182 protein-coding genes, 3 tRNA genes, 1 pseudogene and 4 riboswitches (1 of these 190 only partly in view) are annotated in these 174,038 nt (G+C 40.3%); of the genes and pseudogenes, 154 read left to right on the top strand and 32 right to left on the bottom strand.

Going from position 1 to position 174,038, the window contains the following annotated elements:
* Positions 1 to 19 precede the first annotated feature (19 nt).
* Both HNQ41_RS06255 and HNQ41_RS06250 read right to left on the bottom strand, forming a co-directional pair.
* Positions 20 to 94: transfer RNA gene (locus HNQ41_RS06255), tRNA-Gln, on the bottom strand.
* A 12-nt stretch (positions 95 to 106) separates the two neighbouring features.
* A tRNA-Gln gene (locus HNQ41_RS06250) sits at positions 107 to 181 on the bottom strand.
* A gap of 130 nt (positions 182 to 311) precedes the next feature.
* On the opposite strand from HNQ41_RS06250, the gene comGA reads away from it, so the two are divergent.
* Together comGA and HNQ41_RS06240 are read left to right on the top strand one after the other, a co-directional pair.
* Positions 312 to 1,436 (top strand): competence type IV pilus ATPase ComGA, encoded by a 1,125-nt coding sequence (comGA, locus tag HNQ41_RS06245; RefSeq protein ID WP_184663548.1) that lies wholly within the window; start codon positions 312 to 314, stop codon positions 1,434 to 1,436.
* Complete coding sequence (locus tag HNQ41_RS06240) at positions 1,366 to 2,397, top strand: type II secretion system F family protein (RefSeq protein WP_184663547.1); 1,032 nt, start codon at positions 1,366 to 1,368, stop codon at positions 2,395 to 2,397. Before comGA ends, HNQ41_RS06240 begins: the two co-directional genes overlap by 71 nt.
* Before the next feature lie 182 nt (positions 2,398 to 2,579).
* Here HNQ41_RS06240 and HNQ41_RS16750 read toward each other — a convergent pair whose 3' ends face one another.
* Positions 2,580 to 2,708 carry a hypothetical protein gene (locus HNQ41_RS16750; RefSeq protein ID WP_281393975.1) on the bottom strand — a complete coding sequence of 43 codons (129 nt, stop codon included), beginning with the start codon at positions 2,706 to 2,708 and terminating at the stop codon, positions 2,580 to 2,582.
* A 202-nt stretch (positions 2,709 to 2,910) separates the two neighbouring features.
* On the opposite strand from HNQ41_RS16750, the gene comGC reads away from it, so the two are divergent.
* Genes comGC through HNQ41_RS06205 form a run of 7 tightly spaced genes read left to right on the top strand, consistent with a single transcriptional unit; the run spans position 2,911 to position 5,557 of the window.
* Positions 2,911 to 3,234 carry a competence type IV pilus major pilin ComGC gene (comGC, locus tag HNQ41_RS06235; protein ID WP_184663546.1) on the top strand — a complete coding sequence of 108 codons (324 nt, stop codon included), beginning with the start codon at positions 2,911 to 2,913 and terminating at the stop codon, positions 3,232 to 3,234.
* The gene (comGD, locus tag HNQ41_RS06230) at positions 3,227 to 3,661 is read left to right on the top strand and encodes a competence type IV pilus minor pilin ComGD (RefSeq protein WP_184663545.1); all 435 of its coding nucleotides are present in this window, start codon (positions 3,227 to 3,229) and stop codon (positions 3,659 to 3,661) included. The genes comGC and comGD overlap by 8 nt, the downstream gene beginning before the upstream one ends.
* Positions 3,648 to 3,989 carry a type II secretion system protein gene (locus tag HNQ41_RS06225; RefSeq protein ID WP_184663544.1) on the top strand — a complete coding sequence of 114 codons (342 nt, stop codon included), beginning with the start codon at positions 3,648 to 3,650 and terminating at the stop codon, positions 3,987 to 3,989. Before comGD ends, HNQ41_RS06225 begins: the two co-directional genes overlap by 14 nt.
* On the top strand, positions 3,943 to 4,419 hold the full coding sequence (locus HNQ41_RS06220; RefSeq protein WP_184663596.1) for a competence type IV pilus minor pilin ComGF: 477 nt from the start codon (positions 3,943 to 3,945) through the stop codon (positions 4,417 to 4,419). The genes HNQ41_RS06225 and HNQ41_RS06220 overlap by 47 nt, the downstream gene beginning before the upstream one ends.
* Entirely contained in the window at positions 4,416 to 4,799 is a 384-nt protein-coding gene (comGG, locus tag HNQ41_RS06215) for a competence type IV pilus minor pilin ComGG (protein WP_184663543.1), read from the top strand. Before HNQ41_RS06220 ends, comGG begins: the two co-directional genes overlap by 4 nt.
* A 3-nt stretch (positions 4,800 to 4,802) precedes the next feature.
* Entirely contained in the window at positions 4,803 to 5,315 is a 513-nt protein-coding gene (locus HNQ41_RS06210) for a shikimate kinase (protein WP_184663542.1), read from the top strand.
* A gap of 50 nt (positions 5,316 to 5,365) precedes the next feature.
* Positions 5,366 to 5,557 carry a YqzE family protein gene (locus tag HNQ41_RS06205; RefSeq protein WP_184663541.1) on the top strand — a complete coding sequence of 64 codons (192 nt, stop codon included), beginning with the start codon at positions 5,366 to 5,368 and terminating at the stop codon, positions 5,555 to 5,557.
* Positions 5,558 to 5,694: 137 nt separating this feature from the next.
* On the opposite strand, the gene HNQ41_RS06200 is transcribed toward HNQ41_RS06205, so the two are convergent.
* Positions 5,695 to 6,489, bottom strand: a complete 795-nt coding sequence (locus tag HNQ41_RS06200) for a YqhG family protein (RefSeq protein ID WP_184663540.1) — start codon at positions 6,487 to 6,489, stop codon at positions 5,695 to 5,697.
* Positions 6,458 to 8,122 carry a DEAD/DEAH box helicase gene (locus tag HNQ41_RS06195; protein WP_184663539.1) on the bottom strand — a complete coding sequence of 555 codons (1,665 nt, stop codon included), beginning with the start codon at positions 8,120 to 8,122 and terminating at the stop codon, positions 6,458 to 6,460. Before HNQ41_RS06195 ends, HNQ41_RS06200 begins: the two co-directional genes overlap by 32 nt.
* A gap of 439 nt (positions 8,123 to 8,561) precedes the next feature.
* A riboswitch (glycine riboswitch) is annotated at positions 8,562 to 8,656 on the top strand.
* 234 nt (positions 8,657 to 8,890) lie between these two features.
* Between HNQ41_RS06195 and gcvT the strand changes: the two genes are divergently transcribed.
* From gcvT to gcvPB, 3 genes are read left to right on the top strand one after another with little or no spacing between them, the layout of a single operon-like run.
* Positions 8,891 to 9,985 (top strand): glycine cleavage system aminomethyltransferase GcvT, encoded by a 1,095-nt coding sequence (gene gcvT / locus HNQ41_RS06190; RefSeq protein WP_184663538.1) that lies wholly within the window; start codon positions 8,891 to 8,893, stop codon positions 9,983 to 9,985.
* Between the two features lie 21 nt (positions 9,986 to 10,006).
* Positions 10,007 to 11,350, top strand: a complete 1,344-nt coding sequence (gene gcvPA, locus HNQ41_RS06185; RefSeq protein WP_184663537.1) for an aminomethyl-transferring glycine dehydrogenase subunit GcvPA — start codon at positions 10,007 to 10,009, stop codon at positions 11,348 to 11,350.
* Positions 11,347 to 12,813 (top strand): aminomethyl-transferring glycine dehydrogenase subunit GcvPB, encoded by a 1,467-nt coding sequence (gcvPB, locus tag HNQ41_RS06180; RefSeq protein WP_184663536.1) that lies wholly within the window; start codon positions 11,347 to 11,349, stop codon positions 12,811 to 12,813. Before gcvPA ends, gcvPB begins: the two co-directional genes overlap by 4 nt.
* A gap of 159 nt (positions 12,814 to 12,972) precedes the next feature.
* Here the strand turns inward: gcvPB and HNQ41_RS06175 are convergent, their stop codons facing one another.
* Positions 12,973 to 13,344, bottom strand: a complete 372-nt coding sequence (locus HNQ41_RS06175) for a rhodanese-like domain-containing protein (protein ID WP_184663535.1) — start codon at positions 13,342 to 13,344, stop codon at positions 12,973 to 12,975.
* A 168-nt stretch (positions 13,345 to 13,512) separates the two neighbouring features.
* Between HNQ41_RS06175 and HNQ41_RS06170 the strand changes: the two genes are divergently transcribed.
* From HNQ41_RS06170 to HNQ41_RS06155, 4 genes are all read left to right on the top strand, one after another.
* Positions 13,513 to 14,343, top strand: coding sequence for a lipoate--protein ligase family protein (locus tag HNQ41_RS06170; protein ID WP_184663534.1), 831 nt, complete (start codon positions 13,513 to 13,515; stop codon positions 14,341 to 14,343).
* Between the two features lie 482 nt (positions 14,344 to 14,825).
* Complete coding sequence (locus HNQ41_RS06165; protein WP_184663533.1) at positions 14,826 to 17,381, top strand: vitamin B12-dependent ribonucleotide reductase; 2,556 nt, start codon at positions 14,826 to 14,828, stop codon at positions 17,379 to 17,381.
* 153 nt (positions 17,382 to 17,534) lie between these two features.
* Entirely contained in the window at positions 17,535 to 17,960 is a 426-nt protein-coding gene (gene mntR / locus HNQ41_RS06160; RefSeq protein WP_184663532.1) for a transcriptional regulator MntR, read from the top strand.
* A 159-nt stretch (positions 17,961 to 18,119) separates the two neighbouring features.
* Positions 18,120 to 19,007: a patatin-like phospholipase family protein gene (locus tag HNQ41_RS06155; RefSeq protein ID WP_184663531.1), complete on the top strand. Its 888-nt coding sequence runs from the start codon at positions 18,120 to 18,122 to the stop codon at positions 19,005 to 19,007.
* On the opposite strand, the gene HNQ41_RS06150 is transcribed toward HNQ41_RS06155, so the two are convergent.
* Both HNQ41_RS06150 and HNQ41_RS06145 read right to left on the bottom strand, forming a co-directional pair.
* A complete protein-coding gene (locus HNQ41_RS06150; RefSeq protein ID WP_184663530.1) occupies positions 19,004 to 19,825 on the bottom strand; it encodes a hypothetical protein in 822 nt (273 codons plus the stop codon). The two genes, HNQ41_RS06155 and HNQ41_RS06150, sit on opposite strands and share 4 nt — an antisense overlap.
* Positions 19,826 to 19,871: 46 nt before the next feature.
* Positions 19,872 to 20,267 (bottom strand): SA1362 family protein, encoded by a 396-nt coding sequence (locus tag HNQ41_RS06145; protein WP_184663529.1) that lies wholly within the window; start codon positions 20,265 to 20,267, stop codon positions 19,872 to 19,874.
* Positions 20,268 to 20,562: 295 nt separating this feature from the next.
* Here HNQ41_RS06145 and HNQ41_RS06140 point away from each other — a divergent pair, with 295 nt between their 5' ends.
* The 37 genes from HNQ41_RS06140 (at position 20,563) to HNQ41_RS05960 (ending at position 54,906) form a co-directional block, all read left to right on the top strand.
* Positions 20,563 to 21,099, top strand: coding sequence for a YqhR family membrane protein (locus HNQ41_RS06140; protein WP_184663528.1), 537 nt, complete (start codon positions 20,563 to 20,565; stop codon positions 21,097 to 21,099).
* Positions 21,100 to 21,180: 81 nt separating this feature from the next.
* Positions 21,181 to 21,621 (top strand): type II 3-dehydroquinate dehydratase, encoded by a 441-nt coding sequence (gene aroQ, locus HNQ41_RS06135; RefSeq protein ID WP_184663527.1) that lies wholly within the window; start codon positions 21,181 to 21,183, stop codon positions 21,619 to 21,621.
* Positions 21,614 to 22,681: a M24 family metallopeptidase gene (locus HNQ41_RS06130; protein WP_184663526.1), complete on the top strand. Its 1,068-nt coding sequence runs from the start codon at positions 21,614 to 21,616 to the stop codon at positions 22,679 to 22,681. Before aroQ ends, HNQ41_RS06130 begins: the two co-directional genes overlap by 8 nt.
* A gap of 18 nt (positions 22,682 to 22,699) precedes the next feature.
* Entirely contained in the window at positions 22,700 to 23,257 is a 558-nt protein-coding gene (gene efp, locus HNQ41_RS06125; RefSeq protein WP_184663525.1) for an elongation factor P, read from the top strand.
* A gap of 161 nt (positions 23,258 to 23,418) precedes the next feature.
* The gene (locus tag HNQ41_RS06120; protein WP_184663524.1) at positions 23,419 to 23,823 is read left to right on the top strand and encodes a hypothetical protein; all 405 of its coding nucleotides are present in this window, start codon (positions 23,419 to 23,421) and stop codon (positions 23,821 to 23,823) included.
* Between the two features lie 248 nt (positions 23,824 to 24,071).
* Complete coding sequence (gene spoIIIAA / locus HNQ41_RS06115) at positions 24,072 to 25,004, top strand: stage III sporulation protein AA (RefSeq protein ID WP_184663595.1); 933 nt, start codon at positions 24,072 to 24,074, stop codon at positions 25,002 to 25,004.
* A complete protein-coding gene (spoIIIAB, locus tag HNQ41_RS06110; protein ID WP_184663523.1) occupies positions 25,001 to 25,513 on the top strand; it encodes a stage III sporulation protein SpoIIIAB in 513 nt (170 codons plus the stop codon). Before spoIIIAA ends, spoIIIAB begins: the two co-directional genes overlap by 4 nt.
* Positions 25,514 to 25,535: 22 nt before the next feature.
* Entirely contained in the window at positions 25,536 to 25,742 is a 207-nt protein-coding gene (spoIIIAC, locus tag HNQ41_RS06105) for a stage III sporulation protein AC (RefSeq protein WP_184663522.1), read from the top strand.
* Between the two features lie 14 nt (positions 25,743 to 25,756).
* Positions 25,757 to 26,146 carry a stage III sporulation protein AD gene (gene spoIIIAD / locus HNQ41_RS06100; protein ID WP_343043335.1) on the top strand — a complete coding sequence of 130 codons (390 nt, stop codon included), beginning with the start codon at positions 25,757 to 25,759 and terminating at the stop codon, positions 26,144 to 26,146.
* Between the two features lie 16 nt (positions 26,147 to 26,162).
* Entirely contained in the window at positions 26,163 to 27,350 is a 1,188-nt protein-coding gene (gene spoIIIAE / locus HNQ41_RS06095) for a stage III sporulation protein AE (RefSeq protein ID WP_184663521.1), read from the top strand.
* A 38-nt stretch (positions 27,351 to 27,388) separates the two neighbouring features.
* Positions 27,389 to 28,081, top strand: a complete 693-nt coding sequence (gene spoIIIAF, locus HNQ41_RS06090; RefSeq protein WP_184663520.1) for a stage III sporulation protein AF — start codon at positions 27,389 to 27,391, stop codon at positions 28,079 to 28,081.
* Positions 28,074 to 28,724 carry a stage III sporulation protein AG gene (spoIIIAG, locus tag HNQ41_RS06085; RefSeq protein WP_343043334.1) on the top strand — a complete coding sequence of 217 codons (651 nt, stop codon included), beginning with the start codon at positions 28,074 to 28,076 and terminating at the stop codon, positions 28,722 to 28,724. Before spoIIIAF ends, spoIIIAG begins: the two co-directional genes overlap by 8 nt.
* Positions 28,725 to 29,405 carry a SpoIIIAH-like family protein gene (locus HNQ41_RS06080; RefSeq protein ID WP_184663519.1) on the top strand — a complete coding sequence of 227 codons (681 nt, stop codon included), beginning with the start codon at positions 28,725 to 28,727 and terminating at the stop codon, positions 29,403 to 29,405.
* A 154-nt stretch (positions 29,406 to 29,559) separates the two neighbouring features.
* The gene (locus HNQ41_RS06075) at positions 29,560 to 29,889 is read left to right on the top strand and encodes a hypothetical protein (RefSeq protein ID WP_184663518.1); all 330 of its coding nucleotides are present in this window, start codon (positions 29,560 to 29,562) and stop codon (positions 29,887 to 29,889) included.
* 135 nt (positions 29,890 to 30,024) lie between these two features.
* Complete coding sequence (locus HNQ41_RS06070) at positions 30,025 to 30,294, top strand: hypothetical protein (protein WP_184663517.1); 270 nt, start codon at positions 30,025 to 30,027, stop codon at positions 30,292 to 30,294.
* A 251-nt stretch (positions 30,295 to 30,545) separates the two neighbouring features.
* Positions 30,546 to 31,067 (top strand): acetyl-CoA carboxylase biotin carboxyl carrier protein, encoded by a 522-nt coding sequence (gene accB, locus HNQ41_RS06065; protein ID WP_184663516.1) that lies wholly within the window; start codon positions 30,546 to 30,548, stop codon positions 31,065 to 31,067.
* Between the two features lie 12 nt (positions 31,068 to 31,079).
* Complete coding sequence (accC, locus tag HNQ41_RS06060) at positions 31,080 to 32,441, top strand: acetyl-CoA carboxylase biotin carboxylase subunit (protein WP_184663515.1); 1,362 nt, start codon at positions 31,080 to 31,082, stop codon at positions 32,439 to 32,441.
* A gap of 26 nt (positions 32,442 to 32,467) precedes the next feature.
* Positions 32,468 to 32,884 carry an Asp23/Gls24 family envelope stress response protein gene (locus HNQ41_RS06055; protein ID WP_184663514.1) on the top strand — a complete coding sequence of 139 codons (417 nt, stop codon included), beginning with the start codon at positions 32,468 to 32,470 and terminating at the stop codon, positions 32,882 to 32,884.
* Positions 32,885 to 33,099: 215 nt separating this feature from the next.
* The gene (gene nusB / locus HNQ41_RS06050) at positions 33,100 to 33,504 is read left to right on the top strand and encodes a transcription antitermination factor NusB (protein WP_184663513.1); all 405 of its coding nucleotides are present in this window, start codon (positions 33,100 to 33,102) and stop codon (positions 33,502 to 33,504) included.
* Between the two features lie 49 nt (positions 33,505 to 33,553).
* Positions 33,554 to 34,405 (top strand): bifunctional methylenetetrahydrofolate dehydrogenase/methenyltetrahydrofolate cyclohydrolase FolD, encoded by an 852-nt coding sequence (gene folD / locus HNQ41_RS06045; protein ID WP_184663592.1) that lies wholly within the window; start codon positions 33,554 to 33,556, stop codon positions 34,403 to 34,405.
* A gap of 14 nt (positions 34,406 to 34,419) precedes the next feature.
* The gene (xseA, locus tag HNQ41_RS06040; protein ID WP_184663512.1) at positions 34,420 to 35,781 is read left to right on the top strand and encodes an exodeoxyribonuclease VII large subunit; all 1,362 of its coding nucleotides are present in this window, start codon (positions 34,420 to 34,422) and stop codon (positions 35,779 to 35,781) included.
* 4 nt (positions 35,782 to 35,785) lie between these two features.
* Positions 35,786 to 36,028 carry an exodeoxyribonuclease VII small subunit gene (gene xseB, locus HNQ41_RS06035; protein ID WP_184663511.1) on the top strand — a complete coding sequence of 81 codons (243 nt, stop codon included), beginning with the start codon at positions 35,786 to 35,788 and terminating at the stop codon, positions 36,026 to 36,028.
* A complete protein-coding gene (locus HNQ41_RS06030) occupies positions 36,025 to 36,909 on the top strand; it encodes a polyprenyl synthetase family protein (RefSeq protein ID WP_343043333.1) in 885 nt (294 codons plus the stop codon). The genes xseB and HNQ41_RS06030 overlap by 4 nt, the downstream gene beginning before the upstream one ends.
* A 751-nt stretch (positions 36,910 to 37,660) precedes the next feature.
* A complete protein-coding gene (locus HNQ41_RS06025) occupies positions 37,661 to 38,278 on the top strand; it encodes a hypothetical protein (RefSeq protein ID WP_184663510.1) in 618 nt (205 codons plus the stop codon).
* 15 nt (positions 38,279 to 38,293) lie between these two features.
* On the top strand, positions 38,294 to 40,183 hold the full coding sequence (gene dxs, locus HNQ41_RS06020) for a 1-deoxy-D-xylulose-5-phosphate synthase (RefSeq protein WP_184663509.1): 1,890 nt from the start codon (positions 38,294 to 38,296) through the stop codon (positions 40,181 to 40,183).
* A 3-nt stretch (positions 40,184 to 40,186) separates the two neighbouring features.
* Positions 40,187 to 41,005, top strand: a complete 819-nt coding sequence (locus tag HNQ41_RS06015) for a TlyA family RNA methyltransferase (protein ID WP_184663508.1) — start codon at positions 40,187 to 40,189, stop codon at positions 41,003 to 41,005.
* Positions 41,006 to 41,154: 149 nt separating this feature from the next.
* Positions 41,155 to 41,604, top strand: coding sequence for a transcriptional regulator AhrC/ArgR (gene ahrC, locus HNQ41_RS06010; RefSeq protein WP_184663507.1), 450 nt, complete (start codon positions 41,155 to 41,157; stop codon positions 41,602 to 41,604).
* A 33-nt stretch (positions 41,605 to 41,637) separates the two neighbouring features.
* On the top strand, positions 41,638 to 43,362 hold the full coding sequence (gene recN, locus HNQ41_RS06005; protein ID WP_184663506.1) for a DNA repair protein RecN: 1,725 nt from the start codon (positions 41,638 to 41,640) through the stop codon (positions 43,360 to 43,362).
* 174 nt (positions 43,363 to 43,536) lie between these two features.
* Positions 43,537 to 44,823 carry a SpoIVB peptidase gene (spoIVB, locus tag HNQ41_RS06000; protein ID WP_184663505.1) on the top strand — a complete coding sequence of 429 codons (1,287 nt, stop codon included), beginning with the start codon at positions 43,537 to 43,539 and terminating at the stop codon, positions 44,821 to 44,823.
* Positions 44,824 to 45,032: 209 nt separating this feature from the next.
* Entirely contained in the window at positions 45,033 to 46,610 is a 1,578-nt protein-coding gene (gene pckA, locus HNQ41_RS05995) for a phosphoenolpyruvate carboxykinase (ATP) (RefSeq protein ID WP_184663504.1), read from the top strand.
* A gap of 49 nt (positions 46,611 to 46,659) precedes the next feature.
* A complete protein-coding gene (locus HNQ41_RS05990; RefSeq protein WP_184663503.1) occupies positions 46,660 to 47,001 on the top strand; it encodes an SLC13 family permease in 342 nt (113 codons plus the stop codon).
* Between the two features lie 344 nt (positions 47,002 to 47,345).
* The gene (spo0A, locus tag HNQ41_RS05985) at positions 47,346 to 48,149 is read left to right on the top strand and encodes a sporulation transcription factor Spo0A (protein WP_184663502.1); all 804 of its coding nucleotides are present in this window, start codon (positions 47,346 to 47,348) and stop codon (positions 48,147 to 48,149) included.
* A gap of 781 nt (positions 48,150 to 48,930) precedes the next feature.
* Positions 48,931 to 51,156 (top strand): formate C-acetyltransferase, encoded by a 2,226-nt coding sequence (gene pflB / locus HNQ41_RS05980; protein WP_184663590.1) that lies wholly within the window; start codon positions 48,931 to 48,933, stop codon positions 51,154 to 51,156.
* A 5-nt stretch (positions 51,157 to 51,161) separates the two neighbouring features.
* Positions 51,162 to 51,893: a pyruvate formate-lyase-activating protein gene (pflA, locus tag HNQ41_RS05975; RefSeq protein WP_184663501.1), complete on the top strand. Its 732-nt coding sequence runs from the start codon at positions 51,162 to 51,164 to the stop codon at positions 51,891 to 51,893.
* Positions 51,894 to 52,323: 430 nt separating this feature from the next.
* Positions 52,324 to 53,409, top strand: a complete 1,086-nt coding sequence (gene steA / locus HNQ41_RS05970) for a putative cytokinetic ring protein SteA (RefSeq protein WP_184663500.1) — start codon at positions 52,324 to 52,326, stop codon at positions 53,407 to 53,409.
* Positions 53,410 to 53,455: 46 nt separating this feature from the next.
* On the top strand, positions 53,456 to 54,124 hold the full coding sequence (locus HNQ41_RS05965; protein WP_184663499.1) for a glycosyltransferase family 2 protein: 669 nt from the start codon (positions 53,456 to 53,458) through the stop codon (positions 54,122 to 54,124).
* Positions 54,100 to 54,906 carry a hypothetical protein gene (locus HNQ41_RS05960; RefSeq protein WP_184663498.1) on the top strand — a complete coding sequence of 269 codons (807 nt, stop codon included), beginning with the start codon at positions 54,100 to 54,102 and terminating at the stop codon, positions 54,904 to 54,906. Before HNQ41_RS05965 ends, HNQ41_RS05960 begins: the two co-directional genes overlap by 25 nt.
* A gap of 70 nt (positions 54,907 to 54,976) precedes the next feature.
* On the opposite strand, the gene HNQ41_RS05955 is transcribed toward HNQ41_RS05960, so the two are convergent.
* Positions 54,977 to 55,222 (bottom strand): DUF2627 domain-containing protein, encoded by a 246-nt coding sequence (locus HNQ41_RS05955; RefSeq protein ID WP_184663497.1) that lies wholly within the window; start codon positions 55,220 to 55,222, stop codon positions 54,977 to 54,979.
* A 195-nt stretch (positions 55,223 to 55,417) separates the two neighbouring features.
* Between HNQ41_RS05955 and HNQ41_RS05950 the strand changes: the two genes are divergently transcribed.
* The 20 genes from HNQ41_RS05950 (at position 55,418) to HNQ41_RS05855 (ending at position 77,577) form a co-directional block, all read left to right on the top strand.
* Positions 55,418 to 57,475 carry a sigma-54 interaction domain-containing protein gene (locus tag HNQ41_RS05950; RefSeq protein ID WP_184663496.1) on the top strand — a complete coding sequence of 686 codons (2,058 nt, stop codon included), beginning with the start codon at positions 55,418 to 55,420 and terminating at the stop codon, positions 57,473 to 57,475.
* Positions 57,476 to 57,638: 163 nt separating this feature from the next.
* Positions 57,639 to 58,547, top strand: coding sequence for a bifunctional enoyl-CoA hydratase/phosphate acetyltransferase (locus HNQ41_RS05945; RefSeq protein WP_184663495.1), 909 nt, complete (start codon positions 57,639 to 57,641; stop codon positions 58,545 to 58,547).
* Positions 58,548 to 58,577: 30 nt separating this feature from the next.
* Positions 58,578 to 59,672, top strand: coding sequence for a branched-chain amino acid dehydrogenase (gene bcd, locus HNQ41_RS05940; protein ID WP_184663494.1), 1,095 nt, complete (start codon positions 58,578 to 58,580; stop codon positions 59,670 to 59,672).
* An 81-nt stretch (positions 59,673 to 59,753) separates the two neighbouring features.
* Complete coding sequence (gene buk, locus HNQ41_RS05935) at positions 59,754 to 60,866, top strand: butyrate kinase (RefSeq protein WP_184663493.1); 1,113 nt, start codon at positions 59,754 to 59,756, stop codon at positions 60,864 to 60,866.
* 23 nt (positions 60,867 to 60,889) lie between these two features.
* The gene (gene lpdA, locus HNQ41_RS05930; RefSeq protein ID WP_184663492.1) at positions 60,890 to 62,317 is read left to right on the top strand and encodes a dihydrolipoyl dehydrogenase; all 1,428 of its coding nucleotides are present in this window, start codon (positions 60,890 to 60,892) and stop codon (positions 62,315 to 62,317) included.
* A gap of 28 nt (positions 62,318 to 62,345) precedes the next feature.
* Complete coding sequence (locus tag HNQ41_RS05925; protein ID WP_184663491.1) at positions 62,346 to 63,347, top strand: thiamine pyrophosphate-dependent dehydrogenase E1 component subunit alpha; 1,002 nt, start codon at positions 62,346 to 62,348, stop codon at positions 63,345 to 63,347.
* On the top strand, positions 63,347 to 64,330 hold the full coding sequence (locus tag HNQ41_RS05920; protein ID WP_184663490.1) for an alpha-ketoacid dehydrogenase subunit beta: 984 nt from the start codon (positions 63,347 to 63,349) through the stop codon (positions 64,328 to 64,330). Before HNQ41_RS05925 ends, HNQ41_RS05920 begins: the two co-directional genes overlap by 1 nt.
* A 26-nt stretch (positions 64,331 to 64,356) precedes the next feature.
* Positions 64,357 to 65,625 carry a dihydrolipoamide acetyltransferase family protein gene (locus HNQ41_RS05915; RefSeq protein WP_184663489.1) on the top strand — a complete coding sequence of 423 codons (1,269 nt, stop codon included), beginning with the start codon at positions 64,357 to 64,359 and terminating at the stop codon, positions 65,623 to 65,625.
* A gap of 87 nt (positions 65,626 to 65,712) precedes the next feature.
* A complete protein-coding gene (locus HNQ41_RS05910; RefSeq protein ID WP_184663488.1) occupies positions 65,713 to 66,141 on the top strand; it encodes a hypothetical protein in 429 nt (142 codons plus the stop codon).
* Between the two features lie 219 nt (positions 66,142 to 66,360).
* Positions 66,361 to 67,572 (top strand): metal ABC transporter solute-binding protein, Zn/Mn family, encoded by a 1,212-nt coding sequence (locus HNQ41_RS05905; protein ID WP_184663487.1) that lies wholly within the window; start codon positions 66,361 to 66,363, stop codon positions 67,570 to 67,572.
* Positions 67,573 to 68,166: 594 nt separating this feature from the next.
* The gene (locus HNQ41_RS05900; protein ID WP_184663486.1) at positions 68,167 to 68,595 is read left to right on the top strand and encodes a BrxA/BrxB family bacilliredoxin; all 429 of its coding nucleotides are present in this window, start codon (positions 68,167 to 68,169) and stop codon (positions 68,593 to 68,595) included.
* A 79-nt stretch (positions 68,596 to 68,674) separates the two neighbouring features.
* On the top strand, positions 68,675 to 69,028 hold the full coding sequence (locus HNQ41_RS05895; RefSeq protein WP_184663485.1) for a hypothetical protein: 354 nt from the start codon (positions 68,675 to 68,677) through the stop codon (positions 69,026 to 69,028).
* 96 nt (positions 69,029 to 69,124) lie between these two features.
* Positions 69,125 to 69,199 (top strand) — tRNA-Arg (locus HNQ41_RS05890).
* Between the two features lie 139 nt (positions 69,200 to 69,338).
* On the top strand, positions 69,339 to 70,958 hold the full coding sequence (locus HNQ41_RS05885) for an ATP-binding protein (protein ID WP_184663484.1): 1,620 nt from the start codon (positions 69,339 to 69,341) through the stop codon (positions 70,956 to 70,958).
* Complete coding sequence (locus HNQ41_RS05880) at positions 70,948 to 71,655, top strand: response regulator (protein WP_184663483.1); 708 nt, start codon at positions 70,948 to 70,950, stop codon at positions 71,653 to 71,655. Before HNQ41_RS05885 ends, HNQ41_RS05880 begins: the two co-directional genes overlap by 11 nt.
* A 1-nt stretch (position 71,656) precedes the next feature.
* Positions 71,657 to 72,709 carry a DctP family TRAP transporter solute-binding subunit gene (locus HNQ41_RS05875; protein ID WP_184663482.1) on the top strand — a complete coding sequence of 351 codons (1,053 nt, stop codon included), beginning with the start codon at positions 71,657 to 71,659 and terminating at the stop codon, positions 72,707 to 72,709.
* Between the two features lie 135 nt (positions 72,710 to 72,844).
* Complete coding sequence (locus HNQ41_RS05870) at positions 72,845 to 73,846, top strand: TAXI family TRAP transporter solute-binding subunit (RefSeq protein WP_184663481.1); 1,002 nt, start codon at positions 72,845 to 72,847, stop codon at positions 73,844 to 73,846.
* Between the two features lie 116 nt (positions 73,847 to 73,962).
* Positions 73,963 to 75,900: a TRAP transporter permease gene (locus HNQ41_RS05865; RefSeq protein WP_184663480.1), complete on the top strand. Its 1,938-nt coding sequence runs from the start codon at positions 73,963 to 73,965 to the stop codon at positions 75,898 to 75,900.
* A gap of 138 nt (positions 75,901 to 76,038) precedes the next feature.
* The gene (locus tag HNQ41_RS05860) at positions 76,039 to 77,007 is read left to right on the top strand and encodes an aromatic acid exporter family protein (protein WP_184663479.1); all 969 of its coding nucleotides are present in this window, start codon (positions 76,039 to 76,041) and stop codon (positions 77,005 to 77,007) included.
* A gap of 60 nt (positions 77,008 to 77,067) precedes the next feature.
* Positions 77,068 to 77,577, top strand: coding sequence for a L,D-transpeptidase (locus HNQ41_RS05855; protein WP_184663589.1), 510 nt, complete (start codon positions 77,068 to 77,070; stop codon positions 77,575 to 77,577).
* A gap of 140 nt (positions 77,578 to 77,717) precedes the next feature.
* Here the strand turns inward: HNQ41_RS05855 and prli42 are convergent, their stop codons facing one another.
* Complete coding sequence (prli42, locus tag HNQ41_RS05850) at positions 77,718 to 77,810, bottom strand: stressosome-associated protein Prli42 (protein ID WP_184663478.1); 93 nt, start codon at positions 77,808 to 77,810, stop codon at positions 77,718 to 77,720.
* Between the two features lie 172 nt (positions 77,811 to 77,982).
* On the opposite strand from prli42, the gene HNQ41_RS05845 reads away from it, so the two are divergent.
* From HNQ41_RS05845 to HNQ41_RS05825, 5 genes are all read left to right on the top strand, one after another.
* Complete coding sequence (locus tag HNQ41_RS05845) at positions 77,983 to 79,623, top strand: acyl-CoA mutase large subunit family protein (protein ID WP_184663477.1); 1,641 nt, start codon at positions 77,983 to 77,985, stop codon at positions 79,621 to 79,623.
* A 20-nt stretch (positions 79,624 to 79,643) separates the two neighbouring features.
* Positions 79,644 to 80,477, top strand: coding sequence for a methylmalonyl-CoA epimerase (gene mce / locus HNQ41_RS05840; protein WP_425506963.1), 834 nt, complete (start codon positions 79,644 to 79,646; stop codon positions 80,475 to 80,477).
* Positions 80,470 to 82,017, top strand: a complete 1,548-nt coding sequence (locus tag HNQ41_RS05835; RefSeq protein ID WP_184663476.1) for an acyl-CoA carboxylase subunit beta — start codon at positions 80,470 to 80,472, stop codon at positions 82,015 to 82,017. Before mce ends, HNQ41_RS05835 begins: the two co-directional genes overlap by 8 nt.
* Positions 82,018 to 82,086: 69 nt before the next feature.
* Positions 82,087 to 83,205, top strand: a complete 1,119-nt coding sequence (locus HNQ41_RS05830) for a M20/M25/M40 family metallo-hydrolase (RefSeq protein WP_184663475.1) — start codon at positions 82,087 to 82,089, stop codon at positions 83,203 to 83,205.
* A gap of 449 nt (positions 83,206 to 83,654) precedes the next feature.
* The gene (locus HNQ41_RS05825; RefSeq protein ID WP_184663474.1) at positions 83,655 to 84,158 is read left to right on the top strand and encodes a MarR family winged helix-turn-helix transcriptional regulator; all 504 of its coding nucleotides are present in this window, start codon (positions 83,655 to 83,657) and stop codon (positions 84,156 to 84,158) included.
* A gap of 192 nt (positions 84,159 to 84,350) precedes the next feature.
* Here HNQ41_RS05825 and HNQ41_RS05820 read toward each other — a convergent pair whose 3' ends face one another.
* Positions 84,351 to 84,554 (bottom strand): hypothetical protein, encoded by a 204-nt coding sequence (locus HNQ41_RS05820; RefSeq protein WP_184663473.1) that lies wholly within the window; start codon positions 84,552 to 84,554, stop codon positions 84,351 to 84,353.
* A 171-nt stretch (positions 84,555 to 84,725) separates the two neighbouring features.
* Here HNQ41_RS05820 and HNQ41_RS05815 point away from each other — a divergent pair, with 171 nt between their 5' ends.
* The 7 genes and pseudogenes from HNQ41_RS05815 (at position 84,726) to HNQ41_RS05785 (ending at position 92,298) form a co-directional block, all read left to right on the top strand.
* Entirely contained in the window at positions 84,726 to 86,015 is a 1,290-nt protein-coding gene (locus HNQ41_RS05815; protein WP_184663472.1) for a DNA polymerase IV, read from the top strand.
* Between the two features lie 275 nt (positions 86,016 to 86,290).
* A complete protein-coding gene (locus HNQ41_RS05810; RefSeq protein ID WP_184663471.1) occupies positions 86,291 to 88,657 on the top strand; it encodes a hypothetical protein in 2,367 nt (788 codons plus the stop codon).
* Positions 88,654 to 88,953, top strand: a complete 300-nt coding sequence (locus HNQ41_RS05805; RefSeq protein WP_184663470.1) for an EscU/YscU/HrcU family type III secretion system export apparatus switch protein — start codon at positions 88,654 to 88,656, stop codon at positions 88,951 to 88,953. Before HNQ41_RS05810 ends, HNQ41_RS05805 begins: the two co-directional genes overlap by 4 nt.
* Before the next feature lie 68 nt (positions 88,954 to 89,021).
* On the top strand, positions 89,022 to 89,441 hold the full coding sequence (gene fliS / locus HNQ41_RS05800; RefSeq protein WP_184663469.1) for a flagellar export chaperone FliS: 420 nt from the start codon (positions 89,022 to 89,024) through the stop codon (positions 89,439 to 89,441).
* Positions 89,442 to 89,458: 17 nt separating this feature from the next.
* Positions 89,459 to 89,891 (top strand): annotated as a pseudogene (locus tag HNQ41_RS16920) (flagellin N-terminal helical domain-containing protein); the annotation flags it as partial.
* 374 nt (positions 89,892 to 90,265) lie between these two features.
* Positions 90,266 to 91,726, top strand: a complete 1,461-nt coding sequence (locus tag HNQ41_RS16915; RefSeq protein WP_425506967.1) for a flagellin — start codon at positions 90,266 to 90,268, stop codon at positions 91,724 to 91,726.
* A gap of 134 nt (positions 91,727 to 91,860) precedes the next feature.
* Positions 91,861 to 92,298, top strand: a complete 438-nt coding sequence (locus HNQ41_RS05785) for a YaaR family protein (RefSeq protein WP_184663468.1) — start codon at positions 91,861 to 91,863, stop codon at positions 92,296 to 92,298.
* 69 nt (positions 92,299 to 92,367) lie between these two features.
* On the opposite strand, the gene HNQ41_RS05780 is transcribed toward HNQ41_RS05785, so the two are convergent.
* The 3 genes from HNQ41_RS05780 to cbpB form a co-directional block, all read right to left on the bottom strand.
* Complete coding sequence (locus HNQ41_RS05780) at positions 92,368 to 93,603, bottom strand: DUF4236 domain-containing protein (RefSeq protein ID WP_184663467.1); 1,236 nt, start codon at positions 93,601 to 93,603, stop codon at positions 92,368 to 92,370.
* Between the two features lie 115 nt (positions 93,604 to 93,718).
* Positions 93,719 to 94,735 (bottom strand): NADPH dehydrogenase NamA, encoded by a 1,017-nt coding sequence (namA, locus tag HNQ41_RS05775; protein ID WP_184663466.1) that lies wholly within the window; start codon positions 94,733 to 94,735, stop codon positions 93,719 to 93,721.
* 227 nt (positions 94,736 to 94,962) lie between these two features.
* Entirely contained in the window at positions 94,963 to 95,424 is a 462-nt protein-coding gene (gene cbpB, locus HNQ41_RS05770; RefSeq protein WP_184663465.1) for a cyclic-di-AMP-binding protein CbpB, read from the bottom strand.
* A gap of 189 nt (positions 95,425 to 95,613) precedes the next feature.
* On the opposite strand from cbpB, the gene HNQ41_RS05765 reads away from it, so the two are divergent.
* A complete protein-coding gene (locus HNQ41_RS05765) occupies positions 95,614 to 95,871 on the top strand; it encodes a hypothetical protein (RefSeq protein WP_184663464.1) in 258 nt (85 codons plus the stop codon).
* A 365-nt stretch (positions 95,872 to 96,236) separates the two neighbouring features.
* Here the strand turns inward: HNQ41_RS05765 and HNQ41_RS05760 are convergent, their stop codons facing one another.
* From HNQ41_RS05760 to HNQ41_RS05735, 6 genes are all read right to left on the bottom strand, one after another.
* Positions 96,237 to 97,061, bottom strand: coding sequence for a divergent polysaccharide deacetylase family protein (locus HNQ41_RS05760; protein WP_246421498.1), 825 nt, complete (start codon positions 97,059 to 97,061; stop codon positions 96,237 to 96,239).
* A gap of 433 nt (positions 97,062 to 97,494) precedes the next feature.
* Positions 97,495 to 97,803, bottom strand: coding sequence for a MerR family transcriptional regulator (locus HNQ41_RS05755; protein WP_184663463.1), 309 nt, complete (start codon positions 97,801 to 97,803; stop codon positions 97,495 to 97,497).
* Positions 97,804 to 97,995: 192 nt separating this feature from the next.
* Positions 97,996 to 98,433, bottom strand: coding sequence for an OsmC family protein (locus HNQ41_RS05750; RefSeq protein WP_184663462.1), 438 nt, complete (start codon positions 98,431 to 98,433; stop codon positions 97,996 to 97,998).
* Positions 98,434 to 98,468: 35 nt separating this feature from the next.
* A complete protein-coding gene (locus HNQ41_RS05745; protein WP_184663461.1) occupies positions 98,469 to 99,428 on the bottom strand; it encodes an arsenic resistance protein in 960 nt (319 codons plus the stop codon).
* Positions 99,429 to 99,559: 131 nt separating this feature from the next.
* A complete protein-coding gene (locus HNQ41_RS05740) occupies positions 99,560 to 100,375 on the bottom strand; it encodes an ion transporter (RefSeq protein ID WP_184663460.1) in 816 nt (271 codons plus the stop codon).
* 122 nt (positions 100,376 to 100,497) lie between these two features.
* Positions 100,498 to 101,817 (bottom strand): phytoene desaturase family protein, encoded by a 1,320-nt coding sequence (locus HNQ41_RS05735; RefSeq protein ID WP_184663459.1) that lies wholly within the window; start codon positions 101,815 to 101,817, stop codon positions 100,498 to 100,500.
* Positions 101,818 to 102,030: 213 nt separating this feature from the next.
* On the opposite strand from HNQ41_RS05735, the gene HNQ41_RS05730 reads away from it, so the two are divergent.
* The 7 genes from HNQ41_RS05730 (at position 102,031) to HNQ41_RS05700 (ending at position 108,967) form a co-directional block, all read left to right on the top strand.
* Entirely contained in the window at positions 102,031 to 102,816 is a 786-nt protein-coding gene (locus HNQ41_RS05730) for an SDR family NAD(P)-dependent oxidoreductase (protein WP_184663458.1), read from the top strand.
* Between the two features lie 80 nt (positions 102,817 to 102,896).
* Positions 102,897 to 104,144, top strand: coding sequence for a Y-family DNA polymerase (locus HNQ41_RS05725; RefSeq protein ID WP_184663457.1), 1,248 nt, complete (start codon positions 102,897 to 102,899; stop codon positions 104,142 to 104,144).
* Between the two features lie 130 nt (positions 104,145 to 104,274).
* A complete protein-coding gene (locus tag HNQ41_RS05720) occupies positions 104,275 to 104,577 on the top strand; it encodes a hypothetical protein (protein WP_184663456.1) in 303 nt (100 codons plus the stop codon).
* A gap of 115 nt (positions 104,578 to 104,692) precedes the next feature.
* Entirely contained in the window at positions 104,693 to 105,163 is a 471-nt protein-coding gene (locus HNQ41_RS05715; protein ID WP_184663455.1) for a low molecular weight protein-tyrosine-phosphatase, read from the top strand.
* A 151-nt stretch (positions 105,164 to 105,314) separates the two neighbouring features.
* Positions 105,315 to 107,165 (top strand): asparagine synthase (glutamine-hydrolyzing), encoded by a 1,851-nt coding sequence (gene asnB / locus HNQ41_RS05710; RefSeq protein WP_184663454.1) that lies wholly within the window; start codon positions 105,315 to 105,317, stop codon positions 107,163 to 107,165.
* A gap of 260 nt (positions 107,166 to 107,425) precedes the next feature.
* Entirely contained in the window at positions 107,426 to 108,280 is an 855-nt protein-coding gene (locus tag HNQ41_RS05705; protein ID WP_184663453.1) for a Cof-type HAD-IIB family hydrolase, read from the top strand.
* Between the two features lie 162 nt (positions 108,281 to 108,442).
* Positions 108,443 to 108,967, top strand: a complete 525-nt coding sequence (locus HNQ41_RS05700) for a PTS sugar transporter subunit IIA (RefSeq protein WP_184663452.1) — start codon at positions 108,443 to 108,445, stop codon at positions 108,965 to 108,967.
* Positions 108,968 to 109,132: 165 nt separating this feature from the next.
* Here HNQ41_RS05700 and HNQ41_RS05695 read toward each other — a convergent pair whose 3' ends face one another.
* The 3 genes from HNQ41_RS05695 to HNQ41_RS05685 form a co-directional block, all read right to left on the bottom strand.
* Positions 109,133 to 110,158, bottom strand: coding sequence for a TIGR03943 family putative permease subunit (locus tag HNQ41_RS05695; RefSeq protein ID WP_184663451.1), 1,026 nt, complete (start codon positions 110,156 to 110,158; stop codon positions 109,133 to 109,135).
* A 12-nt stretch (positions 110,159 to 110,170) separates the two neighbouring features.
* Positions 110,171 to 111,208, bottom strand: coding sequence for a permease (locus HNQ41_RS05690; protein ID WP_184663450.1), 1,038 nt, complete (start codon positions 111,206 to 111,208; stop codon positions 110,171 to 110,173).
* 121 nt (positions 111,209 to 111,329) lie between these two features.
* On the bottom strand, positions 111,330 to 112,169 hold the full coding sequence (locus tag HNQ41_RS05685; RefSeq protein WP_184663449.1) for an undecaprenyl-diphosphate phosphatase: 840 nt from the start codon (positions 112,167 to 112,169) through the stop codon (positions 111,330 to 111,332).
* Between the two features lie 211 nt (positions 112,170 to 112,380).
* On the opposite strand from HNQ41_RS05685, the gene HNQ41_RS05680 reads away from it, so the two are divergent.
* Positions 112,381 to 113,052, top strand: coding sequence for a TlpA family protein disulfide reductase (locus HNQ41_RS05680; RefSeq protein ID WP_184663448.1), 672 nt, complete (start codon positions 112,381 to 112,383; stop codon positions 113,050 to 113,052).
* Between the two features lie 55 nt (positions 113,053 to 113,107).
* Here HNQ41_RS05680 and HNQ41_RS05675 read toward each other — a convergent pair whose 3' ends face one another.
* Positions 113,108 to 114,019, bottom strand: coding sequence for an aldo/keto reductase (locus tag HNQ41_RS05675; protein ID WP_184663447.1), 912 nt, complete (start codon positions 114,017 to 114,019; stop codon positions 113,108 to 113,110).
* 138 nt (positions 114,020 to 114,157) lie between these two features.
* Here HNQ41_RS05675 and HNQ41_RS05670 point away from each other — a divergent pair, with 138 nt between their 5' ends.
* From HNQ41_RS05670 to ribH, 24 genes are all read left to right on the top strand, one after another.
* Positions 114,158 to 115,246, top strand: a complete 1,089-nt coding sequence (locus tag HNQ41_RS05670) for a DUF3866 family protein (RefSeq protein ID WP_184663446.1) — start codon at positions 114,158 to 114,160, stop codon at positions 115,244 to 115,246.
* Between the two features lie 90 nt (positions 115,247 to 115,336).
* The gene (locus tag HNQ41_RS05665; RefSeq protein WP_246421497.1) at positions 115,337 to 115,876 is read left to right on the top strand and encodes an NUDIX domain-containing protein; all 540 of its coding nucleotides are present in this window, start codon (positions 115,337 to 115,339) and stop codon (positions 115,874 to 115,876) included.
* 18 nt (positions 115,877 to 115,894) lie between these two features.
* Positions 115,895 to 117,079 (top strand): endonuclease Q family protein, encoded by a 1,185-nt coding sequence (locus HNQ41_RS05660; RefSeq protein WP_184663445.1) that lies wholly within the window; start codon positions 115,895 to 115,897, stop codon positions 117,077 to 117,079.
* Between the two features lie 157 nt (positions 117,080 to 117,236).
* Positions 117,237 to 117,875 carry a stage II sporulation protein M gene (spoIIM, locus tag HNQ41_RS05655; protein WP_184663444.1) on the top strand — a complete coding sequence of 213 codons (639 nt, stop codon included), beginning with the start codon at positions 117,237 to 117,239 and terminating at the stop codon, positions 117,873 to 117,875.
* 121 nt (positions 117,876 to 117,996) lie between these two features.
* Positions 117,997 to 118,461 (top strand): ferric iron uptake transcriptional regulator, encoded by a 465-nt coding sequence (gene fur, locus HNQ41_RS05650; protein ID WP_184663443.1) that lies wholly within the window; start codon positions 117,997 to 117,999, stop codon positions 118,459 to 118,461.
* A gap of 121 nt (positions 118,462 to 118,582) precedes the next feature.
* The gene (locus tag HNQ41_RS05645; protein ID WP_184663442.1) at positions 118,583 to 118,813 is read left to right on the top strand and encodes a YqzK family protein; all 231 of its coding nucleotides are present in this window, start codon (positions 118,583 to 118,585) and stop codon (positions 118,811 to 118,813) included.
* Positions 118,814 to 118,848: 35 nt separating this feature from the next.
* Positions 118,849 to 119,739 carry a site-specific tyrosine recombinase XerD gene (gene xerD, locus HNQ41_RS05640; protein WP_184663584.1) on the top strand — a complete coding sequence of 297 codons (891 nt, stop codon included), beginning with the start codon at positions 118,849 to 118,851 and terminating at the stop codon, positions 119,737 to 119,739.
* 124 nt (positions 119,740 to 119,863) lie between these two features.
* The gene (deoB, locus tag HNQ41_RS05635; protein WP_184663441.1) at positions 119,864 to 121,045 is read left to right on the top strand and encodes a phosphopentomutase; all 1,182 of its coding nucleotides are present in this window, start codon (positions 119,864 to 119,866) and stop codon (positions 121,043 to 121,045) included.
* A gap of 64 nt (positions 121,046 to 121,109) precedes the next feature.
* The gene (locus tag HNQ41_RS05630) at positions 121,110 to 122,414 is read left to right on the top strand and encodes a pyrimidine-nucleoside phosphorylase (protein ID WP_184663440.1); all 1,305 of its coding nucleotides are present in this window, start codon (positions 121,110 to 121,112) and stop codon (positions 122,412 to 122,414) included.
* Between the two features lie 132 nt (positions 122,415 to 122,546).
* Positions 122,547 to 123,713 carry a D-alanyl-D-alanine carboxypeptidase family protein gene (locus HNQ41_RS05625; RefSeq protein WP_184663439.1) on the top strand — a complete coding sequence of 389 codons (1,167 nt, stop codon included), beginning with the start codon at positions 122,547 to 122,549 and terminating at the stop codon, positions 123,711 to 123,713.
* Positions 123,714 to 123,861: 148 nt separating this feature from the next.
* Entirely contained in the window at positions 123,862 to 124,215 is a 354-nt protein-coding gene (gene spoIIAA / locus HNQ41_RS05620; protein WP_184663438.1) for an anti-sigma F factor antagonist, read from the top strand.
* Positions 124,212 to 124,652, top strand: coding sequence for an anti-sigma F factor (gene spoIIAB, locus HNQ41_RS05615; protein WP_184663437.1), 441 nt, complete (start codon positions 124,212 to 124,214; stop codon positions 124,650 to 124,652). Before spoIIAA ends, spoIIAB begins: the two co-directional genes overlap by 4 nt.
* A gap of 14 nt (positions 124,653 to 124,666) precedes the next feature.
* Complete coding sequence (gene sigF, locus HNQ41_RS05610) at positions 124,667 to 125,422, top strand: RNA polymerase sporulation sigma factor SigF (protein ID WP_184663436.1); 756 nt, start codon at positions 124,667 to 124,669, stop codon at positions 125,420 to 125,422.
* A gap of 112 nt (positions 125,423 to 125,534) precedes the next feature.
* Complete coding sequence (gene spoVAC, locus HNQ41_RS05605) at positions 125,535 to 125,993, top strand: stage V sporulation protein AC (RefSeq protein ID WP_184663435.1); 459 nt, start codon at positions 125,535 to 125,537, stop codon at positions 125,991 to 125,993.
* A gap of 21 nt (positions 125,994 to 126,014) precedes the next feature.
* Positions 126,015 to 127,055, top strand: a complete 1,041-nt coding sequence (locus HNQ41_RS05600) for a stage V sporulation protein AD (protein ID WP_184663434.1) — start codon at positions 126,015 to 126,017, stop codon at positions 127,053 to 127,055.
* The gene (spoVAE, locus tag HNQ41_RS05595) at positions 127,048 to 127,401 is read left to right on the top strand and encodes a stage V sporulation protein AE (protein ID WP_184663433.1); all 354 of its coding nucleotides are present in this window, start codon (positions 127,048 to 127,050) and stop codon (positions 127,399 to 127,401) included. The genes HNQ41_RS05600 and spoVAE (HNQ41_RS05595) overlap by 8 nt, the downstream gene beginning before the upstream one ends.
* A gap of 9 nt (positions 127,402 to 127,410) precedes the next feature.
* Positions 127,411 to 127,980, top strand: a complete 570-nt coding sequence (spoVAEA, locus tag HNQ41_RS05590; RefSeq protein WP_184663432.1) for a stage V sporulation protein SpoVABEA — start codon at positions 127,411 to 127,413, stop codon at positions 127,978 to 127,980.
* Positions 127,970 to 129,460, top strand: coding sequence for a spore germination protein (locus HNQ41_RS05585; RefSeq protein ID WP_184663431.1), 1,491 nt, complete (start codon positions 127,970 to 127,972; stop codon positions 129,458 to 129,460). The genes spoVAEA and HNQ41_RS05585 overlap by 11 nt, the downstream gene beginning before the upstream one ends.
* 73 nt (positions 129,461 to 129,533) lie before the next feature.
* Positions 129,534 to 129,713, top strand: a riboswitch (Lysine riboswitch).
* A 113-nt stretch (positions 129,714 to 129,826) separates the two neighbouring features.
* Positions 129,827 to 131,167, top strand: coding sequence for a diaminopimelate decarboxylase (gene lysA, locus HNQ41_RS05580; RefSeq protein WP_184663430.1), 1,341 nt, complete (start codon positions 129,827 to 129,829; stop codon positions 131,165 to 131,167).
* Positions 131,168 to 131,189: 22 nt separating this feature from the next.
* Positions 131,190 to 131,627 (top strand): peptidylprolyl isomerase, encoded by a 438-nt coding sequence (locus HNQ41_RS05575; RefSeq protein ID WP_184663429.1) that lies wholly within the window; start codon positions 131,190 to 131,192, stop codon positions 131,625 to 131,627.
* Positions 131,628 to 131,781: 154 nt separating this feature from the next.
* A riboswitch (FMN riboswitch) is annotated at positions 131,782 to 131,927 on the top strand.
* 181 nt (positions 131,928 to 132,108) lie between these two features.
* Positions 132,109 to 133,197: a bifunctional diaminohydroxyphosphoribosylaminopyrimidine deaminase/5-amino-6-(5-phosphoribosylamino)uracil reductase RibD gene (ribD, locus tag HNQ41_RS05570; protein ID WP_184663428.1), complete on the top strand. Its 1,089-nt coding sequence runs from the start codon at positions 132,109 to 132,111 to the stop codon at positions 133,195 to 133,197.
* Between the two features lies 1 nt (position 133,198).
* Positions 133,199 to 133,855, top strand: a complete 657-nt coding sequence (ribE, locus tag HNQ41_RS05565; RefSeq protein WP_184663427.1) for a riboflavin synthase — start codon at positions 133,199 to 133,201, stop codon at positions 133,853 to 133,855.
* 34 nt (positions 133,856 to 133,889) lie between these two features.
* Positions 133,890 to 135,083, top strand: a complete 1,194-nt coding sequence (locus tag HNQ41_RS05560) for a bifunctional 3,4-dihydroxy-2-butanone-4-phosphate synthase/GTP cyclohydrolase II (protein ID WP_184663426.1) — start codon at positions 133,890 to 133,892, stop codon at positions 135,081 to 135,083.
* Between the two features lie 39 nt (positions 135,084 to 135,122).
* Positions 135,123 to 135,596 (top strand): 6,7-dimethyl-8-ribityllumazine synthase, encoded by a 474-nt coding sequence (gene ribH, locus HNQ41_RS05555; protein ID WP_184663425.1) that lies wholly within the window; start codon positions 135,123 to 135,125, stop codon positions 135,594 to 135,596.
* A 123-nt stretch (positions 135,597 to 135,719) separates the two neighbouring features.
* On the opposite strand, the gene HNQ41_RS05550 is transcribed toward ribH, so the two are convergent.
* Positions 135,720 to 136,253 carry a DUF309 domain-containing protein gene (locus HNQ41_RS05550; protein ID WP_184663424.1) on the bottom strand — a complete coding sequence of 178 codons (534 nt, stop codon included), beginning with the start codon at positions 136,251 to 136,253 and terminating at the stop codon, positions 135,720 to 135,722.
* A gap of 138 nt (positions 136,254 to 136,391) precedes the next feature.
* Here HNQ41_RS05550 and HNQ41_RS05545 point away from each other — a divergent pair, with 138 nt between their 5' ends.
* The 4 genes from HNQ41_RS05545 (at position 136,392) to HNQ41_RS05530 (ending at position 139,420) form a co-directional block, all read left to right on the top strand.
* On the top strand, positions 136,392 to 137,150 hold the full coding sequence (locus HNQ41_RS05545; RefSeq protein ID WP_184663423.1) for a segregation/condensation protein A: 759 nt from the start codon (positions 136,392 to 136,394) through the stop codon (positions 137,148 to 137,150).
* Positions 137,147 to 137,746, top strand: coding sequence for an SMC-Scp complex subunit ScpB (scpB, locus tag HNQ41_RS05540; protein WP_184663422.1), 600 nt, complete (start codon positions 137,147 to 137,149; stop codon positions 137,744 to 137,746). The genes HNQ41_RS05545 and scpB overlap by 4 nt, the downstream gene beginning before the upstream one ends.
* A gap of 57 nt (positions 137,747 to 137,803) precedes the next feature.
* Entirely contained in the window at positions 137,804 to 138,295 is a 492-nt protein-coding gene (locus tag HNQ41_RS05535; RefSeq protein ID WP_184663421.1) for a DUF3907 family protein, read from the top strand.
* Positions 138,296 to 138,493: 198 nt separating this feature from the next.
* Positions 138,494 to 139,420 carry a superoxide dismutase gene (locus tag HNQ41_RS05530; RefSeq protein WP_184663420.1) on the top strand — a complete coding sequence of 309 codons (927 nt, stop codon included), beginning with the start codon at positions 138,494 to 138,496 and terminating at the stop codon, positions 139,418 to 139,420.
* A 37-nt stretch (positions 139,421 to 139,457) separates the two neighbouring features.
* Here the strand turns inward: HNQ41_RS05530 and HNQ41_RS05525 are convergent, their stop codons facing one another.
* Positions 139,458 to 140,012, bottom strand: a complete 555-nt coding sequence (locus HNQ41_RS05525; protein WP_184663419.1) for a hypothetical protein — start codon at positions 140,010 to 140,012, stop codon at positions 139,458 to 139,460.
* Positions 140,013 to 140,197: 185 nt separating this feature from the next.
* Here HNQ41_RS05525 and HNQ41_RS05520 point away from each other — a divergent pair, with 185 nt between their 5' ends.
* From HNQ41_RS05520 to HNQ41_RS05490, 7 genes are all read left to right on the top strand, one after another.
* Positions 140,198 to 140,401 carry a DUF1657 domain-containing protein gene (locus tag HNQ41_RS05520; protein ID WP_184663418.1) on the top strand — a complete coding sequence of 68 codons (204 nt, stop codon included), beginning with the start codon at positions 140,198 to 140,200 and terminating at the stop codon, positions 140,399 to 140,401.
* 70 nt (positions 140,402 to 140,471) lie between these two features.
* Positions 140,472 to 140,924: a hypothetical protein gene (locus HNQ41_RS05515; protein ID WP_184663417.1), complete on the top strand. Its 453-nt coding sequence runs from the start codon at positions 140,472 to 140,474 to the stop codon at positions 140,922 to 140,924.
* Positions 140,925 to 140,957: 33 nt separating this feature from the next.
* Entirely contained in the window at positions 140,958 to 141,425 is a 468-nt protein-coding gene (spoVAC, locus tag HNQ41_RS05510) for a stage V sporulation protein AC (protein ID WP_184663583.1), read from the top strand.
* Positions 141,422 to 142,438 (top strand): stage V sporulation protein AD, encoded by a 1,017-nt coding sequence (spoVAD, locus tag HNQ41_RS05505; protein WP_184663416.1) that lies wholly within the window; start codon positions 141,422 to 141,424, stop codon positions 142,436 to 142,438. Before spoVAC (HNQ41_RS05510) ends, spoVAD begins: the two co-directional genes overlap by 4 nt.
* A complete protein-coding gene (gene spoVAE, locus HNQ41_RS05500; protein ID WP_184663415.1) occupies positions 142,435 to 142,785 on the top strand; it encodes a stage V sporulation protein AE in 351 nt (116 codons plus the stop codon). The genes spoVAD and spoVAE (HNQ41_RS05500) overlap by 4 nt, the downstream gene beginning before the upstream one ends.
* Before the next feature lie 13 nt (positions 142,786 to 142,798).
* Positions 142,799 to 143,005 (top strand): hypothetical protein, encoded by a 207-nt coding sequence (locus HNQ41_RS05495; RefSeq protein WP_184663414.1) that lies wholly within the window; start codon positions 142,799 to 142,801, stop codon positions 143,003 to 143,005.
* Between the two features lie 19 nt (positions 143,006 to 143,024).
* Complete coding sequence (locus HNQ41_RS05490; RefSeq protein ID WP_184663413.1) at positions 143,025 to 143,885, top strand: DUF421 domain-containing protein; 861 nt, start codon at positions 143,025 to 143,027, stop codon at positions 143,883 to 143,885.
* Here HNQ41_RS05490 and HNQ41_RS05485 read toward each other — a convergent pair whose 3' ends face one another.
* A complete protein-coding gene (locus HNQ41_RS05485; RefSeq protein WP_184663412.1) occupies positions 143,886 to 144,596 on the bottom strand; it encodes a DUF421 domain-containing protein in 711 nt (236 codons plus the stop codon).
* A gap of 154 nt (positions 144,597 to 144,750) precedes the next feature.
* On the opposite strand from HNQ41_RS05485, the gene HNQ41_RS05480 reads away from it, so the two are divergent.
* The 9 genes from HNQ41_RS05480 (at position 144,751) to HNQ41_RS05440 (ending at position 154,104) form a co-directional block, all read left to right on the top strand.
* Positions 144,751 to 145,905 carry a D-alanyl-D-alanine carboxypeptidase family protein gene (locus HNQ41_RS05480; RefSeq protein ID WP_184663411.1) on the top strand — a complete coding sequence of 385 codons (1,155 nt, stop codon included), beginning with the start codon at positions 144,751 to 144,753 and terminating at the stop codon, positions 145,903 to 145,905.
* The gene (locus tag HNQ41_RS05475; protein WP_184663410.1) at positions 145,906 to 146,496 is read left to right on the top strand and encodes a nucleoside recognition domain-containing protein; all 591 of its coding nucleotides are present in this window, start codon (positions 145,906 to 145,908) and stop codon (positions 146,494 to 146,496) included.
* 2 nt (positions 146,497 to 146,498) lie between these two features.
* The gene (locus HNQ41_RS05470; protein ID WP_184663409.1) at positions 146,499 to 147,029 is read left to right on the top strand and encodes a spore maturation protein; all 531 of its coding nucleotides are present in this window, start codon (positions 146,499 to 146,501) and stop codon (positions 147,027 to 147,029) included.
* 187 nt (positions 147,030 to 147,216) lie between these two features.
* Positions 147,217 to 147,936, top strand: coding sequence for a pseudouridine synthase (locus HNQ41_RS05465; protein ID WP_184663408.1), 720 nt, complete (start codon positions 147,217 to 147,219; stop codon positions 147,934 to 147,936).
* Positions 147,937 to 148,023: 87 nt separating this feature from the next.
* Entirely contained in the window at positions 148,024 to 148,551 is a 528-nt protein-coding gene (resA, locus tag HNQ41_RS05460; protein WP_184663407.1) for a thiol-disulfide oxidoreductase ResA, read from the top strand.
* 13 nt (positions 148,552 to 148,564) lie between these two features.
* On the top strand, positions 148,565 to 150,250 hold the full coding sequence (gene resB / locus HNQ41_RS05455) for a cytochrome c biogenesis protein ResB (protein WP_184663406.1): 1,686 nt from the start codon (positions 148,565 to 148,567) through the stop codon (positions 150,248 to 150,250).
* Positions 150,243 to 151,427, top strand: a complete 1,185-nt coding sequence (ccsB, locus tag HNQ41_RS05450) for a c-type cytochrome biogenesis protein CcsB (protein ID WP_184663405.1) — start codon at positions 150,243 to 150,245, stop codon at positions 151,425 to 151,427. The genes resB and ccsB overlap by 8 nt, the downstream gene beginning before the upstream one ends.
* A 176-nt stretch (positions 151,428 to 151,603) precedes the next feature.
* Positions 151,604 to 152,320: a response regulator transcription factor gene (locus HNQ41_RS05445; RefSeq protein WP_184663404.1), complete on the top strand. Its 717-nt coding sequence runs from the start codon at positions 151,604 to 151,606 to the stop codon at positions 152,318 to 152,320.
* Entirely contained in the window at positions 152,317 to 154,104 is a 1,788-nt protein-coding gene (locus tag HNQ41_RS05440; protein ID WP_184663403.1) for an ATP-binding protein, read from the top strand. The genes HNQ41_RS05445 and HNQ41_RS05440 overlap by 4 nt, the downstream gene beginning before the upstream one ends.
* 158 nt (positions 154,105 to 154,262) lie before the next feature.
* On the opposite strand, the gene HNQ41_RS05435 is transcribed toward HNQ41_RS05440, so the two are convergent.
* A complete protein-coding gene (locus tag HNQ41_RS05435; protein WP_184663402.1) occupies positions 154,263 to 154,784 on the bottom strand; it encodes a MogA/MoaB family molybdenum cofactor biosynthesis protein in 522 nt (173 codons plus the stop codon).
* A 118-nt stretch (positions 154,785 to 154,902) separates the two neighbouring features.
* Positions 154,903 to 155,087: riboswitch (cobalamin riboswitch) on the top strand.
* Positions 155,088 to 155,369: 282 nt separating this feature from the next.
* Between HNQ41_RS05435 and HNQ41_RS05430 the strand changes: the two genes are divergently transcribed.
* From HNQ41_RS05430 to HNQ41_RS05415, 4 genes are read left to right on the top strand one after another with little or no spacing between them, the layout of a single operon-like run.
* Entirely contained in the window at positions 155,370 to 156,332 is a 963-nt protein-coding gene (locus HNQ41_RS05430; protein ID WP_184663401.1) for an ABC transporter substrate-binding protein, read from the top strand.
* Positions 156,301 to 157,350 carry a FecCD family ABC transporter permease gene (locus HNQ41_RS05425; RefSeq protein ID WP_425506962.1) on the top strand — a complete coding sequence of 350 codons (1,050 nt, stop codon included), beginning with the start codon at positions 156,301 to 156,303 and terminating at the stop codon, positions 157,348 to 157,350. Before HNQ41_RS05430 ends, HNQ41_RS05425 begins: the two co-directional genes overlap by 32 nt.
* A gap of 29 nt (positions 157,351 to 157,379) precedes the next feature.
* Entirely contained in the window at positions 157,380 to 158,732 is a 1,353-nt protein-coding gene (locus tag HNQ41_RS05420) for an ABC transporter ATP-binding protein (RefSeq protein WP_184663400.1), read from the top strand.
* Positions 158,713 to 159,258 (top strand): cob(I)yrinic acid a,c-diamide adenosyltransferase, encoded by a 546-nt coding sequence (locus HNQ41_RS05415; RefSeq protein WP_184663399.1) that lies wholly within the window; start codon positions 158,713 to 158,715, stop codon positions 159,256 to 159,258. Before HNQ41_RS05420 ends, HNQ41_RS05415 begins: the two co-directional genes overlap by 20 nt.
* Positions 159,259 to 159,330: 72 nt before the next feature.
* Here HNQ41_RS05415 and HNQ41_RS05410 read toward each other — a convergent pair whose 3' ends face one another.
* Both HNQ41_RS05410 and serA read right to left on the bottom strand, forming a co-directional pair.
* Complete coding sequence (locus tag HNQ41_RS05410; protein WP_184663398.1) at positions 159,331 to 159,975, bottom strand: SurA N-terminal domain-containing protein; 645 nt, start codon at positions 159,973 to 159,975, stop codon at positions 159,331 to 159,333.
* An 843-nt stretch (positions 159,976 to 160,818) separates the two neighbouring features.
* Positions 160,819 to 162,432 (bottom strand): phosphoglycerate dehydrogenase, encoded by a 1,614-nt coding sequence (gene serA / locus HNQ41_RS05405; RefSeq protein ID WP_184663397.1) that lies wholly within the window; start codon positions 162,430 to 162,432, stop codon positions 160,819 to 160,821.
* Positions 162,433 to 162,589: 157 nt separating this feature from the next.
* Here serA and HNQ41_RS05400 point away from each other — a divergent pair, with 157 nt between their 5' ends.
* The 3 genes from HNQ41_RS05400 to HNQ41_RS05390 all read left to right on the top strand — a co-directional run bounded on the left by HNQ41_RS05400 (position 162,590) and on the right by HNQ41_RS05390 (position 165,175).
* Positions 162,590 to 163,657, top strand: a complete 1,068-nt coding sequence (locus HNQ41_RS05400; protein WP_246421496.1) for a M14 family metallopeptidase — start codon at positions 162,590 to 162,592, stop codon at positions 163,655 to 163,657.
* 124 nt (positions 163,658 to 163,781) lie between these two features.
* The gene (locus tag HNQ41_RS05395; protein ID WP_184663395.1) at positions 163,782 to 164,483 is read left to right on the top strand and encodes a FadR/GntR family transcriptional regulator; all 702 of its coding nucleotides are present in this window, start codon (positions 163,782 to 163,784) and stop codon (positions 164,481 to 164,483) included.
* Positions 164,484 to 164,515: 32 nt separating this feature from the next.
* Positions 164,516 to 165,175, top strand: coding sequence for a cyclic nucleotide-binding domain-containing protein (locus HNQ41_RS05390; RefSeq protein WP_184663394.1), 660 nt, complete (start codon positions 164,516 to 164,518; stop codon positions 165,173 to 165,175).
* A gap of 37 nt (positions 165,176 to 165,212) precedes the next feature.
* Here HNQ41_RS05390 and HNQ41_RS05385 read toward each other — a convergent pair whose 3' ends face one another.
* Positions 165,213 to 165,704: an inorganic diphosphatase gene (locus HNQ41_RS05385; RefSeq protein ID WP_184663393.1), complete on the bottom strand. Its 492-nt coding sequence runs from the start codon at positions 165,702 to 165,704 to the stop codon at positions 165,213 to 165,215.
* A gap of 225 nt (positions 165,705 to 165,929) precedes the next feature.
* Positions 165,930 to 166,178, bottom strand: coding sequence for a ferredoxin (locus HNQ41_RS05380; protein ID WP_184663392.1), 249 nt, complete (start codon positions 166,176 to 166,178; stop codon positions 165,930 to 165,932).
* 236 nt (positions 166,179 to 166,414) lie between these two features.
* Here HNQ41_RS05380 and HNQ41_RS05375 point away from each other — a divergent pair, with 236 nt between their 5' ends.
* The 9 genes from HNQ41_RS05375 to HNQ41_RS05335 all read left to right on the top strand — a co-directional run.
* Complete coding sequence (locus tag HNQ41_RS05375) at positions 166,415 to 167,479, top strand: YpbB family protein (RefSeq protein ID WP_184663391.1); 1,065 nt, start codon at positions 166,415 to 166,417, stop codon at positions 167,477 to 167,479.
* A gap of 5 nt (positions 167,480 to 167,484) precedes the next feature.
* Positions 167,485 to 168,993 (top strand): RecQ family ATP-dependent DNA helicase, encoded by a 1,509-nt coding sequence (locus HNQ41_RS05370; protein ID WP_184663390.1) that lies wholly within the window; start codon positions 167,485 to 167,487, stop codon positions 168,991 to 168,993.
* Positions 168,990 to 169,571, top strand: a complete 582-nt coding sequence (locus HNQ41_RS05365; RefSeq protein WP_184663389.1) for a CPBP family intramembrane glutamic endopeptidase — start codon at positions 168,990 to 168,992, stop codon at positions 169,569 to 169,571. The genes HNQ41_RS05370 and HNQ41_RS05365 overlap by 4 nt, the downstream gene beginning before the upstream one ends.
* A 466-nt stretch (positions 169,572 to 170,037) precedes the next feature.
* Positions 170,038 to 170,439, top strand: coding sequence for a DUF2663 family protein (locus HNQ41_RS05360; RefSeq protein ID WP_184663388.1), 402 nt, complete (start codon positions 170,038 to 170,040; stop codon positions 170,437 to 170,439).
* A 133-nt stretch (positions 170,440 to 170,572) separates the two neighbouring features.
* The gene (locus HNQ41_RS05355) at positions 170,573 to 170,800 is read left to right on the top strand and encodes a hypothetical protein (RefSeq protein WP_184663387.1); all 228 of its coding nucleotides are present in this window, start codon (positions 170,573 to 170,575) and stop codon (positions 170,798 to 170,800) included.
* A gap of 36 nt (positions 170,801 to 170,836) precedes the next feature.
* On the top strand, positions 170,837 to 171,121 hold the full coding sequence (locus tag HNQ41_RS05350; protein ID WP_184663386.1) for a hypothetical protein: 285 nt from the start codon (positions 170,837 to 170,839) through the stop codon (positions 171,119 to 171,121).
* A 203-nt stretch (positions 171,122 to 171,324) separates the two neighbouring features.
* On the top strand, positions 171,325 to 173,007 hold the full coding sequence (locus tag HNQ41_RS05345) for a formate--tetrahydrofolate ligase (RefSeq protein WP_246421495.1): 1,683 nt from the start codon (positions 171,325 to 171,327) through the stop codon (positions 173,005 to 173,007).
* A 571-nt stretch (positions 173,008 to 173,578) separates the two neighbouring features.
* On the top strand, positions 173,579 to 173,950 hold the full coding sequence (locus tag HNQ41_RS05340; RefSeq protein WP_184663385.1) for a hypothetical protein: 372 nt from the start codon (positions 173,579 to 173,581) through the stop codon (positions 173,948 to 173,950).
* A protein-coding gene (locus HNQ41_RS05335; RefSeq protein ID WP_184663384.1) for a metallophosphoesterase crosses the window boundary here: on the top strand, positions 173,947 to 174,038 show its start. It continues 688 nt past the right edge of the window; the window shows 92 of its 780 coding nt (coding positions 1–92); its start codon is at positions 173,947 to 173,949; its stop codon lies off the right edge, out of view. Before HNQ41_RS05340 ends, HNQ41_RS05335 begins: the two co-directional genes overlap by 4 nt.

Raw genomic sequence — 174,038 nt, 5'->3', positions numbered from 1 at the left:
TATCCCAATGGAGAAGGAATGGCTGGGATAGCAGGATTCGAACCTGCGGGTCACGGAATCAAAATCCGTTGCCTTACCGCTTGGCTATATCCCAATGGAGAAGGAATGGCTGGGATAGCAGGATTCGAACCTGCGGGTCACGGAATCAAAATCCGTTGCCTTACCACTTGGCTATATCCCAATAATATATGTCTTATGAGCGAACATTTTTATTTTGTTTTTTTTTCGACGTAATTATACGTTAAAAAAAGGATTTTTTTTAACGTTGTCGAAATGTAATATGGAACTTAATATGGAAAGGACTGTTGCTTATGAACGTTGAACAAGAATGTTTTCTTCTCATCGCATCAGCAGTACGGTCACAGGCAAGTGACGTTCATCTCGTCCCAAATGAAAAGAGGACAGATGTTCGTTATCGTATTGCTGGTTCGTTGTCGCACCAAAAAAAGTTATCATCTTCACAAGCAGAACGCCTTATTAGCCATTTCAAGTTTACTTCTGGGATGGATATTGGAAATCGTCGAAAGCCACAAAATGGAAGCCTTGAATTGCAAGTTGAACATCGGCGCCTTTCCCTCAGACTTTCTACTGTCCCCACTGTCCAAGGGGAATCATTAGTTATTCGCCTCCACTCATTAAAATCCCTGATATCAGTATCTGACCTTTGCTTATTTCCCAAGGATGTAGATCAATTAAAAAGTTGGACGCATTTACGCTCAGGATTATGTTTATTAACAGGTCCAACTGGAACAGGGAAAACGACGACACTTTACTCGTTATTAAATGAGCGCTTAGAATTACAAAAGGAGCAAATTGTTAGTCTTGAAGACCCTGTAGAGAAAAAGCATGATCATATTCTTCAATTAGAAGTCAATGAAGATGCAGGGTTGTCTTATGGACATTTACTTAAAGATGTTTTACGACATGACCCAGATGTCATTGTGATCGGAGAAATTCGTGACCAAGAGACGGCTTCATTAGTTATTCGAGCAGCGTTAACAGGGCACGTTGTCTTCGCATCGTTACACGCCCCAGATCCATACAGTGCTTTGTTACGGATGATTGAGTTTGGTATTCCTAATCGAGATTTATCGCAATGTTTACAAAGTATCACGACACAACGATTAGTGAAGCGTCGCTGTCCATATTGTTTATCAGCTTGTACGTCTTTATGCATACCTCAACGATCAGCTGTGTTTGCCACATTAAACCACACCCATATTCAAAAGATCTTATCGTCAGACTACCAACGAAATGAAATGAAACTCCCGTCTGTATTCCATTCTATTTTAAAAGGTGTAGCACTAGGTTTTATTGACCAATCAGAATTGAATAGGGATTTTACTTATCAAGGGAGGAATGAGTTTGCGGAAAAAATCATGGTCCCCGCAAAGACAAGCAGTGTTGCTGAACCGCCTAGCACAACTTTTAGATGATGGTTTTTCATTACAAGATGCACTAAAGTTCATGGCTCAGTACGAAGAGGAGCCGTTACGTTCTAAGATATGGGCACTATACGATGATTTATTGGAAGGCGAGCCGTTTATTGATGGGTTATTGAAAATTGGCTATTCCCGAGAAGCGTTAATGAGTGTCATATTGTACGAAAAAAATGGTCGGTTGTCAGAAGGTCTTTTTTTAGCAGCTGATATCCTCAAACGTAAAAATGATTTAATCACCCAAATGAAACGCCACTTTCGTTACCCAATATTTTTACTTCTTTTCATCTTCTTCATGATGTATGTTATGTACTTTTACACCATTCCCCAGTTTCAAACTTATTTTGAACAATTAGATCAAGAATTACCGTTGATGACGGAACTTTTTTTAATATTAATGAATGTAATGACTAATTTGGCCGTGTTCATTCCAATCGTTGTCATCGCTTTGTTAATCATTTTTAAGTGGTACAAGACAAATCGATCATCTGCCGAAATTATCTGTCGGTTGGTCAAGCTACCTCATATCAGACAATATATAATGAAGCTCGTTAGTTTAGGGTTTTGTATGCACTTAAGCCCATTACTTGAGAGTGGAATGTCTTTGAAAAATAGTTTGCATTTTTGTGGTGAGAACTCTCTGTCTTTATTTTTTCAACATGAATGTCAACGGATTTCTGAAGAGTTACGCAACGGTATCTCATTAGATTCATCGTTAAAAAGTACCGGTTTTTATTCAATAGAGCTCGCCTCCGTTATTCAACATAGCCAAGGTAGAAATACTCTAGGTAGAGATTTATACCACTATCAACAATATTTATATAAAAATTTGCTTGAGTTCATGCAAAAGCGGATCCACCAATTTCAATTTTCATTGTATTTTGTCGTTGGTGTGTTTATCCTAGTTTTGTTTCTATCTATTTTACTTCCGATGTATCAAATGATGGTAGGGGGATAAGTAAGAAACTTGAGTAGAGAAGTTGTGAAAAGCTGAACGATATTGAGAGCAGAGGAGGTGCTGTGGATTAAGAGGATAAAAGTCATTTGGTGACAAATTATCAATGATGATACACGTGAGGGTAACGTAAAAAATGGAGAGGATGATTTAATAATAACTTGAAAGAGGCATAAACAAAAAAGTTAGGCACTCTCGTGACGCTCTTTTTCTTGAATCCATAATAGAAGTTTACGTTCTTTATCGGTAAGCTGTCTTCCCAATTGATCTTGGAAATAGTTGTTTAAGTGATCATATAACGATTTATTGGTCACAAGTAATCCTCCTGTTACATGAGAATGTAAAACATATTGAATCCGTTTTCCTGACTTTGTTTTTTAGTAAGTTTATTATACATGAAGGTTGTTAATTTGAAAAGTTATAAATTTTCAGATATGTCGTCGGAAATAAAACACTTTCACGAGAAAATGTCATTTGTTCATAAAGCTCTATTACAAAAAAATGGAGGGTTTTAGTATGAAGGATTATTTGCGAAAGAGTGAACAAGGGTTTACATTAATTGAAATGCTCATTGTGCTTATGATTATTTCCGTTTTATTGTTAATTGCAGTGCCGAATATGGCTAAAAACAATGAAGTAGCGACCGACAAAAGTACTGAAGCAACAATCGATTTGTTACAAGCTCAGATCGCGGCTTATGAAATAGAAAATAGAGAAACGCCAGAAAGTTTAGAGGTGTTAAAAAAAGAAGGCTATGTTGATCAAATTGAGTGCCCAAGTGGTGGGGAATTAACAATTGTAGATGGTCAAGTTGTGAAAAAAGATGAAGAGGATGAATAATAATCTAGGGTATACTTTCTTGGAAATGCTTGTCGTCTTAAGTTTGCTATCTGCGATGGTACTTGTTACAAATGTGACTTTTCACCAAGCTGCATATAAAAAAGAGACTGAGCACTTCTTTGAACAATTGGAAACGGATATTCGCTATGCGCAAATGAGAGCGATGATAGGAGGGTTTCGCACAGACATTCTCTTTGAGCCCGATCAAAACAGTTATCGTATACGTCAAAGAACAACTGTCATAAAAAGAGCGGAACTACCAGATCATCTTCAAATGGTCAGAGGTACATTTTACAATGAACCGATGTCGTTTTTAGCAAATGGAGGTGTTGCTCGTATTGGACGTCTTGTTTTTGCTGATGAAGAACATGAGTATACGCTAACAGTATTGTTGGGGAAAGGGCGTTTTTATATTGAAAAAACGTGACGGGTTTACTTTAATAGAAGTTCTTACTTCACTTAGTATTTTGCTTCTTTTTGCTTCAACTTTTTTTCCATGGTTTTTCCAAATATATAACGAACGTGTTGCCATTGATCAAAAAATGTTTGCTGACGAATTGAATTATCGGCTCGTCCAAGATCAACTTGCAGGTGAGTACTTGCCAGAAGAAGGAACGACCACCGATAACCGTGGCACAGTTTATACATGGCAATATAAACAAACGGGTGGACAAACGGCGGAAATTTGTATTAGTTGGGAGGGAAGAAATGGACGCATGTATGAGTCGTGTCAAGCTGCATACTCCCCAAGGTAGACAAGAAGGCGTTACCCTCGTTGAAATGCTCGTAACAATGAGCATATTCCTCATCATTACATCACTAATCCCACTCTTTTTTAATTCCTTAACGGCAATACCAAAACAAGCAGACGCAAGAGAGAATGCAGCATTATTTTTTCAAGAAATTCATGTTGACCTACGATTTAGTGTTGAGCATTCAACTTCAAGTACACAAAATGAACTTTTTATTGAGGATAAACGAGGCCGACAAATCTCCTTCCATTTATTTAAAGATCGGATTCGACGTCAAGTTGGTGGAGCGGGACAGGAGATGGTGCTATTAGGTGTTCAATCATTTCAAGTTCGAGAAGTTTCGGACGGAATAGACATGACGGTGACTTTTGAGACAGGAGAAACGTTTTCCAGACGGTTCAGACATGTGGCCAGTAAAGGAGGGAGTCAATGAAACGAGAAGGGGGATTCATCCTTCCTGTAACACTTGTTGTTATGTTACTTGTAGTATCAGGTTTGTTACAACAGGTCGCTCTTTATGAACAAGAAAGAACATTTGCCACGATGCATAGTGATTGGTTGGCGGCAGATCAAATGGCTATGGCTGCAAAGAAGCATATTATAGTATTGATAAGTAAAGGAGAACATGATAGCTTAAACGAAACGATGTCATACCCGAATGGAGAGGTCGAGGTTGTGGTCACGCCTGATGACGACGAACAATATGCTGTGATGTTAACATCTAGATTAAATGAGGGGCCATTACGTCGGATAGAGTTTCGCTACGATGCGAATAATCAAACGATTACCCATTGGATAGAAGGGGGAAGATAGGTCGTGTTAAGAAAACATATTTATTTGATTGGTTTTATGGGAGCGGGGAAAACAACAATCGGCAAGCAACTTGCGCAAAAGTTCAATCTTCCGTTTGTTGATGTCGATCAGTTCGTAGAAGAAAGAGAAGGTATATCGATAGCGGATATTTTTGAGCGTGAAGGGGAAGCATCTTTTCGTTTGCGAGAAACGAAATCATTACAACAATTGTCAGATTGTTCGCCATCAATCATTTCTACAGGTGGTGGGATTGTTGAGCGTCAAGAAAACATTGACGAAATGAAACATCATGGACAAGTCATTTATCTGTCAGCTTCATTTGCGACACTATACGAGCGAGTTGCAGATGATACAACTCGTCCGTTAACAAGTGCGGGCAAGTCAACGCTACATGAGCGCTTTCAAATGCGAGAAGCGTATTATGAAAACGCAGCTGATCTTGTTGTAGATACTGAAGGACGGTCGATTTCTGAAACGTGTGACTTCATTGTTGAACAATTGGGGAATAATTCATAAACTAAGTGTCAAAAATAGAAGTAAAAGTTGATGAGAAAGTGGTGATTTGTTTGAAAACAAATGATTATGTCAAATATCTTACTGAACAAGTTGTTCAGTACGTTGACCAACCCGTAGATGAGAGAAGGGAAACAAAACGTGCCAAACGCGAAGCGAAGCTTCCTCGTAAGTATCAATGGTTTGGCTTACTCCCGTTTGCATTGGAGTTATCCTGGAAAAACCGAAAGTCGCGTAAATCGTAAATGAATCACTTTTCATCAACGCTACTTCACTCATTTTATTCGTACTCTACAGGGCTTTTAAGCTTGGTTACTGTAGAGTACGTTTTTTTCGTAAACTTTGTTGTTTTTGATAAACTCGAAGAAGCAGCAACAATGTTTTATGAACCAGGCTTTAAGTAAAAGAGTCCTCCATTAATGACGTCAACTTGAATACGAGGTTCAAATTGCTCTTTTAAGGCTTGTTTTTCTTTTTCATACCTCTCATTATCTAAGTCGTTTTGATCTTTCTCGTAAAACGTATGGAGAAGGTCGAGGTGTTGTTTCCATAATTGATAAGCTTCATCCGCCCATGAGTGATCCTTCGACTTGATATTTTCCTCTACCCAATGTCTTATTCTTTCAAAGCCACTTTCAGGTTTAATGATTGGTGAAACCGTAAAACAGTAGTCAGCAATTGTACCTGAAAGAGGGCGTTTGCGAAGGAGTTGATGAAAGTTATCGATCATTTCTCCATTAGCTAAATTTAGGCCAATTGAATATCGCTCATCTTTATGGACGTGACTTCGGTAGGCGGCTTTTAAGTTTACCACCAACCAAGGGTGAAGCGGGATCGCTGCTGCTTGTGGTTGACACTTTTCGTACATATTGGCAAAACGACCTTGCTCTCGACAGGCACGGAAAATTTGTTGTAATCGAGGTGATCCGAAGTGGATCGATTCGGCTTTAGGTTCCTGGCAATCGGATTCGGGGTCGGTCTTAAGCCATAACTGCATCGGGTTGGGGATGCCGCCGATTTTCTCTAAATAATGCCAATAAAAGGGACGGTTCATCAGCACCTTATCCATATCAACGGTAAGTTGAACCCCTAAAACCCCTTCTTGGTCAGACAGGATTGTACAATCATTGCTAGTGAAAAAGGTTTTAAGAAACTGGTGAATGTCCTCCTGATGCATCGTTTTCCTCCTTTTTTGATTCGATGAATGCGGTTAAGTTTTCCATTTTAATGCGCTTTTCACCCTCGGTTTTCGATTGTAATAATATATCGCTAACATGTTGTTCGACAAAGTCACTGTCCGCTTTTTCTAATATGTCATCTAAACGCCCGATCACGTTTTCAAATAACCCAATTTTGTGATAGAGCAGTTGTAAAATATCATCTTCAACTGTATTTTGAATCGCGAAGTTATAGATCGTGACATCATTTTCTTGTCCTAGTCGGTGAATTCTACCGATGCGTTGTTCAATTCTCATTGGGTTCCAAGGTAAGTCGTAATTAATCATATGGTGACAAAACTGAAGGTTAATCCCTTCTCCGCCGGCTTCAGTGGCGATTAAAACTTGGGCTTGATTTTTAAACAATTGCTTCATCCAGTCTTTCTTACTACGTTTAAACCCACCTCGAAATGGAACAGCCTTTATCCCGTTTTGTTGGAAAAAATATTGTAGAAATAATTGCGTTCCACGGTACTCTGTAAAAATGATCACTTTGTCATTAAGTTGCTGAATCAGTTCTAACGCTTTTTGCGCTTTGGAGTGTAAACTTACTTGTTCAATTTTTCCTATGACTTGCTGCAAAGTTTGTTGAAGTTCTTCATTGCCTTCAGCCTCTTTGATCATAGATTGTATGGTTAAATAAGCAGCTTCTCGGCTCGAACAAACTTCTCGTTGCAATGTCAAGACAGTAAATGGGTGAATAGGTGTCTGACTTGATTTTAATTTTGAAACTTCCTCGTACAAGTCACGCTCCTCCTGGCTCATTTCAATATCAACGGTATGAACGGTCCGTTTTGGCCAATCCATATTTGCATCTTGTCGTCGATTTCGGACCATGACTTGTTTCATTAATTTTTGCAAGTGTTCCTGGTCTTCTTCTGTTTGATATGATTGTTGGAAAGTTTCTGCATCTCCTAAATAACCAGGTTTTAGGAGGGAAACGAGATAAAATACTTCGTCCAGTCGGTTTTGGACAGGTGTGGCTGTAAGTAAAAGGCAATAAGTTTTCTTTAATTGTTGGATAAACTGATAGTTTTTCGTTTTTGGATTTTTAAGTTTATGTGCTTCATCAACAATGATGAAGTCATAATTTTGTTCTTCAATAATATCGCAGTGTGGTGGGCGTTTTGCTGTATCGATCGAAGCAACGATGATATCAGCTTGCTCCCAAACATATTCTTTGCGCTGTTCGACAGCGGGAATAAAAAACTTTTGATTCAGTTCACTCACCCATTGACTGACGAGGGAAGCGGGGGTGAGGATGAGAACTTTTTTGGCAAGTCCACGGATCATATATTCTTTTAAAATTAAACCTGCTTCAATTGTCTTTCCTAAACCAACTTCATCGGCAAGAATAGCTTTTCCATTCATTTTTTCAATAACAGTTCGGGCAGCTTCAATTTGATGTGGGTAGAGTTGTAAATGTTCGAGATATTTCGGTGCATATAATGTATGAAAGTTTTCGACAGCCGTCTCTTCGATTGATTGCCATCCTAGGTTATATATATTCCAATCAGCCCAAGGCCCATGTTGGTTCAGTCGTTGCAACCATTCATCTTTCCAGCTTGTATCGAACGTTATATTAATATCCATGGTCCCCTCCTATCTTTCTCGTAGTTAACGAAGTGAGAGAAATAATTAAAAAAATATGACAATTTTGTTGCCAACGAAAATCAGTTGATGATACGATAAACTTAACTTAAGACGTTTTAATATTATGTCCATCTATTATTTGTTTAATGTGTATTTTTAAAGAAAATAGTTGCTCGATTGTGTTAGCGGTTGGTATGCGCGCGTTATTCTTTTTAGCTAGTATCGAAAACGTTATCATATTTACCACCAGCACTAGTCGCCGATAATCGAGCGCCTATCGCTTTTGATGTCGTCTAGCTGTAGGCGCTATCGGCTCGAGGTCGCTTCGGTCCGACAATTGAAGCAGAAAGCGCTTCTACTTGTCGGCCCTCCAGCGCTAGTCGCCGATAAACGAGCGCCTATCGCTTTTGGTGTTACATAGACAAGTTGATATTGGCGAATGAAAGTAAGGGGAGAGTTCGGTAGAAACATGAGCCGACGCCGAAGGAGCAAGCTATGTGCGAATCTCTCAGGCAAACAGACTCTTACTTGACGCAACTCTGGAGAGCGTTCACTTCAATTGTGAACCACCAACGGGGAAAAACTTATCATTAACATGATAAGAAAAAACTCTCAGGTAGCACGGACAGAGACGAACTTTATATCATAAGGGCGTCTCTGTCTTTTATTTTGCTCTCATTTAACTTAAATATGACCAAAGTCATGGTGTTGAGGAACTAAAGATGTTCAATGGTCTAAATGAAATACCATTATATGTTGGAGGTGTTATTGGTGTCGGGAAACAGGACTCCTTTATTCGATGAGTACAAAAATTTAAATGCAAAGGTGATTGACTTCGGAGGTTGGGATTTACCCGTTCAATTTTCAAGCATCAAAGAAGAGCATCATGCTGTTCGTACAAATGTTGGTCTTTTTGATGTTTCACATATGGGTGAAATTGAAGTTCAAGGGACTGGTGCAGAAGAATTTTTACAAACAGTCGTTACAAATGATGTTTCGAAATTAAAAGTTGGTGGTTGCCAGTATACCGCGATGTGCTATGAAGATGGCGGAACCGTTGATGACTTTCTCATTTATAAGCGAAGTGAGGACAATTTTTTCCTCGTCGTTAATGCTGCGAATACACATAAAGACTATGAATGGTTGAAAACACATGCTAGTGCGGACATAAACATCGTCGATCGCTCACCTGAATATGGACAATTAGCTCTTCAAGGTCCAAATGCAGAAAAAGTTTTGCAGACGATGACGACAGTTGATTTAACCCAGATTCGCTTTTTTAAATTTCGAGAAGGGGTAGATATAGCTGGGGTTTCGGCACTTGTCTCTCGAACGGGATATACAGGTGAAGACGGGTTTGAAATTTATTGTTCATGGGACGACACCTCTTCACTCTGGAGGGAGATCTTAAAAGCTGGTGAAGACGTAGGCATTCAGCCGTGTGGGTTAGGCGCCCGTGATACATTACGTTTTGAAGCAAACTTAGCTCTCTATGGTCAAGAGCTATCGGAGGATATTACACCAGTAGAAGCGGGGATTGGTTTTGCCGTTAAGACAGAAAAAGAGAGTGACTTTATTGGGAAGTCTCGTCTAAAATGGCAAAAACAAAATGGTCCCGATCGTAAGCTCGTTGGATTAGAGATGGTAGACAAAGGGATCCCTCGAACTGGCTATAGCGTCTATGCAGAAGGTCGAGAAATCGGTTTTGTCACTAGTGGTACCCAGTCGCCAACCCTTAATAAAAATGTAGGATTGGCCATTGTAGATAAAAACGTTAGTGAGTTAGATGCAGTTGTCGAAGTGCAAGTTCGTAAACGCCGCTTAAAGGCAAAAGTTGTCAAAACACCATTTTATAAAAAGTGATAGGAGAAGGGAGTTGTATCAATGAATTATCGTTATTTACCTACGACCGACCGTGATCAACAAAAAATGCTTGATGAAATTGGCGTTGAACAAGTTGAGGATTTATTTGCTGATATACCTGCTGGAGTTCGTTATAAAGAAGATTTGCAATTACCACCTTCGTTGTCTGAACCGGAACTCGTCAAACATTTACAAGGGTTAGCGAAAAGAAATATTGATACAAATGACTATGTTTCTTTCCTTGGTGCAGGTGTGTATGAACATTATATTCCAAGTGTCGTCAATCACGTCATATCTCGTTCTGAATTTTATACGGCTTACACGCCTTACCAACCTGAAATTTCTCAAGGTGAATTACAAGCCATCTTTGAGTTTCAGACGATGATTTGCGAGCTCACAGGAATGGAAGTTGCTAATTCATCGATGTACGATGGGTCGACAGCACTTGCTGAAGCGGCGATGATGAGTGTAGGGCAAACGAAGAAAAATACGGTGCTCGTCTCTGAATCTGTTCACCCCGAAGCATTACAAGTATTAAAGACAGTTGCAAAAGGTCAGAACGTCGAGGTGAAAACGGTCTCGATCGCAAATGGGACGACAGACTTGAACGATTTAAAAGAGAAGTATGATGATGATACAGCTTGTGTCCTTGTCCAACATCCGAACTTCTTTGGTCACCTTGAAGATTTAGAGGCGGTTGAAAAAGTGGTTCATGAAAAGAAATCGTTATTTGTTGTCTCGAGCAACCCATTAAGTTTAGGTGTCCTCCAACCACCGGGTCATTTTGGTGCGGATGTTGTCGTAGGTGATGTGCAACCATTTGGTATTCCTTCACAGTATGGTGGGCCTCATTGTGGTTATTTTGCGGTTGCAAAGAAGTTCATGCGAAAAGTCCCTGGTCGCCTCGTAGGACAAACAAAAGACGAAAATGGAAAGCGTGGGTTCGTGTTGACGTTACAAGCACGCGAACAGCATATTCGCCGTGATAAAGCGACGTCAAATATTTGTTCTAATCAAGCTTTGAATGCATTAGCTGCTTCTGTTGCGATGTCTGCACTTGGTAAAAAAGGTGTTCAAGATATGGCGAATCAAAACATTCAAAAAGCGCACTATGCGAAAAATCGCTTAAATGAGGCTGGATTTTCAACAGTTTATGAGCAACCATTTTTTAATGAGTTTGTGGTAGATGTGAAAAAAACTGTTGCAGAAGTGAACGAGGAATTGTTAAAGCGTGGGATGTTAGGTGGCTTTGATCTAGGGTCGATTGATCAAAAACGTGAGAATCAAATGTTAATCGCTGTTACGGAACTAAGAACGAAAGAAGAAATCGATCGATTCGTAGACGGATTGGAGGAGATCGTATGAGTGAAAAACAACATGCACTAATATTTGAGTTAAGTGAACCTGGCCGTGTTAGTTATAGCCTTCCTGACTTGGATGTACCTGAACAGTCCATCGGTGAGTTGGTTCCTACTAACTATGTGCGAGAAGAGCCGCCTGATTTGCCAGAAGTATCAGAATTGCAATTGATGAGACATTATACTTCCCTTTCAAATAGAAATCATGGTGTTGACAGTGGTTTTTATCCACTTGGTTCTTGTACGATGAAATACAATCCGAAAGTACACGAAGATGTTGCTCGTCTGCCTGGTTTTGCACATATTCATCCGTATCAACCAGTGTCAACGGTCCAAGGTGCATTGGAGCTTATGTATGAATTACAGAACTCCTTAGCAGAAATTACGGGAATGGATGAAGTAACACTACAATCGGCAGCTGGAGCCCAAGGCGAGTGGACGGGTTTAATGTTAATTCGTGCATTTCATGAAGCGAATGGCGATTTCCAGAGAACGAAAGTCATTGTTCCAGACTCCGCTCATGGTACAAATCCTGCATCAGCGACAGTTGCAGGGTTTGATGCAGTAACTGTGAAGTCTAATGACCGTGGACTTGTTGATCTTGATCATTTAAAAGAAGTGGTAGGAAATGATACAGCAGCTCTTATGCTAACAAACCCAAATACGCTTGGTTTGTTTGAAGAAGAAATCGTTGAGATGGCAAAGGTGGTTCATGAAGCTGGAGGTAAGCTTTACTATGATGGTGCAAACTCTAATGCCATTTTAGGGATTACCCGCCCAGGGGACATGGGTTTTGACGTTGTTCATTTAAATTTACACAAAACGTTTACAACACCGCACGGAGGTGGTGGTCCTGGTTCGGGACCAGTTGGTGTTAAAGAAGAACTAGCCCGATTCTTGCCTGTTCCAACGGTTGTAAAAGAAGAAGGTTATTATCGGTTTAACCGCGAAAGTGAACGTCCTGATTCAATAGGTCGTATAAAACCTTACTATGGTAACTTCGGTATTAATGTGCGAGCCTATACTTATATTCGAACAATGGGCGCTGAAGGGTTGAGGAAAGTATCAGAAAATGCAGTTTTAAATGCAAATTATATGATGAGAAGGCTTGCTCCATATTTTGATGCACCTTATGAACAACATTGTAAACATGAATTTGTTTTGTCAGGAAGGAAGCAGAAAAAATTAGGTGTTCGTACATTAGATATTGCAAAGAGGTTGTTGGACTTTGGTTACCATCCGCCTACAATTTACTTCCCGTTAAATGTAGACGAGTGTATGATGGTTGAGCCAACAGAAACGGAGACGAAAGAGACCCTTGATGCATTTATTGATGCGATGATTCAAATTGCCAAAGAAGCAGAAGAAGAACCAGAAACCGTTCAAGAGGCACCACACGAAACAGTGTTGGGGCGACTTGATGAAACAACGGCTGCGAGAAAGCCAGTTCTTCGCTATCAGAAGTCATAATTTTACAGACGAAAGGAGGAATGCCAAGTAGGCATTCCTCCTTTTGGCGAGATTTATTTTTAGGTGGGCGATACTGCAGCATCTACATATGCGCAGGTCATCTTTTACGTTGCTAAAATGCAACTTCGGAGAGGTGGACTTTTAAGCTCACCATTCCGTTTATTTTTTAATTTTGCCAGTCCATTTTTTAAATCCGCCTTTAAGTGCAACGATTTCTTCAACACCGCGTTTTTTCTTTAATAATTTCGATGCCTGTGCGATGCGTGAACCATTTTGGTCATACAAATACACAGCTTGATCTGGACGTACTTCAGTAAGTCGGTGTCTCATTTGTGAAAGGGGAAGGTTGCGGGCACCTAAGATGTGTCCAGTATTAAATTCTTTTTCTTCACGAATGTCGAAAAGTTGTGCTTTGCGGTAGCCTTCTTTGAACTCTTCAGTTGTGACAGACTTTACATCACTCGGTTTTTTGAGTCGACTAATGATGAAAATAATGAGAATTATCGTAAGTATAACGTATAACCAAGCCATTTTTAGGCCACTCCTTTTCAAGTTTGCTCAACGTCCATATTAAACGAAAATGGAATATCAGACAAGCCAAAATCCACTTTAACGATGAAACGAGCCGATATTTGGACGTTTCATTCATTTTCATCTATGATGGACATTGTATCTGAAAAAAAGAAAGGAACGTGGACAATGGAAACTTGGGCTTTTCTTGATACGAGTGCTGGAAGTCCAGCGTATAATATGGCAGTTGATGAGGTGTTATTATCTTGGCATAGTCGTGGGAAAATTCCACCAGTGATTCGTTTTTATACATGGGACCCTGCAACGCTTTCGGTCGGGTACTTCCAAAAGGTGGACAAAGATATAAATATGGAAGCTGTCAGAAATCATCAAGTCGGTTTCGTACGAAGAGCGACTGGTGGAAGAGCGGTCCTCCACGATCAAGAACTTACATATAGTGTCATCGTCACAGAAGATTACCCGGATATGCCTGAGTCTGTGACGGAAGCTTACCGTGTTATTTCTCAAGGGCTTTTACAAGGTTTTCGAAAATTAGGACTATCGGCTGAATTTGCAATTCCGCGTACAGAAGAGGAACGTAATGCATTAAAACAGCCTCGTTCCGCTGTCTGTTTTGACGCACCTTCTTGGTATGAGCTTGTCGTTGAAGGGCGTAAAGTAGCAGGTAGTGCACAAACGAGACAAAAAGGTGTTATCCTTCAGCACGGGTCAATCATTCTCGATTTAGATGAGGATAAGCTGTTTGATATGTTTCAATATCGAAATGACCGAATTCGCGAACGGATGCAACGCCAATTTAAAAACAAGGCCGTTGCGATCAACGAATTGCGAGAGCAACCTGTGACGATTGCTGAAGCTAGCATTGCCTTTAAACAAGGTTTTGCTGACGCGCTAAATATTCAATTAGAGCCATTAACATTAACCGATGAAATGAAACAAGAAGTGGACCGTTTGATGAATGAAAAGTATGCAAATGATGAGTGGAATTTTCGTTTGTAACTGAAGGTACTACGATGATTGTCGTAGTACTTTTTTTGTCTTTTTTTGGGGAAGTTTCGTTTTGAAGCCGTAAAATCTATCTTTTCTATCACTTGTAAATAAGAGATGATGATCTTTCATTCGTCAAGTCTTTTTCCGAACTGTTTTTTGTGGTAGGATTCTTTTTCGACAGGTCTTGAAAGGCTTGGTCATCTTTCTTTTTTATTGCTATATGACAAACGAAAAAAATGTCGCTCATTGACATTTAGCTAACGAATTCGTGAATTATGGCTTAAATTCGTCAGTTAACGTAAAATTTTGATTTTGACAAATCTATAAAATCTGTTCTCTGAATCAATATGTGGTATCATTCTCGCGAAAGGGTACACTATATATTGATGATTGAAGCGGGCTATGTTAAGCTAAACTAACAAACATTGGTAGAAACATCGCAGATCGCAAAAACTATCAATCTCGTAACAAGTCGAAAAGGGGAGAAGGCCATGACTACGAGCACATTTACGAAAGAAATTAATGTCGAACAATTAAATCGTGATATCGAACAATTTCCGCAAGTACATTCGATAACATCAGATATGCACATAACGAAGAACGGCGTTTCGCGACTCGTGATGCTTGACCGATATACATTTAAGGACACGGAGAAGAAAACGTTGAAGGAAGGAGACTTTGTGGTCTTAACAGTAAAAGAAGATCCGAAGTTTCCAGCACGTGGTTATGGTTTTATAAAAGCGTTAGACCTCGAAAACGACCTTGCTAAGATTGCCATCGACGATGAATTTCGTTCAGCAATTGAAAATCCGGCAGAACAAGAAACGGGGGTTGTTGTTCGAACAATTGATTCCATTGATAAGCCGTTAGAAATTTATTATGAACAAATTGCAAAACGAAATGCGACAGGTTTGGCTTCTGTGGAAGTGGAACCACAAAAACGAGAACAAGCATTTCAATCTTTCTATCATGAACTCGTATCGATGAATTTCGTTCCGGCAGGTCGTGTTCTTTACGGAGCTGGTGCAGAAACGGATGTTACGTATTTCAACTGTTATGTGATGCCTTTTGTTCAAGATTCCAGAGAAGGGATTTCAGAACATCGTAAGCAAGTGATGGAAATTATGAGTCGTGGAGGAGGCGTTGGAACGAACGGTTCTACTTTACGACCGAGAAACACATTGGCGCGAGGTGTGAATGGAAAATCGTCAGGGTCGGTATCATGGCTGGATGACATCGCAAAATTGACACATCTTGTTGAACAAGGTGGATCAAGGCGCGGTGCGCAAATGATTATGCTCGCCGATTGGCATCCTGATATTTTAGAATTTATCATTTCTAAGATGCAAAACCCGCGTATTTTACGTTATCTATTGGAAAATAGTGACGATGAATATATTCAAAAACTTGTCAAACAAAAGCTGAAATTTACACCGCTTACCCAATTGGAAGAATCTATGTATCAGTCGATTGTTAATTATGAAGCAATCCCAGGGAAGGGCGGATTCGATCAAAGTGTGATTAACGATGCGAAAGAAAAACTTCGTATTGGTGGCACGTATACTGTAAATAATCCTGAGTTTTTAACTGGCGCTAATATTTCTGTATGTTTAACAAATGACTTTATGGAAGCTGTTGAAAATGACGATGACTATCAACTTCGTTTTCCTAATGTGGAGAATTATTCCGAAAGCGAAATGGAAGCATATAACCGTGAATGGCAGGAGTATGGCGATGTTCGTGAGTGGGAAGCACTGGGCTTTTCAATTAAGACATATCGTACGGTTAAAGCGCGTGAGTTATGGAATCTGATTAATATTTGTGCAACTTATTCAGCTGAACCAGGAATCTTCTTTATCGATAACGCAAATGAAATGACAAATGCAAGTGCGTACGGTCAAAGAGTTGTTGCAACAAACCCATGTGGTGAGCAACCTTTAGCACCATATTCTGTTTGTAACTTGGCAGCAGTCAATTTAGCAGAGATGGCAGATCGAGAAACGAAAACGGTAGACTTTGAAAAGTTAAAGCAAACGGTCGCAACCGGTGTGCGTATGCAAGATAACGTCATTGATGCAACCCCTTATTTCTTGGAAGAAAATACGAAACAAGCAAAGGGAGAGCGGCGCGTAGGTCTTGGCGTCATGGGGTTACATGACCTATTGATTTACACCGAGACGGTTTATGGCTCTAAAGAAGGAAATGAGCTTGTTGACCAGATCTTTGAAACGATTGCTACAACCGCTTATCGTACGAGTATTGAATTAGCGAAAGAGAAAGGTTCATTTCCGTATTTAATGGGTGAAAATGAGGCTGAAACAAATCATCTTCGTGAAAAGTTCACCTCAACAGGGTATATGTATAAAATGCCTGAAGATATTCGTGAAGGTGTTTTAAAATATGGTATTCGAAATTCGCACTTATTGACAGTTGCCCCTACTGGAAGTACGGGTACGATGGTAGGTGTAAGTACGGGCTTAGAACCATATTTTTCTTTCTCTTACTTTAGAAGTGGACGATTAGGGAAGTTTATTGAAGTGAATGCAGATATTTTACAAGAGTATTTAAACGAACACCCAGAAGCAGATCGTGACAATTTACCTGAATGGTTCATTTCAAGTATGGATTTGTCACCAGAGGCACATGCTGACCTTCAGTGCGTCATTCAGCGTTGGGTTGATAGCTCATTGAGTAAAACAGTTAATGCTCCGAAGGGGTATACAGTCGACCAAGTAAAAAATGTTTATGAACGACTATACAAAGGTGGAGCAAAAGGCGGTACCGTTTATGTAGATGGTAGTCGTGATTCACAAGTTTTAACATTAAAAGCTGAAGACCAAGGCTCTGGTGAAGAGGTAGCTGAAACTGAAGAAGAGAGAAACCATGTCGTTGTTGTCGATACGATCACAGATTTGCGTTCAACGTCAGTAAGTATCGGTTCAGAAATCGGAGATACATGTCCGGTTTGTCGTCAAGGAACAGTCGAAGATATCGGTGGTTGTAACACGTGTACGAACTGTAATGCACAACTAAAGTGTGGCTTGTAAATATAAAGCCTGTCCACTGGACAGGCTTTTCATAATGACAATGATGATTTCAGCTACATCTCCTAGTGTCCAACCTACTTTTATTGTATAATGATTTTAATAAACATTGATGATACATACGTATACGTTTAGTATTTTATTGGAGGGAACACCATGCCGACGCCGAGTATGGAAGATTATTTAGAACGGATATATTTGTTAATAGAAGAAAAAGGATACGCGCGAGTTTCTGATATTGCCGAAGCACTCGAAGTCCATCCGTCATCGGTAACAAAAATGGTCCAGAAATTGGACCAAAGTCAATACTTAGTTTATGAAAAGTATCGTGGGCTCGTATTGACGCCAAAAGGGAAAAAGATCGGAAAACGTCTCGTATATCGTCACGATTTACTAGAAGACTTTATGGATATTATCGGTGTCGCAGGTGAAAACATTTACGAAGATGTGGAAGGTATCGAACATCATTTAAGTTGGGATGCGATAGACCGTATTGGTGACCTTGTGCAATACTTTCGTGAAGACGAAGAGAGAATAAAGAAACTACGTCAAGTACAAAGAGAAAGTGAAATTGAAGAATAATGTTATAGTGAATATTGAAAGTCAGGCCTTCGTGCAGGAAAAGTGGTTGAGATCTTGGATTTTTTACTCAAACCTTCACGCAGGGCTTGACTTTTATTTTGTGCTTTATTCTGTTTTCTTCCCTTCATTCATAAACTTTAAAGATCAGGAGGTGAGTGAATGGAGGCTGATGGTGTCTTTGCTGGTGGTGGCGTTAAAGCATTTGCTTTTATTGGAGCATTAAGAGCATTAGAAGAAGCAGGTGTCAACTTAACTCGTGTTGCAGGTACAAGTGCCGGTGCCCTTACTGCAGCTCTGTATATGGCAGGATACCGTAGTGATGAGCTTGAACGTACGATGGAAACATTCGAACCGAGTGATATTCTTGAGCATAGGAAATTTTTTTCATTATCTCCCCGTGTTTTAAAGTGGGTTTCCCTTTATCGCTATTTAGGTTTGTATCGGGGAGATAAGTTTGAAGCGTGGTTAACGGACTTATTACAAAAAAAGGGGGTTCGCACGTTCGCAGACTTACCGAAAGGAAGTCTACGGATGGTGGCTTCAGATTTATCGTATGGGGAATTTTTCATACTCCCTGACGATTTGCCACGTTACGGAAAGTCAGCAGATCAGTTTTCTGTTGCGAAAGCAGTGCGCATGAGTTGTAGCTTGCCGTTTTTGTTCGAACCGGTACGGTTAAAAGGAGGTTCGAAATATGAATCGGTCATCGTAGACGGGGCTGTGTTGAGTAACTTTCCAATCTGGCTATTTTCCAAAAGAGATAAAAAGGAGAAGCGCCCGATCATCGGTTTTCAACTGTCAGCAAGTAACGAACCATTACCGGAAAGGAAAATAGATAATGGATTAGAAATGGTCCCTTCTATTTTACAAACAATGCAGAGCGCCCATGACCGACAATATATTGCTAAGCATGAAGCTGAAAGTATCGTCTTTATTCCGGTGAAGGATGTATCTGTGACAGATTTTCAATTAGATACAAAAGAGCGTCAAGAATTAATAAAATTAGGTGAACGTAAGACCAACGAATTTTTAAGCCGCTGGCCTTAAGTGATGTGGCGAATACTTCCTTCTCGTGAATATAAATGCAATGCATAAAACATGTAAGGTGCGATGAATGTTATCCAAAGCGTGACAATGGTTCCAAAGGTGAATGAAAAAAATGGTAGCTGTACGAAAGGTAAACGAAAAACAAAATAAATAGCAATAACCCCTGCACTACCTATGAAAAATGCAATACACCTGTTGATTAAAGAAGCACCATTAATAATACTTCGTACTTTCAGTCTTTCTAAAGAGTAGCCAATACTAGCCCCAAACAGAATACCAGGATAAATCATAGCTGAAGTGAGTGGATAAATGAGACTTATGAGAGCACTTGGGATGAGTAGGGTGAGAAAAATAAACGTTTTTTCTGGCATTCCTTCAATCCAATCGAAACTTCGATAAAACATGTAAATGATAAAACCACCTATAACAACACTTCCAGCAATTGTATAAACGTGAGTTTCAGCCAAAAAGAAAAAGAAAAAACTGATCAAGACAATAGGAGAAAGCGTAAGCAAGAGTTGCCTTTTATTTCGAATGAGAGGAATAAAATACGCAAATAGAGCGGTGACAAGTTGTATATGAGGATGTGTAAATGTAACTGTTGTGTTGTTCGTATAAATTAACGGAACGTACTGATGAAATAATAAGCTTAATGATAAAGAAAAACTGCTAATAAGAAGTAAATGAAAGCCAACAGTTCTATTTATACTCCAATATAATAGACCGATCGTGAATAAAAGAGGGAAGTGTGAAGTTATAACGTTCGTTACACTCGTATTCGTATAAAATTCAGTGAATACAGTACTGTTAAGGTCCATAAAACGTCACTGCTCCTTTCTTATGTTATAGAAAAGAACCAAGCTTTTAAAATAAGGCTCGGTTCTTTTTCTTGTTCTTTTTCCCTTCAATGACTTTTAATTGAACGTCAGATTGTTTTTTTACAAGAGGGCGAGTCGTCCGTTTTTGTTGGTTCTTTTTATCCTTTTTCCAAAAAGCAGCTTTGTTTGTTTTAGATGCTTTCTTTCCGTAATGTGATCGAGGTGGGCGGCTAGTTACAGGTTGATATTGTGTCTGGTAGCCTCCAGACATTTTGGGGATGACAAAACGTTTGAAAACCCAAATGATCACACCAGCAATAGCAACCGTCGTTAACAAAGATAAAAGGAAACGACCAGGCTCTGTAAACAGGCGGTATCCCAAGCCAATTATGGCTAGTGCAAAGATAATAAGGATCATAGGGTGTATAGAGTGACGAAACATCGTTCCACCTCCAAGTCTCAATTCAAATTAAACCGTCATTATGTAAAAAAACTAGGGCGGTTTCGAATCAAGGTATTCAAAAATGCTAGCTTTTTTTACTTCAATTAATTAATATCACCACTCCTTACGGTATGAAGGAAACTTGATAGCCTTATTGTACACGAAAAGGAGGGAGATCTCCAAGGTGATAAGTACTACTGTTTTACTATTCCCGAATTTCTTCCTTTTTACACCTGGATATAAAATGTGCAAAAAATATTTGTTATTGGGCATGCTATTTTTTGAGGTGATATCAATGAGTCAAAATAAGAATTCGGAGAATCAACAAAATCAACAACAAGACCAAATTCCTGAAGGCGTACCATCGATGTCATTTCCTGTGTATGTCACGATTACAGGAATGTTTGGAGGTCTTATTTGGGGGATTGTCGGTTACGTTGCGTTTATTCTTAACTTTATAAGAGTTGGTCCAGCAATGGCGCTAATGCCGTGGGCACTTGGCCCTTGGAAAGAGACGTGGATTGGACAAATTGTCGGTATTCTCGTGATCTCACTCATTTCTATTGGCGTTGCCTTTTTATACAGATTGTTATTTGTGAAAATTAATAGTATATGGCCAGGTTTACTGTTTGGTGCGGGGTTATGGATTATTGTATTTGGACTGTTAAATCCGATGTTCCCAGGTTTAAAATCGTTGTTCAACTTAGACATTAATACGATCATTACAAGTGCTTGTATCTACGTTGTTTATGGTTTGTTTATTGGGTATTCGATCTCTTATGAATATCAGGAGCAGCAAGATGAACGAGCCCAGCAGTCTATTCAAAGCTAGACCAGTGTGTTAAAATGTGCAACAAGGATGCGTGCGTGTTGAAATCGCGGTCCATGCTTTTGTCGTTAGGGAGGGGAGTTTATGGATAAGGTCCTCATACTTAATGGTCCTAATTTGAACCGATTAGGAACGAGAGAACCTGATGTTTATGGGCGTGAATCATTGGAAGACTTGAAAAAGCGTTTAGATAAATTCGGAAATAAACGTGGTGTATCAATAAGAATGGAACAATCCAACCATGAAGGTGAGTTGGTTGATCTCTTGCACACAGCAGAGGAAGATTGCCAAGGTATTGTGATCAACCCGGCCGCTTTTACGCATTATAGTTATGCATTACGTGATGCAATCGCGAGTTTATCTATTCCGACTGTTGAAGTCCATTTATCAAATGTTCACGCTCGTGAATCATTTCGCCAGACGTCTGTCACTGCTCCGGTTTGCGTTGGTCAATTGTCAGGCTTCGGCTTTTTAGGTTACGAAATGGCCATTGATTATTTGTTGAGGAGGAATGACAGTGAGTAGATTACAGGCTTTGCGGGAGACGTTTCAAGATGCGAGCATCGATGGGATTCTTGTTGCAAGCTCTACGAATCGGAGGTACTTATCAAAGTTTACAGGTACTGCAGGTGTTGTACTTATAAGTGAAAATGAAGCAAAATTAATTACTGATTTTCGCTACACCGATCAAGCAGAAGAGCAAGCTGTAGGGTTTGAGATTGTTGAACATAGTGGTCCAATTGTCGATGAAGTAGCAAACCAAATTGAACAATTGGGGTTAAAGAAGGTAGGTTTTGAAAAAGATCACCTTACATATGCACAATACGAGACATACCGAGAAAAGGTCAATACAAACCTCGTACCAGTAAGTGGGCTTGTTGAAAAGTTACGTATGGTCAAAGACGAGCAAGAAATCCAAACGTTGCAAGAAGCGGTAGATATCGCTGATGAAACATTTAATCATATTCAAAGCTTCATAAGGCCGGGTGTAAAAGAGATTGATGTTGCGAATGAAATTGAGTTTTTCATGCGTAAACAAGGAGCCGTTTCTTCATCATTTGATATTATCGTGGCCTCAGGCTATCGATCTGCACTTCCGCACGGAGTTGCAAGTGAAAAAACGATTCAACATGGGGAACTTGTTACCCTTGACTTCGGTGCCTATTATAAAGGGTACTGCTCGGACATTACACGTACTGTTGCTGTCGGCGAGCCATCAGAAGAATTGAAAGCCATTTATAATACGGTATACGAAGCACAAAAACTTGCTATGAATCAAATAAAAGCAGGTTTAACCGGCAAAGAAGCTGATAAAATTGCTCGCGATTATATTACTGAACGAGGCTATGGAAAATATTTTGGTCATTCTACAGGTCATGGACTAGGTATGGAAGTTCATGAAGGTCCAGGTGTGTCTCACCGTAGTAATGTAACATTGAAGCCCGGTATGGTTGTGACGGTAGAACCAGGAATTTATATCTCTGGGGTTGGTGGCACACGAATCGAGGATGATACGGTTATTGCAGAAAATGGAAACCGTTCGTTATCAAAATCCACAAAAGAACTATTAATTTTAGGTGAATAAAAGAGGAGGAACAAAATCATGATTTCAGTAAACGATTTTAAAACGGGTCTTACGATCGAAGTAGATAATGGTATTTGGCAAGTTGTCGATTTCCAACATGTTAAACCAGGAAAAGGGGCAGCATTTGTCCGTTCAAAGTTACGTAATTTACGTACGGGTGCGATTCAAGAAAAAACGTTTCGTGCCGGTGAAAAAGTAGAAAAAGCACATATTGAAAACAATAAAATGCAGTATTTATACGCAAGTGGTGCAACACATACGTTTATGGATATGAACACGTATGAACAACTCGAGTTACAAACGAGTCAAATTGAAGAACAATTGAACTATTTAAAAGAAAATATGGAAGTGCAAATTATGACTTATGGAGGAGAAACACTAGGTGTCGAAGTGCCAAATACTGTGGAACTAGAAGTGACGGAAACAGAACCAGGTATTAAAGGTGACACAGCTTCTGGAGGTACGAAACCAGCAACGCTTGAAACAGGATTGACGGTGCAAGTACCATTCTTTATTAACCAAGGTGAAGTCATCGTTGTTGATACGCGTAAAGGGGAATATCAGTCCCGAGCATAGTAAAAACATGACCAAGTCGCAATTTCGAGTGTTCTCGAAAGGCGCCTTGGTCTTTTTTATGCTTTAATTTTCGGAAAATTCAGCTTTTAAATCGTAATATGGATGGGTATCCTAATTGTACAAAGAGCATATATTAATGAGTAAAGAGGGGAGGTAATGGGTTGAAACGAAATCAACTGCAGTTAAGTGATCAACTTATAGTTCGTTATTATGAGTTTTCTGATGATGTTGTTTGTGTTGAAGTTATGAAAGATGGTAAAGATTTTGGGGCATTTTGTTCTGACCGGTTGCAATTTCAAGAGTGGGATGAAGGGGAACTTCAACAACTTGCAGAAACACATGTTAAGCAAAATGATGGCATAACGGTGTCTCCTGACCGTAATCTCAGATCTTTATCTGAAGGATATGAAATTGAGTATACAAATCATTGGGGTAATATGTATTGCCTCGATATTTACAAACAAGGGGTTTATGAGAGTTCCTTTTGTGTTGATCGATCCTCCTTTGAGGAATGGATGGATGATGAGGAGCAACTTATCGCAGTCGTTAAAAGCCAAATTTCGTAAAACAAGTCATGAAAATATGGGATGTGAATATTTAAAGGCCTTATCATAGCCACAAACAAATTGGCTCATGGTGAGGTTTTTTTTGTTTTGACGTTCTGAATATTGGACGGGCGACATAAGCTAGTACAAAACAGCTGACATGAAAATAATAGAAGTGTAAATGACATATTATTAAAAGCATATTGCTGTTGTACATGCATACATTTGGAGACAAAGGCATGTACACATTGAAGGTCGAGGTGAATAGCGTGAAAGAGGTTTTTGACGTTTTACCCAAACGCCTCGTTCATTGGATAAATAGCATTGATGAACGTGAGATTCAAAAAATCGAAGAAATAAGAATTCGCCATTCACAAGCGCTAGAATTAGATGTCAACGGACGGGTGATGTATTTGCCTGGAAAGGGAAGTCAACAAGGTGTTCGTGATGAAGAGATGCAATACATCTTAAACCAGTTAAGTAACTATTCTCTTTATACTTTAGATGAAGAATTAAAACGTGGCTATATAACGATTAAAGGCGGTCACCGCGTTGGTCTGGCGGGCAAAGTTGTCACTGACCAAGGCCGAGTTAAGGGGATTCGAGCGGTTAGCTCTTTTAACATTCGAATTGCTAAACAAACTTTAGGTGTAGCCGATCGTTATGTGCCTCGGTTAATACAAGCTGGGAAATGGAAAAGTACGCTTCTGATCGGCGCTCCGAAAACAGGGAAAACGACGTTTCTACGTGATATCGCCAGAATCATCAGTGAAGGATTCCCTTCTGAGCGTCTCCCTGCTAAAAAGGTCGGTATTGTTGATGAACGTTCAGAGATTGCAGGATCGTTAAAAGGTGTTCCTCAACATACTTTCGGGCCTAGAGTTGATGTGCTTGATGCATGTCCGAAAGCAGAAGGAATGATGATGATGATTCGCTCAATGAGCCCTGATGTGTTAGTCGTTGATGAAATCGGTCGCAAAGAAGATACTGAAGCCATCGTAGAAGCGATGAATGCAGGCGTAAGAGTGATTGCGTCTGTGCATGGAGACGATTGGCATGATGTAAGACGAAGGCCGGCACTGGAGCCACTATGGGAAGGGAATGTGTTTGAGCGTTTTGTGGAATTCGCACCTCATTCAAAACCAGGCACCATTGCAGCAATTCGGCGACCGAGAGATGTTACACAGGCGGTGTCAAAATGAAACTGCTGGGTGCTATTTTTATTATTTGTGCATCGACGGGTATCGGCTTTGCCTTGGCAAGGAATTTGAAGGAAAGGACAAAGCAGTTACGTGATATGAAACAAGCGATCACTTCTTTAGAAGCAGAGATGGTCTATACAATGACCCCACTTGCTGAAGCGTGTCATCGTGTATCGCAACAGGTCCCTTCTCCGGTATCGACCTTTTTTTCTACCTTTTCAGATGCATTGCAAAAAGGAGAGTCTTCAGCTTATCAAGCTTGGACAAAGTCATTGGCATCGTTAAAGGCGCATTCTTGTCTACAACAATCCGATTTAGATGTCATTTTACAATTTGGTGCATCGTTAGGTCAGCAAGATTTAGAGCAACAACAAAAACAAGTGAAATTAACGTTATCAAATATAGATAGACAAGAGTTAGAAGCATCTGAAAAGCAAAAACGCAGTGAAAATATGTATAAGAGTCTCGGGTTTTTGGGCGGTTTGTTAATGACAATCATACTGATTTAGCTTCGCAAAGGGGGAAGGGTACGTGAATTACGATGTTAATTTAATTTTTCAAATCGCAGGGGTAGGAATCGTCGTTGCCATGATCCACACAGTATTGAAGCAAATGGGGAAGGAAGAGATCGCGCATTGGGTTACACTTTTAGCCTTCGTCATCGTTTTGTATATGGTTGTTAATGTCGTCGATGACCTGTTTCAAACAATACGTAGCGTCTTCCTCTTTCAAAACTGAGGGAGGTGGTTCATATCGAAATATTACAAATCGTCGGTCTTGGTCTCGTTGCGACGTTTTTAGCGCTCATTGTCAAAGAACATAACCCGAGTTTTGCATTTTTGCTCACCGTCTTTGTCGGCGTCATCATTTTTATATTTTTAGCTGAACAAATCGCCAATATTGTTGCCATGTTAGAAGAATTAGCTGAAAGTGCGCAAATCAATATGGTGTATATGGAGACGATTTTAAAAATTATAGGCATTGCATATATCGCTGAATTTGGTGCACAAATTGCCAAAGATGCTGGGCAAGGAGCTATAGCTTCGAAGATTGAACTTGGTGGGAAGGTCATCATTATGGTTATGGCCATACCGATTATTACAGCAATTATTGAAACTGTGATTGGATTATTGCCGAATTAAGAGCGGAGGGAAACGGATGCGCGTACCATTGTTGTTCGTCCTTGGTATCGCTATGATCGTTTGTTTATTTCCTGGAAACGTACAAGCTGTTGATGATGCAACGGACACATTTGATGAAGAAGGAATGGTAGAAGAACAGTTGGAAGACCTTGGTCTTGAAGAGGTTGAACAATTTTGGGAAGAGGTCGTAAATGAATACGGGGGTTTTTTTCCTGAAATTCAGAGAGGTTCTTTCATGGAGTTTGTCCGTGGTGATCAAGAATTTTCCCCGAAAGAGTGGGGGCTTGGATTTGTTCGCTTTGCGTTTCACGAAATTATTGTTCATGGCCAGCTACTTGGGACACTCATATTGTTGGCAATATTCAGCCTTATATTAAGGCATCTACAAAACGCCTTTGAAAAACATACGATTAGTAAAGTTGCATATGCGATTACTTACTTGATTTTACTATCATTTGTTTTAAATAGCTTCCATGTCGCTATTGACTTTACGATGCAAACGGTCGATACGATGACTAATTTCATGATCGCGCTTATGCCAATTTTACTCGTTATTATGGCCACTTTGGGTGGTGTGACGTCCGTTGCACTTTTTCATCCGTTGATCATTTTTCTCGTACAGACGAGCGGGTTGTTCGTTCAATACTTCGTGTTGCCTTTGCTTTTTTTATCGGCTTTACTAAGTATTGTTAGCACGATGAGTGACCATTATAAATTGACGAAATTATCATCTTTTCTCCGCAATATCGCTGTAGGAGGACTGGCTGTTTTTTTAACAATGTTTCTAGGTGTTATCTCTGTTCAAGGTGCTGCGACGGCTGTAGCTGATGGGATTGCGGTCAGAACAGCAAAATTTGTAACAGGAAACTTTGTCCCTGTTGTTGGGCGAATGTTTACGGATGCCGCTGACACCGTGATGGGTGCATCTGTATTGTTGAAAAATACAGTCGGTGTTGTAGGGCTTGTTCTTTTATTACTGATTTGTGCTTTCCCGGCAATTAAGGTACTTGCGATCGCTTTTATATATAGTTTTTCTTCTGCGATCATTCAACCATTAGGAGATGGTCCGCTTATAAAAGTGTTATCAGAAGTAGGGAAGTCAATGTTATTTATTTTTGCTTCGCTCGCAACAGTAAGTTTAATGTTTTTCTTAGTGATTACAGTGGTTGTTATATCAGGGAATTTATCATTAATGATTCGTTAGTTCTAACGATACGAGAGGGAAAAAGGGAGGGGTTTTTGGTGTCATTTGTAACAGAATGGATTGCTCAATTAATATTTTTAGTATTATTTGCGACCATTCTTGAATTACTTCTCCCTAATTCTCAGCTTCAACGTTACGTCAGGTTAGTCATTGGACTCATTATTCTTGTTGTGATGCTGCAACCGGTGTTTTACGTTTTTCAAATGAGTGCTGATGAATGGTTAGATTCATTAGATGAATGGTCCGGTGTAGGTGAAGAAAATTCAGCTGATTGGTCAATGGAAGAACAGAAAAGTGAAATAGAATCGAATCAGCTTGCATATATTTCAGAACAAATGGCTGTCCAACTCCAAAAACAAGCCAATGATCAAGAGGTACTAGATGAGATGGATAAGCATGTTACTGATGTTTCGATCGTTTTGGCGCCAACGTTAATTGAAGAGGATGAGAATGATGTATTAGGAAATATTGAAATGATCGAAGTTACCGTTTCTGACACCTCGGCTGAAGGAGAAGATTCAGGAAATGAAGATGGCGAAATTCAAAAAATTGAGAAGGTAGAAACAGTAAAAGTTGATACGAGTCAATCGTTTACTGAGGAGGGCTCGGAAACGAAGGGGCGAGGTGAAGATGGTGACAAAAAAGATCTCATACGAAAGCGATTAGAAGATGTGTGGCAAATACCTTCAGAGCGCATAACGGTCGTTGGAAAGGGGGAGAGCAGTGAGTGAAAAGCGAACATGGTTTGATTGGCTACGAAATGAAACGGGGCAAGGTTTAAAGGTGAAGTACATTGTGATTCTTCTTGTTATTGGAACATTCTTAATGTTTTCTGGTCCGCTGCTTAGCTCAAATGATGATGAATCGAACCAGGAAAATCTCTCGGTAGATATAGAGGGGGATGAGGCCGTTGAAGTTTTTGGGAAATCAGAAAATGAAAACGTAGCGCCAGAGACGATGGGTGATTATGAAAAATATTATCAAAAACAGTTGACTAATGCATTAGAGCAAGTTGTTGGCTTATCTGATGTAACTGTGATGGTAAACGTCAATGAAACTGAGCGTGACGTTTATCAAAAAAATGTCAGCGAAAAAATACAAAACACTGAAGAAAACGATTATGAAGGAGGGGAACGAAACGTTGAAGATTCAACAATAGAAGAAGAGGTTGTCATTGTCCGTGATGGAGAAAGTGAGAAACCGTTGATCGTAAAGACAGAAAAACCAGAGATTCGTGGAGTTCTTGTTGTTGCAAATGGTGTTGAGAACTCCCAAGTGAAAATGTGGGTTGTCGAGGCAGTTTCACGTGTACTAGATGTACCTTCCCATCGAATCTCAGTATTACCGAAACAACAAATAGAGGAGGAATCATAAATGGTGTTGAAACGTCAAACGGTCTGGTTATTAACGATGTTAAGTTTAATTATTGTTCTCTCAGTTTATTATTTAACAACCCCAACTGCGTCACCTGAAGAACATTTAGCCCTTGTTGACGATGAAATGGATGAAGAAATCTCTGAAGATGTCTCAGGACTTGTTGATATGGAAAGTGAACTAGAAGGCATTCAAGGAGAAAATAAAGAAGGAGCAACTGAAGCAGGTGTAGATGATATTGAGGTTTCTTTGATGGAAATTGAAGGTGAAGAAGAGTTAATTGAATTAGAAGATGGAGAAGAAGTGGAAAGTTTTATTCCTGGAGCTTCTAGCAGTGAAACATTTGACACGATTCGTTTAAATCGCCAAGACGCACGTGCAAGAATGAATGAAGAATATGTTAGTGTGGTCGCTAGTGCAGACGCATCTGTAGAGGTGCAAAGTGAAGCATTGGACAGCATGGAAGAATTGCAGAAACTTGCTCAAAGAGAAGAAATGCTGGAAAGCTTGATCCAATCTGATGGATATGATGATGCGCTTGTTATTACTGAAGATCAACAAGTTCGCATTCTTGTAAAAACTGATGAGCTTTCGAAAGAAGAAGTGATTCAAATTCAACAGATGGCCTATGAACACCTTGGTGACAAAACAGTTCTCGTAGGGTTTCAATCGGGTGAATAAAAATGAACCAGGCTCCTTTGATAAAAGGGGCTTGGTTTTTTGATGTGAATTTTTCTTTAAGAATGGTATAATACGCAAATAGATCACTCACTCTGTTAATATAAACAGTTGAAATGACACGTAAAATGAACTATTGAGAAAAGGAGAGGTCATCATGGATTGGACCGATTTAACTGAAGGAGCAAAGGCAGTATTAGAGCAGACTCGTAATGTTAAAAACGATAAAGTACAAATTGTGGAGTTTGATGTTGGCTTTGTTCAGAGTCAAGAGGAATCCGGGGATAAAGAACCGATTTCGATTCAAGAAGAAGATTACCAAAACTTAAAGAGGTATACAAAAGAAAATACATATGGTGAGAAGTATCATATGGCTAGAAATAAAGATATTGTTAAATTGATTTTATTAGAAACAGGAAAAATTCCTGATAATTTATCAGAAATTCCTGTTTTCCGCGAATACAAGAAAAAAGTCGAAGAAGAGTAAATCAAAAAGAGCGGCAAAGTGTCGCTCTTTTTTAATGGCTGTTTTCTAAGATGTTGTTGCTTTTTAAGAATTAGTTTACACTCTGATACGCTCCAGGTGGGAGTTGGTGATTTGGATCTCAGGTGAATATGGCTCGTGGATCACGGCTCACGGACATATGTTCCGTTATTCCTCTCTTTTGCAGGCAATGAAGGCGATTTATTACAAATAGCGGAACTCATGTCCGAAGAAAGCTCAAAAACAGCCTTTTTTAAGCGGATAACGGAATCAATGTCCGAAGCGAACGAAAACGTGAACGTGACGGCATTTAGCCAACCTGGCGCCGCCACCTTTTCGCTCTTCCGAGTTCATCAGAAACAAAGTTTACGAAAACAGCCTTATTTAAACATGTTTTTCTGCTTGTAGACCGCTCTTGCTCAAAATTTTGTGCTTACTCGTTTTGTTATATTCACAAAAACAAAAGTTTAACATCGTATTGATTAGCCGATGATGAAAGTAGAGAATTTTAAACATAGTCATAGAAAAATGCTTCCCAATTTACATAAATTCATGTAGCATACAAATTAGGACGTAGTCCTAATACGAAATAAAAGTTGCTTTTTTGATGCTTGATAATTTTATATTAAAAATGAAATGCGAAAAGGAGTGACATAACATTGAAGATCCAAGAGTTACGCGAACTCATTAAGTTGATCGATGATTCTAGTATTGATGAATTTAAGTATGAAGAAGGTGGAGCAAAGGTAACGATGCGCAAACAAGTAAAAGGTGCTGAGAAGCAAACTGTTGTTGAAGGTGTTCAGACAGTCACTGCTGCGCCTACAACGCCAGCTGCTCCAGTACCGCAAGAAGAAAGACAGGTAGAACAGCCTACTACAGAACTAAAGCCACAGAATCCGATACAAGAAGAACCAACTCATAGTTCTAATGAAAAAGGTATTAAAGCCATTACTTCACCTATGGTTGGAACGTTTTATCAAGCGCCATCCCCTGACTCTGCCCCTTACGTACAAGTTGGGGATCATGTACAAGAGAATTCCGTTGTTTGTATCGTAGAAGCAATGAAGCTCATGAACGAGATCGAAGCAGAAGTTAAGGGTGAAATCGTCGAAGTCCTCGTTGAAAATGGGCAACTTGTTGAGTATGGACAAGAGTTATTTTTAGTTCGTACAGGATAGGAGAGGGGTTCAATGGTTAAGAAGGTTTTAGTCGTCAATCGTGGAGAAATTGCAGTTCGAATCATTCGAGCATGTCAGGAGCTAAATATTGAAACGGTAGCGGTTTATTCAGAGGCTGATCGTGATGCATTACACGTCCGTTTAGCGGATGAAGCGTACTGTATTGGGCCAGCGCTATCGAGTGAAAGTTATTTAAATTTTACAAACATCATGAGTGTCGCAACGTTAACAGAAGTTGACGCTATTCATCCGGGCTATGGATTTTTATCGGAGAATGGAGATTTCGCAGAAATTTGTTCTGCATGTAATATTACATTTATTGGTCCGAGTCCTGACGCAATTAATCGTATGGGAACCAAGGACGTAGCAAGAAAAACAATGCATGAAGCGGGCGTACCGATTGTACCAGGGTCAAATGGACTCATCGACAGTGTTGATGAGGGAGCGAGGATCGCTGAGGAAATTGGTTACCCTGTCATCATTAAAGCGACAGCTGGTGGTGGTGGAAAGGGAATCCGCGTTGCTAGAGATGAAGAAGAGTTGCGCAATGGGATTACGATTACACAAAATGAAGCGCAATCGAACTTCGGAAATGCCGGTGTTTATCTAGAAAAATTCATTGAAGATTTTCGTCATGTAGAAGTGCAAGTACTCGCCGATACATACGGGAATGTGATCCACTTAGGAGAGCGTGATTGCACGATCCAAAGACGTTTGCAAAAGCTTGTAGAAGAGACACCTTCTCCTGCTATTGATGAGGCGAAACGAGATGAAATGGGTAGAGCAGCTGTGAAAGCAGCTGAAGCAGTAAATTACCATGGAGCAGGCACGATTGAATTTATTTATGACCGAACAAGTGGAGAATTTTACTTCATGGAGATGAACACGCGCATTCAAGTTGAGCATCCGGTTACAGAAATGGTTACGGGTGTTGATCTTATTCGTGAGCAAATTTTGGTTGCATCGGGTTATGAGCTCTCCTATACTCAAAGTGACATCACTTATAATGGGTGGTCGATTGAGTGTCGAATTAATGCCGAAGACCCGGTAAGAAACTTTATGCCATCTCCTGGGGAAGTGTCGATGTATTTACCACCAGGCGGTTTCGGTGTACGAGTCGATTCGGCCGTTTACCCTGGTTACAAGATTCCACCACATTATGACTCAATGGTGGCAAAACTTATCGTCCATGCACCGACGAGAGAAGAAGCGATTGCACGAATGCATCGAGCTCTTGGAGAATTTGTTATTGAAGGTGTGAAATCGACGATTCCATTCCATTTACGTTTGTTTGAACATGAAGTATTTACGGGTGGCGATTTCAATACCAAGTTTTTAGAGACATACCCACTAACATATGATGAAGATATGTAATTTGTCATAATAAAGGAGGATGCGTGATGAAAGAAAATCATCTCATCGACCTTGATGAGGAAAAGTCGCAGTTAGGAAAAGTTGAAATTTCTCCAGAGGTTATTGAGGTCATTGCAGGCCTTGCAGCATCTGAGATTGAAGGTGTTGCCACAATGCGTGGTAATTTTGCTTCAGGTGTAGCTGAGCGCTTTGGTAAGAAAGCCCACGGTAAAGGAGTCAAAGTAGACCTCAACGAAGAAGGGATTACAGTTGATGTTTATACAGTGATGTCTTATGGTGTTTCTGTGCCAGAAGTGTGTAAAAAGATTCAAGAAAATATTTTGCAAACGATCGAAACGATGACGGCGATCAAGCTATTAGAAGTGAATGTTCATGTTGTGGGTGTTCAATTAGAAACGGACAAGCAAGAGGGGGAAGAGGATAAGCAAGATAGCCCCTCATAAATAAAGGTCATCAGAGGGTCTAACTCTCTAAGCTTGATATTCGAAAGATGTTCGAATAAGCTTGGAGTGTTTGACCCTTTATATATAGGGTATAGAAACAGCTTGTAGGTATTTATACTTTTGTCTCCAATCTGTATTCCTTCTTTAACATATGCTATCATCATAGAGGGAAATATACATCAGGAAGAGAAAGACTAAAGGAGATATGACGAATTATGAACCGTAGGTTAGTTAGAATACGAGCAGTGCAAGCATTATATCAAGTGGATCTGACTGAAGAAGATCCTGTCCTAGCAATTGAAGCAGCTTTAGAAGAGGAAGAAGAAGGTGATGATTTCCTTACGAAGCTTGTTGAAGGTACGGTCAATCACCTTGATGAAGTTGATGAGTGCATTAAAGAACATTTAACGAATTGGTCTCTTGATCGTATTGGGAATGTAGACCGTGCGATTTTACGACTTGCTACGTATGAAATGTTATATGAACAAGAAATTCCGATGAATGCGAGCTTGAATGAAGCAATCGATTTAGCCAAGGGATTCAATGGTGAAGAGTCAGGCCGCTTCGTAAATGGTGTACTTTCAAGTGTTTCAAAATCAATCACAACGAAGGATCAGTAAGTTCTTTAGGTGTTTGCTTTGATAATGATATGAATGAGGGAGAGGATGTATCATGGCAACGATCATTTCTGGTAAAGAGTTAGCTCAAGAAAAGAGACAAAGCATGAAAATGGAAGTGAAAGAGCTTGAGGAAAATGGGGTCAAGCCTGGTCTCGCGGTTATTCTTGTTGGAGAAGATCCAGCTTCACAAACGTACGTTCGTTCAAAACAGCGCGCCTGTGCGGAAGTCGGTGTTCATTCTGAACTAGATGAATTGCCAGCTTCTACAACTGAAAGAGAGCTATTAGATAAAATAGACAAGCTTAATCAAGCTGAACATATTCATGGCATTCTCGTGCAATTACCTCTACCAAACCATATATCTGAAAAAGCTGTCATCGAAGCCATTGATCCAAATAAAGATGTAGACGGCTTTCATCCTGTAAATATCGGCCGCATGATGGTCGGCGAAGAAGGTTTTCTACCGTGTACGCCTTTTGGTATTGTTGAAATGGTCAAATCTAAAAATATTGAAATAGAAGGTAAAAACGTCGTTGTTGTAGGGAGAAGTAATATTGTTGGTAAGCCTGTAGGCCAATTGTTTTTACGTGAAAATGCAACAGTTACATATTGTCATTCGCGTACAAAAAATATGCGTGAGTTGACAAAACAAGCAGATATTTTAATTGTAGCTGTGGGTAAACGTCATTTTATTGGTGCTGCTGATGTAAAAAGTGGGGCGGTCGTTGTCGATGTGGGCATTCATCGTACTGAAGAAGGGAAACTCACAGGCGATGTAGCGTTTGATGAAGTAGAACCGCTTGTCTCGTATATCACACCTGTACCAGGAGGCGTTGGTCCAATGACAATCACGATGCTTCTGCACAATACGATTCAATCTGCACGGAAATCCCAAAAGTAAGGAGTCGTGGTAAGATGGCGAATGACCAATTTTATTCGGTTTCGTCACTCACGAAATGGGTGAAACGGTTAATCGATCGAGACGATGCACTACAAAATATATGGGTGCGTGCGGAAATTTCAAATTTCAAAAAGCATAGTCGCGGTCATATGTATTTTACATTAAAAGATGAAAAATCAAGGGTTCAATCGGTCATGTTCGCTGGAAATAACCGTCACTTGACGTTTATCCCAGAAAATGGAATGAGTGTTCTTGTTCGAGGTGACGTGTCGGTATACGAACCGTATGGTCAATATCAATTTTATGTTAAAGATATGCAACCAGATGGGATGGGGAATCTATTTTTAGCTTATGAACAGCTGAAAAAAAAGCTCGCAAATCAAGGTTGGTTTGACAATGAGAAAAAGCGTCAAATCCCGAATTATCCCCGTTCAATTGCAGTGGTTACATCAAGGACAGGAGCAGCGGTACGAGATATTGTTACGACATTAAAACGTCGCTTTCCACAAGTGCAGATCACATTGTTTCCTGTTTTAGTACAGGGGGAGGGAGCTGCTCCTGCTATTGTGCATGCGATACGTCAAGCTGATGCGATGAAAAAGTTCGATGTCATGATCTTCGGACGAGGTGGAGGTTCAATAGAAGAACTGTGGGCTTTTAACGAAGAAGCTGTCGCAGAAGCCATTTATCATTGCTCTATCCCGACTATTTCGGCAGTTGGTCATGAAACGGATGTGACAATTAGTGACTTTGTCGCTGACCTTCGAGCACCAACACCAACTGCTGCAGCTGAGTTAGCCGTACCAGATACAATGGAAGTCGAAGCAAAGCGTCGTTATCTTGAGCAGAAATTATTCAAGGCTGTGCGTGAGAAAGTGACGATGGAAAAAGAACGTCTTGGTTATTTAACGAAATCGTATGCATTTCGATACCCAAGAAGACTTCTTCAACAAAAGGAAGAAGAGTTAGACCGCAATACGGAAAGATTAAGGAAAGAAACGCGCAGGCTAGGTGAACAAAAACGTCTTCAATATGAACAGCTTGTCAAGCAATTGCGCGCTCAACACCCCTCACAGCAGATTGCTACAGCTTACGAGCGGCTCGGTCAAGTAAATCACTTACTTATTCATGCAGCTGGAAAACAAAAAGAAGCTTATCAATCTCGTTACGATCAGATCGTTTCCAAACTTGACGCATTAAGTCCGTTAAAAGTAATGAACCGTGGTTATAGTCTTGTATACGAAGAAAAAGATGCCCTTGTAAAAACGGTATCGACTGTAAATATCGGTGACCAAGTAAAGGTTCGTTTACAAGATGGGTCATTTGACTGTCAAGTAAAGGACGTTCACCACGAACGAAATTCTCGAGAGGAGTGAAACAATGGAGAATAAAGAGGAAACTTTAAGTTTTGAAGAAGCAATGAACAAGTTAGAGAGCGTTGTTGAAAAGTTAGAAGAAGGAGACGTCCCATTGGAAAAAGCAATTGCTATGTTTCAAGAAGGGATGGAGTTATCAAAACAGTGTCATAACAAACTTCAAGCTGTTGAAAAACAAATGGATGAAATCGTTAAGGATGATGGAGAAGTGGAACTGACAAATTTACAGGAGGAATCGTCAGAGTGACGTCATCATTTGAAACATTCATGAGTGAACATAAACCTGAGATTGAAGATCGCCTTTTAAATGAAGTTGATGAACTGAAGGTTCCTTCTCCCTTGCAAGAGGCGATGCGCTATTCTTTGGAAGCTGGAGGAAAACGCCTTCGCCCTTTATTGCTCCTTGCAACGTTAGATAGCTTTAACAAGGATGTACGTAAAGGCTATGACGTAGCAGCAGCGATTGAGATGATTCATACATACTCGTTAATTCACGATGATTTGCCAGCAATGGATGATGACCACTACCGTCGTGGTAAACTGACGAATCATAAAGTCTATGGAGAAGCGGTGGCTATATTAGCAGGAGACGCTTTGTTGACTCATAGCTTTAAAATGGTTACACAATCGAATCACCTAAATGATCAAGAAAGAGTCTGGTTAGTTGATCACTTGTCTACGGCAGCTGGTCCAGAAGGGATGGTAGGCGGGCAGTTAGCTGATATGGAAGGAGAAAACAAGCAGCTTACGGTCGATCAATTAGAATACATTCACACACATAAGACGGGAGAATTGCTTGCATTTTCCATAGAAGCAGGTGCTTATTTAGCAGGAGCAACGTTTGAACAACGTAGTTTACTCGAGCGCTATGCGAAAAATATCGGTCTTGCTTTTCAAATTAAAGATGATATTCTCGACGTTGAAGGAAATGCCGATCTTCTTGGTAAACCTGTTGGTAGTGACGATGAAAATGAAAAGAGTACCTATCCTAAATTATTAACGCTTGAAGGAGCAAAGGAAAAGATGGTCAGTCATATTGAGGAAGCAAAATCTTATTGCCAAAAAGCTGTGCCATCTCCTAGTTTTCTTCTCCAACTGGCGGACTATATCATGGAGCGTAAGTATTAAGATATCATCGGTAAAAATTCTCTATAAAGGAAGTGCTACCCCAAAGTTGACTTCTATCTCCATTGTTTAAGCAGATTCATGCATGATATAATGATCCTAGAACGAGTGGTGCAGTATTCTAGTCGGTCCTTCACTCTCGAAAGCGGGCCTAAAAATCCGCTAAAGGGCACATCGATGAAGTTTCTAGTAACGGCTTGAGGCGCCCAGCCTTGGGTCGTTGCTGGGAGTAAAGGCTGTAGGGCGATCCACAAAGGCATGTGGGCGTTGACCCTGCGCCGCGGAGGCCCTAAAGGGTGGCATTAATTCCCAACAATATGCTACTCTTTGGGGTATGAACCTGCTTTGCAAGTTGGGAAGCTTGTGAGCAGCGTAGCCTGCCTTGAGTGGAGCCTGAGGGGATTATGGAATACTAGATTGTATACGTTAATGACGGTTTTATCTAGTTACCATATGAAATCAGCTCTGCAAAAGAGGATAGAGAGTGGTCGGGACTGCCGAGGAAAACTCCTAGACTGTTCCAACTGGACATTTAAAGGGGATTATAGTGTGTACTAAGTGGTAATCCAGTCTGGCGTTGGGTGACTGCGTCAAGGCAGATTTAAAGGGAAACCGCCACGGCGGCGACGCTGAGGTATCTGCTTGGGAAAACCTACTGGACCTAAGGCGCAAAGTTTACCCTTTAAATGACCACTCGACTTATACATAGACTGTGAAAAGATAAACCATATAAGATTGGATCGATAAACAACAGATGAAAGAATCATTAAAAAAATCATTACATTGGAGTTGGATCATTGCCGTTATCACACTCGTGTTAGCGGCTATTTTTGCAGTGGTGTCAACATTTATGCTTAGTGGTGTCGCATGGGGAACAGGCATGGTCATCGTTTTTTCAATTGTTCTCACAGGTGTGATATCAGATACAATAGGTGTGGCAGCTACTGCTGCAGAAGAGAAGCCATTTCATGCGATGGCAGCAAAAAAATTACCAGGTGCATGGCATGCGATGCGTATTACTCGCAATGCCGATCGGTTTGCTAATTTTTGTAACGATGTCGTCGGTGATATTGCCGGGGTTGTGAGCGGAACAGCTTCTGCTTATGTCGTGTTACAAATTTCCCTTCAACTTGGCCATGGAGAAGGGACGACTATTCAATTTATCATTTCCGTCATTTTTACAAGTGTTGTAGCTGCTTTGACAGTTGGCGGAAAATCAGTTGGAAAGACATTGGCAATGACAAATTCAACATTCATCATATATCATGTGGGTAGATTATTTTATTTATTAGAGGTAAAATTGAAGATAACAGTCTTTAAAGGTGGAAACAGAAAAGATCGTAATAGAAATAAAAAGAAGAAAAACAAATGAAAGTGAGGGTTTTTCTTGGATCTATCAAAGATTAAAGACCCCGGTTTTCTTAAAACGTATTCAGACGAACAATTGACGACGCTCGCACAAGATATCCGTTCTTTCTTGGTTGAAAAGCTGTCACATACTGGCGGGCACTTAGGACCTAACCTTGGTGTCGTTGAATTAACACTCGTTCTTCACCATTTGTTTGACAGCCCAAAAGACAAGTTTTTATGGGACGTAGGTCATCAAGCATATGTTCATAAAATCTTGACAGGGAGAAGCGAACAATTTGATCAATTACGTCAATATCGTGGTTTATGTGGCTTTCCGAAACGTTCGGAAAGTGAACATGATGTTTGGGAAACTGGTCATAGTTCAACAAGCCTTTCAGCAGCCATGGGTATGGCCGTTGCCCGAGATGTTAAAGGGACGGACGAAAATGTCGTCGCGGTCATCGGAGATGGTGCATTAACAGGTGGCATGGCGTTAGAAGCGCTCAACCACATTGGCCATGAACAGAAAGATTTAATTGTTGTTTTAAACGATAATGAAATGTCGATTGCTCCTAACGTTGGTGCTCTCCATAGTGTTTTAGGACGTCTGCGTACAGCAGGTAAGTATCAAAAAACAAAAGAAGAGCTTGAGCTACTTATGAAACGAATTCCCGCACTCGGTGGGCGTATTGCTTCAACAGCTGAACGTGTTAAAGATAGCTTGAAGTATTTGCTCGTCTCAGGGGTGTTTTTTGAAGAATTAGGTTTTACTTATTTAGGTCCGGTTGACGGACATGACTTTCAAGATTTGAAAGAGAATATGAACTACGCAAAGAAAACGGGTGGACCAGTTCTCGTCCATGTATTAACGAAAAAAGGTAAAGGCTATGCGCCAGCTGAGAATGATGCAAAAGGTACATGGCACGGTTTGGGACCTTACAAAATTGAATCAGGGGAAGTTGTCAAAAAACCCGGTCCTCCTAGTTACAGTGGCGTTTTTTCTGATACATTAGCAAAAATTGCAGCTAAAGATGAACGTGTCGTTGCGATCACGGCAGCAATGCCTGGTGGTACGAAACTTGATCAATTTGAAAAACAATTTCCAGAGCGTATGTTTGATGTAGGGATTGCTGAGCAACACGCGACAACGATGGCAGCGGGTCTTGCGACTCAAGGTATGAAGCCTGTTTTCGCGGTTTACTCAACGTTTCTACAACGTGGTTATGATCAGGTTGTTCACGATGTATGTCGGCAAAACTTGAATGTCTTTTTTGCTGTTGACCGCGCAGGTCTAGTTGGTGCTGATGGTGAAACACACCAAGGTGTATTTGATGTTGCTTATTTGCGTCACCTACCAAATATGCGTATCATGATGCCTAAAGATGAAAATGAGTTACAGCATATGATCTATACTGCTATTCAATATGATGATGGACCGATTGCTGTGCGTTATCCGCGTGGTAACGGATATGGCATCGAGATGGATGATACATTGAAGGAAATTCCGATGGGAACATGGGAAACGCTTAGAAATGGAAACGATGTAGCCATACTCGCACATGGAACGATGATTCCGGTTGCAGAAGAAGCGGCAAAACAATTACAATCCCAAGGCATCCAAGCGATGATTATCAATGCTCGTTCAATTAAACCATTGGACGAAGACCTGCTTCAATCTCTAGCGCTGCGAGAAATGCCGATGTTAACTTTAGAAGAAAGTGCTTTACAAGGTGGCTTCGGTAGTGCAGTTTTAGAGTACTTACATGAGGCTGGATTCCATTCATCCGTTGTAGAACGTATGGGAATTCCTGATCGATATATCGAACACGGTAGTGTTCCAGAGCTTCTTGAGGAAATTGGTTTGACCGCTGAGGCGGCTGTGGAACGTGTAGAAGCTCTCATTCCAAGAAAGAGGCGACGTGCATAACGAATGAAAAAAAGACGAATTGATATTGCCCTTGTAGAAGAAGGGTTAATGGAAACAAGAGAAAAAGCAAAGCGATCGATTATGGCAGGTCTCGTATTTGTCGATGGAGAGCGCGTTGATAAACCGGGTACTAAAGTACCTGTAGATGGTGAAATTGTCGTAAAAGGAAAAGCGATTCCTTACGTAAGTCGTGGTGGATTAAAGTTAGCGAAAGCACTTGACGTGTTTGATATTGATGTCGTTGGAAAAACGATGCTTGATATTGGGGCATCAACTGGCGGATTTACTGATTGTGCACTGCAAAATGGTGCGGAAAAAGTTTATGCACTAGATGTAGGGACGAATCAATTGGCTTGGTCTTTAAGAAGTGATGACCGTGTAGAAGTCATGGAACAGACGAATTTTCGTTATGCTACCGTTGATCACTTTCAGTTCGGGCGCCCAAATTTTGCGACGATCGATGTATCCTTCATATCTCTAACGCAAATTTTACCCGTTCTGGCAAAAATTCTCGCACCTGGATCTGATGTGTCAACACTAGTAAAACCGCAATTTGAAGCCGGCCGTGAAGAGGTGGGCAAAAATGGGATTGTACGTGACCCAAAAATACATCAAAAAGTATTACGAAAAACGATGGATGAAGCTATTCATGTTGGGTTTTCGGTGAAAGGGTTAGCGACATCGCCTATTCAAGGTAGTGAAGGGAATATTGAATTTTTGCTTCATTTACACCTTGAAGAACAACAGGAGCCACAACTACTTGTAAGTGATGATGATTTGACAGATGTTCTTTCTGAAGTGAAAAATCTTATAAAGCGGTAATTATGATTAGGAGGCAATTAGCTTGTCTCCTTTTTGTATGATTAAAAAATATACAAGGATTGTATATTTATAAAAAATAATTTATGATAGAAGGTGACATGAAGACCTTTATCATGGAATATGGGATATGAACAACGGAGGCAGAAATGATGAATAAAGGGCAAAGACATATAAAAATTCGTGAAATTATTACGAACCATGAAGTAGAAACACAAGATGATCTCGTTGAATTGCTACAAAATATGGGCTACAATGTCACGCAAGCGACGGTTTCGCGCGACATAAAAGAACTTCATTTAGTGAAAGTACCAATGATAGATGGACGTTATAAGTATAGTTTACCGGCTGATCAACGCTTTAATCCTTTACAAAAACTTAAAAGGGCGCTAATGGACAGTTTTGTATCAATTGACAGAGCGAATAACCTTATTATTATTAAGACACTTCCCGGAAATGCCAATGCCATTGGTGCATTAATTGATAACCTTGATTGGGAAGATGTGTTAGGAACGATCTGTGGTGATGATACGATCTTAATCATATGCCGAAGTAATGAGGATACTGAACCAATCTGCGAGCGTTTTTTAGAGATGGTGTAGTGATCTTTTTAAAGCTAAAGGATGGGATTTTCAATGCTGTTGGAATTGTCGATCAAAGATTTTGCGATCATCGAGGATGTGTCAATATCATTCGATGATGGTCTTTCTGTTCTTACCGGAGAAACAGGGGCTGGTAAATCGATTATTATTGACGCGATCGGACTTTTAATCGGTGGTCGTGGTTCTGTGGAGTTTGTTCGACATGGAGCAAAACGTGCGGAGATTGAAGGGATATTTTCTTTGGATCGTTGTGAGGGTGTGACCAATAAGCTTCTTGAGCTAGGTGTTGACCCGGGCGAAGAAGATACGCTTGTTTTACAGAGACACATCACTCTTCAAGGAAAAAGCGTCTGTCGGGCGAACGGAAAACTCGTTACGCTTGCGATATTACGGGAAATTGGTCAGTCTCTTGTTGATATTCACGGTCAACATGAACACCAACATCTTATGCAAACGGATAAGCACTTACGTTTACTTGACCGTTTTGGAGGCGAAAAGTTACTCAAGGCGAAGCAGGAATATAAAGATGTTTATGAACGCTTCCAAAAAGCGAAGAATCAATTGAAACGTTTGTCTGAAAATGAGCAACAAACAGCACAAAGACTCGATTTAATTCAGTATCAATTGCAAGAAATTGAACAAGCTTCGTTGCAATTAGACGAAGACGATACATTAGAAAAAGAACGAGCAAAATTAGCAAATAGCGAAAAGCTTTATGAACAAATCCAATCAAGTTACAATGCACTTTATGGGGACAGTAAAGGGTTGGAATGGATATTCCTGGCTCTACAAAACCTTGAAGATGTCAAGCATTTGGATGAAGGGTTAACAGAAATATATAACACGTTACAAAATGAATACTACATGTTAGAAGAAGCGACTTTTTCATTACGGGAACATTTAGATACACTGGAGTTTGATCCAGAGCGCCTTCATGAAATTGAGGGTCGTTTAAGTGAGATTCATCAATTAAAAAGAAAATATGGAAGTTCCGTTAATGAGATTTTAGAATATGCTTCAACGATAGAGGAAGAAGTCGATACATTAGAACACCGTGATCACCATATACAAAAATGGCAACAAGAGGTACAAAGCGCAAGTGAAGACCTTTATGTCGAAGCACAAAATGTATCGAAACTGCGTCGACAAGCTGCTGAAAAGTTACAAAAAGCAGTACAAAGTGAATTACAAGCTTTATTTATGAAAGATACTGTTGTTGAAGTTCACTTTCAGTCATTAACACCATCTGATGATGATCCTTATATTAATGGAGAAAAAATTCACTTTAATGAAGATGGCTTTGAGCGTGTGGAATTTTATGTTGCTACCAATAAAGGGGAACCATTGAAACCATTAGCTAAAGTGGCATCTGGTGGTGAAATTTCTCGTTTAATCCTCGCATTTAAGACTGTATTATCGAGCTTTGAAGGTGTGACGACACTAATTTTTGATGAGGTGGATACAGGTGTAAGTGGGCGAGTTTCTCAAGCGATTGCAGAAAAGATACAAAAAATGTCCGCAGATGCACAAGTTCTTTGCATCACCCATTTACCACAAGTGGCAGCTATGGCCGATACACACCTTTATATATCAAAACAAGAAGAGGAAAATCGTGTTGTGACAAACGTTCGCACCTTGAGTGTAGATGAAGCAGTCGATGAACTTAGTCGAATGATATCAGGTGTTGAGATTACGGACTTAACAAAAAAACATGCTGATGAATTATTACAACAAGCAAATCAAATAAAGCAATTATAAAAAACGAATTGTAAAGAACACTGACTGAAGGATGGTTATTCCTAAAAAGGTAATTACGTCCTTATTAGTCAGTGTTTTTTTCATCGAACAAGTTATAAATGCAATTGCGCGAGGGCAACATGTATAGTACAGCCATGATAGAGGTGTAGGTTAGAAACGAGGAGAGTGAAAAGAGTGAACAAGAACTTGGTAAGACGGTTTATCGGTGCGATTCTCCTTGTTATGCTCATCGGTGCAGCCTTTTACACGCCTCTTAAGGATTATGTTCACACACCGAATGAATTCCAATTCTTCTCTGATCAGACGGAAGCTGTAGCGACTTCGTTACCAGTTATAAATCAATCCAATGATGACCCCGTCGACATAAATGAAGGTGAAGAAACGGTGTTAAGTGGTGTGGAGCCAGGAGATACGAATGTCACATTTGGTATAGGAAACTTCCCATTAAAATCAGTTGATGTTTCTGTGTTACCGGATTTACGTATTATACCTGGTGGACAATCAATCGGTGTGAAAGTTCATACGCTTGGCGTTTTAGTTGTGGGCCATCATTTAGTGGAAACCGAACAAGGGACGCAATCACCAGGGGAAGATGCCGATGTCAAAGTCGGGGATATTATTAAAAAGATCAATGGTGAAACAATTGAACAAATGAATGAGTTAGCACCTTACGTGGAAAATGCGGGTAAGAAAGAAGAATCATTAAAGTTGGAGATTGAACGAGATGGTGAGACGATTACGACGTCATTGTTTCCGAAAAAAGGGAAGGATAATGAGTCGTATAGACTCGGGTTATATATTCGAGACTCTGCTGCAGGTGTAGGAACACTTACATTTTATGACCCAACGTCAAAAGCTTATGGTGCATTAGGTCATGTTATTGCTGATATGGATACGCAAAAACCTGTTGAAGTCAATAATGGTGAGATTTTACGCTCGAAAGTAACATCGATTGAAAAAGGAGAGACTGGAGAACCTGGAGAAAAGTTAGCTCGTTTTACAAATCAAGGTCAAGTACTTGGTAATATAACAAAAAATAGTTCATTCGGTATATTTGGCGAGTTACATGATGAGCCTGGAAACGGTAAGTATAATGAGCCAATGCCAATCGGCCTTTCTGATCAAGTAGAAGAAGGTCCAGCAAAAATGCTGACAGTTGTTGAAGGTGAAGAAGTTGAAGCGTACGACATTGAAATTGTTAGTTCTAAACCACAAAAATTTCCTGCTACTAAGGGAATGGTTGTAAAAGTAACAGATGACAGGTTATTAAATGCAACAGGTGGCATTGTACAAGGAATGAGTGGTAGCCCAATCATTCAAAACGACAAAGTGGTAGGCGCTGTTACACACGTTTTTGTCAATGATCCTACAAGTGGATACGGAGCTCATATTCAGTGGATGCTTGAAGAAGCAGGTATTGATATAGAAAAAGGACAAAAAGAGGAGGAGAAGGCGAGTTAATTATTGAACTCGTCTTCATTTTTTAACGTTCGGTCACAATTTTTACAAAAATGGTTGCGTGTGTTCAAAATTCAGAAAAAAAAGAATAATTGATGAATGTTTTGTGAAAGATTTCGCAACCTTAATTACATAAGGCATATATGCATGATGAATTGGGAAAGAGGTTTATAGAAAAGGTTCATCAATTATTTATAAAGAGGGTGAATTTCATGGAAAATGTAACGCTTGAACAATTGTTATGTAACATAGGTGTTCACCGAAATTTATCTGTACCGAAACTTGTAGAAATAGCTATTAAACGAGATGAAGGACAATTAACGAATACTGGTGCATTAAGAGTGGTTACAGGGAAGTATACAGGCAGATCACCGAAAGATAAGTTTATTGTAGACGAGCCTTCGATTTCAGACAAAATAGCTTGGGGAAATGTGAATCAACCATTTGATCAAGAAAAATTTGACGTTCTTTATCAAGATGTTCTACGTTATTTAAATGATAAGGAATTGTTTGTATTTGATGGTTATGTAGGATCAGAAGAACTATATCGTTTACCTATTAGGGTTATAAACGAATATGCATGGCATAGTTTATTTGCACAAAGGTTGTTTATACGTCCACGGAAAGAAGATGTAAATAATCATCGAGCGAAGTTCACAGTCGTTTATGCTCCGAATTTTAAAGCAGATCCTTCACTACACGGAACAAAAACAGAGACATTTATCATTGTAAACTATGAAAAAGGAATTATTTTAATAGGTGGGACGGAATATGCAGGTGAGATGAAGAAGTCAATTTTTAGTGTGATGAATACGATTCTCCCTGAGCATGGTGTTCTACCGATGCACTGTTCAGCTAATATGGGAGACCAGGGAGATGTGGCGATGTTCTTTGGGCTTTCTGGCACTGGAAAAACGACGTTATCAGCAGACCCAACTCGTTATTTAATTGGCGATGACGAGCACGGCTGGAGTGAATCGGGGATTTTTAATATGGAGGGTGGCTGTTACGCCAAGTGTATCAACCTAAACGTAGAAAATGAGCCGCAAATTTATGATAGTATTCGATTTGGTGCCATTGTAGAAAACGTTGTCACTGATGGAGATACGAGAGAACCTGACTATGATGATAACACATTAACAGAAAATACTCGCACTGCTTATCCGATAGAACATATTGAAGGTTCGCTAACCGATGGCTTAGGAGGGCATCCAAATATCATCATCTTTTTGACGGCGGACGCTTTTGGCGTATTACCACCAATATCGAAGTTGACAAAAGAGCAGGCGATGTACCATTTTCTATCAGGTTATACAAGTAAATTAGCTGGGACAGAAAGAGGTGTGAAAGAACCAGAGGCAACTTTTTCAACGTGCTATGGAGCACCTTTCCTGCCACTGTACCCGAGTGTATATGCTAAATTACTTGGTGAGAAAGTGGGTCAATACCGCACAAAGGTTTATTTGGTCAATACAGGTTGGACTGGTGGACCATTCGGAGAAGGAAAGCGAATGAACTTAAGTTACACTCGTGCGATGTTAACAGCAGCGATAACGGGTGAATTAGATAATTTTAATGTAAATCCAGATCCTAATTTCGGGTTGCTTATCCCAGAATTTTGTCCTGGTGTGCCTAGAGAGGTTTTAGTACCACGTAATACGTGGGCGAATAAAGATGCTTACGACAAACAGGCCAAGGAGTTAGTGGAAAAATTCGATGAAAATTTTGAAAAACTGAAAATGTTTGATCCTAACATTGATGATCTCCTTCAAACAAAACAAACACATTAGCAAACAATTGATAACGTTCGCCTCAAATCATTAAAATGGGTGAAGGAAAATGAGTAACGACTTAATAATAACATTTATTATTTTATTGATAACGACCGTGTTGTTTATTTCAAATAAGATACGCTCAGACTTTGTCGCGTTACTATCTATGCTTGCTCTGTTACTAACGGGTATTATTACGACCGAAGAGGCATTAAGTGGTTTTTCCAATTCTGTTGTTGTTATGATCGCAGGGCTATTTGTTGTTGGTGCAGGAATTTTTCGAACCGGACTAGCATCGATGGCTGCTCAGTTAATTGTAAAATTGGCCCGAGGGAGCGAAGCAAGGTTACTTTTTTCACTCATGATCATTGTTGTAGTATTAGTGCCTGTTGTCATTAGTATGGCATGATCAATGGAGGCGAACCCTTCATCATTTTTTAATCCCATTGTCATTTTCTAGCAGTTTTAAAAGCGAGGGGAGAATGAACAAACTTACCTTCGCTTTTTTTAAATGGAGCACTTCTCTTTTCGCGAAACAGGCAAAATGTTACAATAAAATCAGCATAAAGATTTTTCGACAAAGGTATCATTCGATGAGTGATGATCATCGAAAGGCGTCGAAATCGAGAGAAAACGAAAAAAAACGAGAGAAAAAATGAGTTTTTTTAGAAAAAATCAATAAATAAAAAGGAATTAATGTAAGTCTGTCGAAAGCGTTGGATAGAACAAAATTGCTGTGAGGAGGAAACAACCTTGGAAAAGATCAACGTATGTATAGCTGATGATAATCGTGAACTTGTTACACTATTAGATGATTACTTATCAGCTCAAGAAGATATGGAAGTAACAGGTAAAGTTTTTAACGGGCAAGATTGCCTCGATATTGTTGAAAAAGAAGAACCAGATGTCCTTATTTTAGACATTATTATGCCACATTTAGATGGTCTAGCCGTTTTGGAAAAGTTGAATGAACGACAGTTAACAAAAAGACCAAACATCATTATGCTTACGGCGTTCGGACAAGAAGATGTTACGAAGAAAGCTGTTGACTTAGGTGCTTCATATTATATATTGAAGCCATTTGATATGGAGACGCTTATAAATAAAGTTCGTGATGTTGGGGGTCAAGGTGGCGTGTCATTTTTAGAAAATCGGTCACAAGCGGCTGTATCATCCTCTGAACCGAAGAAAGAAGAAGAACCTATGAACTTGGATGCAAGCATAACAAGCATTATTCATGAGATTGGGGTTCCTGCTCATATTAAAGGGTATATGTATTTAAGAGAAGCGATCACAATGGTTTATAATGACATTGAACTTTTAGGATCAATCACGAAAGTGTTGTATCCAGACATCGCAAAGAAATATAATACAACTGCAAGCCGCGTAGAACGTGCGATTCGTCATGCGATCGAAGTCGCGTGGAGCCGTGGTAATATCGACTCGATTTCAAAAATGTTCGGTTACACAGTGAGTGTATCAAAAGCAAAACCAACGAACAGTGAATTCATCGCGATGGTGGCTGATAAATTACGCATTGAACATAAAGTGTCGTAATTGATGAAATCACGCTGATTTGGGGGATAATCAGACGTAAGTTAAGTAAAATTTTGCGATAAACATAGTTATCGCACCCATGTAAATAAGACTTATGATAGAAGGGGCTGTCTCAAAATCCTCTTCTAAACAAAAAAGAGAACCAACCGTGATAGGTAAAATTCACGGTTGGTTCTCTTTTTTGTTATGGACCTCCGAAACAGGAGGTACAGCTGCACCTGTTTCAGGAAGTTGTGGGCGATGGCTACTAAACCAAATTCAAGGTGTAACGGATTCGAGCGGGATTATATTTGTCACCCATAAAATAGAAGAGAGGCGTCCTCAACAGTCGGTTATTTTTCCGACTTTTGGGACAGCCCCTTTTCACGTGCACCTAACCAATAATCTAAGAAACACTCAAACCTCCTAAAATCCGTATCCACAAAGGAAATGAAATATAACCAAAATCGGTAACGCCAAATCACTTTTGTAAAATACCAATCAAATATATAACAGTTTGACGTTTGTTGTAAAACAGTTTTGGTAAATGGTATGGTTTTATAATTCATCTAATAAAGATATACCTTGCTAAATCAACTTTCATATACAATTCACGATATTGTCACACAAACATCTGATTAACTATATTATAATGGGGTCAGACAAATCAATAGTACAGAATCATTTGCATCAGCTATTTGTTTTTTGTTTTGAATGTGAAGTGAATCACATTATTTGCCAAAAAAACGATGGAAAAGGGTGTGACAAAATGGAAACGTTACAACGTGAAGGAATCAACCAAATGGAAGCATGGAGAAGTTTTGAAACAGGGAATTGGAACGAACAAATCGATGTGCGCGATTTTATTTTGAGAAACTATCAACTCTATACAGGTAATGATACTTTTCTAGAAGGAACAACTGATAAAACTGAAAAGTTGTGGAATCACGTTCTTGATTTAATGAAACAAGAGCGCGAGCAAGGCATTTTAGATGCTGATACGAAAAACGTATCAACAATTACATCTCATGAAGCGGGCTATATTGATCGTCAACTCGAACAAATTGTCGGTCTACAAACAGATGCGCCTTTAAAACGTTCGTTACAACCTTTCGGTGGTATTCGTATGATGAAAACAGCTCTTGAGTCATTTGGATACGAAATCGATCCCGAAACGGAGAAAACGTTTACAGAATACAGAAAAACACATAACCAAGGTGTCTTTGATGGTTATACACCAGAGATTATGAAAGCGAGAAAAGCAGGTATTGTTACTGGTTTACCGGATGCTTATGGACGTGGACGTATCATCGGCGACTACCGTCGTCCAGCTCTTTACGGTGTCGATCATCTTATTGAGGTGAAGAAACAAGAGAAGCAAGAGTTAGAGAGTCGTCCGATGAACGAAGAAAATATTCGTGATCGTGAAGAATTGTCTGAACAACTTCGTTCACTTGAAGAATTAAAACAATTAGCACAAGCTTATGAGCATGATATTTCACAGCCAGCTAAAAATGCGAAGGAAGCTTTCCAATCCGTATACTTAGCTTATCTTGCGGCGATTAAGGAACAAAATGGAGCTGCGATGAGTCTTGGCCGTGTATCAACGTTTTTAGATATTTACATTGAAAGAGATTTAGCAGAAGGTTCGATCACAGAAAAAGAAGTGCAAGAATTAGTCGACCATTTTGTTATGAAGCTTCGTATGGTGCGCTTCTTACGCACACCTGAATACAACGAGTTATTCAGCGGTGACCCAACATGGGTGACAGAGTCAATCGGTGGTGTCGCTGAAGACGGCAGCCCACTTGTCACGAAAAACTCATTTAGATTTTTGCATACACTCACAAACTTAGGTCCTGCACCGGAGCCGAACTTAACTGTTCTATGGTCTGAGCAATTACCTAAAAACTTCAAAGAGTTTACAGCAAAGATGTCAATTGAGACGAGCTCCATTCAATATGAAAACGATGACTTAATGCGTGAAGACTATGGTGATGACTACGGTATTGCTTGTTGTGTATCTCCGATGAAAATTGGTAAACAAATGCAGTTTTTCGGTGCGCGTGCTAACTTAGCGAAAGCTCTTTTATACACAATTAATGGTGGCGTCGATGAGAAATTAAAAATGCAAGTCGGACCAGCATTTGAACCGATTAAGTCTGATGTACTTGATTATGATGAAGTAAAAGAAAAATTCGAAGAAGTTCAGGACTGGCTTGCAGGATTGTACATTGATGCATTGAACGTGATCCATTACATGCACGATAAATATTCTTACGAACGATTAGAAATGGCATTGCATGACCGTGATGTTATGAGAACGATGGCTTGTGGAATCGCCGGACTTTCTGTAGTAACAGACGCACTAAGTGCAATTAAGCATACAACAGTACGTGTCATTCGTGATGAAGATGGCGTTGCTACTGACTTTGAAGTCGAAGGAGATTATCCAAAGTACGGTAATGATGACGCCCGTGCTGACGAAATCGCACGTGACCTTGTAAAAGGGTTTATGAATAAGATTCGTGAACGAAAAACGTACCGTGATGCTGTACCGACACAATCGATCTTAACGATTACATCTAATGTCGTTTATGGAAAGAAAACAGGAAATACACCTGATGGTCGTAAATCAGGTGAGCCGTTTGCACCAGGGGCGAACCCGATGCACGGAAGAGATACAAAAGGGGCGCTTGCTTCTCTAAACTCAGTTGCGAAATTGCCATTCGAAGATAGTCAAGACGGAATCTCTTGTACGTTCTCAATCGTTCCTAAAGCACTAGGAAAAGATGAACAAACTCGTTGTCAAAACTTAGTATCTATTTTAGATGGCTATATGTCGCAAACAGGTCATCACGTAAATATTAACGTGTTCGATCGTGAAAAATTAGAAGATGCAATGGAACACCCTGAAAAATACCCACAATTAACTGTTCGCGTTTCAGGGTACGCGGTAAACTTCATTCGTTTAACTCGTGAACAGCAACTAGATGTCATTAACCGAACTTTCCATGAAAGTATGTGATATAAATGAAAGCTCGCATCCATTCTGTTGAATCGTGTGGAACTGTCGACGGACCGGGACTCCGGTTCGTCACCTTCCTACAAGGTTGTCCATTAAGATGTGTATACTGCCATAATCCAGACACTTGGGAATGTGGTGATGGTAAAGAAATGACTGTCGATGAATTACTTGAAGAAGCTTCATCATATCTTCCTTACATGAAGTTTTCTGGTGGTGGGGTTACATTAAGTGGTGGAGAGCCGTTATTACAGCCGCGTTTTGTACAAGCATTTTTTGAAGCGTGTAAAGAAAAAGGGATTCATACGGCACTTGATACATCAGGTACGATCATGCCAGCGAATATTGAGGATATTTTAGCAGTTACGGATCTCGTATTATTAGACGTAAAGCATATCGATGATGAGAAGCACCAGTCCATTACAGGGGTTAGTAATAAAAATACGAAAAAGATGATCCAACTTCTAGAAGATAAAAGCATTCCTGTTTGGATCCGACATGTCATCGTCCCTGGGTGGACAGATGATGATCAATCCCTCGATAAGCTTGGTCAATTTATTCGACAGCATTCTGTTGTTAAGCACGTTGAGGTTTTGCCTTTTCATAAGATGGGCGAATATAAATGGGAGCAGTTAGGGTTCGATTATCAGTTAACAGAGGTCTCCCCTCCAGACGAGGAAACGATGGAGAAAGCGAAAAGAAAGTTAATGTTGGACAATGAAAACTTGGCTGTAAAATAAGGATCAAACAATGAGAACCGACCTTCGGAAAATGTCATTACATTTTCGAGGGTCGGTTTTGTTTCGTTTCTTAAGTGAACCAATTTCATAATGAAGGGTTTTAACAAACATCACGAATGTAATCAGTTATCACGAAGGTTAACGTTCGTTTTTGAAACGAGTGATTGGAACGAAAGGCGGCGACTCCCAAAGGATCAGCGCAGTCTGAAGATCCAATTCAGCGACGGTTTGTGGAGCTGAATTTAGCTGAAGACAAGCCCTTGGGAAAGCGCCCGCCTGCAGTGGAAATCACAATCAATGTTCGGATATGAGATTTACATTATCTATTATGAAATTCATTCAAGTAGTAAAAGAATTTTCTTTGTGTGAAAATACGTATCTTCGTTCATACTAACGTTAAATCATACTAAAGAAAGTTAGGCGAAAGCGTATGACACCGATTAAAGGGTATGGATTTTATGATCAAAAAACAAAAAGACTGATCCAAACGATCCCTACAGGGCAAATTGCGTTGATAGCCCACCGAGATATCGATCGACTTGCGGCGCAAGAACTCGTCGGTAAAAACGTACGAGCAGTCGTTAACTCGAAATCTTCTTTTTCAGGAGAGTTCCCACATCGTGGTTTGGAGGTCCTTTTCAATCACGGGATTCCAGTTTTCGATATCGTTGAAGAATATGGACCAAAAGGGTTGGAATCCGTTCATAGTGAGTATCTTTTGATTGAAAATAATGCCTTGTCCGTTTGGCGTGACGGTTCTTGGGAGGAAGTTTCAACGTTAAAAGCTTATGATGAGATGAATTATCTAAAAGCGCTTTCTTATGCTGAGCAACGTAAAACAGATGTGTTTTCTTGTTTTGCAGATAATACATTAACTTTTGCACAACAGGAAGTCGCCCCCTTTCGTAAGTCGGTTCACGACCTGCCGCAATTTGAGCAACTACAATATAAAAAGGTATTAGTTGTGGCGCGTCACGCAAATTATCTAAAAGATTTACGAGCAGTTTTTTCGACGCCAGCTCATCGACGTGTTCAATCGCTGCAGATTGTTGCTGTTGACGGGGCGGCTGATGGTTTGCGGCAATTCGGGATCATTCCAGATATGATCGTTGGCGATATGGATTCAATCTCTGACCCTGCACTATTTCCGCGTACCAAATTCGTTGCACATAGTTATAAAGATGGGAGAAGTCCAGGAGCAGAACATTTAAAACGTTTTGGATTACAAGCTTTGGCAGTTCCTTTTTTAGGAGTTAGTGAAGACCTAGCAATTATGCTTTCTGCTGTTTCAGGTGCTGAAGTCATTTATACGTTAGGGTGTCGTAACAACATGATTGATATGTTAGAAAAGGGGCGCTCAGGAATGGCCTCCACAGTATTAACGAGAATGTTTGCTGGCGACCGTGTTGTTGACTTATCAGGCTATCATTTATGGAAGAAACATGAAATGACGACAGGGGTTTCGGAGCGCTTTTCGTCTCATTCACCAATACGGGCATTATCTGATGAGCATTAACGATTAATCATTTGATCTTATTTTTAAAGATGAAGGATGAACGAGGATGGAAGTTGATGTCATAATTCCAGTTTATAATGAAGAAAATGTTTTAAGAGAAACACTCTCATCATTAGAAAATAAAACATGGGTGAAGAACATCATCGTGATTGACGATGGAAGTGTTGATCAAAGTGTATCGATTGCGCGTCAATTTACGAATGATGTCGTAGCATGTTCGAAAAATCTCGGGAAAGCAGCAGCAGTTATTAAAGGGCTGGAATACGTAAAGAGTGAGCAATTTTTAATGTTAGATGCAGACTTGGGCGTTACCGTTTCAGAAGCAGACAAATTGCTGCTGCCGTTAAAAGATTCATCTGTAGACATGACGGTTGCTCGTTTTCCGAAGCGGAACAAAGAAGGAATTGGACTTGTTCGTCAAAGAGCACAAAAATACTTGAAACGACAAACCGGTTTTGAAAGTCAGGCACCACTCTCAGGTCAACGGGCGATTCGGAAGAAGTGGATTCCATTCATTCAGTCCTGCTCAGCTTATGGATATGGGTTTGAGATGGTGATGACATTGCAGCTATTAAGAAATGGTGCAAAGGTAATAGAAATCGTTACAGATATGGATCATCGTAGAATTGGCAAAACACCATACGGTTTTTATCATCGTGCAAAACAATGGATTGATATGGAGCGTTCGATATGGAGGTACAAGCGTGGTATCTAGTACTTATATGGCCAATATTTTATTTTGTTCATCTATTTTTTTATAAACGAAAATGGTATAACTTAAATTTTCGTGGCGAGAAAAGTACGTATAGTCTCGGTATTTCTCTTTACTTCTCAGTTGCACTGGCATCTACTTTAGCTGTTATAAGTGGAATGTCACTTTCTGCACTTGTTTACTTGACAGTCGTCACATTACTCGGACTTTTTGATGACCTTTATGGGAGTGATGTGGCCAAAGGGGTTAAAGGACATGTTCTATACTGTCTAGATCATGGTACGGTTACAACAGGAATAGTGAAGTTGGTTGGGCTGCCAATTGCGGCTTTTGTTTATTTGTTCTCTCGTTTTGAAGGACAGTTGAATGTAGCGGTTTTGCTTGCTTTACTAAACTTCACGTTGTTTCCACACGTTGTAAATTTATTTGACACACGCCCTTTAAGATCATTTAAATTGTTTATGATCTTTTTGTTTATTGTCATATGTTTTTATATTCCTGATTTCTCTTGGTTTTTTGTTTTTGTTATCACACTTGTTATTTGGGCAGGCCTTGAAATGTATGAACGTGCGATGTTAGGAGACAATGGAGCAGCATTAATAGGTGGGGGGATGGGGTTACTTTCTTTACTCGTTCCATTTAGCGTTCAAATTGTATTTCTTTTAATAGCGTTCCTTTTAACAGTTGCAGCTGAACGAATGTCATTCCATAAGATCATTGAAAAACGACCCTTCTTACAGCGTATTGATCAAATCGGAAGAAGGCGTGTTTTTCAAAAACATTAAAGGTCTGGTCCAATGTACGCAGGTGTTCTACAAAATCGTTGCGACATGGGTCAGACCTTTTGCATTGAGGTTATTGTGGTTTTTGGAAACGAGTTTGAACTTTGTTTCGTTTTCGGTCACGATGAAGAATGAATCCGCCAATAAAGGCAACACCAACAATCATCGCGAAAAAACCAACGATAAATTGAAGGGTAAGTGATGGGTAAGGTTGATTTAAAATTTGAAATAATGTGTCTCGCATCTGTTTGATGCCGTATCCAGCAATAAAACCAGGGATGAGTAATATCAACAATGCAAGAAAACGTTGTAATGTCATATGATTCGACCCTTTCTATACTTACTAATTATTTTAGCGAATTTTCATTTGCACTGCAATTCAAAGCGATTATCGGTAGCGAAATGATTTTTTAACTACTGAGCTTTCGTTTTATATGATATTCTGAAAAAAATTGCAGGAATTCACAAATTAGTACCGAATATTATGAGTAGGTACTAAAAGGGAGAGGTATAATTGAAACAGGTCATGCTCATTGGTGCAGGAAACGGTGGAACCTCATTATTAAGGGTATTTTTGGATACAAGTTCAGTTGAAGTCGTTGCGGTTATTGATTGTAACCCAGATAGTCCAGGGCGTAGATTGGCGGACCAATATGGCATCCCGCACTTTGATCATTGGTATGATGCGATTGAAAAAACGGTTGATGTGATTTTTAACGTTACTGGTGATGAGTCGCTGCTTAAGGAAGTGCGTGCAAATTTAGGTGATAGAGAAGTAGCATTAATACCTGGTGCGGTCGCATCCGTTATGTTCCAACTAATAGAAGAAAAAGAGATGCTTATTGATCAGTTAAAAAATCAATACAATGAACAAGAATTGATCTTCCATGCAACATCTGATGGGATGTTGGCTATTGATCATGAACATAAAATCACTGTGTTAAATCGTGCTGCCGAGCAAATGACGGGGTTAAATCGTTATGAAGATGTCGGCAAACCTATAGAAGAGGTTTTACCAACGAGCCAATTGCCACGTGTCTTACAGACAGAAGAGCGAGAAAAAAACCAAAGACAAGTCTTGAATGAAGATCGTTCAATTATTACAACAAGAATTCCCATGAAACAAAATGGAAAAGTGGTAGGTGCGCTCGCTGTTTTTAAAGATGTGACAGAAATTGAGCTTATGGCTGAAGAGGTAACCAATTTAAAGAGTATCCGTACAATGCTTGAAGCCATTATTCAATCCTCAGATGACGCGATTTCAGTTGTTGATGAAAATGGAATTGGACTAATGATTAATCGTGCTTACACAAGGTTAACGGGTTTGAGTGAACGAGATGTAATCGGACATCCGGCGACCACAGATATTTCAGAAGGGGAAAGCATGCACCTACGTGTTTTAAAGACGAAGGAACCTGTACGTGGCGTGAAAATGAAAGTTGGTCCCAATAAAAAAGAAGTGATCGTTAATGTCGCTCCGGTGATTGTTGATGGCCAATTAAAGGGTAGTGTCGGTGTGGTCCACGATATGTCTGAAATGAAGACGTTAAGCACTGAACTGGAAAAAGCGAGGCAAATTATTCGTACACTTGAAGCTAAATACACATTTGAAGATATTATCGGCCATTCTACTGAAATGCGCGTATCTATAGAACAAGCAAAGGTGGCTGCGACGACACCAGTAACGATCCTTTTACGTGGAGAATCGGGTACAGGGAAAGAATTGTTTGCTCACGCTATTCACAATGCAAGTGACAGGAAGTACAATAAGTTTATTCGTGTCAATTGTTCAGCTCTTAGTGAATCATTACTAGAAAGTGAATTATTCGGCTATGAAGAAGGTGCGTTTTCTGGAGCAAAACGTGGGGGAAAGCGAGGTTTATTTGAAGAAGCTGATAAAGGGAGTATCTTTCTCGATGAGATTGGTGAGCTATCCCCGAAAATGCAGGCAAAATTATTGCGTGTACTACAGGAACAAGAAATCGTTCGCGTTGGCGGGACAGATCAAATTGATATTGATGTGCGCGTAATCGCTGCGACAAATGTTCACTTAGAAAAGGAAATGCAAAATGAGGCCTTCCGTGAAGACCTTTATTATCGTGTCAATCGAATGCCTATACATATTCCAGCTTTACGTGACCGTAAAGAAGACTTAGCTGATTTATGTCAGCACTTGTTAAGGAAAATTAATCAAGATTTTGGGCGGAACGTTGAATACGTAACAGAAGAAGCACTTCATATTTTGCGCAATTATCATTGGCCAGGAAATGTGCGAGAGCTAGAAAATGTATTGGGGCGTGCAATTATTCACATGCCGTTAAGTGCAACAGCTATAGAAGTTTATCACATTCCTCAACTTTCAATGCCAGAAGATTCATCTAGAGAACAGGTTATGCAAGATATTGACCAAGAAAGAAATATCCCATTAGCTGAGCAACTGGAAACTGTTGAAAAAGAAATACTCAGAAGTACGTTGGAAAAACACCGTGGCAATAAAACACAATCAGCTAAACATTTAGGTGTTTCAGTTCGTAACTTGTATTATAAGTTGAAAAAATATCACCTTGAATAATTTTGCCTGCAACATTTTTCATGCCACGAAAAATGTTGCAGGTTCTTCGGCAGGGAATTTCTTGGGAAATCCGTAGGTGAAAGCGCTTGCGTTTTTGGCATGAAGTTTGCATTATTAGAAAGTACAGTTGCTTCACCTTAAAAGTTGTGGAAATGAGGTAGAAATGGATATGAATACATTATATGAACTTCTTGAACGCGCGCAAAATCGTGACCACAAAGCAACAATTGCAATTGCTCATGGTACTGACCGCGACGTATTACAAGCAGCGCTTACAGCGGTGAGTAAAGGGATTGCTAGCGTTCGAATTACAGGACCGAAACAAGAAATTCTTCAACAATTAAATGAATTGGGTGGAAAAGCAGATGGCGAGATGATTAAAATTGAACCGACAACGGATGAAGGTGAATCTGTAAAACGGGCTGTCGAGCTTGTTCGTAATGAAGAAGCTGATGTTGTGATGAAAGGGATGGTATCAACGTCGCATTTGTTAAAAGTTGTATTGAACAAAGAGAACGGAATCCGTAGCTCGAGTGTTCTTTCACATGTTGCGTTGTTTCAACATCCGATCGAACATCGGCTCATGTTTGTGACAGATGCTGCAATGAACATTTCCCCGGGAATAGATGAAAAGGTAGCGATTGTAGGTAATGCTGTACAAATCGCTCACAAAGTAGGAATGGATTGTCCGAAAGTCGCAGCTTTAGCGGCGGTAGAGACGGTCAACCCATCAATGCAAGCGACAGTAGATGCTGCAGTTTTAGCACAAATGAATGCCCGTAATCAAATTTCAGGTTGTGTCGTTGACGGTCCGTTAGCGTTAGATAATGCGATTAATATCCAAGCTGCAGAACATAAAGGTATTCAATCTTCTGTTGCAGGTTCTGCTGATATTTTATTCGTTCCAACAATCGAAGTCGGAAATGTCCTTTATAAATCACTCGTATATTTCTCACGAGCAAATGTAGCATCGGTTATTGCAGGTTCGAAAGCGCCGATTGTTTTGACATCACGAGCAGATTCGGCAGAAAATAAATTGTTTTCGATAGCACTAGCTATTTGTTCAGCCTAATTAAGATCGATCATGAGGGAGGGGTTCAAAATGGAACTTTTTAAATATATGGAAATGGAAGATTATGAACAGGTGGTTGTTTGTCAGGATCGCGAATCAGGGTTGAAAGCGATCATTGCTATTCACGATACGACGCTAGGTCCAGCGCTTGGTGGAACGAGAATGTGGACGTATGATTCTGAAGAAGATGCATTCGAAGATGCGTTGCGTTTAGCAAAAGGGATGACCTATAAAAACGCGGCAGCGGGTTTAAACCTTGGAGGTGGAAAAACTGTTATCATCGGAGATCCACGTACAGATAAAAACGAAGAGATGTTCCGAGCTTTTGGCCGCTATATACAAGGGCTAAACGGCCGTTATATTACAGCTGAAGATGTAGGCACAACGGTCGGCGATATGGATTTAGTTCATGAAGAGACGGATTATGTGACGGGGATTTCACAAGCTTTTGGCTCATCTGGTAACCCATCTCCGGTCACAGCTTACGGCGTTTATGTAGGAATGAAAGCAGCGGCGAAGGAAGCTTTCGGTACAGATTCATTAGAAGGAAAAACGATTGCCGTTCAAGGCGTGGGAAATGTTTCTTACAATTTATGTCGTCACCTACACAATGAAGGGGCTCATTTGATCGTAACAGACATTAATGAATCAGCTGTTCAGAAAGCGGTTGAGGACTTTGGTGCCCAAGCGGTTGCTATTAATGACATTTACGGCGTAGAGTGTGATATTTATTCTCCTTGTGCTTTAGGAGCAACGATTAATGACGACACGATTCCACAATTGAAAGCGAAAGTGATTGCAGGAGCTGCTAATAACCAATTGAAAGAGTCTCGTCATGGAGATGTGTTAAAAGAAAAAGGAATTGTTTATGTACCGGATTACGTGATTAATTCAGGTGGTGTGATTAACGTTTCTGACGAGTTGTATGGTTATAATAAGGAACGGGCGATGAAAAAGGTAGAAACGATTTATGGAAAGGTAACAAATATATTTACGATTGCTAAACGTGATGATATTCCTACGTATATTGCAGCGGATCGAATGGCAGAAGAACGTATTGCAAAAATGAAACAATCGCGAAAGCAATTTCTAAAAGATGAAAAAAATATTTTAAATCGGCGCTAGTATTACAATGGTTTGACTTTATTTTCACTTTAAATAAAGGTTTGCTAAAATATTTGCGTAAAATGTTGGAGGGAAAGACTAGTGACAAAACCAGAGTACCGGGTACTTGCATTGAACCCAGGTTCTACGTCAACGAAAATTGGCTTATTTATCGACACTCAACCTGTATTTGAAGAAACGATTCGTCATGATCAAAGCAAGTTAGAGATGTTCGAATCAATAATAGATCAGTTTGAATTCAGGAAAACAACGATTCTTGAGGCGCTTGATAGAGAAGGGATCAATGTATCTAAATTAAATGCTGTAGTGGGGCGTGGGGGATTACTTCGTCCAATTGAGGGTGGCACGTACCATGTGAATAGTGAAATGATTCAAGATCTAAAAGAAGGTTATTTCGGTTCGCATGCATCCAATTTAGGTGGGATTATTGCCAATGAAATTGCTGATCAGTTGAATATTCCTGCTTATATTGTTGACCCAGTCGTCGTTGATGAAATGCATCCAGTTGCAAAAATTTCAGGGTTTAGTGGTATTGAAAGAAAAAGTATTTTCCACGCCTTAAACCAAAAGGCTGTTGCTAGGAAAGTAGCTATAGAAGAATTTGGCGCGGATTATGAGTCGCTTTCATTGATTGTCGTCCACATGGGAGGCGGAATCACAATCGGTGTTCATGACAAAGGAAAAGTCATTGATGTCAATAATGGCTTAAATGGTGAAGGTCCGTTCTCTCCTGAACGTGCTGGGACTGTGCCTGCAGGTGATCTTGTGTCAATGTGTTTTTCAGGGGAGTTATCTGAAGATGAAATCATGAAAAAAATTGTTGGTCAAGGTGGGCTTGTCGGTTATCTTGGTACAAATGATGCAGTTGAAGTTGAACGTCGAATTGAAGCAGGCGACGAACAGGCTCGACTCGTCTATGAAGCGATGACTTATCAAATAGCCAAAGAAGTCGGTGCAGGTAGTGTTGTTCTATCAGGAAATGTTGACGGAATCATTTTAACTGGTGGATTAGCGTATGGAAAAAGTTTTGTCAAACAGATATCAGAACGTGTAAACTGGATATCTAAAGTTATAACCAGTCCTGGAGAAGATGAGTTACAAGCATTAGTAGAAGGTACGCTACGAGTGTTAAATGAAGAAGAAGAATCAAAAAATTACCAAGCGCAGGGGTTAAAAACCGAACTTGTACGTTAATAAATATAGATAGGAGGTGGAGTATGGCTAACAATTATGACCTAGTCATATTAGGAGCTGGTACTGGAGGTTATGTAGCTGCGATCCGAGCTTCCCAACGAGGGATGAGCGTAGCGATTGTTGAGGAGAAAAAGTTAGGTGGAACGTGTCTTCATCAAGGGTGTATTCCAAGTAAGGCACTTTTAAAGAGTGCGGAAGTTTATCGCACAGTTCAGGAAAGCGAGTCATTCGGTGTACTAAATGATGGAGCTACACTTGACTTTACAAAAGTACAAAACAGAAAAGATGAGATCGTAGACCGTTTGCACAAAGGTGTCCAACATTTAATGAAAAAAGGGAACATCGATGTTTATGAAGGGAGAGGGCGAATCTTAGGGCCATCAATTTTTTCTCCATCAAGTGGCACGATCTCTGTAGAAAAGCCAGATGGTGGAGAAAATGACATGTTGATTCCAAAAAACGTGTTGATTGCTACAGGTTCACGTCCTAGACGTTTACAAGGGATTGATATAGATGGACAGCATGTGTTGACTTCTGATGAAGCTTTACAATTAGAGCAATTACCAGCGTCGATGATGATTGTCGGAGGCGGTGTCATCGGTGTTGAGTGGGCATCAATGTTAGCTGATTTTGGTGTAGATGTCACATTAGTTGAATATGCTGACCGCCTTTTACCTCAAGAGGATGAAGCGATTTCTAAAGAAATGGCTCGTGCCATGAAAAAGAAAAAAGTAAAAATTCATACAGGTGCACAAGTTATACCAGAATCTTTGCAAAAAGACGAAGCAACGGTTGCAGTGAATGTTGATAAAAACGGACAACAAAAAACGTTAACATCAGAAAAATTATTGCTAGCAATCGGCAGATCTGGAAATGTTGAAGATATCGGCCTTCAAAATACAGATATTAAAACTGATCAAGGGTATATTGTCACAAATGACGTTTATCAAACAAAGGAAAGTCATATATACGCAATTGGTGATGTGATCGGTGGTATGCAGCTCGCACATGTTGCTTCACACGAAGGAATTGCTGCTGTTGATCATATGGCAGGAGAAGTTATCCATCCTGTCAAGCAACATGTAGTGCCGCGTTGCACATATTCAGCACCAGAAGTGGCAAGTATTGGCTTGAGTGAACAAGAGGCGCATGATCAAGGGTTCGATGTGAAAACAGGGACTTTCCCTTTTAAAGCGATTGGAAAAGCATTGATTGAAGGGAAAACAGACGGTTTTGTGAAGCTTGTAAATGATGCGAAAACTGACGATCTACTCGGTGTTCATATGATAGGTGCCCGTGTCACTGAATTGATTGCTGAAGCATCCCTGGCACAACTGTTAGATGCAACCCCGTGGGAAATTTCTGAAGCCATTCACCCACATCCGAGCTTATCCGAGGTAATGGGAGAAGCAGGATTACAGGTGGAAGGAATGGCGATTCATGGCTCTTGAAATTGAGCATTTAGAAGGAGGATTCATCATGAGAAATGCTGACTATAAAACAGCTGGTTTATCAGAAACCCAACTGTTAGAAATGTATGAAACGATACTCTTAACTCGGAGAATCGATGAACGGTTGTGGTTATTAAACCGCGCAGGAAAAATTCCATTCGTGGTTTCGTGTCAAGGTCAGGAGGCGGCACAAGTTGGCGCAGCGATGGCACTAGATCAATCAAAAGATTATGTTCTTCCTTATTACCGTGATATGGGTGTCGTTTTGACTTTCGGGATGACTGCAAAAGATTTAATGTTATCTAGTTTTGCTAAAGCAGAAGACCCAAACTCTGGTGGGAGGCAAATGCCGGGACATTTCGGGCAGAAAAAAAATCGCATTGTTACTGGTTCGTCCCCAGTAACAACACAAGTCCCTCATGCAGTCGGGATCGCCTTAGGTGGTCAATTAGAAGGAAAAGATTTCGTCAGTTTCACGACGTTTGGCGAAGGGTCATCTAACCAAGGAGATTTCCACGAAGGTATAAATTTTGCTAGTGTGCACAACTTACCTGTTATTTTTATGTGTGAAAACAATAAATATGCGATTTCTATGTCGCAAGATCAGCAGTTGAATATTGAAAGTGTTGCTGACCGCGCAGCTGGGTACGGCATTATCGGTGAGACCGTTGATGGCAATGATCCGATTGCTGTTTATCATGCGGTGAAAAAAGCGGCTGACCGCGCACGAAAAGGTGAAGGACCGACACTCATCGAAACCGTATCCTATCGATTAACGCCCCATTCAAGTGATGACGATGATCGTACGTACCGTGAGAGAGAAGAAGTGGAGGAAGCGAAAAAAAATGATGCGCTCGTCACCTTTGTCGATCATTTGCGCTCACTTGATGTGTTAACAAATGACATTGAAGAAAGCATTGAACAAAAAATTCGCGAGCTCGTTGATGAAGCGACCGATTATGCAGAGAATGCCAGTGATCCGGATCCAACTACGCTCAGAGACCATGTCTACAAAGAGGAGGGGTCATAATGGCAGTAATGTCTTATATCGAAGCTGTTACGGCTGCATTGTATGAAGAAATGGAACAAAATGAAAAAGTTTTCGTCTTAGGAGAAGATGTCGGAAAGCGTGGAGGCGTATTTCGTACAACAGAAGGTTTATATGAGAAATTCGGAAAAGCACGTGTCATCGATACGCCTTTAGCGGAATCGGCTATTGCAGGTGTCGGAATCGGTGCGGCGATGTATGGGATGCGTCCCGTTGCTGAAATGCAATTTGCTGATTTTATTATGCCTGCGGTAAACCAAATCGTTTCTGAGGCGGCAAAAATCCGCTATCGTTCTAACAATGACTGGGATTGCCCACTCACAATCCGTGCGCCATATGGTGGAGGCGTGCATGGTGCACTTTATCATTCGCAATCGGTAGAAGCGTTATTTGCGAATGTACCAGGTTTAAAAATTGTCATGCCTTCGACGCCGTATGACGTGAAAGGTTTGCTCAAAGCAGCGATTCGCGATGACGACCCTGTATTGTTTTTTGAGCATAAGCGCGCTTATCGACTTGTTAAAGGGGAAGTTCCCGAGGAAGATTACACGCTTGATATTGGGAAAGCAGATGTAAAACGTGAAGGTGACGATATTACAGTCATCACATATGGCCTTTGTGTTCAGTTTGCTTTGCAAGCGGCTGAAACGCTTGCGGAAGAAGGTTATGAAACCCACGTTCTCGACTTGCGCACAGTGTATCCAATTGACCGGGAAGCGGTTATTGAGGCTGCAAAAAAGACAGGGAAAGTGTTACTCATTACAGAAGATAACCTCGAAGGAAGCGTTATGAGTGAAGTGTCCGCAACGATTAGTGAACATTGCTTGTTCGATTTGGATGCGCCAGTAAAGCGTTTAGCAGGACCAGATGTACCAGCTATGCCGTATGCTCCAGGCGTAGAGAAGGAGTTTGTCGTCCATACGGACAAAATCGAAGAAGCGATGCGCGATTTAGCGACATTTTAAGATAGATACGAAGGAGGGAACGTGCTATGGCAACGAAAATCACGATGCCTCAACTTGGAGAGAGCGTCACGGAAGGTACCATTAGCAAATGGCTCGTTGAACCAGGTGACGAAGTAAAAAAATATGATCCAATTGCAGAAGTAATGACTGATAAGGTCAATGCTGAAGTTCCTTCTTCTTATGCGGGTAAAGTCATAGAGCTTGTTGCTCAAGAGGATGAAACCGTCGCCGTTGGTGATGTGATTATGACGATGGCTGTAGAAGGAGGAGAACAAGACACAAGCAAGGTCATCAAAGAAGGTTCTGATAAAAAAGTAAGTAAAGAAGAACCGAAAGAAGAAGAAAAGTCGATGAAAAAACGTTATTCACCAGCGGTGTTGAGGTTAGCTCAAGAGCATGATATCGACTTAGCTCGTGTAGAAGGAACAGGCCGTGGAGGACGAATTACGAGAAAAGACTTGGAGAAACTGATTCAAGAAGGAGTTCCGACACAAAGTGAACCGCCTGTTTCAGAAAGTGAAGAGAAGACTGTAAAATCCACTGATACGAACGTGGAAACCGCAGTAAGTCCGCAGGAGCAGGATGTTCACCAAGGGGACAAAAGAATCCCTGTTAACGGTGTACGTAAAGCGATCGCTGACAATATGGTGAAGAGTAAACAAGAAATCCCTCACGCATGGACGATGGTTGAGGTCGACGTGACAAACCTTATGCGTTATCGTGAAAAGGAAAAAGCACGTTTTGAAGAACGTGAAGGGTTTAAATTAACCCCATTACCGTTTTTCATGAAAGCAACGGTTGAGGCTTTAAAAGAATTCCCACAGGTGAATGCAATCTGGGGTGGAGATGAAATCATTCAAAAACAGAATGTGCATTTATCCGTAGCTGTAGCTACTGAGGAGGCGCTCTATGTTCCAGTTATCCATCATGCCGATGAAAAGTCTGTCAAGGGGCTTGCGAAAAACGTACATGACTTAGCTGGGGCAGTACGTTCCAACTCGATAAGAAAAGAGCAGATGCAAGGTGGGACGTTTACAATTAATAATACAGGTTCATTCGGTTCTGTATTATCGCAACCGATTATTAATGCACCGCAAGCAGCGATTCTTTCTGTTGAATCGATCGTAAAACGTCCAGTCGTTGTAAATGGGGACAGTATTGCGATTCGTGACATGGTAAATATTTGTTTGTCGCTAGATCATCGTATCCTCGACGGTCTTGTTGCTGGTCGCTTTCTACAACGTATTAAAGATCGTTTAGAACAAATTGATGAACAATCAATGTCGATATATTAAGCTAAGCGTTGATTTTGCGCTGTCTAATCGTTGCATAAACAAAAGTGGTATTGGTCACCCTAAGGGAAAATTGAAAGGATGATCAAATTGACAAACCATAAAAGATTTGCAGTGATAATGGCTGTCATTTTTTGTTTCATGTCATTTACACAAGTTGGGGCAGAAGAAGACACATATATGCAACAATACGGTCAAGAAATGAAATGTGAAGCGATTAAACCTCATATTGAATATTATCATGAGTTGTTAATTGAACGCTTTACGCCTGACCGACTTGAAGAATGGAAAGATGTTGTTCGTGAGAGACATCAAATCATTAAAAAGGTGAGGCAGGATAAAGGCGAAGGCGAAATTGAGTGGAATGATGGGTTAAGAGAAAAGTATGAAACGTTACACAAAAAATTCTCGGAAGCAGTTAAGGCACGTGATGAAGAAGAGTTGAAACGGATTATTCCGAGTTTAATCGATTGGCAAAAGGAATGGAACGAATACTATAAACAAAAGACAAGTGAATAATAGCAGAATTGCAGACGATAAAATTATCGTTTTACGCTACGAAAAAAACTTACTTCTTTTAACCGATGAAGGTTGAAGAAGTAAGTTTTTTTAGAGAGAATTTTTTCATCAAAACAGATATAATATATAATTCGTAATAATTACTATTTACAAATCGTAACCCTTTCGATATAATCCATATTGTGATTAAAACGGAATGATTACGAAAGGGGTTAAATGATGAAACGCAAATCATACTTATTATCAGTTGTATTAGCTTCTTCAGTTGCTTTAGCAGCATGTGGAGAAGGAGAGACGCAGGAAGATGTATCTCAAAGTGATGGAGGTGAAGCTTCGAACGGTGAAGACTTGGAACCTATTAATGTTTATACAACATTATTTGCCATTGAGAACTTTGCAGAGAAAATTGGTGGAGAATACGTGGATGTTGAAAACATTGTTCCTGTGGGAGCGGATGCCCATACATTTGATCCGACACCTCAAGATATGATTGATGTTGCTGACGGTGACTTGTTTTTATATAATGGGGCAGGTTTTGAAGGTTTTGAAGAACAAATCGAGGACGTTTTAGTAGGTGAAAATGTAGAAATTGTTAAAGCGGCAGAAGGAATCGATTTGATTGATTATAGCCACGATCACGACCATGATGATGACCACGGTCATGATGACGATGGACATAGCCATGAAGAAGATGACCACGGTCATGATGACGATGGACATGGCCATGAAGAGGACGAACATGGACATGAAGAAGATGAGCATGGCCATGATGACAATGGACATAGCCATGAAGAAGATGAGCATGGCCATGATGACAATGGGCATAGCCACGAAGAAGATGATCATGGGCATGATGACAATGGGCATAGCCACGAAGAAGATGATCATGGGCACGACCACGATCATGGAGATGAAGATCCACACATTTGGTTAGACCCAATTCGTTCCATTGAAATGGCTGAAAACATCAAACATGCACTTGTTGATTTACAGCCAGAGGCAGAAGAAACTTTTGTAGCGAATTTCGAAGAATTAAAAACTGACCTTGAAGGTTTAGATACAGCGTTTCAAGATATGATGGAAGAGGCAGAACAGGATAAAATCATCGTGTCACACGCAGGTTATGGTTATTGGGAGGACCGTTACGGTATTCATCAAGTAGGAATCGCTGGGTTATCTCCAAATAATGAACCTTCCATTCAGCAAGTTCAAGATGTGATTGACCTAGCTGAAGATGAAGGAATTGGCTATGTGATGTTTGAACAAAACATCCCAACAAACATAGCTGAAACGGTTCGTGAACAAGTTGGAGCAGAAGATTTATGGCTCCATAACTTAGAAGCATTAACTGATGAAGACGTAGAAAATGGAGAAGATTATTTCAGCTTAATGGAAAACAATCTCGAGGTGCTTAGAACAGCCCTACAATAATAAGATGATACTACGATAAAAGCTGTGCATATCAATTAGATGCACGGCTTTTATTATTTTCTGGTAGAATACGCCTGTTTGTAATGTGAGAATAATTAGAGTGAAGGTGAGAATTTTAGCTTCAATGGTTAGTTGCGGTTCCGCTAGGAGTCAGAGATCAAATGTTATAAAAAGGCTCTCTTCGTAAACTTTGTTGTTTCTGATAAACTCGCAGGAGCGATAGGTGGCGACGCCAGGTTCGCCAATGTGGTCACGTTCACTGTTTCGTTTTCAACGGACACTGATTCCGTTATTTACTTGAAAAAGGATCATTTTGAGCTTTTTACGGACATGAGTTCCGCTAATTGTAAAAAATCGCCCTCATTACCTGCTAGAGAGAAGATTAACGGAACATATGTCCGTCCGACCTCAAAAAATGGCATATTTGGCTGAAATAACGGAACATATGTCCGTAAGCCACGAGCCATATTCACCTGTAGACGCTCCGATAAGAGTCAGAGCTAAAATGTTTTATTAAAAAACAAATATTATGTTGGTAAACACCACTCTTAAGTTGTAAAATAGGGGGAGCGCAGTAAGAAAGGATGAGTAATAATGGATTTTAATTTATTTATGAACGATGTTGTTCAAACTGCACGACAAGAAATGGAAGACGCAGGATATCAACAATTAACAACACCTGAAGAAGTGGATGAAGTTTTATCAAAACCAGGAACGACATTTGTTATGATCAATTCTGTGTGTGGATGTGCTGGAGGAATTGCTCGTCCATCAGCGGCTTATATGAAAAATTACGCGGTCCAAGCAGACCGTTATGTAACTGTATTTGCTGGACAAGATCGTGAAGCAACAGAACGAGCTCGAGAATACTTTAAAGGATATCAGCCTTCATCCCCATCTTTTGCCCTAGTAAAAGATGGTGAAATTCAAACGATGATTGAACGACCAGATATTGAAAGTTATGAAGCTGCAGAAGTCGTTCAAAGCCTAGAAAAAGCTTTCGACACGTATTTTTCTAAATAAGATTCAAACAAAGGAAGGTAGCGCCTTCCTTTTCTTTATGCTATAATGCTTTCGGATTAAGCAAAGGAGCGTGTCAACAATGCAAGAACTGTTTCAGCAAATACAAACATATTTGAACATGGATGAAGAAATTGATTTTAAAGAATTCGATCAATATTACAAACGTGTATTAGCGACGTTTAATGAATCAGGAGAACAGTTTTCTGAACAAGAAGTCTGGTACGGATTGTTTATCTCAGAAAACTTACTTTCTAATGCGGATGACCGACGGAAGGAGTCAAAAGGTTCTCAGGCGAAAAAATACAAAAAGATAAACGAACGTATGTCGCTATGGGCGAAAAATTTTGCTTCTCGTTTGGTAGCTCTAGGGTACACTGAAGAGCAAATGAACGAACGTTTTGAAGCGATGTTTGAAGAAAAAGCAGAGCAATAATAAAATGTGGGGATTTTTTCATCCCCACCTCTTGATTTTTTGATCTTCTATTGATATACTGTTAAAGTACATTAGGGAAACGTCATAAAAGATTAAGCGCCTATGGTGAAATGGATATCACACGAGATTTCGGCTCTCGCGTTCTGGGTTCGAATCCTGGTAGGCGCGCCATACATAACGAGTCAACCTTCAAACAAATGTTTGAAGGTTTTTTTGTGAAATACGGAAAGCGGTTTTATCGGCAAATTCTGAAAAATATGATACGCTTTTATAAACAAAGTTATATATTATTTATAATGTGGTGGTGGCGTTGAAATCATTAAATAAGTGGCCAATTCGAGGTAAGATTACTCTACTTTCTATAGGGATTGTTGCTTTTTCCCTTCTTATTGCGGGCATTATTTTTGTCGGATATATGTATAAAACAACAGAAGAAGAACTTTCTCAGCGTTCAATGATTACCGCGCAGTTAATTGCACAAATGGAAGACGTCCAGCAGGCGTTAGAAAAGAATAACCCTACCGAAACATTACAGCCAAAGATGGAACAAATACGAGCAATTAACGGGGACGATTATATTGTGATGTTGAACATGGATGGGAAGCGGTTGACGCATCCGATTCCAGAGCGAATCGGGACGAAGTTTGCTGGTGGTGATGAGGAACCTGCTTTTTTTGAACATAATTACGTTTCAAAAGCTCAAACAAATGATAGTTATACATTGCGGGCATTTGTTCCTATCATGAATGAATCGATGGAACAAATAGGTGTTGTTGTCGTTGGAAATGAGATGCCTGTTTTCTTTTCCTTACTAGCAGAAACAATTGATTCGTTTATATTTGTCATCATATTTTCCATGGCCTTTGGTACATTAGGTTCGTGGATGTTAGCGAATCATTTAAAAAAACAAACGTTTCAATTAGAGCCAGCTGAATTGGCCCGTCTTTTAACGGAGAGAGACGCTACATTTAATGCCATTCACGAAGGTGTTCTGGCTATAGATGATAAAGAAAATATAACAGTGATGAATGAAGCAGCAAAGGGAATGGTGAAATATGTTGGCAATCCTGTTGGTCGTTGGATTTACGATGTGATTCCAGACACCCGTTTGCCTGAAATTTTAAAAGTGGATAAGCCTTTGATGCAGCGAGAGTTCTTTTTGCAAGATCGACTTATTTTTAGTAACAGAATTCCTATTGTATCTAATGGGAAAACAGTTGGTGCTGTTGCTGTATTCCAAGATAAAACAGAAGTCACTCGCTTAGCGCGAGAGCTGACAGGGGTTCAATCATTTGTAGATGCACTACGTGTGAAAAACCATGAATATTCGAATACACTGCATACAATTGCGGGGCTTATTGAATTAGGTGAAAGTGAAAAAGCGCTCGATTATATTTATGAAAGAGAAAACGAGGAAACCTCAAGGTCTTCTTTTATGATTAAGCAAATTCATAACGATAGCGTTGTCGGCTTACTTGTTGGAAAAATGAGTCGAGGTCGTGAACTCGGAATTGACATTACGATAAACGAGTCATCGTTTTTATCTTTGTTTCCTGAAGGGGTGAATCAAGATGATTTCGTCGTGATTATCGGTAATTTAATAGACAATAGCATTGATGCGATTACAGAGAAAGGCACGGATCGCGGGGAAATCGAGGTGTTATTACAAGAGGAAAATGACCAGTACACCATTCAAGTAACCGATAATGGCACGGGCATTTCTAGTACCGATCGTGAATTGCTTTTTGAAAGAGGAGTTTCCACGAAAAAAGGTGACGAGCGAGGAATTGGTTTATTTCTCATCCGTTCAATTGTTGATCGGGTCGAAGGTCATGTGTCTATAGAAAGTACGCTCGGTGTTGGAACAACAATGAAAATATTATTTCCCCACAATGGTACAAAAAAGGAGAGAGGAAGAGATGGACAGTGAATCGCAAATTCGTGTTCTCCTGATTGAAGATGATGCAATGGTTCAAGAGGTGAATCGTCAATTTGTTGAAAAAACATCAGGTTTTCAAGTTGTTGGTGTTTGTAGGAGTGGTAAAGAAGGGAGGCGGAAAATTGCGCATCAAAAACCCGATTTGGTACTGTTAGACGTTTATATGCCTGATGAAGATGGTTTAGAGACGATTGTTAAATTACGCGAATCTGAAGAAGATGTTGATATTATTGCTGTAACGGCTGCTAATGATGCAGCAACGATTCAAAAACTATTTCGCTATGGGGTTTTTGATTATATCGTGAAACCATTTACGTATAAACGGTTAAATAAATCATTGCTTCAATATAAAAGTTTTCTTGAACGAATTCATAAAAATGAATCTTGGACCCAAGATAACTTAGATGATATGATGGCGCCCTTAAAAAACACTTCTTCAATAAATCATTTACCTAAAGGATTACACGAAAAGACGCTAAAGCAGCTAGTCTCAGTGTTGTCAGAATATGAGAAAGCCCTTGACGCGGAAACGATCGGTCATAAAGTTGGATTAGCACGTGTGACAGCTCGGCGTTACTTACACTACCTTGAATCCGAAGGAAAAGTAGAGATGTCACTCCACCACGGTACAGTGGGGCGTCCGATTCAAAAGTATCGTCTTTTAGAAAAGAAGGAAATGGGGAGGTAGTTTGAAAGGATTTGCTCTGACATCAATTTTTATTGTTGTAGGACTATTAACGGCATTTTACGTCGGTTTTTCTCCGAATTTTCAAGCTAGTATTGACGCTAATGATGAGGAATTAAGAACGTTAGACGATAAAGTTGTCATAGAATTTAGCCATGTTGTTGCACAAAACACCCCGAAAGGTAGAGCGGCTGAATATTTCGCTGAACTTGTAAATGAAAAAACAGAAGGTTGGGTTCAAGTCAATACTCATCCAAATGGTGTTCTTTATGAGGCGCAAGAGGAGTTTGCTGCATTAAAAAATAACGAAGTGCAAATGATTGCACCAGCATTTTCGGAAATTACCGTACATGATCCGAACTGGAAAGTGATGGATCTTCCATTTTTGTTTCGTGATACAAACGAGGTGCATGAAGCGTTTGAAGGAACTTTAGGGGAAAGTTTATTTACGAGTATTGAGCAACGTGGCTTCCGAGGCTTGGCGTTTTGGGACAATAATTTTAAGCAGTTTACCAATAATGAATCTCCATTACGTACACCAGATGAACTCGCAAACCAAACACATCGTGTTATGCCTAGTGATGTCTTGAAAGGAACGTTGGAAGCATTTGGGGCGGAAGCGGTATCCTACCCATTCAATCAAGTCTATCAGCGGTTACAAAATGGCGATATTGATGGGACGGAAAATACCTTTTCCAACATTTATTCTAAAGGATTTTACGATCATCAACGTTATGTGACCAATACGAGTCATAATTATTTAGGTTATGCAGTTTTGACAAACCCTAGCTTTTGGGATGCGCTGCCTTTAGAATATCAAGAAGCAATTATCGAGGCACTGGATCAAACGACAGAGTGGTTGCGAGACCACTCGAATGAAATGAATAATGAGGCGAAGGAGCAATTAAAGTCTATAGAAGGGGTCATATTTATCGATTCATCAAACGTTAATTTTGAGGAATGGGAGCAAACTGTTGAGTCGATTTATGATGAGTATGTTCCGACTTTGAGTCCTTCCATTCAAGAAGAGGTTCAGAAAATAAGAAAAGAAAAGTAAGTATTTTTTTTGGCGCATCATTTGCGCCTTTTTTTATGATCAAAATGATCGAAATGTTCGCTATGACCAAAAATTGTTAGAATATTCAGCACTGTTTACAATGAATGAAAGTTAATCGAAAAAGGGGATGAAAATATGAAAAGGTTTGGTAAGGTCATAGGATTTAGTGCGTTGATGACGACAATGCTAGCAATGACTGCTTGCGGTGAAGTTGAAGAAACAACTAATAGTGACGAGTCTTCGATTTCGACCGTGACAATTGGTACGGCTTCTCAAGGAGGTACTTATTACATCTATGGCGGTGGGTTAGCGTCATTACTAGAAAGCGACTTAGATGTTACATCCAATGTTGAAGTGACTGGAGGTCCCGTTCATAACATGCAACTTGTTCAAGGGGGAGAAATCGATATTGGCATGATTACGATGGGGCCGGGTTATGAAGGGTATACCGGAACAGGTGAATGGGCGGAAGGTCAAGAGTTAACAGATGTTCGCATTGCGTTTCCAATGTATACAACACCTTTTCATTGGTGGGCATTGGAGAGTAGTGAGGTTGAAGATATTTCTGATATCGAAGGACAACAAGTTGGTGTAGGACCTGCAGGGGGAACCTCAGGTACGTATTTACCAATGATTCACGATCTATTAGACCTTAATACAAATAATGTACAAGCAGGTGCAAGTGATATGACAAGCCAGCAAATGGATGGGCAACTTGATATCATCGGATTTGCGGCGGGCATACCTATTTCTGCTGTAACAGAAGTTGAAACACAGGAAGATATCACATTTTTTGGGCTTGATGGTGAGCGGAGAGATCAAGTTATTGAAGAGTTACCGTTTTTCGATGAATTCACGATTCCAGCGGACACATATGAAACGCTCGATGAAGATTTAGAGACGATTGCTTTGTTTAATTTTGGGATCGTTCATAAAGATATGGATGAAGAATTTGTCTATGACTTAGTCAAACATTATCACGAGAACCAAGATCAGATGATTACGACTCATTCTGCTGCGGAAGAAGCTGTACCAGAGGCAATCAAAAACAATCAAGATATTCCATTACATCCAGGCGCGATCAAGTATTACGAAGAAATTGATATAGACTTACCAGAAGAAGTTTTAAGTGAGTAGGTATATCATCTATCATATTGAAAATCACATCTTAGAGGGCGATACAGCGCTAACTAAACGTTTAACGCCCTCTAAGATCACTATGAACACATCTTACTGAAAAAGGAGGGATTGCTATGAATAATGAAAATAACACAGCTAATATTGAAAGTGATGCTGAGGCGACGGAGGTCACAAATCAAAGTCGTCATTTAAAAGGGATTGTCAAGAAGTTATTTACATTCATTGCTGTTATCGGTGCCCTCCTTCATATCTTTATTTTGAACTTCTATCCGATTGAACCATGGTTATTTCGGAGTATGCACTTAGCCTTCGGTGTCATTCTTGGTTTTTTACTTTTTAAACCTTATAAAAATGCGAAGGATCGTGTGTCACTGATTGATTGGGTTATGATTATCGGTATCGTTTTTGTGACTGGATATATTTTTGCAAATTTGTCAGCGCTATTATTCCGCGTTGGTGTTATGCCAGAAACCTTGGATACGGTTGTGGCAGCAGTCGGGGTGTTGCTTGTCCTTGAACTAACGCGCCGTACCAGTGGATGGGCGCTACCGATATTAGCTAGTATTTTTATCTTGTATTCTTTTGCAGGACCTTATCTGCCGGGCATTTTGCACCACAATGGTTATTCTTTTGATCGATTTATTACGTATATTTTTAGTGTTGATGGTGTTTTTGGGGTAACATTAGATGTATCTTCCAAATATATTTTGTTGTTTATCATCTTCGGATCCTTTTTACAAATGTCGGGTGTCGGTCGTTACTTTATTGACTTTTCATTTTCTCTAGCAGGAGGGATGAGAGGTGGCCCTGCAAAAGTATCAATTCTATCAAGTGGTTTGATGGGGATGATGAATGGGACATCGGCTGGTAATGCTGTCGCAACTGGTTCATTAACGATTCCCCTTATGCGTCGTGTTGGTTACCCGTCCCGCTTTGCAGCAGCGACAGAAGCAACGGCCTCAGCAGGTGGGCAAATTATGATTCCAATCATGGGTGCTGGCGCATTTTTAATGGCCGAGATTACAGGCATCGCTTATTCTGAGATTATTCTTGCAGCGACAATCCCAGCCCTTTTGTATTTTTTATCTGTATTCTTTATGGTCGATTTTCAAGCGATCAAAAGTGGTATGAAGGGATTATCGAGAAAGGAATTACCGTCATTAAAAGGCGTTTTCAAACAAGCTTATCTATTTATACCTGTGATCCTTTTAATTACAGCTTTATTAAGTGGTTATTCGGTGATTCGTTCAGGGACGGTGGCGATTGTTGCTTGTCTTGTTGTTAGTTGGTTGACGAAGGAACATCGAATGGGACCTAAACGAATCGTACAAGCGTTGGAGTTAGGGATGCGCAATACGATTCAGTTATTAGCTGTTTGTGCTACTGCAGGGATTATTGTTGGTGTGATTTCTTTAACAGGTGTTGGTATGCGGTTTAGTTCGATGCTCCTTGGAATCGCAGATGCGAATACTTTAATCGCGCTAATCTTTGCCATGTTTATTTCTGTACTATTAGGAATGGGTATGCCAACGACGGCGGCTTACGCTGTTGCTGCAAGTGTGGTTGCACCTGGTCTTATTCAAATAGGTATTGAACCACTTTTTGCACATATGTTTGTTTTTTACTATGCGGTTATGTCTGCCATTACGCCTCCTGTTGCATTAGCAGCATATGCAGCGGCTGGTGTAGCAGGGACGGATCCATTCAGAACGGGGATAACTGCTTTTAAGCTAGGAATTGCAGCTTTTATCGTTCCTTACATGTTTATATATAGCCCAGAACTAATGTTGTTTGGTAGTTTTGGAGAGATTGTATTGAGTGTGATTACTGCTAGCATAGGAATTTACCTTCTTGCAGCTGCAGTTCAAGCTTGGTTTGCAGGAGCAGAGGCAAACATATTTGTACGAGGCGTCTTGATTAGTGCAGCGATTTTATTTATCTACGCTAGTATTTTTACAGACATTTTAGCAATATTTGTTGTGACATCTTGTTTTATTTTACAACGAGCAAAGAAAACTAAGGTCTTAACAAACGAGTCAGTGACATCCTAATATTATCTAATTAAAGACGTATGCCATCTCCTAAGTTATGGGGATGGCTTTTTCTATTAATTATCGTTTTGGAAACTAGCGTGTTCGTTGTACAATGAAAAAGAATATAACTTGTAAACGAAAGAGTGGATAGTAAGTATGTTTAGAATCGGTTATCGAACGTTAAAAACAGCGATTGGCACTGCAATCGCCATTGCAATTGCTCAACAGCTCGGTTTAGAATTTTACTCATCAGCTGGAATCATTACGATCCTCTGTATACAGAAAACACGGCAACGTTCTTTGCAAATGTCGTGGGAACGACTTTTAGCTGCTTCTATCGGAATGTTGTATGCCGGTGTTTTATTTGAAGTACTAGGGTACAATCCGGCCGTTATGGGTTTATTGCTTCTCGTTTTCATCCCAACGACACTTGTTCTTAAAGCGCAAGCAGGTATTGTGACGAGTTCAGTTATTATTTTACATATTTATGCACTGGAAGCGATTTCGGTATCGATTGTCCTTAACGAATTTGCCTTAATGTTAATCGGGATTTCATGCGCATTATTAATGAATGCATATATGCCGAGTGTGGACAAAAAACTCCATGTTATGCAGCATCAACTTGAATCGTATTACAAACAAATTTTCCATGAGTTTGCGACATATGTTCGTAACGGTGATAGTGATTGGGATGGTAAGGAGATTGCAGAGTCAGCGAAATTGCTCGAGCAAGCGAAAAGCACTTCATTACAAAATATTGAAAATCACGTCTTGCCGTATGAAGATCAATATTATCACTATTTTAAAATGCGTGAAAAACAATTTGATATTATCGAGCGGGTTATGCCGTTACTTACTTCTATCGACCGTCATGTAGATCAAGGGGAAATGATCGCAGACTTCCTTGAAGAATTAAGTGAAAATATTAAGCGACAAAACACCGCAGATTACTTTTTGCAACAATTAGAAGAGATGCAAGGGGCGTTTAAACGAATGGAACTTCCGACAAGTCGTGAGGAATTCGAAACACGATCAGCCTTGCTATATTTCGTGAAAGAAATGGAAGAATATTTAACGATAAAAAGTCGTTTTAAACCAATTGAAAAGTATTCAATGTTCAGCTAATTACATAGATGTCCTTTTTCAAGCAAATGATAAAAAAAAGTGTTTGAGGAGGAGATCTAGCTGAAAAGCTTCATTCTTGCGATTGTTCTCGTTGTATCGCCAATTTGGCCGTTAGGTGAAAATCCTCTTGTTGGTGACCCTTACATTATTGTTGATACGTCTATTATGGAATTAGCTGTCGTCGATGAAGGTGAAATCCAAGCAATTTACCCAGTATCAATCGGAACACGCTTTACACCTACTCCAGAAGGGCAACATACTGTAACGGTTAAAGCGGTAGAACCGTATGATCGTAAACGAGACATTCCCGGGGGAGATGAGGATAATCCACTCGGCACGAGGTGGATTGGTTTTGATGCCGAAGGTACAGATGGCAGAATTTATGGCTTGCACGGTACAAATGACCCTGACTCAATAGGAGATGCGGTAACAGGAGGATGTGTGAGGTTAGATAATGAAAGTGTTGAAGATGTTTTTTCTGTCATTCCAATTGGAACAAAAATTTTGATCAAGAGTGATGGTGAATCTTTTCAGAATACAGCAATCAAGAAAGGGGCAATTGCCCCTTAAACAGAAAAGAGCGGAGCTTACGTCAAAGGTTTAGGTCCCCTTATTGGGGCGAACAAACGTTGACGTAGCTCCGCTTTTGTTTTGACAAAAAGACAATAATGTCTTTTAAATACATTTGTAAATGAGTATAAATGAGCACATTATAACCAGAAAGCAGCACCTGTAAATAGTGTACCAATAAGCATGGTTGCAACCATAAAGTAAATGATGATTGTCCGATATTTGCGGGGCATATTTCTTACCTCCCAATTCATTTTACTATTAACATTTTACAAAGTCGAACGAGCCATGACAAGAGGGAATGTAAACCTTTATTTTACGTGAGGTTTTTTTGGTTATGTCGAAAACGGAATAAATGGAAATGATAGGAATAATTATAGGTTTTAATGGGAGGAGGAGTTTTTGATGTCGGATCTATTTTCTTTTGAACAGTCATGGCAAAAAGAAGTGGACAGACAATTACAGGCGCGTGGAGAACGAAAAGGCACCTTTCAAACATCTTCAAACATTGAGGTTGAACGTCTCTATACACCTGAGGCGATGGAAGAAGATTATATGAAAAAGATTGGTTACCCTGGCGAATATCCTTTTACGCGTGGCATACGCCACACAATGTATCGTGGACGGTTATGGACGATGCGACAATATGCTGGGTTTGGGTCCGCGAAGGAAACAAATGAACGGTTTCGTTATTTATTAGAACAAGGACAAACAGGGTTGTCGGTTGCGTTTGATTTACCGACCCAAATTGGTTATGACTCAGATGACCCGATGGCTCTTGGTGAAGTGGGGAAGGTCGGTGTAGCCATTGATTCACTAGAAGATATGGAAGTCCTTTTTCATGAAATTCCTTTAGACCGAGTAAGCACTTCAATGACCATTAACGCACCAGCAGCAGTATTGTTAGCGATGTATTTAGTCGTCGCTGAAAAACAAGGTGTACCTTGGGAAAAGGTTTCTGGAACGATCCAAAATGATATTTTAAAAGAATATATTGCACGCGGAACACACATATATCCTCCTAAACCTTCGATGCGCTTAATCACAGACATTTTTTCCTTTTGTTCTGATCACGTACCCTCATTTAACACGATTAGTATATCCGGTTATCACATACGTGAAGCTGGGGCGACAGCTGTACAAGAATTAGCATTTACATTGGCGAATGCGAAAGCTTATGTTGATGCTGCTATCGACGTAGGTTTAGATGTCGATCGCTTTGCTCCGCGCCTAGCATTTTTCTTTAATGGTCATAACTATTTTTTTGAGGAAATCGCTAAGTTTCGGGCCGCACGTAGGATGTGGGCAAAAATGATGCGTGAAGAGTATGGGGCAAAGAATCCGAAAAGTTGGCAGTTACGGTTTCACACCCAAGTGGCAGGATCGACGCTTACTGCACAACAACCTGATAATAACATTGTACGTGTTGCATTACAGGCATTGGCAGCGGTAATGGGTGGAACACAAAGTTTGCATACAAATGCAAAAGATGAAGCTCTTGGTTTACCGACGGAAGAGTCAGCTCGAATTGCTTTACGAACACAACAGCTTATCGCACATGAGACGGGCGTAGCTGATACGATTGACCCTCTTGCCGGGTCTTACTACCTTGAAACATTGACCGATCAAGTAGAAGAAAAGGCCCATGAATATTTGGCGGAGATTGATTCGTTAGGTGGGGCCGTTGCTGCTGTTGAAAATGGTTATATGCAACGGGAAATTCAAAAAAGTGCTTATGAGACGCAAAGGAACATAGAATCAGAAGAGGAAATCGTTGTCGGTGTGAACAAATTCGCGATGGAAGAAGAGCCTGAACAAGACGTGTTAAAAGTCGATGACTCCTTTATTGCTGAGCAACATGAGCAACTTGAACACTTACGAAAAAACAGGTCACAAAACGATGTAGATCATTGTTTACAAGCGTTGAAGGAAGCAGCCAATGGCCATGAAAATTTGATGCCACCGATCATAGAAGCTGTGAAGAAGGGATGTACGGTTGGTGAGATATGTCATGTTTTGCGAAGTGAGTTTGGAGAATATGTTTAAACGAGAAGGAGGGCTCTTCGGTGACGATACGAATTTTAATGGCTAAACCAGGCCTAGATGGACACGATCGTGGTGCACTGGTCGTCTCACAAGCGTTAAGAGATCACGGAATGGAAGTCATTTATACAGGTTTAAGGCAATCGCCGGAACAAATTGTTCAAGCGGCTATTCAAGAGGACGTTGATGCGATTGGATTATCGTCGTTATCTGGCGCGCACAATATCCTTTTTCCAGAAGTATTAAATCAACTAAAAGAGAAGAATGCAGAAGATATATTTGTGTTTGGCGGAGGCGTTATTCCATTTGATGATGTACGGAATCTCGAGGAATTAGGCATAAAAAAAGTTTTCACACCTGGTTCATCAACGGAAGCGATCGCTGCTTTTATTGAACAAACTGTACGTGAACGAGAGGCGTTTGAACCGATTCTTAGTGCACCAAAGTGCGTTGATCATATCGGTATTGCCGTTTCATCGATCGATGAAGCGATACCTTTTTACCGTGACCATTTACACCTTGATGTCGAAACAGTTGTTGACGTTCCAGAACAAGGAGTGAAAGTAGCCTTCATTTCACTTTCCAACGCGAAAATCGAACTTTTGGAACCGCTTACGAAAGAAAGTCCTGTACAGTCGTTTATCGATAAAAAAGGGGAAGGATTACATCATATCGCTTTAGCCGTCAACCGATTAAGTGATCGACTTACACAACTAAAAAGAGAAGGGGTACCACTTGTCGACGAAACTCCGAAACAAGGGGCTAGCGGTGTACCAATCGCATTTTTACACCCGAAAGCAGCAAATGGAACACTTGTTGAACTTTGTGAAAACGAAGGGGTGGAGATAGATGGTTGATTTATATGAAAAAATTAATGAGCTGTATGATAAAAGGCGCAGTGTTGAAATTGGTGGTGGGGACAAACGAATTCAAAAGCAACATGATAAGGGGAAATTGACAGCTCGCGAACGAATTGACCTTCTCGTTGATGATGGGACATTTGTTGAATTAAATCCTTTTATTGAACACCGTGCACATGATCTTGGCATGGAAAAAGGAGCGGCACCTGGAGAAGGGGTCGTTACTGGTTATGGGAAAGTAGATGGTCGCTACGTATTTTTGTTTGCGCAAGATTTTACCGTATTCGGTGGGGCTTTAGGTGAAATGCATGCAAAAAAAATTGCTCATGTCATGGACTTAGCCGTACAAAACCGCGCTCCTTTTATCGGTTTAAATGATTCAGGTGGTGCGAGAATTCAAGAAGGGGTTTTATCTCTAGATGGTTATGGCCATGTTTTTTACCGTAACTCGATTTACTCAGGCGTAATTCCACAGATCTCGGTCATTTTAGGTCCTTGTGCCGGTGGAGCTGTTTATTCACCTGCGATTACGGACTTCGTATTTATGGTAGATAAAACGAGTCAAATGTTCATTACTGGACCGAAAGTCATTGAGACAGTGACTGGGGAATTAATCTCCAGTGAAGAGCTTGGCGGTGCGAATATGCACAGTACAACAAGTGGAAATGCGCATTTCGCCTGTGAAACTGAAGAAGACGCATTAGAGCAAGTTCGAAGTTTATTAAGTTATTTACCATCTCATTTTGAAGAGGAGCCACCATTTGTAGAAACGGATGAAGAAGATCGTATGGAGGACATTTTAGATCTTGTTCCTGCTGATCCGAGTCGCCCTTACGATGTTCGGATTGTCATTGAACAAACAGTCGATCAGAATACATTTTTTGAAGTTCACAAACAGTTTGCCAAAAATATCGTTGTTGGTTTTGCACGGATTGGTGGACGATCAGTAGGGATTATCGCGAACCAACCGAAAGTGATGGCAGGAAGTTTAGACATTGATTCTTCAGATAAACTGGCTCGTTTTATTCGTGTGTGCGATTGTTACGGTTTGCCCCTGATTACTTTTGAGGATGTGACCGGTTTTTTTCCAGGTGTTAAGCAAGAGCATGGTGGTATTATCCGTCACGGAGCGAAAATTTTATATGCCTATTCTGAAGCAACTGTACCGAAAATTACTGTGATTACTCGAAAAGCATATGGTGGCGCGTACGTTGCATTAAACAGTAAATCGGTAGGTGCTGATCTAGTGTTCGCTTGGCCGAATGCAGAAATTGCTGTTATGGGGCCTCATGGCGCGGCAAACATCATTTATAAAAACGAGATTGAAGAAAGTGATGATCCAGAACAAATGCGAGCTGAAAAGATTGAGGAATATCGTAATCGGTTTGCCAATCCATATATTGCAGCTGCAAATGGCATGGTAGATGATGTGATAGATCCAAGGGAAACGCGTGAGAAGTTGATGAAAAGCTTAGATATGTTGCAGAAGAAACGGGAAACACGTCCAGAAAAGCGACACGGAAATATCCCATTGTAACCTGAGAGAGACATCACGGTCCAACTCTGATACAATATTTCTATACTGCTATAGAAATGGAGGATGACGATGGTAAACCGTGAACGTTTAGTAGAAGAATTTATGGAGCTCGTGCGCGTTGATTCGGAGACGAAATACGAACGAGACATCGCGGACGTTTTAAAGAAAAAATTTCAAGATCTTGGTCTTCAAGTACAAGAAGATGATACAACAAAAACAACAGGGCACGGTGCAGGAAATCTTATCTGTACGCTTGAAGGGTCGGGTGAAGCAGATCCGATTTACTTCACTTCTCATATGGATACAGTTGTTCCTGGGCAAGGAATTGACCCTTATATCGAAGAGGGCTACATACGTACAGATGGCTCGACCATTTTAGGGGCTGATGATAAAGCAGGATTAGCTGCGATGATTGAAGCTATCCGCACCCTTCAAGAGTCGGGTAAAGATCATGGAAAAGTGCAGTTTGTGATTACTGTTGGTGAAGAATCAGGTTTAGTTGGTGCGAAAGCATTGGATCCATCCCATTTAGAAGCAAAATACGGTTTTGCGTTGGACAGTGATGGGGAAGTAGGAAAAATTATTGTTGCCGCTCCTACTCAAGCTAAAATTAAAGCAACTGTCTATGGAAAGACTGCCCACGCAGGGGTCGCACCAGAAAAAGGCGTTTCCGCTATTACGATGGCAGGGAAAGCGATCGCTAAAATGCCTTTAGGCCGTATTGATGACGAAACAACAGCAAACATCGGACGCTTTGAAGGTGGGAGTCAAACAAACATTGTTTGCGATCATGTCGATATTTTAGCAGAGGCTCGCTCGCTTGTGACAGAAAAAATGCATGAGCAAGTTGATAAAATGAAACAGGCATTTGAAGAAGTCACAGAGTCAATGGGTGGAAGCTGTGACATTGATATCGACATTATGTACCCTGGATTTAAATATGGAGATGGCGATGAAGTCGTCGAGGTAGCGAAACAGGCTGTTACAGCTGTTGGGCGAGAGCCCCAACTTCTACGTAGTGGTGGCGGAAGTGATGCCAACATTTTTGTTGGGCACGGTGTACCAACAGTTAATTTAGGGATTGGGTATGAAGAAATCCATACAACGAGTGAACGCCTCTCGTTAGAAGAACTGTATAAAACAGCTGAACTCGTTGAGTCTTTAATCGAGACAGCAAAACAGTCTTAAGCATAGCGTAAGTTGCCAGTTGATATAACTACTTAAATGCTCATGAAGAAGGAAGGTATAATCGTAGACTTTGTTACGGATGAATGACAAAGTCTACTTATACCTTTCTTTTATTCCATGGGTTTTTTTGGTGGTTGATGTGAAACGAAATGGCGTAAGGAGACGTCTTATCGGTAGATGTTTTCTAAGACTGTTTTCTAAAAGATTGTTGATTTTTATAGAACATGGTTAACTATGTAAGTTAAACGTAAATGGGCATGAAGAAACAATAGGCCCAAAAGCACCCGAATGGTGCCCGTAATAGCCAAGAATAAGCGATAATGTCCGGATCGTACGACACAATGGATGTGACTCAATACATCCGACATATTTAGAGGAAGTGAAAGACAAATTTTAACAATTGTGGTATTCTATTAAAGACATAATTTGTAGAATAGAGGGTGTAGGTCATGACAATTGATGAAAAGGATCATTTATTATTAAATTACATTCGAGGTTTTTCAAAGTATATGGAAGATGAATGGCAAGCAAATGCGCGCTCGTTGGGACTAACACTAGCTGAACAGCACTTATTGTGGATTGTACATTTAAAAGAAAACCCGACAATTTCTACAATTGCCGTATTAGGGTTGTGGGATCGTTCAACGGTAATGCAGGTGATAAAGAGACTACAGCGTAAAGGGCTAGTTGACATTGAAAAAGACGAAAAGGATCTCCGTGTGTCTTATGTTCTGTTAACTGAAGAAGGGAAGCGGAAGCGCGAACAATCTAGACATTATTCGATGAATTTTTTTGAGTTTATTGAGAATTATCGCATGAAACATCCGCGATTTTATGACGATTTAATTGCATTCCATCGCGAAGCGAACAGGTACTTTCATGGGGAGCAATTTGTTCATTGGGTGGAAAAGTCTAGTGAAAATTTTCATGAGTATGAAAAAACAAACGGATGACATACATAATTTTATCAGTCATACAAAAATTTGATCAACGATCAGTATTTTGAATTTATACATAGATATCCCTTACTTAAATGTTTTACTAGATAAATGGATCGTTGTGTGGCGGTGCGGAAATAACGAGAGGTTGGTATAATAAAGTAGATTTTCAAACATCAAGATAGAAAAAATAAGTACAAACGATTATTATTGTGTGGGCACACGTTGATTAATTGTACCAAATTCTAAGGATTCCAATATGGACTCTTCAGAAACACCAATTGCTGCGGAGAGGTCCGATATTGTCGGTGAGATAACATCTTGGCTAGCATAATATTCTAAGGTGGCAATGATTAAGTACAATACGTGATCGTAGTGATTTTTATCAGTTTCTAAAAAATGAACGCTCATCGGCACTTCCACCTTCCATCATTATTGTTACTCTAATGGTAACATATGTTAATGACAAATGGATGTATAAGTTGATCATTATGGAGACTTTTAATAAGAGTCTCCTTTTTCGTATTGCTTGATTTTTTGATATCAGCGCGAGATGATAGGTGTTAGAAGGAGCGATCGGATATGGACAGGCAAAGAAAAGGACGGATTATTTTCCATGTTGATATGAACAGTTTTTATGCATCAGTTGAAGCGGCTCATGATCCGAGTCTACGAGGTAAGCCTTTAGCGATTGCTGGAAGTATTGAAGAACGTCGTGGAATTGTTGTAACAGCAAGTTACGAGGCGCGAGCTCAAGGAGTCAATCCACCGATGCCGTTATGGGAAGCGAAAAAAAGTTGTCCAGATCTTGTAGTACGAAAACCAGACTTTCCTAAGTATCGCCAAGCATCAGAGAACATGTTTCAACTGTTATATGAATATACGCCACTTGTAGAACCTGTGTCGATTGATGAAGGATATATGGATGTTACTCACCCAGTTGATGACCGACCACCACTCGAGATTGCTAAGCACATTCAGGATCGTCTTTTAAAAGAGTTAGCACTACCTTCAAGCATTGGGGTGGCTCCTAATAAGTTTTTAGCGAAGATGGCTAGTGATATGAAAAAGCCGCTGGGTATTACCGTTTTACGTAAGCGAAGTGTACCGGATGTCCTTTGGCCGCTGGACGTGATTGAAATGCATGGTGTTGGTGAAAAAACGGCTGAAAAGTTAAAGCGTCAAGGGATTACAACGATTGGTGAGTTAGCAAAATCTGATCCAATACAATTAAAGTCATCATTTGGTGTGGCAGGGGTTCGAATGCATGAACGGGCTTATGGTGAAGACCATCGCCAAGTTGATCCTGATGCGATCAGTGAATTTAAAAGTATCGGAAACTCGACGACCCTTCCCCGTGATACGAAAAATGAAGCAGTTGTGCGTAAAGTGTTGATGAATTTATCGGACTCTGTAAGTCGTCGTATGCGACGTAAAGAAGTGTACGGTGGAAATATTCAATTAACGATTCGTTATAAAGATCGGAAAACAATTACACGTAGTCGCAAGTTAGACCATCCGATTTCTTCATCACAAGATATTTATGAAGAGGTATGGGCGTTATTTCAACAGTATTGGGATGAAAAACCGATTCGGTTACTTGGTGTGACTGCGCAAGACATTGTAGAAAAAGGACATGCTCATCAGCAACTAGATCTTTTTCAATATGCAGATACGCTTAAGCGTGAAAAATTATCGAACACTGTGGATCATATCCGTAACAAGTTTGGAGAAGGTGCATTGTTGAAAGGTGCTCAAATGTCCGAAGACTCGAGTGATTTGTTAAGAGATGAAGAAAAGCGGGGGACGAGCTTAGAGAAAGATTTTTTACGAGAAGGTTTTTTAAATGAAAAACAAGATAATGAGGATTAGAGAAATCGTTCGAGCAAGTATGCGAGCGATTTCTCTATTTTTTGTGGAGCTGAATTTAGCCGAAGACAAGCCCTTGGGAAAGCATCCGCCTGCAGTGATAATCACAATCAATGTTGGGAAATGTTCTTTACATCATTTATTATGAAATTTATTCGATGTATTAGGAATGAAACGCTAAACATCGAATTTTTTTGTGTGACGGAAAAATCGCATAAAGATTTTCATTCTTTTTGCCGATAAACATAGTAGAGAATAATGTAGAGAAGGTGTCCAACATGGAAGTACAAGGACAACAAGTACAAGCGAGAAACGGTGGAAACCAAACATCTGCCCCTATTCGTGAGGGGGAAGTACACCAAGCAAAAGTGAAACAACGAACATCGGATAATCAAGCCGTTTTACAAATACGAGGACAAGAAGTGAAAGCCGAATTTAAAGATGGCGTTCCAAAGCAAGACCGTGTCAACGTTCAGGTGGAAGGAAAAAGTGAAGAACGGGTTCAAGTAAGGACGATCAGTGAATCAACAGAAGGGCGACAACCTTCAAAAGGGGGACAAGGTCGACAGTCAATTGATCGCGTTCTTAGTAATCTAGGAGAAAAAAATCCCGATCGAAACTTGCGTGAAGCAGCACAGCGGTTTCTTGATCGCGGGGTGCCTTTAACTCGAGAAACCGTTGATGCGATGAGGCAATATTTATCGAATTCAAACGCGAACCGAAATGAGCAAATGGCCACGATTCGTACAATGGCCGAACAGCGAATCGAACCAACTTCCGCGCAGATTCGAGCGGTCCATGAAACGGTGAATGGGCGTTCTTATCCTGAAGCGTTACAACAACTCGCTCAACAAGCGGGAGGAGGCGCATCTTCTGTACAGGCGAACACAGGGGCCTCCTCCCATACGCAAACGATGGATGCTGTTGTTCGTCAGTTACAGCAACAAGTTCAAAATGGAGCAGATGTTCAGCGTGTTGTTCAAGACCTTCGCGGTGCTTTATCTCAACAAAACGGAGGACAAGAGGTGCCAGCACGCTTGGAGCAAGCTTTAAACGATATCACCCGTCTTGCTTCTGATGGGCGTTCTACTGATGCTGCGTCTCGATTAGATCAGCTCATGCAACAGATGGCACAGGCCTTTTCTAGTAATGTTAACGAAACTTCTGTTTCAGTTAGTGCTGACTCCCAAGAACTGGTGAGACTTGAGCAGGCGCTTCAACGTGAAGGAAATTGGCAACAAGCGCTCGACCAAGTAAAGCAAACGATTGCCAGTGATCGTTTAACTGATTCGTCACGAGAAGCATTGCAACAAGTGATTGAAAAAGCACAACAACTGTTTGATCAGGGGAGGGAACTTTCTTCTCGTCAAACGATCAATGAACAACTATCTCAACTTGTGCAAGCGACAGCTACCCAACCACAAACAGCTTCCGTTTCGTCCGATGTCCAAGGTTATGTGATCAATGAAATCATGCAAAGTCAGTCGCTAACTTCTAAAGATTATCTCGTTACGACAGTGACAGAAAAGTTAGCGCAAGTGACAGATGAATTTAAAGTGTTTCAGCGTGAGACGAGCCGTCAACTCGATCGCATGTCGCACCTAATGCAGACGTTTAAACAACAATCAACGCAACAGGTGAAACCGATGCTTGAGAAGACGATCCAGCGCTTAGATCAGGCGATTTTAAAGAGTGACTGGATGATGTTCACAGATATGAAAACGGAAAAACAACTGATGCAAGCAAGTGGTCGACTTGCTGAAGCGAAAAAGCTACTAAATCAAGGGCGTGTCGCGCAGGCGAATCAAATCGTTCAAGAAGTAAAACAGACCGTTGACCGTTTGCAATTTCAACCCGCAGAAGCGAAGGTGAAGCACTACGTTCAGCGTGAACAGATGTTTGCTGAACCGCGTCCGCCAGCGCAACAAATGAGTCAACAATTTCAAGAAACCTCTCGAGCTTTCACGCAAAATGAAGGTTCCGCTCGTCAAGTGTTTGATGCGTTCCGAAGTAGTGGCTTTAACCGAGATGCTGAAATTGCTCAAGCTCTTGCTAACGGCCGTGATCAAGCTGCCCAAGAAGCTAATCAACGCAATATGAAATCATTGTTAATGCATCTCGCTCGTGGTGAAGAAGACGGGGCGCGCATGCAACAGCAAGCCAACCAGGCGTTAAACAACTTGAATGGGCAGCATTTAGTTAGTCGGAATGATTCACAACAAAACTTGCAATCTATGATGTTTCAATTACCACTACTTCTAAAAGACGAAGCGGAAAACTTGCAAGTTTACGTAAACTCACGAAATGAAGGTGAGAAGGTAGACTGGGAAAACTGTAATTTGTACTTTTTAATTGAGACGAAAAAGCTTGGAGAGGTCGGTATTAACTTGGCTGTAAGTGATCGAAATTTAAGTGTGACGCTTAAAAATGACCAACCCGATTTCCAAGATAAAATTGAACCGATTGCAGATAAAGCGGTCGAGCGTCTCAAAGATGTAGGGTATCAAGTCAGTGGGATCCATTTTGCCGAGATGAACCCTAACGTTGAAAGTGCGGATCAACAAACAGAGGAGGATTCGGAACAATTGAATCCAAATTCTAGTAAAGCGATGTTTACAGAGAAAGGATTTGATTATAAAGTATGATCATTTCAAGACACTTTAACCACCCTAAGCGACAGGTGAAGAATGGTCCGACAGCTGCTGTCGTTCGGTACGACGAAGAGTCTGGGGAAGGGCCGAAAGTTGTTGCCCACGGGAAAGGGCAAATCGCGAACCAAATTATCGAGCTTGCAAAGGAAAATGATATTCATATGGAAGAAGACCCAATGCTTTTGCAAAACTTGCTTGATATGGACTTGGGTGACAATATTCCTCCGCAATTGTATTCAGTGATGGCAGAAATTTTATTGTTAATTGAAGAGATGGAGAGAAACTATTAAAACTTATGTCAAAAGGACCGATAAAATAGATAGAAAAGTGCTCAAGTGGTTTTGAGGGGGGAAGAACAATGTCGATCATGTCGAAGGAAGCAATCTACCAAAAATCATCGCAAGAAATTACAACTCTTTTATATGAAGCGTGTGTCGATCGTTTAGAAGAAGCTATACAAGCGATTGAAGAACGTGATATGTTAGCAGCGAATGAAAAATTACAAAAAGCGAGTGACATCGTTGAACGTCTTGGCTCGGGTTTGAATTATGAAGCAGGGATCATTTCAGAGCAACTCGATGCCCTCTACAACTATATCGCTGATGAGATCGTACGAGCGAATTTCACGAAGAAAAAGTTACATATCCAAAACGCCCTTGATACCATAATACCGATTATGCGAGCATGGCAACAAGCGGTAAAGATGAAGGCTGATAAGCAACCAGCGATGCGTAAACAGCAAATGAACGTTTATGAACAAAATACGATGTATGAATAGAAGAAGGAGAGACAAGTATGCAAATTAACAATAATATCCAAGCGCTAAATGCTTATCGTAATTTATATCAAAATCAACAAGCAACATCGAGTAATTTAGAGAAGCTTTCATCGGGATTACGCATTAACCGTGCAGCTGACGATGCGGCAGGACTGGCGATCTCAGAAAAAATGCGCTCTCAAATTCGCGGTCTTGAGCAAGCAGAACGAAATGCGATGGATGGTATTTCACTGATCCAAACATCAGAAGGAGCGATGGAAGAAGTTCATTCGATGTTGCAACGTATGCGTGAATTGACGGTGCAAGCTGCCAATGATACGAATACTGAGGAAGATACAGAGCAAATTCAAAAAGAAATTGATCAGTTAAAAGATGAGATTGATAGTGTCTCTGAAAAAACGGAATTTAATACCCGGTCCCTTTTAGATGGTTCAAGCGCTGTATCGACAAATGTTGAAGGTGAGCTTGCGGATACCCCATTAGCAGAAGACCCAAGTGTTGATGATATCCGTGTTGAGTCAGGTGATTACCGATTAGGGATTGACGATGCTGAAATTGTAAGCACAGTAACTGAATCAGGCGCGGGGTTGGAAGATGGAAGCGACATTTCTTTTGAGGATGAGAGTAACAAGCCTCCGTTAGGCAAATATGAAATTGAAGTGCGTGATTTTGATAGTGAAAAAGATACTGCAACCGTTGAGGTGACAAATCCAAACGGAGAGACAGAAACGGTTAATCATCGTGACGTGACAGATGATATTAACGTTGGCGGATTAACGATTCCATCTGGAGAAATCGAGGGCAATGGAACAGCGACAGTGGAGATGGAAGCAGATGTAAGTGCTGCGGTCATGGATGAAGCAAACCAAGAACTAACCATTGAAAACCCAAGTGTAGAATGTGAAGTGGTTGGTGAAGGCGCTGGTATTAGTGAAGGTGCTGAATTGACCTTTGCTCAACGTGTTGAAGAGCATGTTGCAGGTGAGTATACGGTTACAGTCGGTGACTTTAACTCCGATGAACAAACAGCAACGATCACTGTTGAAGATCCAAATGGGAAAACTGAGACATTACCTAACCAAGATCTTACAAGTGACATTACAGCCGCTGGTTTAACGATTCCGGGTGATGCTATAGAGGGTGATGGCGACTTTACTGTAGATATGAGTAGGTCTGTTCAAACAAACTGGGATACAGTAGAGGATGAAGACGAGATTATAGCTGATGGTGGTAACATTCGTCTAGCAGATTCTACAGATGAAACAAGTTTAGGAGAATATACAATTGATGTTGAAGAAACTTTCTTCCAAACATGGGCTGAAACTATTACTGTAACAGATCCAGATGGCGATACTCATACAGTGACTAGTGAGGATCCAGGGGAGGATATCGAAGTTGCTGGATTGGTAATAGAAGCTGATACTTTAACTAATGAGAATTCTGGAACAGAGGGTGGAAAAGTAGTCATAGACATCGATGGAGATATTACAGAAGGAAGTTCCGTGTCTGGAGCTAATATAGCTGATGATGCGGTAACGTTCGGTCATAGAGAAGAAGAACATCAACTTGGCGAATATCGCATTAATGTGAGTAATTATGACTCTAATAATAATACAGCAACAATTGAAGTTGAGCGTCCAGATGGTTCAACTGAAGAGGTTACTGATCAAGAACTCGATGGTGAATTTATCATTGGTGGCCTGGAAATCAATGAAAATCTCATTTCGGGAGACGGATCGGCTACTGTCCGCATGCAACCTGATGGTGAAACGATCATTGGTGAACGTGAGATGCGTACAGAAAACGGACGTTTTGAGTATAACGGTGTTGAATTCACGTTTGACGGAAGTGTTGCGAATGACCCAGAAGACGTTGATTTCTCTATCGAAAACAACGCCCTCGCTTTCCAAATCGGGCCGAACGCTGGTCAAGACGTTCTCGTTGATATTCCAAAAATGGACGTTGAGGAACTCGGTCTTGATGAGCTAGACGTGACGAGCCAACGATCAGCGAATGATGGGATCAGTATCCTTGATGGTGCGATTACGCAAGTATCAGATGCTCGTGCAACGTTAGGTGCGATGCAAAATCGTATGGAGCATACCGTCAATAATTTACAAGTAACGAGTGAAAATTTAACGGCTGCTGAATCCCGTATTCGTGACACGGATATGGCCGAAGAAATGACTGAATTCACCCGTAACAATATTTTAAATCAGTCGGGAACCGCGATGCTTGCACAAGCAAACCAATTGCCACAAGGTGTTCTTGAGTTACTACAATAATTGTACAATGTCAGAAGGCTGCTCAAGCGGCCTTCTTTTAACTACGTACAATTAAAGCATGCAGCCACGAAAAGCAAAACGAAAGCAATCGTGATACAATGAAGGTAGCGAATTTTTCAGAGAAGGTGAGAAGTATGGACGTTCAAAAAGTAGGACGTACAAGTTTGCATAAAACGAGTCAAAAACAAACAGGGACAGACCCAAAAGTGACTTTCCAAGAGATTATGCGTGAAGGTCGAGATAATAAAACGTACGAACGATTGCAACAGCTCCTTGGTAAGATTGATGATCAAGGAAAAGTGTTGTCGGAATCGCGAACGGTAGAAGATCTTCGCAAATATAAAGAAATGGTTAAGGAGTTTATGGATGACGCCGTCAAACTCGGGCTCAACTTAGAAGAAAAGCGTGGTTTTAATCGGCGCGGAAAAACGAAAGTGTATAAAATTGTTCGCGAAGTCGACAGTAAGCTTGTCGACCTAACAGATGCGGTATTGAATCAACAAAAAAAGAGTTTGGATATTCTCGATAAAGTCGGTGAAATTCGCGGGTTGCTCGTCAATGTTTATGCATAACAACGGAATGCGGTCAAGAAACAAGGGAGGTTATGTACTAGGGGCATGCCTCCTTCGTTTCTTGACCGTTTATGGTTCTGGGGTGTCATAAGGCTCAATTTCTTTGAAAATATACGTTTTTGTCGCGTTCATACGAGGTTGAAAATGAGAGAAAGCTTCAATTGGGTCTACGTACTCAAGGTTTAAAGAACGGAAAGTATGACGGTCGATAATTAAACTGTAAATGTATTCGTCTTTTTCGTGCCCAGTTGAAGGCTCAATTTTTTGGCGGTATCCAGAAACAATCGCTTCTTGAACAGTCGGTAGACGCGAAAAGAAAAATGAAGCGAGGTAAAAGGCTGTGCCGCTAACGAGTTTTGCGTAATCGTCACGCCTGTCCCTTTGCGTTTTATTCTCAACTTTCAGTTTTCCAGATTTTAAAAGGCGTGCTTTTTTTGTAGGCATGGCGTCTGGGTTTGGTAAATCGATATCAGCGTAGATCGATTGCTCATCTATGATCGAAAAATCAACGTCTGTTTCAAGTGGGAAATCAAGTTCTGGTAACCACATTTCAAGCCATTCTTCCATCGCCTCTACATTTCCGTGCTTCACCGCTTGTGCAAGCGTTTGTCGTTTTTTCTTTTCCTCGTTTATGATTGTTTGTTCCTTCTCATATTCAGCTTGTTTCTTTTGAAAAAAATCATTTGCTTTTTCATTTACTTGCTGCGAGAAACTTTTTCGTTCGTTTGGTAGAAGAAGTTTTAAGCGTCCGAAGAAGTTTAGTTTAGCACGCTCGTTTGCTTCAACTTCTTCGTGAATGTCGTTGAGGTCAGGTTGTTCGACATCGATTGTTAATGAATCTGTAGCGATTTCCTCGATGTCTTCATCTAAAAACGGTTCATGATGGAGGCGCCGTAGTATGTCGCTAGCGCGATTAATTTCTTTCGCTTTCTCAGCATAGATCGCGTTCATTTCCTCTTTATAATGTTTCCGTACTGCTTTTTCTTCAGCTTCAGTTAATTTTTTACCTGTTTCTGTTTCAAAGGTAATATCATTCTTCTCGTCATCCCAATCGACCTGAATGTTACCTTCTCCTGCTTTAGGTTTATGAGTTTTTGAAGAGTGTTTTTTTGAACGAGATGGAGCATTTAATTTCGTTCGGTAAGATAGACCGCTACCAGGTACACCGACGTTTCCATAAACCCCTCTTCGTCCAACAGAAACGCTGGCTCCACGCCGTCCAAAAGAAGTACTGACACCGCGTTTGCTAAAATTCAAACGAACGCCGGGGGCAACGCGAACGCGTTTTTGAAACCGAAAACTCATCGTTTTCCTCCTTCCATGAATGATGATTGTTTTAAAGGTGGAAAAATTGAAGCTAGACAAGCGGGGGGTATGTAAAAAATATCCTTACCTTGCCTAGCTGTTAGATGATTTGTTGTTACCAACCTCGCTCATATTGTTTCGGTGGTTGTAAATCGACACCGAGCTCTTCAGCTGCAGCACGAGGCCAATAAGGGTTGCGGAGAAGCTCGCGACCGAGAAAGACGAGGTCAGCGCGCTCGTTTTTAATGATTTCTTCTGCTTGAAGCCCTGATGTAATCAGACCAACAGCTCCAGTAGAAATATCTGCTTCTCGTTTAATAGTTTCCGCGTGACGCAATTGGTAACCAGGATAAACATCGATAGGAGTGCGGACGACACCGCCGCTGCTACAATCAATTAAATCAACACCATCTTGCTTCATCCAAGTAGCGAACTGGACGACATCGCTGAGTTCGTTTCCTTCAGGGTGATATTCATCAGCAGAAACACGAACGAACAAAGGACCATCCCAAACTGAATGCACAGCTTGAATCGTTTCTTTAACGATTCGGTAACGATTCTCCGCGGATCCACCGTACTCATCATTTCGATGGTTTGCTAGTGGAGATAAAAATTGACTGAGCAAATAACCATGCGCTGCGTGGATTTCGATGATATCAAATCCTGCTTCTTTCGCTCGGCGTGCCCCTTGTTTAAACGCTTCGATCGTCTCTTCAATTTCCGCTTTTGTCATTTCCTTTGGTACTTTTGAATCATCGTAAAAAGGAATAGCCGATGGAGCGATGATGTCACCGTCAACAACCGCTTTTCGACCAGCATGAGCCAATTGAATTGCTGTTTTTGCGCCCTGTTTTTGCATAGATGAGCTCAGTTGTTGGAGCCCTTCAACATGTTCGTCTTGATAAATCCCTAAATCATTGGTCGAAATTCGCCCTTGTTCTGTTACTGCCGTTGCTTCAATCATAATCAAGCCAACTTGACCGACAGCTCTGCTTGTATAGTGCGTCATATGCCAGTCGGTAACGTGACCATCTTCGTTTTCAACTGAATACATGCACATCGGAGACATGACGATTCGGTTTTTTAGTGTTACGTCTTTTTGTGTCCAAGCTGTGAAAAGTCCTTCAGTCACTGTTTATTCCCCCTACATTGATGTGGTCATATCATGTTTACCTTATCACACATCGTAGGTTGTTGTCAGAAAGGGTGGATGGAACTGAGTAGTAGTGGTCAAAATAGAAAGAAGAGGAGCGTGTAAAGGTGAATAATTACAAATGCATGAATAAAAAGTTTGAAGAAAGGAAAGGACCGTAAAGAAAGTTCTTTTTTAATTCGTCCTTTCCCTGTAGTTCTTTCTTTTTAAGACTCATCGCGTTGGTTATTTTTGTTTTCGTGTAAATAACCACTTATAAATGCGAGTAGTTTACTTCGTGTGATGATTCCAAGAAACGAGTGCTCATCGTCTTCAACACAAATAAATGGATTTTGAATCGATAAAGACAGTGCTCGTTCTAAAGGTTGTTTAATATTCATCGATGCGATGTTTGTTGTCATAACATCTTTAACTTTTTTATCAGCTAATTGTTCGGGATCAATACGCTCAATACCTAGTGTAGCATCGAGAATTTCAGATTTGCTTATTAATCCTTGGAGTTTAGAGGATGTATCGAGAACAGGAATCGACGTGTAACCGGATTTAACGAGGACAAGGAGTGCGTGTTCTAACGCATTGTCAGGTTGTACGTGAGCAACCTTTTCCATTGGAATCATAAAAGATTCAATTGATTTTTGTAAAACATTAGGTTCAGTTACATTTTGCATAAGCATGCACACTTTCTTTTCGTTTTTTTTACCTTTAAAGGTTTACCACGAATCACCATTTTGTAAACAAGGATTTAAAAAAAGTTACCTTTATTATCGTAGGTGTTTTACAAACGAATGTCAATGTTCCAGGTGTAAACGCTTACATAAAGGTGGATTTTATGATCTAAAAGAATAGGAGTGAGATGGATGCATAGTAAACAAACAGTTCGTTACATTTGTGAGCGGTACCCTTCAGGTTCAGTATACTATTATAAACAAGAAATTATTACACATGGATCTTGGAATGATTTATCTTCACTAGCTTGGTCTCGCCCGCGACCAGTTTGTCGGCGCACGTATGAAAAGCGTCGTTTACAAGGTTATCGTTGTGAAGATATTTATATCAATAAATCGCCTGCTGAGGTCATTGATTTTTGTGATGAAAAGAAAGCTCGTCAAAGCTAATTGAAAGATCTTTTCACCTCGGTGAAGTGAAAGATGGCGACTCCACGTTGGGTGAATGTGTTGACATTCACTGTTTCGTTTTCAGCGGACATTGATTCCGTTATTCACTTGAAAAAGGGTGATTTTGTGTTTTTCGTGGACATGAGTTCCGTTATTTGAAAAAAATCGCCCTTTATTGCATGGAAAAGAGAGGATTAATGGAAAAAATGTCCGTCCGACTCCTAAAAATGACGTATTGGACTGAAATAACGGAACAGAAGTCCGCGGCAAAGAAGACACCAAGCAACCTCATTGAAAGAGGAGGAGGTATCTCATGTTCCACGAAGTTTGTGAACGGTTTCCTCCTCATTTTTGGTTGGTGTGTCTTATCCTTGTTGCCAAAAGGAATCTGGATTTTTTTCGATAGGCGAATCAATTAAATGGGAAGCAGGGACAATGTCTACGTTGTTTTCTTGAAAGTGTTCAAGTGCATCATGGATCCCGTTGTACGTATCATTTCCTTTTATTCCAACGTGACCAATTCCAATAGCTCTTCCCTGTGATTTAGCTCTCTCACACAATTTACGCATCTGTTTATAAACATAGTCTCTAGATGAGGTGCTGTCATCAAGAAATGTGTCGCGTGTTCCCCATGTCAAGCCTTTTTCTTCGGCCAGCCTAGGAATAACCGATTTACCACTCGTTGCGCTATCGATAATGTACAAGTTATAATCTTTCGCAACGTCAAGGATGATCCCCATCACACGTTCGTCTTCAACGATTTTTGAACCCATGTGGTTGTTTAACCCTTTCGCGTGAGGGACGTCCTCAATAGCTTGTTCTACACGCTCACGAATTTCTTCGTCTGATAAGTTTGATGTGATCGGCAGTGGACCAAGCCAGGAGGCTTTGCCACTTTTAGGTTCAAGTGAAAGGTGAATGATGACTTCATGACCAAGCTCATGCGCTTTCTCTGCCTGTTCTGTTGATTGGTCTAGGAAAGGCATGATTGCAAAGGTGACGGGAACATCAGAGTCAAAAAACAAGTCTACGCCTCCGACATTCCCTCCAAAATCATCAATAATAATCGCCGCTTTTCCTTCATCTTCATCATGATCGTTTGCTAAAACAGTAGAGGTGAAAAATGAATTAAAGGAGATCATACATATTAATATGAACAAAATGCCTTTTTTGCAACTGATATCGTACATACCCCTCTTCCTTTCTTCGTAAGGTTCTTTCATAATGTACCCCGAAAAAGGAAAAAGGTTGTATGATTTCTCTTGAAAGTTAAAAATTGTTAATACTTATTTCAGGCGTTTATGATCGAAGAGACATTGTCTCGCTCGCTTCAGGTCGTTATGAAAGCCAAAAAGCGGCTTAACTCCCGTGCTACTCCAAAGAGCGTTTACTACGGCGATTAAGCTTCGATTTGCCTCGACGGATACACTACAAAGCAAGGCTAGCAGAGGAAGAGGCAGTGCTTGTCGCTCGCGTTTGAGGCACTTCAGCTTTTCTATTTGTCTAGTTTAAGCGCCTACGAGCTCGAGATCACTTCAGGCCTTTTCTGAAGCCAAAAAGCGGCTTCATTCAAAGTCCTTCTAGTGCTCATCGCTCGTAATCGAGTCGCTTTCACTTTTCGGATTACTTGCGCATTTTGAATGCTGCGTTTAGCTGTCCACGGATCATTTCGTCACGCAACTGTTCTTTTTTCATTTTTTGTTTTTCTTGTTTACGAATTTCAAAGGTTTGCATTCCTTCTTCCATCTTATTCGCAATTTCCATAAGGCGTTCGACGTCATCAAAAGAATACTTTCTTGTTCCTCCATTACTACGTTCAGGAAAAATGAGTTTTCTTTCTTCATAATAGCGAATCTGCCGTTCGGATAGTCCTGTTAATTCACTAATGACCCCGATTGTGATCACTTTTTTGTCTTTGTATGATCGTGACAATTTTATGATCCCTCCCGCTAAGAAGTCATCCCTTTTGTGTGATAGAGACACTATATCATGATTTTTCAGTAAATCGAACGTTTATGTAAGAAAAACTAACATAAAAAGAACCCGAACCAACGACTAAGGTGTTCAAATGAACATGAACACTTAGAAAAAGTCGTGGTTCGGGTTCTTATGTGGATAGATTTGTTAAGCTTTTGTCCATTCGTCATTCATTGTAACATTTGCTGCTTTAAATGTTCCATATACAGGACAACGTTTTTCAACGAGTTCTTGTAGCTCACGAATGCGTTCTTCAGATTCTGAAGTTTCTACTTTAACTTTTACATCGACGGTTTCAAAGTACGTGCGGACACTTTCATCGCCCATAAATCCACGAGGATCAAATTCCCCACGCACGTCAAACGACAAACCTTGTAAGTCAAAATTGATTTCTCTAGCTACAGCGTGAGCAGTCACGTTCTCACAAGCAGCTAGTGCTGAAAGCAACGTTTGCATAGGGTTTGGCCCTTGATCTGTCCCACCCATTTGTGACCCTTCGTCAATTATTAGTGAATGTTTTCCTGCTTTTGCGTTTACCTTCATACCTTCATTTGTTGCTTTAACAGCCATTTTCATTTTTTGCATTTGTTATCTCTCCTTTAATGTTTCATGTTTATTTTTTAGTTTGAACCTAACCAGTGATAATTTTTAGCCCCTCGTGAATAGAAGACAACCATTTGTTGTTGAACGAGAAAGGCGAGTGTGATGAGTAAAGCTGCTTCTGTTCCAAAAGTTGTTACAGCAATACCCATTGCAATTGATAAGTTACGTAATGCCGTTCCGTAAACGAAGGCATACGCGTTTTCTAAGGCAAACCAATGGCGTCCGATAAGGGTGCTAATCGTAAAGATCAAAGCATAAAAGATGATGAGCGCGATGACGGCCAAACCGAGTTGTTCGAGGTGGTTGATGAGAATGTCGGCGCGCATGCTTGTTGAAGCAAATACGATATAAACCATCCCCCACATACTCAGTGGTTGCCATTTTGGTTTCACTTGTTTTCGAATCACGTCCTCTGTGTAGGAGCGTTTCATGATTCTGAACGTAATGCCCCCTAAGATCATTGGAATGAGGACGACAGTAGCAACGGTTCTAATGATTCCAAACAATTCGACGTGGACGTACTGACCAACCATTGCGAGTAAATAAAACGGCGCGAGAATGGCTCCGATGAGGAGTCCAAAAACGGTTAATTTAATCGCTGATGATACGTTTCCGTTTGACATCGCCGTCCACGAAATGGTCATTCCGCTCGTCGGTAGGAGTGCTGCAATAGCTAAACCTGCAAACATAAGTGGTTCGCTACCGAGGATACTTAAACCTATTCCCCAAGCGATAAGTGGAATCACAATAAAATTAAATCCAATTGCTGAAAAGATTAATTTTCGGTCTGTTAAATTGAAAGCTTGTTTAATTGGAAACCCAATCATTGTCGGATAGATCATCACGATCGTACCGACTAAAATCGTTGGGGCGAGAAAACTCATATCAAAAAACAAACCTATAACAAGGCCGATGAAAAGCGCGAAAGGTACGCTCAACATTAAATGTCTGTGCGGAAAATAATAGAGCAGTTTCACGAATGCACCCCCTTTTGTCATCGCTCTATATATACTATAGGGGGGTATAGTATAAAAAGTCAAGCGTTGAAAAATCAATTCGTGTATAAAAATGTCCCCACTGATATGTTCTCCAGTGGGGACGAAATCATTCACTCTTTATGGTTGTTGTTTTGTTGTTCAATCAACGTCTTTAAAGATTGGATTTCGTGTCGTAATGCTTGGACTTCTTTTTTCGTCTCATCTTCTTCATCTTCATCTTCTTGTGTTTTTTCAACATTATTAACGATGACGCCGATGAAAAGGTTAAAGACGATGAACGTGCCGACTAGGATAAAGGAAACGAAATAGAGCCATGACCATGGAACATGTAAAAGAGGGCGCATGACTTCTTCTGCCCACGATTCTAGTGTTACTACTTGGAAGAGGGTGAGCATCGATAACCCGAGCGATCCGAAATATTCTGGTGCTATCTGCTGGTAAAGCATTGTTCCCATCACAGCGAAAATATAAAAAATGATAAACATGAGCAACATAATGTTTCCCATTGCAGGGATCGTCATCAATAGTGCATCGACGAGTCGTCTTAGTGAAGGGATGACTGATATCGCTCTTAGAACACGAAGTACACGCAAAATTCGTAAGACGGTGACAAAGTGTGCTCCCGCAAGTAAGTGGCTACTACCGACGATAAGAAAGTCAAACCAATTCCAACCGTTTTGGAAAAACGAGCGAACAGATTTGGCTGCAAAGAATCGCATGGCGATTTCTAGGGTGAAAATCCATAGTAAGAGCTGATCAGAAAAGAAGAACCACGGTTTGTATTCGCCATACAGGTCAGGGTATGTCTCGAGACCAACGATGACGGCGTTGATTAAGATTAGTGTAATGATTGTCGTTTGAAATGCGCGGTGGTCAACAATTGTTTGTAAATGACGCTTCCAAGTAGGGGGTGTTTCTGCGGACATCCTGTTTCTCCTCCGTCTCTACGATTGTTTATCCTCTATCATTCTACTAGATGTCTACGAGATTCGAAATAAAAAATAAAAGGTGATAGAGGGTCTATCACCTTTTATTAGATATAAATTTTTTACGCCCCACGCCGTGTAGCATGGGATCTTAGAATCGTTTCAGCGACGTTTGTCGCACTCGAAAATGACAGTTCAGATAGCTGTCCTGTTCCTTGACACCAATCACCGACAAAATAACCGTTTGTCAGCTCAGCGAAGTGGGTAGGGAGCCCTCGTTGCTCCATCGTCCATTTCAGCGCTTGTACGGTCGCTTTTTTAGAAACTCTTGGTATGACGAGATGATCACGCCAACCCGGAAAATGTTTATCATAGAAAGATTCAACGTCACGCTTTTTTTGTTCAAAGGCTTCTGAATCTCCAGCTTCTTGTTCAGTTAAATAAGCAACGGCTTGTAATAACTGCCCACCATCTGGTGCAGACTGTTGATCGTAATACGAAATATCAGTGATAAACATTTGTTTTTCTTTATCAAATATGTACGTGTACGGGGATTCAATCCGTTTATCTAAACCTAAATCATAAAACATGACGTAGGTAGGTTCAACTTTGCTATAAGGTTCAATCAATGTTTCTACGTCAGTATCGGAAAACAGTTTCATTAATTCATTCGGTGGGACTGCGAAAACAAATTGATCTGCTGTGATTTCTCCTTTATTTGTATAGATTTTTTTGATCTGCTTATCGCTCATTTCAATTTGTTTTGCCTTTACCTTTGTATGAATGTCACCGCCATTTTCTTCTATTTTTCTAACGAATTCATCGATAAGTGTTTGCCAACCACCTTGAATATAGCTGACAGGAACATTTGTTTTAAAAAGGCGGCGGTAATATTGGAAGAATACGTCTGACGGTATTTTTTCTGGTTCGCCAGTAAAAAAGTTGGAAGAAGCGAGGTTGAGCATCATTTTGCGTACGCCAGGGCTGACGTTTTTTTGTTCCAACCATTTTGCAATGGACACATTAGGGTCTCCTTTTTCAAAACCAAACATCGTATTGGCAACGTGGTAAGCAAAACGAACTTTGTCCATCCCTTTGAGAAGTTTCGTTTGCATGAGCCCACCGATGCTAGCAGGGATATCAGTCATGTCATTGCCAAGGTCGTACTTTGCTTTTGTTTGTGAAAAATCTGCCCAAGAAATGGAAAGGTTCAGTACTTTCTCTAAATCAGCAAGATAGGATTTGTCGCGTCCATAAATGGCGTGTGCACCAAAGTTAAAGTTAAACCCTTTCATCGTCATGGACATTGCTCGTCCGCCGAGCTGGCCTCTTTCTATGAGTGTGACCGATTTTCCATGGGCTGCAAGATAAGCACCGGCTGTTAGTCCAGCTAGCCCACCCCCGATAATTGCGACATCTGTGTGTTGTCTGTTTGTTTTCATTAATGTGACCTCCTCTGTACCGTTAGAAAGCGTTTGCAACACAAAGTAAAAAAATATCATTTGTTCTATTCAGACTATTTAAACTTTGTAAACTATTATATATCAAAAGTTAATAAATGGAAAGGGTGTGAGGTGTTTGTAAACGTTGTTCGACATAGTTGTGGGTAAAACGCTATAATAACGACGGTATACATAATAATGAGGAGGCCTATGATGGACCAACGTACAGTATCAGGTAAACGTGTTGCAATTACTGGGGCATCAAGTGGTATAGGGAAGGAAATCGCCTATGATGTTGCTAGACGTGGTGGAATCCCAATTCTACTTGCGAGGTCGCTTGATGTTTTAGAACAAGAAGCAGATATGATCGAAAGTGCAACGAACATTCGCCCGTTTGTATACCGGCTAGATGTTTCTGATGAGCAAGCTGTTCAGACAACTTTTGAAGAGATTGGGAACATTGATGTTTTAATAAACAATGCAGGATATGGCCGTTTTGCGCCATTTGTTGAAACGGAATTATCAGAGGTGCGAAACTTATTTGATGTTAATGTTTTCGGTCTGATTGCTTGCACGAAGGCTGTATTACCAAGCATGCTTCATAAAAGGTGTGGACAGGTGATTTTCGTTGCTTCGTTAGCGAGTAAAGTATCAACACCAAAAGCGAGTGCGTATTCAGCATCCAAACACGCTGTTCGAGCGATTGCAGATAGTTTACGCCTAGAGTTAGCGCATACAGGAGTGAAAGTAAGCACGGTAAACCCAGGGCCGGTCCGAACGAACTTTTTTGAGCGAGCAGATGAAAGTGGTTCCTATAAGGAACAAGTCGATCGCATCATGCTTAACGCAGATATCGTAGCAAGAAAAACGGTGGACTTAATTGAACGACCGCGCCGAGAGTTAGATTTGCCGCGTTGGATGGGGATAGCAGCGAAAGGTTATCAACTTTTCCCTAGTTTAGTCGACACTTTATTCGGAGATCAATTACGGAAAAAATAAGGAATAAAATCCCACTGTTCATTTCCATCATTTTTTCGTATAATAATGAGAACAAATGTTCTTGTTTAAGGAGTGATGATATGGACCGAAGGGGTTGTGAAGTTCTTTGTGTTGATATGAAAAGTTTTTATGCTAGTTGTTCGGCCATCGGTTTAGGGTTAGATCCACTTAAGGACTTCGTGGCTGTTGTCGGAGACCAAAATCGTGACGGTAGTGTCGTTTTAGCGGCAACACCTGCAATGAAACAAACCTTTGGTATTCGTACAGGGAGTCGAGTGTTTGAGATCCCAGACGATTCACGAATTACGCTTGTCGACGCTGAAATGGCGAACTATTTAAATATTTCGGTCCAAGTGACCGATTTATTTTACCAGTACGTTCCAATGGAAGCGATTCGGACGTATAGTGTCGACGAAAGTTTTCTTGATTCAACAGGGACATACAAACTTTGGGGAGATTCCGAGTCATTAGCAGAACGCATTCGTCGCGATATGTATCGACAGTTTGGATTGATATGTAATATTGGTATCGGACCGAATATGCTGCTTGCAAAACTGAGTTTGGATTTAGAAGCTAAAAAAACGGGTATTGCACGTTGGACGTATGATGATGTTCCTGAAAAGCTATGGCCTGTTAAACCGCTGCAAAAAATGTGGGGGATAGGACCGCGTCTTGAACAACGTTTGAATCGAATGGGGATTGTTCGCGTTGGGCAATTGGCAAATTACGATGTTGCTCGTTTAAAAAAAGTATTTGGAGTCATCGGTGAACAGCTCTATCACCATGCCAATGGGCGTGATGCTTCTAAAGTCGGTGGAACAGTCATGCAGGCGAATACGAGTGTAGGAAAAGGACAGATTTTATTACGTGATTATAATGATCCTGCCGAAGTAAAAAGCGTTATCCTCGAAATGTGCGAAGAGGTAGCGGCGAGAGCGCGCGCTCAAAATAAAGGCGGACAAACGGTGCATTTGTCAGTCGGTTATAGTAAAACAGCTTATTCACGTGGCTTTTCACGTCAGGTGACGTTAGCAGAAGCGACAAATGTGACAATGGAGATTTATAAAGCATGCTTGAAACTGTTTTCAGATCATTATGACGGTAGCACCGTTCGACAAGTGACGATTAACTTAGGACATTTACAATCAGATGACGTTGTTCAGTTGGACTTGTTTGATAAGGAGAAACCGCAAAAAAGAGCACTCGGTTATACGATGGATGAGATTCGTAAAAAGCATGGGGCAAACGCGATCCTTCGCGCAGTTTCCTTTACTGAAGCAGGGACTTCCCGAAAGAGAAATTTGCTAGTTGGCGGACACCGAGCATGATGTTTGAAGTTTCAGAAATGTTTACCAAAGAGTCAAAAAAAGTTCACTTTTTTGTCACCAAATAAAAATAGGCTAGGTGTATAGTATAGGTGTAAACAATAAATAACGTAAAGAGGGAAGGGATTCCACAGTGGTAGTCCAAGATTTGATCGAGTCGCGTGAGCTATTTGCTGATGAAACAAAAGAGGGCGTTTTTATCGTTTATGAAAAGTTTGAAACAGGAGACTGTCAGTGCGATGGGAGAACACTTCGTGAAATCGAGTGTGACGAAGTAAAGGAGATTGTGCAGATCTTTCAAGGTAGTCAAGAAGGGAACGCATCACTCGTTAATGTTGAAAGCTATTGTGTCGGTGAACAGTTTGCTACATTAGAAGATGTGAAAACAGATATTCGGAATCGGTATGAAGACCTCTTCCTCGTACCCGTTCACTAAAGCTTCTTGATTTTCAAGAAGCTTTTTTTTGGGCATGGCTCCTTTCTGATGCTTGATGTTTTATAAGTGTCATATATAATAGAAATGATAATGATTTAAAAAGGAGCGGAAAATTTTGATCCAAGTATTATTCGTTTGTTTAGGGAATATTTGTCGCTCTCCAATGGCGGAAGCGATTTTTCGTGAAAAAGTAAAACAAGCAGGACTGGAAGAGAAAATAGCCGTTGATTCAGCGGGGACAGGGAACTGGCACGTAGGGAAACCTCCTCATGAAGGAACGTTAGATATTCTTCGTGAGAAAGGAATTGATGAAGCTGACCTCATCGCCCGTCAAGTCGAAAAGCAGGACCTTGAAGCATACGACTATGTGATTGCAATGGACGCAGAGAATATGGGGGTTCTCCACCGGTTGAAAGGGTATGGGAAATCAGGGGAAGTGGCACGTCTGTTGGATTATGTTAATGATGCCAATGAAGAAGATGTACCAGACCCATACTTTACGGGTAATTTCGACTATGTTTACGAGCTCATTGAACAGGGGTGCGAGCAACTACTTGCCGATATTCGCAAACAAAACCAAATATAATCATAAGTAGAACCGGTGAAGAGTTAACCTCAATCATCGGTTTTTTGATTGTAAAATGCTGCACACTTTTAGCTTTTTTGAATAGGGTGACACGTAGACGTTTATACCAAAGCGTCTCAGAGAAATGCTTAGGTAGAAAGAGGGTGTCAACATGTGTGGCATTACAGGTTGGATTGATTACGAGCGAGATATGACGCAGGAAAAGAAAACCGTTAAAAGCATGGCGCAAACATTGAATCGTCGTGGACCAGATGCGTTAAATGTAATGGCCGAAAATGACGTTTGCTTCGGACACACTCGACTCGTTGTTGTTGATCCGGCAGGTGGGGCACAACCAATGACGAAAGAGCATGACAGTGGGACGTATACGATTTGTTACAATGGAGAGTTATACAACACGCATGAACTTCGCGATGCACTGAAGTCACTTGGATACTCATTTCATTCTCATTCTGATACTGAAGTTGTTTTGACAGCATATATCGCATGGAAAGAGGCTTGTGTCGAGAAAATGAATGGGATTTTTGCCTTTGCTATTTGGGATCATAAAGAACGGCAATTGTTCCTCGCTCGAGATCGCCTTGGTGTTAAACCATTGTTTTACAAAAAGACGGATCGTGGAATCTTATTTGCATCAGAGTTAAAAGCTTTGCTTGCTCACCCTGAAGTTGAACCAGTCATAAAAGAAGAAGGGTTGCTTGAAGTGATTGCGCTATCTCCTTCGCGGACGCCGGGACACGGTGTGTTTGATGGTATTGATGAATTACGCCCAGCGCATTGGTTGCGGTTAAATCGAGAAGGGGTGAAGGTTCAGCGCTATTGGCAAGTGTCAAGTAGGGAACATACCGAAAATGAAACGGAAACAGCAGCATCGTTACGGAACTTGCTAGAGGATACGGTATCAAGGCAATTGATCAGCGATGTTCCTGTTGCATCCTTTTTGTCAGGGGGCGTTGATTCAAGTGCGCTAGCTGCTTTTACGAAGCGAACATTTACAAAAGAGAACCGAGGAGAATTACCGACGTATTCCATTGATTACACAGGGAATGATGCGTTCTTTTCATCCAATCATTTTCAACCAGATGCAGATGCTCCCTACGCAGAAAAAGTATCAAAAATGTTAAATACAAATCATCGTCGCTGTCTCATTGATAATAGCGAACTTGCGAATGTGTTGGATGAAGCTGTATATGCTCGTGATTTGCCGGGAATGGCAGACATTGATTCATCGTTATTGTGGTTTTGCAAACAAATGAAGCAGGATGTGACAGTAGCGTTATCTGGAGAGTGTGCCGATGAAATTTTCGGTGGCTATCCTTGGTTTCATCAACAGGCAGAAGACAACGAGATCTTTCCTTGGATGCGCTCGCTTAATGAACGAACTCAGTTGTTAAGAGGTGAATGGCGCGAACGCCTAAATTTGCGAGACTATGTGAGCAGTCGTTATCTAGAAACAATCGCAGAAGCCCCGACGTTAGCGGGGGAAAGCGATGAAGATGCACGTAGGAGACAATTATTTTATGTAAATATGATTTGGTTTATGACGACACTTTTAGATCGAAAAGATCGTATGAGCATGGCGGCAAGTTTAGAAGTTCGCGTTCCGTTTGCGGATCACAGGCTTGTTGAATACGTTTGGAACATCCCTTGGGAAATGAAAAACGCAGGCGGGCGAGAAAAAGGAATTTTACGACAGGCATTGGAAGGACTTTTACCTGAGGATGTGTTGTATCGTAAGAAGAGTCCTTACCCAAAAACACATCACCCAGAGTACGCGAATGCAGTTGTTCAGCGCTTAGAGAAAATCATTGAGGATCATAACGCACCGATACATGACATTTTTGATCACAAGAAATTAAAACAATTGTGTGAAACGAAGGGGGAAGCATTTAAAAAGCCATTTTTTGGTCAGTTGATGACTGACGCTCAATTGATCGCTCATCTTATTCAAGTAAATACATGGCTCGACCATTACAATGTCAAAATTGACATTCGTTCATAAATGATGCATTCCAATATGCAAGGCTAGAACGTAAGCCAAGTAATAGCTTGTTATGAGCTTGCGTTCTAGCTTTTAAATGTTCTCTAAATGCATAAGCTAATTAATAAGAGAAACGAGCAAAGCGGATACATTTTTGCTAAAATAAAGGCTGCTAGTCAAATTGACTATACAACATTCTTCTAAGATGTGGATATGACAGACGTGTCAATTTTCACAATTCAAAACAGTGTACAATGTACAAGGAAAAGGAGTTACAGATCATGAAATTGTTTGCAACAGACATGGATGGAACATTGTTAAATGAACATCGACAAGTATCAGAAGTCAATACAGAGGCAATCAGATATGCACGAAGTAAAGGAGTGATTGTTGCAGTAGCAACAGGCCGTGATTTCACAGAGGCGATCTCGCCGTTAAAGGAAGTGAAATTACGGTTACCACTCATATGTGCCAATGGTGCAGAAATTCGTAATGAACAAGGTGACATCGTTAAAAGTACACCGCTTTCTCTGGAACAGTATTATGAACTGGAAAATGTTTTACAAGAAGAAGGCGTTTATTACGAATTATATACGTCGAAAGGGTCATACACGAATGATCGTAAAAGAGGGCTGGACGTTGCTGTAAATGTTATGCATTCCACGGGACGGACAACGAGCTATGATGAAGCAATGACGCTCGCTGAAAAGCGTTTTGCGGAAGGGTCCATTAACTTTGTTGAACATTACCATGAAGTTGTCCAAGCTCCTCGTGTTACGGTATATAAACTGCTTGCTTTTACAGAAGATGATGAGTTAAGAAATCGGGTAAAGGAAAAGCTTCAAGCAATTTCAGAAATTGAAGTAACTTCTTCAGCGAGTGATAACTTAGAAATTACAAATAAACAAGCGACAAAAGGGATCTCTTTAGAAACACTTGCAGCACAGCATCAAATCTCCATGGATGATGTTGTTGCTATCGGAGATAACTTTAATGACGTCTCAATGTTGAAAAAAGCAGGACATGCTATTGCAATGGAAAATGCAGAGGCAGAAGTAAAGAATATAGCTGATGACATAACGGAAACAAATGATCATGATGGTGTTGCCCGAGCGATCTACCGTTTATTAGGTTAAAGTGTCGAAAATTGTGGGTTGTTGCCTAAAATCCGTTGCCTTTGTAGAATTTCCTTGGTAAAATTATTCGATGCGAGTCCATGATAACAACCTTTGTTTAAGGACATGCTTTTCGTGGAACTTGTACATAATATAAATACATCGAAAGAAGGGTGATAAATCATGCTTAAGAAACTATTCGGATTGGATAAAAAAGAAGAAAAAACAATGCCAGAAGCGGATGGGAAAGATGTCGTATATGCGCCGCTAACTGGAGAAATAAAACCACTTAGCGAAGTACCAGACCCAACATTTTCTGAAAAAATGATGGGAGATGGCATTGCGATTGAACCGAGTCAAGGTACAGTCGTTGCACCAGTAGATGGTGAAATTATGCAGATATTCCCAACAAATCACGCTGTAGGTATTCGTACGGTAAATGGCGTAGAAATTCTTATTCACATCGGTTTAGAGACAGTGAATATGAATGGGGAAGGATTTACTGGAAAAGTGAAGGAAGGCGACAAAGTCAATATCGGTGATCCTCTTGTCGAATTTGACATGGATCTTGTTAAAGAAAAAGCAGCAAGTACAATTACACCGATTATTGTTACAAACGGTGATGTCGTAAGTGATCTACAAAAAGAAGAAAGTGGACAAGCAACGGCAAAAGAAACGACAGTGATGACGATTAAAACGCAAGGTTAATATTCAAAGAAGGGGCTGCCTAACCCCCTTTTAATAAAAAGAGAACCAATCGTGATAAGTAAAATACACGGTTGGTTCTCTTTTGTGTAGATTTTGTTGTTTGGATAGTCGCTCACCTGGGCCTGATTCGGGCGGTAATAAGTGATTGATTGCCACACCAAACTCTTAAAAAGGAGAAAAGCTAGGATATACATAAGGGGTATCTGGCTCTTCAACTTGGTTGATAGTAGCATCCGTCAATACAGGCATCGGCATTCCATCGTACTCACCGGCTTCAATCGTTCCGTGTACATGAATCCAAGTATCATCGTCAAAATGAATCGCCTCATCACTTTCAACAAGTGTTCCGTAAACAGCTGCATCGGCTGTGCAACATGTCATTGAAAATCTTGCTACAACAAGTTGGTTTTCCAGGAAATCAGGTTCACGATAGGTGAAACCGATGATTTCAATCTCTTGTCCAACAAATGAATCGAGTCGTAAATCGAGTACACTCATGATATCTAAATAATTTTCTTCAGTGACAAAGATGGATTCTTGATCTAACATTTCTTGAGCTACTTCTTCGTAATGATCATCAATGTCATCTTGTTCCGCATAAATATCTTCAACAGTATAGTGTTCATCCACCTCATCTTCACTTGGATACTCATCAGTATTGGGTGGCTGTTTAATACTTTCTAAATAACCATCCGGATCTTCTAAATAAGCTTCAGCTCTCGATAAGTCGTTATCATCATCTTCTTCAGTTACACTTTCCTCTTCAGCAGTTTCTGCACTAGCTTTTTCAGAAGAATCTTCATTGAGAATACCTGAACCGAATTGGATGCCCCGATTGGCTGCAACGGAGCTATCAAGTGCCTGGTCAGGTAATACAAATCCAAACAGGATTGGTAAAATAAAGATGCTATAGATTAATACTTTTACAAAAGGTGGGCCTTTCATTTCGTGATCGGCGCTACAATCACAACTTGTACCTTCATGTGCGTCGTCTTTTTGAGTACTTCGGAAGATTTGCATGATTCCAAGGATGAAAAACATGACAAGGGCAAAATAAATAAATGGCATCATATCAGGTGCGATGTAATAGCGAATATTATCAGTTATGATAAATCCTAAAATTAAAAGCGCAAAACCTAGTAAAATGATGCCTTGAATATAGGCATGGAATCGGTGATCATATCGTTTCATGGAGGATCCTCCTTATAATAAGAACATCTGTAGCAAAAGAACAGCGATAAATACAACGATCGTAACAGTAATCATAAATACAAGCACGAAACGAGTTTTAAAGAAAGCGAATAACATAAACGTATTTTTTAAATCTAACATCGGGCCGTATACAAGAAAGGCAACAAGCGATCCACTTGTAAATTGGTTAGAAAACGATGATGCAACAAAGGCATCAGCCTCAGAACATAGCGATAATAGGTACGCAAAGGCCATCATGACGATTGGTGCTGTAAAATCGTTTCCACCAATTGCCATCAGTGTAGCGCGGTCTAAAAACGTTTGGAATAATGCAGCGATAAAAGCACCTAGAATGAGGTATTTCCCCATCATGAAAAATTCATCGACCGCATGATAAGACATCTGTCTCATTCTTCCAGTAAACCCTGAAGGTTGATGATGGTGATGATGATGGTGATGATCATCTGCTGATTTAGTTGAGCGAAGAACAGAGCCTTTTTCGTTTTTCATAACGATATAGATAATCGCACCGATAATAATAGAAAGAAAGAATGCTAGTCCCATGCGAGAATAAAGAATTGTTAAGTCAGTACGAAAAGCAAAAAAAGTTGACAAAGCCACAATTGGGTTCAAAATCGGAGCTGCAACAAGAAACACAACCCCAACGTGAAGGGGCATTCCTTTTTTAATCAAGCGGCGGACAACAGGAACAATCGCACATTCACAAAGTGGAAAAATGGCTCCGAGAACAGCCGCTGGAAATAAAGAAGCATACACATTAGATGGAAGGTAGCGTTGAATCGTATCCTCACTAATGTAAATTTGAATGATCGCTGAGACAAAAACCCCTAATAATATAAATGGGATCGCTTCGATGACAATGCTTAGAAATATTGTATTGACATTGACCCATGCTGATGGGATGTCGTTGAGCATTTCGCTATCATTTAAACGGTCGAAGTTTAAAAATAATATCAAAAATATGAGTAATAGGATAATACCTAATAGATCTTTTCCAATTGTAAATAAACGGTTTTCTGGTGGTGACATATTCGTTTCTCCTTAGATGTTTTCTCTAGTCGCTTCTGAATTTTATCAAAGCGCTATGAGGAAGTCTACCACCTAATTGTCCGTTTACGAGATTGTAACCAAACTGTTAAGTACTTTACTTTTAAGACTCTTCTAGTTCCATAATGGTTATAGGTTCAATAAATAAGTAGACACATACAGCTAAGATGAAGCAGTAAATCGCAAAATAAACGAGACGACTTTTCTTTAAAAAGGAAATGAGCCAAACGATACCAATCCAAGAAAACACAACCGTGACGATAAAAGATAGGGCTAACGGAATGATACCGACTTCTTGGAAGAAACCCGTTGACATGTCATCGAAGGTTAAAACACTTGAACCTAAAATGACAGGGATCGCTAGTAAAAATGAATAGCGAACTGCTGTTTCACGGTCGAGTCCTGCCAGCAAAGCAACGACAAGTGTAGCTCCAGACCTGGAGATTCCGGGGATGACAGCGAGCGTTTGTCCTAATCCGACGATGATTGCGTCAATAAAAGACATATCCTCAGTACGGCGACTCCCATAGCTGTGGAACCGTTCGATGACAATTAATGCAATACCAGTGACTGTTAGTGCGCCAGCGATCATTTGTGGTGTTTTCATCGTGTCAGCGATCATATCGCTTAAGAGCATGCCTAGTATACCAGTAATAAATGTAGCGCCGATAATATATAGCGCAAAGAAAAATGAAACGCGGTAATGATGATCGCGGGTTGTTATGTATTTGATAAAACCAGCGACAACGTTCCAGATATCTTTATGGAAGTATAAAATAACCGCTAAAATAGAGGCGAAATGCAAGAAGATTTCAAAGCTGAGTCCAGGAAACGTATAACCAAATAAAAGTTGAGTAATGACAATATGAGCCGTGCTCGAAACAGGTAGAAACTCAGTAAGACCTTGAACAATGCCAAAAATAATCGCTTCAATGATCGACATATGAAACTCCCTTTCTCATATGAATATTGGTCTATTGAAAAGTAATAAAGAAGAAAACGCTTCTTGTCCATACTATTCAATAAGCTGATTATTTTGCTATCTTCATGTAAATTTAATAAACTTTAAGTATGGTTTTTCCAAAAACACAAATGATAATGACAACAACTTAAAGATTTTTAATTAATAATTGTGTCATTCGGAGGGACGATCATTGAAAAAACAATCTTTACCAACATTAATGATTCTTTTGGTTGCAATAAGTATCGCTGCATACGTTATTTATGATGCGCGGTCGCCATCTAGTTCGCAAGAGGAGATTGAACAGTATCTTTTAGAACAGCAAGAGTTGAAAGAGAGCACACCTGAAAGAACGGAACAAGAGGCGCTCTCTTCTGGAGCCTATGAAATTACCGATGAAGTAGGGGCACACCCTGGTATGAAGGCATATGATTTTAATCTACCGGTTCACGGGGAAGAGGAGTCCAATCATCTTTCTCAGCATCAAGGAAATTTTGTTGTATTAAATTTATGGGCATCGTGGTGTCCGCCGTGCCAAGAAGAAATGCCAGATTTAGTTCAGTTTCACGAAGAGCATGAAGGAGAAGATGTAGAAGTCGTTGGTGTCAATATGACAACCCAGGAACAAAATGAACAAGTCATGGAACAATTTATCCATGATTTTGAGATTTCATTTCCTACGTATATGGATGTAGATGGAGATGTAGCTGATCGATATGAAGTCTTAGGCATTCCGGTTACATTTGTGCTCGACCCAGATGGAAGAATTGTCATCAGACGCCAAGGCTTTATTGATTATGAAATCTTACATGAACTTGTTGATCAAGCGAGAGAAGAGTATGAAGCATCGGCGAGTAGTGTATAGCAAAAGACGAAAAAACCGTACGATCTACATTGATCGTACGGTTTTCTATAAGTAACTAGCGATGCTGTTGGTAGACGTCTTTTTTAGTAAGGTTCGCGAGTTTGTTCAATGTTTCTTCTCTTAGCGGTTGTTTACGGGATGCTTCTACATTTGCTTCAAGCTGTTTTGTATGACTAGCGCCAGGGATGGCTGTTGCAACGATATCTTGATCTAAAACGTAGCGAAGAGCAAGTTCATTTAAAGGCATCCCGCATTCGTTCGCAACATCCTGTAGTTGAGGGAGCGCCTCTAATAATTCCTGTTGTGTATAAGAGAGATACCCTTTTTCAGTTAATTTACTTTCATACCGGTCAGTTAACAACCCTTTAGCAACAGGTCCGCGCGCAATAATGCTGACGTTGTGGTCGCGTATAGGATCGAACCATTCTTCCGGGCGGCGGTCGAGTAAAGAGTATTGCATCATGACACTAACAATATTAGATTTTTCTAAATACGTTTTAATGACATTTGGTCGGATGGAAGACAGCCCGTAATAACGAATCAAGCCTTCCTGGACAAGTTCTTCGAATGCTTCGATCGTCTCATCGATAGAATCGTCAATGGTGCCGCCATGTAGTTGATACAAGTCAAGGTAATCAGTGTTCAAGCGCTGCAAACTTTTCTTACAGGCATTTTTAATATGAGATTTCGACGGGTTCCAGCGCCAACCATCAATCCCTTCTCCGAATTCGTTTCCACCTTTTGTTGCGAGGATTACCTCGTCTCGTTTTGTATTCAAGGCTTTCCCGACAGATTGTTCGTTTAATCCAAAGTCGTATAAATCTGCCGTATCGAAAAAGTTAACCCCTTTTTCAATCGCTTCGTGCAAGATGTATTCATTGTCGCGCTGGTTGTCTCCGAGTGACATACATCCATAACCAATCTCTGATATGTATAAATTGGAGTGGCCAAGTTGATTTTTTCGCATAGTAGGCGAGCTCCTTTCTCCTCTTTGCTAAGACTCTCTAAACATTATCGTATCAACATCCAAGCCCGCCTGCAATGAATTCAAGGTATGATCAATTAACAATGTGAATAGGTTGAAGCAAAGAAGGGGGCTTTTTGTATGTACCAAGAACAAATGACAACAGTTAAGGACATAGAAAGTGAAAATGAACAAGTGCAATGGCTTGTAACAACGAGTGGAGCCAAGCGCGCTGTTTTGTATAAAGAACTGTTACCAAGAGTAGAGAAAGGAGATCGGGTTCTCGTCAATACAACAGCTACGAAAATGCGATTAGGGACAGGTGGCTTTGATATCGCCATCCACGTCGAAGGACAACAATGCAAAAAAAGAGGTGACTCTACAAACGAAAAAGGACATATTATGAAGGCTCGTTATCTTCCTTACCAACGAACATTTTCTACGATTGAAGAGGAAGGTTCACTTTCACATGAGCAATTTCAGCATACATTTACTTTAAATAAAAAGCCGGTTTTGATCGCTGAATTACATAGTATGGTGATTCTATTGTGGGCTTTAGTACAAGAACTTGATTCACAAAAACCGATTGTTGTGATAATAAGTGATGAGGCTTCATTACCACTTGCTATGAGTGAACACGTGCAATTTTTAAAAAGAGATCCTTTAGTGACAACGATTACGACAGGGCAAGCATTCGGTGGTGAATATGAAGCAGTAAATGTAGTAACAGCCTTGCAATTTGCTCATTTCCATGCAGAAGATGCGCTCATTGTGATTACGCAAGGGCCAGGTGTAGTAGGGACAGGGACAAAGTACGGGTTTAGCGGGCTCGCTCAAGCGGAGTGGGCAAATCATGTCGGAGCACTAGACGGTCTGCCGATATGGGTGCCGCGATTGTCGCAAAAAGATCAGCGAAACCGACATCGAGGGTTGAGTCATCATACATATACACCACTGACGAAGTTTACTCATGTACCAACCTATTTACCTCTACCTATCGATTTTATTGAAACAAGAGTGGTTGAAATTGATAACATAAAAAAACACGCGCATATCCACTTAATACCGAAAAGTGAATATGAACAATTTGAAGATCTACCGGGCGCGCTTCGACATGTTCCGTATCCAGTTACAACGATGGGGAGGAATGTACGAGAAGATGTGCTTTTTTTGAGTGGTATAGCAGTTGCAATATCGACGTATTTTGACCTTGATCCAAATCTTGGCTAAATATTCATGGTTGTAGTAGGTGAGATATAGGAAAATAAATGTTGATCTGGTATGCTAAGAACGTGAAAAAAGTTACAAGGAGGGGATCTCTTGGCGAAGCTAAATGAACATACAACAAAACGAACAAAAATTTACGAAGGGAAAATTGTAGATTTAGAATTGCACGACGTACAACTTCCTGACGGTCGCGAGGGGATGCGTGAAGTTATCAAGCACCCAGGGGCAGTGGCCATTTTAGCAGTTGATGAAGAAGGGAAGATCGTGCTTGTCAATCAGTTTCGAAAGCCATTAGACAAGGTGATTGCAGAACTACCAGCTGGTAAATTGGAAATAAACGAAGATCCGCTCGTTTGTGCGAAAAGAGAGTTAGCAGAAGAGACTGGGTACCGTGCGAATGAATGGTCATTTGTCACGTCATTTTATACTTCACCAGGGTTTGCTGATGAGATTATTTACTTATACTTAGCGAAAGATCTAGAAATGGGAACAGTGGCAACGGATGACGATGAATTTGTCGACCCATTTGTAGTATCAATTGAAGAAGCGGAGGGTATGCTAGCGGAGAGTAAGATTCACGATGCAAAAACGGCTTATGCACTATTATATGCTAAGTGTGTGCTTTCATCTTAAGGAAGGAGAAACACGTGCATGGATACATTTTATGCCGATATGCACGTTCATATTGGTCGAACGGCTGCTAATCAAGCAGTGAAAATAACTGCATCGAATGAACTGACGTTAGATGATATTATAGATGAGGCAACAGAGAGAAAAGGCATTGACATGATTGGTATCGTTGATTGTCATAACCCATCTATTCAAGACGAACTAATGTCATTAATCAATCGAGGATGCGCTTATGAATATGAAGATGGAGGTATTAGACACGAAGGCAAGCAAGTAACAGTCATACCCGCTTGTGAAATCGAAGTTTATGACTCCTGTTCTCAGGGCCCTTTACACGTTATTGCTTATTTTCCTACATTAAAGAAGTTATTAGGGTTTACGAACTGGTATCGTGACCAAGTGAAAAATCCTTTTTTAAGTACACAGCGAATCGCTTGTTCAGCGAAAACATTGCAAAAGGTCGTTTACGAGTATCAAGGTTTATTTGTGATCGCACATGCTTTCACGCCGTTTAAAAGTATGTACGGTAGTGGCGTGAAAGTGACTTTGGAGGAAGTGTTTGACCGCGATAAGATTGATGCCATTGAATTAGGGTTAAGTGCTGATGTTGAAATGGCTAGTTACGTACCTGAACTATTAGGTATACCGTTTTTAACGAATTCTGATGCGCACTCTACTGGCAAAATTGCTAGGGAGTACCATGCATTAGCGATAGAAAAACCTACGTTTATAGAGTGGGAAAGAGCAATACGAAATGAAAACGATCGTTATATCAGTGCATATTATGGGTTAAATCCATTGTTAGGAAAATATTTTCGAACGACGTGTTATCATTGTCGTACGCAAAAAGAACAAGGATGTCGTTGCCCTGAATGTGGTTCAGAAGTCGAGGTAAAAGGTGTTTTTGATCGAATCATAGCGTTGCAAGAATCTCAACAAAAGGCAACTTTCAAAAATGATACTTCTCGTCCTCCGTACTATCATCACGTGCCACTAGCAGATTTACCAGGCATTGGTAGGCGTGCGTTAGAAAAATTATTTACCTCTCTTGGTACGGAGATGGACATATTGCATCGGGTTTCTGATAAAAGTATACAAGGTGCACTTCCGGAACGTTTAGCACAAGTTGTCATCGCCGCAAAAAGGCATGAGTTAAGTATTGAGGCAGGTGGCGGCGGAAGCTATGGACGAGTCACGTACAATTAACGCATGGCCAAGTTTTTTGATGAGAAGTGTAAAATGATTATTGGTGAAATTCCTCTATCTTCTCTATGAAATGAGTCATAGATTTCTTTGCAGGTTCATAATGATATCTAGTAATCACGTGTTTTAGATGTTGTTAATCTGCAGGGAGGAATGACCAATGATTGCGCTCAACCGATGGAAAACGACGTTAGTTACCCATTTTCAAGAACATCAATCCACCTATCTATTTACAAGCATTCTGTTATTAATGGGGGTTATTTTCGGTGCTGTCATCGTAAATAGTTTACATGTTTCTCACAGAAATGATTTATATGTCTATTTAAATCAATTTTTTTCGTACATGACTGAAGATGAATGGGCATCTTCTAGTGCCATGTTTTCACAAAGTTTCACACATTATGTAAAAACATTTGGCCTCATGTGGCTATTAGGTTTGACGGTCATTGGTATTCCAGTGATTCTCATTCTCCTGTTTTTAAAAGGGGTTGTTGTTGGATTTACGGTTGGTTTTTTAGTGAAGCAAATGGGTATCGACGGATTTATCTTTGCGTTAACATCAGTATTTCCACAAAATGTGATATTGATCCCTACTTATCTTGTCGTGACCTCGGTGGCGCTAGCTTTTTCATTAAAACTATGGCGTCAACTAGTTTTTCGTGGGCGAGAATCAATGCCACAAGCGTTTATTAGCTACTCATCGTTTTTTATCATCATTATTGCTCTCGTAGCAACGGTCGCTGCCTATGAAGGTTATGTGTCTCCATTCTTTATGCGTTGGGTAGTCAGTGTGATGTAATGCGATAATTATTATTAAAAAATAAATAATATAAAGACGTTTTTGTAATGATTATTATTTGACACTATAATTTTACCGGAAGTATAATATAGATGAAATGCTTTCGGGAGGAGCAAATGGCATGGAACAACGAATTGAACGAATAAAGAAACAATTGCATTCACAAAGTTATAAATTAACCCCTCAACGAGAAGCGACAGTTCGTGTGTTGTTAGAGCATGAAGAAGATCACTTAAGTGCTGAAGATGTATATCTACTCGTGAAAGAAAAATCACCAGAAATCGGCTTGGCTACTGTTTACCGAACGTTAGAATTATTAACAGAATTAAAAGTTGTTGACAAAATCAATTTTGGAGATGGTGTCTCTAGGTACGACCTTCGCCAAGAAGGAGCTACGCACTTCCACCACCATCTCGTGTGTATAGAGTGTGGTTCTGTTGATGAAATCCAGGAAGATCTTCTAGGAGAAGTCGAAAAAACAGTTGAAAAACGTTGGGAATTTAAAATTAAAGATCATCGTTTAACATTTCATGGTATTTGTAAACAGTGTAACCAAAAAGAAAATGAAACCGAAGAGAAAGTGTAAATTATCCGTTTGAGTGCTCAAAAAGCCGTCGAACGGATGGTTTTTTGTTTTCAGAGGTATAAGCTCGTCCTCACCTGGCATACCTTTTACTAGAGAGTATGAGATGTGAGGTGTATATACGATGAGTCAATTATTTCGGTCGATGATGGAGACGATGTGGATATTAATTCTTTTTTTAGGGTGCACGATCATCTTTTATTATGGTATTCTATGGGTGAGCACGGAATATGAGCGTTATCATCGATATGATGAACCAAAAGGTGATGCCGTAAAAGTAGCAACTGTAGAAGAAAGCGCTCAAAGTGGAACGGTGTGGGAACGATTACGACTTTTCTATCAGATAGGTCAGTAATCAAAAAGCGCTTGACAAGGAAGGTAGCAATGAATATGGATGAAGCACTTCAATCGTTTATACATTATTCGATCGTAGAACGTGGGCTTTCAAAGAATACGACAAATGCATATGAAAGGGATTTAAATCCATATATCCTTTACTTAAAAAAAGTGGAAAAGGTCGAACAATTGGATGGGATCAATCGTACCGCGATCATGCATTACCTTTATCATCTAAGGGAGCAAGAGAAAGCGGTATCAACGATTGCTCGAACCATTTCGTCTATTCGTGCATTTCACCAATTCCTTTTACGAGAGCAGAGGGTTACAGAAGACCCGACTGTCCACATTGAAATTCCGAAGGCGAAGAAAGCGCTACCTAAAGTGCTTTCAACGAGTGAAGTTGAAGCTTTATTAAATGTACCAGATTTAAAGACGCCACTTGGACAAAGGAATAAATCGATGTTGGAAGTCCTTTATGCAACAGGTTTACGTGTTTCAGAGTTGTGTGACTTAAAACTTTCAGATGTTCATTTACAAATGGGGTTTATTCGCTGTGTAGGAAAGGGGAATAAAGAGCGAATTATCCCGCTTGGTAAGATGGCACAAGAAGCCTTGAGCACATATTTATCAAGGGGAAGAGGCATACTTATAAAAGGAAAAGATCATGATTTCTTGTTTGTTAATCAACATGGGCGACCAATATCAAGGCAAGGGTTTTGGAAGGTTCTGAAAAAGTTAGCACAAGGAGCACGAATTGAAAAAACGCTTACACCCCATACGTTGCGGCATTCTTTTGCTACGCATTTACTTGAAAATGGGGCAGATCTTAGAGCTGTACAAGAAATGCTAGGGCATGCAGACATATCAACAACAGAGATTTACACCCACGTATCGAAAGCGCGTTTAAGAGATGTTTATTCTTATTATCACCCACGAGCTTAAGCTATGACGTATAGCTTATTCTATACGTGCTCAAAGGTCAGACTTCTGACAACTTAAAGTAATGATATAAATTTGTTAAAGACCCATAAACATAAGGGAATTTTATATTGGAGGATTGAAAGTAATGGATGTAAAACGATATCAAAGAATCTTTTTAATTGTTATGGACTCTGTAGGGGTTGGCGAGTCTCCAGATGCAAAACAATTCGATGATGAAGGCGCAGACACGTTAGGTCATATTGCAGAGAAAATGAATGGACTTAAGATGCCAAATATGGGACGACTAGGCCTATCAAATATTCGTGAAATTCAAGGTGTTGAAAAAGTCGACCAACCTCTTGCGCATTATGGAAAAATGGAAGAAGCATCAAACGGAAAAGATACGATGACGGGACATTGGGAAATTATGGGTCTGCGCGTAGACCAGCCATTCCGTGTATTTCCTGACGGTTTCCCTAAAGAATTAATTGACGAGCTAGAAGAGCGTACAGGCCGTAAAGTGATTGGAAATAAACCTGCTTCTGGAACTGAGATATTGGACGAGTTAGCACAAGAGCATGTAGATACAGGTGCTTTAATTGTTTATACATCTGCAGACTCTGTATTACAAATTGCAGCTCACGAAGAAGTTGTGAGCATTGATGAATTGTATAAGATTTGCGACATCGCGCGTGAATTAACGTTAGATGATCCATACATGCTCGGTAGAATCATTGCGCGACCATTTGTTGGTTCTAATGGCAACTGGGAACGCACATCGAACCGTAAAGATTTGGCATTAAAACCATTTGAACGCACTGTTATGAATGAGTTGAAAGATGCAGGTTACGATTCCATTTCCATCGGAAAGATTTCGGATATTTATGATGGAGAAGGGATTACAGAGTCATTAAAAACAACAGATAACATGGATGGTATGGATAAATTAAATCAGACATTAGGTCAATCATTTACAGGTTTGAGCTTCTTAAACCTCGTAGATTTTGATGCGAAATTTGGACACCGTCGCGATCCAATCGGTTATGGTAAAGCTTTAGAGGAATATGATGAGCGTCTTACTGAAGTGATCGATCAAATTGGAGATGACGACTTGCTTATTATCACAGCCGATCATGGTAATGACCCTGTTCACCACGGAACAGATCACACGAGAGAATATGTGCCGTTGCTCGTTTATTCACCGCAAATGGAAGAGGCGAAAAACTTAGGAATTCGCGAAACATTTGCTGATATTGGTGCGACAGTTGCTGATAACTTTAATGTGAAGATGCCAGAGCACGGTGTAAGTTTCTTAAACAAGATTTAATGATAAGTCTTTGCGCTTATCATTAAATCAGTTTATCAATCACTAATTTGAGGGGGAAATAAAAATGAGAATCGTTGACATTATTGAAAAGAAACGTGACGGAAACTCTTTAACTGAAGAAGAAATTAACTTTTTTGTTGAAGGATATACAAAAGGGGATGTTCCTGACTATCAAGCAAGCGCTTTAGCAATGGCTATTTATTTCCAAGACATGGATGAGCGTGAAAAAGCTGCGATCACAAAAGCGATGATGTATTCTGGTGATACGATTGACCTTTCAGAAATCGAAGGGATTAAAGTCGATAAGCACAGTACTGGCGGTGTTGGAGATACAACGACACTTATCCTCGCTCCTCTTGTAGCAAGTGTAGGCGTACCTGTAGCAAAAATGAGTGGACGTGGCTTAGGACATACTGGTGGAACTGTCGATAAAATGGAAGCGGTCCCAGGCTTTCATGTCGAAATAGAAAAACAGCAATTTGTTGATCTTGTGAATAACAATGGATTAGCGGTAATGGGTCAAAGTGAAAACTTAACACCAGCGGATAAAAAGCTCTATTCTTTACGTGACGTAACAGGAACCGTCAATTCAATTCCGTTAATTGCAAGCTCGATCATGAGTAAAAAATTAGCAGCTGGAGCAGATTCGATTGTTCTTGATGTGAAAACAGGCTCTGGTGCATTCATGAAGAGTTTAGAGGATTCGAAAGCGTTAGCAGAGGCAATGGTGCATATTGGAAAAGAACTCGGTCGACAAACAACGGCTGTGATTTCGGATATGAACCAACCGTTAGGGTATATGGTAGGAAATGCTCTTGAAGTAAAAGAAGCAGCTTATACACTTCGTGGAGATGGGCCAACAGATTTGACGGAACTGTGCCTTACACTTGGAAGTCATATGGTCGTGTTAGCTGAAAAGGCGAAAACGACAGATGAAGCGCGCAAAATGTTAGAAGATGCAATTAAATCTGGTGCAGCGATGGAAAAATTTGAGCAGTTCTTGGATGCTCAAGGTGGGGATAGCTCTGTGATTCGCGATTTAAACCGTTTACCTGTGGCCGAACATACAATTGAAGTCACTGCAAGTAAAGATGGCTATGTCAGTGAAATTGTTGCTGACGAAATTGGTACTGCGGCTATGATGTTAGGTGCTGGACGTGCAACAAAAGATTCAGAGATCGATCTTGCAGTCGGCATTGAATTGAAAAAGAAAATTGGAGACGCTGTCAAAAAAGGTGAACCGTTAGCAATCATGCATGCAAATAATAAAGATATCAATAACGTATCTGAGCGTATCATTGATGCATTTAAAATCAGTTCTGAAGCTGTTGAGTCACCGACGCTTGTTTACGATACATTTTCATCATAAAAAGTTTTACAAAACTGTTTACGTTTTCGAAATGGAGAAATCTTACCGTCTGGTAAGGTTTCTTTTTTTGGATTATGGTATAAAAAGGTTGTTTCTGGAGAAAATGGTAAAGACAAATGAGGAGGGATAGCTATGAAAAGTGGATGGTTTTCGGCCTTATTCGCAGGCATTTTTTTCGTAACAACGTTTAGTGGTACCGCGCTTGCAAAAGAGCAAGAGGTAAATTTAGCGGAAGAGGCAACCTCTGCAATTTTGATAGAACGTGATACTGGAGAGGTTTTATTTGATAAAAACAGCCATGAACCTCTTCCACCAGCAAGTATGACGAAAATTATGACGATGTTATTAATTATGGAAGCATTGGATGAAGAGCGGATCTCGTTGACAGAAGAAGTGCGTGCTAGTGAACGGGCGGCCTCAATGGGGGGCTCACAAATCTTTCTCGAGCCTGGTGAGACGATGACAGTAGAAGATATGCTCAAAGGGATAGCGATTGCCTCAGGAAATGATGCTTCTGTTGCAATGGCTGAACATATTTCAGGGACTGAAGAAGAATTTGTAAACATGATGAATGAAAGAGCTGAAGAGTTAGGGTTAGAAAATACGCATTTTGTAAATTCAAATGGTTTACCTGATGAAGATCATTACTCAACGGCTGCGGATTTGTCGAAAATGTCTCAAGAGTTATTAAATCATGAACAAATTACTGCGTTTACAGGTTTATACGAGGATTACTTACGCGAAGATAGTGAAGAAAAATTTTGGCTTGTTAACACGAACAAGTTAGTGAAGTTTTACCCTGGCGTTGATGGTTTGAAAACGGGGTATACAAGTGAAGCAGAATATTGTTTAGCGGCTACTGCTAAAAAACAAGATATGCGTACAATTGCTGTCGTCATGGGGGCCGAGTCACCGAAGGAAAGAAATAGACAAATTACAGAGATGTTTGACTACGCTTTTGGTCAATATCAGGTTGAAAAATTGTATGAACAAGGTACGGTCATCGATGAGGTGAAAGTGAGCAAAGGTGAAAAATCTCGTGTTGATGCAGTTACCGACCATAATGTTTCTTTACTAACGAAAAAAGGACAATCGATTGAAGAAGTAGACACTGAGATTGAATTAGAGTCAGGATTAAGCGCGCCAATAAATAAAGGAGATCGACTAGGTACATTAACGGTTACTCTTGATGGTGAACGACTACAAGAAGCAGACTTAGTCGCAAACGAAGAAATTGCTGAAGCATCGTGGTGGCAATTGTTCAAACGAACGACGTCTCAACTTGTCGGTAAAGATTAAAAATGACTTCTATTTTTGACGAATGGTCGCTAGTTTTGTCTTCGAGAAGGATATATCATTCACCGTGAAGAAATGAGACACATGCGCCGTGAAGAGGAAGGTTTCCTAAAGGGGCAAACATTATGGTCATTAAGGAGTGGTGACGAAAATGAGTTTAAAGGTCGACCTAGAACAGCGCGGCCATGTGCTCTGTGTACGACTCGATGGTGAGTTAGATCATCATACGTCGAAGCAGCTTAAAGAACAAGTGGACGAATCTTTAGAGAAGTTGGATGTTGAAGATGTTTTGTTGAATTTATCAAATCTTACGTTCATGGATAGCTCAGGTCTTGGCGTAATTCTAGGAAGGTATAAATTTGTGCAAAATATCGGGGGACAAATTGTCGTTTGTTCAATTCCGCAGCAGATTAAGCGTCTATTTGAAATGTCCGGGATGTTTAAAATCATTCGTTTAGAAGATGATGAGCTTGATGCGCTATCGACGTTGGGGGTGGCGTCATGAATAATATCATGGAATTAAAGTGTTCGGCGGTTAGTTCAAATGAGTCGTTTGCTCGCGTAACAGTGGCTGCGTTTGTCAGTCAACTTGATCCTACTGTAGATGAGTTGAATGAAATTAAAACCGTTGTCTCTGAAGCTGTAACAAATGCCGTCATCCATGGATACAAAGATAAAGAAGATGGATTCGTTTTTATTCGTGTTGAGTTAGATGAGGAACGGATCCACCTGATGATTCAAGATGAAGGAATCGGTATGGATGATGTGCATGAAGCGCGTCAACCGATGTACACATCGAAGCCTGAAATGGAACGTAGCGGCATGGGCTTTACCATTATGGAAAATTTTATGGATGAGGTCGATATCTCTTCTTCTCCATTAATGGGAACAACGGTGAAAATGACCAAACGCTTGTCACAACGTAAAGCGTTGTGCAATTAAGTGAGGTGTTGCCCATGGATGTCGAAGTATCCAACGGTAGCACGAAACGCTTGAGTGACGGTGAGTTAAAAACGCTTATAAGACAAGCGCAAGATGGAAAGCAAGAAGCAAGAGATTCGATTGTTCAACAAAATACGAGATTGGTATGGTCTGTCGTTCAACGTTTTTTAAATCGAGGCTATGATCCTGACGATTTATTCCAAATTGGTTGTATTGGATTAATTAAGTCGATTGATAAGTTCGATTTATCGTATGATGTAAAATTTTCAACTTATGCAGTGCCAATGATTATCGGTGAAATCCAACGATTCCTTCGTGATGATGGTACCGTAAAAGTGAGTCGTTCCATTAAAGAAAGCGCCAATAAGATTCGTAAAGAAAAAGACGATTGGACAAAAAAGCATGGTCGGAGTCCGACGATTCAAGAGTTAGCTGATGCATTAGATTTATCGCCGGAAGAAGTCGTATTCGCTCAAGAAGCGAGCCGCAGTTTAACGTCGATTCATGAAACCGTTTATGAAAATGACGGAGATCCAATTACACTTCAAGATCAAATAGCAGATAATAGTGAATCGCACTGGTTTGAAAAAATAGCCCTTAAAGATGCGATTGACCATTTGCAAGAAAGAGAACGTTTAATTGTGTATATGAGGTACTATAAAGACAGGACGCAGTCAGAAGTTGCTGAACGTCTCGGCATCTCGCAAGTTCAGGTGTCGCGGTTGGAGAAAAAAATCTTAGAGCAGATTCGCGATCAAATGGGTTCCTGACCCGTTTGGTCGCTTTTTTGTGTTTATGAAATGACTATCGTTCTTTCCAATTAAGAAGAATGATTCTACAGATATCGAAACATACTAACGTTAGATATGGGGAGTGAACAAGATGAAAACGATCGATAAATTAAAGACAGAGTACCCAAAAGAGCGAAAGCTGCTTATTTCAAATCAGTGGTTGCAAAAAAGTTTCTTAGCTTTTATCGCCGGAGGCTTCATTTCAATGTTTGGTCAATGGATTTGGAATGTGTATATCACGTCGTTTTCATTAACAGAAAAAGAGGCAATCGCACCTATGCTTGCCACATTAATCGTGATTTCTGGACTTTTAACAGGGCTCGGTTGGTATAAGAAATTGTCGCGCATTTTTGGGGCGGGTGTCATTGTACCAATCACTGGATTTACAAACTCTCTTGCAAGTGCCGCGATGGAGTACCGACATGAAGGGCTTGTCTCAGGAATCGGGGCGAATATGTTCCGCATCGGTGGTGCTGTGTTAATTTATGGTGTCGTCAGTGCATATGTCGTCTCGATGGTTCGGCTATTAGTCGAAACAATCATTCAGTAAGTCTATAGGGATGTGGCGTCGATGGTACAGAGAATCGGGAAACAGACTTGGGTCATAGATGAACCTTGTTTTATTAAAGAAACTGCAACCGTTGTTGGTCCAGATGAATATGAAGGTCCATTAGGACATGTGTTCGATGATCACATTGACGATTTATATGCTGGACAATCGTCTTGGGAAAAAGCGGAACAGAGGCTAGTCCAAAAAGCAGTCAGCCAATGTATAAAGAAGGCGGGTATTTCTGAAGCGGAGGTTGATTTATATGCTGCAGGGGACTTAATGAGTCAATTAGCAACAAGCTATTATGCAGCCAGTCAGTTACCGTTCCCATTTTTAGGGGCATTTTCAGCATGTGCAACATCCATGCAACTTGTTGCTTTAACAGCCATGTCCGTTTCGCAAAGGATGGTCAATCATGCATTGATTAGTACGAGTAGCCATTACGGTGTAGCAGAGAAACAATTTCGCCTACCAATTGAACACGTTAAACAACGTCCGAAAACCGCGATGAAAACGGTGACCGGTGCAGGAGCAGCGCTTATTAGTTCTACCCCTTCGCCTATTGCGGTACAATCATTTACCTTTGGTCGCGTTATAGATTGGAAGGTAAAAGACCCTACTGACTTAGGACAAGCGATGGCACCAGCAGCATTTTCGACAATCGATGACCATCTACAGGCGATGGGAGAGTCGATCGATGACTATGATGCCATTGTAACAGGAGATTTATCAATGTTTGGTTCCACGCAACTGCAAAGGCTCTTTAGAGAGAGAGGCGTTGAGAAGATGGATTTAAAACATATTGATTGTGGTCAACTGATATACGGATCAGGAAGTAAAACGTTCGCAGGGGGAAGTGGTGCTGCTTGTTGTCCTGTTGTGACATTTTCATCTCTTTTTGACCACTTACGTACTGGGAAGTACCGCCGTATTTTTGTTGTTGCAACAGGAGCGATTGTTAATCGTTCGCACCTTCAACAAGGAGAGACGATCCCTTGTGTAGCCCATGGTGTCGTGTTTGCTAGAAATGAGGCACTAGAGGAGGGGCGTGGTGATGGCTGAATATATCGTTGCATTTATAACAGGTGGGATCGTTGTTATGGTCGGTCAGTTGCTTATGGATTTATTGCAACTCTCAAGTGCACAATTAATGGTTATCTTTGTCGTAAGCGGTGCGATTTTAGATGGTTTTCACCTTTATGATCGATTCATTGATTTTGCAGGAGCGGGTGCACTTGTTCAAATGTCGAGTTTCGGTCACTTTCTCGTCCATGGTGCGATGGCGGAGGGAGAACGTAGTGGTTTTCTTGGCGTAAGTATGGGGTTGTTTGAAATGACGTCAGCGAGTTTTACAACGGTCATTGTCGTCAGTTTTTTTGTAGCGATCATGTTTCGGGCGAAAGGGTGAATATGGGCGTTGGAAAAGAAGCGAGTAATCTTAATAACAGACGGAGATGATACAGCAAAAGCAGCTGTTCAACATGTCGCAAATGAATTACATGGGTATCTATTGACTCAATCAGCAGGAAACCCTACAAAACTGACCGGTGCAGAAATGGTCAAGGCAATTTTAGAAGCCCCATTAGATTTTATTTTTGTGTTATTTGATGATTGTGGTCACGACAAAGAAGGCCCTGGTGAATCGGCGTTAAAAACGGTTGTTCATGATTCGAGAATTGAAACACTCGGTGCACTTGCGGTGGCATCACACTCATTTGATCACGAATGGACACGCGTAGATGTAAGTATTGACCGCTTAGGAAGGTTAACACCTTATGGAGTAGATAAATCAGGAATACAAGAGCTTGAATTGGAAAGGATTCGTGGAGACACCGTTTATCTACTCGATCAGTTAAACATCCCGATTGTTATAGGAATTGGTGATATCGGGAAGATGGGTGGACGCGATGACCCGTCTCGTGGTGCTCCAATCACACGGCGAGCAGTCGATTTGATTTTAGAAAGGAGTGGAGGACATGTCCGCTGAGAAAAGTGAAGAGAAGGACCAAAAACAGCCGATCTCTCCAAAAATACGGGAAAACGAAAAAATTATTTCTAATCGTGTTGGGATTGGTTCTAGTTTCGATGTCGATGTAAGGCGCTTATCGATTCAAGGCAAGGAAGTTCAGTTTTATATTGTGAATGGCTTGACTGACACACCGATTGCCATTGAATTATTAAAAGAATTAATGTTCTTAGATGCAGTTGAAGTTGAACAATTTGATGTTAAAAAACAAATTCAAAACCGACTAACACATGTACAAGTTGAATTTGTCGATAACATAGATGATGCAATTAAACAGATGTTGTCAGGTTTAACCTTTTTACTCATTGATGGTGAATCTGAAGCGATTGTGATTGACGTCCGTCAATATCCAGGGCGAGGGCCTGAAGAGCCAGATACTGAAAAAGTGGTTCGTGGCGCAAGAGATGGGTATACCGAAAATATTATTGAAAACACAGGTCTTACGAGAAGAAGAATTCGAGATGAACGGTTACGTAATGAAATTTTGCAAGTAGGTAAACGTTCGAAAACAGATATTTGTATATCATATATTGATGGGGTTGCGGATAATGACCTTGTAAACATTGTGAAAAAGGAATTAGAGAATATCGATATTGATGGATTAACAATGGCAGATAAAGTCGTTGAAGAATATATCGTCAAACAAGGTTATAATCCATTTCCGCTCGTTCGTTATACTGAGAGACCGGATGTGGCAGCCACCCATTTATTTGAAGGTCATGTCGTTGTTATTGTTGATGCTTCTCCAAGTGTTATTATTTTTCCGACAACGTTTTTTCACCACGTTCAGCACGCAGAAGAATATCGTCAAGCGCCAATGATCGGGACATTTTTACGGTGGGTTCGATTTTTAGGGATGTTCTTTTCATTGTTTATCCTCCCGCTGTGGTTGCTTTTTGTGATGCAACCATCGTTGTTACCACCTGATTTTGATTTTATAGGGTTGGAGGAATCGCCCACGATTCCGGTGTTTGTACAAATTATGTTTGGGGAACTAGGGATTGAATTACTCCGTATGGCAGCGATACACACACCTTCACCTTTAGCTACGGCATTAGGTCTTGTTGCCGCGTTGTTAATTGGTGAAATTGCGATAGAAGTTGGTGTTTTAAGTGCGGAGGTCATTTTATATGTTGCAATTGGCGCGATCGGTATGTTTGCATCACCAAGCTACGAAATGGGTATTACGCTAAAGATGATCCGCGTGTTGCTGCTCGTTGCGGTTGCGGCCTTTAAAGTACCAGGCATCGTTATTGCGACAACGGTTATGTTCATTCTTGTTGCAGCAATTAAAACCTTAAATGTTCCATATTTATGGCCATTTTTACCATTTTATCCAAAAGCCTTACTAGATACACTGATTCGTATGTCTGTTCCTTCGAAAAAGCGTCGTCCATCGATTGTTAATCCGCGTGATGTCTATAAGCAGTCAAAGGCTTAAACGTTTTCCTTGCGGGCAAGCGGAATGTGTGATAAATTACGATCATATTACACAAACCTTTTTGACAACTTGCCAATAAGGTAGAGGTGCATCGGTTGAAAGAGTATCGTTTGTAAACGACAGTGGAAGTGATGATCAGACGGGAAAGGTCCCGATGCCGAAGCTTTCGATATCCACAGTATCGCTAGCTGGTGTGCTGTTGAAGAAACAGTACACTGTCACTACAAATGAGTAGTGGAGCACTATCCGATTGATGGAGGTTACAGATCTTCTCCAGATAACTAGTGGTTCCATTAGTTATCTTTTTTTCATCATTTTCAAATGTAGCTTTTCATTGGTCGAATTGAATCGCAAGGAGAGAGATAAATGAGCGCATTTTCAACACATACAGTGAATGAAAAAGGACATATACAAATCGGGGGCGTTGATGTAGTAGAGCTGTCACGCGAATACGGAACCCCTCTTTATGTTTATGATGTAGAAGATATTAAACAAAGAATGGTTGCTTTTAAAGAGGCATTTGACGCAGAAGGCGTCTCTTATCAAATCGCATATGCGAGTAAAGCATTTAGTTGTATTGCCATCATTCAATTAATGAAAGAGTACGGTATGAGTTTAGATGTCGTATCCGGTGGCGAATTATACACGGCTTTACATGCGGGTTTCCCCCCAGAACAAATTCACTTTCATGGGAACAATAAGTTGCCAGAGGAAATTGAATTTGCAGTGAAATCAGGAGTCGGTTGTTTTGTCGTTGATAACTTTTATGAGTTAGATCTTCTAAATGAAATACTGAAAAACAACAATCGTACAATGGATATATTACTCCGTATCACACCAGGTGTTGAAGCGCACACACACGATTATATTTCTACAGGACAAGAGGATTCTAAATTTGGCTTCGATATTAACAGTGGGCAAGCAGATTTAGCGATTGAAAAATCGCTCGCAAGTCAATACTTGCAATTACAAGGCTTTCATTCACATATCGGGTCGCAAATTTTTGAAGAAGAAGGGTTTATCCTTGCAGTCGAGGCGATGGTCCGAGAAATTAAACGGTGGAACGACAAATATGCAAACTTTACACTCAACGTATTAAATGTCGGTGGTGGGTTTGGCATTCGCTATACGCAAGACGACGCTCCATTGTCTCCAGGTCGTTACGTTTCAGCAATCGTCCAAGCAGTGCGTGAGCAAATGGGGGCTATCGGTCTACCAGTCCCTGAAATCTGGATTGAGCCGGGGCGTGCGCTTGTAGGTGAAGCGGGGACAACCCTTTACACAATCGGTTCGGTTAAAGACATTCCAAATGTTCGTAAATATGTGTCTGTCGATGGCGGGATGACCGATAACATTCGTCCTGCTTTGTATGAGGCAGAGTATGAGGCGGATGTGGCTAATCGTATGAATGACGCACGGAATGAAACGGTTTCGATTGCTGGTAAATGTTGCGAATCAGGTGATATGCTGATCTGGGATATTGCATTGCCGTCTGTCCAACAAGGAGATATTCTTGCTGTTTATTCCACGGGAGCATATGGGTATTCAATGGCTAATAACTATAATCGTATTGAACGCCCAGGTGTTGTGTTTGTTGAAAATGGTCAGGCACAACTCGTTGTAAAACGTGAAACGTATGAAGATTTACTAAAACAAGATTTGCGTTACCAATCACAATCAAATTGTACAAGTGTTCACTTAACGTAAATGTTTGAGGAGGAGAATTGCCATGAAAAAAGGTCAAATCGAGTTTGAAACAGGAGAATCACTAACAATTGAGTTCTTTCCAGACGCAGCACCAAAAACGGTGGAGAATTTTGAGAAATTAGCCAACGACAAGTTTTATGATGGCCTCACATTTCACCGTGTGATTCCAGGATTTGTTGCCCAAGGTGGCGATCCTAACGGAAATGGGACTGGCGGCCCAGGTTATACGATTAAGTGTGAAACGGAAGGCAATCCATACAAACATGAACGTGGATCATTGTCGATGGCTCATGCTGGTAAAGACACAGGAGGAAGTCAATTTTTTATCGTGTTCGAACAACAACCACATTTAGATGGCGTTCATACCGTATTTGGTCGTGTCATTGATGGAATGGAAGCGGTAGACCGTATTCGTCCTGGCGATGTGATGGCACAAGTACGTGTTTATGACGAGGCGTAAGGAAAGCGTGAGGGGAGATCCCTCCGCTTTTCTTTGTTTTAAGAGGGGCAAACACGAAATATGAATAATTGATGAAATGTGATTTAAATCATCACGACATCATTCGATTATGTGCTATACTGTACAAGAACGAAAAACGAACAAATGAACAAAGGTCGTCCTTCGGGGTCAGGTGCAATTCCTAACCGGCGGTGATGAGGAAGTGATCCTCTAAGCCCGTGACCCGTTTCGCAAAGCGTAACGGTGGATTTGGTGAAAAACCAGAGCCGACAGTAACAGTCTGGATGGGAGAAGGAACCAACGTTCATGACACAGGTGAAGTGTGCCTTCCTTTAACAAAATGGGATAGGTGTGCGCTGTTTCATGACATGGTCGTCTCCTGAAGGATATTTTCAGGGGGCGTTTTTCGTTATATAAGCATTTCTACTTTGAACACGATAAATTTATTAAAGGGTCACGCTATGGAAAGGAAGAATGGGACGTGGATGATAAAGGTTATATGCGCACAGCATTACAAATGGCCGAAGCAACGAAAGGTCAAACTACACCAAACCCTGCCGTGGGAGCAGTGGTCGTGAAAGAACATCGCGTTGTTGGTTTTGGTGCACATCTACGAGCGGGAGAGGCTCATGCGGAGCGACATGCGCTTACCATGGCGGGTGAAAAAGCATATGATGCAACCATTTACGTGACGCTAGAGCCGTGTAGTCACCAGGGTCGTACGCCACCTTGCTGTGATGCAATTATCGAAGCTGGCATTAGACGCGTTGTTGTTGCAACAATGGATGCCAATCCAAAGGTTGCAGGAAACGGAATTAAAAAATTGCGGCAAGCTGGCATCGAAGTGGATGTCGGTGTTTGTCGAGAGGCTGCGGAAGAATTAAATCAATCGTTTTTCCATTACATGAAAACGAACCAACCGTACGTGACATTAAAAGTAGCTGCAAGTATCGATGGAAAAATTGCAACATCGACTGGTGAAAGTCAGTGGATTACGAGCTCGGAATCAAGGGCGGATGGGCATGTTCTTCGTCATCAACACGATGCAATCCTGGTCGGTGTGAATACGGTGGTAGCGGATGATCCGAAGCTGACGACAAGGTTACCCGAGGGAGGGGAGAACCCGATTCGCGTCATTTTGGACCATACTTTACGAACGCCTTTATCTGCTCAGCTAGTCACGGATAAGTCAGCACCTACGTGGATTGTGACGACGAAGAAAGCAGATGCTCATCGTATTGATGAATTTGAAAAAAATGGAGTGAGCGTCCTCGTATTAAAAGGGGAAACGATTGAGGTCGATGAATTACTCGTTCAATTAAGTGAACGAGGGGTAACATCGGTTCTTGTCGAAGGCGGAGGAACGATTCATGATGCATTTTTGCGTTCAGGATCTTTCCAACAAATTGTCTATTATATGGCGGTCATGTTGATTGGTGGTTCACATGCACCTGATGCTTTTTCGGGAATGGGGATCTCTTCCTTGAAAGATGTTCCGCGACTAGCGGTCCATTCATGGGAGAAGCTCGGCTCTGATATGAAAATGGTTTTGAGGAAGGGGGAGGAATAGAATGTTTACGGGAATTGTAGAAGAAAAAGGAACGATTCGAAGCATGCGTCAAACAGGTGAATCAATCGTGATGTCTGTCGAAGCGGCGATCGTTTTAGAGGATGTTTCGATTGGTGATAGTATTGCTGTCAATGGCGTCTGTTTGACAGTGACTGCTTACGATGCTCGGTCATTTTCGGTAGATGTGATGCCGGAGACTGTTCGACATACGAGTTTAAATGATCTACGCCGCGGTTCAGAAGTGAATCTTGAGCGCGCGATGTCAGCGGCGGGACGTTTCGGTGGTCACTTTGTTAGTGGTCATATTGATGGCACAGGAAAGATTCGCTCAAAGGAACGTCAAGATAATGCCGTTTATTATGAGATCGCTGTAGATCCTTCGTTACGAAAATATATGTTGATGAAAGGGTCCGTGGCCGTTGATGGAACGAGTTTAACGATCTTTGGCTTAACTGATGATTCAATAACGATTTCGATCATTCCTCATACGTTAGATGAAACGGTTATTGGTAGCAAAGGGGTTGGTGATATCGTGAATATCGAATGTGATATGCTCGGTAAGTATGTTGATCAATTTATGCAAACGTACATGTCACAGCCACCTTCTAACCAAGGTCATTCGTTAACAGAGTCGTTTTTACGAGATAATGGTTTTTAATATAAAAATGGTGTAGTGAAAGAGGGGGATTCGTATGTTCGATCCAATTGAAGAAGCCATTTACGAATTAATGCAAGGAAATGTCGTCATTGTTTGTGACGATGAAGATCGAGAAAATGAAGGGGACTTCGTCGCCTTAGCAGATAAAGCGAGTCCTGAAGTGATAAACTTTATGATTACGCACGGTCGTGGGCTTGTATGTGCACCGATTACTCAGCAACGTGCAGAACAATTAGAGTTAGTGCCGATGGTGGATCATAACACTGATCCGCATGGTACAGCTTTTACCGTCAGTGTTGACCATAAAACAAACACAACAGGAATTTCAGCACCAGAACGTTCCGATACCGTAAAGGCATTATTCAATAATGAAACCAAAGCAAGTGATTTTAAAAAGCCTGGTCATATCTTTCCTCTTATTGCCAAAGAAGGTGGCGTGTTACGACGAGCAGGGCATACAGAAGCGGCGGTTGATTTAGCGAAAATGTGCGGTGCCAACCCGGCTGGCGTTATTTGTGAGATTATTAAAGAAGACGGAACGATGGCACGTGTTCCTGATTTACGTAAAATTGCAGATGAACACGAATTAAAAATGGTTACGATCAAAGATTTGATTCAATATCGTAATCGAAAAGACCGTCTTGTAGAACGTGAAGTTTCGATTGATTTGCCGACTCAATTTGGTGATTTCAAAGCATATGCCTATTCTAATGTAGTTGATGGTAAGGAGCATATAGCGCTTGTAAAGGGAGAAGTTGCCCCTGAAAAACCAACGCTTGTCCGTGTTCATTCTGAATGTTTAACAGGTGATGTGTTTGGCTCGCAACGTTGTGATTGTGGTCCTCAACTGCACGCTGCATTAGAACAAATTGAAGAAGCGGGTCAAGGTGTACTATTGTATATGCGTCAAGAAGGGCGAGGCATTGGTTTGCTTAATAAGATGCGCGCCTATAAACTTCAAGAAGAAGGCTATGACACAGTTGAGGCAAACGAAAAGCTTGGGTTTGCTCCTGATCTAAGAGATTATGGAATTGGTGCGCAAATTTTACGCGATGTTGGTGTAAAAAAAATGAAATTACTTACTAATAACCCAAGGAAAATTCGCGGGTTAGAAGGGTATGACTTAGAAGTCGTTGACCGCGTACCGCTCCAGTTGCCACAAACTAAGGCAAATGAACGTTATTTAGAAGTGAAAAAAGATAAATTAGGTCATTTATTACATTTTTAATCATATTAATCATATTTATTTTAATTGGAGGCATTCATGATGGGACAAACATTTGAAGGAAATTTAGTTGGTTCGGGTTTGAAAGTTGCGATCGTCGTCGGTCGTTTTAATGAAATGATTACGAGTAAGCTTTTAAGTGGAGCTGAAGATACGTTAAGACGTCACGGGGTTGAAGAAGAAAATGTAGATATCGCTTGGGTTCCAGGCGCGTTTGAAATTCCAGTTGCTGCGAAGAAGCTAACGGAATCCGGTCGTTACGATGCAGTGGTTACATTGGGGACAGTGATCCGCGGCTCAACGCCACACTTTGACTATGTTTGTAGCGAAGTGGCAAAGGGCGTTGCTTCCCTTTCCATGCAGACAGGTACGCCAGTGATTTTCGGGGTGTTAACGACAGATACAATCGAGCAAGCTGTTGAGCGCGCTGGTACGAAAGCAGGTAACAAAGGTGCAGAGGCAGCTGTGTCAGCGATTGAAATGGCTAACTTAAGTCGTTCAATTTCATTTGAATAATAGAAATAAAAAAGAGGAACAGGAGATTTTTCCTGTTTCTCTTTTTATTTCCAAAGAGGACGATTTATTTCATGTATAGCGCTAAAGGTCCAATCTCCAATTGAGGGCTAACAAAATCGATTATCAATGTCTATCGTTTCGGTTCATTAAAGCTTGTTTTCTTTCTGAAATGACATCACTTCGATCGCGACGCTTATGTTTATAAATGATGTCGTCTAACGCATGATCTTCATTTTCATTCCAAGAATGACCTTCTTCTTGACATTTTTGTTTACAAAGGTCAATCAAGTCATCATCTTCAAGGGGGATGGCAATTGGTTGATAAGCTTTTGAGGCAGTGACATCTTGGTGTTGCGCTTTTACTCGACGTATTAACTCGTCTACATTGATAGAAAGTTCTTGAAGTTTTTGTTCGTTATCAGACATTAATCGTTCTGCATTTTTATATAAGCGCTTAGCGCCAGCATAATTATTTTGCCGATGGTGATATAAAGCAACGGCTAATTGGATGAGTGCAACCCAATGGTCTTCGGATCGATTGCTTTGATTTTTTACATCTTTCCAATGTTCCTCGAGCACTTCATGACACTCAAAATAATCTCGCATGCCATGGAAGTACGTTAAATATTCAATGAACGGTTTAGGATAATGATTCAATTTATCGCCTCCTAAGGCAAAGGAATGGTTGTTTGTTTTCTATCTCATATCATATCGTATGAATCAGTTAGAGGAAACCGTGAAGTTTTAAAATATGTTATAATGCCGACAGTAAAAAAGAAAATGGTGAGTAAGTAGATGGAATATAGTGTGAAAATTGACCGTTTTGAAGGTCCACTTGATTTATTGTTACATTTAATTCAAAAAAATGATCTGGATATATACGACATTCCAGTCGCAGAAATTACGGATCAATATTTATCGTATATACATACGATGCAAGTTTTACAGTTGGATATTGCAAGCGAATATCTCGTGATGGCTGCAACATTAGTTGAGATGAAAAGTCGCATGCTCCTTCCTGTTCACGAAGATGAACTGGATGACCAAGATTGGTTGATTGAGGAAGATGAAGAAGACCCACGTGAGGCATTGATGCATCGCCTTTTAGAATATCGGCGTTTCAAAGAAGCGGCGGAAGGTTTGAAAGTACGTGAACAAGAGCGAAGTGAACAATATTCAAAACCTGTTACGAACTTAGAGCCATATATTGAAGAAGAAACGAATAAAAATGAATCAATTAATGCAAGTTTATACGATATGCTTGACGCCTTCCAAAAGATGCTCCAACGAAAAGTGAAATCCGATCCAGCAATAACAACAGTCCCCCGTGAGGAAATATCCATCGAAGATAGAATGGGAGAAATCATGGATACGTTATCGACAAATGGAGGGAAACAAAGTTTTAACAAGATGTTTGTTCGCTCTGACAGGTCGTTTGCAGTTGTCACCTTTTTAGCTATTTTAGAATTAATGAAAGGGAATGTGATCCAGTGTGAGCAAAGCTTTAACTTCGAAGATATTATCATTTACAAAACTGGAGGTGAGTCCCTTTGAGTGATACACATCATCAGGCGGTTATTGAAGGTCTATTGTTCGTTTCAGGCGATGAGGGGCTCGATGAAAAACAAATACGTGATGTTTTGGATATCGATATAGAAGAAGTACGTAGACATATTGATGTACTTAGGCAAAGGTTTGAATCAGAAGAGCGAGGGTTACAAATTGTTGATTGGGCTGGGCACTATCAGTTAACGACAAAACCAGAACATGCGGAATATTTTAAGCGTCTTGTTGAATCTCCGCAATCGACAACGTTATCGCAAGCAGCGTTGGAAACATTAGCGATCATTGCTTATAAACAACCAATTGCACGTGTAGATGTTGAGGATTTACGAGGTGTAAAATCTGAGCGTCCGATTCGGACGTTGCAAGCAAAAGGTCTCATTCAAGAAGTAGGTCGTTCGGAAGGAACAGGACGAGCAATCCTTTACGGTACAACTTCTGGATTTCTCGATCAATTTGGCCTACGTTCCTTAGATGAACTTCCACCATTACCAGATACAGAAGTCGATTCTTCTATTGAAAATGAAGTAGATTTGTTTTTTTCTCAATTCGAGAAGGTGGAGCAAGAGCATGAAAGTACAGAATAAAAAATATTGGATTTTTCGAAAACATCCATTTGCTAGAATGAAAGGGGGGATTCCTTCATGGGCAATAGCTTCGTTAAAAGTCAACTCAGCTTAACGAAAAACCACTTACATTCAGTCAGTAATCGTGTAAGGGATTACTTGAATAAAACAACACTTGATGATTTAAAGGTGGACGATGAGTCTGTATTAGAAGATGAACTATCTGATATATTAGTACAGCTACGTCGATTGAATGTTTTTATAGATGAAGGCTATGAGTCCTGTCAATTGGTATTAAAGAGTGGGACATTTCGTAAAGGGGCTGCAGAAAAGACGTTATATTGGATCTACTACCGATGCATTGAGGAATTTTTCCAACCGCGTCTAGATACATGGTATGAAGATAGTCGGGCAGCGTATACAGGAAAAAATGCTATTAAGTTTTATATATCGGTTCCTGACCATTTAAAGCAATTAGTAAAAGATGTTGAAAGCCCACTTCAAGAACTTCGAGAAGAATTAGAGTATTATGAAACAGATTTTCGAACGAAAATGCTCCATTCCAAGTAAACGAATAACAACAGTATGTAAACAGAGGCGACCTCATTTACTTTGTTCACCACTATTAGGTGTCACAGTAAAAAGGGTCGCCTTTTTGTTTGATTAAATCCTTCATATGAAAAACAGGAAAGGCACGATTTCGGGCATTTGTCACAACAATCATTTTGATTCATACGGTGTAATGACGACGCAATAAGGAGGGTCATTATGGACAATCAAGAACTGACACAATATGCTTCAAATTTAAAAGGGTGGCTTAAGCAATGTAGGGATATCATTGTCGCCCATCGTTGGGAAGAAGGAGATCGAGATTATCACCGTTCATGTCGAAAAATCATTGATGAAATCGATGAGATTGATTTGTCCTTAAGCGAACTTGACTCAGAAAATGTAAGTGAAGAACAGATCTCTCTGATCCAAGAAAAAGCAACATCTCTTTATGAACGAATGCAACAACAGACAGGGAACGAGGTTGAGGGAGAAGAGGAGCGGGCAGAAGGAACAGAACGTGTGAAGGTTGGTCAACATAAACTCCCGCCTTTAGATTATGATTATGATGCACTTGAACCTTATATTAATAAACGAATCATGGAGCTACACCATCAAAAGCACCATCAGTCTTATGTAGATGGGTTAAATAAAGCTGAGAAGAAATTGGCAGAAGCAAGACGAAAAAAAGATGACAGTCTAATTAAACATTGGGAAAGAGAATTGGCATTCCACGGAGCAGGACATTATTTACATTCTATATTCTGGAAAGTGATGAACCCTGAAGGTGGTGGAAATCCGCAAGGTTCTTTAGCGCAGCAGATTGATGATGATTTTGGGAATTATCGATCGTTTCGATGGCAATTTACTGAAGCTGCCAAACAAGTTGAAGGCGTTGGTTGGGCGATTCTCGTCTGGGCACCCCGGTCCAGAAGGCTTGAAATATTAACAGCAGAAAAACATCAAAACCTTTCACAGTGGGATGTGATCCCTCTTTTACCAATTGACGTCTGGGAGCATGCCTATTATTTGCAATATGAAAATAACCGCGAACGTTACATTGATTGCTGGTGGAACGTTGTCCATTGGCCAGCGGTTCAAGAACGATTTGATGTAGCTAAAAATGTTAAATGGGAACCGTTTTAATATGGAAAAAAACAAGGAGTACACTTAAGTGTACTCCTTACATTTGATCACTTTGCATAAATGACAGCTCTGATAAAAATATATCGAGCTGTTGGACAGTACGGTCTGCCGCATGCATCATTTGTCCAACATCGCCTGTCTTTTTGGTTTCATCCCCTGTAAAAACGCTCCGCAATTTCCCACGTGAATCTAACCAATGTGTTTCTAGAAACTGTAGGTAGGTCACCCAAAATTGTTCTATAAGCTCGTTTGTTTCAGTTGACAGCTCTGAACGTAATTGCTCATATACTGTTGGTATTTGTTTTGGGGCAAACTCCATTTCCTTTGAGTGGGGTCCAAATGTTTGTTTATGGACGGCATTACGTGCTTGATAACATTGCAACTTCATGGTTTGTAATTGCTCATCGATGATATGGGAAGAAGGAGTGAAGCTAGCTTCTGTATGAGAATCGAAAGATTCAACTGTTTGACGAAGTTGGTAAAACTGGTTTTGCAAACGTTTAAACCGATTTTGTAGTAGTAAATGATATATGAGTATGAAGGTGAGCAAAATAAGCGTGGTGGCTTGAAAGGCACTTATGGATGTGAACATGATGTCTCTCCTTTTGTCGTTTGCTACAACGCATTGATGTTTCAAATGGTGTTTACATTGTACTTCTATGCTAACAGAAAATTGTGCGAGTGACACTTGAAAATGATTAACTGAAACTGGAACGCATGAATCTTCACCAATGTCAAACGCTATATTTGAACTTAAAACAAGAGGGGGAGTCAACATTGACAGTAGCAACACAAATGAAACAAACAGTATCAGGTTTAAAAAGTGCCCAAGCAAGTTTGGAAAGTTTTGCTTTACAAACGGATGACCAACAGGCAAAACAACTTTTTCAACAAGCAGCTCAAGATGCGCAAGCGATCGTAGATAACTTAAACCCGCGCTTGCAATATATCGAACAAGAAGAACCGCAATACAAAAATTAACGTCATGTCGACGGGGGTTTCCTTCTCCGTCGGCTTACATATCGGAACTCATTAAAGAGGTGTTGTTGTTATGAAAAAAATCGTTATGGTTGGGGTGGCGATTATTTGTATCGGATTGTTGATTACAGCTTGTAACAGTAATCCCTCCTCGTTACCGGATCATCAAACAGGATTTGATGCATTAGGCAGTGATTCGATTGTTGATCAGTCTCGTGTTGATCAAATGAAAAAACAGATTAACGACAGGGAAGAAGTTGTAACAGTACATGGTGTAGAAATGGAAGATGACGTTTATATCAATGTGAAAGTTAAACATCGCCACCGCTTATTTTTAGAACGTTTACGAAAAGAATTTCATGAAATCGCTCAAAAAGTCGATCAAAATGCGACCGTTCACTTATCAACAGATAAACGAATTGAATGGGATTTAGACGCATTGGAATCAGAGATAAAAAACAGAGAAATTTCTAAGGAAAGGTTGCGGCGTGAATTAGATAACATAGAAGACAATATGAAAGGATGAGGCAGGTGAAAAAGTTTGGGAAAGAAACAACAAATGGAGAAGATGACACCAGAACAACAACATTATCAAAAAATGGCCAAAAAGCATGAAGTGAAAAGACCTGTCGTTAAAAATTGTATCAAAGCATTTTTTGTAGGTGGGAGTATATGTCTGATTGGTCAATTTTTACAATATGGTTATATGTTTTTCTTTGATTTTAATGAAAGTAGTGCGGGTGATCCGACTGTTGCGACGTTAATAATTGTAGCTACATTGTTAACGGGTTTGGGCGTATACGACCGTTATGCTCAATTTGCAGGTGCAGGTACTGCTGTACCGGTTACTGGTTTCGCAAACTCTGTTGCATCAGCTGCGATTGAACATCGAACTGAAGGGTATGTGTTAGGTGTAGGAGGGAATATGTTTAAATTGGCTGGGTCCGTCATTGTGTTCGGAACTTTCTCAGCATTTGTGATTGCCTTTATTCGAACGATTTGGATGACATGGGGGGGAACAGGATGAGAGTAGGAGCTAGGACTTGGCAATTTGAGCATACACCTGTCATTAAAAGTACAGGAGTGATAGGTGGACCCTTCGAAGGAAATGGCGCGATTCCCGATGACTTTGATTCAATTCATGAGGATTTATGGCTTGGTCAGGACTCATATGAAAAAGCCCAAAAGGTATTAACGGAAGAAGGTTGCTTAAAAGCGATCGATAAAGCGGGGTTAAAAAAGGAAGATGTGCAATTTGTTCTTTCGGGTGATTTACTAAATCAAATCACGTCAACGAGTTTTGCGTTTCGAAAATTACCGATCCCTTACCTTGGTCTATTTGGTGCTTGTTCTACTGCAATGGAAGGGCTTGCTCTAGCTTCCTTCATCGTTGATGCAGGAGGTGCTGATCATATTTTGACAGGGTCAGCTAGTCACAATGCAGCTGTAGAAAAAACGTTCCGTTATCCGACCGAATACGGCGGACAAAAGCCACCAACAGCTCAATGGACAGTTACGGCTTCAGGGTTTGCTTTAGTAGGAAGTGAAGGTGATGGACCGAAAGTAACATCAGCGACGATCGGTCATGTTATCGATATGGGGCTAAGCGATCCGTTTAACATGGGTGGTGCGATGGCACCTGCAGCTGTTGATACGATCGAAGCTCATTTACATGAAAGAGGAGTTGATGCCTCGTATTACGATCTCATCGTAACTGGCGACCTCGGTCATATCGGCCGTCCGATTGCATTGGAATTAATGGAAGAAAGAAACTTGAATGTGACAAATGAGCAATTTCAGGATTGTGGGCTAATGGTTTACCGAGAAGGGCAACCAGTCTTAGCAGGGGCAAGTGGGACAGGCTGTTCGGCAGCTGTCACATATGGTCATTTGCTCAACCGTATGAAGAGAAATGAATTTCAAAGAATGCTCGTCGTCGCTACAGGAGCCCTTTTATCACCACTTACTTTCCAGCAAAACGAGTCGATACCGTGTATTGCACATGCAGTTTCCATTGAATCGGGAGGTGACGAGTTGTGATCTTTTTTTGGGCATTTGTTGTAGGAGGGCTCATTTGTGTGGTTGGTCAAGTGATGATGGATGTTTTTAAACTAACCCCTGCTCACACATTAAGTACACTCGTTGTACTCGGAGCAATTGGTGATGGGATTGGTGTATATGAACCGATGATTGATTTTGCAGGTGCGGGTGTGACCGTACCGATTACGAGTTTTGGTAATTCACTCGTTCACGGAGCAATGGCAGAAGCTGAACAAAATGGTTTAATTGGGATTATTACAGGTATTTTTGAAGTGACAAGTGCGGGGATCTCATCTGCGATCATTTTCAGCTTTATTGCGGCCTTAATATTCAAACCTAAAGGATAAGGAGAGAAAGTTAATGACCGTATATCAGCAAGTCAAGCAAAACCTAGCCAAATGGAAAGGGATTGAAGCGGCTTTAAATGATTTACGAGAAAAAACACAGGATGATGAATGTTATGAAGCGTACCGTGAAGCAGTACTGGAGACTAGGACAATTTCGAAGAACTTAACGGACCGCCTTGTGGAATTAGAAAAAGAAGAACCACAATACAAAGGGAATTGATTAAAGAGGAGGGAGAAAATTGGCAGGTTGGCAAGAAGTCATTTTAAGAAGTTTTTTAGCCATCGTTCTACTGATTGCTTCTGCACGGCTGTTATTTCGAGGCTCCTTGTATAGACTCGGAGTGGTCGAACTTGTACTCGTTATCTTTTTAGGTGCTTCTCTAGCGTTTGGTGTTGTGCAGACTTCCGTACCGATCGCCCATGGTCTAATTGCTTATTTTGTAGGAGTATTAGCCATTGCAGGTATTCTATGGTTGAAACAAAAGAGTAAAGTATTTCGTTTCATGTTGCATGGTACACCTGTTCCTGTCGTGAAGAATGGGAAAATCCTTGAGGATGAACTTAAAAAAGAACGGTTAACGAGTGATGACTTGCTGTATGGCATGCGCCGTAGAGGCGTATTTAATGTACAAGATGTCGAATTTGCTATGCTTGAACCAACTGGAGAAATCGATGTTCTCTTAAAAAGTGATCAAGAGCCTCTAAAACCAGGAGATTTAAATATTCAAAAAGCCCCTGTCAAAGAGACAGAGACGGTGATTGTTGATGGAAAAGTACAAGATGAAGCGTTGGCAAGGCTTGGCTTTAGCCGAGACTGGTTGCATGAACAATTAGATTCGCAAGGGGCAATTGTAGAAAATGCTTTTTTAGCACAAGTGGACCGTGATGGGACAATGACAATGGACTTGTATGACGATCAAATTAAGAAAAAACAACCGAAAGAAAAACAACAACTTCTTGCATCGATCAAATCCTGCCAAGCACAGTTGGAGATTTTTTCCTTAGAAACGGAAAACAAAGATGCCAAGTTAATGTATGATCGTCTTGCTAAAAAAGCAGATCAAATTCGAGAAAGACTTGAACCATATTTGAAATCATAACTAATGAAAAAAAGGAGGGATGTGTTCAGAACTATTGTTCGTTGATATTGTCAATTGAAGGTTTTGATCCACAGCAGCAACAAATACGTCATCTGTACGGATGACGCCTTTTTTTAACAGTTCTTGCCTTAACCAAGCTTTTGAAACACCTAAGTAATTTAACACGTCTTCATAAATAAAGCCTTCGAGAATGACAGGAAAACTTATGAGATTTTCACTTGGTTGTATATCTGATGTTTGGTTATGACTTTGCCGCTTGTGAACAGATAGGCTCCCGTTTGCTTCGATAATCGCAACCTCAACTTCTTCTATATGAAAAGCTCCATTTTCTCTTAACATTTGTAATAAATTATCGATCGAATAATGCCACTTTTTAAGGCTTTTCTTTATAATTTCCCCTTGATAAACAACCACGGTCGGCTCAAATGTGATGAGCCGCCCAAATTTTCGGTATCGAATCATTAAATGATTGACGATACGTTGTAAACAAACGATTAAAATAATTGCCCCTATTGTAGGGATGTGTTTAACGCTAGGGTCCGCCAAGTCTGCTCCTGTAATTGAAGCAAGTGTAATGATAATTAAATAATCAAAAATGGGCATCTCATTAATAGCCCGTTTTCCTAAAACGAATGTAATTGTGAGAAGAAGTGGGAAAATCGTGATGATTCGTAAAAACACGGTTCCTAAATCTTGAAGCGTATTGAGCATAATTTTCTTCTCCCTTTATTTTGTTCTACTTGTATTTTTTTCATTTGCTCGCTTTTTATCCAAAACATTTGCAGACATTAAGAAAGAAAGTTTTATTCATAAGTAGATATATTTCGAATAAACTTGTACAAATCCATTTAGAGGCGGGAGATTTATGGGCAAAAAATTAATTTTAATGCTATTTGTCATTACGTTAACGATGATGAGTCTGTTAACGACGACTCAAGCATCAACTACATATCCAGGATCTGTTTCGGCACAAGGGGCCATTTTAATGGAACAAGAAAGTGGGCGTGTTCTATATGATAAACAAGCACAGACACCGATGCGGATTGCAAGTATTACAAAAATCATGACGGCGATATTAGCGATCGAACATGGAGATTTAGATGAAAAGGTAGAAGTATCTTCTAATGCGGAAGGGACAGAAGGGTCTTCGCTTTATTTGAGAGCGGGTGAAAAATTGAAACTCGAAGAACTCGTTTACGGCCTTATGTTACGTTCTGGAAATGATGCTGCTGTAGCGATCGCAGAACACGTTGGAGGAAGTGTCGATGGTTTCGTTTATATGATGAATGAAAAAGCAGAAGAAATAGGGATGGACAAAACAACATTTCGCAATCCACATGGCTTAGATACACATGAAGATCATATGTCAACGGCGTATGATATGGCAAAATTAACACGCTATGCGATGGAAAATGAAGATTATCGCGAAGTGACAGGTACGAGTGTTTATCGAACCGATACGAAACGAGAAAATGGCTTTCGTAGCTTTCGCAATAAAAACCGTTTAGTAAATGGAATGTATAAAGATTCAACAGGCGGAAAAACCGGTTATACAAAGAGAGCAAAACGCACGCTCGTTTCAACAGCAGAACGTGATGACCTGTCTTTGATTGTCGTTACACTTAATGCACCGAGTGACTGGAATGACCATATGAGTTTGTTTAACTGGGCGTTCGATACATATGAACTTCTTCCGATTGTGGAGGAGGGGGTTGTTGACAATGTCGATGACCCATTTTATGAGGATCGTTTAGAAGCGGACTATAACTTCGAATACCCTGTGACTCAAGAAGAATTAGAAGGGATCTCGAAACGAATCAACGTATACACACCGCCACAAGATGATGAATGGGAACGAAATGGGTATCCAAACCCGATCGGTACTATTGATGTGATGGTCAATGGTGATCAAGTTGGGAGTGTTCCTCTACGATTTATTGAAGAAGAAGAGGAAGAGGAAAGTCTTGGATGGTTTGAAAAATTGAAACGGACATTTTTACAATCTATCGGAGTGAAATAAATGGTTAATATTATTTGGGTAGGTTTGTTCGTGACGGGGGTTGTATTTGCGGCGATTAACGGCAATATGGAAGCAATCAATGAAGCGATTTTTCAAGGAGCAAAGGAAGCGGTGACAATATGCCTAGGCTTAATCAGTGTTCTTGCATTTTGGTTAGGCATGATGAAAATTGCAGAAGTTGCCGGTATGCTACGAGGATTAACGAAGCTAATGCGCCCAATTGCGGGAAAATTATTTCCTGATATCCCTAAGGACCACCCTGCGATGGGGTATATTTTATCAAATATTTCAGCTAACTTGTTTGGTTTAGGTAATGCTGCCACCCCAATGGGCATTAAAGCGATGGAAGAACTCAAAAAATTAAATGGTGGGAAAGATGAAGCGAGTCGTTCTATGATTACTTTACTTGCGATCAATACAGCGAGTATTACGCTTATTCCGACAACGATCATTTCTATCCGAATTGATTACGGTTCACAGAGTCCAACTGAAATAGTAGGAACAACGATTATGGCAACGACAATTTCTACGATTGCAGCAATTTTGATCGATAGATTTTTCTATTATCGACGAATCAGAAAAGGAGTATAGTGATGGCATGGCTTACGACGGTTTCCCTTTGGATCATCCCTTTATTCATCGCACTGATATTGGTTGTAGGGACATTGCGACGTGTTCCAACATATGAGACATTTGTAGATGGTGCTAAAGAAGGGTTTAACATGGCGGTCTCCATCATTCCTTACCTTGTTGGAATGTACGTCGCGATTTCTGTTTTTCGTGAATCGGGAGCAATGGAAGCGTTGATTGGTGTGATTGAACCTGTTTTATCTTTTATTGGCTTTCCAAGTGAGATCGTTCCTTTGGCATTAATACGGCCTCTATCAGGTACAGGAGCTTTAGGAATGACGACAGATTTGATATCTACATACGGTGCTGATTCATTTATTGGACGTTTAGCCTCTACGATGCAAGGGAGTACTGATACGACATTTTATGTTTTAACTGTATATTTTGGAGCAGTAGGTATCAAAAAGGTCGGTGATGCATTAAAGGTAGGTTTATTTGCAGACTTCGTCGGCGTCATTGCCTCAGTCATTATCGTGACCCTCGTGTTTTTGTAACATGTGTGTAGCTATTTCACACATGTTTTTTCTGTTTGTGGTATGCTAAATTTGCCACTATCTTTAATCTTATTTGAGAATGAATAATAAAACCGCTAAAATAAACGGTTGAGTATAATGATTAGAAAAGTGCGTACAACTTTATTATACTGTTTTTTGATTATAAATAGAGGAAGGCTGATTATGAATGGAACGACTTCAAAAAGTAATTGCACAAGCAGGAATCACTTCACGACGAAAAGCTGAGAAGTTGATTGAAGAAGGAAAAGTAACTGTGAACAAAGAGACCGTGAAGACATTAGGAGTGAAAGTGAACCCGAATCAAGATGATATTGAAGTAGAAGGGATTCCACTTGAAAAAGAAGCACCTGAGTATTACGTATTGTACAAGCCTACAGGAGTGATATCAGCAGCGAGTGATGACCGAGGAAGAAAAGTTGTCACAGATTATATAGGGACCGATAAGAGAATTTACCCTATCGGGAGACTGGATTCGGACACATCAGGCTTAATATTGTTAACAAACGATGGTGAATTTGCGAATCAATTAATGCACCCATCGTATCGAATTCCTAAAACGTATATTGCAAAAGTGAAAGGACTGCCTTTAAACCAAGAATTAAAACAATTGGAACGAGGGGTCAAACTAGACGGTAAAAAGACGGCGCCTGCAAAAGTGAAGCGAATCAAATCAAACCGCAAAAAAGGAACAACGGTTATAGAGATCACGATTCATGAAGGTAGAAATCGCCAAGTTCGACGTATGTTTGATGCGATCGGTTATCCTGTTGATAAATTAAAGCGAGAAAGGTACGGAATGATTACGTTAAAAGGGTTAAATGCAGGAGAGGCTCGAGAATTAACTCCTAAGGAAGTAAAACAACTTCATGACTGGGCTGTCACATAATGGACACAAATTATCTGTGTAAAACATTTGTTTGTAATACGTTCGTGGTGTTAATATAAGTTTAGTAAATGGCTTGGGGGAATCTACATGAAAAAGAACCGTCTATTGATCCGTGCTATCATTTTAATCGTGATGGCTGTTGCAATAGGATATACTTTTTATAACCATTTTGTAGGTGATAGAGGGGTTGTAGATGCTGGTGATGAAGCGCCAAATTTTGCTCTAGAAAATTTAGATGGCGAAAAAATTATGTTAGAAGATTGGGAAGGGGAAGGTGTGTATTTAAACTTTTGGGCGACATACTGTGCGTTTTGTCGAGAAAAAATGGGATATTTAAAAGAGCATTATGATACATACCGAGATAAAGGTGTCGAAGTCGTGTCGGTTAATGTAGACGAATCGACGGTTCAAGTAGAGCGACATCAAGAGCGTGCCAACTATCCGTACCCAATAGCTATCGACAGGGGGATGCACGTAAGTAATGCTTACGGTGTACAAAGCTTACCTAGTGTATTCCTTATCGATGAAACTGGTGAGGTCATTGAACATACCGTAGGGGCTAAAACGGAAGAGCAAGTCATTGAATCCCTAGAACAGCTCGTTCCAGAAACGTAGTGGAGGGTGAGAGATGGAGAAGGTGAAATGTGAATGTGGGCACGTGAACCCATACGGAACGGTGATATGTGAGTCTTGCGGGAAGCCGTTACAAGATGAGGGGAAAAGTCTTTTAAATATGCGTTACGAAGGGGCAGCTAGAAGGTCACAAACGTATAAACGGTCGGTTGTCGATCATATTTGGAATTTCTTTTCGTCGGTTAAAGTAGGTATTTGGATTATTGTATTATTGCTCGTTGCTTCTGGATTTGGAACGATTTTTCCACAAGTAGAGTTTATACCACCTGGTGAAAATCCAGCTGTTTTCTATGAAAATGAATATGGAACGATTGGTCAATTATACTATTTGTTAGGTTTTCATAATTTATATGGATCTTGGTGGTACATGTTACTTATTGCAGCTTTAGGTGTATCACTTGTGATATGTAGTTTAGACCGTGTCGTTCCACTTTATCGAGCGCTAAAAAAACAACGTGTCACAAGACATGAAGGATTTTTAAAGCGACAGAGAGTTTTTGGTACAAGCCGAGGTTTGGATCATGAGGGTGAAATTGAAAAAGCCACAAAAGTATTAAACGAAAAAAAATATAACATCTATGAAGAAAATGGGAATATCGTTGCTGAAAAAGGTCGATTCTCAAGGTGGGGACCTTACGTTAATCACATCGGACTAATCATCTTTTTATTTGGAGCGATGCTACGATTTTTCCCAACTATGTATGTAGATGAAAATATTTGGGTTCGCGATGGTGAACAAGTGCCTGTCAAAGGGACTGATGGGCAATATTATTTGTATAACGAAAATTTTGAAATTGAGTTGTATGATGAAGACGATGAATTGTATCAAGAGGCACTCATGCGAGAAGGGTCTTCAGTTGTGGAAACCTACCGTACATCAGCTGTCCTGTTAGAAAGAAGTGATGACGGAATAGTAGGAAGTGAAGCTGATTATGAGAAAGTGAAATCACACGATATAGAAGTGAACGACCCGTTAACTCATGATGGGTATTCTATTTACCAAGTTGACTATAAGTTAAATGAACTTTCCGAATTTAGCTTTCGACTTCAATCTGTTGCAGACGACAACGGAGATGTACCGGATACAGAGATTACGGTAGATCTTTATGATCCAGAAATGAGTTATGATCTCGGAGGCGGTTATGTCGTTGAAATTGAAGAGTATTTCCCAGATTACGTGTTTGATGAACATAATCAAGAGCCTACAACAGCTACACGAATCCCTGATAACCCACTCATTATTTTCAACGTGCAAACACCTAGTATTCCAGATGGTGAAAAGAGCGTTGTTGGTGTCCAAACGAATGAACCGATTCTTGGAGAAAACGAGTATCGATTGGAGCTTTCAGGCGTTGAAATGAATGATGTCACGGCTTTAACTGTACGACTTGACCGAACGCTGCCGTTACTTATTGTTGGTGGATTTATCTTTATGGTTGGCCTTATCCAAGGATCTTATTGGAGTCACCGCCGAATATGGTTACAGCAAAAAGGTGAGGAATTGTGGGTTGCTGGGCACACGAATAAAAACTGGCAATCTTTGATGAAAGATTTTGAAGCGATATCTTCTAATACAAACATTGCGATGCCTATTGACCAAGTTGAAGAAGATGAATTGGAGCAGGAACGTCAATATCAACGACGTCGCGATGAGGATCAAGGGAGTGATGTAGATGCCTGAATTAAGTAGCAACCTATTACTAGTAGCTTTTTTCTTATATTTGCTTTCAACGATTCTTTTTGCTGTTGCTGTGACAGGTAAAAAATTCCGTAATCGACAAGGGCATTTTCAAAACAGATCAGGTTTTTTGGGTTATGTTGCCTCAATTATCGGTTTTCTATTCGCAATGGGATATTTCATAACACGTTGGATCGCCGCAGGTCACGCTCCGGTTAGTAACATGTTTGAATATACTGCCTTTTTAGCGATCATGATGAGCTTTGCATTAGTGATCATTTATACGATCTATAAAAGTGATATTCTTGGGCTTTTTACGATGCCAGTTGTCATGTTAATCATCGTGTATGCTTCCATGTTCCCAACAGAAATTCAACCGTTGATTCCTGCTCTACAATCGTATTGGCTTGAAATTCATGTGATCACAACAGCGATAGGTCAAGGCATACTAGCAATTAGTTTTGCAGCAGGACTAATCTACCTTGTGCGGGTTATTGACTTCACAAAACGAAATAAGCGCGTGCGCGGGGTTGAATTTATCCTTTACACGATCCTTTGTTTTGTCGCCTATATTAGTCTCAGTATTGGATTTAATGTTGCAGGGTATGAGGCAGAATTCCAATATATTAATGAAAACGGACAAGAGGCAATGATGGAATATCCGATGCCTGCTGTTGTAGGCCCTAACGAAGGCCAACTTTTGACTGATCAAGCTATGGAACCATTTCTTTCTGCCCCATCAATTATTGAAAGTAATGATTTAAACACAGTGGTTTGGTCAATGGTTTCTGGTCTCTTGCTTTATTGGCTGATTCGATTAGCGATTCGTAAGCCGATTGGGGCAGTCCTTCAACCGTTAACGAAGTCAATTAGCCCTCAAGCCGCAGATGAATTAAGCTATCGAGCCATTGCAATTGGTTTTCCTATTTTCACGCTCGGAGGTTTAATTTTTGCGATGATTTGGGCGCAAATTGCTTGGACACGTTTTTGGGCATGGGATCCCAAAGAAGTGTGGGCGTTAATCACTTTCCTCTTCTATGCTGCTTACCTTCACCTTCGTCTATCAAGAGGTTGGCATGGAGAACGAAGTGCCTGGCTTTGTGTCATCGGTTTTGCGATCATCATGTTTAATCTGATCTTTGTTAACCTCATCATTGCTGGATTACATTCATATGCATAAACAAAATAAGAGAATTTTAAATGACTGTTCCCTTAAAAGTCCGGGAACAGTCATTTTTTGTGAAGTCAAACCTTGTCAAAGTGTGTTCTTTTCAAAAAAAAAACGTGCTACAATAGCATATGAAGTTATTTTTGATAGAAACGCAGTATCTGTTTTGAGAGATGAGGGGGATTAGAATGGCTGAAGAAATGAAAATTTTAGTTGTTGATGACGAAGAAAGAATTCGCCGTTTACTACGTATGTATTTAGAACGTGAAGACTTTATTGTAGAAGATGCAGAAAATGGTGAAACGGCTTTAGATATGGCGATCAATAAAGATTACGATTTGATTTTGCTTGATTTAATGATGCCAGGGGTTGATGGCATTGAAGTATGTGAGGAAATTCGCGGTAAAAAAGCGACACCTGTTATCATGCTGACAGCAAAGGGTGAAGAATCAAATCGAGTACAAGGGTTTGAGTCAGGAGCAGATGATTATATTGTAAAGCCCTTTAGTCCGCGTGAAGTCGTTTTACGAGTAAAAGCGTTGTTAAGGCGTTCTTCACAAACGAAGTTTTTAGAAACAGAAACGTCGACAAAAGATATGCTCGTATTTCCGCATTTAACAATTGATAATGATGCTCATCGTGTGACGACAAATAATGAAGAAATTAGCTTAACGCCAAAAGAATATGAACTGTTACATTATTTAGCTCAATCACCAGATAAAGTTTTTGCCCGAGAGCAACTGTTAAAAGACGTTTGGAATTATGAATTTTTTGGTGATTTGCGAACGGTAGATACACATGTGAAACGGTTACGTGAAAAATTAAGTAAAGTTTCTCCAGAGGCAGCTGATATGATTTCAACTGTTTGGGGCGTAGGCTATAAATTTGAGGCGAATCCTGAATGATGTTTTGGCGTAGTGTCGTTGGAAAACTATGGGCGACGATTATCCTCCTTATGGCTGTCGTCCTCATTGTTGTTACGATTCTCTTATTACAATATTTTGAGCGCTTCCATACCGCTCAAGAAGAGGAGCGATTGACAAACCATGCTTCAGTTATCGCTACGGTTATAGAAGATGCAGATGATGTTGATTCAGCAGTTGAATCAGCCATGAATATCGCAAAAAATTACAGTTGCAATGTGTTTATTGCTACTTCTGAGGCTGAGTATTGGTATTCAGATCAAAAAGGAGAATCTCTTATACCATCAGCCACTTTTTTTGAGGATCAGGCATTGTCCGCAGTATTTGATCATCAAACTGAGGTTATAAACCATGGAAGTGATCCTTTTTTTATCGATGGTCAACAACTAGAAAATGAACAAATGATTGTTGGTATCCCGGTTGATATAGGTGGCGAATCGGGCGCTGTCTTTATGTATCAGTCTCTTGATGTCGTTGAAGGAGCAAGAGGAGAAACGACAAATATTATTTTGTTATCAGCGGGGATTGCGATTATTTTAACGACCGTTTTTGCTTTCTTCCTCATGACAAGAATTACAGCACCTCTTCGTAAAATGCGAAAAGCTTCTTTAGAGGTAGCGAAGGGGAATTTTGATACGAAAGTACCAATTCTAACCAGGGATGAAATTGGTTTACTAGGTATGGCATTCAACCGAATGGCCCGTGCGCTAAACAAAAATATCACTGCACTGAATCAAGAAAAGGAACAATTATCACGAATTTTGAGTTCAATGGCGGATGGTGTTATCACGTTAGACCGCGAGGGTTCACTTGTTGTGACGAATCCACCGGCTGATCAATTTATTCGTGCATGGGTGTTCGAACAAGGATTGTCATCAGAAGAAACACCTCAAATACCGAAAGAAATAGAAACGTTGTTTAATCAAGTTGTAGAGTTAGAAAAGGAACAAATGGTTGAAGTTGATGTACAAGGGCGGTCGTGGGTTGTTTTAATGACGCCACTTTATCAAAAGTCTGATGTACGTGGTGCGGTTGCCGTCCTTCGTGATATGACGGAAGAACGAATGCATGACAAGTTAAGGAAAGATTTCATTGCAAACGTATCCCATGAACTTCGAACGCCTATTTCTCTGCTTCAAGGATACAGTGAGGCGATTGTAGACGATGTCGTTCCTTCAGAAGAAGAAAAACGAGAATTGGCTCAAATTATTTATGACGAGACATTAAGAATGGGACGGTTAGTCAATGAATTGCTTGATATCGCTCGAATGGAAGCAGGACATATTACTTTAAATCGTGAACGCTTTTCACTTAACGACTTTGCTGAACGAATCATGAATAAATTCCAAGCATCGGCAAACGATCACAACGTTCAATTAATCTCGAATATCGAGAATAAAGAGATCGATATGGATGCTGATCCAGATCGCTTAGAACAAGTATTAACAAACTTAATTGACAATGCTTTTCGTCATACGAGTGAGGGAGGCAAAGTTTTGCTTAATATTCGTTCGGATGATGAAGGTGTACAATTAGATGTAACAGATACGGGTTCAGGTATTGCTGAAGAGGATTTACCTTTCGTGTTTGAAAGGTTTTATAAGGCAGATAAAGCAAGAACACGTGGACACTCTGGTACAGGTTTAGGGCTTGCGATTGTTAAAAATATCGTCGAAGCTCATCGGGGTCAAGTGTCAGCTCACAGCAAATTAGGAGAAGGAACGACGTTTTCCGTATACATCCCCTATGGTTTGGATGACTCATAGCGAATAGGCGCGAAACTTTTTGTTTCATCAGAAACATTGAAGAAAAAGTCACCATATGAGGTTATTAAGCAATGGAAAATGATTGCTTTCCCCTCTATGGTGACTTTTGTTAATGTAAAGGTGATACTTAAAGTGATTAAATGCTTAAGTGCTTTTATTTATGATGTTGCTTCATTTTTATAGATTTCTCTCATCACGTGTGTCAATTCTGGTATGATGAGTTGTTCTGTTGCAAGTTTAACAGCACCCGAGGACCCGGGAATTGAAAAGACCGCTGTTTTACCTCGCACGCCAGCTACAGCACGACTCAGCATTGCCGCAGCACCGATGTCATCTCGAAAACTAAGAAATCGGAATAATTCACCAAAACCAGGGATTGTTTTGTCGAGCATACTGCTGACGGCTTCGTAAGTTGTATCACGTAAAGTGATGCCAGTGCCCCCATTGAAAATAATCGCTTCAATGTCTGAACGGTTATCTGCGCCTCTTACCATTTCACGGATCGATGTGTATTCATCTTTTGTGATTTGGTAATCAGTCACTTCGTATCCTGCTTCTTTAAGCAAGTCAATAATAAGTTTTCCACTCTTATCTGTGGCTTTTGTACGAGAATCAGATACGGTAACAATCATACATTTCACGTTTTTTGGTGCTTCTTTGCGGTGTTGATTTACGCCCATGTTTATAACTCCTTTCATCTACTTCATATATCTATTTTAGAGGTACTTGAACAAATCCACAAACTTATTTCTTGTTGATGTCGCTAATTGTTTGTTTTATAGTATAATGGAAAAAGTAAATCAAACAAATCTTTAAGGTCACGTTAGTTAAGCGTGTGAAAAGGGAAGTTGGTGAAAATCCAACACGGTCCCGCCACTGTAAGCGAAGAGGACGTTTCAAATACCACTGTCGTATATCGACGGGAAGGGAAACGATTCCGATGAAGCGTAAGTCAGGAGACCTACCTTAAGGATTCATCGCAATGCCTTCGAGGAAAAGGTAAGCGAAACGAGGACCTGTCGTATAAGGTAAGAGTCAATGCTGTTGTGTTGATGTTAAAATGTCGACAAAACGTTCTTTCGCTAAGGTTTTCATCGAAGGCTGACGAACCAAAGATATGCTGTTTATCGTTATAGTATTAGCAATCAATGTCGTTTTTTGCTAGTACGAAAACGGCCAGTATATTCTTTTGCTTCGTCAGTCTTTTCTTTTTCAAAGGTGTGGTTTGATTTACAAATACATATTATAAAAAGGGGAAGATGATTTTGTTGAAAAGAGGAAAACGATTAACGCTTTCTGTCATCTTTTTTGGCGTACTTTTAGTCGGATGTAATGATGCAGAAGAAATCCCAAAAGATTTAGAAGACCAAAGGGAAACGGAAAGCGCCGGTGATGAAGGGGCGTTTCCAGTAACGGTGAAAGACGCGTGGGAACGAGAAGTGACGATTGACGAAGAGCCAGAAGAATTGATTTCTATCCTTCCTAGTAATACTGAATTTGTGTACACCTTAGGTGCATTTGAGCGACTTGTCGCTGTAACAGATAATGATGATTATCCAGCTGAAGTTGAAGACCTTCCTTCTGTTGGTGACATGGAAATTGATATCGAAGCATTATTAATGAAGAACCCTGATCTTGTTTTAGCTGGAGAATTGAACAACCCAGACGGGGTCGAACAAATCGAAGAAGCAGGGGTAGATGTTATTGTCGTTGACGATGCACATTCAATTGCGGAAGTTCAAGAAACAATGACAATGATCGGGGAAGTGCTTGGTTTAAATGATAAAGCCGAAGAATTAAACGAAGACTTTGATACACGCATTGCACAAATTGAAGAAAAGGCAGATATGATTAACGATGAAGAACGAGCACGTGTATGGGTGGAAATTTGGCCAGAACCAGAGTTATTTACGGTTGGAGAAGGAACGATATTAAATGAAATGATTGAAATGGTTGGCGCAGAAAATGTCGTTAATGAGCAAGGTTGGCCTGAATATAATGAGGAAGATGCGGTGCTTCATGATCCTGATATCATTATTACGACATATGGAGCAGCAATTGAAGATTCGAAACAGCAAGTACTTGATCGAAGTGCATGGCAAGATGTAGAAGCGGTGAAAAACGATCGAGTTCACGAGGTTGATTCTGGGTTAGTTGAGCGGACGGGCCCACGTATTATAGAAGGAGTCGAACAACTTGCTGAAAAGATCTATCCAGATATTTATTAAGAGAAAATCTCGTTTTTTCACTTATATTATTGCGACAGTATCACTGTTGTTCGCCATTTTTTTTGCAGTGTCTTCGGGAAGTGCAGAGTTATCTTACTTAAATATCGCAACGATATTAATAGATAAGTGGTTACCGTTTGAAGCCGATATTGACGGAACATATACTCATATCATTCATGAAATTCGTCTTCCGCGGATCTTTCTTGCTATGTTTGTAGGGGCGAGCTTAGCACTAGCAGGAGCTGCGTTTCAAGGGTTGTTAAAGAATCCACTTGCCGACCCTTACACTTTAGGGGTTTCATCTGGGAGTGCGCTCGGTGCTGTATTGGTTATTTATTTTGGGTTCAGTTTACCCTTTCTCGGTTCGTTAACACTTCCGTTTGTCGCGATTATCGGTGGATTTTTGTCTCTGATTTTTGTTATTAGTTTTGCCAAAATGGTGCAACGACAGCTAACAATAGAGACAATGATTTTGACAGGGATTGTGTTTAGCTCCTTTCTCGGTTCGTTATTGTCTTTATTTATTGCGTTAAGTGGAGATGAACTGCGACAAATTATCCATTGGTTGCTAGGTTCTGTTGCGATGCGAGGGTGGGAACATGTTTTTTTACTGATCCCTTTTTTCATAATAGGCTATGTCATATTACAGACGAATGCACGAGAACTTAATGCATTTGCATTCGGTGAAGGGACAGCTCATGATTTAGGAATAAATGTTGAAAAGCGAAGGATATTGATATTGTTTGCTGCTTCTCTTATGACAGGGGCAGCTGTGTCCGTATCAGGTACAATTGGTTTTGTAGGGTTGGTCGTCCCACACTTTGTTCGTTTGTTGATCGGTGCTGACCATAAACATTTACTCCCGATTTCTGCGATTGTAGGCGGGACCTTTCTCATTTTAGCTGATCTTTTTGCACGTACGATCATCGCACCAACTGGGCTTCCACTAGGGGTCGTGACAGCACTTGTAGGAGCACCGGCTTTTGGTGTCATTTTATTACGAAGAAAAATGTCGTAATCGTGTTAAGAACAGTCAGGAGGACAGCGATGTTAAAAGTAGAGCGGTTGACAGGGGGATATGAAAAGGACCCTGTTGTTGATCGTATTCAATTCCACGTAAATACAGGAGAAGTGTTCGGTATCCTTGGCCCAAATGGGAGTGGGAAAACGACACTTCTTAATTTATTAACAGGCAGATTACCGAAGCAAGATGGGGAAATCACCTTAAATGGTCAAAGTATTGCAATGTTTTCTCGAAAACAGTTGGCACAAAAAATTGCCGTTGTTCATCAACAGCCAGAAACGTCATTTTCTTTTACGGTTGAACAAGTTGTTCGTATGGGAAGGTACCCTCATGAACATGGTATTTTTGGTACAGATCTAAAAAAAGGGGAACAAATTGTTCAGTGGGCGATGGAAGTTACGCAAGTTCGAGGGTTCCGAAACCAATTTATGCATCAATTGAGTGGAGGAGAGAAGCAACGTGTGTTTTTAGCACGAGCGCTTGCCCAAGAGCCGCAATTACTCGTATTTGATGAACCGACGAACCATTTAGATATAGGGTATCAGGTTCATTTTTTAAACGAGATGCGAAGGATTGCCAATGAACAACAAGTGGCCACATTGACTGTTTTACATGATTTGAATATGGCTAGCTTGTTTTGTGATCGGGTGATGTTGTTAAACGAAGGAAAAGTATCAGCAGTTGGCAATCCGTTTGATGTTTTAAAACAGGGCTCATTAAATGATGTTTATAAAACGACATTTGAACGAAAAGAACACCCACGCGTAGCCAAACCGTTAATTACATTTACACCTAACCAAAATGAGGAAGTGGAAGCTTCTCTTCGATTTGTCGATTACAAACATCAACAACAGTCAACAGTCTTGTCGTCAAAGAGCCATATGAAAACATTAAACCTTGCACTTGAAGGAGATGCATTTTCCTGGTATAACGATTGGAAAGTTTCGTATGTAAAAAATGATCGAGATGTAAATTCCGAGGGAGACCAAGGTGAGCTCGTATTACTGGTTAATGGAGAGAGAACTTCTTATATATTCCAAACATTAGCTAATGATACTGTATGTTTGTATGCTGAAAAACGTATGCTTCAAAACGAAACTTCTTATATTTTCTTCATCTTCATCCATCAAGACATGTCGGAAACCGCTCTTCTACGTATTTACTTTGACATTTTAGAAAGTGTAAAGCGTATGATTAAAAAAGAAGGTCATTCGTTGAAAGAATCACCAAAACTAACGATGGCGTCCGCACAGAAAAGTGGACGGTTATGGCATGGTGATCATGAAAAACTTGTCTTTGAAGTGGAGAACGCTCTTTATACAGGGTGGAGAGAAGTGAAATGCGAGGGGGATGTACATGAACATTTACACACGTAAAGGGGACACTGGTAAAACGAGTTTAATTGGTGCTAGCGTTCATAAAGATCATATACGCGTAGAGGCATACGGTACGGTAGACGAATTAAATAGTGTTGTAGGTCAAGCGATTGTGACGTTAAACGAAAAAGAAGATCGTGACATCATCGAGGATCTAAGTCGTATACAACATGAGCTTTTTGATATCGGTGGGGATTTAGCGAATGTACAGGAGAACGCAAATTTCCAAACAGAAGAGGCGTATATTGATCATTTAGAAAAACGTATCGATGAATACTGGTCACAGGCGCCTTCTATAAATGCTTTTATATTGCCTGGAGGAGATAAGACGAGTGCCGCTCTACATCAATGTCGCACAGTATGTCGACGTGCCGAGCGAAGAGTTGCTTCCCTAATGGATGAAGAAGCTTTACATCCACCTATTTTGAAGTACTTAAATCGCTTGTCTGACCTCTTTTTTGCATCAGCACGTGCAATCAATGCAAGAAGAGGAATTGAGGATGTGACGTATCAACCTGGAAAGTAAGTTGAATCAAAAGAAATCGAAGCGGTCTAATTCTCAGTTGTACTGATGGATTAGGCCGCTTCGTAGTAGAGACTATATGAGGATCTCGATGTCACTTTCTTCATGAAGTTGTTCAATGAGTTGTTGCTGTTGTACTTGCTGCTCTAGTTCAGGCTTGACCTCTTCAAAGTCGCCAACTTCTGGGTTTTGCATTTCCATCATCTCATATTGTGCTTCAAGTTCTTCTTCAGAAACATCAATATCACGCTCTGCTAAACTCTCAGGTTCAAGTAGGGATTCAATTGCTAATTGAGTTTTGATATCTTCTTCTAAATCTTCAACAGTGATGTTGTCCATTTCTAAAGCTTCTTCAAACTCTTCCTCGCTGCCAAATTGGCTGCGTACTTGCTCTAGTTGACTTTCGATTTCTTCATCACTAATTGAAATGTCTGCATTTTCTGCTTCTTGGACAAGAAGTTCTTGAGTAACCATTTCTTCAACGATCATTTCATCCATGCCAGCAAACATTTCTTCCAACTGTGGATCATCCATGTCCATCCCTTGTTGTGCATACATTTGTTCCATTTGTTCTAATTGAAAATCGATCTCAGATTGCGGGATTTCTTCACCATTTACAATTGCAGCAGCTTCACCGCCATCGTCTTCACCACATGCAGCTAAGATCGTTGTAGTCGCAAATGTCGTCATCAAGACAGTAAGTCCTTTTTTGAAATTCATTAATGAAACCAACCTTTCTATCAATAGATTACCTACAGTGGTTTTAACTGTATCAAAAATAACTAGTCATATCAATTCATGAAATATGAAAAATGATGGGCAAGCTCATTAATTTAATAAATATAAAAAAAGATGGACAAAATTGTCCAATCGTTACATATATATATATAACAAGTGCAGGACAATCAAAATAGCGAACGATTCGTAAAGGGGGTTGTTGGTATGGTTGACTATGTGAGACGATTCTTAATCGTCGGAACATTGGCAAGTTCAATTGCTGTACTATTTTTTGTTGCCCGTTGGACACTAGCTTAAAAGGAGACCGCTTACTTTTAAGTTTTCCAATAGGACTTTGAAATCAAAAATAGTAATGGGGAATCAACTTGCGCACATTACCATAACCACCTCCGAGACTGAAACAGTATTTTTGGCTTACGTTATTGGGCCAGGCGATCGTAGTGAAATGAAATGGCCTAACATTTTAGAAGGATTTAAAGAAAGCGCGCGCGTTTACCTGGCTTTAATTCATATGATCAGAAACTGGCTAAATTGTTAAATCAAAATTTCAAATATCAATCATGAACACATAGTCTCATAAGTTATCGGCCACACCCAGGACATCGGTATGGGTATGTCTACAACGAGTGAAAAATGAATGTGTTCCGTTCCCCGGTGGTGTGTTAACTATGTTGAGCGCCTAATTTTCTAAGAATGTGTAAAATGGAACTTAGGTAGAGAAATGGTGCAAGGGAAATAAACTTTGAATGATTAAAGTGAAAAACCGTCACCTTAAATGATGATGCTCATTAGTGACGGTTTTAAATCAATTTTTATCGTGTTTTTTTAGAGCTCAATTAAAGAGACTGTTTTGATTTCATCGAGGGTTTTCAAGTCTTCAATAAGGTTGGAAGTCGCTTTTTTGTCAATGGCGAGCATCATGATCGCTTCGCCGCCTTCTTCTTTTCTTCCGACTTGCATTGTTGCAATATTGATATCGTGTGTGCCAATACATTGTCCGACTTTACCGATAACGCCAGTCAAGTCACGATGGTGGATGTATAGTAAATGTTCGTCAGGTTGAACGTCAATAGGGTAACCATTTACGCGGACGATCCGTGCGCCGAACTCTTCATTGTACGTTCCGGCAATTGAAAACTCATCATTGTCTCCCTTGACATGAGCTTGTATGAGGTGGGAGTAACCACTATTTTCATCACTTTTTTTGTGGCCATAACTAATACCGCGTGACTCTGCGATCATACTAGAATTAATATCATTGACATAATCATCGATCAACGGATCAAGAAAGCCTCCAATAAAACTGCGTGTCAATATTGAACTTTCTTGATCCTTCCATTCACCTGAAAATTGCAACGTAATATCGTTTGCTGGTTGTTTCATACATTGTGATGCAAAACTCCCCATTTGTTTTGTGAGGTGATGAAACGGCAGTAAAGATTCGTAAACATTTTTAGGAATGGCAGGGACGTTAATTGCATTGATAGCGGGCTCACCATCTAAATAGTTGAGTGCTTCATTTGCAACTTGTGAGGCGACATTTTCTTGTGCCTCTTTCGTGGATGCTGCAATATGAGGGGTCGTAATGATACGATCACTTTGTGTTAGTCGTTCGTCTTTTAATGGTTCTTCAGTAAACACGTCTAAAGCAGCTCCAGCAATTTGTTGTTTTTCAATTGCTTCGATTAATGCATTTTCATCGATGATTCCTCCTCGTGCACAATTGAGTATGCGAGTAGTAGGTTTCATTTTTTTAAACGCATCGTAAGAGATCATTCCTTTTGTTTCGTTTGTTAAAGGGGTATGAACGGTGATGATATCCCCATTTTCAATCGCTTCTTGGAAGCTAACAATTGTGATGCCGTGCTTATCGGCCAAACGTTGATTTAAGTACGGGTCATAGACGATGACGTCCATTTGGAAAGCTTTAGCTCGAGTTGCAAGCTCACTACCAATTCGCCCATAACCGATAATGGCGAGTGTTTTTCCGCGAAGTTCCATTCCTTGGAAAGATGAGCGCTCCCATTTACCATCGCACATTGACGCATGGGCTTGCGGAATATTGCGCGCGAGGGAACAGAGCATAGAGAATGTATGTTCTGCTGTAGAGATGGTATTTCCTTCCGGAGCATTAATGACAGCAATACCACGTTTTGTAGATGCTTCGATGTCAATGTTGTCAACGCCAACTCCAGCGCGCCCAATAATTTTCAAGTTTGGAAGTTTGCAAAGAACTTCCTCAGTTACCTTTGTGGCACTACGTATCAGTAGAGCATCTATGGTTGTTAAATCTACGGTTGTTTCGTGAATGTTTTCTTTCACAATGTCAATGTCATTGCGCGCTTCTAATGGGGCAAGACCTACTTCGCTCATCTTATCTGATACGAGTACAGTGTACGTTTTTAAAGAATTTACTTGTTTTTCTTCAACGGCTTCCATGAAAAGTACCTCCCTAAAGTACGTGTGAATTAAGTCGAATTTTCTAAAGATTATGTAATATCATAACATGCAATGAACATCTTTGCACATATCGTTTTACACAAAAAAGAAAAATCTGTATGTAAATCATGTGATGAACTTAAAAGGAGGGGATGGTTTGAAAACGTATATTGCAGGTCAAGGAGACACTTTAAGAAAGATTGCATATTTTCATGAAATATCTCCGTATTCTTTGTTGAAAGTCAACCCATGGTTCACGTCGTTACAAGATTATGTTCAGCCTAATACTCATGTATGGATTCCTACTGAAAAAGAACCGGAAACGGCTAAGGAAAAACCAGGGAGCTGCCTTTATGAATTTGGGCCGAAGGATTTAGCGATGAAACTTTCCATGTTACAAGCGTTATACCCTTCTCGTTTATCTGTGAAAACAATCGGAGAAAGTGTGTGCCATCAACCGATTTATCATATGAAAATAGGAAAAGGAAATAAACATATTTTTTATTCAGGAGGGTGGCATGCAAATGAATGGATGACCTCCAAGTTTCTAGTTGATTGGGTTGAAGAAGTTTTAAGAGCTTTATATTCTGAAAACTTGCTTTATGACTATAACCTATCACAAATCTTTGAATCGATAACTTTACACGTCGTCCCGATGGTGAACCCGGACGGTATTGAGTTAGTCCATCAGGGTGTATATGACGGCCATCCTTTTGCGCAAACAGTCCGACACATTAACCGATCAGTAGAGCGATTTGACCATTGGTCGGCGAATATTAGGGGGGTTGACTTAAATCATCAATGGCCTGCCGGGTGGGAAGAAGAAAATCTGCTGAGTCCCCAAAAGCCATGGCCTCGTCATTTTGGTGGGCCGCATCCATTAAGCGAACCAGAAGTAAAAGCGATTTATCAGCTCACGAACACTTATCCTTTTCAGCATGTTCTTACTTTTCATTCTCAAGGTCAGTTAATATATTGGGGTTATAGACATAAAGAGCCGAAAGAAAGCGAAGAAATGGCACGTAAATTAGCGGTGAAAAGTTCTTACACCCCTGTACACACAGCAGAAAGCGATGCAGGTTATAAAGATTGGTTTATTCAAGATTTCAAGCGACCAGGCTTTACGATTGAGATCGGTGTTGGTCAAAATCCACTTCCTCTGTCAGCTTATGAAGAAATATGGGTGAACAATGTTGAGCTCGCATTAGAAGGGCTCGTCCTCTAGGAGTAAAAACGTTATCATTTCAGTTATTGAAACATTGTCACTTAACAAGTAAAATTGAAATCAAGTGTTATTTTTACAAGTTAAATGCTTTGTATGATTGGGACAGGGGAAGGGGAAGTAGAAAATGATGAAGCAAGTGCGCCCTAAAAAAATATATGAAATTGTAGCAGAGCAACTAACGGAAATGATAAAAAATGGAGAATATAAAGCCGGGGATCGTCTAGCATCCGTTCAACAATTGGCTGAGGAGTTTGATGTTGGTCGGTCAGCAATCCGAGAAGCATTAAGCGCCATGAGAGCTATGGGACTTATTGAGATAAGACAAGGGGAAGGGACATTTGTGAAGCGTATTGACACGAATGTATCAGCCGATATGATACCTTCAGTCATGCAGAAAGAAGATATTCGTCAACTATTTGAAATTCGCAAACTTAATGAAACAGGAGCAGCAGCTTTGGCTGCGGAACGCCGAGACAGTGATGATGTCAACGCATTACGACGTATTTTAGAGGAAATGAAGTGTGCAGAAGGAGACGGTGAGGTCGGCGAGCGTTCAGATATTGAATTCCACTTAGCGATCGTTAAGGCCACAAAAAACGACATGCTTGATCGACTAATGACGACCATTTCTGAAACGATGCAAGAGTCAATGCGCGAAGCACGTCAGTTATTTCTATATTCGAATCAAACAAAAATGGATCAGCTTTATGATGAACACCTAGCCATTTTTCAAGCGATCGAAAATAAGGATCCACAACTTGCTTATGAGCAAATGATGCGTCATATTACAGAGGTAGAAAAAGCTTTGTTCTTACATTCGGAATAATATAATTATATAATTCGGTTAGGAGAGATTGTGTGAATGATTGGCTAACATTGCTTAGGAAATTGGAAATATTTTCGGGTTTATCAGACCAAGATATCAAGCCTATCGTAGAGGCCGGTCGCCAACGTGTATTTGAAGATAAAGAAATTTTATTTCACGAGGGCGAAGAACGAACTCATTTATTCGTTCTCGGAAGAGGTACCGTGCTTGTTAGTAAGCTAACGGAAAGTGGTGAAGAATCACTAATCAATGTATTATCAGAAGGTGAAATCTTTCCGCATACAGGTTTTTTTGACAACCGCCCTTATCCTGGTACAGCGCAAGCGAAAAAGAATGTCCATGTACTAATGATTCCAATTAGTGCGTTCGAATTGTTTTTGAAAAGTCATCCGGAACTAGCTTTTCAAATTATTAAAGTCATGAATGAAAAGATTTTTTATTTACAACAGAAACTAAATGAAGTTTTGTCTTTAAATGTTGAACAACGTTTAGTTGCAGCACTCGATCATCTGAAAAACGTTCAAGGAAAGTCAATCGTTTTAACACATCAAGAAATTGGGAACATCATTGGTACGACACGAGAGACAGTAAGTCGGCAATTGAAAAAGATGGAACAGCGCGGTGAGGTTGAAGTGAAGAAAGACAGAATAATCATAAATGATACTTTTAATAAAATGACTGCCCCGAAATAAGGAGCAGTCCCTTTGAGATCATTAATTGTACAATTACTTACTGTTCGTTATAGCGAGTCAAGCATTTTTCAATCAACTCAGCCGCAGCTTCTGCCCCAGCCCATTCGCCAATTTCTGTTTTCTTACCTTGTAAATCCTTGTATGTAGCGAAAAAGTGAGCAATTTCCTTCAACTTATGTTCAGGGACATCATCAAGTGATTGAATGTGGTCAAAACGCGGGTCTTCAACTGGAACGCCGATGAGTTTTTCGTCATCTTCGCCGTCGTCTACCATGTTTAAATATCCTAGTACGCGTGTGTCGATTACACAGCCCGGAAATGTTGGGTTTGTTGTTAATACGAGGATATCAAGTGGGTCACCATCGAAAGCTAACGTATTTTCTAGATAACCATATTCTGCTGGATAAAATTGTGTTGAAAAGAGAACGCGGTCGAGCTTAAAAATGCCACGCTCTTTGTCGTATTCATATTTGTTTTGACTCCCAGTTGGAATTTCAATAAATGCTTCAACTTCTTTGTGCTTAGCCATACTATGTACTCCTCCTTCAACTTAGTTAACTACCGACACATTATAGCAACTTCTGTCCTGAAATGAAAGTCACGGTTTATTTATGTATTTTTAGTAACTTTTGTTAGGAGTCCTGGTGCCGATTCACCTCATGATTGAAGTCACGAGTGTTTTCGGCTAAATATAAAAAAGATCGTCGACAACACAATGATTGCGACGATCTTTAATTAAGTATAATATGTTTATCTATTCAAATTTGAGTGCGTCTCCGTCAAATGGCTCATCAGCAACTTTGATTGAATCTGTTGGGCATCCGTCAAGTGCATCTTCCATGTCTTCCTCTAACTCTTCTGGAACTTGAGCCGTTCCTTGGTTATCGTCAAGGATTACCCAAGCGATACCGTCATCATCGTAATCGTAAATGTCAGGTGCTGCAGCCCCACACGCGCCACAAGCGATACAAGTGTCTTTGTCTACAATTGTGTACTTTGCCATAACACAAAACCTCCCGTAATGTAATGTCATTTATCCCTTCATCAAAAATGTGACTCTTTCAATCTATTTTAGCATCTTGACGGAGGGAAAGCCTTCTCATTGTTATTGTATCGATTATCCATGGACATTTCAATAGAAAATCGCTGAGAATCCTTATCACACCAATGTTCTGATAGCCATATCATACGTATTTTTCGTATAATAGTAGCAGGTTATTCATTTTTGGAGGGAACTTTATGGATTTATATCGGTTCGGGTTATTGCTATATATTATTGACCATTTTCGAGGACAACGAACATTTTTTGGGGCATATCACTTACTTGTCGGAAAAAAGTCTGCACAATCAATACAAGATGGCCCTTTATACGGTGTTGAATCATTGTTTGGTGTTTTACCCTATTTAAAAAAAGATCACGTTGAGGAAATAAGAAGACAAATGTTAAACAAGGGATTTATCGTTGAAGATGAAAACCGCATGACGACGATCACAGAAGAAGGTAGACAATTCCACAATCATCAACGGGATCATAAACCGATCCCTGAAAGTTTAGCAGGTGGAGAATATGAATTTTCTGGACAAGCAGATTGGTTTTGGCGGCGTCTTGTGCTATTTTGGCAATCTTTATCGTATGCGCGTCATAATGATTATACATTTCTTCCCATTGATTATGATCGCACAATCCAGACATGGGTGAAAAAGCATTTCCCTCGTAATAAAGAAGGGCAATCAAAATGGGCGAAGCAACTCTTTCACGAGTTATCGACGTTTCTTCAGTCAATTGATGATTTGCGAGCTGAAGTTTTTACGAGGAAACTTTCCGGATATCAACATGTCGGAGAAACAGTAGAACAACTTGGTGAAACCTTCGATTACGATGCAGATTATGTTTACCTTCTTCTACGTAGTACGATCCATGAACTAATCAACACGATCCGCGAAAATCCGCAGAATTTCCGAGCATTAGCGGAGTTTGTTATGCCGTTAGAAGCCAATAGCTCAGTATTAACTGACTCGGCTAACATAACGCGCCGCCATTTATTCAATGGATTAGCGATTGATGAAATTGCGAAAGAAAGAGGCTTAAAACGAAGTACGATTGAAGATCATATTGTTGAAATGGCTTATCGACTCAAGGATTTTCCAATCAGCGCATTCGTTTCATATGAAGATCAAAAGGAGATTTGGCAAGCTGCTAAACAACAGGACACGAAGCGACTGAAACAGATCAAGGAAGAAATCTCAGCGGATATCGATTATTTCGCGATTCGCCTTTCGTTAAGTAAAATTGATAAAGGATGAAGGACATGGAAACTTTTTTGAAACAGAAATTTGGATTTTCAAATTTCCGCCCAGGACAACGAGAAATCATTGCTGATGTATTATCAAGAAAAAATGTTCTTGCAGTGTTGCCGACAGGGTCTGGAAAGACGCTTTGTTATCAATTACCTTCTCACGTTTTTAAAGGTATTACTGTCGTTGTATCGCCGCTTTTATCGCTTATGGATGATCAAGTTCAACAAATGCGTAGTCAAGGTGATAAAGGTGTGATCGCGATCAATAGTTATTTATCCAATGATGAAAAACGCAACATTTTGAGAACTTTGCCACAATACCGAATGATTTTTGTTTCTCCAGAAATGCTCCAGTTATCAAATGTACTTGAAGCGTTACAAAGAGTAACTGTGTCATTATTTGTCGTGGATGAAGCCCACTGTATTTCACAGTGGGGACATGAGTTTCGTACAGATTACTTACGATTAGGCGATATCAGAAAGGCGTTACATTACCCTCCTTGTTTAGCTTTGACAGCGACGGCAACAAAAGATATTCAGCAAGATATTATCGAACAATTAGGTTTACATGAAGTACATCGGCATATTTATTCTGTCGACCGTGAGAATATCGCGTACATTCAAAAACATTTTCACAGTCATGCAGATAAACTGGAATATCTTACGCGTCACTTAAGTGAATTTCCTGCACCTGGTATTATCTATACGTCTTCTAGACAACTGGCTGAACATATTGTGTATGAAGCAGCTAAAAACCAATCATATAAAATTGCTTATTATCATGCAGGGATGCTTCAAGAGGACCGTCGCCTTATACAACATCAGTTTTTAGAAGGGTCACTTGATTTTGTCGTTGCGACGAATGCATTTGGTATGGGCGTGCATAAATCTGACATTCGATCAGTGATTCACGTCCAATTACCGACACGTATGGAAGCTTATGTTCAAGAGGTAGGAAGGGCAGGGAGAGATGGAAAGCAAAGTTATGCTTTTCTTCTTCATGCTGACGGTGATGACATTCTCCCGCTCCAATTGATACAAAGAGAGTATCCGGACCAAGGAATCATTGATTCGGTATTTGCAACTATGAAACAGCAAGTTGTCGTTACTCGCAGTGATCTTGAACAACGTTGTTATGAAATGGGACTGGAAGAAACGCAACAGAAGTTGCTTTTATTTTATCTAGAGAAAAGTCATATCATTCAAAATGGGCGTGTAGACAATGTAAATCCCGAGCTTTTACAACAAGTGAAAAACGAATTGCGGCAAAGAGAAACGTATAGATTTCAGTTGTTCCGTCAATTTGAAGAAAGTCTTTTAAGTCATAAATGTTTACGCGCACAAATATTATCATATTTTGAAGAAAACTTAACAAAACGCCTTGATCCATGTTGTTCTAGATGCGGGGATATAGTCATTGAACGAGAAGTTTACGATAAACAGAATAAGAAAAATCGATCGAAAACATGGAATCAACGGTTGAAAGCAATGCTCGCGCTAGGTGAGGAGGAAGAGGGTTGAGAAAACAAGCAGATTTAGTGAGACACCTTTCTGATAAAGAACTTTTATTAAACATTTATTTTACTCAATTCTTAATTGTTATTGTTGCGACCATTGCATCATTTTTATTTACGGGTCATATGTTTGGTTTCATTGAGATGCCTAGCTGGTCATTTGATATGACGGTTGTTTTTGGTTTCTTTTTCGGAATCGTTGTCGTTGTTATTGAATTGATACTTGTCCGTTTTCTTCCTCGTTCATGGTTTGATGATGGAGGGGTTAACGTTCGTGTATTTCAAAACCGCTCTGTTACACAAATATTCCTACTGTCTTTGGTCGTCGCTTTTTGTGAGGAATTATTGTTTAGAGGGGTGCTCCAAGAACAGTTTGGCTTGGTTGTTGCAAGTTTAATCTTTGCAGTGATTCATGTACGTTATTTGGCGAAGCCGTTCTTGTTCATATTTACAATTGTCTTGAGCTTTTCGCTTGGCCTGTTTTATATCGTGACAGATAGTCTTTTTGCGGTCATTGCCGCACATTTTACGATAGACTTTTTATTAGGCTTAGCTATACGATTTGGCGTGTTGAAGAATCGTTAATTCAAGTGCAAATGACATCGTAAGGACGATAAAATCATGATACATTATCATTAAGAAGAGCTATAAAACCTCGAGGTGAAACGATGAGAGAAAAACTTGAAGACCAAGCAGAAAACCTCCGGAATCAGGTGAGAAATGTTGAAGGTAATCGTAATGAAACCACGAACAATACTGAGAGCACGCTTGATTTACCCCCTCGTTCCGAGGTACACCATGTAAATAAGGAAGCAAAAAAAACAACAAAAAAATGGAAAAAACAAATTCAGTACCCACTTGTCCGTTTATTTTTGTTTCTATTTCTCCTCCTAGTTATTTTCGTATTTACATACCCAGTTTGGTCTGAGCGATTATTTTCGTAAACCTGGGTTAAACCTGTCCTAGTCAGCATATATATCTGAACAAATACTGTGCTAGGGAGGTGTGAATACTGGAGGCTTGGCGTAAAACATGGCAGGATCAGCCTCAAGTGACAATCGTCGTTGATGAATTGCTAAAATGTAAACAAAAAGAAAAAGAGGCCGAAAAAAAAGTGTATCGGGCAGGTTATTGTTTCTTTTTTGTACTAGCAATCTCGCTTATTTATGTGACATTTTTACTTTTACAAACAGGAACCCCGAACTCCTACTTAACATTGATATTAGGAGATCAATGGTTATTGCTCCTCTTATTAATGATGAGCTTGTCTTTTTATCAAGTCACGATGCGTAAAAGCAAACTAGACAAAGCAGAAAAAGACTTCGACGAATTGAGAGAAGACATTATCGATCGTTTAAGTGATATATGGGATACAGAAGAAAACTGGAAGGAAAAACATAAGCTATTCCAGGAGTTAAAAAATGATTATGACATTAACTTATTTTATAAATAATGCATAGTATATTTTGTGTTTAATTTGAAGGAACCAAAAGGGTTTCTTCTTTTTATTTGACTAAGCACACGATTAATCTCATTGTACATATAATGAAAATAGCTCATGGTAGTTCTAGAAGGAGGCGTTTGACGTGGCAGGGCAACGCGGACACGGACAGGAAGAGAAAAAAAAGCAAGTGGCAGCAGAATTAAAAAAGGAAGAAACGCAAGAAAATTTTCGAATCAGTACAGTTTATATCGTTGCTATTATTGTTGGTTTTTCACTCTTACATGGTCTAGGTCACAGACATTATGACAGATTACGGGTTCTTGAAAAGTGGCAAGAAAAGACAGGGATCAGCGATGAAGACACAAAGTAAGAAGGGTGAATTGAGAATTTAAATAGGTGTGGTGCCATGAAAGATAAAGATAGACGAGATGACTACAATCAAGAACGTAAAACATCGAAAAGGTCTTCTTCAACCTATACACCGCAGCAACTAGCTGTCATTTTCGCCCTTGTTGCAAACACGATGCACGTTCACGGCGTTTTTATCGATGTGGATCAAAACGTTGAAGTTGTTTTGAAAGGAAATTTGAAGAAGAGTGTTCATGTTCAGAGAATTTTGGAAGGTATTGGCGATGATGACTTGGATGATTTAATCTCTGCTTTACAAACCTTTAATGATGATCACACGTAGAAACGAGGCGGTCATAATTATCTTGATCAGCCTCGTTTTTTGTGTGCGGATGAATCAACATGCTGTTTATGATAAAGGGTAAAAACAATTAGCTGCGCTTACATGAGTTCGTTATAATGTATGAAGGAAACGGAAAATTTTGATCGTTTCATGACGAAAAATTCGTTACAATAAAGGTAATATATAGAAAGGGATGGTCTAGCATGAGTCAAGAAATGAAATCAGATATCGAAATTGCGCAATCATGTAAAATGAAATCAATTAAAGAAATTGCTACCCAATTAAACATTTCTGAAGAAGAATTTGAACCATATGGACATGATAAAGCGAAGCTGTCACTTTCAATTACAGACCGCCTTCAAGGTCGCCCCGATGGAAAGGTGATTTTAGTTACTGCGATTAACCCGACACCAGCAGGGGAAGGGAAATCAACGCTGACCGTTGGGCTTGGTCAAGCATTACATAAAATAGGGGAAAACAGTATCATCGCTCTACGTGAACCTTCTTTAGGACCGAGTATGGGTATAAAAGGAGGCGCTGCAGGAGGAGGATATTCGCAAGTTGTCCCAATGGAAGATATAAATTTACACTTCACCGGAGATTTGCATGCGATTACGACAGCTCACAATGCGTTAGCTGCGATGATTGATAACCACATTCACCGCGGTAATGATTTAAACATCGATGTCAGGCGTGTTACTTGGAAAAGGGTCGTCGATTTAAATGATCGTGCTTTAAGAGAAGTTGTCGTTGGATTAGGTGGTCCACTTCAAGGCGTCCCGCGGCAAACGGGCTTTGATATTACCGTAGCGTCAGAAGTGATGGCTATTCTTTGTCTCGCTTCGGACCTTGATGATTTAAAACAACGCCTTGCAAATATTGTTGTTGCCTATACACCTGAAAACGAACCTGTCACGGTCAAAGATCTACAAGCTGAAGGAGCGATGTCTCTCCTTTTAAAAGATGCGATGAAACCTAATCTCGTTCAAACGTTTGAGAATACACCAGCACTTATTCACGGAGGTCCATTTGCCAATATCGCTCATGGGTGTAACAGCGTTGCGGCGACGAAAATGGCTTCAAAACTAGCTGATTACGTTGTCACTGAAGCAGGGTTCGGCGCTGATTTAGGAGCAGAGAAGTTTTTAAATATTAAGGCGCGAACAGGAGGAATAGACCCTGATCTTGTCGTAGTCGTAGCTACGATTCGAGCGTTAAAGATGCATGGTGGTGTTGATAAAGACCAATTAGATGAAGAAAATGTAGAGGCGCTAAAGAAAGGCATTGACAACTTAGCAAAGCATGTTGAAACGGTTCGTTCATTCGGTTTACCACCTATTGTTGCAATTAATCGTTTCTTACATGATACAGATGCAGAAATCGATGCTTTAAAAACGTGGTGCGAACAACAAGGTGTTGAAGTTGTACTTGCAGATGTATGGGCACAAGGTGGTGAAGGTGGAATCCAACTAGCTGAAAAAGTCGTCAAAACCATTGACGAGGTCGAAAGTTCTTATAAACCACTTTATCCGCTGAACATTTCAATGGAAGAAAAAATCGAAATAGTCGCAAGTGAAGTATATGGAGCGGACGGCGTCGAGTTTACTGAAAATGCTCGAGAACAACTGAAGGAATATCAACGTTATGGGTGGGATCGTTTACCGGTTTGCATGGCAAAAACGCAGTATTCACTTTCCGATGACCCAAAGAAAGTAGGTCGCCCTGAAGGTTTTACGGTTACTGTCCGTGAATTACGTCCAGCGATCGGCGCAGGCTTTATCGTTGCATTAACAGGTAACGTCATGACGATGCCAGGGCTACCCAAGGAGCCTGCTGCATTAAACATGGATATTGATGAAGAAGGGCGTGCAGTTGGCCTCTTTTAAGTAGATTGTGACGTCGTTTTATAATAATTATTATATTTGTCTCTTTTCGTATACTTTTGTTGTTTCTGATGAACTTGGAGAAGCGAAAGCTGCGACGCCAGGTTAGCTCAAATTCGGTCACGTTTACTGTTTCGTTTTCGGCTGGCGGACATTGATTCCGTTATTTACTTGAAAAAGGCTAATTTTGAGCGTTTTGCGGACATGATGCATCTATTTGCAAAAAATCGCCCTTGATTGCATGCAAACCAGGGGATTAACGGAACTCATGTCCGTTCTACCTCTAAAAGTGATGGATTTAGCTGAAATAACGGAAGTATGTCTGCGAAGTCACATTTACCTGAGGTCCAAATCAGCAATGTCCACCTGTAACATATCCGAGTGCGAACTAAATCTTAAAAAAGCAACAATCTTTTAGAAAACAGCCGTTTATTTTGATTCATTTGCCTACTTCTCGTTTTATCAAATAGAAGTAGGTTTTTTGTGGTGATTACCTATTATTTAGAAATATTCAGAAACTTCATCTCGTTCTTTGAATAACAATAAACAAACGGAAGTCAGGGAGTTTTGCATCATGAAAAAACGTTGGCAATTATTGTTAGGGGTCGGAGGGTTATTTTGGTCTGCCCGGTTTTTCCAAGGTCAACCTTTTTATTCAAGTGAATTAATTTGGGCTTCATTAGTATTCTCCCCTGACTCTTGGTTATGGGCGATTATCGCGTTTATTATCAGTTTTTATTGCATGTCAAGAGTCATAAAAAAAGTCCATTTTATGAAAGGGATACAGCGAAGAAGAATGATTTTTTTACTCATATCTTTGGGCGTGGTCCTTATTGTTGTTTTTCATTGGTTTGCGTTGCTTTCAATTACGCTTTCATTATTCTATGGTATAATGGATGCGCGCGAAGAAAGGAAGTTTCACTCGAAGGAGATCGAAAAGTCATGATTGTAACAGCAATGAGCGTACTTATTTTCATTGTTATGGTTTGTTTGTATATGTATTGGCAAGCGCATAGAAATCGCTGTTTACATTC

Source organism: Texcoconibacillus texcoconensis (genome assembly GCF_014202575.1).
Lineage (GTDB): Bacteria > Bacillota > Bacilli > Bacillales > Salisediminibacteriaceae > Texcoconibacillus > Texcoconibacillus texcoconensis.
The sequence above is the reverse complement of the archived record's forward strand: the minus strand, read 5'-3'. Positions and strand labels throughout refer to the sequence as shown.

Coding starts and splice junctions, on each gene's coding strand:
- recN (WP_184663506.1), top strand. CDS start 41,638: ATGCTGTTGGAATTGTCGATCAAAGATTTTGCGATCATCGAGGATGTG.
- ribE (WP_184663427.1), top strand. CDS start 133,199: ATGTTTACGGGAATTGTAGAAGAAAAAGGAACGATTCGAAGCATGCGT.
- spoIIIAE (WP_184663521.1), top strand. CDS start 26,163: ATGCGCGTACCATTGTTGTTCGTCCTTGGTATCGCTATGATCGTTTGT.
- xerD (WP_184663584.1), top strand. CDS start 118,849: ATGGATGAAGCACTTCAATCGTTTATACATTATTCGATCGTAGAACGT.
- HNQ41_RS16915 (WP_425506967.1), top strand. CDS start 90,266: ATGGAAGCAGATGTAAGTGCTGCGGTCATGGATGAAGCAAACCAAGAA.
- HNQ41_RS05420 (WP_184663400.1), top strand. CDS start 157,380: ATGTTAAAAGTAGAGCGGTTGACAGGGGGATATGAAAAGGACCCTGTT.
- spoIIAA (WP_184663438.1), top strand. CDS start 123,862: ATGAGTTTAAAGGTCGACCTAGAACAGCGCGGCCATGTGCTCTGTGTA.
- ahrC (WP_184663507.1), top strand. CDS start 41,155: ATGAATAAAGGGCAAAGACATATAAAAATTCGTGAAATTATTACGAAC.
- HNQ41_RS06195 (WP_184663539.1), bottom strand. CDS start 8,122: ATGGATATTAATATAACGTTCGATACAAGCTGGAAAGATGAATGGTTG.
- HNQ41_RS05530 (WP_184663420.1), top strand. CDS start 138,494: ATGGACAATCAAGAACTGACACAATATGCTTCAAATTTAAAAGGGTGG.
- xseB (WP_184663511.1), top strand. CDS start 35,786: ATGGAGAATAAAGAGGAAACTTTAAGTTTTGAAGAAGCAATGAACAAG.
- HNQ41_RS05780 (WP_184663467.1), bottom strand. CDS start 93,603: ATGAGTTTTCGGTTTCAAAAACGCGTTCGCGTTGCCCCCGGCGTTCGT.
- HNQ41_RS05545 (WP_184663423.1), top strand. CDS start 136,392: ATGGAATATAGTGTGAAAATTGACCGTTTTGAAGGTCCACTTGATTTA.
- HNQ41_RS05685 (WP_184663449.1), bottom strand. CDS start 112,169: ATGTCGATCATTGAAGCGATTATTTTTGGCATTGTTCAAGGTCTTACT.
- HNQ41_RS05750 (WP_184663462.1), bottom strand. CDS start 98,433: ATGCAAAAAATGAAAATGGCTGTTAAAGCAACAAATGAAGGTATGAAG.
- deoB (WP_184663441.1), top strand. CDS start 119,864: ATGGATGTAAAACGATATCAAAGAATCTTTTTAATTGTTATGGACTCT.
- HNQ41_RS06140 (WP_184663528.1), top strand. CDS start 20,563: ATGAGTCAAAATAAGAATTCGGAGAATCAACAAAATCAACAACAAGAC.
- HNQ41_RS05765 (WP_184663464.1), top strand. CDS start 95,614: ATGCATAGTAAACAAACAGTTCGTTACATTTGTGAGCGGTACCCTTCA.
- spoIIAB (WP_184663437.1), top strand. CDS start 124,212: ATGAATAATATCATGGAATTAAAGTGTTCGGCGGTTAGTTCAAATGAG.
- HNQ41_RS05905 (WP_184663487.1), top strand. CDS start 66,361: ATGAAACGCAAATCATACTTATTATCAGTTGTATTAGCTTCTTCAGTT.
- HNQ41_RS06155 (WP_184663531.1), top strand. CDS start 18,120: ATGGAGGCTGATGGTGTCTTTGCTGGTGGTGGCGTTAAAGCATTTGCT.
- resA (WP_184663407.1), top strand. CDS start 148,024: ATGAAAAAGAACCGTCTATTGATCCGTGCTATCATTTTAATCGTGATG.
- HNQ41_RS05815 (WP_184663472.1), top strand. CDS start 84,726: ATGGACAGGCAAAGAAAAGGACGGATTATTTTCCATGTTGATATGAAC.
- HNQ41_RS05830 (WP_184663475.1), top strand. CDS start 82,087: ATGGTAAACCGTGAACGTTTAGTAGAAGAATTTATGGAGCTCGTGCGC.
- mntR (WP_184663532.1), top strand. CDS start 17,535: ATGCCGACGCCGAGTATGGAAGATTATTTAGAACGGATATATTTGTTA.
- spoVAC (WP_184663435.1), top strand. CDS start 125,535: ATGAAAACGATCGATAAATTAAAGACAGAGTACCCAAAAGAGCGAAAG.
- HNQ41_RS05470 (WP_184663409.1), top strand. CDS start 146,499: ATGGCATGGCTTACGACGGTTTCCCTTTGGATCATCCCTTTATTCATC.
- HNQ41_RS05465 (WP_184663408.1), top strand. CDS start 147,217: ATGGAACGACTTCAAAAAGTAATTGCACAAGCAGGAATCACTTCACGA.
- fliS (WP_184663469.1), top strand. CDS start 89,022: ATGTCGATCATGTCGAAGGAAGCAATCTACCAAAAATCATCGCAAGAA.
- pflB (WP_184663590.1), top strand. CDS start 48,931: ATGGAAGCATGGAGAAGTTTTGAAACAGGGAATTGGAACGAACAAATC.
- HNQ41_RS05860 (WP_184663479.1), top strand. CDS start 76,039: ATGTTTAGAATCGGTTATCGAACGTTAAAAACAGCGATTGGCACTGCA.
- comGG (WP_184663543.1), top strand. CDS start 4,416: ATGAAACGAGAAGGGGGATTCATCCTTCCTGTAACACTTGTTGTTATG.
- HNQ41_RS06220 (WP_184663596.1), top strand. CDS start 3,943: ATGGACGCATGTATGAGTCGTGTCAAGCTGCATACTCCCCAAGGTAGA.
- spoVAC (WP_184663583.1), top strand. CDS start 140,958: ATGGAGAAGATGACACCAGAACAACAACATTATCAAAAAATGGCCAAA.
- aroQ (WP_184663527.1), top strand. CDS start 21,181: ATGGATAAGGTCCTCATACTTAATGGTCCTAATTTGAACCGATTAGGA.
- asnB (WP_184663454.1), top strand. CDS start 105,315: ATGTGTGGCATTACAGGTTGGATTGATTACGAGCGAGATATGACGCAG.
- HNQ41_RS05525 (WP_184663419.1), bottom strand. CDS start 140,012: ATGTTCACATCCATAAGTGCCTTTCAAGCCACCACGCTTATTTTGCTC.
- cbpB (WP_184663465.1), bottom strand. CDS start 95,424: ATGCAAAATGTAACTGAACCTAATGTTTTACAAAAATCAATTGAATCT.
- HNQ41_RS05960 (WP_184663498.1), top strand. CDS start 54,100: ATGGAGGTACAAGCGTGGTATCTAGTACTTATATGGCCAATATTTTAT.
- HNQ41_RS05990 (WP_184663503.1), top strand. CDS start 46,660: ATGAGTAACGACTTAATAATAACATTTATTATTTTATTGATAACGACC.
- ccsB (WP_184663405.1), top strand. CDS start 150,243: ATGCCTGAATTAAGTAGCAACCTATTACTAGTAGCTTTTTTCTTATAT.
- HNQ41_RS05480 (WP_184663411.1), top strand. CDS start 144,751: ATGGGCAAAAAATTAATTTTAATGCTATTTGTCATTACGTTAACGATG.
- HNQ41_RS05920 (WP_184663490.1), top strand. CDS start 63,347: ATGGCAGTAATGTCTTATATCGAAGCTGTTACGGCTGCATTGTATGAA.
- HNQ41_RS05475 (WP_184663410.1), top strand. CDS start 145,906: ATGGTTAATATTATTTGGGTAGGTTTGTTCGTGACGGGGGTTGTATTT.
- HNQ41_RS05385 (WP_184663393.1), bottom strand. CDS start 165,704: ATGGCTAAGCACAAAGAAGTTGAAGCATTTATTGAAATTCCAACTGGG.
- HNQ41_RS05395 (WP_184663395.1), top strand. CDS start 163,782: ATGATGAAGCAAGTGCGCCCTAAAAAAATATATGAAATTGTAGCAGAG.
- HNQ41_RS05415 (WP_184663399.1), top strand. CDS start 158,713: ATGAACATTTACACACGTAAAGGGGACACTGGTAAAACGAGTTTAATT.
- accC (WP_184663515.1), top strand. CDS start 31,080: ATGGTTAAGAAGGTTTTAGTCGTCAATCGTGGAGAAATTGCAGTTCGA.
- HNQ41_RS06075 (WP_184663518.1), top strand. CDS start 29,560: ATGGATTGGACCGATTTAACTGAAGGAGCAAAGGCAGTATTAGAGCAG.
- HNQ41_RS05340 (WP_184663385.1), top strand. CDS start 173,579: ATGAAAAAACGTTGGCAATTATTGTTAGGGGTCGGAGGGTTATTTTGG.
- HNQ41_RS05835 (WP_184663476.1), top strand. CDS start 80,470: ATGGTTGATTTATATGAAAAAATTAATGAGCTGTATGATAAAAGGCGC.
- HNQ41_RS05690 (WP_184663450.1), bottom strand. CDS start 111,208: ATGTCACCACCAGAAAACCGTTTATTTACAATTGGAAAAGATCTATTA.
- HNQ41_RS05485 (WP_184663412.1), bottom strand. CDS start 144,596: ATGCTCAATACGCTTCAAGATTTAGGAACCGTGTTTTTACGAATCATC.
- HNQ41_RS05810 (WP_184663471.1), top strand. CDS start 86,291: ATGGAAGTACAAGGACAACAAGTACAAGCGAGAAACGGTGGAAACCAA.
- HNQ41_RS05670 (WP_184663446.1), top strand. CDS start 114,158: ATGTACCAAGAACAAATGACAACAGTTAAGGACATAGAAAGTGAAAAT.
- HNQ41_RS05730 (WP_184663458.1), top strand. CDS start 102,031: ATGGACCAACGTACAGTATCAGGTAAACGTGTTGCAATTACTGGGGCA.
- pckA (WP_184663504.1), top strand. CDS start 45,033: ATGGAAAATGTAACGCTTGAACAATTGTTATGTAACATAGGTGTTCAC.
- gcvPB (WP_184663536.1), top strand. CDS start 11,347: ATGAGTGAAAAACAACATGCACTAATATTTGAGTTAAGTGAACCTGGC.
- HNQ41_RS05695 (WP_184663451.1), bottom strand. CDS start 110,158: ATGAAACGATATGATCACCGATTCCATGCCTATATTCAAGGCATCATT.
- HNQ41_RS05700 (WP_184663452.1), top strand. CDS start 108,443: ATGCTTAAGAAACTATTCGGATTGGATAAAAAAGAAGAAAAAACAATG.
- HNQ41_RS05375 (WP_184663391.1), top strand. CDS start 166,415: ATGGATTTATATCGGTTCGGGTTATTGCTATATATTATTGACCATTTT.
- HNQ41_RS05350 (WP_184663386.1), top strand. CDS start 170,837: ATGAAAGATAAAGATAGACGAGATGACTACAATCAAGAACGTAAAACA.
- HNQ41_RS05955 (WP_184663497.1), bottom strand. CDS start 55,222: ATGACATTACAACGTTTTCTTGCATTGTTGATATTACTCATCCCTGGT.
- steA (WP_184663500.1), top strand. CDS start 52,324: ATGACACCGATTAAAGGGTATGGATTTTATGATCAAAAAACAAAAAGA.
- HNQ41_RS06145 (WP_184663529.1), bottom strand. CDS start 20,267: ATGTTTCGTCACTCTATACACCCTATGATCCTTATTATCTTTGCACTA.
- HNQ41_RS05900 (WP_184663486.1), top strand. CDS start 68,167: ATGGATTTTAATTTATTTATGAACGATGTTGTTCAAACTGCACGACAA.
- HNQ41_RS06080 (WP_184663519.1), top strand. CDS start 28,725: ATGGTGTTGAAACGTCAAACGGTCTGGTTATTAACGATGTTAAGTTTA.
- HNQ41_RS05915 (WP_184663489.1), top strand. CDS start 64,357: ATGGCAACGAAAATCACGATGCCTCAACTTGGAGAGAGCGTCACGGAA.
- ribH (WP_184663425.1), top strand. CDS start 135,123: ATGGGACAAACATTTGAAGGAAATTTAGTTGGTTCGGGTTTGAAAGTT.
- serA (WP_184663397.1), bottom strand. CDS start 162,432: ATGGAAGCCGTTGAAGAAAAACAAGTAAATTCTTTAAAAACGTACACT.
- HNQ41_RS05645 (WP_184663442.1), top strand. CDS start 118,583: ATGAGTCAATTATTTCGGTCGATGATGGAGACGATGTGGATATTAATT.
- HNQ41_RS05805 (WP_184663470.1), top strand. CDS start 88,654: ATGATCATTTCAAGACACTTTAACCACCCTAAGCGACAGGTGAAGAAT.
- HNQ41_RS05435 (WP_184663402.1), bottom strand. CDS start 154,784: ATGGGCGTAAATCAACACCGCAAAGAAGCACCAAAAAACGTGAAATGT.
- HNQ41_RS05440 (WP_184663403.1), top strand. CDS start 152,317: ATGATGTTTTGGCGTAGTGTCGTTGGAAAACTATGGGCGACGATTATC.
- spoVAD (WP_184663416.1), top strand. CDS start 141,422: ATGAGAGTAGGAGCTAGGACTTGGCAATTTGAGCATACACCTGTCATT.
- HNQ41_RS06150 (WP_184663530.1), bottom strand. CDS start 19,825: ATGGACCTTAACAGTACTGTATTCACTGAATTTTATACGAATACGAGT.
- HNQ41_RS05515 (WP_184663417.1), top strand. CDS start 140,472: ATGAAAAAAATCGTTATGGTTGGGGTGGCGATTATTTGTATCGGATTG.
- comGC (WP_184663546.1), top strand. CDS start 2,911: ATGAAGGATTATTTGCGAAAGAGTGAACAAGGGTTTACATTAATTGAA.
- HNQ41_RS06170 (WP_184663534.1), top strand. CDS start 13,513: ATGGAAACTTGGGCTTTTCTTGATACGAGTGCTGGAAGTCCAGCGTAT.
- HNQ41_RS05380 (WP_184663392.1), bottom strand. CDS start 166,178: ATGGCAAAGTACACAATTGTAGACAAAGACACTTGTATCGCTTGTGGC.
- HNQ41_RS05735 (WP_184663459.1), bottom strand. CDS start 101,817: ATGAAAACAAACAGACAACACACAGATGTCGCAATTATCGGGGGTGGG.
- HNQ41_RS06055 (WP_184663514.1), top strand. CDS start 32,468: ATGAAAGAAAATCATCTCATCGACCTTGATGAGGAAAAGTCGCAGTTA.
- spoIIIAB (WP_184663523.1), top strand. CDS start 25,001: ATGAAACTGCTGGGTGCTATTTTTATTATTTGTGCATCGACGGGTATC.
- HNQ41_RS06015 (WP_184663508.1), top strand. CDS start 40,187: ATGAAAAAAAGACGAATTGATATTGCCCTTGTAGAAGAAGGGTTAATG.
- comGA (WP_184663548.1), top strand. CDS start 312: ATGAACGTTGAACAAGAATGTTTTCTTCTCATCGCATCAGCAGTACGG.
- resB (WP_184663406.1), top strand. CDS start 148,565: ATGGAGAAGGTGAAATGTGAATGTGGGCACGTGAACCCATACGGAACG.
- nusB (WP_184663513.1), top strand. CDS start 33,100: ATGAACCGTAGGTTAGTTAGAATACGAGCAGTGCAAGCATTATATCAA.
- xseA (WP_184663512.1), top strand. CDS start 34,420: ATGGCGAATGACCAATTTTATTCGGTTTCGTCACTCACGAAATGGGTG.
- HNQ41_RS05575 (WP_184663429.1), top strand. CDS start 131,190: ATGAAAAAAGGTCAAATCGAGTTTGAAACAGGAGAATCACTAACAATT.
- bcd (WP_184663494.1), top strand. CDS start 58,578: ATGGAACTTTTTAAATATATGGAAATGGAAGATTATGAACAGGTGGTT.
- HNQ41_RS05865 (WP_184663480.1), top strand. CDS start 73,963: ATGAATAATGAAAATAACACAGCTAATATTGAAAGTGATGCTGAGGCG.
- HNQ41_RS06025 (WP_184663510.1), top strand. CDS start 37,661: ATGAAAGAATCATTAAAAAAATCATTACATTGGAGTTGGATCATTGCC.
- HNQ41_RS06175 (WP_184663535.1), bottom strand. CDS start 13,344: ATGGCTTGGTTATACGTTATACTTACGATAATTCTCATTATTTTCATC.
- HNQ41_RS05410 (WP_184663398.1), bottom strand. CDS start 159,975: ATGAATTTCAAAAAAGGACTTACTGTCTTGATGACGACATTTGCGACT.
- HNQ41_RS05560 (WP_184663426.1), top strand. CDS start 133,890: ATGTTCGATCCAATTGAAGAAGCCATTTACGAATTAATGCAAGGAAAT.
- HNQ41_RS05820 (WP_184663473.1), bottom strand. CDS start 84,554: ATGAGCGTTCATTTTTTAGAAACTGATAAAAATCACTACGATCACGTA.
- HNQ41_RS05675 (WP_184663447.1), bottom strand. CDS start 114,019: ATGCGAAAAAATCAACTTGGCCACTCCAATTTATACATATCAGAGATT.
- lpdA (WP_184663492.1), top strand. CDS start 60,890: ATGGCTAACAATTATGACCTAGTCATATTAGGAGCTGGTACTGGAGGT.
- spoVAE (WP_184663433.1), top strand. CDS start 127,048: ATGGCTGAATATATCGTTGCATTTATAACAGGTGGGATCGTTGTTATG.
- HNQ41_RS05660 (WP_184663445.1), top strand. CDS start 115,895: ATGGATACATTTTATGCCGATATGCACGTTCATATTGGTCGAACGGCT.
- HNQ41_RS05625 (WP_184663439.1), top strand. CDS start 122,547: ATGAAAAGTGGATGGTTTTCGGCCTTATTCGCAGGCATTTTTTTCGTA.
- lysA (WP_184663430.1), top strand. CDS start 129,827: ATGAGCGCATTTTCAACACATACAGTGAATGAAAAAGGACATATACAA.
- HNQ41_RS05600 (WP_184663434.1), top strand. CDS start 126,015: ATGGTACAGAGAATCGGGAAACAGACTTGGGTCATAGATGAACCTTGT.
- HNQ41_RS05370 (WP_184663390.1), top strand. CDS start 167,485: ATGGAAACTTTTTTGAAACAGAAATTTGGATTTTCAAATTTCCGCCCA.
- HNQ41_RS05925 (WP_184663491.1), top strand. CDS start 62,346: ATGAGAAATGCTGACTATAAAACAGCTGGTTTATCAGAAACCCAACTG.
- HNQ41_RS05535 (WP_184663421.1), top strand. CDS start 137,804: ATGGGCAATAGCTTCGTTAAAAGTCAACTCAGCTTAACGAAAAACCAC.
- HNQ41_RS05725 (WP_184663457.1), top strand. CDS start 102,897: ATGGACCGAAGGGGTTGTGAAGTTCTTTGTGTTGATATGAAAAGTTTT.
- HNQ41_RS05785 (WP_184663468.1), top strand. CDS start 91,861: ATGGACGTTCAAAAAGTAGGACGTACAAGTTTGCATAAAACGAGTCAA.
- HNQ41_RS05880 (WP_184663483.1), top strand. CDS start 70,948: ATGGACAGTGAATCGCAAATTCGTGTTCTCCTGATTGAAGATGATGCA.
- HNQ41_RS05825 (WP_184663474.1), top strand. CDS start 83,655: ATGACAATTGATGAAAAGGATCATTTATTATTAAATTACATTCGAGGT.
- comGD (WP_184663545.1), top strand. CDS start 3,227: ATGAATAATAATCTAGGGTATACTTTCTTGGAAATGCTTGTCGTCTTA.
- HNQ41_RS06200 (WP_184663540.1), bottom strand. CDS start 6,489: ATGCATCAGGAGGACATTCACCAGTTTCTTAAAACCTTTTTCACTAGC.
- HNQ41_RS05585 (WP_184663431.1), top strand. CDS start 127,970: ATGTCCGCTGAGAAAAGTGAAGAGAAGGACCAAAAACAGCCGATCTCT.
- sigF (WP_184663436.1), top strand. CDS start 124,667: ATGGATGTCGAAGTATCCAACGGTAGCACGAAACGCTTGAGTGACGGT.
- HNQ41_RS05445 (WP_184663404.1), top strand. CDS start 151,604: ATGGCTGAAGAAATGAAAATTTTAGTTGTTGATGACGAAGAAAGAATT.
- HNQ41_RS05705 (WP_184663453.1), top strand. CDS start 107,426: ATGAAATTGTTTGCAACAGACATGGATGGAACATTGTTAAATGAACAT.
- pflA (WP_184663501.1), top strand. CDS start 51,162: ATGAAAGCTCGCATCCATTCTGTTGAATCGTGTGGAACTGTCGACGGA.
- HNQ41_RS05870 (WP_184663481.1), top strand. CDS start 72,845: ATGAAAAGGTTTGGTAAGGTCATAGGATTTAGTGCGTTGATGACGACA.
- prli42 (WP_184663478.1), bottom strand. CDS start 77,810: ATGCCCCGCAAATATCGGACAATCATCATTTACTTTATGGTTGCAACC.
- HNQ41_RS05895 (WP_184663485.1), top strand. CDS start 68,675: ATGCAAGAACTGTTTCAGCAAATACAAACATATTTGAACATGGATGAA.
- efp (WP_184663525.1), top strand. CDS start 22,700: ATGATTTCAGTAAACGATTTTAAAACGGGTCTTACGATCGAAGTAGAT.
- HNQ41_RS05965 (WP_184663499.1), top strand. CDS start 53,456: ATGGAAGTTGATGTCATAATTCCAGTTTATAATGAAGAAAATGTTTTA.
- HNQ41_RS06165 (WP_184663533.1), top strand. CDS start 14,826: ATGACTACGAGCACATTTACGAAAGAAATTAATGTCGAACAATTAAAT.
- fur (WP_184663443.1), top strand. CDS start 117,997: ATGGAACAACGAATTGAACGAATAAAGAAACAATTGCATTCACAAAGT.
- HNQ41_RS05845 (WP_184663477.1), top strand. CDS start 77,983: ATGTCGGATCTATTTTCTTTTGAACAGTCATGGCAAAAAGAAGTGGAC.
- HNQ41_RS05760 (WP_246421498.1), bottom strand. CDS start 97,061: ATGTACGATATCAGTTGCAAAAAAGGCATTTTGTTCATATTAATATGT.
- spoIIM (WP_184663444.1), top strand. CDS start 117,237: ATGATTGCGCTCAACCGATGGAAAACGACGTTAGTTACCCATTTTCAA.
- HNQ41_RS05945 (WP_184663495.1), top strand. CDS start 57,639: ATGGATATGAATACATTATATGAACTTCTTGAACGCGCGCAAAATCGT.
- HNQ41_RS05630 (WP_184663440.1), top strand. CDS start 121,110: ATGAGAATCGTTGACATTATTGAAAAGAAACGTGACGGAAACTCTTTA.
- HNQ41_RS05345 (WP_246421495.1), top strand. CDS start 171,325: ATGAGTCAAGAAATGAAATCAGATATCGAAATTGCGCAATCATGTAAA.
- HNQ41_RS05495 (WP_184663414.1), top strand. CDS start 142,799: ATGACCGTATATCAGCAAGTCAAGCAAAACCTAGCCAAATGGAAAGGG.
- HNQ41_RS05740 (WP_184663460.1), bottom strand. CDS start 100,375: ATGTCCGCAGAAACACCCCCTACTTGGAAGCGTCATTTACAAACAATT.
- gcvPA (WP_184663537.1), top strand. CDS start 10,007: ATGAATTATCGTTATTTACCTACGACCGACCGTGATCAACAAAAAATG.